The sequence below is a fragment of the Pseudomonas oryzihabitans genome (assembly GCF_024652905.1).
Taxonomy (GTDB): domain Bacteria; phylum Pseudomonadota; class Gammaproteobacteria; order Pseudomonadales; family Pseudomonadaceae; genus Chryseomonas; species Chryseomonas benzopyrenica.
On the sequence record NZ_CP102428.1, the window covers coordinates 3,437,075 to 3,661,905 of the forward strand.

Genomic DNA, 224,831 nt, shown 5'->3' on the forward strand with positions numbered 1-224,831 from the left:
ATCACCAGAGCCAGGTGCGATTTTGCCGCTTGAGGCGCGCAGGCGCCGATCGTAGTCTGGAGCCCCGCACGCGCCTCCTGCCGGAATTCCGCCATGCCCAGCCAGCCGCCCGTCCACCGCGTCGCCCTGCTGTTCAACGGCAGCAAGATCTATGACAGAGGCATCCTGGCCGGCATCGGCAACTACCTGAGCGGCACCCGGGCGCGCTGGGATCTGTTCCTCGAAGAGGATTTCCTTTGTCGGCTCAAGGGTATCGAACGCTGGCAGGGGGACGGCATCATCGCCGACTTCGACGATCCGGCGGTGAGCGCCGCCCTGGCCCACAGCACCCTGCCGGTGGTGGCCGTCGGCGGTTCCTACGCGACCCCTGGGGACTACCCGCCCGGCATTCCCTATGTGGCCACCGACAACGCCGCCCTGGTACGCCTGGCCTATGACCACCTGATCGAATCCGGGCTGACCCGCTTCGCCTGCTTCAGCCTGCCGGCCGCCGAGACCAATCGCTGGGCCGGCGAGCGCGAGGCGGCCTTTGCCGCCCTGCTCCGCCGCGATGGCCTGCCGGTGGAGATCTATCGCGGCCTGGAGACCAGCGCCCCGCTATGGGACACGGCCGTGGAACAGCTGATCGCCTGGCTGGAGGCGCTGCCCAAGCCGGTGGGCATCCTGGCCGTCACCGACGCCCGGGCGCGGCAACTCCTGCAGGCTTGCCTCACCGCCGGCATTCCGGTGCCGGAACAGGTGGCGCTGGTGGGGATCGACAACGATCCCCTGGCCCGGACCCTGACCCGGGTGCCCCTGACCTCGGTGATCCAGGGCACCGAGGCCATCGGCCGCGAGGCGGCGCGACTGCTGCATCAGCGGCTGCACGGCGTCGAACTCGGCGCACCACGGGTGCTGATCCCGCCGGAGGGGATCAATATTCAGGCCTCCAGTCGCCATCAGGCAGTGCGCCATCCCCAGGTGATGCGCGCCCTGCACTTCATTCGCCAATACGCCTGCCAGGGCATCAAGACCGCCCAGGTGGCCAGCTACGTGGGCATCTCCCGGTCAGCGCTGGAAATGTCCTTTCGCCGCGAGCTGGGCCGCAGCGTCCATGACGAAATTCTCGGCTTCAAGCTGGCCGCGGCCGCGGTCGCCCTGCAGGAAGGGGCGCCGAGCCTGGCCGAGGTCGCCCGGCGCTGCGGCTTCACCTCGGCGCAGTACCTGCACTCGGTGTTTCGCCGCGAATTCGGCTGTACGCCGCGGCAGTATCAGCAGCGCCCCGTGGCGCTGAAAGACGCCCATGAAAAAGCCCGTCCGGAGACGGGCTTTCAGGAAGCGACCGTGGCTTATTTGCCGACGGTCTGACCCAGGAACCAGGCACGCTCTTCGGCCTGGTCGATCCACTCTTCCAGCAGGCTAGTGGTGGAGACGTCGTTGGCGTCGTCGGTCAGGGTGTGGGTGGTGCGCATGTAGGCAGCCAGCGACTGGTTGTCATCATGCAGCTCGGTCAGCATCTGATCGGCCGACAGGTCGGTAGCGTCGCTGCTGGCCAGGCGCTTGAGTTGCACCATCTGCTCCAGGGAGCGCACGGTGGGCTGACCGATCTTGCGCGCACGCTCGGCGATCAGGTCGGTGATGCCATACAGCTGGGTAGCCTGCTCTTCCAGCAGCAGATGGTAGTCGCGGAAATGCGAGCCCTTCATGTGCCAGTGGTAGTTCTTGGTCTTGATGTACAGCGCGAAGACATCGGACAGCAGCACGGCCAGGGCTTCGCCTACAGCCTGCTGGTTCTGCAGGGTGGCGTCTTCGCCTTGATGGGCTTTCTGCTTGACGCTGGAAACGGTCTTGAGTTCTTGCTTGGCATTGGCAACGGCCATGAGAGATCTCCTGTCAGGACGTGAAGAGAAAAAGGGGTTCGCTTGGGTTGGCGCGAACATCAACGTCTGCAGAAATCGACCGCACCAGGCGAAAAATCGTTCATCGAATTTGCATATCGCCACCATGGGCATGACGAATGGTTGCCGCTGTTGCGACTGCGTTTCATTGCCCGCCCTAGAGCCCACCCGCCACCGCCGCCGTTGCGCTTGTAGCTAGCTCTGTAGGTAAAACCGTTTGTCAGCTCCACCATCAAACCGGCGCTGTGTGAGAACCGTCACTCCTTCTACCCGGTCACCTAAAGGCAAGGCACACGAACGGTCGCCGAGAGTTCTCTGCCGGCCAAGACAAGGTTCTGCACATAGGTACCAGCGTATGACGACGCCCCTCGATTCCGCTCAGGGACACCCCTCGCAGGCCAAGGACGGCTCTACGGCAGAAGCCCATCTGCACGACCTCAAGGAGGTCGCTCGGGACACGGTGCAAGACGCCAAGCAAGAAGGCGCTGCGCATTACGAACATTATCGCGATAGCGCGGCCGACCAGCTCGGCGCCATCGCCCAGAGCGCCCAGGCGGCCGCCGACGAACTGGAAGACAAGGACACCCTGGGCCTGGCGCACTATGTCAGCGACATGGCGCAAAGCCTGACCGGCCTGGCCGAGGATCTGCGCGGCAAGAGCGCCGAGCAGCTGCTGCACCAGGCCGGCACCCTGGCGCGGGATAATCCGGCCCTGTTCCTCACCAGCAGCATCGCCATCGGCTTCGGGCTGTCGCGTTTTCTCAAGGCTTCCAGCCAGCCGGATACCGGCAGCAGCTCGCGCGTCAGCGGCCCCGGCGAGGTGCCTTCGCTGACCACGCCCTCGGTCGCGGCGGAAAACGAACTGGCGGAGCCGGCGGCGGGTGCCGATGTCATCCACACCAACAACATTCCCAAGGGTCCTGACCTCCATACCCCGACCACGACCCGTGGCGGCGACCCCATCGGCGGCGCGGCGATCAATCCGGCGCGCAGCGACAGCAGCCTGAACACCGGTACCTCGTCCAGCCAGCTGGATCGACCCACCCTGAGCGGAGGCAAGCAGCCATGATCAACGAGAATCCCACTCCGCGCCCCACCGAAGGCGATACCTCGGTCGTCGGCCTGGTCAAGCAGCTGGTCCATGAGGTCCCGGCGCTGTTCACCAAGGAACTGGCGCTGGCCAAGGCCGAACTGGGCGAATCCCTGCGCACCACCAAGGCCGGTGTGGCCGGGGTCGCCGCGGGTGCCATCGTGCTGCTGGCCGGCTTCATCGTGCTGCTGATGGGTGTCGTCTACTTCCTCTCCCAGTACCTCACGCCCTGGGCCGCCGCCCTGCTGGTGGGCGCCGTGGTCATGGTGATCGGCTTCATCATGCTGCAGTCGGGCAAGAAGCAGTTCGAACCGTCCCACTTCACCCCTGATCGCACCGTCAACAGCCTGCAGAAGGACAAGGACGCCGTACGGAGGGCCGCACAATGAGCATCACCGACCAGATCGATCAGGAATCCAGAAAGAATCCCGAGGAGCTCGAACGCGAGATCGACCAGAAGCGCGGACACATCGAAGACCTGGTGGGCGCCCTGGAAAGCCGCCTGTCGCCCGGCCAGCTGTTCGACCAGGCGCTGTCCTACACCAAGGGGCACAGCGGTGAGTTCGCCCATAATCTGGGCAACACCCTCAAGGCCAATCCGGTCCCGGCGGTGCTGACCTCGGTGGGTCTGCTGTGGCTGGCCCTGGGCCAGAACCGCACCCCGGCGCCAGCCACGCCGGGCACCCCGCTCAGGGACAAGCTGACGGGGGCCATGGATTCAGTGGCCAGCAGTGCCGGCCATACCCGCGATTCCCTGAACCGTGGCAGTCACGACGTACGCGACAAGGTGACCGGCCTGGGCGAAAGCGTATCGGCCAAGGCCTCTCAGACGGGTGAGCGCTTGAGCGATACCGCGGCTCAGACCAAGGACGCCCTGGGCGCCCAGGCGCAACAGCTCAAGGGCACCTTCGATACCCTGCTGCGCGAACAACCGCTGGTGGTAGGCGCACTGGGCATCGCCCTCGGTGCGCTGCTGGGAGCCTCGCTGCCGCGCACCGAGACCGAGGATCGCGCCTTAGGCAAGCACAGCGACAAGCTGACCGCCAAGGCCAAGCAGGCGGCGAGCAGCGGCTATGAGCAGGTCAAGGCAGCAGGGCGCGACGTGGCGAGCGATGCGCGCCAGACCCGTCATGACCGGGATCAGCACGCCGGTACAGGGCCGTCGTCCAGCCACCTGGGTAACGATCCCGACGCAGGCGTCGAGTCCATGGCGGGCTCCCCAACCGCTGGCACCGGCAGTACCCTGGGAGCCACTCAGGCGACCGCGGGCATGAACGTCGGTCGTACCGCTGCCCACGGCAATACGCCTGGTGCCGTGGGCGACGAGAGCGGCATGGCCACCCCGCCGCGCAGCGTCTAACCCGGCAAGACTGCCGGGGTCAGCAAAGGACCCCGGCCACAAACAGCAAAGGCGCACAGGTCTGGCCCGTGCGCCTTTGCTCGTTTCAGTACCCGCCTCAGTAACCCGGATCCGGATTTTCCTTGGGCTGCTCGGGCCGCTTGTCGTTCTGCGGGCGCTGTTCTTCACCGCCCTGATTGAGTTCCTTGTGGGTCTCGCCGACCTTGCCGGCGTTTTCCGGCTTATGGTCGAGATCGTCGCGCTTGGCCATGATGCTCACCTCTTGTGGCTGAGTAGGTTAGGCAACGGCGCGAGGCCAGGGTGCCCGCGCCAGCAGATCAACGTAAGGGCGGCGCCATGAATTCCGGGCCCACCGGATCCTTGACGTGTTCGGCGAGGAGGGCGTCGATGGCCGCCAGGTCCTCGGCGGACAGCTGCCAGCCAAAGGCCTCGTCCAACCCCTGCAGCTGCTCGGGCTTGCGCGCACCCCAGAGGGCGATGGTCGGCCCCTGATCGAGGATCCAGCGCACCGCCAGGGCCAGCACCGACTTGCCATGACGCTCGCGGGCGAAGGCGGTCAGGGCCTCCACCGCGGCCAGGTACTGGGCGAAGCGCGGGGCCTGGAACTTGGGATCGCCCTGACGCAGGTCGTCGCCGTCGAAGCGGGTCTCGGCGTTCATGCGTCCGGACAGCAGCCCGCGACACAGGGCGCCATAGGCCAGCACCACCAGACCGTGACGCTGAGCATAGGGCAGCACATCGGTCTCGATGGCGCGCTCGAAGAGATTGTAGGGCGGCTGCACGGTGGACAGATTGGCGAACTGGCGGAAGGCTTCCAGCTGCTCGGGCGAATAGTTGCTCACGCCAATGGCGAGGATCTTGCCCTCCTGGCGCAGGCGCTCAAGTTCACGCGCAGTTTCTTCGTGGGGTACCTGGGGATCGGGCCAGTGCACCTGATAGAGGTCGATACGATCGGTGCGCAGGCGCCGCAGGGAATCCTCCACCTCCTGGCGGATGCGCGCGGCGCTGGCGTTGCGACGCACCTCTTCGTTCGGCCATTCCAAAGCCACCTTGGTGGCGATCACCGCCTGGTCGCGGATACCTTCCAGGGCCTTGCCGACGATCTCCTCGGAACGACCGAAGCCGTACACCGGGGCGGTGTCGATCAGGTTGATGCCGCCTTGGACGGCGCCACGGATGGTCTCGATGGAGCGGGCCTCGTCGGTACCGCCCCACATCCAGCCGCCAATGGCCCAGGTGCCGAGGCCGATACGGGAAACAGGGGTATCGATACCGGGGATGCGCAGGGTTTCAGTCATAGGGAGCTCCAGGCGAAGACGCCAGTCGGAAGGGTTAGCCTTGTGAGGCTAATTCAAAAGGCGTTGAATGGGGCTCAACGAACTCTTGATCCTTATCGCGTGAGGGTTGTGCATGCCAACGCTGAATCGCGGCGAACTGGCCGATCTCAACGTGTTCGTCGCCCTGGTGCGCCGGCGCAGCTTTCGCCAGGCCGCCATCGAACTGGGCGTCACCACTTCGGCGCTGAGCCATGCCCTGCGCCAACTGGAGACCCGCCTGGGGGTCAAGCTGCTCAATCGCACCAGCCGCTCGGTGGTGCCGACCCTGGCCGGCGCGGCCTTGGCGGAAAAGCTCGAACAGGGTTTCACCCTCATCGGCGAGGCCCTGGGCGAGCTGGACCAGCACCGCGACGCCCCGGTCGGTCGCCTGCGCCTGAGCGTGCCGCGGGATGCGGCGCGCCTGCTGGTGACCCCGACCCTGCCCCGGCTACTGGCGGCCTATCCGCAACTGCAGCTGGACATCAGCGTCGAGGATCGTCCGGTGGACATCGTCGCCGACGGCCTCGATGCCGGCATCCGCTATGGCGACACCGTGCCCCAGGACATGGTCGCCCTGCCGCTCACCGACGAGTTGCGCTGGATCGTGGTGGGCGCCCCTGACTACCTGGCCCGCCACGGTCGGCCGCAGCAGCCGGACGATCTCGTCGAGCACCGCTGCGTGCGGCTGCGGCTGGGCAATGGCGCCCTCTATCGCTGGGAACTGGGCAGCGGCGCCACGACCCGTACCCTGGACGTGCCGGGCCCGCTCACGGTCAACGAGACCGAAACCTCGATCCAGGCCGCCCTCGATGGCCTGGCCCTGGCCTACTGTCTGGAATGGCGGGTGGCCACGGAGCTGCGCGACGGCCGCCTGGAGCAGGTGCTACCGGACTGGGCCTCGCCCGGTGCGCCCCTGTGCATCTACTACCCGAGTCGACGCCAGCCCCCGCCAGGCTTGCGCCAGCTGATCGAAGCCCTCCGTCAGACCTGGACCGAGCGGCATCCCTGAACCGGGCGAACCAACCGGCGCGGAGAGAGGTCCCCTGACCACGCCGTGATCGCCTGACCGAGGAGGCCCCCTTGCCCGCTGCCAACGCCGCCGCATCCGACCTGCCGCTGCCCGTGGAACGCGAACTCAGTCCGCGGGCGCTGCTCACCGGCGCGCTGCTGGGCATCCTGCTGACCCCGGCCAACGTCTATGCCGGGCTCAAGATCGGTTGGTCGTTCAACATGTCGATCATCGCCCTGCTGGTGAGCTACGGCCTCTGGCATCGCCTGGGCCGCCGGCTGCAGCAACCGGGCTGGACGCTGCACGAGAGCAACATCAACCAGACCGTGGCCTCGGCGGCCGCCAGCATCGTCTCCGGCGGGCTGGTGGCGCCCATCCCCGCCTATACGCTGCTGACCGGCCAGGAACTGCCGACCCTGCCGCTGATGGGCTGGGTGTTCGCGGTGAGCTTTCTCGGCATCTGGGTGGCCTGGTATCTGCGCCCCCTGCTGCTGGCCGATGCCAGTCTGAGATTTCCCGAGGGCCTGGCCACCCTGGAGGCGCTGCGCCAGGTCTATGCCAGCGGCGCCGAGGCCCTGGCCCGGCTGCGGGTGCTCCTGGGCGCCCTGACGCTGTCGGCGGCGGTCAAACTGGTGGACACCTTCGCCTGGATGCTCCCGCGAGCGGCGCCTTCGCCCGCGCTGGAGCGGCTGACCTTCAGCTTCGATCCCTCGCTGCTGCTGCTCGGCTTTGGCGGCATCATCGGCCTCAGGGTCGGGCTGTCGCTGCTATTCGGCACCTTGCTGGCCTGGGGCGGTGTCGCGCCCTGGCTGCTGGCCAGCGGCGCCGCCGCGCTGCCGGCGGACGCCAGCGGCCCGCAATACGCTTTCCTGGTGCAATGGCTGCTCTGGCCGGGGGTGAGCCTGATGGTCAGCGCCACCCTGGCTTCCCTGGCGGTACGGCTGATCACCCTGCCGCGCGGCGAACGGCAGCGCCAGGGCTGGCAGCGACCCCGTGCCTGGCCATTGGCGCTGTTGCTGGTGGCGGCTCTGCTGGTGGTGATGCTGCAGGTGCGGCTGTTCGGCATCGATCCCTGGCTGGCCCTGCTCGCCCTGCCCCTGGCGCTGTTTCTCGCCGCCATGGCCGCGCGGGTGGTGGGCGCCACCGGCATTCCCCCCATCGGCGCCATCGGCCAGCTGTCGCAGCTGACCTTTGGCCTGGCTGCCCCTGGCCAGGTCAACATCAACCTGATGGGCGCCAACACCGCCGGTGGCGCGGCTGGCCAGAGCACCGACCTGATGAACGATTTCAAGGTCGGCCAGGCCATCGGCGCCACGCCCGCCAAGCAGGTGGTGGCCCAGTGCCTGGGCATCGCCCTGGGCGCGGTGACCGGGGTGCTCACCTATCGGCTGCTGATTCCCGATCCCCAGGCGCTCCTGCTCAGCGCCGCTTGGCCGGCCCCGGCGGTGGCCCAATGGAAGGCGGTGGCGGAAACCCTGACCCAGGGCCTGGGCGCCCTGGATGGCGCCATGCGCCTGGGCATCGTCCTGGGCGCCCTGGCCGGCGTGCTATTGGGTCTGGCCGAAGCCCTGCTGCCTGCAAGACGCGCGCACTGGCTGCCCAGCTCGGCGGCCCTGGGCCTGGCCTTCATCCTGCCGGCCTCGGTGTCGCTGATGATGACCCTCGGCGCCCTGCTCACCGCCCTGGTGCGCTGGCGGGCGCCGCGCCTGGCCGAGCGCTTCGCCCTGGCGGTCGCGGCGGGACTCATCGCCGGGGAAAGCCTGGCCGGTGTCGGGGCGGCCTTCTGGCAGATGCTCTCATCTTGAACTGCGACATCTTGTCAACTGGACAATAATTTCCAGACGTAATGTCGCGAAGCTTTCAATAACCTTTCAAACCCATGAAATTCGGGGGTTGCGGTCCGATTCAGCTTGCCAGCGCGCTTTTGCAACACATAAGGTTACAAATAGTGCGACCCACCCATGAGAGGTCTGGGCGCCTTGCGCGAGCTGTCTCCATAACAAACCCAATCCGAGCTAGCAGTCATGGCCACCACCTCGAAAGCCAAATCCGTGTTCCGCGTCGTCAGCGGAAACTTCCTCGAAATGTACGACTTCATGGTCTATGGCTTCTATGCCACGGCCATCGCCAAGACCTTCTTTCCCGGCGATAACGAACTCGCCTCCCTGATGCTGTCGCTGGCCACCTTTGGCGCCGGCTTCCTGATGCGTCCCCTGGGGGCCATCTTCCTCGGCGCCTACATCGACCGGCACGGTCGGCGTCACGGCCTGATCGTCACCCTGGCGCTGATGGCCCTGGGTACCCTGCTGATCGCCGTGGTGCCGGGCTATGCCACCCTCGGCGTCGCCGCCCCGCTGCTGGTGCTGCTCGGCCGCCTGCTGCAGGGCTTCTCCGCTGGCGTCGAACTGGGCGGCGTGTCCGTCTACCTGTCGGAAATCGCCACTCCGGGCCGCAAGGGCTTCTTCGTTTCCTGGCAATCCGCCAGTCAGCAGGTCGCGGTGGTCTTCGCCGGCGTGCTGGGCGCGCTGCTCAACCACTGGCTGTCGCCCGCCGAGATGGGTGAATGGGGCTGGCGCATTCCCTTCCTGATCGGCTGCCTGATCGTGCCCTTCCTGTTCATGATCCGCCGCTCCCTGGAAGAAAGCCCGGAATTCGAGGCACGCAAGCATCGCCCGACCTTCCGCGAGACCATGACCTCCATCCGCCAGAACTTCGGCGTGGTGCTGGCCGGTGTGGCCATGGTCTCCATGACCACTGCCTCCTTCTACCTGATCACCGCCTACACCCCGACCTTCGGCAAGCACGAGCTGAACCTGACCGCCCTGGACAGCCTCATCGTGACCGCCTGCGTGGGCGTGTCCAACTTCATCTGGCTGCCGGTGATGGGCGCCCTGAGCGATCGCGTCGGCCGACGTCCGCTGCTGATCTTCGCCACTGTGTTGGCCATCCTCACCGCCTACCCGGCGATGATCTGGCTGACCCACGCCCCGGGCTTCTCGCGCCTGCTGATGGTCGAGCTGTGGTTGTCCTTCCTCTATGGCACCTACAACGGTGGCATGGTGGTGGCCCTGACCGAGGTGATGCCGGCCCATGTGCGCACCACCGGCTTCTCTCTGGCCTACAGCCTGGCCACCGCGACCTTCGGCGGCTTCACCCCCATGGTCTGCACCTGGCTGATCCAGGAGACCGGCAACAAGGCCGCCCCCGGCATGTGGCTGACCCTGGCCGCCGTGCTCGGCCTGGTCGCGACCCTGACCCTGTTCAAGGGCAACGCCCAGCCGCGCTTCAAGGCTGCTACCGCCTGAGGAGGTTGTCGCAGAGCGGCACGTTGTGCCGCTCTCGCATCTGGCCAGGTCGTCCCTCACCCTGATCTGTAACAGCTTTTTGCTAGGGTTGCGGCAGGCGACCGCACTGGGCGGTCGCTGTGCCGGAGCCCGCCGATGCCCATCCTTCCCCGCCTTCTCGCCGGTCTGGCCGGTGGTCTGCTGTCGCTGACCGCCGCTGCCACCGAGCTGACCCATTGGCCAGCCGACGCCGCCCGCCAACTCGATGCCCTAATCGCCGCCAATGCCAATAAGGGCAACTACGCGGTGTTCGACATGGACAACACCAGCTATCGCTACGATCTGGAGGAAGCCCTGCTGCCCTTCCTGGAAATGAAGGGCGTGCTGACCCGCGAGACCCTGGATCCCTCGCTCAAGCTGATCCCCTTCAAGGACGTCGGCGGCCACCAGGAAAGCCTCAACAGCTACTACTACCAGCTCTGCGAGATCGACGACCTGGTCTGCTATCCCTGGGTCGCCCAGGTGTTCTCCGGTTTCACCCTGCAGCAGCTCAAGGGCTATGTCGACGAGCTGATGGCCTACGGCAAGCCGATCCCCGCCACCTACTACGGCAAGGACGATAAGGTCGAGACGGTGGAGATCAATCCACCCAAGCCCTTCACCGGCCAGCAGGAGCTCTATCGCAAGCTGATGGAGAACGGTATCGAGGTCTATGTGATCAGCGCCGCCCACGAAGAGCTGGTGCGCATGGTGGCCGCCGATCCGCGCTACGGCTATGGCGTCAAGCCGGAAAATGTCATTGGCGTCACCACCCTGCTCAAGGACCCGGCCACCGGCGCCCTGACCACCGCCCGCAAGCAGATCGCCGAAGGCAAGTACGATCCCCAGGCCAACCTGAGGCTGCAGGTCACCCCCTACCTCTGGACCCCGGCCACCTGGTTCGCCGGCAAGTACGCGGCCATCCTCACCTACATCGATCCCTGGAAGAAGCCCATCCTGGTCGGCGGCGACACCCCGGTCAGCGACGGTCCCATGCTGTTCCAGGGCGTGGACGCCGCCAAGAACGGCATCCACCTGTGGATCGACCGCAAGGCCAAGTATCGCACCCAGATCGAGGCGATGATGAAGAGCAACGCCGAGGGCCAGGCCAAGGCCGGCGTAGCGGTCAACGCCGACCAGCACTGGGTGATCGTCAAACCCGAAGACATCCAGTAGGCCCGCGCTCCAGGGCGGGCTAGACTCGGGGTTCTCTCTGACTGCCCTGGAGCCCGCCATGGAACACCTGGTCCTGACCGTCATCGCCCCCGATCGCCCCGGCCTGGTGGAAGCCCTGGCCAACTGCGTGGCCGCCCAGGGCGGTAACTGGCTGGAAAGCCGCATGGCCCATCTGGCCGGCCAGTTCGCCGGGATCCTTTCGGTGGAAGTGGAGCCGGAATTGCGCAATGGCCTAGTGGAGGCCCTGCAACAGCTGGCCATTCCCGGTCTGCGCATCCTGGTCGGCGAACCCGGCCAGCCGGCTGCGGTGGGTGCGCCGCTGGTGCAGCTCGACCTCCTGGGCAACGACCGCGTCGGCATCGTCCGCGACATCACCCGGGCGCTGCATCAGGTCGGGGTCAACGTCGAACGGCTGTCCACCGAGACGCGCCCGGCCCCCATGAGCAGCGAGGTGCTGTTCCATGCCACCGCCCTGCTGGCACTGCCGGCGGACCTGGCCCTCGAAACCCTGCAGGCCCATCTGGAAACCCTCACCGACGACCTGATGGTGGAGCTCAAGCTCTATCGGCACGGACATGACCAGCACTAAAGTAGGCTTCAGGGCAGCGATCTATAAAGATCTATAAAGATCTATAAAGATCTATAATCGACTTTAATCGCCTTGGATTGGGAGTTGTCGATGCCCGAGCGTTTCTATCACCGACACGCCATGGCTACTACCTATGCCGCCAAGATCATGGCAGACCCGCTGCATCCCGGTCTGTTTTTGGCGGCGCCACGGCGAACCGGCAAGACCACCTTCATGCGGGAAGATCTGGCGCCCGCACTCCAGCTCGCAGGTGCCGAGGTGATCTACGTCGATCTCTGGTCGAATCGACAGACTGATCCGGCTGAGTTGATCAATCAAGCGGTTCAGGTTGCCATCGAGCGCAATCTTGGTCTGATCGCCAAGCTGACCAAGCAAAGCGGCGTGGTGAAACTCAAGGTGGGTGGGGTCGAGATAGATACCGGCAGCATTGGCAAAGCCAAGGGCGTAACCCTGGCCGCTGCGCTGGCCGCGCTGTCCGACAGTCTCGGCAAGCCGATAGCGCTCATTATCGACGAAGCTCAGCATGCCGTGACCACAGCGGCTGGCAGCAACACGCTCTTCGCCCTCAAGGCGGCTCGCGACGAATTGAACGGCTCACACCATCACGGCCTGAGACTTATCTGCACCGGTTCCAGCCGGGACAAGCTGGCAATGCTCAGAAACAGCCGCGACCAAGCCTTCTTCAATGCGCCCCTGGTCAACTTCCCCCATCTCGACAGAGGCTATGTGGACTGGTTCTGCGCGCAGTCCAGGCTCGATTTCACCCTTGATCCAGAAGTAGTCTGGAGTAAATTCGTCGAAGCGGGCTATCGCCCCGAGGCATTGCAAGCGGCCCGTGAGGTACTCGAATACTCAATGATCGATGATGCTGCAGTGGGCAATGTCGCTTTTGCTGAAGCCGTCGACGAGCACGTGCGAGAGATGTCCGAGAGCGCTCTCGCCGTGATTCGCAGCCTCACACCGATTCAAGCGGCCGTATTGAAGGTGATGGCGGTCCAGGGCAAGGACTATGCGCCTTTCGAATTGGCAACTCTTGGCAAGTACGCAGAAATGCTACAGCTCGCCGGTATGAGCGAGGCCCAGGCCCAAGAGGCCGCCTACGCGCAGAACGTACAGCAGGCCCTGGCTGCTTTGCAGGAAAAGGCATTGATCTGGAAAGCTGAGCGCGGCGTTTACGCCATCGAAGAGCAAGGACTGCCTGACCTCATGCGTAGCGCCGGCATGCTGCCGGACGCTTCGTCAAACTAAGGGTGTTCAGCTGACCATCGGGGCGGCAAGCCCTATCGCCCCTGCCCCTTCTCCAACCGCCGCCGGATGCCCTCGGGGACATCGTCCGGCAGCGGCATGCGGCCATCCGCCGGCAGGGCTTCCAGGCCCGCTTCGTCCAGCAGCACCAGCACCTCCTCCTTGAGCCGACTCAGAGCGAAGGCCTGCCAGGCGTCGCGTACCGAGGGGAAGAGCTCCAGCTCGTAGTCGAAGGTGCGGATCGGCCGCCGGCTCTCCAGGGCAGCGCGCAAGAGTGGCTGGGCGTGGGGATGGCGCAATTGGTGCAGAAAGGCTTCGCGCAGCTCCAGGCGGTCGTCCTGGGTCAGCCGCGGCAATGGCAGGTAGCGTTCGGGATCTTCCAGCTCCTCGCGCTCTTCCAGACTGAGGTCGTCCGGGTCGAGCAGGCGCAGGGCGCCGCTTTCAAGATCGAGGAAGTGAGTACCTCGCTCCCGGCTGTCAAGGGCGGCAGCCAGTAGCTCGAGGTCGAGGGTAAGGGGGCGCATGGCAGGACTCCGGCACAGGCGAACAGGAGCGGAGATAGAGCTCCGCTCCTGTTGCGACCCTAGCACCGGAGCTGGCGTTCAGCCCTTCCGCTGATAGGGAAAGAAGCGCCGTTCGCGCAGGTCGTGCTCGATCTGCTCCAGGCTCTTGCCCTTGGTCTCCGGCACCAGGCGCCAGATGAACAGCAGCGCCACCAGGGAAATGCCGGCATAGAGCCAGAAGGTGTGGGCGGCGCCCAGCTGGGTCACCAGGCTCAGGGTGGTGAGGGTCACCAGCAGGTCGAAGCCCCAGTGGCTGAAGGCGCCGACGCTGGCGCCCTTGCCGCGCACGAACAATGGATAGACCTCGGCGTTGATCAGCCAGATGCAGACGCCGAAGCCGCCGCAATTGAGCATCAGGTAGGCGGCCAGGCAGGCCACCACCGTCCAGCGCTCGACCTCGGTCTGGGGACCGGCGCCCTGGAACAGGTAGCCCATGATGGCCAGGGCGATGATGGAGCCGGGGATCAGCGTCAGCAGGTAGCGACGACGACCGATGCGATCCACCAGGAAGCTGCCGACCACGGTCATGATCACCACCAGGATGGTGCTGCAGCCGGTGGCCAGCACCGCGGTCTGGTCGGAGAAACCGGCCTGGGTGAGGATGGTCGGTGCGTAATAGATCAGCGCGTTGTTGCCGGTGATCTGCGAGAACATGGCGATGCCCGCCCCCACCAGCAGCGCCGGTCGCACCCAGGGCGAGAACAGATCGCTCCAGCTGCCCTCCGGCGCGTTGCTCACGGTCTTGATCTCGGCCAGTTCGGCCTCGGCCGCGGCCTTGCCACCGCGCACCCGTTCCAGCACCGCCACGGCATCCTGTTCACGCCCCTTGACCAGCAGCCAGCGCGGACTCTCCGGCAGCACCGCCATGCCCGCCAGCAGGATCAGCGCCGGCACCAGGCCGAGACCGAACATCCAGCGCCAGTGCTCGTCCAGGGCGAAGCCGGTGAAATAGGCCACGGTGATGCCGAACACCACCATGAACTGGAACAGCACCACCAGCTTGCCGCGGTGCTCCGGCGGCGCCACCTCGGCGATGTACACCGGGATGATCTGGGTGGAGCTGCCGGCCGACAGGCCGAGCAGGAAGCGCGACAGGATCAAGAGGGTGACGTTGGGCGACAGTGCCGAGAGCACCGACCCCAGGGCGAATACCAGGGCCACGCCGATGATGGTCTTGCGCCGGCCGAGGCGGTCGGAGATCGGCCCGGTGCCGAGGCAACCGAACAGGGCGCCAAAGATGATGGCGCCGGTCACCAGCTGCTTGACGGTGTCGTCCATGGCGAATTCGCGGCCGAGGCCGAGCAGGGCGACGCCGATGATGCCGGTGTCGTAGCCGAACAGCAGGCCGCCCAGGGCGGCGATCACGGCGATGAGCACGACCAGCCCCTTGCGCGGGGTGGCCGCCACGGGTGCGGCGAGCGTGGGTGATGAAGCGAGCATGGGGAAATCCTTTCTTGTTTTGCCAGGGCAAGGATCGCGGCAGCGGCCAGATCCACCCGCGCAGGCGGGCCGTCGGGAGCATGGCCCAGGGAAAAGCGCGATGTGGCAGGCAGAGAAACGTTAGGTGAATCGTTTCACCTAATGATGCCAGTTGTAACAGGACTTGTGAAAAGCATCACGAAAGGCGGATCGGCAGGGCCCTAGCTGCCGATGGTCAATTCCTGGAAGCGCTGCTCGGGCAGCGCGGCCGCGCCCTGCCCCGGGCGCAGCGCCTGATCGCCCAGGCGCTCGACCAGGAAGTCGATGAACACCTTGAGCTTGGGCGGCAGGTGGCGCGTCGCCGGATAGAGCAGCCAGGCGCCACCCTGGTAGTGCGGTAGAAAGGACCAGTCCGGCAGCACCTGGACGATCTCGCCGCGGGCCAGGGCCGCCTGGGCGGTGAACAGCGGCAGGCTACCGATACCGATGTGGTTGAGCACCGCGTCCAACCGTACCCCGGTGTGGTTGGCGGCGTAGCGCCCGCGCACGTTGACGTGAACCACCTTGGCGCCCTGGCGGAATTTCCAGCGCGAATCGGCCGGCTCTTCCGCCAGGTAGATGCAGCTGTGCCCAGCCAGGTCGCGCGGGTGGGCCGGCTGGCCGTGCTCGGCCAGGTACTGCGGCGTGGCGCAGAGCAGGTGCTCGATGGTGAGCAGCTGGCGACCCACCAGCCCAGGCGGCGGGCGGTCGGTGATGCGGATGGCCAGGTCGACGTTCTCGTCGATCAGGTCGACCTGGCGGTCTTCCAGCAGCAGTTGCACGTCCACCGCCGGGTAGCGGCGCAGGAACTCGGCCATGTGCGGATGGATCACCGTGCTGCCCACCGCCTTGGGCACCGACAGCCGGACGATGCCGGCCGGTGCCTGGTTGAACTGACCGCTGACCTCCAGTACCGCCCGGGCGGCGCCAACCATGTCGCTGCAACGCCGATAGACCTCCTCCCCCGCTTCCGACAGACGCAGCTTGCGGGTGCTGCGATTGAGCAAGCGGGTGCCCAGGGCCTTCTCCAGGCGCGCCACGCTGCGACTGGTGGAAGACGGGGTCAGACCCAGCTGGCGGGCCGCCGCAGAAAAGCTGCCGCTCTCCACCACCCGCACGAAGATGGCCATCTCGCTGAACAGTGGCAGGGGAAGATTTATGCTCACAGCGCAAAATTCCTTTGGAGAGAGGGTGGATTATCACCCTTGCGCGCACTCTTTAGAATGAGGACGTTTCTCGTTCTCCAAGAGTAGTAAGACGAATGACCGAGCGCCTGTATTTCCTGAGCGACAGCCTGATCGCCGAGGTCGAGGTCCATGCCTGTACCGCCGACGGGGACGGTTATGTCGTTGAACTGCAGGCCACGCCCTTCCATCCCCAGGGGGGTGGCCAGCCCAGCGACACCGGCTGGATCGGCACGGCCGAGGTGACCCGGGTGGTCCAGGACGGCGGGCGCATTCTGCACCACACCAACCGTCCCCTGGCGCCGGGCCGCGTGCTGGCGCGGGTCGACGAAGGCCGCCGCCTGCTGCATTCGCGGCTACATTCCGCCGGGCATCTGCTCGGCCACATCGGCGAGACCCATGGCTGGAAGCCGGTCAAGGCCCATCACTGGCCGGGTGAAGGCCGCATCGAATTCGTCCCGGGCGAGGAAACCGTCGCGTTGGACGCAGAATCCCTGCAGGCGCACTTCGACGCCTTGGTGGAAGAAGACCTCCCGCTGCAAATCGAGGTGCAGGCCGACGGCCAGCGCCAGGTGCGCTTTGGCGAGGATGTGGCGCGCTATGCCTGCGGCGGGACCCATGTGCGCTCCCTGCGCAGCGTCGGGGCCTTGAGCGCCCTGGGCGTCAAGGAAAAGAAGGGGCGCCTGCTGGTGAGCTACGACATGGCTGGCGCTTGATCCACCGCCCACCTCACCCGTCGAAAGGAGGCGCCATGCTGCTCGAACTCGACGCTCTCGACACCGAGAGCCTGCTCCGTCTCACCGAAGAACGCCTGCTGGCCGTGCGTGTGCGCCGCTTCGTGCCGCGCCCGCTGGCCGACGACCTCGGCCAGCAGATCCTCGGCAACGGCTTCGCCACCTACACCAATGCCCCTAGCATCGGTCGCATCGGCATGGCGTTCTACGAGGCGGAACACCAGCGCGCGCAGATGGACGACTATTTCGCCAGCGTCGCCAGCAACCTGGAAGAATTGCGCCGGCGCTGCCGCCCCTACCTCAATCCCATCGATCTGGTGCGCTGCACCCTCGACGAGGTCTGGCCCGCCGGCGCCCACCTGCAGACCCTCTGGGGCCGCAAGATGTACGTCGGCCTGTCGCGGGTGGTGAAGCCCGGAGTGCGCTTTCTCGCCCACCACGATATCTTCGCCAAGGATGCGCCGGGCAGCGAGGAAGCCGAAAGCCTGGTCACCCAGCTGGCCTGCAACGTCTACCTGACCATGCCTAGCCTGGGCGGCGAACTGCAACTCTGGTCGCGCGAGCTGTCGCCGGAGGCCTTCGACGCCCTGCGCGGCGACAGCTACGGCATCGAACCCGACCGCCTCGGTCCGCCCTGCCTGACCCTCCGCCCCGAACCGGGCGATCTGATCCTCTTCAATTCCCGCCGCATGCACGCCGTGACCCCCGGCAACGACCATCCGCGCCTGTCGCTGTCGTGCTTCGTCGGCTATCGCGGGGCGGCCGAACCCCTCACGTACTGGAGCTGACATGTCCCCCTACCTGAGCGAATTCCTCGCCCTGGCCACCATCCACTTCCTCGCCGTACTGGCGCCAGGGCCGGACTTCGCCGTGACCGTGCGCCAGAGCGTGAGATTCGGCCGCCTGATCGGTCTCTGCACCGCCCTGGGCATCGGCGCCGGCATCTCCGTGCACGTGCTCTACACCCTGCTCGGCATCGGCGCCCTGATGCACGCCACGCCCTGGCTGCTGGGGGTCGCCAAGGTGGTCGGCGGCGCCTACATCCTCTGGCTGGGCTTCAACCTGATCCGCAGCAAGCCCACCGCCGCGCCGCTGGACGACAGCCAGTGGCAGCAGGCCGACCTACAGCGGCAGTCGCCCGGCAGGGCCTTCCTGACCGGCTTCCTGACCAATGCCACCAATCCCAAGGCCACCCTGTTCTTCCTGGCCATCTTCACCACCGTGGTCAGCGGCAGCACGCCGCTGACCGTCCAGGGCCTCTATGGCCTGTGGATGTGCGCGGTCAACGCCGCTTGGTTCGCCCTGGTCAGCCTGCTGTTTTCCAGTCCACGCGTTCGCCAAACCTTCCTGCGCCTGGGCCACTGGTTCGAGAGGACCATGGGTCTGGTGCTGGTTTTCTTCGCCGGTCGACTGCTGTTGTCGGCGCTTTGACGTCAGCCACCCCGTTTTTTGGAGGTCCGCCATGCCTTACGTCCACCGCGCTCCCGCTGGAATCCCCACGGAAAAATTCGTCGTCCGCCTGCCCGATGGCATGCGTGAACGCATCGCCGCCGTGGCCCGCTCCCATCGCCACAGCATGAACACCGAGATCGTCGCCTGGCTGGAACGCAGCCTGGTGCAGGACGGGGTCCTGGAGCAACAGCAGAGCGAAGCGGACGACGACCTGCTCAATGCCAGCGAGCAACTGCTGCTGCAGCGCTTCCGCCAGCTCAACGAGCGCCAGCAGAAGGCGCTGATCTCGGTGCTGGAACTGGAATTGCCAGTACCCGTGAACAGCCGCGAAACCGCCTGACGGCGTCCGGCGCCACCGCCGGTCGGCAGCAGGCCGCTAGCCTGGCGACCAGCCCTGACGTGCGGCTTTCAAGTATCGATCGGGACGGCCGATGAAGGGGGTCTTCGACCTCTCTTCCGGTACTCCCATGTCTGTTTCCAAAGCCTCCTGGCTGAGCAATCTCGGCATTTCCAAGAAGCTGGCCCTGGGCTTCGGCGCCCTGCTGGTCATGGTGACGGTGGTAGCCCTGTTCGGCTATCTCACCGCCAACACCCTGCTCGATCGCATCACCAAGACGCGCTACAGCGGTGAGCTCAAGGCCCACATTCTCGACGTCAGGATCGACGAGAAGAACTACCTGCTCGATCCCAGTGCCGCCAGCGTCGCCCGGCAGCAAACCGATCTGGCCGTGGTCGCGGAAGATGTCGCCAAGGGCCTGAGCTTGCTGAGCAACCCGGCCAACGTCGCCATCCTGCACAGCATTCAGCAGGAGATGAAGACCTACCAGGAGCGCTTCACCGCCCTGCAGCAGTCCAATCAGACCAGCGCCGAGGCCCAGAAGGAGCTGACCCGGGTCTCCGATAACGTCACCGAGACCTTCGACCAGTTGTTCGACCTGGTCTTCGCGCCGGGTGGCAGCTACAGCACCGCCGACCTCAAGGCCGTGGCCGAGATGAAGGCGCAGATGGTCGGTGTACGCCTGGCCATCCGTCGCTTCCTCGGCACCCCCGACGACAGCAAGTCCCAGGCGACGCTCAAGGTCATCGACGGCTTGCTCCAGACCCTGGCCAGCGCCCAGAAGCAGATCGACGGCGACACCGCCGCCCGCCTCTACAGCGCCACCCAGGACGTGACCCGCTATCGCGCCTTCTTCGAATCCATCGTCGCGCAGAATCGCCAGGCCCAGGCCACGGTCGCCAGCCTGCAGGAGCAGGGCAACAAGCTGGTGCAGTTGCTGGATCAACTGGGCGAGGGCCAGCTCAAGTCCGCCGCCGCCGAACGCCAGGCCGCCCTGTTCAAGCTGTTGCTGACCAGCCTGATCGCCCTGCTCATCGGCATCGCCGCCGCCTGGCTGATCGCCCGCCAGATCACCCAGCCGCTGGCGACCGCCATGGCCATGCTAAAGCGCGTCGCCGCCGGCGACCTGACCCCGAGCGACGCGGTGACCCGCCGTGACGAACTGGGCGAATTGCAACGCACCACCCAGGCCATGGCCGCTGACCTGCGTCAGCTCGTCAGTGGCATCGCCAGCGGCGTGGGGCAACTCAGCAGCGCGGCCGACGAACTCTCGGCCTTTGGCGTCCAGACCAGCCGTGGCGCCACCCAGCAGCGTGACGAGATGCACCAGGTGGCCACCGCCATGAACGAGATGGCGGCCACGGTGCACAACGTGGCGCAAAACACCGCCAACGCCTCCAGCGCCGCGCAGAACGCCGACAACATGGCGCGCGAAGGCAGCCGTACGGTCAAGCGCGCGGCCCAGGAAATCACCCTGGCCGCCGAAGAGGTGCAGGGCCTGGGCGCTGCCATGGAGCGCCTGGACGCCGCCAGCGGTCGCATCGGCAGCGTCATCGACGTGATCAAGGCGATCGCCGAGCAGACCAACCTGCTGGCGCTCAACGCCGCCATCGAAGCCGCCCGCGCCGGCGAACAGGGCCGCGGCTTCGCCGTGGTGGCCGACGAGGTCAGGTCCCTGGCGCAGCGGACCCAGGAATCCACCCAGGAAATCGGCGAACTCATCGCCACCCTGCAACAGGGCACCACCGAGGCCAGTGCGCGCATGCAGGCCAGTCGTGACCGTACCCTGGGCACCGTGACCCTGGCCCAGGACGCCGAGCGCGCCCTGGACGTCATCTACCAGACGGTGGCGGAAATCCAGAGCCTCAACCAGCAGATCGCCACCGCCGTGGAAGAGCAGAGCCTGGTAGCCGAGGAGATCAACGGCAACGTGGTCAAGGTCAGCGGCCTGGCCGAGGAGTCCGCCACTGCCAACGCCCATGCCGCGGCTTCGGTCAACGAACTGGCCCGCCTGGGCGGCGATCTGCAGCAGATGGTCGCGCGCTTCCGCGTCTGACCCGGCCCCGACGACGCCAGCGCTGGCGTCGTCCGACTCAGGCCTTGGGCGTCAGCAGCTGTCCCTGGATACCGTCGCCGATCACCAGGAAGTGACCACCGGCGACGTGATGCAGGGTGCGCAGGCTGTCCTGACCGCGGAAATCCCAGCGCCCCTCGCGAAACACCCGGGCATCGGCCCGGGCGGCGACCACCTCGCCAAGAAACAGGTCGTAGCCCTGCTGGTTGTGCGCCTCGGGCAGCACCCGGCATTCCAGCCAGGCCACGCAACCGGCGATCAAAGGCGCACCGACCCTTTCGCCGGCCAGCGTCTCGATGCCGTAGGCGGCGAACTTGTCCAGCTCCCGGCCGGTGGTGTTGCCCACCGTCTGCACCAGATCCACCTGGGCCGCGCAGGGCACGCTGAGCACGAAGCTGCCCTCGGCTTCCAACAGTTCGCGGGTCCAGGTCTGCTTGTCCAGCACCACCGCCACCTTGCCCGGCTCGAAATCCACCGCCATGGCCCAGGCTGCGGCCATGACGTTGCGCCGGCCGTCGTGGGCGGCGCTGACCAGCACCGTGGGGCCATGGTTGAGCAGCCGATAGGCCTTGGCCAGGGGGACGGCGGCAAGGGTCGAATTCATGGACGGACTCCGGTAGGAAAAGCCCCAGGGTAACGCAGCCCTTGCCGTCCGGCGCCGAGCGGGAAAAAAATTGCCGCTTTGCATCGCGCTCGCCAAACGCTGGGGGACATCAGGGGTCTATCGCCCACTCCCGGTATGGGATCGACAAGAAACCTGCGTTAAGGATGACCGCTATGCCCACCTGCCTGGCTCGCTCCCTTCTGCTGCTCTGCGCCTGCTATCTCGGCCTGCCGCTGGCCCATGCCGAGAACGCCAAACCGCCGCACAGCGCCCCGGCCACCCAGCCGCTGCTCTCCAGCTCCATCAACGACTTCAGCAACGAAGACTGGGATCGCGGTGTGCTGCGCCGCGTGGCCGGTCTGACCATTCCCGCTACGCCAGCCAACGTCGAGGGCTTCATCAGCGGTCGTCAGGCGCAGCTGGGCGACGGCGAGTGGCGTGCCATCACCGATGTCCAACGCGTCGGCGACAATCTGGCAGTGTTCCTTGAGGGCAAGCCGCTGGATGCCGAGGCCGTGGGTTATCCGCGGCGGCTGGCGGTGGATGACGCCCCCGGCACCGGTCGGCACCTGCAGCGCCTGCCAGGGCGCTTCAGCACCCCGATCAACGACTTCACCAACCAGGATTGGCTCAAGGGCGTCTACCGCAAGGCCGCCGGCATTTCCATCCCGGTCACCGAGCGCAATCGCGAAGAATTCAAGACCGGCGCCATCGTCCGCCTGGCCGACGGCCAGGACTATGCCGTCACCTACGTCAACGAATTCGGCCGCAGCATGGCGGTGTTTCTCGACAGCCCGGCGCTGCCCGGGGAGAAGTACGGCTATCCGCGCCAGCTGACCTTCGTCGCGCCACCGCCCAAGCCTTGAGACCGAGGCGGACCAGCGCTGGTAGAATCCCCCGCCCAGCGTCGTCACCCCTCGGTCCGCCATGTCCAAGCTCAACCCCCGCCAGGCCGAAGCCGTGGCCTACATCAGCGGCCCTCTGCTGGTGCTGGCCGGCGCCGGCTCCGGCAAGACCAGCGTCATCACCCGCAAGATCGCCTACCTCGTACAGCAGTGCGGCATCCGCGCCCAGTACATCTGCGCCGTGACCTTCACCAACAAGGCGGCGCGCGAGATGAAGGCGCGGGTGGCCAGCCTGCTCAAGGCCGGCGAAGGCCGCGGCCTGACCGTCTCGACCTTTCACAACCTCGGGCTGAACATCATTCGCCGCGAGTACGTGCATCTGGGCTACAAGCCGGGCTTCTCCATCTTCGACGAGGGCGACATCAAGGCGCTGCTCACCGACATCATGCAGAAGGAGTGCCAGGGCGACGACGGCCTGGACGAGATCAAGAACTACATCGGCAACTGGAAGAACGACCTCATCCTGCCGGAAGAGGCCCTGGAAAAGGCGCGCACGCCCAAGGAGCAGACCGCCGCGGTGGTCTACCTGCACTACCAGCGCACCCTCAAGGCCTATAACGCGGTCGACTTCGACGACCTCATCCTGATGCCGGTGAAGCTGTTCCAGGAGCATCCCGAGGTGCTGGAGCGCTGGCGCAACCGCATCCGCTACATGCTGGTGGACGAATATCAGGACACCAACACCAGCCAGTACCTGCTGGTGAAGATGCTGGTGCAGGAGCGCGCCCAGTTCACCGTGGTGGGCGACGACGACCAGTCGATCTACGCCTGGCGCGGCGCGCGGCCGGAAAACCTGATGCAGCTCAAGGACGACTTCCCTTCGCTCAAGGTGGTGATGCTGGAGCAGAACTACCGCTCCACCAGTCGCATCCTCAAGTGCGCCAACGTGCTCATCGCCAACAATCCCCATGTGTTCGAGAAGCAGCTGTGGAGCGAGATGGGGCACGGGGACCCGATCCGGGTGCTGCGCTGCAAGAACGAGGACGGCGAGGCCGAGCGCATCGCCCTGGAAATCCTCACCCTGCACCTCAAGACCCAGCGGCCCTACGCGGACTTCGCCATCCTCTATCGCGGCAACCACCAGGCCAAGCTGATGGAGCTCAAGCTGCAGCACCACCAGATCCCCTACCGGCTCTCCGGCGGCACCAGCTTCTTCGCCCGCCAGGAGGTCAAGGACGTGATGTCCTACCTGCGCCTGCTGGTGAATCCGGACGACGACAACGCCTTCCTGCGGGTGATCAACGTACCGCGTCGGGAGATCGGCTCCACCACCCTGGAAAAGCTCGGCAACTATGCCGGCAGCCGCGACCTGTCGATGTACGCCGCGGCCGACGAGATCGGCCTGGGCGAGCACCTGGATGCCCGCTTCACCGAGCGCCTGGGGCGTTTCAAGCGCTGGATGGATGGCGTGCGCCAGAACTGCGCCGGCGAAGATCCCATCGGCGCCCTGCGCAGCATGGTGATGGACATCGACTACGAGAACTGGATCCGCCAGAACGCCAGCTCCGACAAGGTCGCCGATTTCCGCATGGGCAACGTCTGGTTCCTCATGGATGCGCTGAAGAACATCCTGGAAAAGGACGAGGACGGCCAGATGACCATCGAGGACGCCATCGCCAAGCTGGTCCTGCGCGACATGCTCGAACGCCAGCAGGAGGAAGAGGAAGGCGCCGACGGGGTGCAGATGATGACCCTGCACGCCTCCAAGGGCCTGGAATTCCCCTATGTGTTCATCATGGGCATGGAGGAAGAGATCCTGCCGCACCGCTCCAGCATCGAGGCCGACACCATCGAGGAGGAGCGCCGCCTGGCCTACGTGGGCATCACCCGCGCGCGCCAGACCCTGGCCTTCACCTACGCCACCCGGCGCAAGCAGTACGGCGAGCTGATCGACTGCACGCCCAGCCGCTTCCTCGACGAGCTGCCGCCCGAGGACCTGCAATGGGAAGGCCTGGACGAGGCCCCCCAGGAGCAGAAGGCCGCCCGCGGCAACGATGCCCTGGCGGCGATGCGGGCGATGCTCAAACGTTGAGGGGAAGGCCTTCACTGGGATCACCCTCACCCCAGCCCTCTCCCGGAGGGAGAGGGGGCGTCCGCAGTCACCACCGGGTTTCGCCATACGCCGATCAGTCCCTTCTCCCCGGGGGGAGAGGGTTAGGGTGAGGGCCCACCCCGCGCCGGGCTGACACCCTCACCCCCAGCCCCTCTCCCCGAGGGAGAGGGGAGCAAACAGCCCCCCTGCACCCACACCGCTCTTCCCCTTCTCACCCGAGATGAGGGCCCGCACCGCACCAGCCTGACACCCTCGCACCTCCCCCACGCCGCTCTTCCCCCTCTCCCCCTGGGAGAGGGCCGGGGTGAGGGCCCACCCAGCCTAGATCCCTACCCCCAAAACGACAACGCCCCCGCTGCCGGTCAGGCAACGGGGGCGGTGCTATGGCCGCGCCGGGCGCTTACTTGGCGAAGTTGGTCACCATGTCGAAGATCGGCTTGGGTCGCTTGAGGTCGTACATCATCCCGAAGTGGCGCTCGTGGATCACCGAGAGACTCGGCTCATCGAGCAATTCGTAGACGTTGATCTCGGCCACCACGTCCTTGTAGCTGGTGTTGAGCACCGTGAGCATCTGCTTGACGCTGTCGTAGCAGGCCCGATCGCCGTCACGGCCGCCATCGGTGTTGCCCTGGTAGACGTTGCCGCAGTTCATCTCGTTGAAGAACACCTTGGTCCTGTACTTGGTGGCCATGGCGCGCATCTGCCCCAGGTACATGTCCATCCAGTAGCCCTTGTCGTCGAAGTACGGGTAGTAGTGGAAGCTGATGTAGTCGAAGTTGAAGCCTGACGCCCGGGCCTGGTCGAGGAACCACATGGCACCGTTGCGATCACCCGGGCAACGGGCGGTGGCGGTGCGGTCGTCCGAGTTGCACGCCATCACGTTGATGGTGGTCTTGAGGTTGGCGCCCAGCTCATCCGAAGCCTGCTTGATCCCGCGGTAGATGCCGACCAGGGTATTGATGCGCTCCTGGGCACCCGCCTTGGAATAGTCCTGCTCGTTGCCGACCTCCCAGATCTTGATGTCGTTGGCGTAGCGCTTGGCCAGGGCATAGGCCTGCGCCTGGGTCAGCTTGTGGGTGATGACCGGCCGCAGGGTGATGTTGTACTTGCGGGCCAGGGCGACCAGACGATCCAGCTCGGGCAGGTTCATCACCAGGTACTCGCCGGAGCGATAGGTACGCAGGTTGCGCGCCGCCAGGACCTGCAACCGGGCCTCCATCTCGGCCGGCGGATAGGCGGCGCTGTTGTCGTGGCCGACCACCCCCAGGGGGATGTTCTTGTAGCCGCTCAGCGGGGCCGAGGCGACCGCCCCGCCAGTGACCGGCTGGACCACGTTCTGCACCGGTTGCACGCTGGCCGCAGGGGTCGGCGTGGTCGTGGTGGTGCCCTGGGCCAGCGCCGCGCTCACCTTCTTGTCGAAGGCGGCCTTGTCGTCGCCGGCAGCGGCGCGCAGGACTTCCAGCGGCAGGTTGGCCCGGGAGGTGACGCCATTGGCCAGCCGGCTGCTCCAATAGGCGCTGCCACTGCTGTCGGCGCTTCGGCCATAGAGGGTCTGATAGACCTTGTTGACCAGGGCGGCGCCGCTCAGGGATCCGTAAAGCGTGGTCGACTCGCCATTGGCGGCAAAGGTGGCCGCCAGTTGCTCGACGCTCAGGTCGCTGGCCAGTCGCGAGGCCCAGTAGTTGAGGCCACCGGCATCGGCCGCCCGGCCATAGTAGGCCAGGTAGAGCTGCTCGACGGTGGTCAGCTTGGTGGCATTGGCGGCATTGCCTGCGGTGCCCGTGGCGGCGCCGGTGGTCGCCCCTGCCGCGGCGGTGCTACCCGTGGCGGTCCCCGTGGTGCCGGTACCCGTGGTCGGCGCGACGCCGGTGGTGGTGCCAGTGGTGGCTCCAGCAGTGCCCGTGGCGCCGGTACCGCCGGTGGTGCCCGCGGTCACACCGCTGGTGGCGGTCCCGGTCTTGGGTGGTGTGGCGGCGGTCGGCGCTACCTGCGGGCCGATGGCGGCGCAGCTGTCCTTGTCCAGGTACTTGGCCAGCACCGCCCACTGCGGACGCTCCTTGCCATTGATCGGTTCGACCGCCTGATTGTAGGTACCCCAGCCCGGCCCGGCGGCCCAGTAGGTGGCCGGAATGCAGTTCTGCTTCAGATAGGCCAGCATGCCGTCGAGAATGGGCAACCAGCGCGCATCCGTGTCAGGTACGCCGAAGCCGCCGATGAAGCCGCGCTTGTTGTTGGCCTTGAGCCAGGCGACGAAGGGCTTGAGCCGCTCGACACCATAGCTGGGCGAGAGGGTCGCCACGTTCAGGCTGCCGTCGAAGAAGGCCTGGGCCATGAAGATCAGGTTGTTGGCCGGATCGTTGAGCTTGAGCAGGGCGTCGTTCCACTGCGGCCAACGGGTGGTGTCGGCCCAGCCGTTGCCCTCGATGAAGATCGGATGGGTCGAATCGACCGCGCGCACGCCATCGATGCCGTACTGGGCGGCGATCGGCCAGTTGCTCACGGCGTCGTGGGGCTCGTTCATGATGTCGTAGCCATAGAGCGCCGCATGGGTGCCCCAACGCTGGGCGATACGGGTCATGAGATTCTGGAAGGCCTCGTAGGGGACTTCGCCCGCGCCGATGACCTTGCCCTGATAACGGGCGTAGTTGTGCAGATCGAGGATGACCTTGACGCCGTACTTCTGGGCGTAGCCCAGGGTGCGATCGACCAGGCCGGCGTAGGTGGGATCGAGATTGACCCCCATGGACGGTTGCAGGCGCTCCCAGAGAATGGGGAAGCGCACCAGCTTCACGCCCTTGGCGCTCCACTGCTGGAAATGGCTCTCGGCCGGAAAGATGAAGTTGCGGTCGTTGACACCGGGCAATACCTGGGCGGCGAAGGTGGCGCCGGAGAAGTTGAGACCGACCAGGTCAACGGCCTGGGCGGAGGTGGCAAGCGAAGCGGTGGCGAACAGGGCAGGCAAGAGCAGCGCCTGACGCGGCAGGCGGCGGGAGATGGAGCTAAGGATTGTCATCAAGAAGGAACCAGATAGGCCGAGGTGCGCGATTCGATCCGTGCATCCCACCTCGGTACAGCAGGAAAACTGCCGGGGAAGATCGTTTCCTCAGCACCTGCGAAGCCTAGTGCAAGCGCTAGACCAAGAAGAACCCGTGCCATCACGAAGCAGGGGTGAACGCGGTGTTTTGCCAGATGTACGGTGCCGATGATGGCACTTTCGCTACCACTCGTCGCTGACTGCCTGGTCACGCAAAGAGCCGATCCCCAGGCAAAAGTCAGACTTGTCTGCTTTCTGGCGGCTCAAGGCGCTCCGGCATAGCGGCGGACCAGTTCCATGACCGGTTTGGGCCGATCCAGGTCGTACATCAGCCCGAAGTGACGCTCATGGGCAACCGGATGGGTCGGCTCGTCGAGCAGTTCATAGACGTTGATCTCGCGGACGATGTCGCGATAGCGCCCATTGAGCTCGGAGAGGATGTACTCGAGGCTGTCATAACAGCTGCGATCGCCCGGCCGACCGCCGTCGGTGGTGCCCTTGTAGATCTCCGCGCAATTGACCTCGTTGTAGAAGATCTGCGTCCGGTACTTGGCCGCCATGGCGCGCATCTGCCCCAGGTAGAGATCCATCCAGTGACCGCGGTCGTGGTAATGCGGGTAGTAGTGGAAGCTGATGTAGTCGAAATCGAAACCGGCGGCCTTGGCCTGATCGAGAAACCACATGGAGCCCAGGCGATCGCCCGGGCAGCGCGCCTTGGGCCCGGTGTCGTAGGAATTGCAGGACATCACGTTGATGGTGGTCTTGAGATCGGCGTTCAGCTCGTCGGAGGCGCGCCGGATGCCCCGATAGATATCCACCAGCCGACTGATGCGGATGCTGGCGCCGATCCGCGAGTGATCCTGCTCATTGCCGATTTCCCAGATCTTGATGTCGTTGGCATAGCGCTTGGCCAGGGCATAGGCCTGGGCCTGGGTCAGTTGCTGGGTGATCACCGGCCTCAGGGTGATGTGGTACTGGCGGGCCAGGGCCACCAGGCGATCCAGGCGCGGCAGATCCAGCAGCAGGAATTCGCCGGAGCGGTAGCTGCGCAGGTTGTAGCGGTCGAGCAGCTGCAGGCGCTTTTCCATCTGTGCATCGGGATAGGCGGCGTTGTTGTCGTGACCGACCACCCCCAGGGGGATGTAGGGCAATTCGGGCAGGGTAACAGGCTCGGCGGCCCGGACCGTGCCACCCAGGCACAGGGCAGCGACCAGGCCGAACCAGGGCGACATTCGAGGCATCAGACGCATCCTTGCAGGTGGGCAGCAGAGCGGCGGAGCATGGCAAAGCGCCGCCAGTGCCTCAATCATGGATGACTCCAGGCTGCGACCCCCCGCACAACCAGGCGCGTTACAGTAGGTGTCCGCGCGCCTTGTCGAGGACCTGCCCATGACCGCCAACCTGCTGCTGGCCCAGGCCTGCAACAATCGCTGGTCGAACCACCGCCTGCTGGTCGCCTGCACCACCTTGCCGGCCGCTGCCCTGCACGCAGCCCAACCCGCCGCCTTCTTTGGTTCGCTCTGGGCACTGCTCGGCCATCTGCTGGACGTGGATCTCTTCTATCTCGATGCGCTACATGACCAGCCCCGGCCTTATCAGGACACGGACTGGCCTGACCTGGCGACACTGTGTGCGGCCCAGATCGCCAGCGACCAGCGCCTGATCGCCCTGTGTCGCGGCCTCGCTCCCCAGCAGCTGACCGGACTCATCACCCTGCCCCGCGCCAGCGGCCCGGTACGGGAACAGCGACTGCGCACCCTGCAGCATCTCTTCGTGCACCAGCTGCACCACCGCGGCCAGGCCCACGCCCTGCTCCTGGCCAGCGGCGTCGCCCCGCCGCAACTGGACGAATTCTTTCTCGCCCAGGACGAACCGCTGCGCCGGACGGAGCTGGCGGCGTTGGGGATCGATGAAGGGGAGTTGTGGGGAATCGCCCCGTAGCTTGGGTTGAGCGCCGCGCAGCCCAACAGGCCTTACCTCAACGTGGCGGCAATGTTGGGCTTCGACGATAGAGCTGTCTCAGCCCAACCTACGGTTTCGAGCGCCCACTCGGACAGCCCCCTCTCCCTCCGGGAGAAGGTTGGGGTGAGGGCCGCCCCAGATACCGGCCTCCAGGTGGAAAAGGCTGCGCCGTTTTCCACCCTACGACCGCCATAACGCAAGTGCTTAGAAACTCGCCGGCGTGGTCGCACTGATCAGCCGGGCGGGGGCTTCGAAGGGATTGCGGAAGCGATGCGGGCGGCTGCTTTCGAAGTAGTAGCTGTCGCCCGGTTCGAGGATGTGCACCTCGCCGCCCACGGTCAGCTCCAGGCGGCCTTCCACCACCAGGCCGGCCTCCTCGCCCTCATGGGCGTACATTTCTTCGCCAGTGTCGGCGCCCGGTGGATAAGTCTCGTCGAGAAAGGCCAGGGCGCGACTGGGATGGGCCCGGCCGACCAGGCGCATGCGCACGGTGTGGGCGCCGCTGGAGATGTCGATGAGCTCATTGGCGCGATAGACCACCTGGGTCGGCGCGTCCTGTTCCAGGTCCAGGGAAAAGAATTCCACCAGAGACATGGGGATGCCGGCCAGCACCTTTTTCAGCGAGCTGATGGAGGGGCTGACGCTGTTCTTCTCGATCATCGAGATGGTGCTGTTGGTCACCCCGGCACGCTTGGCGAGCTCGCGCTGGGACAGGCCCTTGAGGGTACGGATGGTTTGCAGGCGGGCACCGACGTCCAAGGTGGAGAAAACTCCTCGAGCAGGCGGGTGAGACGTGGCCAGGCCACGCGCGATAGGCGTGCCGCGGCACGGTGTTCGGCATCATGGCAACGCTGTTCGAGATTTACAACACCAGGGCGGACGTGCGGCCTTGCCGCCCTCACCTGGCTTGGATAGCGGCCAAAGACCGCCCAGGGGCTAGTCGCGATAGCTGCGCGGCACCCGCTTGAGGTTGCACAGCAACTGGTAGGGGATGGTGTCGCAGCGCTCGGCCAGGTCCGCCACCGACACCTGGCGGCCCCAGAATTCCACCTCGCTGCCCACCCCGGCCTGGGGATGATCGGTGAGGTCGACGGTGAGCATGTCCATGGATACCCGGCCGATCAGCTGGCCGGGGCGCCCTTCGATGGCCACCGGGGTGCCATTGGGCGCATGGCGCGGATAGCCGTCGGCATAGCCCAAGGCAACCACCCCGACCCGGGTCGGCCCGGCGGTGACGAAGCGCGCGCCATAACCCACCGGTTCGCCGGCCGGCAATTCACGCACGGCGATCACCCGGGAGGTCAGGGTCATCACCGGTTGCAGCCGCTCGGCGGCGGCCTGGGGCGTGGCGAAGGGCGTCACGCCATAGAGCATCAGCCCCGGCCGCACCCAGTCGCCAGCCGCCTGGGGCCAGCCCAGGGTCGCGGGGGAATTGCGCAGGCTGGTGGGGCCCGGCAGGCCCTCGGTGGCGGCGCGGAAGGTGGCGATCTGCACGCTGGTGGCGGGGCTGTCCGGTTCGTCGGCGCGGGCGAAGTGGGTGAGCTTGACGATGCCGCTGACCTTGCCGCTAGCCAGCAGCCGGTGATAGGCGGCGGCGTAGTCCTGGGGAAAGAAGCCGACCCGGTGCATGCCCGAATCCAGCTTCAGCCAGACCTGCAGCGGGCGCGCCAGGGCGGTCCGCTCCAGCGCCTCCAGTTGCCAGTCGGCGTGGATCACCGTCCAGAGCTCGTGCTCGGCGATCAGCGGCAATTCGTCGATGCCGAAGAAGCCTTCCAGCAGCAGGATGGGCGCGCGGATCCCCGCGGCGCGCAGCTCCAGCGCCTCCTCGATGCAAGCCACGGCGAAGCCGTCAGCCTCGCTGGCCAGGGCCTTGGCCACTGCCACCGCGCCGTGCCCATAGGCATCGGCCTTGATCACCGCCAGGGCACGGGCATCGGAGAGTTCACGGGCCAGGCGATAGTTCTGGCGCAGGGCGGCAAGGTCGATGACGGCGCGGGCGGGACGCATGGGAGGTCTCGGCAGAGAAAGGGAAAGTTTGGGGGCGTGAAACACCCTCACCCCGGCCCTCTCCCAGAGGGAGAGGGGGAATAGCGGTCTTACGCCTTGACGGCGGCGATGACGTTCATCTCCACCAGGATGTCCGGCTTGGCCAGCTTGGCTTCGACGGTGGTGCGACCCGGGGTGGCGCCCTGGGCGGCCCATTCGTCCCAGGCGCGATTCATGCCCTCGAAATGCAGGGCGATGTCGCGCAGGAAGATGGTCACCACCAGGATGTGTTCCTTGTCGCTGCCGGCCTCGGCGAGGAATTTGTCGACATTGGCCAGGGTCTCGCGGGTCTGCTGGTAGATGTCGCCGGAAAAGTCGTCGGCCAGTTGACCGGCCAGATAGACGGTGCCGTTATGGATATTGATTTCGCTCAGGCGGCGATCAGTGTGCAGACGCTGTACGGGCATTGCGCGGGGACTCCTGGGTGGCGGAATAACGGGAGATGTCGAGACCCTCAGCGCTGATCTGCGGCTGCTTGCGCGCGATCAGGTCGGCCAGCAGACGACCGGAGCCGCAGGCCATGGTCCAGCCCAGCGTCCCGTGCCCGGTGTTGAGGAACAGGTTGCGATAGCGGGTGGCGCCGACGATGGGGGTCCCGTCCGGGGTGGCGGGTCGCAGGCCGGTCCAGAAGCTGGCCCGGGCGAGGTCGCCACCGCGAGGATAGAGATCCCCAGTGATCATTTCCAGGGTCGCGCGGCGCCGCGGATCCAGGTTCAGATCGAAGCCGCAGATCTCGGCCATGCCGCCGACGCGGATGCGATCGTCGAAGCGGGTGATGGCGACCTTGTAGGTCTCGTCGAGGATGGTCGAGGTCGGTGCCATGGCGGCATCGACGATGGGTACCGTCAGCGAATAGCCCTTGAGCGGATAGACCGGCGCGCGGATGCCCAGGGGTGCCAGCAATTGCGGCGAATAGCTGCCCAGAGCCAGCACATAGTGATCGGCGGTGAGCAGTTCGCCATCGACCTTGACGCCATCGATACGGTCGCCACTGGCGCTGAGTTGCTGGATGTCGGCGCCGAAGCGGAATTCCACGCCCAGGCGGCGGGCTTCCTCGGCCAGGCGATTGGTGAACAGGAAGCAGTCACCGGTCTGGTCGTTGGGCAGGCGCAGGCCGCCGGCCAGCTTGTGCTTGACCGCCGCCAACGCCGGTTCGACCCGGGCCACACCGTCGCGGTCGAGCAGTTCGAAGGGCACGCCGGAACGCTCCAGGACGGCGATGTCCTTGGCCGCGGCCTCCACCTGCTGCTGAGTGCGGAAGATCTGGGTGGTACCCAACTGGCGGCCTTCGTAGGCGATGCCGGTGTCCTGGCGCAGCTCGTCGAGGCAGTCGCGGCTATATTCGGACAGCCGCACCATGCGTTCCTTGTTCACCGCATAGCGCGCAGCCGTGCAGTTGCGCAGCATCTGCGCCATCCACAGGTATTGGCTGCTGTCGCCGGTCAGACGGATAGCCAGGGGCGCGTGCTTCTGGAACAGCCACTTCAATGCCTTGAGCGGCACGCCGGGCGCAGCCCAGGGCGAGGCATAGCCAGGGGAGACCTGACCGGCGTTGGCATGGCTGGTCTCCAGGGCAGGACCGGCCTGGCGATCGACCACGACCACCTCGAAACCCTGACGGGCCAGATAGTAGGCGCTGGTCGTGCCGATGACGCCGCTACCCAAAACCAGTACACGCATCGCTAGCTCCTGGCCGGTGAGAGGATTTCGCCGGCTTTCGTCGGAATGAAGGCAGATACGGCAAGTATAGAAAGCCGCACGCAGTGCTAATCACTGAAGAATTGCCTATATTCGGAGTAATTTTCCGGTAAAGACCCCTTTGGCAGAGACCCCCGCGATGCGTACCCATCACCAGGCCAGACGCGAGCTGGACAAGATCGACCGCAACATCCTGCGCATCCTCCAGGACGATGGCCGCATCTCCTTCACCGAACTGGGCGAGCGCGTGGGCCTGTCCACCACGCCCTGCACCGAGCGCGTCCGCCGCCTGGAGCGTGAAGGCATCATCCAGGGCTACAACGCTCGGCTGAATCCACAGCACCTCAAGGCTGGCCTGCTGGTGTTCGTGGAACTGAGCCTGGACTACAAGTCCGGCGACACCTTCGAGGAATTCCGCCGCGCCGTGCTCAAGCTGCCCCAGGTGCTGGAATGCCACCTGGTCTCCGGCGAATTCGACTACCTGGTCAAGGCGCGCATCTCCGAGATGGCCTCCTATCGCAAGCTACTGGGCGACATCCTGCTCAAGCTGCCCCACGTGCGCGAATCCAAGAGCTACATCGTGATGGAAGAGATCAAGGAGACCCTGAGCCTGCCCGTGCCGGACTAACGGCTGGCGATCCCGGCGCTGGGCGTCTAGGCTGCGGTCTTTCGCCTGATGGCCAAGGAGGCCGCCCATGGACCCACGCCAGCGTCAGCTCATCACCGCCGCCAATCGTCAGGCCTGGGAGGTGTCGGCGCCGCTCCATGCCCAGGGTGAGGACTGGCAGCGCTTGCTGGAACAGGCCCGGCAGCCGGGCTTTTCGGTCCTCGACGCCTGCCTGACCGCCACCCTCGGCGACCTGGACATCCGCGGACTGAGCTGCGCCCAGGTCGGCTGCAACAATGCCCGCGAACTGCTCTCCCTGGCTGCCCTCGGCGCCCGGCCCGCACTGGGCATCGACCAGTCGCCCGCCTTCCTCGCTCAGGGCGAGCAACTGGCCGGGGCGGCAGGCCTGACGCCCCGGTTGGTAGCCGCCGACATCTATGCGCTGCCCGAGGATCTCGGCCAGCATGACCTGGTGCTGATCACCATCGGCGTGTTGAACTGGATGCCGGATCTGCCAGCCTTCTTCGCCGCAGTGGCCGGTCTGCTGGCCCCGGGTGGGCGCCTGGTGATCTACGAGACCCATCCATTCCTGGAAATGTTCGAGCCCCACGCGGACCAGCCGCTGCTGCCCCACTACAGCTACTTCCGCCGTGAGCCCCTGGTCAGCGAGGCGCTCATCGCCTATGACGGCGAATCTCATGGGCAGGGCGCAACGAGCTACTGGCATATCCACACCCTGGGCGCCATCGTCACCGCCAGCCTGGACGCCGGCCTGATCCTGCAACGGCTGGAGGAGCATTCGCACTCCAATCGCGAGGTCGACTATGACCGCTACAGCGGCCAGACCGCCCAGTTGCCGATGAGCTTTACCCTGGTGGCACAACGCCCGACGGCTTAGCATGGTCCCCTTGTCCCCAGCAGACCTCCGTCTTCCATGCAGCCCCACGCGCCTTCCTACTACGCCGCCACCGCCAACCAGACGCTGAGCTTTCCGCCCCTGGAGGGCGAGGTCCAGGCCGATGTCTGCGTGGTCGGCGGTGGCTTTTCCGGGCTCAACACCGCCCTGGAGCTGGCCGAGCGCGGCGCCCGGGTGGTGCTGCTGGAGGCCCGGCGGATCGGCTGGGGGGCCAGTGGGCGCAACGGTGGCCAATTGATCCGCGGCGTCGGCCATGACGTCGAGCAGTTCGAATCGGTCATCGGCGCCGAGGGGGTGCGCGAACTCAAGCGGCTGGGCTTCGAGGCGGTGGAGCTGGTCCGCCAGCGTATCGCCCGCCACGGCATCGACTGCGATCTCACCTGGGGCTTCGCCGACCTGGCCAACAAGCCGCGCCACTGGCAGCACCTGCAGGAAGAACAGGCCGCGCTCCAGGCCCTGGGCTATCCCCATCCGCTGCGACTGGTGCCCAAGGCGCAACTGGCCGAGGTGGTCGGCTCCGATCGCTACCAGGGTGCCCTGGTGGACGAGGGCTCCGGTCACCTGCATCCGCTCAACCTGGCCCTGGGCGAAGCCGACGCGGCCCGGGCGCTGGGCGTGCAGTTGCACGAAAACAGCCAGGTCACCCGCCTGGAATACGGCTCCAAGGTGCGGGTGCATACCGCCCGCGGCCGGGTCTCGGCCGACACCCTGGTGCTCTGCTGCAACGCCTACATCGACGACCTGCAACCCGATCTCGCCGCCCAGGTGCTGCCGGCTGGCAGCTATGTGATCGCCACCGAACCGCTGTCCGCCGAGCGTGCCGCGCGGCTGCTGCCGGGCAACCGGGCGGTCTGCGACCAGAACGTGGCGGTGGACTATTTCCGCCTGTCCGCCGACCGCCGCCTGCTGTTCGGCGGCGCTTGCCACTATTCCGGGCGCGACCCCAAGGACATCGCTGGCTACATGAGGCCGAAGATGCTGGAGGTCTTCCCCGAACTCGCGGACGTGCGGGTGGACTACGCCTGGGGCGGCATGATCGGCATCGGCGCCAATCGCCTGCCGCAGATTGGTCGGCTGCGCGAGCAGCCCAACGTCTTCCACGCCCAGGCCTATGCCGGCCATGGGGTCAATGCCACCCACCTGGCCGGCCATCTGCTGGCCGAGGCGATCCTGGCCCAATCGGCCGGTTTCGATCTCTTCGCCCAGGTGCCCCATGCGCGCTTTCCCGGCGGTCGCCACCTGCGTTCGCCACTGCTGGCCCTGGGCATGCTCTGGTACCGCCTCAAGGACCGCCTGTGATCCGCCTGGTCGTCCCCCTGCTGCTGGCGCTGCTGGCCGGCTGCGCCACGCCTATCCCGCGCCAAGCCTCCAAAGTCCTGCCGGTCGCCGGCACTGTCCTGGACAGCCAGGTACGCGCGGCCGGCGCCGCCCACCCGGGCCTCTCGGGCCTGCGCCTGCTGGAAACCAGCACCGATGCCTTCACCGCCCGTGCCGAGCTGATCCGCAAGGCCCAGCGCAGCCTGGACATCCAGTACTACATCGTCCACGACGGCCTGACCACGCGGCTGCTGGTCAACGAACTGCTCAAGGCGGCGGATCGCGGCGTGCGCATCCGCTTTCTCATCGATGACACCAGCAGCGACGGCAACGACTATCAGATCGCCGTGCTGGCCGCCCACCCCAACGTGCAGATCCGTGTCTTCAATCCGCTGCACCTGGGCCGCAGCACCGGTCCGACCCGGGCCCTGGGCCGCCTGGTTGATCTCAACCACCAGCATCGACGCATGCACAACAAGCTGTGGCTGGCCGACGACAGCGTGGCCATCGTCGGCGGCCGCAACCTGGGCGACGAGTACTTCGATGCCCGCCCGGAGATGAACTTCACCGATCTCGACCTGCTCGCCGCTGGCCCGGTGGCCCGGCAACTGGGCACCAGCTTCGACCAGTACTGGAACAGCCCCCTGAGCCAGCCGGCGCGGCGGCTGCGCTGGTTCGCGCCCTCGACCTCTGCCCTGGTGCGGCTGCGCGCACGGCTGCACCACTATCTCGACAGCGAGCGTACCCGCGACCTGGCGCTGTACAACCGCCTGCGCCGCTATGCCACCGCGCCCCAGCTCGACGGCTGGCTGCAGGAGCTGACCTGGGCTCACGCCCAGGCGTTCTGGGATGCACCGCGCAAGGTGCTGGCCGACGACGAGCCGGACTGGCAGCTGCTGCTGACCCGCCAGCTGCAACCGACCCTGGATGGCGCCCAGCATGAGCTGCTGCTGGTCTCCTCCTACTTCGTGCCCATGAATCAGGGGGTCGCCTACCTGGGCGGCCTGGCCGCCCGAGGGGTCGATGTCCGGGTGCTGACCAACGCCCTGGAAGCCACCGACGTGCCCGCCGTGCATGCCGGCTACGCGCCCTATCGCACGGCCCTTCTGGCCCAGGGCGTCAAACTCTTCGAGCTGCGTGCCCGCCCGGACCAGAAACGATCCGCCCTGCCCTACAGCTTCGGCGAATCCGAATCCGAATCCAGCCTGCACAGCAAGGCCATGGCCATCGACGGGCGCTGGTCTTTTATCGGCTCCTTCAACTTCGATCCGCGCTCGGTGCTGTGGAACACCGAGGTTGGGGTACTGGTGGACAGCCCGGCCCTCACCGGTCGTCTGCGGCAGCTGATGCTGCAGGGCATGGACCCCAGCGTGTCCTACGCGGTGCAACGCAGCGAAGATCAGGGACGGGTGCATCTCCAGTGGGTCAGCGAGCGCAATGGCGAGCCCCGGGTGTTGCACCACGAGCCCGGCAGCGCCTGGCGCCGCTTCAACGCCTGGGTGGTCAAGGCAGTGGGGCTGGAGCGGATGCTCTAGGCTTCGCCCTCACCCAGAGCGAGAGGGCGTTGGATCGTAGGTTGGGCTGAGACAGCTCCATCATCGAAGCCCAACAACAGGCACCGCGCCAACCCCGTTGGGCTTCGCTCACGCTCAACCCAACCTACGCGAGCCAGCGGCTGGACGCCCGTAGGTTGGGCTGAGACGGCTCCATCGTCGAAGCCCAACAACAGGCACCGTGCCAACCCCGTTGGGCTTCGCTGCCGCTCAGCCCAACCTACGCGAGCCAACGGCTGGACGCCCGTAGGTTGGGCTGAGACAGCTCCATCGTCGAAGCCCAACAACCAGCACGGTGCCTGTTGTTGGGCTTCGCTGGCGCTCAACCCAACCTACGACTCGGTCAATCCCCCTGCAAAAAATCCGGTAATTGGTCATTTTATGAGCAGTAGTCGACCAACACTTCGGCTAAGGTCGACCGCATTTACCGGCCTCGCTCCAGTACTGGCCGTCCAATGCCTTGAGGATCTCCCATGAGCGCTACCGCCCTGCGTCACGACTGGACTCTTGCCGAAGTCCGCGCCCTGTTCCAGCAGCCTTTCAACGACCTGCTGTTCCAGGCCCAGGGCGTGCACCGCCAGCACTTCGATCCCAATCGCGTGCAGGTCTCCACCCTGCTGTCGATCAAGACCGGCGCCTGTCCGGAAGACTGCAAGTACTGCCCCCAGTCCGGCCACTACAACACCGGCCTGGAAAAGGAAAAGCTGATGGAGGTGCAGAAGGTGCTGGAGGCGGCCGCCGAGGCCAAGGCCATCGGCTCCACCCGTTTCTGCATGGGCGCCGCCTGGAAGCACCCCTCCGCCAAGGACATGCCCTACGTCCTGCAGATGGTGCAGGGCGTGAAGGCCCTGGGCCTGGAAACCTGCATGACCCTCGGCCGCCTGGACCAGGAGCAGACCCGCGCCCTGGCCGACGCCGGCCTGGACTACTACAACCACAACCTGGACACCTCGCCGGAGTTCTACGGCAACATCATCACCACCCGCACCTACGGCGAGCGCCTGCAGACCCTGGCCTACGTCCGCGAAGCCGGGATGAAGATCTGCTCCGGCGGCATCCTCGGCATGGGCGAATCGGTGGATGACCGCGCCGGCCTCTTGATCCAGCTGGCCAACCTGCCCGAGCACCCCGAGTCGGTGCCGATCAACATGTTGGTCAAGGTCCAGGGCACCCCGCTGGCCGAGGAAAAGGACGTCGACCCCTTCGACTTCATCCGCACCCTGGCGGTGGCACGCATCCTCATGCCCAAGTCCCACGTGCGCCTCTCCGCCGGTCGCGAGCAGATGAACGAGCAGATGCAGTCCCTGGCCTTCCTGGCCGGCGCCAATTCCATCTTCTACGGCGAGAAACTGCTGACCACTGGCAACCCCCAGGCCGACAAGGACATGCAGCTGTTCGCCCGCCTCGGCATCCAGCCCGAAGCCCGCGAAGAACACGCCGACGAGGTACACCAGGCCGCCATCGAGCAGGCCCTGGTGGAGCAGCGCAACGGCGAGCTCTTCTACGACGCCGCCACCGCCTGACCCTCACGCCCCTCAACCCAACCCTCTCCCCCTCGGGAGAGGGTTGGGTTGAGGGGCTCTAACGACCACTGAGATACCCATCCCATGGCCTTCGATCTCGCCGCCCGCCTGGCCCAGCGTCACGCCGAGCACCTCTATCGGCGCCGCCCGCTGCTGGAGGCGCCCCAGGGTCCCGAGGTAGTGGTGGATTGCGAACCCCTGCTGGCCTTCTGCAGCAACGATTACCTGGGCCTGGCCAATCATCCCCAGGTGATCGCCGCCCTGCGCAATGGCGCCGAGCGCTGGGGCGTGGGCGGTGGCGCCTCGCATCTGGTGATCGGCCACAGCGGCCCGCACCATCAGGTCGAAGAGGCTCTAGCCGAACTCACCGGTCGGCCGCGCGCCCTGCTGTTCTCCACCGGCTACATGGCCAACCTGGCGGCAGTCACCGCCCTGGTCGGTCGTGGCGACACGGTGCTGGAGGACCGCCTCAACCACGCCTCCCTGCTCGATGCCGGCCTGCTCAGCGGCGCGCGCTTCGGCCGCTATCTGCACAACGATCCGGCCAGCCTGGCCACGCGCCTGGCCAAGGCCGCGGGTGACACCCTGGTGGTCACCGACGGCGTCTTCAGCATGGACGGCGATCTGGCCGCCCTGCCTGAGCTCTGCCAGGTCGCCCAGCGTCACGGCGCCTGGACCCTGGTGGACGACGCCCACGGCATCGGCACCCTGGGCGCCACCGGCGGCGGCATCGTCGAGCACTTCGGCCTGGACCAGAGCCAGGTCCCGGTGCTGGTCGGCACCCTGGGCAAGGCCTGCGGCACCGCCGGGGCCTTCGTCGCCGGCAGCGAGGAGCTGATCGAGACGCTGATCCAGTTCGCCCGCCCCTACATCTACACCACCAGCCAGCCGCCGGCGGTGGCCTGCGCCACCCTGGCCGCCCTGCAGCTCGTCCGCGAAGAGGGCTGGCGCCGTGAGCTTCTGCACACTTTGATCCAGAGATTCCGCAGGGGCGCGACGGCCCTCGGCCTGGACCTTATGCTCAGCGCCACGCCGATCCAGCCGATCCTGGTCGGCGACAGCGCGCGCGCCCTCGCACTCTCCGCCGCCCTGCGCCGACGCGGGATCCTGGTCACCGCCATCCGACCGCCCACCGTACCGGCCGGCAGTGCCCGCCTGCGGGTGACCCTGACGGCGGCCCATCGCGAAGCGCACGTGGACCTCTTGCTCGACGCTCTGGCCCAGGCCATGGCCGAATTACCGCCCGACGCGGATAAGTGACCGACCAATGCGCGATACCCTGATCTTGCTGCCCGGCTGGGGCCTGGGCAACGCTCCGCTGGAGCCCCTGCGTGACGAACTCGTCGAGCAGGAGCCCTTTCTCGACGTTCTGATCGAGCCACTGCCGACCCTGGCCGACACCCAGGACTGGTTCACCGACCTGGAAGCCCGCATCGCCGAGGGCGTCTGGCTGGGTGGCTGGTCGCTGGGCGGCATGCTCGCCAGCGAATTCACCCTGCGCCGCCCCGAGGGCGTGCACGGCCTCATCACCCTGGCCAGCAATCCCTGCTTCGTCGCCCGCGCCGGCTGGCAGACCGCCATGGCGCGCAGCGTCTTCACCGATTTCTTCGAGGCCTGCTCGCTGGACGCCGAGCTGACCCTCAAGCGCTTCACCCTGCTGGTGGCCCAGGGCGCGCGCGACAGCCGCACCCTCGCCCGCCAGTTGCAGGTAACCCTGCCCGAGGTCGATCCCGAGGCGGTCATCGCCGGCCTGGAGCTGCTCGCACGCCTGGACACCCGCGCCGCCCTGCAGGCCTTCAGCGGTCCCCAGCTGCACCTGTTCGGTGCCCATGACGCCCTGGTCCCGGCTACCGCCGCCCAGGCCTTGAGCGACGAGCTGCCCACCGCCCAGGTCGAGGTGCTGGAACATGCCAGCCATGGCCTGCCGCTGGAGCGCCCGGACGAGGTGGCCACCCGTATCCGTGAATTCATCTATGCAGGACGAGATGGCTGACGTATTGCCCGACAAGCGCCAGGTGGCGCTGTCCTTTTCCCGCGCCGCCGCGCAGTACGACGGCGCCGCCCTCCTGCAACGCCGGGTCGCCGATCGCCTACTCAGTCGGCTGCCCCTCCAGGCCCCGCAACGCTGGCTGGACCTGGGCAGCGGCACCGGCTATTGCAGCCGGGCCCTGGCCCGGTGCCATCCGCACGCCGAAGGCCTGGCCCTGGACCTGGCCCTCGGCATGCTCCGCCACGCCCGCGAGCAAGGTGCCGGCGCCCGCCACTACCTGACCGCCGACGCCGAGCGCCTGCCACTGCGCGCGGACTGCTGCGACCTCATCCTGTCCAGCCTGGCCCTGCAGTGGTGCCCGGACCTGCCCGCCGTGCTCGCCGAAGCGCGGCGCATCCTGCGGCCAGGCGGTGTACTGGCCTTCAGCAGCCTGGTCGAGGGCACCCTCGACGAATTGCGCCAGAGCTGGGCCCAGGTGGACGACCAGGTGCACGTCAATCGCTTCCGCCGCCAGGCGGCCTATGCCGACGCCGCCGCGGCCAGTGGCCTGCAGGTGCTGGGGCTGGACGTCGAGCCCGAGCGCCTGCACTTCCCTGACCTGCGCGCCCTGACCCAGCACCTCAAGGCCATCGGTGCCCACAACCTCAACCAGGGTCGCCCCCAGGGCCTCACCGGGCGCCAGCGGCTGGCGGCCTTTACCCGCGCCTATGAAAGCCTGCGCCAGCCCGCCGGCCTGCCGGCCACCTATCAGGTGATCCACGTTCTGCTCCGCAAGGAATGACCGCCATGCCCGCCTATTTCGTCACCGGCACCGATACCGAGATCGGCAAGACCACCATCGCCGCCGGCCTGCTGCATCGGGCCCGCCAGCAGGGCCTCGCCACCGCCGGGGTCAAGCCGGTGGCCTCCGGTTGCGAACGCACCGCCGACGGCCTGCGCAACGGTGATGCCCTGGCGCTGCTGGGCGAGACCTCGCTGCCGCTCGGCTATGCCGACATCAATCCCATCGCCCTGGAGCCGGCCATCGCGCCGCACCTGGCCGCCCGCGAGGCGGGTATCGACCTCAGCGTCGCCGCCCTGGCCGCGCCGGTGCGCCGGATCCTGGCGCTGCAGGCCGACTTCACCCTGGTGGAAGGCGCCGGTGGCTGGCGCGTGCCCCTGGCCGGCCGCGAGTCGCTCTCCGACCTCGCCCGCGAACTGGGCCTGCCGGTGATCCTGGTGGTCGGGGTGCGCCTGGGCTGCATCAACCACGCCCTGCTCAGCGCCGAGGCCATCCTCGCCGACGGCCTGCCGCTGGCCGGCTGGGTAGCCAATCTGGTAGCCCCGGCCACCCTGCGCCTGGACGACAACCTCGCCACCCTGCACGAGCGCCTGCCAGCGCCCTGCCTGGGCACGGTGCCGCACCTGGCTGCGGCCACTCCCGCCGCGGTCGCGGCGCACCTGCGCCTGCCGGGCTGATATCAGTCTTTCGGGCGATGGCCGCAGGGCCAGGCCGGCGGCAGACTGCCCTGTCTGCCGCTACCGGATTCGCCCCGTGCCCACTTCCACGTTCCTGACCTGCCTGGGCCTGCTTGGCCTGACCAGCACCGCCTGGGCGCTGGACAACCAGACCCTCGTGGATCAGCGCGGCGAGCGCCTTGGCGCCTTCCTCACCCAGGAACCCGATACCCGCCAGGGCAGCCTGGAAGTCGTCCAGACCGGTCGCGCCAGCAAGGCCTATCTCACCCAGCGCGACTCCCAGGGCGACCGCACCCGCGTCGAGCAGGGCGGTGTCGGCAACTTCACCAATGTCACCCAGGCCGCCGGCGGCGCGCGCGAGATCGTCATCGACCAGCGCGAGGCCAGCCAGAGCCATGCCTATGTCTACCAGGGCCACGGCCAGCGCGATGGGGTGGACATCCTCCAGAGCGGTCTGCAGAACGAAGCCCTGGTGCGCCAGGGTGGCGACGACCAGCGGATGCTCATCGAGCAGCAGGGCGCACGCAATCAACTGAGCCTGTTCCAGGACGGCCGCGACAGCGGTAGCCGCTCGCGACTCAGGCAGGTGGGCGACGATCATGTGCAGGATGTGCTGAGCCTGGGCGCGCGCAACGAGGTCGACCTGCTGCAGGGCGGCGACGCCAACCGGGCCGTGGTCGAGCAACGCGGTGACGACAACCAGGTCGGGGCCCGCCAGGGCGCGCGGCAGCAAGATGTCCAACTGATCCAGATCGGCAATCGCAACAGCGCGGCGGTGCAGCAGAACGGCCTTGAAAACAGCCCCCAGGTCGTCAACACGCGCCAGCTTGGCGACGACAATGCCGCCCAGGTGATCCTGACGGGCGATGGCAACCACCTCGATCTGCAACAAGTGGGCAATCGCAACAGCGCCGGCGTCCTGATCGGCGGGGACGACTCCCGTCTGACCCTGGTCTCCCAGGGCAACGACAACGAGGTCAGCGCGATCTGGATCGGCGACAACGTCGAGCTCGGCATCGAGCAGCTGGGCGATGGTCATTCCTTCCATGCAGGCCTGGGCAGCGACGCCCAGGTCAGCGCCAGCCAGCAGGGCGCTAGCCAATATGCCTCAGTCAGCCAGGCGAGCGCTGGCAACGCCGTCAACCTGAGCCAGAGCGGTCAGGACAACCGGGCGACGATTCAACAGTAGCAGGACACAAGCGGTGACACGGCATGCTGGTTCTTTGACGTCAAAGCTGCTTCAATAGCCCTTTGACATCACCGTCGAGGACGCTGTCCATGAACGTGACTTCAAGCAATACCCTCTACGCAGGGGTGCAGGCCTACCAGAACGGCAGCCGCACGGTCGAAAAGGCCGGTGTCGCCCTTGCCTCCCAGACCGCGCGCAACGAGCAGCAAGCCCTGGGCGCGACTACCAACAGCCAGGCCGATCTGGCCAGCGAACTGGTCAACCTGGATGTCGGCAAGTACCAGGCGCTGGCCGGTACCAAGGTCATGCAGGCCTCCCAGGAAACCCTGGGCCGGCTGCTCGATACTCGGGCCTGATCAGCAATTATGTGAGTGGAAGGGGCGCCCTGCGAGGCGCCCCTTCTGCGTTCTAGCCCAGGCGGAAACGGGTGGTGTTGGCCGTCAGGGTGCGACTGCCCGCCTCCAGACCCACCGCCGTGCTCTGCACCGTGCGCGCGTTGCCGAGCAGATCGGCCGCGGCCCCATCAACCTGCTGGATGTTGCCGCTGACCTGATCGGCGGTGACCGCCTGCTGTTCGGCGGCGGTGGCAATCTGCGCCAGGGTGTCGGAGACGCCCTGCACCGATTCGGCGATCGCTTCCAGCCGCTGCCCCAGCCCGGTGATGGACTGGGCGTCGCTGGCGGCCTGGCCACAGGCATCCTGCATCAGGGCCACGGCCTGGGCCACGGTGCTGCTCAGGCTGCCGACGGTGCCGGCGATCTGCGCCGTGGAGGCCTGGGTGCGTTGCGACAGCGAGCGCACTTCGTCGGCGACCACCGCGAAGCCCCGTCCCTGGTCACCCGCCCGCGCCGCCTCGATAGCGGCGTTGAGGGCCAGCAGGTTGGTCTGCTCGGCGATGCCGCGGATGACATCCACCACCTGCTGGATCTGTCCGGCCTGGGCGTCGACCTGGGCCATGGCCGCGGCTGTCTCGTCCAGGCGCTGGTTGAGCCGCTGGATGCTGGCCGTAGTCTGGCGACTGTCGCTCTGGCTGACCTCGGCGATGCCGCGCATCTGCTCGGCGCGGCCGGCAGCCTCTTCGCAACTCCGCGCCACGCCCTGGGCGGTGGCGGCCAGTTCGGTGGCCGCGGTGGCGATCTGGGTGATCTGCTGGCGCTGGACTTCCACGGCGCCCAGCGCCGCCTCCGCCTGTTGCCCAAGCTCGCCGGACGCCACGCCCACCTGGCGACTCTCCTGATCGACCGCCTGCAGACTGCTGCGCAATTGCGCCACCGCCAGGTCCAGCGCCCGCCCGATCTCCGCCAGCTCATCCCGGCCGCTCACCTGGGCCGAGCGGGTCAGATCGCCGTCGCGCAGGCCTTCGGCCAGGGCGGTGATACGCCGTGCGCTGCCACGAATGGCGGTCTGCATGCACAGCAACAGGTAGCAGGTCACCACCAGCAGCAGGCCGAAACCGGCAGCGATGGCGACGAAGTTGCGCACCGCATCGGCGCCATAGTATTGCAGTCGTTGGTCCAGGCTCTTCAGCGTCTGCTGGCGAAAGGTCTGCAGCCCCTGCAGGACCCCGTCCAGGGTGGCTTCGAACTGCTCCGGCCTGAGCGTGATCTCGCCGCCGAACACCCCCTGGTCGAGGGTCTTGAGACTGGCCTCCAGCTGGCCACTGACTTTCTGGTAGTCGTCCTTCCAGCCGGCCAGGTCGGCGGGCAGCTTGCTGCCAAGCAGGAGGGCGGCCTTGGCCAGGCTTTCGGTGGAGTCGCCAACGCGGGCACGCAGGTCGCGCAACTGCAGGCGGCTCTGCAGGCTGAACTGGCCGGAGACCACACTGGCCTGACCGACGCTGGCCAAGCGACCGAGGCGTTCGTACAGTTCAACCGACTGGGTGGTGCCGATCTGCATCAGCAGATAGGTTTCCAGCCAGGGATCGAGGATGAGGCCGCTGTCCAGGGCAATTTCCTCACGCAGCGCCTGGACGGCGGCAAGGGCCGCGGTGAATCTGTCATAACCGTCCGGCCACCAGCCCAAGCCGCGCAGATCAGTGACCTCTAGACCGGCGAGCGCCTGCTGCAAGGTCTTGAAGCGAGCCCGCACATCCGCGCTGACCCCTTCGGTCTCCAGTTGCCGTTCAAGTTGGGCGAGCCGCTCGCGACGACTACCGTTGTGACTTTCCAGGGCAGCGATGGCCGTCTGCACGGCCGGCGTCGCCTCCCGACTGGTGTCGATCGCCTTCCAGCGCGCCGTCAGGTTGCGTCGGATCGTCAGTTCTTCTTCCACGGCGTCCAGCCGCTGCAGCAGCCGCACGCCACTGCGCTCGCCGCTGACGGTGGCCAGCTTGGCCTGGAAATCAGCGCCCAGCAGCCAGAGGCTGACCGCCAAGGGCAGGATGAACAGCACCAGCAGCAGGGCGAACTTGCGGGCGAAGCCGAGCTGGCTCAGCACGCGAATTCCCGGTGACAACAAAATCCTCATGTTCGACCACTCCTGTGCCAGCCACCGCCAAGCACCGTCTACCCGTTGCGGATAGCGATAGGTCGATTTGTCGGCAAACTAACGACTTTCTTGAAAGATAGGGCACAATCGCCGCCCTCCCGTATTCCCAGACCCGGTCCTGCACTCAGGCCCGGGCGTTGCCGTTAAAGGACCGTCCGCGTGGAACGCCTCAAAGCCAAGATTCGCAGCGAAGGCCAAGTACTCTCCGAGCAGGTGCTCAAGGTCGATGCCTTCCTCAACCACCAGATCGATCCGGCGCTGATGCGCGACATCGGTCAGGAGTTCGCCCGCCGCTTCGCCGACGCCGGCATCACCAAGATCGTGACCATCGAGGCCTCGGGGATCGCCCCGGCGGTGATGACCGGGCTGGAGTTGGGTGTGCCGGTGATCTTTGCCCGCAAGCATCAGTCGCTGACCCTGACCGACAACCTGCTGGTGGCCAGCGTCTATTCCTTTACCAAGCAGACGGAGAGCACCATAGCCGTCTCGACCATGCATCTGTCGTCCGACGACCGGGTGCTTATCATCGACGACTTCCTCGCCAACGGTAAGGCGGCCAAGGCGCTGATCTCCATCATCGGTCAGGCCGGTGCCCAGGTCGCCGGGCTCGGCATCGTCATCGAGAAGTCCTTCCAGGTCGGTCGTGCCGAACTCGATGCCCAGGGCTATCGCGTCGAATCCCTGGCCCGCGTCGCCTCCCTGGCCGATGGTCAGGTCACCTTCGCCGAGTAAGCCATGGCCCAGATACTGCGCATTCTCGGGGCCGATCTCGATCGCACCGAAACCTGGATCCGTTACGACAAGGCCATGTGCCTGGACTGCGTGTCCAGCTGCTGCACCCTGCCGGTGGAAGCTCGCCTGTCCGATCTGATCCGCATGGGCGTGGTGGACGAGTTCGAGAAGGGCGAGCCGCTCAAGGACATCGCCAAGCGGCTCAAGAAGGACGGCGTGGTGGAGCGCCTCAACGCCAAGACCGGGTTGTTCACCCTGGTGCGACTGTCCAACAACGATTGCGTCTATCTGCATCCCAAGACGCGGCTGTGCACCATCTACGACCAGCGCCCGGAAACCTGCCGCAACCACCCACGGGTCGGCCCACGGCCGAACTACTGCGCCTACAAGCCGCAGAAGCTGCGCTAGACGGTGGTCCGCCGAGGCATGCCCGCCTTGTTGGGCTTCGACGAAACAGCCGTCTCAACCCAACCTACGGTGCCTCAAGGCTAGGCGCGTAGGTTGGGTTGAGCGCAGCGAATCCCAACGGGACGTATCACCGCATGCCTGCATTGTTGGGCTTCGACGAAACAGCCGTCTCAACCCAACCTACGGTGCCTCGAGGCTAGCCGCGTAGGTTGGGCTGAGCGCAGCGAAGCCCAACGGGACGTATCACCGCATGCCTGCATCGTTGGGCTTCGACGAAACAGCCGTCTCAACCCAACCTACGGGTGCCTCAAGGCTGGACGCGGAGGTTGGGCTGAGCGCAGCGAAGCCCAACAGGATTGGCCAGGGCGACGCTAGAACTCGCCACTCTCCATCGCCCTTTTCATGTCCGCCCGCTCTTCCAGGCATTCCGGACCGGCCATGTCGAAGATCCGGCAGACCCAGGGCCGCACCTCGTAGATGCTGCAATTCATCTGCTCGCGATCCAGGGCGGCGCACCAGCCGTCGTCTAGCCGTTTCATGCGGGTGCCGGTCCAGTCTTCCTCGATGTAGCGGGCGGGCACGCCTGCATCGTCGAACAGCAGGACTTCCTGGCGGCAGCACCAGGCCTGACAGCTCTCGCAGGTCACGGCAGGGGTGGAAAGATCGTGCAGGGGGATGTCGCTCATGTGCGCAGTGTACCGCCCTCGACCGCCCAGCGGTTTCCGGCCGATGGCTGGAGCAGTTACCATGCGCGTCCCTGACGGTTGTAACCAGTTGTGACCATGCCCAAGCCTTCTTCTCGCGCAGGAGCCGCCATGACGGCCGCACCCCGCTATCGCTTCTATGTCGTGGTCGTCGTGCTGGTCTTGCTGACCTGCGTGGTCGCTGGCCGCATCACCTACCTCAAGCTGATCGATGCCGCCTTCCTGGGTGACCAGGGCGATCGCCGTTCGGTGCGCCATATTCCCATTCCGGTCACCCGCGGCATGATCACCGACCGCAACGGCGCGCCCCTGGCGGTTTCCACCGAGGTGGTGACCATCTGGTGCAATCCATCGGAGATGCAGGACAGCGCCGACCAGCTGGGGCGCCTGGCCCAGGCCATCCACAAGCCCGAAGCCGAACTCCGCAACCTGATCCTCGGCCATCCGGAAAAGCACTTCCTCTACCTGGCCCGGGCGCTGTCGCCCATCGATGGCGAGAACATCATGGCCCTCGGCGTGCCCGGGGTGCGCCAGATCAAGGAATACAAGCGCTACTATCCCAGTTCCGACCTGGTGGCCCAGGTGATCGGCATGGTCAACATCGACGGCCATGGCCAGGAGGGCCTGGAACTGGGCTTCGAAGACTGGTTGGCCGGCCGCGGCGGGGTGCGCGAGGTGCTGATCAATCCGCGTGGCTCGGTGGTCAAGAACATCCGCGTGGTGCGCCAGCCGCAACCGAGCAAGGACGTGGCGCTGTCCATCGACCTGCGTCTGCAATTCATCGCCTATCGCGCGCTGCAGACCGCGGTGGAGAAGTTCGGCGCCCAGTCCGGGTCCGCCGTGCTGGTCAACCCCAAGACCGGCCAGATCCTGGCGATGACCAATTTCCCCTCCTACAACCCCAACAACCGCGCCACGCTGCAGATCCCCAACATGCGCAACCGCACCCTGACCGACGCCTTCGAGCCCGGCTCGGTGATCAAGCCGTTCAGCATGTCGGTGGCCCTGGCCTCGGGCAAGTTCAACGAGAACAGCACCGTGGACGTAGCGCCGGGCTGGATGACCATCGACGGTCACACCATCCACGACGTGGCCCGGCGCGGTGTCCTGACCATGACCGGGGTGCTGCTCAATTCCTCCAACATCGGCATGAGCAAGGTGGCGCTGCAGATCGGGCCGCTGCCCATCTACGAACAGCTCAGCCGCGTCGGCTTCGGTAATCCGATGGCCCTGGGCTTTCCCGGCGAGAACGCCGGCTACCTGCCCGGCCACACCAAGTGGTCGCAGATCGCCACGGCCAGTATGTCCTTTGGCTACAGCCTGGCGGTCAACGTCGCCGAGTTGGCCCAGGCCTATTCGGTGATTGCCAACGACGGCCTGCTCACCCCCCTGACCCTGCTCAAGGACCAGAAGCAGCAGAGCGTCCAGGCCATGGACCCGGCCATCGCCCGGCGCATCCGCGCCATGCTCAACCACGTGGTGGAAGACGAAGGCGGCGTGATCCGCGCCCGGGTGCCCGGCTATCACGTGGCCGGCAAGTCGGGTACCGCGCGCAAGGCCGGCGCCGGCAGCTACACCGAGCACGCCTATCGCTCGCTGTTCGTCGGCATGGCGCCGGCGGCCGATCCCAAGCTGGTGCTGGCGGTGATGCTGGATACCCCGACCAAGGAAGGCTACTTCGGCGGTCTGGTCTCGGCGCCGACCTTCAGCGAGATCATGTCCGGCGCCCTGCGTGCCCTGGCGGTACCGCCGGACAACCTGCCCGACACCAATACCGCACAGCAGGCGAAAGCCGAGTCTCACTCCCACGGCTGAGCGGATAACGGAAACGAAAAAGGGCGACCCTAGGGTCGCCCTTTGCGTACCGCGCTACCTGGCCAGAGCTTGTTCAAAGGCTCGCGAGCTAGAGCCAAACAAGGCCTGGGCGGCCCTGCGAAAAGACCTGAGGAAGCGGATCGGACTCGAGTGCGAGTTTACGAGTGGTAAATGAGCATTCCGACCGGGCTGGCGGCCCAGGGTCTTTTCAACGCAGTTTGGCCGACGCGCAGCAGACTTTGGACAAGCTCTCAGCGGTGCAGCACGTATTGACCGGTGAAGCGCACCCCATCCTCGCCGCTCTCGGTGACGATGCGCGATTGCAGGGTGATGCGGGCGCGGCCACGGCGGCGGAAGGTGGTCTCGAAGCGCTCCCAGGCCCGTGCCTCGGGCGGCTCGCCATAGGCCAGGGCATCGGCGGTGATGGGCCGCGGATAGCTGATCTGGCCTTCCTGGATGAGGATGTGGCCTTCCTCGATGCCGGCTTCGCGCAGGCGCAGGTACAGCCAGCCCCAACCGGCCAGCACGGCCACGCAGTAGAGGCTGCCGCCGAACATGGTGCTGGCGTGGTTGATGTTGGCATCCAGCGGGGCATGCAGCTGCAGGCGCTGCTCGCTCCAGTCGCGGACTTCCAGGCCCAGGGCCTTGGTGATGGGAATATCGTGGTGCAACAGGGATTCGAGGTGACGGCAGTCGCGGCTCATGCCGGGGTCCTTACAGACAGAATTTCACTATCAGGAGCAGACGCAAGCCATGACCCATGGGTCACGTCTTGGCCCCATTGTGCACCAAGGAAGGCCGCTCCGGGGAAATCGCCGCCGGCAGGCGGAAGCGGATACGGGCGCCGCCCAGACTGGATTCATCGATGGTCAGGCTGCTGCGGTAGCCTTCCAGGATGTCCTGCACCACGGCCAGGCCGATGCCCTGCCCAGGGTGGCGGCTGTCCATGCGCATGCCGCGACGCAGCACGCTTTCGCGGCGCTCGGCGGGAATGCCGGGGCCGTCGTCCTCGATGTCGAGGATCCAGTGCTCGGTATGACGGCGGGCGCTGACCCGCACCTGGGTCAGGCAGAGGCGATAGGCGTTTTCCAGGAGATTGCCGAACACCTCCAGCATGGCGGCTTCTTCGGCCTGCACCCGCAGATTCGGCGGTAAATCCATTTCCGCCTGCACGCGTTTCTCGGCATAGACCTTGTCCAGGGTGCTGAACAGCGACTCCACCAGCGGCGCCAGCTCCAGCGGCCGGCTGAGCACCGCGCCGCCCTGCCGGGTGGCCCGCTGCAGCTGGTACATCACCTGCTGGTTCATGCGCTCGATCTGGGTCTGCAGGGTGCCGACCTCCTGGTCGAGCTGCGGCCGACGGCGCAATTCCTCGGTCACTCCCTGCAAGACCGCCAACGGCGTCTTCAGGCTATGGGCCAGATCGCCCAGGGTGTCGCGGTAGCGCTCGCGCTGCAGGCGTTCGTGATCGAGCAGGCGGTTCAGCGAACGGATCAGGCGACTGATCTCGCTGGGTACGTTGTTTTCGTCGAGCAACTCGCGCTGGTCGGTTTCCACCGCGTCCAGCTGCTGGCTGAGGCGGCGCAGCGGTCGCAGACTCCATTGCATGACCAGAGCGAGCAGGACCAGCAGCGCACCCAGCACCCCGACCAGCCAGAGGATCACCTGGTGGACGAAGGTCGCGCGCAACCGCTCGTACTCCTCGGCCGGCTGCATGGTGACCACGCTGAAGCCGGCGACCGGCGGATTACCCAGCAGCACCTCGCGATCGAAGACGAAGAAACCCTGGCCCTGGTCGTCGGTGGCCTTGACCAGCTTGACCCCGCCGCCGTCGAAGGTCGGCCGGTAGTTGGGCCGCTCCTTGATCGCCGAGCGCGAGCGCCAGAGCAGGCGACCGTTCTGGTCGTAGACGTAGCCGAGGATGGGCGAACCGGGTCGGTCGAAGACCTCTTCGGCGATCATCTCCGGCATCGCCAGGCGCCCGTCGATGGCCCGCGCCGCGCCGATCAGGGTGTTGGCGTTGGCCTCCAGGCGCGCGGCGACGAAGTTTTCCACGGTACGGTCGAAGGCATTGCGGATCGCCGGCACGATCAACGCCAGGCAGACGATGACCAGCAGCGCCGCGCTGAGCAGCAACCGTACCCGGAACGAACGGATCACTGGCAGCGCTCGGTGAACAGGTAGCCGCGGCCCCGGACCGTTTCGATGGGTTGCATCTGGCAGTTGGCTTCCAGCTTGCGCCTCAGGCGCCCCACCAGCACCTCGATGACGTTGCTGTCGTGCTCGCCGTCATCGTCGTAGAGCTGCTCCATGAGCCGCTCCTTGGTGATCACCTGCTGATGGTTGCGCATCAGGTATTCCAGCAGCCGGTACTCGTAGGCGGTCAGCTGCAGCGGCTGGTCTTCGTTGAAGGCCTGTTGGCGCCCCAGGTCCAGCTTGAGCGAGCCGGCGCGGATACTCGGCTGGACGAAGCCCGCCGAGCGACGCAACAGCACATTGAGGCGAGCCTCCAGTTCTTCGAACTGGAAGGGCTTGACCACGTAATCGTCCGCCCCGGCACCCAGGCCCTCGACCTTGTCCTGCCAGCTGCCACGGGCGGTGAGGATGAGGATCGGCAGGGTGGCGCCCTGGTTGCGCAGCTGGCGGATCAGATCGAGACCGCTCATGCCGGGCAGGCCCAGGTCGATGATGGCGAGATCGTGATGGAATTCGCGGGCGCTGTAGAGCGCTTCTTCCGCATCGGCCACGGCATTGACGACATGACCGGCTTCACCCAGACGCACCTTGAGGTGGTGGCGCAGCAGGTTTTCGTCTTCGACGACGAGGATCTTCATGCAGACTCCTGAACAGCTAACGAGACTTTCTGTGGCTGCGACTGCATCTGTCGCGTACGTCGCGCAGCAGCGCCCTGGGTCCGATTATGGCGCCTGGAGCCGGCTGACGGCGAGAGCAGGGAGCGGATGGATGGGGACACTTACTTTATTCCAGGCAAAAAAAACCTCTCCGGTTGGAGAGGTAAGGAGCACTTCATGGGGATCGGAAACTGCCGTTGGGGGACGGCTCCGTCGTGAGACGGCTACAGGGGACCAGAGCTGACTTGGTGACCCTGCAGTGGAGTTACAAGGATGAACATCGCCAGGTCGGGTCGAAGTGTCCGGACGATCTGCCTTAGCGGGAGCTGCGCTAGGGTGAACATATCCGGGCGACCTCGGCGTTGCTGATCTGACAGTTGCAGATTAGGCCAAGGGCCCTGAACGCTGCCTGAACTCGTCCTGAACGCCAGCTGAACGATCACCAGGGCAGGTCAAGGGCGACGAACGGTAGCCCTTGCCGAATCGTTATCCCGGGTGGCTCAGGGGAGCTTGCCGAGGCAGCCGCCGAGGGTGTCGGCCACCTGTTGCAGCAGGGCCGCATAGCCCTGACTATCGACCGGAATGCGGGCCCCCAGGGGATCGAGCTCCACCAGGGTCACCGGCAGGCCGCTGCTCAGGGTGGTGGCGATCTTCGGCTGCAACGGCGGTTCGGTGAAGACACAGGTCGGACCGGCCGCCTTGAGCTCTTCACGCATGGCGGCCACATGGCGCGCGCCGGGCTGGACGTCGGCACCCAGGGCGAAGATGCCACGATGCCCCAGGCCATAGGCTTCCTCGAAATAGTCGAAGGCCTCGTGGAAAACGAAATAGGGCTTGCCGGCCAGCGGCGCCAGCTGGGCGCGCAGGGCCTGGTCCTTGGCGGCCAGTCCACGCTCGAAGGCCTTTAGGTTGGCCGCGTAGCGACTGGCATTGGCCGGATCGGCCTGGCTCAGGTCGGCCGCGAGGCGCGTGGCGATCACCCGGGCATTGGCCGGGGTCAGCCAGAGGTGCGCATCCAGGCTACCAGGGCGGTGGTCATGGTCGTGGGCGTACTCGGGCGCCGCACCGTGCTCGTGCTCGTGCTCGTGCTCGTGCTCGTGCTCGTCATGATCGTCGCCCGACTCATGGGCGTGCTCGGCGCCGAAGCGACGCAGGTGCAGGCCCGGCAAGTCCTGGATGGCCACGCTGGGGCCCTGGCGTTCCTTGAGCACCGTCGGCAGGAAGGTCTCCAGATCCGGGCCGATCCAGTAGACCAGCCCGGCCTCGCGTACCTGGCGCAGGTCCGAGGGCCGCAGGGCGTAATGGTGCGGCGAGGCGCCCGGCGGCAGCAGCACGGCGGGCTGTCCGGCGCCATCCTGGATGGCCGCGGCGATCAGTTGCAGGGGTTTGATGCTGGTCAACACCTTCACCTCGGCCTGGGCGGGCAGCAGGGTGCAGGCGAGCAGCAGGGAAGCGACGAGGGGTAGGAGGCGTGGCACGTGAAAATCCCGATTCTTAGGAGAGGTGCAATATAATAACGTCCTGGCTCTCAAGGTACCGTTTCATGTCCGACGCCCCCCTGGCCTTTCGGCCCCACGATCATTCGCGCTGCGTCGCCCACGCCCTGGCCGAGGCCGACGAACTCTGCAGCCGCGCCGGCGTGCGCCTCACCGAGCTGCGCAAGCGGGTGCTGGAGCTGGTCTGGCAAAGCCACAAGCCGCTCGGCGCCTACGACATCCTGGCCGTGCTCAGCGAGCAGGACGGTCGCCGCGCGGCGCCGCCCACCGTCTACCGGGCACTGGATTTCCTGGTCGAGAACGGCCTGGTGCACCGCATCGCCTCGCTCAACGCCTTCGTCGGCTGCAATCATCCCGGCGAGGCCCACCAAGGGCAGTTCCTGATCTGCCGCAGCTGCCAGGTGAGCATCGAACTGGAACAGCCCGCCGTGCACCAGGCCATCCTCGACGGCGCCAGCGCCGTGGGCTTCCAGGTGGAAGGCCAGACCGTGGAAGTGGTCGGTCAGTGCGCCGCCTGCCGGAAGCAGGCATGAGCGAGGCGCTGATCCGGCTGCAGGATGTCGGTGTGACCTTTGCCGGGCAGCCGGTGCTCGATCAGGTCAGCCTGACCCTGGATCCCGGTCGCATCGTCACCCTCATCGGCCCCAACGGCGCCGGCAAGACCACCCTGGTGCGCAGCGTGCTCGGCCTGCTCACGCCCGATCGCGGCAGCGTCTGGCGCCGCCCGCGGCTGCGCATCGGCTACATGCCGCAGAAACTGCAGGTGGATGCCACCCTGCCGCTGTCGGTGCTGCGCTTCCTGCGCCTGGTGCCGGGGGTGACCCGCGCCAGCGCCCTGGCCGCCCTGGGCGAAGTGGGCGCCGAGGGCGTCATCGACAGCCCCCTGCAGAGCATTTCCGGCGGCGAGTTGCAGCGGGTATTGCTGGCCCGCGCCCTGCTCCGCCAACCCGAGTTGCTGGTGCTCGACGAGCCCGTGCAGGGCGTCGACATCAATGGCCAGAGCGAGCTGTACCGGCTGATCGGCCAGTTGCGCGAGCGTCATGGTTGCGGCGTGCTGATGGTCTCCCATGACCTGCACCTGGTGATGGGCGCCACCGATCAGGTGATCTGCCTGAATCGCCACGTCTGCTGCTCCGGGCACCCCGAGCAGGTCAGTGGCGATCCGGCCTACCAGGCGCTGTTCGGCCAGAGCGCGCGCAACCTCGCCGTCTATCACCACCACCACGATCACGCCCACGACCTGCATGGCAGCGTGGTCAAGACGCCGCACGTCCATGGAGCCCACTGCAAGCATGGCTGATTTTCTGCTGTATGCCCTGCTCGCCGGTCTCGCCCTCGCCCTCGTCGCCGGCCCCCTCGGCTCCTTCGTGGTCTGGCGGCGCATGGCCTACTTCGGCGACACCCTGTCCCATGCCGCCCTGCTCGGGGTCGCCGTGGGCTTCCTGCTGGATGTCAGCCCGACCCTGACCGTTACCGTCGGCTGCCTGGCATTGGCGGTGGTGCTGGTGGTGCTACAGCGCCGTCGCGGCCTGGCCGCCGACACCCTGCTCGGCATCCTCGCCCACAGCACCCTGTCACTGGGCCTGGTGGCGCTGTCGTTCATGCACGAGGTGCGGATCGACCTGATGAGCTATCTGTTCGGCGATCTGCTGGCAGTGGGCCCCAGCGATCTGCGCTGGATCCTCGGCGGCAGCGCCGTGGTGCTGGTGGCTTTGGCCTGTCTGTGGCGCCCGCTGCTGGCCATCACCGTGCACGAGGAACTGGCCCAGGTCGAAGGCCTGCCGGTGACCTGGATCCGCCTGGCGCTGATGCTGCTGGTGGCCATCGTCATCGCCGTGGCCATGAAGATCGTCGGGGTTCTGCTGATCACCTCGCTGCTGATCATCCCCGCCGCCACGGCCCAGCGCCATGCCCGCAGTCCCGAGCAGATGGCCTGTGGCGCCAGCCTGCTGGGCATGGCCGCCGTGTGCCTGGGGTTGACCCTGTCCTGGTACCAGGACACCCCGGCCGGACCCTCGGTGGTGGTGGCCGCCGCCGGGATGTTTCTGCTGGGCTACCTGCTGCCCCGCCGCACCTAGTAGTCCTAGGGCGCCTGCCAGACCGCTTGGCTTACCTCCACCGCCCGGGGAATCAGCCCCTGGGCCTTGAAGATGTCGGCGGTCTGTTGCTGGGTGGCGATGATCTCCGGCGTCAGCGCCGTCAACCCGTAGCGGGTGCGTGCCTGCCAGGTGGCGATCACCGCTTCCGGCAGCCCGATCTGCTCGGCCAGGATGCGCGTCACCTCCGGCTTATGGGCATTGGCCCAGGCACCAGCCTTGGCCAGTTCCGCCAGCAACAAGCGGATCGCCTCGGGATGGGCATCGGCGAAGCGCCGCGAACCCTCATAGAAGCTGTTGGCGTGCAGCAGACCTTTATAGTCGGCCAGCACTCGCACCGGCTGGCCTTGCTGGATGGCCGCCAGATAGGGATCCCAGACCACCCAGGCGTCCACCGAACCGTTGACGAAGGCGGCGCGGGCATCGGCCGGCGGCAGATAGACCGGCTGGATGTCCTTGAAGCTCAGCCCGGCCTTTTCCAGGGCCGCGACCAGCAAAAAGTTGGCGCTCGACCCCTTCTGCACGGCCACCTTCTTGCCCTTGAGTTCGGCGACGTCGCGGATCGGCGAACCGTCCGGCACCAGGATGGCCTCCACCGCCTCGCTGGCCGGTTCGGCGCCCAGGTAGACCAGATCGATCCCCGCCGCCTGGGCGAAGATCGGTGGCGGGGAGCCGGTATAACCGACGTCGATGCTGCCGGCATTGAGGGCTTCCAGCAATTGCGGCCCAGCCTGGAACTCGCGCCAGCTCACCTGATAGCCCTGGGCCCCTAGGGCCTGCTCAAGGGTGCCCTGGGCCTTGAGCACGGCCAGCAGACCGCCGCCCTTCTGATAACCGATGCGCAACGGCTGGTCGGCGGCCTGTACCGGAGCGAGCACACCGAGCGCGGCTAGCAGAACGGCGCCCTGCGCCAGCCATCGTCGGAGAGAGGAACGAACCATGGTGACCTTCCTTATATTCCATTTGGAAAGGTCAGCCTGGCCTATCTAGACCTGAATGTTTAATACATTTCTCTGCTAAGGCTATGCCCAGGCCAGGCATCAATGGCCGGCCAAGGTCCGATTGACGCTGGCCCCAGGATCGCGCCACCCTGCGCCAGCGGCGGCCATCGGGGCCGCCGAGCCTATCGGAGCCCGCCATGCCTTTTCTGATCGAGACCTTCGACAAGCCGGACAGCCTGGCCCTGCGCCAGCAGCATCGCCCGGCTCACCTGGATTTCCTGCGCGAGAACGCCGCCGCCCTGCTGGCCTGCGGTGCCAAGCTCAGCGATGACGGCGAGACCGCCAGCGGCAGCGTCTATATCGTCGATGTGGAAACCCGCGCCGAGGCCGAAGCCTTCATCGCCCACGATCCCTTCACCACTGCCGGGCTGCCTGGCGAAGTGCGTATCACCCGCTGGCGCAAGGCGATTCTGGACGGCAAGGCCTTCGTCTGAGCCAAGCCACGGCGGCCTGCCCTGGCCGCCTCTGGCCTAGCGCAAACTGGCTTAAGAACACCTTAAGCCTGGCACAATGCCATCTGAATCAACGTTGTTCGCCGCCGTTGCAAGTTCACACTTCTAGTAATCGCTTCACAGAAAAGTGATGCAGCGCAAGAAAAGCCGGAGTTTTCCCGCCGCTACAGCAAGGAAGCTAACGAACTAGCCTAAGCTCACCGGGCTCAGATGATCTGATGCGCCGACATCCGTTCCCCACGCCCGTGGAGACGCTGTCTCGCTTAGCTAGTACAGAGGACTCAGCATGACCAAGACCACGCCTGAAAAGGATCTGCGCATCGAGACGATCCGCGGACTGGCGCTGTTTCTGATGGTAGCGGGCCACGTGATCGGCAGTTCGTCCACCCTCGGCATGAAGGTGCCGGACGACTCCGTGCTGCGCTATCTCTACGATTCTCTCGTCTACGTACGGATGCCGCTGTTCACCGCCATCTCCGGTTACGTCTATGCGCTGCGCCCGGTGAATACCGGCAGCGACCTGTCACGCTTTTACCAGGGCAAGTTCAAACGCATCGGCATTCCTCTGCTGGTGGTGTCGACGCTGTTCTTCGCCTTGCAGATGGCGGTGCCCAACACCAATTACAAGCCGCAGCTGACCGACATCTTCAGCATCTACTTCTTCAGCTACGCGCACTTCTGGTTCCTGCAGTCGATCTTCTGCATCTTCGTGGTGATCGCCCTGTTGGAAAAGGCCGGACTGCTGCTGACCCTGCGCAACTTCGGCCTGGTGTTCGCCGTAGCCCTGGCGGCGTCCTTCGCCTGGGAGAGCTTCCCGGACCTGTTCAGCCTCTACAAGGCGGTCCAGCTGTTCCCCTTCTTCCTGCTGGGCCTGGGTCTCTACCGCTTCGGCGCGCAGCTCATCACCCAACGCAATGTCGTGACCATGGCCGTGGCCCTGGTGATCCTGGTGGCCATGGACCAGGCCTATCTGTTCGAACTGGTCGATCTCGACGAGACCGACATGGCCATCATCGGTACCGCCTTGGGTCTTGCCGCCATCAGCCTGCTGATCGCCCGCCGCTTCTACTTCAAGCCGCTGGCTTGGCTAGGGTACTTCTCCTTCGAGATCTACCTGTTCCACGTTTTCGGCACCGCCGGGGCGCGCATCGTGCTGAACAAGCTGCAGGTGCACGACACCTGGGTGGTGTTCACCGTCAGCATGGTCATGGGTCTGTTCCTGCCGGTGGCGCTCAAGTTGGTGCTGGAACGGATCAGTCCGCTGCACTTCCTCAGCGTGGCCTTCTTTGGTGCCAAGACGCGAGTCAATCGCGCCACGCCGCCGCTGCAAAAGAAAGCCACGGCCTAGGCGACCTGCAAGGGCGACCGGTCATGAAAAAACCCACGCCTTGGCGTGGGTTTTTTATTGCCTGGCCCGTCACTCGACGCTGAGGACGACGCGACCGCGGGTAGGGCACTGCTCCATGCAGCGATGGGCTTCGACGAACTGCGCGAAGGGAAAGACCTGCTTGATCTGCGCCTTGAGCAGGCGATCACGGGTCAGTTGGTCGATGTGCTGCAAGGCTTCACGCACCGCGGCACAATCGGCTTCCAGGCCCATCTCCGGCTGGCCGGTGAAGTCCTGCACGCAGTGGATGTAGAGCTTGAATTTCTTCTTGAAGGCCGCGCAGGCCGGCAGCGGGGTCTGGTTGCCGCCGTTGAGGCCGTAGAGCAGCAACCGGCCGCGGGGCGCCATGGCCTCGCCGAGCAGCGCCAGTTGCGGACCGCCCAGGGCATCCAGGGCCACGTGCACGCCAACGCCGTCGGTGATGCTGGCGATGCGGCTGACCAAATCCTCTTCCTCGGCGGCGATGACCCTTTCCGCGCCCAATTCGCGCAGGTAGTCACGGTCGGCGGCGTCGTGGGTGCTGGCGATGACCCGGGCACCCAGGGCCTTGGCCAGCTGGATGGAGGCCGGACCGCAACAGCGACTGGCATCGGTGATCAGTACCCATTCGCCGGGCTGCAGCCGCGCCTGGTGCATCAGCGCGGTATAGACGGTGAGCAGCGGATTGTAGTGCACCGCGGCTTCCACCGGGGTGAGCACGTCCGGGTAGCGCACCAGGGAGGTGGCTGGATAGACCAGGTCGTCGCCATAGGCCGGATAGCGATTGATGTCGTGGCCGAGAAAGCTGGCCACGCGATCGCCCACCGCCAGGTCGGCCACGCCTTCGCCCAGGGCGGTGACCACCCCGGCCAGCTCGCAGCCGAGACCGGCCGGGGGCACGGCCTGCTCAGGAGCCAGATTCTGCCGCCAGAGCACGTCGTACCAGCTCACGCCGATGGCCTCTACCCGCACCAGCACCTCGCCTGGCCCCGCCACGGGCGTGGGCCGGTCGATGCAGGCGAGCACCTCCGGCGGGCCGAATTGGGTGAACTGGATCAGGCGGGACATGGCACTACCTCGCGTTGATGCCGACCCCGGAACCGTTGCCGAGGCGGACTGCTTATGGCTAGGACTCTAACCAGCCTTGCCTTAGGATTCTATGCATCCCCATCGATAATGGACATCGGGGGTATCGATCCACTCCCTATCGGGGCCTGAATGAACCGTACCGATCTGCGCCGCGTCGACCTCAACCTGCTCATCGTGTTCGAGACCCTGATGCTCGAGCGCAGCGTCACCCGTGCCGCGGAAAAGCTGTTTCTCGGCCAGCCGGCGATCAGCGCCGCCCTGGCGCGACTGCGCACCCTGTTCGACGATCCGCTGTTCGTGCGTACCGGGCGCAGCATGGAGCCGACCCCCCGGGCCCAGGAGATCGCCGCCCTGCTGTCGCCGGCCCTGGACCAAATCTCCAGCGCGGTGAGCCGGACCCAGAGTTTCGAGCCGGCCAGCGCCGACCGGGTGTTTCGCGTCGGCCTATCCGACGACGTCGAATTCGCCCTGCTGCCGCCGCTGCTCAGGCGCATCCGCATCGAGGCGCCGGGCACCACCCTGGTGGTGCGGCGAATGAACTACCTGACCGCCGCCGGCATGCTGGCCTCCGGCGAGATCACCGTGGCGGTGGGCTATACCGAGGAATTGCCAGCCAATGCCAAGCGCCGCCCGGTGCGCCGCTTCGGCTTCAAGGTACTGCGCGCCGACAGCAAGCCCGGGCGCCTGACCCTGGACGAATACTGCGCCCGCCCCCATGCCCTGGTGTCCTATGCTGGCGACCTCACCGGCTATATCGACGAATTGCTCGACAAGCTCGGCCGCCAGCGCCGGGTGGTGCTGGCGGTGCCCCAGTTCAACGGCCTGGGCTCGCTGCTGGCGGAAACCGATCTGCTGGTGATGGTGCCGGACTACACCGCACGCCTGCTGGCCAGCACCGGCGGCCTTCGCTACGAAGACCCGCCCGCCGAGCTGAACGACGGCGGCCATGAATTGCCCATGGCCTGGAGCGGTGCCCAGGATCACGACCCCGGCGAGCGCTGGCTGAGGTCGCGCATCCAGATGTTCATTGGCGATCCGGACAGCCTTTGAGAAACGGATTCTGCTCTTGATTCGGCAGAAGGGCTCAACCGCGGCCCTTTCCAGCAAGGGCCATCACCGCCAGCGATACCTACAGCAAAACCATCATCGCCATCGATAAATAAGTTCGAGCCCTTCGATTCGTCGCCGACCTTACCCGGCGGCAGACTCGCCTCCCTGACCTCTTTCCACCTCGGGCGGACTCGAACATGGATCTCTTCGCGAAAACCCTCGGCCCCCTGGCCCTGACTTCAACGCTGTTGCTTGCCGCCTGCGGCGATTCCCATCCCCAGGCCAGTGCCGCACCGCCCGCGCCCAAGGTGAGCGCCGCCGAGGTGCTGCGCCAGCCGGTGGTGGAATGGGACGAGGTGACCGGCCGGCTGGAAGCGCCGGAATCCGTGGTGGTGCGTCCGCGCGTCTCCGGCTACGTCGACCGCGTCCTGTTCCACGAGGGTGCCCGGGTCAAGCGCGGCGACCTCCTCCTGCAGATCGATCCGCGGCCCCTCCAGGCCGAGGTCAAGCGCCTCGAAGCCGAGCTGCAACAGGCCCGCGCCAACGCCAGCCGCACCGCCGACGAAGCTGCCCGGGGCGAACGCCTGCGCAGCAGCAACGCCATCTCCGCGGAAATCGTCGAGGCCCGCCGCAGCGCCGCCCAGGAAGCCAAGGCCAGCGTCGCCGCCGCCCAGGCGCAACTGGACGCCGCGCGCCTGAATTTGGGCTTCACCGAGGTCCGCGCCGCCATCGACGGGCGCGTCGGCCGTGCCGAGGTCACCGCCGGCAACCTGGTCAACGCTGGCGACACCCGCCTCACCACCCTGGTCTCCACCGACAAGGTCTATGCCTATTTCGACGCCGACGAGCGCGTCTTCCTCAAGCAGCAAGCCCTCGCCCGCCAGGGTCAGCGCGGCATGGCCAGCCCGGTCTACATGGCGCTGTCCAACGAGGACGACTTCTCCCACGAAGGCCACATGGACTTCATGGACAACCAGCTCGATCCGCGCACCGGCACCATCCATGGCCGCGCCGTGTTCGACAACGCCGACGGTCGCTTCACCCCGGGGCTCTATGCCCGGCTGCGGCTGGTGGGCAGCGGCACCTACGAAGGCACCCTGATCCAGGACGCCGCCGTAGGCACCGACCTGGGCAAGAAATTCGTGCTGGTGGTGGATGGCCAGAGCAAGACGGCCTATCGCACCGTCGACCTGGGCCCACGCCTGGAAGGCCTGCGTATCGTGCGCAAGGGGCTGGAAGCCGGCGATCGCATCGTGGTCAACGGCCTGCAGCGGGTGCGCCCGGGCATGACCGTCGACGCCCAGTCGGTGCCCATGGCCGATGCCACCACCCTGGCCGCCCTCAAGCGCCAGCGTGACGCGGTCCTGGCCAGCCTGCCGGCGCCCACCCAGCCGCTCAAGGTAGGTAGTCGCTAGACCCCAGGCTCCACCCCGTCCCGTTTCAGACTTTCACCCGTCCAGGCATCGCGGTATCGCGGTCATGGTGGTTCGCCACTGCGACCGCTCCTACAGAGAATGACGCTTTTGTAGGAGCGGTCCATGACCGCGATAGGCGCGACGGCCGCCTGCTGCCCAAGGAAAGCCCGATGAACTTCTCCCAGTTCTTCATCCGCCGGCCGATCTTCGCCGCCGTGCTCTCGCTGATCATCCTGATCGGCGGGGCCATCTCGCTGTTCCAGCTGCCGATCAGCGAATACCCCGAGGTCGTCCCGCCCACCGTGGTGGTGCGCGCCACCTTCCCCGGCGCCAACCCCAAGGTGATCGGCGAGACCGTGGCCGCACCCCTGGAGCAGGCCATGAACGGCGTGGAGCACATGCTCTACCTGTCGTCCCAGTCGACCGCCGACGGCAAGCTGACCCTGACCATCACCTTCGCCCTGGGGACCAACCTGGACACCGCCCAGGTGCAGGTGCAGAACCGCGTCACCCGCACCCTGCCCAAGCTGCCGGAAGAGGTGCAGCGCCTCGGCGTGACCGCCGACAAGGCCTCGCCGGACCTGGCGATGGTGGTGCACCTGACCTCGCCGGATCAGCGCTACGACATGCTCTATCTGTCCAACTACGCCCTGATCAACGTCAAGGACGAACTGGCGCGACTGGACGGCGTGGGCGATGTCCAGCTGTTCGGCATGGGCGACTATTCCCTGCGCGTCTGGCTCGATCCGGACAAGGTCGCCTCGCGCGGCCTGACCGCCAGCGACGTGGTCACCGCCATCCGTGAGCAGAATCGCCAGGTCGCCGCCGGTGCCCTGGGCGCGCCGCCAGCGCCGGGCAGCACCAGCTTCCAGCTGGCCATCAACACCCAGGGCCGCCTGGTGGATGAGGAAGAATTCGCCAACATCATCGTGCGCGCCGGCAGCGACGGCCAGATCACCCGGCTGCGCGACATCGCCCGCATCGAACTGGGCTCCAACCAGTACGCCCTGAGATCGCTGCTGAACAATCAGCCGGCGGTGGCCATCCCGATCTTCCAGCGCCCCGGCAGCAACGCCATCGACCTGTCCAACCAGGTACGCGCCAAGATGGCCGAGCTCAAGCAGGGCTTCCCCCAGGGCATGGACTACGAGATCGTCTACGACCCGACCATCTTCGTGCGCGGCTCCATCGAGGCCGTGGTGCACACCCTGTTCGAGGCCATCATCCTGGTGGTGCTGGTGGTGATCCTGTTCCTGCAGACCTGGCGCGCCTCGATCATTCCGTTGGCGGCAGTGCCGGTGTCGCTGATCGGCACCTTCGCGGTGATGCACGCCTTCGGCTTCTCGCTCAATGCGTTGTCCCTGTTCGGCCTGGTGCTGGCCATCGGCATCGTGGTGGACGACGCCATCGTGGTGGTGGAAAACGTCGAACGGAACATCGGCCTCGGCCTCGATCCGGTGGCCGCCACCCGGCGCGCCATGGGCGAGGTGACCGGGCCCATCATCGCCACCGCCCTGGTGCTCTGCGCGGTGTTCGTGCCGACCGCCTTCATCTCCGGTCTCACCGGGCAGTTCTATCGGCAATTCGCCCTGACCATCGCCATCTCCACGGTGATCTCGGCCTTCAACTCCCTGACCCTGTCGCCGGCCCTGGCCGCGGTACTGCTCAAGGGCCACGACGCGCCCAAGGACCGTTTCTCGCGGCTGCTCGACCGGCTGTTCGGCGGCTGGCTGTTCGCGCCCTTCAACCGCTTCTTCGACAAGGCCAGCCACGGCTATGTCGGCGCCGTGCGCCGGGTATTGCGCGGTGGCTCCATCGTGCTGGTGCTCTATGTGGTGCTACTCGGCCTGACCGGCCTGGGCCTGGTGAAGACGCCGACCGGATTCGTACCGCCCCAGGACAAGCAGTACCTGGTGGCCTTCGCCCAATTGCCCGACGCCGCCACTCTGGATCGCAGCGAGGAGGTCATCCGCCGCATGTCGGCCATCGCCCTCAAGCACCCCGGTGTGGAAAGCACCGTGGCCTTCCCCGGCCTGTCCATCAACGGCTTCACCAACAGCCCCAACAGCGGCATCGTCTTCGTGACCCTCAAGCCCTTCGAGGAGCGCCGTGATCCCCAGTTGTCGGCCGGCGCCATCGCCGCGCAGCTGAACGGTGAATTCGCCGCCATCCAGGAATCCATCATCGCCATCTTCCCGCCGCCACCGGTGCAGGGGCTGGGCAGCATCGGCGGCTTCCGCCTGCAGGTGGAAGACCGTGGCAACCTGGGTTACGAGGAGCTCTACACCCAGACCCAGAGCGTGCTGGCCAAGGCCCGGCAGCTGCCGGAGCTGGCGCCGGAGTCGCTGTTCACCAGCTACCAGGTCAACGTGCCGCAGATCGATGCCCATATCGATCGCGAGAAGGCCAAGACCCACGGGGTGCCCATCGACGCCATCTTCGACACCCTGCAGGCCTACCTGGGCTCGGTCTACGCCAACGACTTCAACCGCTTCGGCCGTACCTTCCAGGTCAACGTCCAGGCCGACCAGCGCTTTCGCCTGGAGCCCGAGCAGATCGGCCAGCTCAAGGTGCGCAACGACCGCGGCGAGATGGTGCCCTTGTCCACCTTCGTCAAGATCAGCGATACCGCGGGGCCTGACCGGGTGATGCACTACAACGGCTTCCTCACCGCCGAGATCAACGGTGCGCCGGCCCCGGGCTACAGTTCCGGCCAGGCCCAGGCGGCCATCGAGGCGCTGCTCAAGCAGGAGTTGCCCAACGGCATGACCTTCGAATGGACCGAGCTGACCTACCAGCAGATCCTCTCCGGCAATACCGCCCTGCTGGTCTTCCCGCTCTGCGTGCTGCTGGCCTTCCTGGTACTGGCCGCCCAGTACGAGAGCTGGAGTCTGCCGCTGGCGGTGATCCTGATCGTGCCCATGACCCTGCTCTCGGCCATCACCGGGGTGATCCTGGCCGGCAGCGACAACAACATCTTCACCCAGATCGGGCTGATCGTGCTGGTGGGCCTGGCGTGCAAGAACGCCATCCTCATCGTCGAGTTCGCCAAGGACCAGCAGGCCACCGGCAAGGACCGCGTCGCCGCGGTGCTGGAGGCCTGCCGCCTGCGCCTGAGACCCATCCTGATGACCAGCTTCGCCTTCATCATGGGTGTGGTGCCCCTGGTGACCTCCACTGGTGCCGGCGCCGAGATGCGTCATGCCATGGGCGTCGCGGTGTTCTCCGGGATGCTCGGGGTGACCTTCTTCGGGCTGCTGCTCACGCCGCTGTTCTATGTGCTGGTGCGCGCCTTCGTCGAGCGTCGCCAGGCCCGTTCCGCCGTTGCTCAGGAGGCCCAGGCATGAAGGCTTTCGCTCCCCTGCTGCTGGCGCTGGCGGTTTCCGCCTGCGCCGTCGGCCCGCACTACCAGGCGCCTACCCCGGCGCCGGCCCAACTCAAGGCCAGTCAGCAATCCGCGGCCTATGACCAGAGTCGCTTCGAGGCACTCTGGTGGCGCCAGTTCGAGGACCCGACCCTCAACGCCCTGGTCGCCAGCAGCCTGGACGGCAACCGTGAATTGCGCGCCGCCTTCGCCCGGCTGCGTGCCGCCCGCGCCCTGCGCGATGACGACGCCAACGATCTCTACCCCACGGTCACCAGCCGCGCCAGCAGCCAGCTAGGCAAGGCCCAGCAGCCCGGCCTGACCGAGGAGCGCGTCAACAGCGAGCGCTATGACCTGGGCCTGGACATGGCCTGGGAGCTGGACCTGTTCGGGCGCGTCCGCCATACCCTGGAAGCCAGCGATGCCCGCGCCGAAGCCGCGGCGTCGGATCTCGCCGCGCTGCAGGTCAGCCTGATCGCCGAACTGGTGGACGCCTATGGCGACCTGCGCGGCGCCCAGCTGCGCGAACGCATCGCCCGCGACAACCTCGGCAACCAGCGCGAGGCGCGCCGCTTGACCGTGACCCTGAGGGACGAAGGCATGGGCAGCGACCTGGACGTGCAGCGCAGCGAAGCGCGGCTGGCGGCCACCGAAGCCAGCCTGCCGGAATTCCAGGCCCAGGCCACCCGTGCGCGCAACCGCATCGCCACCCTGCTCGGCCAGCGCCCGGACGCCTTGAGCGTGGATCTCTCACCCAAGGCCCTGCCGGCCATCGCCAAGCGCCTGCCCATCGGCGATCCTGGCGAATTGCTGCGCCGCCGTCCGGACGTGGCCGCTGCCGAACGCCGGCTGGCCGCCGCCACCGCCGACGTGGGCGTGGCCACCGCCGATCTCTTCCCGCGGGTCAGCCTCTCGGGCTTTCTCGGCTTCACCGCCGGGCGCGGCTCGCAGATCGGCAGCAGTGCCGCCCGGGCCTGGGGACTCGGCCCGAGCATCACCTGGCCGGCCTTCGACCTGGGCAGCGTCCGCGCCCGCTTGCGCGGCGCCCGTGCCGGCTCCGAAGAAGCCCTGGCCAACTACGAGCAGCAGGTGCTGACCGCCCTGGAAGAAAGCGCCAATGCCTTCAGCGACTACGGCCGTCGCCAGGAGCGCCTGCAGGCGCTGATCCGTCAGTCGGTGGCCAGTCGCGCCGCTGCCGACCAGGCCGAGATCCGCTATCGCGAAGGCGGTACCGACTTCCTGGTGCTGCTCGATGCCCAGCGCGAACGCCTGGCCGCCGAGGACCAGCAGGCCCAGGGCGAGATCGAGCTCTATCGCGGCATCGTCGCCCTCTACAAGGCCCTGGGTGGCGGCTGGGACGTGCAGCCCGCCCGTCTCGCCCAGGGTAACGCTTCCCCCGCGCCGGCGCTCTGACGCTGGCGCTTACCCCCGACACGCGTGTTCTCTTGCTCCTTTGGCGTGTCGGGTTTTTTCTTCGCACTACCCGGTGCGGCGTCCAGGGTGCCGCACCGGGTGCCCTCCTCCGCACAGATCTGAGCAAAAGCCCGTATTAGAGGTCTTAGTGATACCCGCACAGCGCCTGCCAGGTGTTTGAGACCCGTGCTGGACACGGCGTGCCTGTTTCCTAATATTTTGTAAGGGAGACAGGGCTAGGATTTTGTGGTCTCTCTTTTATTATCACCTTAGGTTATTAAACCTTCGGTTCTTGTACGAAACTCGAAGATCGATTCCGACACCTCTCGCCGTCTTGGCGATCTCTGCGTGGACGCATCGAATGCCGCTCGAGGTCTCGAGGGAGCACCATCTATCCACCGCCGTGAGGCGCTCAGCTAAAGGATGCAGGCATGGTATTGGCGCTGATCATCGCGTTGCCCTTCCTGGGAACACTGTTGTCGCTGGCGACCGATCGCTTCGGTCGGCGCGCCTGCGCCCTGGGCACCGCCGTGGCGCCCGCCCTGGCCCTGGCCCTGCTGGCCACGCAACTCCCAGCGGTGCTGGACGGCACCGTGCTGCTGCAGCGGGTGGACTGGCTGCCGGCCCTGGGGCTGAATCTCAGCCTGCGCCTGGACGGTCTGGGGCTGATGTTCGCCCTGATGATCCTGGTCATCGGCCTGCTGGTGATCCTCTATGCCACCTATTACCTGAGCAAGGACGAGCCGGTCGGGCGCTTCTTCGCTTACCTGCTCTTGTTCATGGGCGCCATGCTGGGCGTGGTGCTGGCGGAAAACCTGCTGCTGCTGATGGTGTTCTGGGAGTTGACCAGCCTGTCGTCCTTCCTGCTGATCGGCTTCTGGAGCCATAGCAAGGAAGCCCGCCAGGGCGCGCGCATGGCCCTGACCGTCACCGGCGGCGGCGGCCTGGCCCTGCTCGCCGGCATCCTCTTGATCGGCCATATCGTCGGCAGCTTCGAGTTGACCGACGTGCTCGCCGCCGGCCCGCTGATCACCGGCCATGCCCTCTATCCACTGGCGCTGATCCTGGTGTTGCTGGGCGTCTTCACCAAGTCCGCGCAATTTCCCTTCCACTTCTGGCTGCCCCAGGCCATGGCCGCGCCGACGCCCGTATCGGCCTATCTGCACTCGGCGACCATGGTCAAGGCCGGGGTCTTCCTGCTGGCGCGGCTCTATCCGGCGCTGGCCGATTCGGAGTGGTGGTTCTACATCGTCACCCTCACCGGCCTCACCACCCTGGTGGTGGGCGCCATCCTGGCGCTGTTCCAGCACGACCTCAAAGGCCTGCTGGCCTACTCCACCATCAGCCATCTCGGCCTGATCACCCTGCTGTTCGGCCTCGACACCCAGCTGTCCACCGTGGCGGCGGTGTTCCACATCCTCAACCACGCCACCTTCAAGGCCTCGCTGTTCATGGCCGCCGGCATCATCGACCACGAGACCGGCAGCCGCGACATGCGGCGTCTGGCCGGGCTCTGGCGCTACATGCCGCATACCGCGGTGCTGGCCATGGTCGCCGCCGCGGCCATGGGCGGGGTGCCCCTGCTCAACGGCTTCCTGAGCAAGGAGATGTTCTTCAACGAGACCCTCAATCACGGCCTGTTCGGCAGCTTCAGCTGGGTCGTGCCGGCGGTGGCGGTGCTCTACGGGGTCTTCTCGGTGGCCTATTCGCTGCGCTTCATCCACGACGTCTTCTTCAACGGCGAGCCGCGCGACCTGCCCCACTACCCGCCTCATGAACCGCCGCGCTACATGAAGATCCCGGTGGAGATCCTGGTGCTGCTCTGCCTGCTGGTGGGCGTGGTGCCGGGCTACACCGTGGCGCCGCTGCTGGCCGCGGGTGCCAGCGCCGCCCTTGGCGGTAGCCTGCCCGACTACAGCCTGGCCATCTGGCACGGCTTCAACACCGCCCTGGTGATGAGCATCCTGGCCATGGTCGGCGGCGTACTGGTCTATGCCTTCCGCCAGCCCCTGTTCCGCTGGCAGGAGGGACTGCCCGACGTCGACGCCCGCCTGGTCTTCGAGCAGAGCCTGAACCGGCTGATCGGCTTCGCCCAGCGGCTCACCGGGCGCCTGGAGAGCGGCTCGCTGCAGGGCTACATCGCGCTGATGCTGGCGGCCACCCTGGTGCTGCTGGTGGCGGCACTGTCGGGGCTGGACAGCCTTCACGGTCCGGTCGCGCTGTCGCCCTTCGATCCGCTCACCGCCCTGGGCCTGGGCATCCTGATGCTGACCGCGGTACTGACGGTGTTCTTCCACCGCAACCGGCTCAAGGCCTTGATGACCCTGAGCACCGTGGGCCTGATCGTCTCGCTGCTGTTCGCCCGCTACTCGGCGCCGGACCTGGCCCTGACCCAGCTGTCGGTGGAGGTGGTGACGATCATCCTGCTGGTGCTGGCGCTGTTCTTCATGCCGGATCGCACGCCCATCGAATCCAGCAGCCTGCGCGGCCTGCGCGACGTCCTGCTGGCCGGCGGCCTGGGCCTGCTGGTGGCGCTGCTGGCCTATGCCGTGCTGACCCGCCCCTACGAGGGCATCGGCGACTTCTTCCTGGCCAACTCGGTGTCCGGGGGTGGTGGCTACAACGTGGTCAACGTCATCCTGGTGGACTTCCGTGGTTTCGACACCCTTGGCGAGATCACCGTGCTGGCCATCGCCGCCGCCGGCGTCTACGGTCTGCTCAAGCACCTGCATCTGCCGCATCCGCTGGTCGACCCCAAGGGCACGCCCTGGTCCCGCGACAGCCACCCGATGATCCTCAACAACGTGGCGCGGGTGCTGCTGCCGCTGGCGTTGCTGGTATCGGCCTTCATCTTCGTGCGTGGCCACAACCTGCCCGGCGGCGGCTTCATCGCCGGCCTGATCACCGCCATCGCCCTGATCCTGCAGTACGTGGCCCATGGCGTGACCTGGACCCAGCGGCGCCTGCCGATCAGCTACCACGCCATCTGCGGCCTCGGCGTGCTGATCGCTGCCTTGACCGGACTGGGTTCGCTGGCCTTCGGTCACCCCTTCCTCACCACCGCCTTCGACTACTTCGCCATCCCCCTGATCGGCAAGACCGAACTGGCCACCGCCCTGATCTTCGATCTCGGCGTCTACCTCGCCGTCGTCGGCGCCACCCTCCTGATCCTCTCCAACCTCGGCCATGTCAGCCGGGACGAGACGGACAAGGACGGCTCCAGCCAGGAGGTGCTCTAACATGGAAATCCTGTTCTGCACGGCCCTTGGGGTCCTCGTCGCCAGCGGCGTCTACCTGCTGCTCCGGGCGCGCCTCTATCCGGTGGTGCTCGGCCTCACCCTGCTCTCCTACGCGGTCAATCTCTTCCTGTTTGCCATGGGCCGCCTGCGCACCGGCGTGCCGGCGGTGATCGGCAAGGCCGCCGAGCAGGCCGATCCGGTGCCCCAGGCGCTGGTGCTCACCGCCATCGTCATCGGCTTCGCCATGACCGCCTTCGTGGTGGCCCTGTCGCTGCGCGCCCTCGGCGAGTTGCGTACCGACCACGTGGATGGCGAGGAGCCGCGCCGATGAAGCACCTGATCATCCTGCCGATTCTCGTACCGCTGTTCATGGGTGCCTTCCTGCTCATGCGTCCGCGGCTGTCCGCCAGCACCGCGCGCGGGCTGTCGCTGCTGGCCACCTGGACCCTGCTGCCGCTGGCACTGCTGCTCCTGCAGCGAGCCAACAGCGGTCAGCTGGAGGTCTATGCCCTGGGCGACTGGCCGGCGCCCTTCGGTATCGTCCTGCTGCTGGATCGCCTGGCCGCGCTGATGCTGGTCAGCGTGGCGGTGCTGGCCGCCGGGGCGGCGCTCTATGCCTGCCGCGGCGACGACAAGCGTGGCCCGGATTTCCATGCGCTGTTCCAGTTCCAGCTGCTGGGCATCAATGGCGCCTTTCTCACCGGCGACCTGTTCAACCTCTTCGTCTTCTTCGAGATCCTGCTGATCGCCTCCTATGCCCTGCTGGTGCATGGCGCCGGCCCCGCCCGGGTCCGCGCCGGCCTGCACTACGTGGTGCTCAACCTGGTGGGCTCGGCGCTGTTCCTGATCGGCATCGGCCTGCTCTATGGCCTGCTCGGCACCCTGAACATGGCCGACCTCGGCCTCCGGGTCGCCAACGCCGATCCCGAACAGGCACCGCTGCTGGCCGCCGCGGGCTTTCTGCTGCTGGTGGTCTTTGGTCTCAAGGGCGCCATCCTGCCGCTGTACTTCTGGCTGCCCAGTGCTTATTCCGCCGCCAGCGCCCCGGTCGCCGCCCTGTTCGCCATCATGACCAAGGTCGGGCTCTACGCCATCGTCCGCGTCTTCCTGCTGGTATTCGGCACGGCCGCCGGCCCCCTGGCCCACTATGTCCTGCCCTGGCTCTGGCCGCTGGCGGCGGTCACCCTGGCCGCCGGGGTGTTCGGCGCCCTGGCGGCCCATCACCTCAAGGCCCTGCTTGGCTACCTGGTGGTCATCTCGGTAGGGATGCTGCTGACCGGCGTGGCCCTGGGCAGCGTCGCGGGCCTGGCCGCCAGCTTCTTCTACCTGGTGCACAGCACCTGGATCGCCGGTGCCCTGTTCCTGCTGGCGGATCTCATCGCCCAGCAGCGCGGGGCGCAGGGCGATACCCTCAACAGCGGTCCGCAACTGGCTCACCCACGACTGCTCGGTGGCCTGTTCTTTCTCGGTGCGGTATCCGTCGCCGGCCTGCCGCCCTTCCCCGGCTTTCTCGGCAAGGTGATGCTCTTGCAGGCTACCGGCACCACCTGGCCGGCATTGATCATCTGGCCGGTGGTGCTGCTGGGCGGCCTGGGCATGATCATCGCCCTGTCCCGCGCCGGCACCACGCTGTTCTGGCGCGGCAACAGCGCCGCCCTGGACGTCCGCCTCGATCCGGTCCAGCTCGCCGCCACCCTCGGCCTGCTGCTGGGCAGCCCGCTGCTGATGGCGCTGGCCGCGCCGCTGCACGGCTACGCCTTGGAAACCGCCCGGCAATTGCTGGACGTCACACCCTACTTCGACATCGTCCGGGGGGTTGGCCCATGAAACGCTGGCTACCGCACCCACTGCTCACCGGGTTGCTGACCCTGACCTGGCTGCTGCTCAACAACAGCCTGAGTCTGGGCCAGCTGCTGCTGGGTCTGCTGCTTGGCTGGGGCATCCCGCTGCTGTGCCAGGACTTCCTGCTGCACGCGCCCCGGCTGCGCCGCCCGGTCCTCCTGCTGCGCTACATGCTGATGGTGGTATACGACATCATCGTCGCCAACCTGCACGTCGCCCGCCTGGTGCTGGGCCGGACCGAGGCGCTCAAGCCGGCGTTCATCGAGGTGCCCATCGACATCGAGGACGAATTCCTGCTCACCCTGCTGGCCTGCGTGGTATCCCTCACCCCCGGCACCGTTTCCTCCGGCCTCAGCGGCGATCGCAAGACCCTGCTGCTGCACGGTCTCGATGTCGCGGACAAGGACGCGGTGATCCATCAGGTCAAGACGCGCTATGAAGCCCCGCTCAAGGAGATCTTCGAATGCTCACCTACGTGACCCTGCTGTGCATGGGGATGATGGGCGTGGCCGCCGTGCTCAACGTCTATCGCCTGGTGAAGGGACCGGACATTCCGGATCGGGTGCTGGCCCTGGATACCCTCTACATCAACGTCCTGGCGATCATCATCCTGCTCGGTATCTGGCTGGCCACCGACGTCTTCTTCGAAGCCTCGCTGCTCATCGCCGTAACCGGTTTCGTCGGCACCGTGGCGCTGGGCAAGCATATGCTGCATGGCGAAATCATCGATTAACAGGGAGCTACCCCATGCCCTTCTGGCTCGAACTCCTGATCTGCGCCCTGCTGCTCATCGGCAGCAGCTTCGCTCTCATCGGCGCCATCGGCCTGTACCGGCTGCCGGACTTCTTCATGCGCCTGCACGGTCCGACCAAGGCCACCACCCTGGGCGTGGGCAGCACCATCATCGCCTCGATGCTGTTCTTCAGCAGCCAGGGCGAAGGTCTCAGCCTGCACGAGTTGCTGATCGCCCTGTTCATCTTCATCACCGCGCCGGTCAGCGCCCATATGCTGGCGCGCGCCGCCATCCAGCAGAAGGTCAAGCAGGTGGAACGCACCGACGGCCAGCCCTGGCGCTAGGCTGACCGCGCACCGCTCGTCGCAGACGGTCCTAGCGACCGCCGCTGACCTTGCTGAAGTCCTGCCGTCCGAAGGGATTGGGCTGATAGCCCTCGACGCCGCTCTTGGCCAGCACCGTTACCGTCGGATGCGCCAGCGGCAGCCACAGCGCCTGGTCGTGGATGATGCGCTGCGCCTGGTGATACACCGTGGCCCGCGCCATCTGGTCGGACAGGGTCTTGCCCTTGCTGATGGCGCCATCCAGGGTCTTGTCGCAATAACGGGTGAAGTTCAGCCCCGACTGCACCGAGGCGCAGGAGAATTGCGGTGTCAGGTAGTTGTCCGGGTCGCCATTGTCGCCAGCCCAGCCCATGAACAGCAGATCGTGTTCGCCGGTCTTGGCGCGGCGGATCAATTCGCCCCATTCGATCACCTGGATCTGGGCATCGACGCCGATCTTCTTCAGGTCGGCCTGCAGCATCTGGGCGCCCAGTTGCGGATTGGGGTTGAGCAGGCTGCCGCTGGGGCGCGTCCAGATGGTGGTCTTGAAGCCATCCTTCAGCCCCGCCTGGGCCAGCAAGGCCTTGGCCCTGGCCGGGTCATAGGGATAGGCCGGCACGTCCTTGGCGTAGCCCCAGGTGGTGGGTGGATAGACATTGTCCGCCGCCACCGCGGTGTCCTGGAACACCGCCTTCAGATAGCTCTGCTTGTCGAAGGCCAGGTTGATGGCCTGGCGCACCTTGATGTTGTCCAGCGGCGGATGGGTGGTGTTGATACCCACGAAGGCGGTCATGAAGGCCGGCGTCTGCAGCACCTGCAGGCTCTTGTCCTCATGGGCGCTCTGCAGATCCTGGGGCTTGGGTGACAGGGCGATCTGGCATTCGCCGCGCTTGAGTCGCTGCAGGCGCACCGCCGAGTCGGGGGTGATGGCATAGATCAGGCCATCCAGCTTGGGCTTGCCGGCGAAGTAGTCCGGATTAGCGGCGTAACGCACCACGGCATCCTTCTGATAGCGCTTGAAGACGAAGGGACCGGTACCGATGGGCTCGTCGTTGAGCTGGGCGGTCTTGCCGGCCTTGAGCAGCTGAGCGGCGTATTCGGCGGAATAGATGGAGGCGAAGCCCATGCTCAGGGTCGGCAGGAAGGTGGCGTCCGGGCTGTTGAGCACGATGCGCACGCCGAGGTCGCTGGTCTTTTCCACGCGCTTGATCAGCTTGGGCCACTGCATCGACTGGGCATGGGGATAGCCGCTCTTGGCCACCGCGTGCCAGGGATGATCCTTGTCCAGCATGCGCTGGAAGCTGAACACCACGTCGTCGGCCGTCAGGGTACGGCTGGGGGTGAAGTAGTCGGTCTGGTGAAACTTCACGTCCGGGCGCAGGGCGAAGTCGTAGGTCAGGCCGTCCGTGGAGATCGTCCAGCTCTGCGCCAGGCTCGGCACCAGCTTGGCTTCGCTGGCGTCGTATTCCACCAGCCGGTTCATCAGCACATCGGCCGAGGCGTTGGTGGTGGTCAGGGAGTTGTATTGCACCACGTCGAATCCATCCGGACTGGCTTCGGTGCAGACGCTGAGCGTGGCGGCCTGAGCCAGCAGGGGCGCGAAGAGCAGAGGCAAGGCGGCGAAACGCATGAACGATTCCTTGTAGATCCGAGGTGGGCAGACGACACACGCTTAGCGGGCAGCGGCTGACAGGGCGCTGTGGGCGGCCGTCTGGCGGACGTGGATTGAGTGTGGCACGCGCTCTAAACTAGACCACCCGTCCGTCCGTCACAATGCTTCTCACCGACGAACGGTTGACATTCCGGCCAGGCCCACACGGCGGCCGGTCCGTAGGCATTTCATCCGTCGCCCTACCTTGTTATCCCTGGGTGCTTCTGGTATAAAACAGCGCTCTTTTTTCGGGGTATGGCCGCTTCAGGTCCCCGGCGTTTGCCGGCTCTCCCCGTCAAAACAGGAATCAATACAGTTACAAGCGGCCAACCCATGCCGGGTTTGGCATGAGGTTTATGAGGGCTGAGCCATGTCGAGAGTTTGCCAAGTAACCGGTAAGGGTCCGATTACTGGGAACAACGTTTCCCACGCTAACAACAAAACCCGTCGTCGTTTCCTGCCGAATCTGCAGCATCACCGTTTCTGGGTAGAATCCGAGAAGCGCTTCGTGCGTCTGCGCGTTTCTGCCAAGGGCATGCGTATCATCGACAAGCGCGGTATCGAAACCGTACTGTCCGAGCTGCGTAGCCGCGGCGAAAAATTCTAAGGGGATTCGTCATGCGTGAATTGATCCGTTTGATTTCCAGTGCCGGCACCGGTCACTTCTACACCACTGACAAGAACAAGCGCACCAAGCCCGAAAAGATCGAAATCAAGAAATTCGATCCGGTCGTGCGCAAGCATGTCATGTACAAGGAAGGCAAGATCAAGTAATTGATCGCCCCTTGAACAGGAAACCCGCCTCGGCGGGTTTTTTGTTGCCTGCCGTCTGGCCCGGCGGTGGCGCCGCCGGAGCCTGATCAACGGCTTACTTGAACTGGCCGGTCAGCTCGCGCAGGGCGGCTTCGGCGCCGAGAATCTTCTGCATGCATTCCCGTGCCTTGGCCGGATCGATGCTCAGCCGCGCATAGAGATCCTCGGGAATGGCCTGCGCGGGGCCGTTGCCGATGCCTTCGCCGCGCAGCAGCTGCACCGCGAGAAAGATCAGGTTGGGATAGACCGCCTGCTCGCCCTGGTAGGCCGGGTCGCCCTGGAAGCGCAGCGCCGTCACCACCTCTTCGGGCATCTCCCAGCAGCGCATCAGGGCCGCGCCGATCTGCTCGCGGGTGATGCCAAGCAGGTGATGCTCGATGACCTGGTGATCCAGCTGGCGGTTGGCCTCCAGGTGGCGGCAGATCAGCGAGAAGTGCGGCGGAAAGACATGGGCCAGCACTAGGTAGCCGAAGTTGTGCAGCAGGCCGCCCAGGTAGGCCAGGCCCATTTCCGGCCGCTCCGCGCGCGGCATGGCGCGCGCCAGGCCCTCGATCAGGGCAGCAGTGTAGATAGCCTGTTTCCAGTAGGGCGTTTCCTGCTGGGCCTGGTCGCTGGGCAGGCTCAGGGTCTTGCCCAGGGCCAGGCCAAGGGCCAGGTTGATCACCAGGTCGAAACCCAGCACCCGCACGATGGCGTCTTCCACCGAGCGGATCTTGCCGGGTGCGGCATAGTAGGGCGAAGCCGCCCAGCTGATCACCTGGGCCGCCAGGGCCGGATCGGTCTCCACCACATTGGCCAGATCGTCCACCGTGGCCTCGGGATCGACGCGCAGCTTGATGACCTTTTCCGCGGTCTTGGACAGGGGCGGAATCTCCAGGGTCTCTTCCAGACGCTGGCGGATGCGCCGCGCGGTAAAGGCGGTGGCGGCATGGAGGATTTCCGCTTCGTCTCGCTCCGGTTGCCGCAGATTCGGCTGGATACCGGCCGCCGGGATGCCGAAGCTGCCCGCGGTCGCCTGACTCAGCAGACAGCGATAGTCAGATGTTTCCACTTCCAACAGTAGCGAGCGCTCACCGGATTCCAACAGCAGGCGCGGTGCCTCCAGCAGGCGCTCGTCATACAGGCAGGGGGAATTGGTCAGCGACGGCAACCCTGGCAGGACGTCCAATTCGTAGCGCTCCAGGGTCCGCATCAGCCGCTCCGGCGCCACCACCGCCAGTTGCCGCCCGGTGAATTCCACCAGCCGGCGCAGGTCCAGCAGCTGATTCTCGGGCAACAGCACCAGCAGCATGCCGACGCTGTCGCTCAAGAGCACCGTGTGCACCCGGTTCGCCTGCGGCTGACGCGTCGTCGCCGGGACCGGCCGATAGGCCAGGTTCAACTGGGCGAGCAACTGCTGGATCGAAGGAGGGACCTCAGGGAGGGGCGAAGCGAGCGCTACATCGGTCATGGCATTTTCTTCCTCACGTACGCCTTGGAGTATAACCATTCGGCTCCGTAGGTAGCGTCGTCTGTATAAGCTTTGTCAAACCTGGCCGTATTGCTGCCCATGGCGCAACCAGCGCTCCAGCAGCGGAGCGGCATGGCTTGGCCAGCGTGCCAGCAGCTCTTGGGCGGCGTCGCGTACCGCCGGCAGCCAGTGGGCATCGCGCATCAGATCGGCCACCTTGAATTGCAGCAGGCCGGTCTGGCGCGTGCCGAGCATCTCGCCGGGCCCCCGCAACTCCAGGTCCTTCTCGGCGATGATGAAGCCGTCGTTGGTCTCGCGCATGATGGCCAGGCGTTCGCGGCCGATCTGCGACAGCGGCGGATGGAACAGCAGCACGCAATGGCTGACCGCACTGCCCCGCCCGACGCGGCCACGCAGCTGGTGCAACTGGGCCAGGCCCAGGCGTTCGGGATTCTCGATGATCATCAGACTGGCGTTGGGCACGTCCACGCCCACTTCGATCACCGTGGTAGCCACCAGCAGCTGCAGATTGCCGGCCTTGAACTCGGCCATCACCGCGGCCTTTTCCGCCGGCTTCATGCGCCCGTGGATCAACCCCACGTGCAGTTCGGCCAGGGCCAGCTGCAATTCCTCGTAGGTGGTCTCGGCCGCCTGGCAGGTGAGCTCCTCGGATTCCTCGATCAGGGTGCAGACCCAGTAGGCCTGGCGCCCCTCATGGCAGGCGGCGCGGACCCGCTCCACCACTTCCTCGCGGCGACTGTCGGTGACGCTCACGGTATTGACCGGCGTCCGCCCCGGCGGCAGCTCGTCGAGCACCGAGGTGTCCAGGTCGGCATAGGCGCTCATGGCCAGGGTGCGCGGGATGGGGGTGGCGGTCATGATCAGCTGGTGCGGCGCGAGACGGCCGTCGACGCCCTTCTGGCGCAGGGCCAGGCGCTGCTGCACGCCGAAGCGGTGCTGTTCGTCGATCACCACCAGGGCCAGGCGGGCGAAGCGTACCTCGTCCTGGAACAGCGCATGGGTGCCCACCACCATGGGTGCCCCGGCGGCGATGCGCTCCAGGGAGCTGGCGCGGGCCTTGCCCTTGAGCTTGCCGGCCAGCCAGGCCACCTCGATGTCCAGAGCGGCGAACCAGCGCTGGAAGTTGAGGAAGTGCTGCTCGGCGAGGATCTCGGTGGGCGCCATCAGCGCCACCTGGTAGCCGGCCTCGATGGCCTGCAGGGCGGCCAGGGCGGCGACCACCGTCTTGCCCGCGCCCACGTCGCCCTGCACCAGGCGCAGCATGGGCTCGGGCTGGGCCAGGTCATGGGCGATCTCGCGCCCGACGCGCTGCTGGGCACCGGTGGGTTTGAAGCCGAGGTTGTCCAGGTACCGTTGGGGCAGCCGCCGGGCCGCCGGCAGGGGCACCGCGCGCTGGGCGCGCAGGGTCTCGCGCAGGCGCTGCAGGGACAGCTGGTGGGTCAGCAATTCTTCGAAGACCAGCCGTTCCTGGGCCCAGTGGCGGCCCTCGGCCAGCTCTTCCAGGTCCGCATCAGGCGGCGGTCGGTGCAGATAGCGCAAGGCATCGGCCAGTGGCCCCAGGCGATAGTGCTCGGCCATCTCCGGTGGCAGCCAGTCGGGCAGGGATTCGGGCCCGAGCCGTTCCAGCGTCTGGGCGCTGAGCTGGCGCAGGCGCAGCTGGGTGAGGCCTTCGGTGGTCGGGTAGATGGGCGTCAGCGTCTGCTCGACCGGCGCCGGGGCGTTCTCGTCCTGGGCGCGGTATTCGGGGTGATAGATCTCCAGGCCGGAAGCACCGGGACGCACCTCGCCATAGCAGCGCAGCAGGGTGCCGCGAGCCATCCCGTCCTTTTGCGCCTGGCTGAAGTGGAAGAATCTCAGCGACAGGGTGCCGCTGCCGTCCTGCAAGCGCACCAGCAGGCTGCGGCGGCGGCCCATGAGCACCTCGGCGGAGGCGACCATGCCCTCCACCACCGCGTCCTGACCGGGCCGCAGGGCGCCAATGGGCACGATGCGGGTGCGATCCTGGTAGCGCAGCGGCAGGTGGAAGAGCACGTCCTGCAAGGTTTCCAGACCGACCCGCGCGAGCTTTTCCTGCAGGGCAGCGCCGACCCCCTTGAGGGCGGTGACCGGCGTCGCGGCCAGTTCACTCATGCCGGCTGCACGACGCCCTTGGCTTCAGGCCGCGCCACCGAGCACAGGCGGACCGAGTCGGCCAGCACCTCGATGGCCTTGGGCCGCGGAAAGCTGGCGCGCCAGGCGATGGCCACGGTGCGATAGGGCACCGGCCGCTCGAAGGGGCGCACCTCGATGATCCCCGGCGCATAGTGGTGACTCTCCACCGCCGAGAACGGTAGCACCGAGACGCCCAGGCCGGAGGCCACCATGTGGCGGATGGTTTCCAGCGAAGAGGACTCCACCGTGGAATTCTTGTTCTCCTCGTGCTTGCGCACGGTCGGACAGGCTTCCAGGACCTGATCGCGGAAGCAGTGACCCTCGCCCAGCAGCAGCAGACTCTTGTCGCTGAGCTGGTTCTGTGGAATGGCCTTGAGCTTGGTCCAGGGGTGCCGCGCCGGCATCATCACGTAGAAGGGCTCGTCGTACAGCGGCAGGGTCAGGACGTCCGGCTCGTTGAACGGCAGGGCGAGAATGACGGCGTCCAGCTCACCGGTGCGCAGCTTGTCGCGCAGCAGGTGAGTAAAGTTTTCCTCGATGTACAGCGGCATCTCCGGCGCCACCCGGTTGAGCTGCGGGATGAGGTGCGGAAAGAGATAGGGCCCGATGGTATAGATGGCACCGATCTTCAGCGGCGCGGTGAGCTGGTTCTTGCCGGCTTGGGCCAGTTCGCGGATGCCCTGTGCCTGCTCCAGCACCTTCTGCGCCTGGGCGACGATGCCCTCGCCGGTAGGGGTGAGGCGCACGGCACTCTTGCTGCGCTCGAAGATCAGAATGCCCAGCTCGTCCTCGAGCTTCTTGACGCCCACCGACAGTGTCGGCTGGCTGACGTGGCAACGCTCGGCAGCTCGGCCAAAGTGCTGTTCCTGGGCGAGCGTGACGATATAGCGCAGTTCAGTCAGGGTCATAGTCAAATTCCATGGGTGGCCAGGCAATCTTAGCGGCTGTCTCTATCAACGGCCAAGCGCGACGGGCAGCTGCCTGCGCCTTCTGGTTGGACCGCGGGTACGCTCAGGCTACCCTGGCCGTCTGTCCAGGCCTTTGCAGAGGGAAACACCGATGAGCACCATTCTGATCGCCGGTTGCGGCGATGTCGGCAGCCGTCTCGGCCTGCAACTGGTCGCCCAGGGCCACCGGGTCTTCGGCCTCAGGCGCAACGTCGCCGCCCTCCCCGCCGCGTTGCTGCCGGTGGCGGGCGATCTGGCCGACGCCATGCCACCGACGGCCTGGCCGCGAGAGCCCATCGACCAGGTGGTCTATGCCACCGCCGCGACCCACCATGACGAAGCCGGCTATCGCGCCGCCTATGTCGACGGCCTACGCCACCTGCTGGACTGGCTGGCCGCCTGCGACCAGCGTCCGCAGCGATTGCTGTTCGTTTCCAGCAGTGGCGTCTATGCCCAGGTCGACGGCGCCTGGGTCGACGAGACCTCCCCTGCCGAACCCGAGCGCTTTTCCGGACGCCTCCTGCGCGAGGCGGAAGACCTGGCGCTGGGCAGCGGCCTGCCCGCCACCGTGGTCCGCCTGACCGGCATCTACGGCCCGGGCCGCGAGGCGCTGCTGCGCCAGGTGCGCGAAGGCTCCCGGGTGACCCGCGAGCCGCCGCTGTATGGCAATCGCATCCATGTCGAGGACGCCGCCGGCCTGCTGGCACTGCTGCTGCAGCGGGATCGCGAAGGGGTCGCCCTGGAAGCGCTCTATCTGGGCGTGGACGACGATCCGGCGCCGCTGGACGAGGTAGTGGACTGGCTGCGGGCGCGCCTGGGCATCACCTTCTGGTCCGCCGAAGCCCAGCTGCGCCGCGCCGGCAGCAAGAGGTGCAGCAATGCCCGTGCCCGGGCGCTGGGCTGGACGCCCCGCTACCCCAGCTATCGCGAGGGCTACGCGGCCATTCTCGCCGGCTGAAACGACGGAGCCCGACACAAGGCCGGGCTCCGTTCTCAACTAGCTAGCCACTCAGTCACGCAGGGCTTCGCCGCGGGTGGCCTGAGGACGCTCCTCGACCTTGGCGGTGCTCTTCAGGTGCGGCAGGGCGGCCCAGTAGGCGGCGCCCTTCTCGGCGTCGTAGAGGCCTTCCCACTTGGCGATGACCAAGGCGGCCAGGGCGTTGCCGATCACGTTCAGAGCGGTGCGCGCCATGTCCATAATGCGGTCCACGCCGGCGATGAAGGCCAGGCCTTCCAGCGGAATGCCGACGCTGCCCAGGGTGGCCAGCAGTACCACGAAGGAGACACCCGGCACGCCGGCGATGCCCTTGGAGGTGACCATCAGGGTCAGCACCAGCAGCAGCTGCTGGCTCAGCGACAGGTCGATGCCATAGAGCTGGGCGATGAACAGCGCCGCGATGCTCTGGTAGAGGGTGGAACCGTCGAGGTTGAAGGAGTAGCCGGTGGGCACCACGAAGCTGGTGATGGCCTTGGGTGCGCCATAGGCCTCCATCTTCTCGATGATGCGCGGCAGCACGGTTTCCGAGCTGGCAGTGGAATAGGCCAGGATCAGCTCGTCCTTGAGGATGCGGATGATGCGGAAGATCGAGAAGCCGAACAGCTTGGCCACCAGGCCCAGCACGCCGAGGGCGAAGAAGCCGATGGCCACGTAGACCAGCACCACCAGCTTGGCCAGCGGCAGCAGGGAGGCGAAGCCGAAGTTGGCCACGGTCACCGCGATCAGGGCGAAGACGCCGATGGGGGCGTAGTTCATGATCATGTGGGTGACCTTGAACATGGCCTCGGAAATGCCCTGGAACACGCGCACTACCGGCTCGCGGGTGGCTTCCGGCAGGGCGCCCAGGCCCAGGCCGAACATCACCGCGAAGAAGATGATCGGCAGCATCTCGCCGCGGGCGATGGCGGCGAAGACGTTGGACGGGATCAGGTTGAGGATGGTCGCGATGAAGGCGTGGTCATGCTGCACTTCCGCGGTGGTCTTCTGGTACTGAGAGATATCGGTGGTGCCCAGGGTGCTCATGTCGATACCGGCACCGGGCTGCACGCTGTCGGCGAAGAACAGGCCGACGACGATGGCCAGGGTGGTGACGATCTCGAAGTAGAGGATGGTCTTGAGGCCGATGCGACCGAGCTTCTTGGAGTCGCCGACGCCGGCGATGCCGACCACCAGGGTGGCGATGACGATGGGCACCACGATCATCTTGATCAACCGGATGAAGATGTCGCCGGCCGGCTTGAGAACGTTCGCGATCCACCAGGCCTTCTCGGCGCTGAAGTGGTTGAGCAGTGCGCCGACGGCGATCCCCAGCACGAGGCCGATGAGAATCTGCCACGCGAGGCTGAGCTTGGGCTTGGTCATGTACCGACACCTTTGTTCTATTTGGATGGAGTTCGGGACGAACGTCACCGTGCCGGGTCGTGATGCGCAAAGCGCATGCAACGCCCAACCGAAGGGTGCGTTCAGGCTGCGGAAACGGTGCTCGAAAAGGACGAGGAGCACCAAGGCGTCACACTTTTGCCAGAGGGTAACGGGGTATGTCTAATGCCGCTGTAGCCTGCCCTATGCCGATCCGGCATGAGAGGTCCCAAAAGGGCCGCGCAGCATACAGGCACTGGCGCCTTGCACGCCAGGCATACGGAGACGCCGCTCATCGCGGCGCCCCGTGCACGTCAGCCGTTGAAGGTGGAAGGGTCCGGGCCCAGACGCCGGTCCTGATTCAGCCCGGCGATCTGCCGCAGGTCATCGTCGTCCAGGGTGAAGTCGAAGATCTGCATGTTCTCTTCGATGCGCTTGGGCGTCTTGGATTTGGGGAAGATGATGTTGCCCAGCTGGATGTGCCAGCGCAGCACCACCTGGGCCGGCGTCTTGCCGTGCTTGGCCGCCAGCTGTTGCAGGATTGGGCTGCCCAGCAACTCGCCGCCCTGAGCCAGCGGACTCCAGGCCTCGGTAGCGATGCCCTTGTAGGTGTTGAAGTCACGCAGCTCCTGTTGCTGCAGCAGCGGATGGCACTCGATCTGGTTGACCACCGGCACCACGCCGGTCTCGGTCAGCAGGGTCTCGATGTCGGCCTGACGGAAGTTGGAGACACCGATGGACTTCACCCGACCCTGGTTGCGCAATTCGATCAGCGCCTTCCAACTGTCGAGGAACAGGCCCTTTTCCGGCAGCGGCCAGTGGATCAGATAGAGGTCGACATGCTCCAGGCCCAGCTTGGCCAGACTGGTGTCGAAGGCGCGCAGGGCGCTGTCGTAGCCCTGGTCGGCATTCCACAGCTTGGTGGTGATGAACAGCTCGTCACGCGGCAAACCGGCCTGGGCGATGGCTTGGCCGACGCCCTCTTCGTTGCCATAGATGGCGGCGGTATCGATGTGTCGATAACCCAGGTCGAGGGCGGTCTTGACCACCTGGGCGGTCTCTTCGGCCGGAGTCTGCCAGACCCCCAGACCGAATTGCGGAATGTGGTGACCGTCGTTGAGCTGAAGACGGGTGATCGCGGACATGCGTCGCTCCTCTGGAATGGATGGGGTACCAGAGGTGTGACTGGCGGCGGTGGCCTTTTGCTCCCGATCAGTCGAGGCGCATGGCCTCAGGCACGCTGTAGCTTTCCACCCAGCCCAGTACGGTACGGCCATCCCGCTGCAGCTCGATGCGCTTCCAACGCTGGAAGGAACGGGTCTCGATCACCCGCACCTGGGTATCGCCGTCCAGCCGTATCAGGGTGTTGCGGGCGCGCTCGCGACTACGGTCGTAGACGAAGGGCCACTTGAGGACATCGACCGGACCGCGCAGCATCCAGCCCTGCCCTTCTTCGGCGAAGCGAAAGGACACCCCACCCTCGGCGCGCGCCAGGTTGCTGCCCAGCAGCAGCACGGACGCCACGAGCAGTGAGGGGAGGATACGGCGAAGGGTCGAAAGGACATTCGGGGTCATGCAGGCCTCGTCTGTGGCACCAAAAAAACAGCGCCCGAATCGGACGCTGCGAGGGTAGACCCCTTGGTGTGGCAAACGACTGCAGGCTTTGCCCGAGAAATGCCAAATGGCCAGCATTCCCGGACAAAACCCTTAGCGCAATGATCAGGCCGCGCTGAACAGCTTGTGCGGATCGATGACGAATTTCTTCGGTACGCCCGAATCGAATTCGCTGTAGCCGCGGGGTGCCTCGTCCAGGGTGATCACCTGCACGCCGACGATGTCGGCGATCTTGATGCGATCCCACATGATGGCCTGCATCAGCTGACGGTTGTACTTCATCACCGGGGTCTGGCCGGTGTGGAAGCTGTGGGACTTGGCCCAGCCCAGACCGAAGCGGATGCTCAGGGCACCCTGCTTGGCCGCGGCGTCGACGGCGCCCGGATCGTCGGTGACGTACAGACCGGGGATACCGATCTTGCCGGCCACTCGCACGATGCCCATCAGCGAGTTCAGCACGGTGGCCGGGGCCTCGCTCTTGGCGCCTTCGTGACCATGGCCACGGGCCTCGAAGCCAACGGCATCGACGGCGCAATCCACTTCCGGGGTGCCCAGCAGCGCGGCGATCTGCTCGTGCAGCGGGGTGTCCAGGGACAGGTCGGCGATCTCGAAGCCCTGGGCCTTGGCGTGGGCCAGGCGCACCGGGTTGACGTCGCCGACGATGACCACGGCGGCGCCCAGCAGACGGGCCGAGGCGGCAGCGGCCAGGCCGACCGGACCGGCACCCGCTACATAGACGCTGGTGCCCGGACCGACGCCGGCGGTGACGGCGCCGTGGTAGCCGGTGGGCAGGATGTCGGACAGGCAGGTCAGGTCACGGATCTTTTCCATGGCCGCGTCGCGATTCGGCAGCTTGAGCAGGTTGAAGTCGGCATAGGGGACCAGCACGTATTCGGCCTGGCCACCGACCCAGCCGCCCATGTCGACGTAGCCGTAGGCACCGCCGGCACGCGAGGGGTTGACGGTCAGGCAGACCCCGGTGTCCTGCTCCTTGCAGGTGCGGCAGCGACCGCAGGCGACGTTGAAGGGCACCGAGACCAGGTCGCCGACCTTGAGGGTCTCGACGTCGCGGCCCGCTTCGATGACCTCACCGGTGATCTCGTGGCCGAGCACCAGGCCTTCGGGGGCAGTGGTCCGGCCACGCACCATGTGCTGGTCGGAACCACAGATGTTGGTGGACACCACGCGCAGGATGACGCCGTGGTCGATACGCTTGCCCTGCGGGGTTTCCATCTTCGGGTAGGGGATGGTCTGCACCTCGACCTTGCCCGCGCCCAGATAGACGACGCCACGATTACCGGACATGTTGCACCTCGCTGTTGTTGTTGGACTGGCTCTAGGGATCCGAGCCTAGTCCTCGCGAAGCGTGGCGTCTGTGGGGATGGCGTTTTTGGCCATGCCGAGGTCGCCCTGGCGGGTCGTCCTGGCGAACCCGTTCACGCCGCCGGTGCAGGCGGCGTGAACGGCCGGGGTCAGGCGGGCGCCAGGGCGGCGGCGCGGCGCTCGCGACTGAGCAGGTAGCAGCCGATACCCACGCCCAGCAGGGCCAGCCCCATGACGTACCAGGCAGGGCCCAGCGGATGCTGCTTGAGCATCAGGGTGACGACCATGGGGGTCAGGCCGCCAAAGATGGCGTAGGCCACGTTGTAGGAAAAGGACAGGCCCGAGAAGCGCACCTTGGGCGGGAAGGCCAGCACCATCACCCGTGGCACGCCGCCGATGACGCCGACCGCGGCGCCAGCCAGGGCATAGAGCGGGAACAGCCACTCCGGGTGGATCTTCAGACCGGCATAGAGCGCCCAGCTGGCCACCGCCAGGATCAGACCGCCGACGATGAACACCGGGCCGCTGCCGAAGCGATCGGACAGGGCACCGGAGACGATGCAGCCCAGGGTCAGGAAGACGATGGCCAGGCTGTTGGCCTTGAGCGCCAGGGCGGCGGAGAAGCCGTACTGGGTCTGCAGCAGGGTCGGGGTCATGAGGATGACCACCACGATGCCGGCGGTGAGCATCCAGGTCAGCAGCATGGACAGCACCACGCTGCTGCGGTGGTCACGCAGCACCGCCTTGAGCGGCACTTCCTCGGCCAGCGACTTGTGGATCGCCAGCTCGGCGAACACCGGCGTCTCGTGCAGCCAGCGGCGCAGATAGACCGAGAACAGGCCGAAGACCCCGCCGATCAGGAAAGGGAAGCGCCAGGCGTAGTCGGCCACCTCCACGGGGGTGAAGACGGTGTTGATCAGGGTCGCCATCAGCGAGCCAAGCAGGATGCCGAAGGTGAGACCGGCGGTCAGGGTGCCGCAGGCATAGCCGACGTGCTTGCCGGGCACGTGTTCGGAGACGAACACCCAGGCACCGGGCACCTCGCCGCCGATGGCCGCGCCCTGGATGATGCGCAGCACCAGCAGCAGGATGGGAGCGGCCACGCCGATCTGGGCGTAGGTGGGCATCAGGCCCATGCCCAGGGTCGGCAGCGCCATCATGAAGATGCTCAGGGTGAACATCTTCTTGCGCCCGAGCAGGTCGCCGAAGTGGGCCATGATGATGCCGCCCAGCGGGCGGGCCAGGTAACCGGCGGCGAAGATGCCGAAGGTCTGCATCTGCCGCAGCCAGTCGGGCATGTCGGCGGGAAAGAACAGCTTCCCCACCACTGCGGCGAAGAAGACGAAGATGACGAAGTCGTAGAACTCCAGCGCGCCGCCCAGGGCGGACAGCGAGAGGGTCTTGTAGTCGTTGCGGCCCAGAGGGCGCGACGTGAGCGGCGCGGAGGCGGATTGCAGTTTCATCGAGGATCCCGGACAAGAGAGGAGCGCAAAGGAAATTCGGCCTCTGGCATCCCTCCGGGTGTAGCGGACAAGACGCGGCCCCGAGTGACCGTCCGCCTGGGGCGGCTGGCAGGGATCGGGCGGGTCGCCGGATGGGCGCCGGACCTGCACCGCGCCGCCTGCGCTCTTGTGGAGCACGGCAGCAGCAGGTCTACCGATCATTACCTGATCATCGGACGTGCACGACCCTCTGGATTGCCTGGCCGTGCACGGTCTCCACGATAGCAAATCCGCAAGGAATTTCCGCTATTCATTCAGTGCCCATTCAGGGCTCATCTGCCGAGCTATGCCTGTTCCATCCTGGTGCAAAAGCGGTCGAGCCGCCCTGCCCCAGGCGTTATACTGTAGCCCCCTAACGATCTCCCCAGAGAGATTGGCAGCATTCTTGCGTGCAGATGCTGAACGTTACCTACCTATCCGGGCTCCCGAGGGCCCTGTCATGATCGAAGAGCTCGAACAAGAAGATCCCATCCCCCAGGGCGACCTGGCCATGCAGATCACCGCTCTGCCCCGCGAGACCAACGGCTTCGGCGACATCTACGGCGGCTGGCTGGTGGCCCAGATGGACCTGGCCGGCAGTGCCATGGCCAGTCGTCTGGCCGCTGGTCGGGTGGCCACGGTGGCCATCGACCGCATGGCCTTCATGACGCCGGTGCCCGTGGGCGCACAGCTCTCCTTCTATACCAACACGCTGGAAGTGGGCCGTAGCTCCATCCAGATCCTCATCGAGGTCTGGAGCGACGATCCGCTGTCCAGCGAGTGGAGCAAGGTCACCGAGGCGGTGTTCGTCTTCGTCGCCATCGACGGTAGCGGTCGCACCCGTCCCCTGCCCGCGCGGCGCTAGCACCCGCCGGCCTTGCCGCTAGGGCTTCCGGGCCAGCGGCGCCTCGCGCACCTGGGTCGGTCGGCCGTGGCGGATGCCTTCGACCTGCTCCAGCGCCTGCCGGACCTCGGCGGCGGTGGCCAGCAGCCGATAGTCGAGGGTGAAGTCGCGCGTGCCGCTGGCTTCGATGCGCGGCACCAGTCCCAGGGCCCGTTGCTGGCTGCGGTTGTAGGAAAAGCTGGTGCCCGGCTCCAGACCGGTGACGTAGCCCTGGGCCTTGGCATCGGTGTGCTTCCATAGGGTGAAGACCGGCAATTCCCGCACATTGAAGGCCAGCGCCACCCCTTGGTGGGCACTGTGATCGTGCAGTACCGCCAGGCTATGCCCCTGATCGTCGCCCCAGGGGTAGAGGTTGTAGACCGTCTCGCCATAGCCCGGCGTGGGTGCGCGATAGGCCTGCCATTCGCCCAGTTCCTGACGCGCCCGCGCATCGAAGGGTGACACCTCCCGCACCGGCGCGGCGAACCGTGAGCCCTCGCCGAGCAGCGGCGGACCGAAGTTGCTGTGATAGAGCACCTGGTACTCGGCGGTATGCGTCCCCTGGTTGGTCAGGCGGTCGTGCAGCGTGAAGCCGGTGGCCCCGGCGTGGGTGACCAGTTCGGTGTCGATGCGAAAGTTGGCCTGCTTGAAGGCCTCTTCGTGCAGCACGCCCTTGAGGCTGATGCGGTGCGGCGGCTGTTCGTCGATGGTCAGCACCACCTGACTGGCCGGCAGATAACTGGCCCGTCCGTGCAGGGTCAGGAGTTGCCCCCGGTCCATTCCCGGGTGGCCGACCCACTCGAAGCCGGCGCGGGCCACCAGCTCGTTGAAGCCTTCCAGCCAGCCCAGCCCGTTACGGCTTTCCAGATTGACGAAGGCCGGATTGACCACCTCGCGTACCGGAGAATCCCAGCCCAGTCGCAGAGTGCCGGCCTGGGCGCGCAGGACATTCATGCCACGGGTCGCCACCACGGTGAGCTGCATAGCGCCGGTATCGATCTCGATCAGCACCGAACCCTCCTGGCGCCCGCTACTCAGGCGATGCACACCGACGGCGAAGGCCAGGCCATCGCGCAGACCCAGGCGGTCACTGCTGATGCTCCAGTTCTGCACCGGCTTGTCGGGCGCGATGAGGGTGTATTCCCAGGCCGAGGCGCTGGCACTGGCAAGGAGCAGGAGACAGCCAGACAACAGACGAGCGTGGATCATGAAGTCCCCTTGGCAGCGGTCGACTTGAGTCTAGACCAGCCCGCGCCGGCCTGCAGACCCCCGCTCCAGACGCGACAAGAGGGACAAGACCCCTTATTCCCGTATAGGTTTGTTCAAGGAAATCAAAGGAATGGGTAAAGACAACCTTTACCATTCAAACGACCGTTCGGTACTTGCCAGGGCAGCGATTTTTGCCGAGGATCGGCTCGTCTCTACCACGGAGTGGACTCCATGAAACCTTCAGCCCTGTTCTTGTTGCTTGCCCTGGCGGGCGTTGCCCCGGCCTATGCGGGCAATACCGAAGCCGGACTCGGCGGCGCCGTGGGTGGCGTACTCGGTACCCTGGTCGGCCAGCAGGTCGGCGGCAGTACCGGTGCGGCCATCGGTGCCGGCGTGGGCGGTGCAGCAGGTGGTGTACTGGGCGCTGACCGGCGCAATCGGACCGAGGCCGCCATCGGCGGCGGTCTGGGCGCGGCGGGCGGCAACGTGATCGGCAATAGAGTCGGTGGCAGCACCGGTGGCCTGGTCGGCGCGGCCCTGGGTGGCGGTGCCGGCAGTGCCCTGGGCAACAATCTGGGCGACAGCGGCCGCGACGATCGCCGCTATCGCGACCATCCCGGCAAGGGCTGGAAGCACGCCAAGCACAGACACAAGCACTGGGATCGCTAATAAAAACGCCCGGCATTGCCGGGCGTTTTTTTGTTGCGCGCGAAGCTACTGACCGAGATCGCGCAGGCGCTTGCCCTGCATCAGATTGCGTTCGATGCGTTCCAGGGTGACACCCTTGGTCTCCGGCACCAGCAGGAACACCAGGAAGATGAACACCACGTTCAGACCGGCATAGATCCAGAAGGTGGTGCCCTGACCCAGGGTGCCCAGCATGGTCAGGAAGGTGGCGCCGACGATCATGTTGGCGATCCAGTTGGTGAAGGTGGAGCAGCCGATGCCGAAGTCGCGGCCCTTGAGCGGCTGCACTTCCGAGCAGAGGGTCCAGATCAGCGGACCGGCCGACATGGCGAAGCCGACGATGAAGATCAGCAGCATGACCACGGTAAAGGTCTGCTGGCCGTGGCTCAGGTTGCCCGCGCCCAGCATGCTGCCGACCACGCCCAGGCCCACGGCCATGACCACGAAGCCGGTATAGAGGATGGGTTTGCGGCCCCACTTGTCGACCAGGAAGATGGCGATGAAGGTGGCCAGCACGTTGGTCAGACCCACCGCGGCGGTAAACCACATCTGGGCGGCGGTGTCGTAGCCCATACCTTCGAAGATGCGCGGCGCGTAGTACATGACCACGTTCATGCCGGTGAACTGCTGCACCACCTGCAGGAGCACGCCCAGGCCCACCGAGCGGCGGAAGTTGGCGTTTTCCTTGAACAGCGACCAGCCCTTCTGCGGCACCTTGAGCTGCTCTTCGATCTCGGCGACTTCCTGCTGGATGACCTTTTCGTCACCGCGCAGCCGGTGCAGGACCTTGATGGCCTCCTCGCGGCGACCTGCCATGATCAGCCAGCGCGGGCTGTCGGGCAGGGCGAAGACGCCGATCAGGAACAGCACCCCGGGGATGGCGATGATGCCGAGCATCCAGCGCCAGGCCTCGTAGTAGCTGAAGGCGGTGTTGGAGAGGAAGGCGAGCAGGATGCCGGCAGTGATCATCAGCTGGTACAGCGAGATCATCGAGCCACGGATGTTTTCCGGAGCGACCTCGGCCAGGTACAGCGGCGCGGTGAAGGACGCGATGCCGATGGCCAGGCCGAGCAGGAAGCGGGCGAAGATCAGCATGGTCGGCGAAGTGGCCAGGCCACAGAGGATCGAGCCGATCACGAACAGGACGGCGCCCAGCATCAGCGATTTCTTGCGACCCAGCTTGGCCGACAGCGAACCCGCGCCCAGAGCGCCCAGGGCAGCACCGGCCATCATGCTGGAGACGATCCACTCGATCACCTGATCGGAGATCTGGAATTCCTGCTGGATGAATTTGGTGGCGCCGGAAATGACGCCGATGTCGAGGCCGAACATCAGACCGGCCAGGGCGGCCATCAAACAGGCGAAGATCGCCTTGGGCTGGGCCTTTTCGGTGACGTGACCGTCGGCGTTGGTAGTGGTGTTGCTCATGACTGAGGCTCCTCGCTCGCCTTGTGGGCGATCTTGTTGGCGCGGGTCGTTCCGTATCCGCTTGTTACAGACCTGTCTAACGACCCTTGGTTCGGCCGGTGAGAGGCCCTTACCAGAGCCGCGCGGGCTGGGCGTTCACATAGGTGGCATAGAGCGAACCGCCGCCGGTGATGAACAGGCGATTGCCCTTGAGGCCGCCGAACTCGACGTTGGACACGGTCTCCGGCAGGTGCAGGGTGGCCAGCGGCTGGCCGCTCGGATTGAAGACCCGCACGCTGTTCTGCTCGGCCGAGCCGGCCCAGCTGCACCAGAGGTTGCCGTCGCTGTCGACGCGGAAGCCGTCGATCACGCCCTGGTCCTTGGCATCGATCAGCACCTCGCCGCCGCCCAGGGTGCCGTCGTCCTTCAGCGTGAAGGCACGCAGATGGTTGGGCTTGCCGGGATTGCCGCCGCCAGCGGTGTCGCTGATGTAGAGGCGCTTGCCATCGGGGGCGAAGGCCAGGCCGTTGGGCCGGCCGAAGTCGCCCGCCGCCACCGTGGCCTTGCCCTGGGGATCGATGCGATAGACGTTGGTAGGCAGCTCGAATTCGGCCTTGTGGCCCTCGTAGGCGCCGAGGATGCCGTAGCCCGGATCGGTGAACCAGATGGCGCCATCGGCGCCGACCACTACGTCGTTGGGGGCGTTCAGTGGCTTGCCGTCGAAGCGGTCGAGCAGCACCGTGACGCTGCCGTTCAACTCGCGGCGGGTGACGCGGCGGCTGTCGTGCTCGCAGCTGATCAACCGGCCCTCGCGGTCACGGGTGTGGCCATTGGCGTTGTGGGACTGGTCATCGTAGACGCTGACGTGGCCGTCGTCGGCGCTCCAGCGCATCACCCGGGCATTGGGGATGTCGCTGAACAGCAGGCAGCGCCAGTCGGCCATCCACACCGGGCCCTCGGTCCAGAGACCACCGGACCAGAGGCGCTCGACGAAGGCATTGCCCAGGCGGCCTTTGAAGGCCTGGTCGTGGATCTCCCAGGCGGGATCGGGCATGACGATGGGCGGCTTGCCCTCCCAGTTACGGGTGAGACCGAACTTGTCGTCGGCGAGGGCGCGACTGGCGACCAGACCGGCCGAAGCGGCCAGGGACACGCCGAGAAAGGTGCGACGGGCGAGCGGCATGGGGAGACTCCTTTGTTGTCGTTATGGGTCCGGCAAGGCCGGTGGCAGAGCACCGCGTACCGGGACAGGCACGCGGTGCTTCCTTAGTCGCCCTTATTCGGGCAGACGTTCCACCTTGCCCACCACCAGGCCATAGCAGAGGGCACCGATCAGTGCGGTCACGCCGATGAAGGCGATGGCCGGGGCGAAGCTGCCGTCCTTGACCAGGAAGCCGATAACGATGGGCACGCAGATGGCCGAGAGGTTGCCGATGAAATTGAACATCCCGCCGGTGAGACCGATCAGTCGCTCCGGCGCCATGGCCGAGACCATCGACCAGGTGATGGAGGCCAGGCCGTTGCCGAAGAAGGCCAGCGCCAGGCAGGCGATGATCAGGGCAGGCGAGTCGACGAAGTTGGCGCCGACGATGCTGGTGGAGATCAAGAGGCCACCAATGATCGGCAGCTTGCGCGCCAGGCCCACGGAGGCGCCGCGACGGACCAGCCAGTCCGACAGCAGGCCCGAGCAGATCACGCCGAGGAAGGCGGCCAGGAACGGCAGCGAGGCGAGAAAGCCGGCCTTGATGAAGTCCATGCCGCGGTATTTCACCAGGTAGGTGGGGAACCAGGTGAGGAAGAACCAGAGGGTGGAATTGAGGCAGAACTGGCCGATGTAGATGCCCCAGAGCTTGCGCTTGTTGAGCACGCTCCTGAGGTCACGCCACTGGAAGGCGGCGCGACTGCGGTTCTTCTGCTCCAGATCGACCAGACCGCCACCCTCCTGGATCAGCGCGACCTCGGCAGCATTGGCGCCGCGGAAATCCTTGGGTTCGCGATAGACCAGATACCAGATGGCGGCCCAGAGGATGCCGACACCGCCGGTGACGACAAAGACCATGTGCCAGCCAAAGGTCTGCTGCAGGTAGATCAGCACCGGGGTGAGAAAGGCCAGGCCGACGAACTGGCCGGAGGTGTAGAAGCCGATGGCGGTGGCCCGCTCGCGCTCGGGAAACCAGGTGGTGACCACCCGGTTGTTGATCGGATAGGCCGGTGCCTCCAGGGCGCCCACGGCGAGACGCAGGATGATCAGGCCGATGAAGCTGCCGACGAAACCCAGGCCGATGGTGGCTAGCGACCAGAGCGCGATGGCCACGGGATAGAGGATGCGCGGGGCGACCTTGTCCACCAGCCAGCCGCCGGGGATCTGCATGGCGGCGTAGGTCCAGCCGAAGGCCGAGAGGATCAAGCCCATGTGCACCGGCTCGATGCCCAGGTCCTGGGCCAGGTGCGGGGCGGCGATGGAAAGGTTGCTGCGGTCGAGGTAGTTGATCACCACGGTGACGAACAGCAGCATCATGATGAAGAAGCGCGCCCGGCTGGGCTTGGCCAGGGTTGGGGCGGCCGTGGCCGCCGCCGGGGAGGCCTGGGTAGGGGATGGCATGGCTCGGGTCCTGTAATTGACGTTGTGGCGAGCGTTGTTGCGGTCTGGGGTTCAGGGCGCCGCGGCGGCCCTCACCCTGGCCCTCTCCCAAGAGGAGAGGGAATGGTCGGTGCGGAGGTCGAGTCCCGCGCTCCTGCTCTTGCCCCTCTCCCTTGGGGAGAGGGTTGGGGTGAGGGGCCAGCGGTGTGTCTGGCCATTAACAGTGGCGTTGCTTTTCCCTCACCCTGGCCCTCTCCCAGAGGGAAAGGGGACGGTCAGTGCGAGCATCGGGGCCGGAGCTCCTGCTCTTACCCCCTCGGGAGAGGGTTGGGGTGAGGGCGTCTCTCACCATTCCGCGAAACTGCCGTCCTTGTGCCGCCAGATCGGGTTGCGCCAGCGATGGCCGATGGCGGCCTGTTCCTTGACGAATTCCTCGTTGACCTCGACGCCCAGCCCCGGTCCCTGGGGGATCTTCACGTGGCCATCGGCGTAGTCGAAGACCTCGGGATTCTTGATGTAGTCCAGCAGGTCGTTGCCCTGGTTGTAGTGGATGCCCAGGCTCTGCTCCTGGATGAAGGCGTTGTAGCAGTTGGCATCCAGCTGCAGATTGACCGCCAGGGCAATGGGGCCGAGCGGGCAATGCAGGGCGATGGCCACGTCATAGGCCTCGGCCATGTTGGCGATCTTACGCGTCTCGGTGATGCCTCCGGCGTGGGACGGATCGGGCTGCAGGATGTCGACGTAGCCTTCCTGGAGGATGCGCTTGAAGTCCCAGCGCGAGTACAGCCGCTCGCCCAGGGCGATGGGCGTGTTGCTCATCAGGGCGATTTCCTTGAGCGCCTCGTGGTGCTCGCTGAGCACCGGCTCCTCGATGAACATCAGGCGGAACTGCTCCAGCTCCTTGACCAGCACCTTGGCCATGGGCTTGTGCACCCGGCCATGGAAATCCACGCCGATGCCGAAGTGCGGACCACAGGCGTCGCGAATGGCGGCGACATTGGCGATCACCTGGTCGACCTTGTCGTAGGTGTCGACGAACTGCATCTCTTCGCTGGCGTTCATCTTGATCGCGGTGAAGCCCTTGGCCTGGCGCTCCAGGGCCTGGGCCGCGGTCTCCGCCGGGCGGTCGCCGCCGATCCAGGAATAGACGCGGATGCTATCGCGCACCTGGCCGCCCAGCAGCTCGTGCACCGGTACGCCCAGGGCCTTGCCCTTGATGTCCCACAGGGCCTGGTCGATGCCGGCCAGGGCGCTCATGTGGATGCCGCCGCCGCGATAGAAGCCGCCCCGGTAGAGCACCGTCCAGTGGTCCTCGATGTTGCGCGGGTCCTTGCCGATCAGGTAGTCGGCCAGTTCCTCGACCGCCGCCGCCACGCTGTGGGCGCGCCCTTCCAGCACGGGTTCGCCCCAGCCGTGGATGCCCTCGTCGGTCTCGATCTTGAGAAAGCACCAGCGCGGCGGGACGACATAGGTGGTGAGTTTGGTGATCTTCATGGTGTGGAAATCTCGACAGTAATTATTGGAATCGAGGGGAATTGGGCAAATCGCGGTCATGGACCGCTCCTACGGAGGCACCGGGTATCTGTAGGAGCGGTCCATGACCGCGATTGAATTAGGAAACGGACCGCCACCCCGCCGCGAAGGCCTGGGCGTTGGCGCTCACCTGGGCCGCCGTGAGGCCCGGCTTATACAGCGCCGAGCCGAGTCCGAAGCCGTTGGCGCCGGCCGCCACGTAGGGGCCCATGTTGTCCGGGGTGATGCCACCCACCGGCAGGAGCGCCAGCTCCTTGGGGAAGACCGCGCGCCAGGCCTTGACCACCGCCGGGCCGAGTTGCTCGGCGGGAAACAGCTTGAGGCTGTCGGCCCCGGCGTCGAGGGCGGCGAAGCCTTCCGACGGAGTGGCCACGCCCGGGGCGCTGACCAGGCCAGCGGCCTTGCTGGCGCGGATCACCGCCAGGTTGGCGTTGGGCGAGACGATCAGCCGGCCGCCCGCGGCGTCCACCTCGGCCACCTGGGCCTCGGTGAGCACGGTGCCGGCGCCGATCAGGCAGCTTTCATCCAGCTCCGCGGTCAGTCGGCGGATACTTTCGAAGGGCTGCGGCGAGTTGAGCGGGATCTCGATGACGCGAAAGCCGGCGTCGTACAGGGCACGACCGACCGGGACGATCTCGTCCGGGGTGACGCCGCGCAGGATGGCGATCAGCGGCAGGTCCTTGAGGTAGGTATCAAGCATGGGAGCCTCCAGAGGTGGGGAGCAGGCCGGCGGCCTGGGCCAGGCGCCAGAGCCCGGCCCGGGTGGCCTGCTCCAGCAGGCGGACCTGGTGGATGTCGAACAGCGCCAGGGCGTCGCGATAGCGCTGGCAGAGCGCCGCGTCGCCGATCAGCACCAGGGGTGGGCAGGTGGCGCCCTTGAGCGCGGCGACCTGGCTGCGCAATTCTTCGCCGATCAGCAGACCGGACAGGTAGTCGAGGCTGTGCGCCGCGCCCAGCTCGCCGGCCAGCACCCGGCTGCGGGCGGTGAAGAGCCGGCCGAACAGGCCCTCGGCCCCGGCGTCGCGGGCGGTGACCAGGCCCAGGCGGAAGGCCTCGGCACTGGCCTCGGGACCGGCCTCGGTGGCCGGACGCCCCAGGATGGAATGTTCGCGCAGGACGGCGAACAGCTCGCCAGTCATGTAGGTGGCGAAATCGGTGAGGCGACCGTCACGCACCCGCACCCACTTGCTGTGGGTGCCGGGCAGCACCAGCAGGGCCTCGGCGGCCAGGTCCGGCTCCAGTTCGAGGGCGCCGAACACCTGGGTTTCCTCGCCACGCAGCACGTTGGGCAAGGCGCCGCGCTGCATCACGCCGGGGACCAGATGGAGCTCGCCGCAGCCGCTGTCCAGGCGCAGCAGACCGGCAGCCAGGCTGTGGACGTCGGCGGGGCAATCGGCATAGGGCACCTCGCGCCAGCCACCGCGACTGCCGACCATGCCGCAGGCGATGGCGGGCAGGTCCGGCTGGGCCTCGCGCCAGTCGCCCACCAGGGTGCGATAGGCCGCGGCGAAGTCGCCATCGGGCACGTGCATGATGCCCCAGGGGCGGCTACGGGTTTCCAGCACGGCGCCCTGGGCGTCGAACAGCTGGGCGCGCAGGGACGAGGTGCCCCAGTCGAGGCCGATGAGGTGCGGGGTGGCGGTCATGCAGGACTCCAGCCGAGTTCGCGGGAAATGGCCCGGGCGCAGGCACTGACCTCGGGCTGCAACTCGTGCAGCCGCGCCTCGGGCATATAGGGGATGGCACTGGCCACGCTCAGGGCCGCGACGATGGCGCCGTCGGCACCACGGATGGGCGCGGCCACGCAGCGGATGCCCAGTTCGTTCTCTTCCAGATCCAGGGCATAGCCTTCGGCGGCATGGCGGCGCAGGCGCGCGCAATAGTCGGCCCAGGGCAGGAAGTCCTCGCGCAGGCCGGGCTGGCCGCTACGCCGCGCCACGCCTTCGCCATAGAGGGCTTCCCACTCGACTTCGGCGAGATCCAGCATCAGCGCCTTGCCGACCCCGGTCAGCGCCAGCGGCATGCGCAGGCCGACCCGGGATCTCATCTCTAGGCCCCGGCTGCCCGGCAGCTTGTCCAGATAGAGCACATCACCGCCTTCGCGCACCCCGAGGTGCACGGTGTCGCCGCAGTGCTGGGCCAGGCGTTGCAGATGGGGCCGGGCCACGCCGGTCAGCGGCAGCTGTTCGCGGGCCTGGTAGCCGAGGGCGATGAGGTGGCTGCCGAGGATCAACCGCCCGCTATCGCTGCGCAGATAGCCGGCCTGGGTCAGGGCGGCCACCAGGCGATGGGTGGTGCTGCGGGTGCAGCCAATGGCGGCGCCGACCTGGGCCAGGTTGTCGGCCCCGGTGGCAACGGCTTCGAGCACCGCCAGGCCGCGAAACAGCGCCTGGGCCCCGCTGGGCGCTTCGCCCTTGTTGGAATTGTTGTCATTCATGGCCTTCACTCTAGAAGCCTCGCTGGCAAATCTCAATATGTGATACATCATCCCACATTGTGGGATACAAGTTAGATATGACAGCCTTGTCACATAGCTGCAATATTGGCGCTATCTAATGCACGGCACATTGCAAGGACTCGAGAGGCAGAGCGCTCCATGACGGGTAAATCCATCCTGATCGTCGACGATGAGGCCCCCATTCGCGAAATGATCGCCGTGGCCCTGGAAATGGCGGGCTATGAATGCCTGGAGGCGGACAACAGCAAGGACGCCCACGCCCTGATCGTCGATCGCAAGCCCGATCTCATCCTGCTCGACTGGATGCTGCCCGGCACCTCCGGCCTGGAGCTGGCTCGGCGCCTCAAGCGCGACGAGCTGACCGACGCCATTCCCATCATCATGCTCACCGCCAAGGGTGACGAGGACAACAAGGTCCAGGGCCTGGAAACCGGCGCCGACGACTACATCACCAAGCCCTTCTCGCCCCGCGAGCTGGTGGCTCGGTTGAAAGCCGTGCTGCGCCGTACCGGCCACCTGGAGAACGACGGTCCGCTGGAGGTCAACGGCCTGATCCTGGATCCGATCAGCCACCGGGTGACCATCGATGGCGCGCCCGCCGAGATGGGGCCCACCGAGTACCGCCTGCTGCAGTTCTTCATGACCCATCAGGAGCGCGCCTACACCCGCGGCCAGTTGCTCGACCAGGTCTGGGGCGGCAACGTCTATGTCGAGGAGCGCACCGTGGACGTGCACATCCGTCGCCTGCGCAAGGCCCTGGGCGAGACCTACGAGAACTTGGTACAGACGGTGCGCGGCACCGGGTATCGCTTTTCCACCAAACTCTGACGCGGGATCACCGCCGCCGTGAACATCAACTGGCGCTCCCGTCTGGCCACCCAGCTGTCGATCGTGGTCGGCGGCTGCGCCCTGGCCGGCTGGCCCTTCGGCCATGTCGGCCTGGCGGTGGCCCTGGGACTGGCGGTCTATCTGGCGGTCACCCTGAAACACCTGCTGCGCCTGCATGCCTGGCTGCTGAGCGAGGCGCCAGGCGCGCCACCCGAAGCCGAAGGCCTGTGGGGCGATGTCCTGGATCGGCTCTATCGCCGGCAACGCCACGAGCAGCGCCAGCGTGAAGAACTGCTCGCCGTCATCGGCCGCGCCCAGGCCTCCACCGAGGCCCTGCGCGATGCCATCATCCTGGTGGACCGCCATGGCAACCTGGAATGGTGGAACCGCGCCGCGGAAACCCTGCTGGGTCTGCGCCAGCCCCAGGATCTCGGCCAGCCCATCACCAACCTGGTGCGCCATCCGCGCTTTTCCGATTACTTTATCGGCGGCGACTATGGCGAGCCGCTGGAACTGGCCTCGCCGCTCAACGACGACCAGTACCTGCACATCCTGATCACCCGCTTCGGCGAGGGCGATCGCCTGCTGCTGGTGCGTGACGTGACTCGCATCCACCAGCTGGAACAGATGCGCAAGGATTTCGTCGCCAACGTCTCCCATGAGCTGCGCACCCCGCTGACGGTGATCACCGGCTACCTGGAAACCCTGCTGGACAACGCCGAGCATGCCACCCCACGCTGGCGCCGGGCGTTGGGACAGATGCAGCAGCAGGCCGGCCGGATGCAGCACACCATCGACGACCTCCTGCTGCTGGCCCGCCTGGAAGCCACCGACTACCCTGCCGACAATCGCCCCGTGGCCCTGGAACCCCTGCTCGCCTCCATCCTGCAGGACGGCCGCGCCCTGTCCGGTGCGATAGGCCACCGCCTGAGCCTGGACTGCGCCCCGGACCTGGCGCTGCTGGGTAGCGAGACGGAACTGCGCAGCTGCTTTTCCAACCTGGTGTTCAACGCGGTCAAGTACAGCCCCGAGGGCGGCGAGGTGCGGGTACGCGCCTGGCAGGACGCCGAAGGCGCCCACGTCGCGGTGCAGGACACCGGCCCTGGCATCGACGCTCGCCACCTGCCGCGTCTGACCGAGCGCTTCTATCGCATCGACGCCAGCCGCGCCTCCAGCACCGGTGGCACCGGCCTGGGCCTAGCCATCGTCAAGCACGTGCTGATCCGTCATCGCGGCGGCCTGGACATCCACAGCGTGCCCGGCGAGGGCAGCTGCTTCACCTGCCATTTCCAGCCCGAGCAGATCGCCCAGCGCACCGCCGCCTCGGCCTGAGCCGCCGTTTCCCCGGCGTGCTATCGTCCGGCCACTCCTGCCACGGTCTCCTGCCATGCCCCCTGCCCTGCGCCTGCTGCCGGTCCTGTTGCTCGCCCTGCTCGGCGGTCTGCTGGTCAGCAGTCTGGCCTGGCAGCGCGCCGAACGGGCGAGCCTGGCCGAGGCCAGCCTGCTCGGCCAGGAACAGTTGCGCCTGCATGCCAGCAGCCTGCAGACCCTGATCGATCGCTTTCGCGCCCTGCCCGCGGTGCTGGCCCAGGATCCCGAGCTGATCGCCGCCCTCACCACGCCACCCGATGCCGCTGCCACCGAGCGCCTCAATCTCAAGCTGGAACGACTCAATGCCGCTGCCCAGTCCTCGACCCTGGAGGTGCTGGATCGCAGCGGCCTGGCCATCGGCGCCAGCAACTGGCGGCTGCCCACCAGCTACGTCGGCCATAACTACGGCTTCCGGCCCTATTTCCGCGAGACCCTCGCCGGCGGCAGCGGCCGCTTCTATGCCGTGGGGGTCACCACCGGCATTCCCGGCTATTTCCTCTCCCACGCGGTGCTGGACGCCGAGGGTCGCTTTCTCGGCGCCGTGGTGGTCAAGCTGGAATTTCCCGCCATCGAGGCGCGCTGGGGCGAGCATCCCGAGGTGCTGCTGGTCAGCGATGCCCGCGGCGTGGTCTTTGCCGCCAACCGCCCGGCCTGGCGCTATCGCCTGCTGCGCGAGCTGACGCCCGCCGAACGCGCCGAACTGGCCACCACCCGGCAGTACGACAGACGCACCCTGCAACCGCTGCTGCATAGCCAACAGGTGGTCTTGGACGACCAGCGCCAGGTGGCCCGTATCGAGGCGCCCGGAGGCAGCGCCGACTACCTCTGGGACAGCCTGCCGCTGCCCAGCGAAGGCTGGACCCTGCACCTGATCAGACCGACCCGGGAGCTGCAGGGCAGCGGCCTGGGCGCGGCCCTGGCCGCCGGTTGCGCCTGGCTGCTGCTGGTCTGCGCCGGCTTGCTGCTGGTGCAGCGGCGGCGGCTGCAGCGCCTGCGCCTGCGCAGCCGACTGGAGCTGGAGCAGCTGGTGGAAGCACGCACCGCCGAGTTGCGCACCGCCCAGGATGGCCTGGTGCAGGCCGCCAAGCTGGCCGCTCTGGGGCAGATGTCGGCGGCCCTGGTGCATGAACTCAACCAGCCGCTCACCGCCCAGCGCATGCACCTGGCCAGTCTGCGGCTGCTGCTGGACCACGGCCGGCTGGACGAGGCCCGCGCCGCCCTGGAACGCCTCGACGGCCTGCTCACCCGCATGAGCGGCCTGACCGCCCATCTCAAGACCTATGCCCGCAAGACCCCCGCCGGTCTGCGCGAGCGGGTCGATCTGGCTCAGGTGGTGGACCAGGCGCTGGAGTTGCTGGAGGCGCGGCGCGCCGAGCTGGCTGTCGAATTGAACCTGGAACTGCCGCGCCCGGCCTGGCTGCTGGGCGATCCGATTCGCCTGGAGCAGGTGCTGGTCAATCTGCTGCGCAATGCCCTGGATGCGGTGGCCGAACGACCGCGGCCGCAGGTCAGGGTCAGCCTGCAGCGGGAAGACGAGACCTGGCAGTTGGAGGTGGCGGACAACGGTGGCGGTATCGCCGCTGAACACCTGGGCCAGGTATTCGATCCCTTTTTCACCACCAAGCCGGTCGGCGAAGGCCTGGGGCTGGGGCTGGCGGTGTCCTCGGCCATCGTCCAGGCCCAGGGCGGCAGCCTGACGGCCACGAACGACACCGAAGGCGCGGTCTTCAGGCTTCGGCTGCCGGTAGCCTCCTGCGGCCAAGAAGCGTCTCCCTCCCCCTAGTCGCCTGCGGCTTGCCGCACTGGCCCAAGCTGAAATCACTGAGCGGCCCCCCGGGTCTGTTCCGCTGCCCACTACGTTCATTCCTTCGGATGACTCGACCGCCCCGTGCCGTTCGGGCAAGGTAACCGCGCACCGGCCGCGAGAGGACGCCCCCATGCAAGCCCAGGTCTATCTGGTCGACGACGAAGCCAGCATCCGCGAAGCGGTGCGCCAGTGGCTGGAGCTGTCGGGGCATCAGGTGCGGCTGTTCGCCCGCGCCGAAGACTGCCTGGCGGCGGTGACCCCGGATTTCGCCGGCGTGGTGGTCAGCGACGTGCGCATGCCCGGCATGGACGGCCTGGCCCTGTTGGGCCGGCTGCAGGCCCTGGATCCCGACCTGCCGGTGATCCTGCTCACCGCCCATGGCGACGTGGCCCTTGCAGTGACCGCCATGCGCCAGGGTGCCTACGACTTCCTGGAAAAGCCCTTCAGCCCCGAAGCGTTGCTGGGCGATCTCGGCCGCGCCCTGGAAAAGCGCCGGCTGGTGCTGGAGAACCGCCAGCTGCACCGCCGGGTCGACGACCAGAGCGCCCTCGCCCGTCGGCTGCTCGGCGTCTCGCCCGGCATCGTCCGCCTGCGCCAGCAGATCCTCGATCTGGCGCCGACCCCGGTCAACGTGCTCTTGCGCGGCGAGACCGGCAGCGGCAAGGAATTGGTCGCCCGTTGCCTGCACGATTTCGGGCCCCGGGCCGGCAAGGCCTTCGTCGCCCTCAACTGCGCGGCCATCCCCGAGCAGCTGTTCGAGAGCGAATTGTTCGGCCACGAGAGCGGCGCCTTCACCGGTGCCCAGGGCCGGCGCATCGGCAAGCTGGAATACGCCAACGGCGGCACCCTGTTTCTCGACGAGATCGAAAGCATGCCCCTGGCGCAGCAGGTCAAGCTCTTGCGGGTGCTGCAGGAGCAACGCCTGGAGCGCCTCGGCTCCAACCAGAGCATAGCCCTGGACCTGCGCATCGTCGCCGCCACCAAGCCGGATCTGCTGGAAGAGGCGCGCGCCGGGCGCTTTCGCGAAGATCTGGCCTATCGCCTCAATGTCGCCGAGCTGCACCTGCCGCCGCTGCGGGCGCGACGCGAGGACATACCGCTGCTGTTCGATCACTTTCTCGCCGAGGCCGGCGCCCGCCTGGGGCGCCCGGTCACCCCGCCCGGCGCGGCGCGACTGGCCCAGCTGCTGGGTCACGGCTGGCCGGGCAATGTCCGCGAACTGGCCAACGCCGCCGAACGCGAGGTCCTCGGCCTAGGCGCGCCGCCGACCGCCCAAGGCAATTCCCTGGCCGATCAGCTGGAAGCCTTCGAAGCCCAGTGCCTGCGCGCCGCCCTGGCCCGTCATGGTGGCGAGATCAAGGCGGTGATGGACGAGTTGCAATTGCCGCGGCGTACCCTCAACGAGAAGATGCAGCGTCACGGCCTGGTGCGTGCCGACTTCCGCGACAGTCTCGAGGATGACTGACCGGCCATAGGCGGAAATCCGCTCATTGCCCAGGCCGTCCAGGCAGACTTCCGCCTATTCACCGAGCAGAAAGCCAGCAGTGGCGCGGCTTCACGATCTGGCACGCCGTCTGCAACCTCTCTCGTCGACGCCCCGAGCGCCCTAATAACAACGACAAGAGAGGAACACCCTGTGGATAGCACCGCTACCCTCGCGGCCGGCCAGACCGCGCCCAAGACCACCTCGCAGCGCATCAAGTCCATCTTCAGCGGCTCCGTCGGCAACCTGGTTGAATGGTACGACTGGTACGTCTACGCCGCCTTCTCGCTGTATTTCGCCAAGGCCTTCTTTCCCAAGGGCGACCAGACCGCCCAGTTGCTCAACGTCGCCGCCATCTTTGCCGTGGGCTTCCTGATGCGTCCCATCGGCGGTTGGCTGATGGGACTCTACGCCGACAAGGCCGGCCGCAAATCCGCGCTGATGGTCTCGGTGATCATGATGTGCGCAGGCTCGCTGATCATCGCCCTCACCCCCAGCTACACCACCATCGGTGTCGCCGCCCCCATCATGCTGGTGCTGGCGCGGCTGCTACAGGGCCTCTCGGTGGGCGGTGAATACGGCACCTCCGCCACCTACCTGAGCGAGATGGCGACCAAGGAAAGCCGCGGCTTCTACTCCAGCTTCCAGTACGTCACCTTGATCTCCGGCCAGCTGCTGGCCCTGGCCACCCTGATCGTGCTGCAGCAGACCCTCACCGTCGAACAGCTGGAAAGCTGGGGCTGGCGCATTCCCTTCCTGATCGGCGCCGCCTGCGCCGTGACCGCGCTCTACCTGCGACGCGGCATGGAAGAGACCAGCTCCTTCAAGAAGGCCGAAAAGCCCAAGGAATCCCTGATGCGCACCCTGGCGCGCCATCCCAAGGAATTCCTCACCGTGGTCGGCCTGACCATGGGTGGCACCCTAGCCTTCTACACCTACACCACCTACATGCAGAAGTATCTGGTCAACTCGGTGGGCATGAGCAAGACCGACGCCACCTCCATCTCGGCGGCGACGCTGTTCCTGTTCATGCTGTTGCAGCCCATCGTTGGCGCCCTCTCCGACCGCGTCGGCCGGCGCCCGGTACTGATCGCCTTCGGCGTGCTCGGCACCCTGTTCACCTATCCGATCCTGACCGCCCTGGGCAGCGTCACCTCCTGGTGGGGCGCCTTCGGCCTGATCATGGTGGCGCTGGTGATCGTCAGCTTCTACACCTCGATCAACGCCGTGGTGAAGGCCGAGCTGTTCCCCACCGAGATCCGCGCCCTGGGCGTCGGCCTGCCCTATGCCCTGACCGTGTCCATCTTCGGCGGCACCGCCGAATACCTGGCGCTGTGGTTCAAGAGCATCGGCATGGAGAGCGGCTACTACTGGTACGTGACCGGCTGCATCGCCTGCTCGCTGCTGGTCTACGTCTTCATGAAGGACACCCGCGACCACTCGCGCATCGTCCACGAATAACCGCTCGTCCCTGGGTGCGGGCCTCTCGGTCATTAGATTTGGCCGTCCGGCCCGCCCCCCTTTGCCTGGGCTTTGGGGCACGCCATCGTAGTGCCACCGGCAGCGCTCACAACGGTCATTTCGCTGGCCGCTGTGGCGAGTTCGTCCCCTCCTCCCAAGCCCCGGTTACACACTCATGGAAATCGACTACGGTCCCAGCTACGCCAAACTGGGTATCCAGTTTCAATACCAGTGGAGCACCCTGCTGCGCGATGCCCTGAAGAAGCACGGCATCACCGACGCCCAGGCCAAGGCCATCTGCGGTGACTTCGCCTTCGATCTCTCCAAGCTCATCGACGAAGCCGAAATCAAGGCCGACGGCCTCTCCTATCGCCCGGTGATCGCCTTCACCGAGGACGAGGAAACCCTGCTGGTGCAGTCCGCCGAATTCGACTATCACGAAGCGGCCTACGCCACCGCCGCGGCGGCGTTCGAGAAGAAGTAAGCCTTGCCGGGGGCCCTGCGCCCTCACCCCAACCCTCTCCCCCAGGGAGAGGGGGCGGTTTGGAGCGGTGGCGGGCTCTTCCTCCAGACATCGGCCTCGATATTGTTTCAGTGTTACTGCAATAGCGGTTTTGACTGTCTTTCAGCGAAAGCTGCTTCATGGCCCGCTTCGCTCCGTATGGCCCCCTCTCCCTCCGGGAGAGGGCTGGGGTGAGGGCAAACCCGACATCAGAACACCCAGGGAAAGGATTCCCATGCCCCTCATCAGCCATGCCCGCGCCCTGCGCCGGGGTCAGACCGACGCCGAGCGCGCACTCTGGTATCACCTGCGCGGCAATCGTCTACAGGGTCATAAATTCCGCCGTCAGCATCCCTATGGCCGCTACATCCTGGACTTCGTCTGCCTGGAAGCGCGGCTGGTGATTGAACTGGATGGTGGCCAGCATCAGGGCAGCGCCAACGACCGCGAGCGCGACGCCTGGCTGCAGGCCCAGGGCTTCCAGATCCTGCGCTTCTGGAACCACGACGTCCTGGCCCGGCCCGACGCCGTGCTCGAGTGCCTCTTCACCGCCCTTAGCCTGGCTTGACCCTCGGCTTGCGCGCGCGCGGCGGTGCGCCGCCCGTCTTCGCCGTCGCCTTGGCCTTGCTCCCGCCCGTACGCCGCTTCTTCTTCCAGGGCGCGCCCTTGCCCGCCGGCGGGGGTCCGCTGATGGTCAGGGTCAGGCCGAGACAGCGCTCCACCTGCTTGCCCATCCAGGCCGACTGCTTGGTGACGAATTCGGCCAGGCTCAGCTCGCCCTCCTGCACCCGATCCAGCGCCTGCTCCCAGAGCGCCGTGGTACCCGGATCGGCGATGGCCCGAGGCACGGCGTCGATCAGGCCGAAGGCCGCCGGCGTCGCCGCCAGGGCCTTGCCCTGCTTGACCATATAGCCGCGGTCCAGCAAGCCCTGGATGATGCTGGCGCGGGTCGCCTCGGTGCCGATGCCGGTGGTGTCCTTGAGCTTCTGCTTGAGGGCCAAATCCTCCACCAGCTTGGCGACATTTTTCATCGCCTTGATCAAATCGCCCTCGGTGAAGGGCTTGGGCGGCTGGGTCAGTTGATCCCGGCAGCGCACCTCCACCACCGGATAGGACTCCCCCTCGCGCAACTCGGGCAGCGCCTGGGGCGGCGGGGCCTCACGGCCCTTGGGCGGCGTGAGCGACTCGGGCAAGGCGCGCCGCCAGCCCGGTTCCACCAGCCGCTTGCCGGTGGCGCGCAGGCGTTCGCCGCCCGCCTCGAAGTCGGCCTGGGTGCGATCGAATTCGTGCTGCGGCAGGAACTGCGCCAGGTAACGGGCACGGATCAGGCCATAGACGTTGCGCTCCTGCGGACTCAAACGCCCCAGGTCGCGGGTCACCAGGGTCGGGATGATGCCGTGGTGAGCGCTGACCTTGGCGTCGTTCCAGGCCCGCGAGCGGCGACTGGCGTCCAGGTGATCGCGCAGGGGGGCGAGACTGTTGTCGGCGCCCAGCAAGGCGGCCAGCAGCGCCGGCGCCTCGGCGTGCTGGGACAGCGGCAGGTAGCCGCAGTCGCTGCGTGGATAGGTGATCAGCTTGTACTTCTCATAGAGCGCCTGGGCCACGTCCAGGGTCTGCTGGGCGCCCAGGTTGAGGCGCTTGGAGCAGACCTCCTGCAGGGTGCCCAGGTCGAAGGGCAAGGGCGCCGCCTCGCGGATGCGTTCGGTCTTGAGCTTGACCAGCCGTGCCTGCCCGGCCGCCTCGATGGCCCGCGCCGCGGCCTGGGCCACCTCGGGCTTGAGGCAGCGCCCCTGGTCGTCACAGACGTCCTCTGGCGGCTGCCATTGGGCCTGAAAGCGACTGCCCGAGGCCTCCAGGGTCGCCTCCACGGTCCAGAAAGGCATTGGCACGAAGGCGGCGATGGCGCGGTCGCGGTCCACCACCAAGCGCAGGGTCGGGGTCTGCACCCGCCCGACCGAGAGTACGCCCTGGTAGCCGGAGCGCCGCCCCAGCAGGGTGAACAGCCGGCTCATGTTCATGCCGATCAGCCAGTCGGCGCGCGAACGCCCCAGGGCGGACTGATAGAGCCCATAGGTCTCGGCACCGGGCTTGAGCGCGGCCAGGGCGCGGCGGATGGAGACGTCATCCAGCGCCGACAGCCACAGCCGGCGAATCGGCCCGCGATAGCGGCAATGTTCCACCAGCTCGCGGGCGATCATCTCGCCCTCGCGGTCGGCATCGGTGGCGATCACCAATTCGCTGGCCTCGCCGAGCAGGCGCTTGACCGCCTTGAACTGGCTGCCGGTGGTCTTCTTGACCTGCAGCTTCCACTGCTCAGGGACGATGGGCAGGTCGTCCAGCGACCAGCGCTTGTAGCGCGCGTCATAAGCATCCGGTGGCGCCGTTTCCAGCAGATGACCGATGCACCAGGTGACGGTCATACCCTGCCCCTGCAGGCAGCCCTCGCCACGGCGCGTGGCGCCGAGGACACGGGCGATGTCCTTGGCCTGGGAGGGTTTTTCGCAGAGATACAGCTGCATGGCGGGCGTCGCGCGAGGGGAATCGCCACAGGATGCAAAGCCTGCGCGACCTGCGCAAGAACTAATCTGTATATCCGTACAGAAAACGGTCTTGGCGCAAATTCGCCCAACAGGCCACAGCGCGCTTAGGACGTGGATCACAGCTTGAACGGCTGCTACCAGGGGAGCGGAATCTTGCCCGTGACGGCCGGTCCTTGGGCTACGGCACTTTCGCCGTCTTTAGCCGAGCTCTGGGAGGCGTCAATGAACACTGTAGCTATGGATCGCGCCACGGCCGAGAGCACCGGCGCCGGAAATTTCGTCGACACCGCCAGTGGCCAGGCCCTGCGCGCCAGCATTTCGGCCATGCGCCGGACCACTAGCCAGGTGCAGCGCATCAACGATCAACTCTGGGAAGTCTGGCCGGACGGCCGTCGCAAGCTGCTGCTGCGCTAAGACGCTCCGCCCGACGCCCTAAGCGGGCGTCGGCGCCTCCAGCGCGGCCAGATAGGTCGCGACCTCGGCCTGGATCCAGGCGCTGAAGCGCTCCTGCTTGTCCGCCGATTCGGCACGTTCCGGCCAGACCAGCCAGTAGGCATAGGGATAGGGCGCCGTCACCGGACTGAGCTGGACCAGACGCCCCTCGTTCAGCGCGGCCTGCACCAGGCTGCGCCGCTCCAGCGCCAGCGCCTGACCAAGGCGTAGCGCCTCCAGTACCACGTTGGAATCGTTCACGCTGATGCCGCGATTGGGTGCCGCTTCGCCTAGACCGGCCGTTTCGCCCCAGTGCAGCCAGGTTTCCTCCGTATGCAACAGCGGCTGCGCGAGGGCCTCGTCTAGACTGCGCGGCAGTTGCCCACCGTTGTAACCAGGCGCCGCCACCAGCAGCACATCGTCCTGAAACAACCGTAGCGCCGTCAGGCCATCCCACTGCCCCTCGCCCATGCGCACTCCAATATCCACCATGCCCTGGCGCAGATCCTGGAAATCCAGGCTGGTCTGGATACGGATGCGGTACTCCGGGTGCAGGGCGCGAAAACGCGGCAGCCGGGGCAACAGCCAGTGGGTGGCGAAGGAGGGAAAGGTGGCGAATACCAGCTCGTTGCGCCGCGGGCGGGCCTGCAGGCGCCGAGTCGCCTCGCCCAGATCGTCGAGCAACTGGCGGACCTGCTCGGCATAGACGCGACCGTCGCCGGTGACCTCGATCCCGCGCCCCTGGCGCTCGAACAGCACCATGCCCAGTTGATGCTCCAGCCCCTTTACCTGCTGACTGACCGCGGCATGGGTGAGGTGCAATTCATTGGCGGCGCGGGTCACGCTGCCCAGGCGGGCAACCGCTTCGAAGCAGCGCAGGGCATTCAAGGGCGGCACGCGGGACATGTAAGTTTTCCTTAACGATCCGGTCAGAATTTCTCGCTGGTGGCAGCTTCGCTGAATGCTTAATGTCCTGTCCAGAGCGGCACCCAGTGTGAAACACACGACAAGGGTGACGTTCCACGTGAAACAGGATTCACTCTTTCTGACAGGATGCCCCCATGCAACTCATCGGCATGCTCGACTCCCCCTATGTGCGGCGAGTCGCGATCTCCCTACGCCTGCTGGTACTGCCTTTCGAACTGCGCCAAGTGTCGCTGTTTCGCGAAGTCGAGCGCTTTCGCAGCTTCAACCCGGTGCTCAAGGCGCCCACGCTGATCTGCCTGGACGGCCAGCGGCTGATGGATTCGTCGCTGATCCTGGACTACGCCCAGCATCTCGCCTGCGGCAGTCGCCAACTGCGACCCGCTGGCCATGCCGCGCGGGCGACCGCCCTCAGTCGCAGCGGCCTGGCGCTGGCCCTGTCCGAGAAGGCGGTGCAGCTGGTGTACGAGCGCGACCTGCGGCCGGAAGACAAGCGCCATGCGCCCTGGCAGCAACGGGTGGAGGGGCAGTTGCGCGCGGCCTGTGGCGCCCTGGACAAGGCCTGGCTGGGCCCGCGTCCGCCGCTGGGCGAGGACAGCATCGGCCAGGACGCCATCGACACCGCCGTGGCCTGGACCTTCCTGCACTTCGCCCTGCCGGGACTGATCGAGCGGCGTAACTACCCGACGCTGGAGGCCCTGACTGCCGAAGCGGAGGCCTTGTCGGTGTTTCGGGATTATCCGGTGGCCTAAAGAGCATCGCGGCCATGGCGGTACGCCGAGGCGACTGCTCCTACGTCTTACCGGTTTATCGCGGCCATGGGCCGCTCCTACAGAGGGTGATGCTTTTGTAGGAGCGGCCCATGGCCGCGATGCTCTTGGCAACTACTTACCCGCGGTAATACCGCTGCGGCACGAAGGGCGTCTTGGCGACCTTGACCGGCACCTGCTTGCCGCGCACCACGGCGAACAGCTGGGTATCCAGGGCGGCGAAGTCGCTGTCGACATACCCCATGGCCACCGGCGCCCCCAGGGTCGGGCCGAAGCCGCCACTGGTCACGCGACCGATGCTGGCGCCATTGGCATCCACCAGCTCCGCGCCCTCGCGCACCGGCACCCGCTCCTGCACCAGCAGGCCGACACGCTTGCGCGTCACGCCGTCGCGCTGTTCGGCGAAGATACGCTCGGCGCCCGGGAAACCGCCAGCGCGGCCGTTGCCTTCGCGGCGCACCTTGGACAGCGCCCACCCCAGGTTGGCCATCACCGGCGTGGTGCCGGCATCCATGTCGTGGCCATAGAGGCAGAGGCCCGCTTCCAGGCGCAGGGAATCCCGGGCACCCAGGCCGATGGCTTCGACTTCCGGCTCGGCCAGCAGGCGGCGGGCCAGGGCTTCGGCGGCAGCACTCGGCACCGAGATCTCGTAGCCGTCTTCGCCGGTGTAGCCGCTGCGACTGACGATGCAGGGCTGGTCCAGCAGCTTGACGCGGCGGACCTGCATGAAGGTCATCTCGGCCACTTCCGGCGCCAGGCGCGCCAGCACCGCGGCAGCGGCGGGGCCCTGCAGGGCCAGCAGGGCGCGGTCGAATTGCGGCAGCACCTGGCAGCGGTCGCCCAGGTGCTTTTCCAGGTGGGCGAGATCGGCTTCCTTGCAGGCGGCGTTGACCACCAGGTAGAGGCAGTCACCCAGGTTGGCGACCATGAGGTCGTCGAGGATGCCGCCGTTGTCGTCGGTCAGCAGGGCATAGCGCTGCATGCCGCTGGGCAGGTCGATGATGTCGACCGGTACCAGGGTCTCCAGCGCCTCAGCGGCTTCCTCGCCTTCGAGCAGGACCTGGCCCATGTGCGACACATCGAACAACCCGGCCTGGGCACGGGTGTGCTGGTGCTCCTTGAGCACGCCGAGCGGGTACTGCACCGGCATCTCGTAGCCGGCGAAGGGCACCATGCGGGCGCCGAGTTCCAGGTGCAGGGCGTGCAGCGAAGTCTTGAGCAGGGACATGGTGGGGCTCCGTGTCGGCTTTCTCGCTCTGGTCCTCTGTTCAGCGAGGACGAACGAGGAAGCGGTGATCTGGTTGATCGCGCCCTGCTGTTGGAAGCGGGCGCGACTTGGGTGATTCGGGTTTGCCCTCACCCCAGCCCTCTCCCTGGGGGAGAGGGGGAAGAGCGGCTCTGCTCCCCTTCTCCCGGAAGAGGGGCCGGGGGTAAGGGCTCAGGCCTCGCCGTAGGCTTCGATCGGCGGGCAGGAGCAGACCAGGTTGCGATCGCCGTAAACGTTGTCGATGCGCGCCACCGGCGGCCAGTACTTGCCGTCCACCAGGCTCGCCAGCGGGAAGACCGCCTGCTCGCGGCTGTAGGGGTGGGTCCACTCCCCGGCCAGTTCGCGCGCGGTGTGCGGCGCATTCTTCAGCGGGTTGTCCTGGGGATCCAGGGTGCCGGCTTCGAGGGCGCGGATCTCTTCGCGGATGGCGATCATGGCGTCGCAGAAGCGATCCAGTTCCTGCTTGGACTCGCTCTCGGTGGGCTCGATCATCAGGGTGCCGGCCACCGGGAAGGACATGGTCGGGGCATGGAAGCCGAAGTCGATCAGGCGCTTGGCCACGTCGTCCACGGTCACGCCGCTGCTGTCCTTGAGCGGACGCAGGTCGAGGATGCACTCGTGGGCGACCAGGCCACCGGTGCCGCTATAGAGCACCGGATAGTGCTCTTCCAGCCGGCGGGCAATGTAGTTGGCGCTGAGGATGGCGATCTGCGAGGCGCGGGTCAGACCGGCGCTGCCCATCATCTTCAGGTACATCCAGGAGATCGGCAGGATGCTGGCGCTGCCATAGGGCGCCGCGCAGACCGCGCCTTCCTTGCGTTCCAGCCGGGCATGGCCGGGCAGGAAGGGTGCCAGATGCGCCTTGACGCCAATGGGACCGACACCCGGACCGCCGCCGCCATGGGGGATGCAGAAGGTCTTGTGCAGGTTGAGGTGGGAGACGTCGCCGCCGAACTGACCCGGGGCGCAGAGACCGACCATGGCATTCATGTTGGCGCCGTCGATATAGACCTGGCCACCATGGTCATGGACCACCTGGCAGATCTCACGGATGGCTTCCTCGAACACCCCGTGAGTGGAGGGATAGGTGATCATCAGCGCGGCCAGGCGCTCGCTGTGCTGCTCGGCCTTGGCGCGCAGGTCGTCGAGATCGACGTTGCCACGCTTGTCACAGGCCACCACCACCACGCGCATGTCGACCATGCTGGCGGTAGCGGGGTTGGTGCCGTGGGCCGACGCCGGGATCAGGCAGACGTCGCGCTCACCCTGGCCGCGGCTCGCATGATAGGCACGGATGGCCAGGAGACCCGCGTACTCACCCTGGGAACCGGCGTTGGGCTGCAGGGACACGGCGTCATAGCCGGTCGCGGCGCAGAGCATGGCCTCCAGCTCGGTGGTGAGCTGGGCATAGCCCTCGGCCTGGTCGGCCGGGGCGAAGGGGTGGATACCGCCGAATTCGGCCCAGGTAACCGGGATCATCTCGCTGGCGGCGTTGAGCTTCATGGTGCAGGAGCCCAGCGGGATCATGGTGCGATCCAGGGCCAGGTCCTTGTCCGCCAGCTTGCGCAGGTAGCGCATCAGCTCGGTTTCGGATCTGTGGCTGGCGAACACCGGATGGGTCAAGAAGGCCGACTGGCGCTGCAGCGCCGCGGGCACTTCCACGCCCTGGGCATCGCCCAGCTCGGCGACCTGGGGCGCGGCCTTGCCGTCGGCCAGGATCTCCATCAGCGCCTGGACGTCGGCCAGGGTGCTGGTCTCGTCGAGGGACACGCCCAAGGCCTCGGCGCTGACGTCGCGCAGGTTGTAGCCACGGGCACGGGCGGCCTCGTGCAGGGCGGCGGTGCGCGCACCGAACACCAGGGTCAGGGTGTCGAAAGCGGTGTGCTGGGTCTCGTGGCCCAGACGCTGCAGGCCGGCGGCCAGCAGGCTGGTCAGCCGCTGCACCCGGGTGGCGATGCGGATCAGGCCTTCGGGACCGTGGTAGACCGCATACATGCTGGCGATGTTGGCCAGCAGGACCTGGGCGGTGCAGATGTTGCTGGTGGCCTTCTCGCGGCGGATGTGCTGCTCGCGGGTCTGCAGGGCCAGGCGATAGGCCGGGTTGCCGTGGCGGTCGATGGAGACGCCGACGACGCGACCGGGCATGTCGCGCTTGTACTTGTCCTGGGTGGCGAAGTAGGCCGCGTGGGGACCGCCGAAACCGAGCGGTACGCCGAAACGCTGGGCGGTGCCGATGGCCACGTCCGCACCCAGTTCGCCAGGCGGGGTGAGCAGGGTCAGGGCCAGCAGGTCGGCGGCCATGGCCACCAGGGCACCGACGGCCTGGAAGGCCTGGATGCTCTCCCGGTAGTCACGGATCTCGCCGGTGGTCATCGGATACTGGAACAGCGCGCCGAAGAAGCGGCCGTGGTCCTCGATCTCGGTTTCCACGCCCACCACCACCTCGATGCCCAGGGGCTCGGCACGGGTGCGCAGCACATCGAGGGTCTGCGGATGGCAGTGCACGGAGGCGAAGAAGGCGCTGGCCTTGTTTTTCGCCAGGCGCTTGCAGAAGGTCATGGCCTCGGCGGCGGCGGTGCCCTCGTCCAGCAGCGAGGCGTTGGCCACCGGCATGCCGGTGAGGTCGCCGATCAGCGTCTGGAAGTTGAGCAACGCCTCTAGGCGACCCTGGGAGATCTCCGGCTGGTAGGGAGTGTAGGCGGTGTACCAGGCCGGATTTTCCAGCAGGTTGCGCAGGATCGGCGCCGGGGTGTGGGTGTTGTAGTAGCCCTGGCCGATCAGGCTCTTGAGCAGGCGATTCTTGCCGGCGATGGCGCGCAGCTCGGCCAGGGCGTCGGCTTCGGACAGCCCGGCGGGCAGGTCCAGCACGCTGGTGCCCTTGATGCTCTCGGGGATCACCTGGGCGGTCATGGCCTCCAGGGATTCGTAGCCGAGCAGGTTCAGCATGGCGATCTCGTCCAGCTCGCGCGGACCGATATGACGCGGGACGAATTCGTCGGCGGTGCTGAGGGTGTCGTGCAGCGACATGGCGGTCTTACCCCTTGATCAGTTGCTGATAGGCGGCTTCGTCGAGCAGCGCGGCGAAGGCTTCGGCATTGGCGGGCTGGAAGCGAAAGAACCAGCCGGCGTTCAGCGGATCGCTGTTGATGGTCTCGGGCGCATCGTCGAGCGCCTCGTTGACGGCCAGGACCTCGCCGTCCAGCGGCATGGTGATGTTGCTGGCGGCCTTGACCGACTCCAGCACCGCGACCTCATCGCCCTGGGCGTAGCTGCGCAGCTCCGGCAGTTGCACGAAGACCAGGTCGCCCAGCGAGTCCTGAGCATAGTCGGTGATGCCGACGGTGATGCTGCCATCGGCTTCCTGACGCAGCCATTCGTGTTCTTCGGTATAGCGCAGACCCATTGCCAGACTCCTGCGGACCTTTGTCCTGATGGATAGATGGGTCTAGCAGTGCAAGGGCGATGCCAGGAACAAAATTCAGTATTTTCAAGGGCTTATCGGGTCAGAGGATGGTGTTCTGTAACGAAATCGTTACGATTAATAGATTAGCCGCCTATAGCCGTATCGATTTTCGAACATCGTATCTAAATCATTACAGTGTTAGCTGGGCTCTTGGATCTGACAGCTAGGCTGAACGGGTTGCAGGCTGCTGTCCCTTATCCATACAGGATAGACAAGGCCTGCGTGAACGCCCTCGCCGACCCATTCCCTTCGGCAGTAGCCAGTCTTCAAAGCATGCCGTTGCCTGGTGTGCGCCGCGGCTTCCTGACCGTACTTCAACACGTCCAGACGTGCGGCGAAGCCCTAGATCAGCTCCATCAGGGTGATCGTACTGATGCCCAACTGCCCCTGGTGTCGAGTGAAGGCTCACGCTCCTGCTCGGTGGGCTGGCCACGTTCCGCCATGAAATCCGCCGTGACACCCTCCCCTCGAACCAGAAATCCCAGGATTCCCCGACCGGAGCAATGATCCTCGCGCGGCCAACGGCGACCACATCGACACGCTTTACGTCTTCGGGCAGGGAAACCGCGTTGGGCAGTCTCACCGCCTGACTGCGATTGCTCTGAAACACGGCACCTTGATCCATGCTCGGCCTCCCGGAACGTATCGGCTGTATATCCCATATTGAGAGCAAGACCAGATCTGTCAATCGGCATGCTCTCGGCAGCGGACGACGCAGCTGGCAGAGCGCTCTGCTCGCGGATGCCACCTGGCGAAGCCTGGGCAAGAACGCCGGAAGCGGGACGTCAGCGGAGCCGGAGGCCAGATTCAGACAGGAGCACCCAAGGCGAACTTCCACCCCGCTCTGTCGGACCAAGAAAGCACAACAAGACCTCTGCCAAGCGGCTTTGCCCTCCCCCACCCTTGCCTGGAGTCTTTGTCATGGCTGTGAAAACCGTTGCCGATCTGCTCGTCGCCACCCTCGAAGCGGCTGGCGTCGACACCATCTGGGGCCTGCCGGGCGATTCGCTCAACGGCCTCACCGAAAGCCTGCGCAAGCGTGAGCGCATCCGCTGGCGCGGGGTGCGGCACGAAGAAGCCGCGGCCTTCGCCGCCAGTGCCGCGGCCGACACCAGCGGGCGTCTGGCGGTGTGCGCCGGCTCCTGCGGTCCGGGCAACCTGCACCTGATCAATGGCCTGTTCGACGCCCAGCGCAGCGGTGCGCCGGTGCTGGCCATCGCCGCTCAGATTCCCTCCAGCGAGATCGGCCTGGGCTATTTCCAGGAGACCCATCCGGAGCGGCTGTTCCGTGACTGCAGCGACTTCTGCGAGGTGGTCTCCCATCCCGAGCAACTGCCGCGCATCCTCGAGACCGCCATGCGTTCGGCCATCCTCAATCGCTCGGTGTCGGTGGTGGTGATTCCCGGCGACGTGGCCCTGGCCGAGGCGCCAGTCAAGGAAGCCCAGTGGAGCGAGCCGGTGCGTCCGGTAGTGGTGCCGCCGGACGCCGAACTGGACGCCCTGGCCGAATTGCTGGCCGGGGAAAAGCGCATCACCCTGCTCTGCGGCGCCGGTTGTGCCGGTGCCCATGCCCAGGTGGTGGCCCTGGCCGAGCGCCTGCAGGCGCCGGTGGTCCATGCGCTGCGCGGCAAGGCCCATATCGAATATTCCAATCCCTATGGCGTGGGCATGACCGGCCTGATCGGCTTTTCGTCCGGCTATCATGCGCTCAAGGAGTGCGACCTGCTGCTGATGCTGGGCAGCAACTTCCCCTATCGCAACTTCTTCCCGGATCACGGCCGCGTGGTGCAGATCGACGTGCGCGGCGCCCACCTGGGCGTGCGCACCCCGCTGCTCAAGGGGCTGGTGGGCGATGTCCGCGCCACCCTCGACGCCCTGCTGCCGCGACTCCAGCCCAACAGCCACAGCCGCTTCCTGGAAAAGGCCCAGCAGCACTACCGCAAGACCCGCGCCGAGCTGGACGAACTGGCCACCGCCACCGCCGATGGCGAGCCGTTGCATCCGCAGTACCTCACCACCCGGGTCAGTGAACTGGCCGCGGCGGACGCCCTCTTCACCTGCGACGTCGGCACCCCCACGGTGTGGGCGGCGCGCTACCTGGCGATGAATTTCGAACGCAAGCTGGCCGGCTCCTTCAGCCACGGCTCCATGGCCAACGCCCTGCCCCAGGCCATGGGCCTGCAGGCGGCCTATCCCGATCGCCAGGTGGTGGCGCTGGCCGGCGATGGCGGGCTGTCCATGCTGCTCGGCGAACTGGCGACCCTCGCCAGCGAACAGCTGCCGGTCAAGGTCATCGTCTACGACAACGCCACCCTGGGCTTCGTCGCCATGGAGATGAAGGCCGCCGGCATGATCGACGAGACCACCGATCTGGGTGAGGTCGATTTCGCCCGGGTCGCCGAGGCCTGCGGCGTGCGCGGCTGGAAGGTGGAATCGGCCAGTCTGCTCGACGCCACCCTGGAGGAGGCCTTCGCCCACCCCGGTCCGGCGCTGGTGGACGTGCGCATCGCCAAGCAGGAACTGTCGCTGCCACCGAAGATCGAGGCCGCCCAGGCCAAGGGCTTCAGCCTCTACATGCTGCGCGCGGTAATGAGTGGTCGCGGTAGCGAGGTGGTGGATCTGGCCAAGACCAACGTGCTGCGCTGATCCGGACGCCCGCGGCGTTCAACGCCGCGGGATGCCGTAGCGCCGCAGGCGCATGGCGATGGCCGAGTGGGAGGTCTGCAGGCGTGCGGCCAGCTGGCGGCTGGACGGATACTGTGGATAGAGCCGTTCCAGCAGCGCCGCCTCGTAGCCCTGGATGGCGGCTTCCAGGGTGCTGACCTCGGTCTCGACCTGACCGGCCACTGCGGTACCGGCCAGGTCCAGGTCGTCGACGTCGATCTGGCCGCTCTCGCTGATGGCAGCCGCCCGAAAGAGGATGTTCTGCAATTGCCGGACGTTGCCCGGCCAGGCATTGCCCAGCAGCACGCCGTAGGTGGCCGGCGCCAGGCGGCACGGCGGTCGACCGATCTGGGCGCAGGCCTGCTGCAGGAAGTGCCGCGCCAGCAGCAGGATGTCCTGGCCGCGCTCGCGCAAGGCCGGCACCTGCAGGCTGAGCACATTGAGGCGGTAGAAGAGGTCTTCGCGAAAGGTGCCGGTCGCGACCATGGCCTGCAGGTCGCGATGGGTGGCGGCGAGAATGCGCACATTGACCTTGGTTTCCTGGGCCCCGCCAACGCGGCGAAAGCTGCCGTCCGAGAGAAATCTCAGCAACTTGGCCTGCAGATAGGGCGACATCTCGCCGACCTCGTCGAGAAACACCGTGCCCTGGTCGGCCAGCTCCAGCAGGCCCGGCTTGCCGCCGCGCTGGGCGCCGGTGAAGGCCCCTGGGGCATAGCCGAACAGTTCGCTCTCGGCCAGGCTCTCCGGCAGAGCAGCGCAATTCAGCGCCAGAAAGGGCGCCTCGCGCCGCGCACTGGCCGCATGGCAGGCGCGCGCCACCAGTTCCTTGCCGGTGCCGGTCTCGCCCAGGATCAGCAGTGGCGCCTCCAGGGCGGCCAGGCGCTGGGCCCGGGCCTTGAGGGTACGGATGGCGGCGCAATCGCCAAGCAGCGAATCGAAGCCCTCGGGGGTGTCGTGGCGCAGCGCCGAGAGGCGGCCACCGATGCGACTGGGGGCATAGAGGGTCAGCAGCCCACCGGCCAGTCCGCCCACGGGTTCGCCAATGGGGGTGGCGTCCAGCAACAGCGCTTGGCCGCGCAGCACCACCTCGCGCAGGGGCAGGCGAAAGCCCTGATCCAGCAATTCGGCGGGCAATTCGCTGTCGTTGAAGAGTTCGGCCAGGGTATTGCCGGCGCCCTGACCGGCCAAGGCGGCAAAGGCCGGATTGGCCAGCAGGATGCGCCCTTCGCCGTCCACCGCCAGCACCGGATCGGCCATGGCGGCGAGCAGGGCGTCGAGCTGGAGTGAGCGCCGCTGGCCCGGCAGGATGTCCACCACCCGCACCGCCTCGACCCCCACCACAGTGAGCAGGGCGGCGCGCAATTCCTCCAGCACCGCCGCGCTCAGGGTCGGCGCATCGATGTAGACGTTGGGCGGCACCATCTCCACAGCGTCCAGGTTGAGATTGCGCGCCCCGAGCAACGCCAGGACTTCCTGGGTGATGCCGACACGATCGATGAACGACACATGGATACGCATGGAAACCCTGGGGTCTGAAAGCGAAAGGGCTAATGCTACCCAAATGCTCGGGGTAGAATCACTTCTCATTTACCCAGGCGGGACCGCCATGACCAACAAAGACCCTCTTCTGCTCGATCAGCAGCTGTGCTTCGCGCTGTACTCCACCTCGCTGGCCATGACCAAGGTGTACAAGCCGCTGCTCGAGGAGGTGGGCCTGACCTACCCGCAGTACCTGATGATGCTGGTGCTCTGGGAAAACGACCGCCTGCCGCTCAAGGAGCTGGCACGGCGGCTGCACCAGGATTCCGGCGCCCTGACCCCGGTGCTCAAGCGCCTGGAAGCCGAGGGCTACGTGACCCGACAGCGCAATGCCGAGGACGAGCGCAACCTGTCCATCGAGCTCACCGAGGCTGGCCGGGCCCTGCGCGAGCGGGCCCAGGAGATCAACGGCACCATCAGCGGCTATTGCGCACTGGGCGATGCGCAGATGAATGCCTTGCGGGAAAACCTGATGACCCTGCGTGCCAAGCTGGAGCGTTGATCCCGTCCCACCACCGCTGGTCGCCTGCTCCCAAAAATATATTTGCGCGATAACAAGTATCGCGATAACTTAAATCCGTACCTGGGCAATCCTTGCGATCCAAGCCCGATCAAACAGTTATCGCGATACCCAAAAAGGAGCACGCCATGAACATCCTCTACACCGCTTCCGCAACCAGCACTGGTGGCCGCGACGGCCGTTCCATCAGCAGCGACAAGGCCCTGGACGTGCAGCTGTCCACGCCCAAGGAGCTGGGCGGTGCCGGCGGTGCCGGGACCAACCCCGAGCAACTCTTCGCCGCCGGTTACTCGGCTTGCTTCATCGGCGCGCTCAAGTTCGTCGGTGCCAAGGAAAAGATCGCCGTGCCGGCGGACGTCAGCGTGACCGCCCAGGTCGGCATCGGCCCCATCCCCACCGGCTTCGCCCTGGACGTCGAGCTCGTCATCAGCCTGCCGGGCCTGGAGCGCGCCGTGGCCGAAGACCTGGTCGAGAAGGCCCACCAGGTCTGCCCCTACTCCAACGCCACCCGCGGCAACGTCGACGTGCGCCTGACCCTGGCCTAAGGGTCGCGGCACCCCCCAGGCGCCTCCGCCGAGGCGCCCGGTCCTTTCCGTTCGAGGAGTCTTCTGTCATGCGTACCCTGTCTCGCCTGCTTGGTCTTTCCGCGCTCAGCCTGGCCCTGGGCAGCGCCTTCGCCGCGCCCCAGCCCGATCCGCATCTGGAGCGCACCACCCAGGGCTTCGTCGACGCCCTGAACGGGAGCGGTGGCAAACCCCTGGAAACCCTGAGCCCCAAGGACGCCCGCGCGGTGCTGGCCGGCGCCCAGTCCGGCGTCAAGGTCGATCTCTCGGGCGTCAAGACCAGCGAAAAGACCATCCAGGTCGACGGCAAGCCGCTGCAGCTGACCATTGTCCGCCCGGCCAATGCCAAGGGGCAGACGCCGGCCTTCATGTTCTTCCACGGCGGCGGCTGGGTGCTGGGCGACTTCCCCACCCACCAGCGCCTGGTGCGTGACCTGGTGGTGGCGTCCGGCGCCACGGCGGTATTCGTCAACTACACCCCGAGTCCGGAAGCCCACTTCCCGGTGGCCATCAACCAGGCCTATGCCGCGACCCAGTGGGTGGCCGAGCACGGCAAGGACATCGATGTCGACGGCAGTCGCCTGGCGGTGGCCGGCAACAGCGTCGGCGGCAACATGGCCGCGGTGGTCAGCCTGATGGCCAAGGACAAGGGCACGCCCAAGCTGCGCTACCAGGTGCTGTTCTGGCCGGTGACCGATGCCAGCTTCGACAACGGCTCCTACCAGGCCTATGCCGAGGGCCGCTTCCTGACCCGCAACATGATGAAGTGGTTCTGGGACAATTACACCACCAGCGAGACCGAGCGCGCCAACGTCTACGCCTCGCCGTTGCGGGCCAGCGAGGCCCAGCTCAAGGGTCTGCCGCCGGCGCTGGTGCAGACCGCCGAGAACGACGTGCTGCGAGACGAGGGCGAGGCCTATGCCCGCAAGCTCAACGCCGCCGGCGTCGATGTCGTCCAGGTGCGCTACAACGGCATGATTCACGACTATGGCCTGCTCAACGCCCTGGCCAAGGTACCCGAGGTCCAGGCTGCGCTGACCCAGGCCGGCCAGTTGCTCAAGCAGCACCTGCAGTAAGGCGGGCCGCGGTACCCGAGGGGGTGGTTCCGTTCGCGGCGCCACCCCCTTTGCGTTTCAGGGTTGCTCGCCCAGGGCCGCGAAGCGTTCCGCCAGCCAGCCATGCAGCTGCCGCACCGCCGGCGAGAATTGCCGCCGGTGCGGGCAGAACAACTGCAGCGGCAACGGCTCGCCGGGCTGCTCGGGCAACAGCCGCACCAGCCGACCGCTGTGCAGGTCGTCGCGCATGTCCAGCCAGGACTTGTAGACGATGCCCTCCCCGGCCACCGCCCAGCGCCGCACCACCTCGGCATCGTCGCTTTGCAGGGGTCCGCTGACGGCCACCTGGCGCAGGCTGCCGTCGGCCTGTGGAAAGCTCCACTTGTCATAGGTGCGCCCATGTAGCTGGTAGAGCAGGCAGGCGTGCCCGGACAGGTCGTCCAGGTTGCGCGGCGCGCCCTGGCGGGCCAGGTAGGTCGGCGCCGCCGCCAGCAGCCGGCGGTTGTCCGGGGCCAGCGGCAGGGCTACCAGGCTGTCGTCCTGGCTGCGGCCGTAGCGGATGGCGATGTCCACCGGATCGCGATAGACGTCGGCCTGCTGGTCCGAGACGTAGAGCCTGAGGGTCAGGCCGGGATGGCGCTGACGAAACTCGGCCAGCCAGGGCAGCAGGAGGTTGCGCCCCAGGTCCGAAGGCGCCGCCACCTGCAGCACCCCGCGCAATTCCGGACTCTCCCCCTGCAGCCGCTCGCGCCCCTCGCGCAAGGTCTCCAGCACCTCGCGGGCATAGGGCAGATAGGCCTCGCCCTCGGCGGTCAGGCGCAGGCTGCGGGTCGAGCGGGCGAACAGGCGGATGCCCAGTTCGCGCTCCAGCCGGCCGATGGCGGCGCTCACCTGCCCCGGCAGGAGGTCTGCCTCGCGGGCGGCGCGGGAAAAGCTGCCGAGGGCGGCGGAGCGGACAAAGAGGCCGAGGTCGTCGAAGCGGATCATTTTCACTCCTGCAGTGAAGGTGCTATCCGATTCTGCCGCTTTTTCCGGTCGAGCATGAAGACGACCATGGGCCCACGTCTTCTTATCGTACAAAGGAACCCGCCCATGAAAGCCATCGTCCACGGTGACACCACCCTGCCCGCCAGCGATCCCCGTGCCCTGCAGGACGCAGTGCTGCCCGACCCCACGCCCGAGGCCCATGACCTCCTGGTGGAAGTCCGCGCCGTGTCGGTCAATCCGGTCGACACCAAGGTGCGCCAGGGCCTGGTGCAGCGCGAGTCCAAGGTACTGGGCTGGGACGTCTCCGGCGTGGTGCGGCAGGTGGGCAGCGCCGTCAGCCGCTTCGCCGTAGGTGACGAGGTCTATTACGCCGGCGAGCTGTTCCGCCCCGGCTGCAACAGCGAACTGCACCTGGTCGACGAACACCTGGCCGGGCACAAGCCCAAGCGCCTGGATCACGCCCAGGCCGCGGCCCTGCCGCTGACCGCCATCACCGCCTGGGAATTGCTGTTCGACCGTCTCGGCGCGACCGAAGGCGGCGGCGCCGGCCAGCAGTTGCTGGTGATGGGCGCGGCAGGTGGCGTCGGCTCCGTGCTGGTGCAGCTGGCCCGCCAGCTCACCGAGCTGACGGTGATCGGTACCGCTTCGCGCCAGGAAACCCAGGACTGGGTGCGCCAGCTGGGTGCCCACCACGTCATCGACCACCACCAGCCGCTGCGTCCCCAGCTCGAAGCCCTGGGTCTGGATGGCGTGACCCTGGTGGCCAGCCTCACCCATACCGATGAGCACTTCACCCAGCTGGTGGATGTCCTGCGGCCCCAGGGTCGCCTGGGCGTGATCGACGATCCGGCGCAACTCGACGTGGTGCCGATGAAGGCCAAGTCACTGTCGCTGCACTGGGAACTGATGTTCACCCGCTCGCTGTTCCAGACCCCGGACAAGGTGCGCCAGCACGAGATCCTCGAGCGCGTCGCCGGCCTGATCGACCAGGGCACCCTCAAGACCACCCTGGGCGAACACCTGGGCCGGATCGATGCCGCCAACCTGCGCCGCGCCCATGCCCAGCTGGAAAGCCACCAGGCCCGCGGCAAGCTCGTGCTGGAGGGCTTCTGATGCCCCGCCTCAATGCCCTGACCCTCGCCGTCGCCCTGGCCGTGGGTAGCCTGACCGCCCAGGCCGCGCCGCTGCCCCAGGAGCGCACCCTCGGTCAGCTGGAGCCAGTATTCGCCTTCCAGGACGCCATGCCCACCGGGGTCACCGTCAGCGAGACCGGGCGGATCTTCGTCAACTATCCCCGCTGGGGCGACGTGGTGCCCTTCACCGTCGCCGAACTCAAGGACGGCAAGGCGGTGCCCTATCCGGACGCCGCGTTGAACGTGGAAACGCCCGGCCAGTCGGGCAAGGGTTTCATCAGCGTGCAGAGCGTGGTGGCCGATGGGCGCGGGCACCTCTGGGTGCTGGATACCGCCGCTCCTGGCTTCGCTGCGCCCAAGCCCGGCGGCGTCAAGCTGGTGGCCATCGACCTCAAGACCAACAAGGTCGCCAGGACGCTGGTCTTCCCCGCAGCGGTGCTCGAACCCAACAGCTACGTCAACGACGTGCGCTTCGACTTTCGCGTCGGTCGCGCCGGGGTGGCCTATGTCACCGACTCGGCGCCTCCCGGTGGCCTGATCATCCTCGACCTCGCCACCGGCCAGGCCCAGCGCCGCCTGAACGGCGCGCCCCAGGCCAACGTCGACCCCAGCTTCGTCCCGGTGGTGGAAGGCGAGCCCTTGCTTATGCAGCGTCCCGACGGCAGCAAGGTCCGCCCGGCCATCGCCAGCGACGGCATCGCCCTGTCGCCGGACGGCGGCACCCTCTACTTCAGCCCGCTGTCCAGCCGCCACCTCTATGCCGTGCCCACCGCGCTGCTACGTGATCCCAGCGCGAGCGAGGCCCAGGTGCGCGCTGGGGTGCAGGATCTCGGCGAGAAAGGCGCTTCCGACGGCCTCGAAGCGGATGCCGAGGGCCGCGTCTATGCCGGCGACTACGAGCACAACGCCGTGCGCCAGCGCCAGGCCGATGGCAGCTGGAAGACCCTGGTCCACGATCCGCGCGTGCTCTGGCCCGACACCTTCAGCATCGGTCCGGACGGCTATCTCTATTTCACCGCCAATCAGCTCCATCGCCAGGCCCAGTTCCACGGTGGCCAGGACCTGCGCCAGAAGCCCTACAGCCTGTTCCGCGTCAAGATCGACGCCCAGCCGGCCCCTACCCACTGATCCGATCAGGAGTTATCCATGCAGCTGTCCCAGATCGCCCGCACCCGCTACACCACCAAGGCCTTCGACGGCTCCCGCAGCATCCCGGCCGAACAGGTCGAGGAATTGCTGGAGCTGCTGCGCCAGGCGCCCTCCTCGGTCAACTCCCAGCCGTGGCACTTCGTGGTCGCCGCCAGCGCCGAGGCCAAGGCGCGCATCGCCCGGGGCATGCAGAGCCCCTACAACGAACCCAAGGTGCTGCCGGCCTCCCACGTCATCGTGCTCTGCACCCGCCTGGAAATGACCGAGGGCCATCTGGCCCAGGTGCTGGAGCAGGAAGCCCAGGACGGCCGCTTCGCCAAGCCCGAGGCGCGCGCCACCCAGGACGGTACCCGCCGTCACTTCGTCGACCTGCATCGGTATGAGCGCAAGGACGTGCAGCACTGGATGGAGAAGCAGACCTACCTGGCGCTGGGCACCCTGCTGCTGGGCGCCGCCGCCCTGGGCATCGATGCCACGCCCATGGAAGGCTTCGACGCCAACAGCCTGGACCAGGAACTGGGCCTGCGCGAACAGGGCTACACCGCCCTGGTGGTGGTCGGCCTGGGCTATCGCGGCGAAAGCGACTTCAACGCCGCCCTGCCCAAGTCCCGCCTGACTCGCGAACGGGTCTTCACCTTCCTGTAGAACGCCCACGTGGATAACGCTACGCACGCGTAGGTTGGGCTGAGCGCAGCGAAGCCCAACAAAGGCAGCAGCGTTGCCCTTCCTCGACAGGAAAAAGCCGACCGCTAGCAAGGGTCGGCTTTTTCGTTTGGGCCTGTTGGGCTTCGACGGTGAAGCCGTCTCAACCCAACCTACGGCTCATCGACGTGGATAACGCTGCGCACACGTAGGTTGGGCTGAGCGCAGCGAAGCCCAACAAAGGCGGCAGCGTTGCCCTTCCTTGGACAAGAAAAAGCCGACCGCTAGTATGGGTCGGCTTTTTCGTTTGGGCCTGTTGGGCTTCAACGATGAAGCCGTCTCAACCCAACCTACGGCTCATCGACGTGGATAACGCTGCGCACACGTAGGTTGGGCTGAGCGCAGCGAAGCCCAACAGACCCAATCCCCGATCAACCGCCCTTCAGATCCGCCAGGATCGAGAAGGCGCGCAACCGGTCCGCCTGCTCGTAGACGTCGCAGGTAAAGATCAGCTCGTCGGCGTCGGTCTTTTCCAGCAACAGCTCCAGACGCTCCCGGACCTTGTCCGGTCCACCGATCACCGCCATGCCGAGAAAGCTCGACACCGATTCCTTCTCATGGGGCAACCACACCCCTTCCATGCTGCGCACCGGCGGCTGCAGGCGCAGGCTGTCGCCGCGGAACAGCGCCAGGATGCGCTGGTAGACGGTAGTGGCCAGGTAATTGGCCTCGTCGTCGCTGTCGGCCGCCACCAGGGGTACCCCGAGCATCACATAGGGACGATCGAGCACCGCGGACGGCTTGAAGTTCTCGCGATAGAGCCGGATCGCCTCGTGCACATAACGCGGCGCGAAGTGCGAGGCGAAGGCATAGGGCAGCCCCTTGGCCGCCGCCAGCTGGGCACTGAACAAGCTCGAACCCAGCAGCCAGATCGGCACCTCGGTGCCCACGCCCGGCATGGCGATCACGCCCTGCCCCGGCTGCTGCGGTCCGAAATAGTGCTGCAGCTCTTCCACATCCCGCGGGAAGTCGTCGGAACTGCCCAGGCGGTCGCGCCGCAGGGCATAGGCGGTGCGCTGATCCGAGCCCGGCGCGCGGCCCAGGCCGAGTTCAATGCGGCCCGGATACAGCGAGGCCAGGGTGCCGAACTGCTCGGCCACCACCAGAGGCGCGTGGTTGGGCAGCATGATGCCGCCCGAGCCCAGCCGCAGGGTGCTGGTGCCGGCGGCCAGATAGCCCAGCAACACGCTGGTCGCGGAACTGGCGATACCGTCCATGTTGTGGTGCTCCGCTACCCAGTAGCGGGAAAAGTCGAGCTGCTCGACATGGCGCGCCAGGGTCAGGGCATTGTGCAGCGCCTGGGTCGCATCGCCGTCGTCACGGATGGGGACCAGGTCGAGGACCGACAGGGCGGTCTTAGAGAGACGGGTCATCAGGATTCTCCTCGGCGGCCTGATCGTAGGCCGCCCTGTGGCGCTGAATTAAAGGCTGCTTCGCGGAGGCCCAGGCGGCCAGGGCACCCACCGGTACCATCAGGCTCTGGCCCAATTCGGTGAGGGCGTATTCCACCTGGGGCGGCTTGGTCGGGGTCACCGTGCGGGACACCAGGCCATCGCGCTCCAGTTGACGCAGGGTCACGCTGAGCATGCGCTGGGAAATGCCGTCGACCCGCCGGCGCAATTCGTTGAAGCGCAGCGGACCGGGTTCCAGGGTGAAGAGCGTGAGCAAGGACCAGGCATCGCCGATGCGGTCCAGCACATCCCGAATGGGACAGGCATGGGCATGCAGGCGGCGACGGCTGGAGATACGACTGACCACGGCGTCCATGGCGATCCTCGAAGCAGAACTGGTTCCCAGCCTACGCCTTTCGGGCAGTTATTAAAAGTAACCACCTGTCAGGACTGGTATTGCCGCCTTGGCCAGGGCACAATCCAAAAGGTGGTGACATCTTTTATTGATTGAACGTTCAATAAAAAATAGTTACCCTCCGAGGCTCCTTCCGCTCTGTTCAGGAGATGCCTCGTGCCCAAGGTCGGGATGCAGCCCATCCGTCGTTCGCAGCTCATTGCCGCGACCCTCGAAGCCGTCGACGAAGTCGGCATGGGCGACGCCAGTATCGCCTTCATCGCCCGCAAGGCCGGCGTCTCCAACGGCATCATCAGCCACTACTTCCAGGACAAGAACGGCCTGCTCGAAGCCACCATGCGGCATCTGATGAATGCCCTGCGCCAGGCCGTGCGCGAACGCCGCGCCGCCCTGCCCGGTGACGACCCGGCCGCCAACCTGCGCGCCATCATCCAGGGCAACTTCGACGATACCCAGGTCAGTGGCCCGGCCATGAAGACCTGGCTGGCCTTCTGGGCCACCAGCATGCACCAGCCCAATCTGCGCCGCCTGCAACGCATCAACGACCTGCGCCTCTATTCCAACCTCTGCTGGCAATTCCGGCGCCTCCTGCCCCATGAGCAGGCCCGCGCCTCGGCGCGCGGCCTGGCTGCCATCATCGATGGCCTCTGGCTGCGCGGCGCCCTCTCCGGCGATACCTTCAACACCCAGCAGGCCCTGCAGATCGCCTACGACTACCTGGACCTGCAACTGGCCAAGGCCTCAGATTAGTATTTCTACCAGCAATAAATTCCAAGTAGATAACCAGCGAATATCATCATGCACTTTTATTGCCGCCGAAAATGAATTTCACTCAGCCAGCCTCTGCCAAAAACCTGCCACAAAAATCCGAAACCCCTAGTTTAGAGTGGCTGAACGGACTACGAGGCATAGCAGCATTCCAAGTAATCCTACTGCATTTTTTCGCTTATTTTTATCCTGCTTTCGCGGGGACTGGCACAAACGGCAGATATGCAGAAGCGGGCATTTCCTTCTACCAATCTCCTTTCTTTTTTTTGTTGGACGGCTATACGGCCGTGCATCTATTTTTCATTATGAGCGGTTTCGTTCTAGCAATGGCGTTTGAAAATGACCGGAGAAGTTTTTCAGGAAAAATTGTAAAACGTAGCATTAGACTTGCCCTGCCAGCTGCCATGGCAACCCTTCTTTCTTATGGTCTTTTTGCCATGGCACCCACCCTTTCCCAACTAACCTATCAAATTACCCAGTCCGACTGGCAGAACAGCATATTCCACCTACAACTTAATTCTATAAGGATTACTAAAGAGATATTAGTCAGCAACATCTTTCTTGGCTATCAGGGCACATCCATACTAAAAACGACGCCAATCGCAGGTCTCCTTCAACCCTTAGCTACCTCAGGCAATGCTCCAACCTGGACATTGCATATCGAATTCTGGGGATCCATGCTGCTTCTGGCACTCTCAGCCGCAAAAAATTCGCTCCCCAAAAAATATTATATTTTTATTATACTCATATTCGTCCTGACTATCGGGACGAGTTTCTACATTCTATTTATGGCTGGCTTTTTGTCCTCTCGATTTCGCAATCAGCTTAGCGAGAAAAAGTATTTCGGCACCACCCTCATAGCTATCGGCATACTTTTTCCTTACTTTATACCGAAAGAATTTCTGGAATTTCTCTTTGAAATTTCTAGTAAAACGCCATTTTTGCATAGCGAAAATCCGACCGAGCTAGTTAGGACACTATCAGCATCTATTATTTTTTGGGGCATCCTGCAATCAGGCCAAGCAAAAAGAGCCTTGGAATTTAAGAGCTTTCGATGGCTTGGAAAAATCTCATTCAGCCTCTATCTCGTACACTTCCCGCTCTTGTTCACACTGGGCGCGTTTGTGATGCTCTCAAGCATCCCATTTATGGGATATGTTCCAAGTAGTATCGTCACATTTTTTACATTCGTCATTGTTAGTCTTCTCGTCGCGAGCGCGTTTGAACGCTGGATAGACCGACCAGCCATCTTGCTGTCCCGACGGGCCAAGAGGAATACGCTTTAACAGATGATCAATAGCTTCCTTGGCATCTTCTTTTAATAGATGAGACGCTTCCGCATCGCCCCAGCTCCTGCTGATTCATGGCCTGGGTCAGCAGGAGCTAGGGGCGGCATACCTTAGCGATATCCAGCCTTACCTCTAACGCCTTCATCCTCCCTCAACCCCTCTACGCCGCCTATCGGCCCGTCTCGGCACGCCTATGAATTTTTCATTGATTGAACGTTCAATAAAAATTAAGTAGACTGGATTCATCGCTGGAGCAAAGAGCCCTTCTTTCGCTCCCCCTGTGTTCCTTGCGGGTGCCACGGCGCCCGCCCAGCCTGGGAGAACGTCCATGGCCCGTTTCGCCGAACAGCAGCTCTACATTGGTGGCCGTTATGTTGCCGCCACCGGTGGCGCCACCTTCGAAACCCTGAATCCCGCCACCGGCGAGGTGCTTGCCGTGGTGCAGAGCGCCAGCCGCGCCGACGTGGACAAGGCGGTGGCCGCTGCCGCCGCCGGCCAGAAGGTCTGGGCCGCGATGACCGCCATGCAGCGCTCGCGCATCCTGCGCAAGGCCGTGGACATCCTCCGCGAGCGCAACGATGAGCTGGCGCTGCTGGAAACCCTCGACACCGGCAAGGCCCTGTCCGAGACCCAGGCCGTGGACATCGTCACCGGCGCCGACGTGCTCGAGTACTACGCCGGCCTTGTTCCGGCCCTGGAAGGCGAGCAGATCCCGCTGCGCGAGACTTCCTTCGTCTATACCCGCCGCGAGCCACTGGGCGTGGTCGCCGGCATCGGCGCCTGGAACTACCCGATCCAGATCGCCCTGTGGAAATCCGCCCCGGCCCTGGCCGCCGGCAATGCCATGATCTTCAAGCCCAGCGAAGTCACCCCGCTGACCGCGCTGAAGCTGGCCGAGATCTACACCGAGGCCGGCCTGCCCGATGGCGTGTTCAACGTGGTCAATGGCGTCGGCCCGGAAGTCGGCGTGGCCCTGACCGAGCATCCCGGCATCGAGAAGATCTCCTTTACCGGCGGCGTCGCCACCGGCAAGAAGGTCATGGCCAGCGCCGCCGGCTCGACCCTCAAGGAAGTCACCATGGAGCTGGGCGGCAAGTCGCCGCTGATTATCTGTGACGACGCCGATCTGGAGCGCGCCGCCGACATCGCCGTGATGGCCAACTTCTTCAGCTCCGGCCAGGTCTGCACCAACGGCACCCGTGTCTTCGTGCCCCAGGCGCTCAAGGCCGACTTCGAAGCCAAGGTGGTGGAGCGGGTCAAGCGCATCAAGCTGGGCGATCCCCTGGCCGCCGAGACCAACTTCGGGCCGCTGGTCAGCACCCCGCACATGGAAAAGGTGCTGGGCTACATCGCCCAGGGCCAGGCCGAAGGCGCCCGCCTGCTCACCGGTGGCGAACGCGTCACCCAGGGCGAACTGGCCAAGGGCAACTTCGTCGCCCCCACCGTCTTCACCGATTGCCGTGACGACATGGCCATCGCCCGCGAAGAGATCTTCGGCCCGGTCATGAGCATCCTGGCCTATGCCGACGAGGACGAGGTGGTGCGCCGCGCCAACGACACCGAGTACGGCCTGGCGGCCGGCGTGGTCACCCGTGACCTGGCCCGTGCCCACCGCATGATCCATCGCCTGGAAGCCGGCATCTGCTGGATCAACACCTGGGGCGAATCCCCCGCCGAGATGCCGGTGGGTGGCTACAAGCACTCCGGCGTCGGTCGCGAAAACGGCCTCACCACCCTCGGCCACTACACCCGCATCAAGTCGGTGCAGGTCGAGCTGGGCGACTACGCCTCGATCTTCTAAGCCGCTCAGGCAGCGCTTTTCTCCCCTCTCCGCTGGAGAGGGTCCGGGGCTGGGGCCAGACCCCACCCGCCGTCAGGAGGAGACTTTTTCATGGCACACGAATTCGATTACATCGTCATCGGCGCCGGCTCGGCCGGCAACGTCCTGGCCACCCGGCTGACCGAGGACAAGGACGTCAGCGTCTTGCTGCTGGAAGCCGGCGGCCCCGACTACCGCCTGGACTTCCGTACCCAGATGCCGGCCGCCCTCGCCTATCCGCTGCAGGGCAAGCAGTACAACTGGGCCTACCAGACCGAGCCCGAGCCGCACATGGACAACCGCCGTATGGAATGCGGTCGGGGCAAGGGCCTGGGCGGCTCCTCGCTGATCAACGGCATGTGCTACATCCGCGGCAACGCCCTGGACTATGACAACTGGGCGCAACTCGATGGCCTGGACGACTGGACCTACCTCGATTGCCTGCCCTACTTCCGCAAGGCCGAGAAGCGCGACGCCGGGGCCAACGACTGGCACGGCGGCGACGGCCCGGTCTCGGTGACCACCGCCAAGCCGAATACCAATTCCTTGTTCGAAGCCATGGTCGAAGCCGGTGTCCAGGCGGGCTATCCGCGCACCGAAGACCTCAACGGCTATCAGCAGGAAGGCTTCGGCCCGATGGACCGCTTCGTCACCCCGAACGGCCGTCGCTCCAGCACCGCGCGCGGCTATCTGGACCAAGCCAAGGGTCGCCCGAACCTGACCATCGTCACCCACGCCACCACCGATCGCATCCTCTTCGAAGGCAAGCGCGCCAATGGCGTGGCCTACATGAAGGGCGATTCGCTGGAAGCCATCACCGTGCGCGCCCGTCGTGAAGTCCTGCTCTGCGCCGGCGCCATCGCCTCGCCGCAGATCCTGCAACGCTCCGGCGTCGGCCCTGCGCCGCTGCTGCGTCGCTTCGACATCCCGGTCGTCCATGACCTGCCCGGCGTCGGCCAGAATCTGCAGGACCACCTGGAGATGTACCTGCAGTACGAGTGCAAGCAGCCGGTCTCGCTGTACCCGGCGCTGAAGTGGTACAACCAGCCGCAGATCGGCCTGGAATGGATGCTCAAGGGCACCGGCCTCGGCGCCAGCAACCACTTCGAGGCGGGCGGTTTCATCCGCTCCAGCGAGGAATTCGACTGGCCCAACATCCAGTACCACTTCCTGCCGATCGCCATCAATTACAACGGCACCAACGCCATCGAAGCCCATGGCTTCCAGGCCCACGTCGGCTCCATGCGCTCGCCCAGCCGCGGCCGCATCGAGCTGACCTCGCGCGATCCGCGCCAGCACCCCAGCATCCTGTTCAACTACATGAGCACCGAACAGGACTGGCGTGAATTCCGCGACGGCATCCGCCTGACCCGCGAGATCATGCAGCAGCCGGCGCTTGATCCCTATCGTGGCGAAGAGATCAACCCGGGCCGCGATTGCGTGACCGATGCCCAGCTGGACGCCTTCGTGCGCTCCCACGCCGAGACCGCCTATCACCCGTCCTGCTCCAACAAGATGGGTACCGACGACATGGCGGTGGTCGACGGCACCGGTCGCGTGCACGGCCTGGAAGGCCTGCGCGTGGTGGACGCCTCCATCATGCCGATCATCGCGACGGGCAACCTCAACGCCCCGACCATCATGATCGCCGAGAAGATCGCCGACAAAATCCGTGGTCGCGCCCCGCTGCCGCGCAGCAATGCCGCCTACTACGTCGCCAACGGCGCCCCGGTACGGGGTACTCCCATGCGTGACGTCAACGGCCAGCGCGCCGCCGAGCCCGTCCCGCAGCGTCGTGACCAACCGGCCGCCTGATCCCAGGCAGCGGAACGCAAGAAGGGCGCCCTCGGGCGCCCTTCTTGTATATGCCTTTCCAGGTGACGACGGGCAGTCCGCTCTTCCCCCTCTCCCTCGGGGAGAGGGCCAGGGTGAGGGCAGCCTGCCTAGCCGCTCATTTCACAGACAATCCTTCACCGCCGTCAGAATGGTCCGCGGCCGCAGCGGATTGTTGGCCATCTGCTCACGCAGCTGGATGCGCGTGCCTCGCGACGCCGAACCGATGTCGATGATCGCCGCGGTCGCCCCAGGCACCTTGCTGTCCACCAGCAGGCGCTGCCCACTGCTGCCCTGCGGCTGGACCAGCACGTGCCGACCATCCTTCTCCAGGCCGGCCACCAGACAGGTGCGATAGTCCTCAGCACTCTTGCCCGTGCGCAGCTCCATGGGCGGATTGCGTTCAAGATTCGCCTGGCTGGTGCAACCGGCCAGGGCAGCGGCCAGGACGGCCAGGGTTTTGGTTCTCATCAGCGGCTCCTCGCAAGCTCTTTGCGCCATTTTAGCCGCAGCTGGCTTACGCCAGCCTTAACCGTCGCACATCCTTGGTTTACAAGGGCTTTTCCATGGCTATAATGGCCTCCCCCTTGCCGGTATAGCTCAGCTGGTAGAGCAACTGACTTGTAATCAGTAGGTCCCGGGTTCGACTCCTGGTGCCGGCACCATCTCTTTTGTAATCCTGTCTGCCGGACGGTTTTGTCTAGCGGATGGAACGCACGCCTGCGACATGCAGCGGCAAGACTCGGGTCTGTATGATGACCTACAAGTCACCTACTGCCGCGGCCCGCCATGTTCCTCGTCAATGATCGCTCCACGTCTCCCCACCGTGAAATCGCGTTCATCCAGAGTATTTTTCCTGATGGTACTGTAGCCCGGGGCTCAGGAACGGTCGTTGGCAACAACGACGTGCTGACAGCGCTCCATGTGATCTACGACGATCGATATGGCGGAAAAGCAGTCAGTGTCACGGTTACACCGGGCGCATACATCAATTCCACCTCTTTTTCCGCGCCTCTAGGTACCTACGCGGCCCATAGCTGGTCCGGCTATTCCAGTAATTGGGACAAGAATGGCGATCATGTCCCGAGTTATGAAGAGGTTGGGCATGATCTGGCGCTGATCAGTCTCGACACGAATATCGGGGCGACTACCGGCATCCTGGGCATTTCCACTACCGGCTCGGATCTGACTGGCACCGTACTAGGGTATCCCGTGCGCGGTACCGGACTGATGCAAGACACCGCTACGGCATCCTATGTAGCTGACTATCCGCTTTACTTCGTAGGTACTGGCCTGGGCTCAGGCGCTTCAGGCGGACCGCTGCTGGATGGCTCTGGTGCGACTGCAAGCATCCGTGGCGTCCTGTCCGCCGGGGACAACGCCAATACCTTCTCTCTCTATGCTGCCCTGACCGGCGCTAACGCAGCCTGGGTAGCCAAAGCGAGCAGTGCCAACGATGGCCTGCTGGATGCCAGCAGCGCCTATCGACCAAGCGGTCTTGGCGTCGCCAGTGGCAGTGATGCCAACGATATTCTTGTCCAGGCTCGACTGTCGTACGACACAACAGGTGCAGCCCAGGTCTACGGCTATCGAGGAACGGACGCGCTCATTATGCGCGGCTCTTCCTGGTCTTATCAGCTGACGACGGCTACCGATGATCCGAGCCTATTGCAGGTAAAGGACAACGTTAATGGGCAGACGCTGAACCTGCACGACGTCAACGCGCTCGACTTTTCTGACAAGACTGTTTTTGTCATGACGGAAAACCAAGCTCAGCTGGCAAGGCTTTATACGGTATTTGATCGTGTGCCTGATCTTGCCGGGCTAGCCTATTGGACCGACCTGCAGGCCCATGGCATGAGCTTTACCGATATCAGTCGGAGCTTTGCCAACTCTGCTGAATTCATCGCTCACTATGGCACCAGTACCAATAGCCAGTTTGCCTCCTTGCTATACGAGCGTGTGCTTGATCGTGCAGGTGATGGCGATGGACTGAATTACTGGACTACCTTGATGGATCAAGGCATGAATCGCCTGGACGTCATGACTCATTTCACCAACTCACCTGAAAGTCAGCAGCTCACAGAAGGCTCGGCGGGCCACATCAAGATCGTTGATCACGTTGCCTGGACGAACGCGGATGTGGTCATCCAAAAAGGTGTCGCTTTCGGCAGCAGCTACGGAGACAGCCTCCTACAGAGCGAGATGGTTGCCGACTCTGGTCATATAATGCGGGTGTTTGGTGGCCAAGGAAACGATGTCCTTTCTCTGCAGGGAACCGTAGCGGATTTTGGACGTACCGCCACAGCACCTAGTACGTTGGTACTGACGGCCAACAACGGCAGTGTTGCGCTGGAAGTTCACGATGTGAACGTGCTGCGCTTTCAGGACCGAGATATCTTCGTCCTGGATCAGCAAGAGGCGCAGATCGCGCGCCTCTATACTGCCTTCGATCGGGTGCCGGAGTATCAGGGCATCGAGTATTGGATGCACCAGCACGCCCTTGGTCGCAGCTTTGACGACATCGCCAGCAATTTCACTGCTTCGCCCGAGTTTGCCACCTGGTATGGCAGCCAAGATAATGTTGGCTTCACCAACACCCTCTATCGCACCGTTCTAGGCCGCGAAGGCGAAGCCAGCGGCTTGAGCTACTGGGCTACGCAACTCGAGCACGGCATGAGCCGCGCCAACGTGATGCTGCATTTCACCGAGTCACCGGAAAACCAGCAACTCACCGAAGGCGCTACCGGTTTCATACAGCTGGTGGGACAAACAGATTGGGCCTAGGGTCTCGAAAAGTTAAGGCCACAAAACCACAGAACTATTAAGTTCCTCATTCTAGCCAGCCGTCAAACGCGGCTCGCAGAGCCGCGTTTGAGAATATTAATACAAAGCAATAGTTTTTAGGCCTATTGCCAGCATTCGATCATCGCTACCAAGCCCTAAGTCACGCGGTATGATCGCACTCTTCAGATCAAAGCGGACAGTAAGTGTCCCCTTTTCAGCGATGCTATCTCTAACCGCAGCAGGTAGCTCGATCTCCAAGAGATTGTCAGAGGCCTTACTCAGCTGAAAGACTCCCACCGGGATACCATTGAAAGAAACACCAATGCGTTGCACGGGCGTTGCCGAGGTCAGGAACGCATTCATCATGAAAGCGACACCTCGCAGCTCGTTGGTGGCCGGAAAGGTCAGAGCCGATGCATGATCATTGGACCAAACGCCCCAGTCCTCCAACGTAGACCAGCCACGCTCAAGGTAAGAGGCGCTAGCCTGCCCCTTAGCGAAGCTCAAGGTAGTGCCAGCCTCTTCCTTAAATCGGCGAGCGTCAGTCACTGGGATCTCGAAGCCTTGAACGGCGAGACACTCCTGACAAGCATTCCATCCCGGCGCCACCACATTAAAGCCATCCACAGCCGTGAGCAGATCCTCTGGTTTGAGGTTTTGCTTGACCATTTCGAGTTGGGAACTGTCGACGATGTAAAGGGTATCGCCGTCGTAAGCTCCCCTCGCAATACGTTCGTTAGCTTGCTGAACAGCCTGGGCCAGAGCTTTCTGGTCCATGCGAGCCAGATAAACCATATCGGTTGCCTGTCCATGGGACGCCGCGTATTTAGAGAACGTCGACCAGTCCCGCCCTTGATTAGTAGGAAGGGTGGATCGAACCTTCTTATAGCGGTGCGCTGCCATTTCCCAGAAGGGTGCTCTTAGCGGCGTCGTTACGGTCAGCGCAGCATCCGAGCGTACCCGGGCCTGGAAACCCTCGCGGAAATTACCGGTATCAACGATTTGAACCAAGGCAGCCAACGCCAGGAAACCCAAGGCGATACGAATTCTGGTCGTTTTTAGGAATACGTAGAGGATGGCCAATACCACTACGTAGTAAACCGGCCAGAACAGCCGGCCCGATGCACGAAAAACGTTCGCAAGACGCTCGAGCTTTCCGTTCAGGGGCAGCGTCCATTCGAAGGCACCGAATCCTATACGATGGGTAATAGCGAACAATGTCAGCGCCAAGAGCATCACGAAGAGGCAAGGATAGCGCTTGATCAGGGAAGTTAGTTTGACGTGGGAACTGCAGTAGCCGGGAAGAGCAAAGAGCAAGATCAACAGAGTGCCGAGGCCAAGATAATTGAAGCCCTCGTAATCGCCGCTACCCTCCGGGATATCTCGCAATACATAGGACCAGCGAGCCATGGGTCCTGGATCCCAAGAGTTCACCGGATCAAAGAGACTAAGCAGGTTGAAACGGTACACGCCGTAGCCCGAGGCGGAGGCGCCGCCATTGCTCACGGCAAAGTAACCCGCCTGCCAGGCGCAAAAGATAACGACCGCTGCCACAGCGCCCAGCTCGACGGCTGCACCAAGGGCCTGGCGCTCTTTCTTGTAAAACTTCCACGCCAGATCGCCCAGCCACAGTGCAGCGAGCATTGGAAGGAAGTACGCATGCGTCAGGGTGGCGATGGCGAATAGGGCAACCCAGGCAATAGATTGCCGGCGCGGCATAGGTCGTAACGCCAGATATAATCCCGCCAGAACGATGAAGTGCCCGACCAGATTGAAATGAGCCTGCGCACGCCACATAAAGGGCGGAGCAAACAAAAAGAATAGACTACCTAAAACCAATACGCGTCGATCGTTTGAAATAAGGCCCAATAGCTTTAGTGAAAAAAAAGCTTGAAGAATGAAACAACAGAGCAGCCATATCCCTACGTACTGGAAGGTACCTGGCAAGATAGGTGACAGTACCTTGAACACCATGGCGAACAGCGGATTGGAATCGGTATAGACGATGGAGTTACTAAGTTCGAGGCCATAGTTTGGGTTGAGTCCCAACGGCATTGTCCAGGCAGAATTCCTGTAAAACGCCCAACCTAGGTAATTCTGTAACGGATCACCGCCGTTTAACCAGCTGGCATTTAGGGGATTGAGCACGCTAGGCCCCAGTATCCAGAAGAAAGCCAAGTTTCCTAGGATCAAGGCCCAGAGCAGATCACTACGCAACATCGGGTGCGATTTGTGAGTGAGAATGTTCAAATCTAAATCCCTACAATGACGGGTTATGCGGCGAAGCCCCAGAACTTGCTGGCCAGAAACGACAACACGGGTACAACTAGGACGGCGATAAGCGCGCAAGTTGTGCTACCCAGAGAGGTCCAGTGCAGCAGGAGTGCCAGAAGCACGCTATTAATCAGAAAGCCACCCACGGCTATTAGGAAGAAACGAAGGACAGCACTAGCGATGCCGGCTGAACTGCGGAAAGTCCAAAAGTAATGTCCGCAGAAGGACACGCCGAAGGCACACAGGAAGGCCAGCAGATTGGCTAGCAACGGTGCCAAGCCAGCTCGAATCAGCAGGGTGACAATGGCAAGGTGCACAGCTGTGGCGGCGAGTCCTACCAAACCAAAGCGACTGGCTACCAATAGCTCGCCAAAGGCGCGGCCTTCGCGCAGTGCCTTGAGCCTGGTGATCATGACTCGACCCGATCGGTCACTGTGTAATTCTTGCGCACCACATAGACCGGACGGCGCTTGGCTTCGATATAGGTTCGCCCCAGATACTCGCCAAGAATGCCTATTCCCATGAGCTGCAGACCGCCCAAGAACGTGACCGAGACGATGATGGAGGCATAACCGGGCACATCCACACCCTTGATCAACACTTTCAGGGCGATAGATATGGCGAAGAGGAAGGACACCAGGGAGACTGCTGATCCCAGATAGGTCCAGACCCTCAGGGGATCAGTACTAAAGCTGGTGACGCCTTCCAAGGCGAAGTTCCACAGCCGCCAGCCGTTGAATTTGGTCGAACCGGCGATCCGCTCAGGGCGCGCATAGTCCACGTAGGCGGTGCGAAAGCCCACCCAGGCGAACAACCCCTTCATGAATCGGCGCGACTCCGGGAGTTCCTTGAGCGCCTCCACCACGCAACGATCCATTAGGCGGAAATCGCCAACATTCTCCGGCAATTGGGGATCGGCAATCTTGTTGTGCAGACGATAGAACCAGTTGGCCGAGGCACGCTTGGCCCAGGAATCCGAGTCGCGATTTAGGCGTCGTCCGAGAACGACCTCATAGCCCTCGCGCCATTTGGCAATCATCTCCAGAATCACCTCGGGTGGATCCTGGAGATCGACGTCAATCGGCACGATCAGCTGACCGCGGGCTTCTTCGAGACCGGCGGTCATGGCCGCTTCCTTGCCGAAGTTGCGGCTCAGATCCAGCACTCGGATTCGTGGCTCACGCCGCTGGCATTCCAATAGCGTCTGCAAGGTCGCATCGGTACTGCCATCGTTGATGAACAGAAACTCCAGGTCGATTCCATTCTGTGTCGCAAAGACGGCCCCTACTCGCTCCAGGAAGAAAGGAATGGCTTCCGTCTCGTTGAATACCGGTATTACCAGGGTTAATAGCACCGGCGTGTCCGTGGCGCGTGGCCCGAGGTCGTAGCTGTTCAACCTGTCTCCTTTGGACTAGACCTGGCTTCGCCTGATAACACCGCGAACCTGTCTACCTCGTAGTGAATACTGCAATCAGGGCAATTCTTTCAGATAGAAAAGTGTCTGCCCCCAATAGGGGGCAGACGATAGGGGGTGGGCGGCGCGGATGCAAACCCTATTGCCTTCCGCTCATCCTTTGGCGACCTCTCCTTCCTTGACGCCCGTCTTGCGCTCTTCACCGGGCGTAGGTACCGCCAGCCAACCGTTGATCTTCTGGATATCGGTATCACGGAAACCGCCACTCCAACGCAGCAGCACCAGCTGGTTGGTGACGAAGTCGTATTGCGCCTGCAGATAATCCCGTCGTGCGCTGTATTCCTGCTGCACCGCGTTGAGCACATCCACGGCGGTTGCCACGCCCAGGCTGAGCGATCGCTCACTGGCGGCGCGGGACTTGATCGCCGAATCCAGGGCATTACGCGACGAACCGATCTTGGCCAGGTCTGCAGCGCTCTTCATGTAGGCCGTGCGGGTTTCCTTCACCACCTGACGGCGGATCGATTCGTACTCCTGCTCCGCGGCATCGCGCGAGCCATAGGAGCTGGCGACACGGGCGCTGGTCGAACCGCCGCTATAGAGCGGGATCTGCACGCTGATGGTGGCTGAGTAGGTGTTGATCGCGGAAGAGGCGATGACGTTGTCATAGGCGAAGTCGCTGCGCTGCGCGCCCAGGTTGAAGCTCAAGGTCGGCAGATGACCGGCCTTGGCCTCGGAGATACCGTAGTTGGCGGCATCCACGGCGCGCTGCTTGGCCTCCAGTGCGGGGTTGTTCGCCACTGCAGAATTCACCCACAGTTCTTCGTCACCTTGCGGCATGGCCAATTGAGCTTTTTCGTTAAGGCGTTTGAGCGGCTGATAGACCGGACGGCCAATCAGCTCGCCCAAGGCTTCGCGGGTCACCTGGATCTGGTTGCGTGCTTCGATCTCCTGGGTTTTCAGGCTGTCCACCTTGGCGGAGATCTGCAGGACGTCGGTGACGGTGCTCATCTGCTTGTCGAACAGCGCCTGGGCACGATCCAGATTGCGCTGCGTCGCCTTGCGCTCGGCGGTGACCAGCTCGAGCGTATCTTCAGCCGCCAAGGCGGCGAAATAGCGCTGGACGAGGTCCGCGGCCGACTGGGTCTTGGCATCCTCGTATTGGGCACGGTACTGCTCGGTCAGTTGCTCGTAGCGCTTGAAGCCGCGCCAGGCGGCAGCGTTGTAGAGCGCCTGGCTCAGGGTCAGGTTGTAGCTCTCGCCATTGTAGTTGAGAGTCTGCATGCCCTCCTCGCGCCGAACCCGACTGGTCGAAGCCCCACCGCTCAACTGCGGCAGCACCTGGCCGAAGGCGGCGCGCTCCTGGCCCTCCAGATTCTTCACCTGGGCCTCTGCACCCCGAATACGGGGGTCCGACACCGCGCTGTCCTGATAGAGCTTCCAGAGGTCTACGTAATCCTGTGACCTAGGCGCGACGGGCGTCTGTGCCTGTACCCAGCCAGAGCAGCCCAACACGGCCACCAATGCAAGAAACTTGGCGTTCATGTCTGCTCTACTCCTCGATCATCGAGCGAGCCATGGCATTGCGCGCTGGCTTGAGCAGGTATTGCAGCATGGTGCGCGAACCGGTGTTGATCAGCACGTCAGCAGGCATACCTGCGACCAGCTCCCGATGCCCGAGATCCTTCTTACCCTGTTCGGTCAGCTTTACCCGGCCCAGATAGTAAGGCGTACCGTCGCGCTCATTGGTGATGCGGTCGGCCGACACATAGACCAATTCGCCCTCGATGATGGGCGTGGTGGCATTGCTGAAGGCACTGAAACGAACCTCGGCCTTGGTCCCCAGTTCTACCCGATCGATGTCCTTGGGTTCGATATGCACCTCGACGATGAGCTTGGCCGCATCCGGCACGATATCGAGCAGATTGGTACCGGATTGCACGACGCCCCCGATGGTATGTACCGCCAGGTTCATCACCATGCCGCTGACCGGTGCCTTGACCTCGGTGCGGTTGTACTTGTCCTGCAAGGCGCCCAGCCGCTCCCGTGACTCGTAGATTCGCGACTGGGTATCAGCCAGACGACTCGCCACGTCAGATTTAAATTTCTGGGTAGTCTGCAGGATCTGCAGCCGCGTCTCACCGATCTGGACCTTGGCCCTGGCGATAGCCGAACGCTGATCGGCGATCTCTGCCTGCAGACGAGAGAGATTGCGCTCCTGGTCACGAAGACGCTCGTTGCTGACGAAGCCCTCTTTCAACAGACCGGTAAGATCCTTGATCTCGCTGGCATAGGATTTGGCCAGACTCTCCTTGCTGGCGATGACCTCGTTGTAGCCCCGAATCTGCTGTTCGAGCTCTGCGGCGCGATTCTTCAGAACGTCTATTTCACCACGGCGCGCATCGCGGCCTGCTATGAAGATTTGCCGTTCACTGGCGCGCGCCTCTTGGACGCGCTTATCCGCGGTGGGAAAGTCACTCGCGCCAAAGGTAATGTTATTGGCGTCGTCACGCTCGGCGATGAGCCGGGCCTCCTGCGCCTGGGCGGCAATCAGCTGACCACGGGTCGCCTCCAGTTCCGAACCCGCCTGGGTGCTGTCCAGAACGATCAGCACGTCCCCGGCCTTAACGTCGTCGCCGTCGTGTACCCGCACCTCGCGGACAATACCGCCTTCCAGGTGTTGGACCGACTTGCGGTAGCTGTCTACCGCCACCAAACCTGTGGCGAAGGCCGCACTATTGAGCGGTGCCAGGGCTGCCCAGCCACCGCCGATACCGAACACAGCAAAGAGAATGATCAAGCCTAACCGGCGCACAGGAACGTCGTTGACTTTGAGACCTGCGGCCTCAGCTTCCAAATAAACGTCTTTCATACGGGTGCGCCCCCTGCACTACCAGGCTTGGGAGGTAAGGGAGTAACCGAGCCCGGATTGGGCACCGGCTGAGGACCACCTGATTGCTGAGCCTTTAGCTGCGCTAGTACCTGATCCCGGGCTCCAGACATTACGATCTGGCCTTCACTCAGTACCAGGAGGTTGTCCACATAGGCCAGAGCGCTGACCCTGTGGGTAATGATGAAGAGCGTAGTGCCCTTCTGCTTGAGCTTGATAAGAGCCTCGCCCAGCGCGCGCTCACCGACGTCGTCCAGATTGGAGTTCGGCTCATCGAGGATGACCAGTTTCGGATCGCCGTATATGGCGCGCGCTAGTCCGATACGCTGACGCTGCCCGCCCGATAAAACACCACCATGGGCACCGATGACGGTGTCATAGCCTTGGGGCAAGCGGAGGATCATTTCGTGGACACCCGCGATCTGGGCAGCCTCAACCACCTTTGCCGCATCAACCTCGCCGAAGCGCGCGATATTGTCACCTAAAGAACCTTCAAAAAGCTCGATGTCCTGAGGCAGGTAACCGAGGTATGGACCTACCGCCGCTCGATCAAGATGGAACATGTCTGCCCCATCCAAGCGCACCTTTCCACTCTGAGCAGGCCAGATTCCGAGGAGCGCGCGTGCCAAGGTAGATTTTCCGGCGGCGCTTGCGCCTAGGACACCAACGGATGCACCGGGAGGGGCACGAAAACTAATCCCTTTGAGAACGGGGAGATGACCACCAGGTGGAGTAACCACCAACTGCTCCACAGAAAGATCTCCCATTGGAGCAGGTAGAGACATCCGCTCAGGCTCTGCCGGGATTTGCTTCAATACCTCGTTCAATCGAGCATATTGGCCGCGGGCATTAACGAAACCTTTCCAGTTTGCGATCATTTGATCAATAGGCGCGAGTGCCCGACCAATTAGCAGCGAGGCCGCGGTCATGAGCCCTGGAGTAATTTCGTTATTAATAACAAGATAGGCGCCCAACCCAAGCACAAAAGACTGCAACAGTATTCGCCAAGTGCGCGAGATATTAGAAATTGCCCCGCCCATCTCGCTTGCCCTGCCTTGCAAAGCAAGCGTCTTATAACTTCTCACTTTCCATTTCTTGGTTAGATTAGGAAGCATCCCCATCGCCGACAAAACTTCAGAATTACGTAGCGCCATTCCTACCAGACTCAAAGCAGCACTATTTTCCTTGTTCGCCTCCGACAACCTCTTTGCTGTAGCTCGTTCATTTGCAAACGCGAGAGCAGTCGCTACTAATGCGCCAACGACTGTTAATACGCCAAACCAGGGATGGAAAAAAAACATGATGCCGATATATATAGGCATCCAGGGAGCATCAAAAAAGGCAAAAACGCCGCTACCGGTTAGAAATTGCCGCAGCCCTGTCAGATCACCCATAGGTTGGGCGGAGACGCCTGTACTACCTGCATATAGCGACTGCTTAAAACTAGCTCCCAGTACGCGCTCGCCTAAAAGTAGATCCAACTTGGTTGATATTCTCACCATTATGCGAGAACGAATCCATTCTAATGCCCCATAAGTGGCCATTAGCACGGTCACTAATATTGTCAGCATAATAAGCGTAGTAACACTTCTACTGCTGACAACTCGGTCATACACCTCCAACATGTAAAAGGATGGAGCCAGAAGTAAAAGGTTTATGAACAGACTAAAAAATCCTGCATAAAGGAAACTTGACTTGCAAGCTTCCAGCGCCATTTGCAGGTCGGTTTTCGTTATGACCCTCATTAAGTCGACAACCCTCTTAGACCATTCATTTTTTGTAGATTAAGATTTGAACAACCCTCAAACTGGCATTATTGTTAAGCGTAATCAATCTAGGCTCTACGAATGTGTTGTTTGAGCCAACGTGAAATGTAGCGCGAAATTTCGAAGTTCCAGAAAGATCTGAATGAAATAGCTTGTGAAATCCAAAATCTGAAACAACATCAACAGCGTACGTGGACCAGTCTGCTGCTTCTATATGCAAGTCCAGAACGTAAGCGCCAGGTGCCAAATCTAGCTTCATGCCATAGAGCAAGAAACCTGGGTCACTCCGCATAATCGACGTATTCTCGTCGCTATACATACCTTCGATAACTACACCTTCCCCTAGAAAATACTCGTCACCCTTAGACAAATAGGCAACAACGTACTGCTTTTCATTGGACGACTTCATATAAGAAACTCTATTAACATTCAAAGAATCGTTCTCAATTGCGCGCTCATTATAATATGAGGCAAAAGGAAGCTCTTTCGGATCATCGTATCCTATCGCAATACCAGTTGAAACTCTGTCATCGATATTGACATATTGATCTCTGTCTAACAAAAAGAATTCGTCACTATTAGTCAGACTTTCCCAAACCTCGTCTAAAGGCAGACCATCTTCAATAGCTGTAGAGTAATCCTTCAAACCTTTTTCATCCGGCATGCGGCCCAGAGCCATCATGTACAGCTCCGATATGATGGATGCGGAATCAATAGAATTCAGATTAGTAGCTATTGGTATACTGCTTTTTGAAAAATATTTCACTTCTCCGCGGGACATCCAAGAATTTATTTGATCACTGGCTGTCAAAAATTTTCCCTTATATAATCCATTATTACTTGCCAGACTTACAAAAAGCTTCCTGCGTTGATCTTCAGAGGCAACTATTAAATTTTGACGAAAAGACTTCCAAAAGCGGCTTGAACCTCCCTTAGGCAGAATCTCCTTCATCAACTCACGGCATCCTTCGAAGTTTCCGAGATCACTTTTTATTATTTTGGACCACAGACTCTCCGTATTATCTAAACTTGACGACTGCTCACTAAAATCACCTGCCGGAATTTCAAAAACCGAAATACCTGGGAATGGTAGTATCTTGCCCTCATCATAGAAATATAGGCTTATCGGAGCCTTAAGATCTAATAGACTAGCTGTCAGCTCTATGCGGAAGCCATACTTTCCATCAGCTATACCTAGTTTTAATAGATCAGGACGAAACTCAGTGCAAGTCGCCTTGCCTAGAACTTTTTCGCCTTGGATAACGACCACATCGATTCGCTTTTTCGGGAGTTCCGCATCATAAAGCCAACCTGCCACAAGATTTGAATTTACTGTATCAACAAAACCCGAATACTTAGCCATGATCTAATCCACTAGCAGTATGCGTCAACGACATCAGAGTAAAATCTTCCGATTCGCTCAAATGAATTTGCAGCCGCGAAGGAGCGAATAGCATCCCTTAATCGAAGCGAAGATTTCCCTATCGGAGATGCATCGATGACTTTACTAGCCAAAGTGTAAATAGATCGAGAATCTATCCGAGGAACAACGCCTTCAAATTCTTCAAACATAGTGGCTGTTGAACAGATTATAGGAATACCAGCTCGAACCGCCACTCTAATAGCGGCACTCGCTGATTCCGGAACTTCAGCATAGGGGAACACTGCTACATCAGAACAGGCTAACTCATCTATGACCATAGACAAAGAGTTGTATCTAGTGTCGAGCAGAACTTTATCTTCTAGTGAGAGCGCTTTTATGATTGCCTTTAAATGGAGTAAATAATCATAACTAGAACGCTCTTTCTTTACACTGATCAGCATTTTTGCTCGGCATGAAATTCCTATTGAATTTATTAGCGAAACCAGATAAAGAATAGCCTCAAAGTTTTTATGCGGCAAACAAAATCCAAATGTTGCAATCACCAACTCAGTGTCGTTCTTGTCTTTTACGGCGTCAAGCTTTTGAGAGCTTGCGGCTATCCCAAGTGGTAACCTTATGACATTTTTTATACCAACAGCCTTTACACGACCAAAATCTAATTTGCTATGGGCAACCACTAGCGATATACACGAGCTTTCTAACAGTGAAAGATCTACCTCAGACGGAATGCCATGAAACTCTAAGATTAGCTTCTTGTTTGCGTAATGAAGCGCCGCGGCAATATCATTTACAGCTGCTATGGAAAAAAACCCAAAGTGATGCTGGAGAATGACGATGTCAGCAGCGTCTTCCAAAAGCGAAGCAATGAGCGCTTTGACACCGTCGCCATGGCGGTACCACACCGGTATAATTTCAGCTCCGGCGACAACTTTTCTATTGTCAGCTAGAGGAGATACATCTTCTTCGGAAGCAATAATCCTCTCACAGAAAATATTTTTTATACGCCCCGACATAGAGGATGCGGCTAAAAGTTCCTGACTGTAGGTGGCTATTCCGCACTCGACATCCCAAGTTGAGATAACAGAAATATCGCGCTCTGCCTTAGCCGTTTTATTTTTTGTTAAACATTGCTCTAATCCAGCTTTAAATCTGACTATTGTTCCATGCCATGTGAGAGCTCTGGAAGTTTCGCTACCAGCTGATGTCAATCTTTGCAAAGCAATTTTCGACGACTTCTGTACGCGTCGCATTCCCTTTCGTAAACTCATAACGTCTGGCTCGGCGACCATCGAACCAGTGAACGATAGATGTGAGGCCGATTGGATAAGGTCGTAATCAATAACTATTGAGTTATCAGTGTTACAATAATCCATATGCCCCGAGAAGCCCGTGACTATCACCGGCACTCCAAAATACATAGACTCTGCTGCAGGTAGCAAGAATCCTTCTCCGCGGGTGGGGAATACTGTGCAATCTGCTGCCAAGTAAAGCTTCGCCAAACTTTCGCTATCTAAAGAATCGTAGATGAGTGTTACCCTGGACTTGACCGAAGGTTTCAATTTTTCTACGAACTCATCAAGCCACCCGTTGTGCGGGTTCCTAAATGTTTTAATAACAAGTTCGACATCGTTGTCATTAGCAAACTCTTCATTAAACGCAGCGAGGAGCACATCAACTCCTTTACGCCAGAAGCAAGACGATATATGAAGAAACTGAAAGCCGTCTTTATTTTTTATTTTACGCTGACTTAATTTGCTATAGCGATCTAAATGATCTACCCCTTCACCAACAACAAAGACTGGAACGGTCAACCCTCCAACCAGCAAAGCATCTTCAGTGAATTTGCTAGCAACGGCAACGAAATCGAAATCCCTATTAAACTTATCGACTATTTCAAAAGGAACTACAGTCTCTTCCCATGCCCAACATATTGCTCCTACCAGAGGCGCCTTGCGATCGACTTGTACTGGCCAGTCATTAAAAAGGTGCAGATCGAAATTAGCGTCGAATGACCGGTTAAAAACCTTTTCATTCAAACCAGCTTTCATAACCTCACTGTCAGCAGTAATCTTTTCAAAACTTTCGTTTGAGGAAGTTATGTATACGTCATACCCTTCCTGCACTAGGGCTACAGCGATACTTCTATTAACGATTGCGAGACTATAGTCACCACAAAAAGACCCTTCCAGGAGGACTCTCTCAACTTTATTCATGTCTATTCCAATTAGAAAATTGGCCTGAGGAAAATTTCTTCAATGCCCACCGAAAGACTTCTATCATCACCAGCGATGTCGCATTCTGCAGGAGATATGTGATTTTTGGTGATGATAACAATATTATTATCCTTTGCCGCCGCAGGAAAGGTCAGCAGGCATCTTTCACTACTCAGGTAGCCATCAAAAACGGCTTCGCCGTTTAGTAAGACTTTAATGTGCTGCTCATACTCAGGAGCTGGTTTGAAGACCGTAAGCATGATATTGACATGAATATCAAAATCACGTTCGTGATCAAGGAGCTGGAAACCAAGCGTATGGACGGGACCTATGCCCCAAACGCCCCACTCTTCTAAATAGGACCATCCATAGAATAGATATCTCTCCAGTTCCACCCCCGCTACTCTGCTGAGATAATGCATGGGAAAGAAAAGATGACCTTTGCCTTGACTAGCCGAATAAGCTACTAGCTTTTTTTGATACCACGAGTCGAATACATACTCAGGAATTATGCTTTCATCACATGCCGCCAATTCAAAATTGACATTACTTCTTTGCAACGCACAGTCGAATGTCGAAAGATTCGAATTATCGAACCCTAGATCCGCTATTGAAAGCACTGGAGCACACAGCGCCTCGAAAAGCACATCTAGTAAATCTAGCTTCTTAAAGGTATAGGCCACATTGTGCCCGCCCCTTACCCAATAAGAAGTGAATGGAAGCTGCGCAACATGCAGTGTATCTTCGTAATCATCGATCGAGAATAGAACGATATATTCGACACCTGACGCCGCTGGAAAATAGTCCAACAACTCCGGATTTTCTACCGCATTTACGATTTCGATATTACGAATGTCGAAATCGGTCGAGAGAGTTGATCTGGGCGAGATTGCGACAACCCTATTCGCTTTGACATACTTCGCCAACCTTAAAACCCCAGCTCCTCCCATGCTGGAGCCTAAAAGGGTAATTCGTAACTCCGTACTGTCTGGAAGAAGGTTCTGTATAAAATCCACCAAGTCCATCCAGCCATGGGGATTTGTATACCACGACCGACTATTGTCCTTCACATAGACAAATGAATAATTAAAAGAAGACTTACCTACACCTTGAAAGTCAAACTCAGGGTCTTTGGAAAAATCGCTACCAATTCCTGCAAGAATTATTACTACGGAGCTTACATTTTCATTCAATCTGAGCTTAACTTGATAGGCGCCTAACATTAGCTCTGCGTCATTATCAAGTGCCATATCAAACGTATCCTAATTCAGCCAACCTATCATAATACTTTTGCCCGATTTCTTTTAGGCCGAACAACTCGTCATACTTCGAAATGTCGTGCTTTTCGAAATATCTACCTTCATTTTTTAGGTAAACCTGCCGCATTGCCTGAGCCGCGACCTCAACCTCAGGATCTGCCCATCGTTGGCCAACAGCTTCGACGTATTCGTCGAGACCCACTGAAATCATTTGGTACGGGATCAGGTAGGCACCTTCACCAATACAAAAATCCTTGTTCCCTCCATAATTGGTAGCTATAACGTCCATTCCTAGCAAAAGCGCCTCAGCGATTCCTCGACCAAAACCCTCTGCTCTATGAAGGGAAACAAAGCAATTGCACGCGTTATATAGTGAAACCACCTCTTCCTTAGCAAGAACAGCGTCTATTATCTTAATCCGCTTATCTTCTTTAGCTGCAGCGTTTATCTGATCCCAGACAGGACCTTGTGAAGCTCTCATCGCTTTTATTACGAGAAAAACTCGCTCGTGCTTCTCCTTAAAGGCGGATATAAAAGCATTCAACACAGCGACTGGGTTCTTCCTATATACCGAAGAGTTACCATCGAACGAAAAAATAAATATAAAACTATCAAGAGGCAGCTTGAATTTTTCTCTAGAATCTATCACGGATGGGAGATTTGCATTAATCCATACCGCCATAGGCATGTGCTCTACCGGCACCGCGGAAACCGGATCAACAGCCCAAAAAGTATGCTGACTCGAACACCAAATTTCATCAACTAGGCAAAAGGTATGCGTCCAGTTTTCAGGCCATGAACTCAGCTCCCAAGGCCAATAACCTATATTATATCGACCTGAGAAGAGTTGTCTCCCCTGCTCTAAGTAAACCCGAAGCATCTCAAGCGCCGTTAGGCAGATGATGTTTACCGCATACTTTGGCTCGTCGCTAACCCATGCCTCCAGGCTTCGGTCGTCCTGACTTATCTCCTGTCCTGGCTTCACATTCACGATTACGAAAGGAATATTTCGCTCGACGAGACAACGGGCCGCCATTCTCACATCTTCGCCGATGCCCAACTCACCATAGGCGTAACCTATGAGATTTACGCCACCAACCATACTTCTGCTTTCTTCCGCCTTTTCTTCATCGTCCGGCCATGCAGTAGGTCTTGCCTTCAGGATATTAGATAGGCCTGCTTCCACTATTCCGCAGTTGTAGATCCAAGAGCGGTAGGCTAATAAACCTTCTTTATCGCCTAGATCAAAAGCAGTACGTATGTCTTGCCTGACTGAATATATGAGCTGAGAGAAAAGTGTCTTCTCTATCTGATCAGTATGGAAAAGAACTCTCTTTTGCCAAGCCGGTACATCCTTCGCCGTCATGCCGATATCTGCCAACCCACCGCCGACAAAAAACCATGCCAGCGCCTTTAGCTGATCGTCTTCAGTCTCTAGTCTCTTATCTATATTTAAGTCTGGCCTCCCCGCTATTACGAGTTGCAGCATCCGGGAAATCCCGGCTGACCACCTAGTTCTAGGGAGGCTTGCTGGTACAGATAGGTCTCGCCAGTACTGGGAAAACTCACGTAGCGCTTGATATTCTCTGCGGCCGTGCACTACACACCAACCCAAAAAACCTAGACGCGAATCAGTACTTTCCAATGAAATTCCTGGGAAACTCTTTTCGCGCAACTGCAATATCGCAAGGTGTATATGGTAAAACTTGGAAATCCCAGCCACCCCTAGCTCAGGAATCTCTTCGTAATAATAATGGGTAGCTGATACGAAACTATTTGGCTCCTCGAAGTATTGGGAGAAATTCATCTACCCTCCCCCAAAGCACCACCGTTCATCGATGAGAAACTCATGCCGGCGTAAGTACCCAATGCCCAGTCCGCGTTTAAAGAGGGATGATAGGCAGGGTCATACCTGTATGACCTCCCCCAGCGCGACAGCAGGAGATTTTGTTCTCTCCTGGATCGCGCAGCCTTGTCCGCAGTGGAGTCCTTGCCCCGACTCGCCGATTCCGCATGGATCAACTCGGCGAACGGCGTCCAGAGGATCTTCAGGCCGAGCTCATTGATGCGCAGGCACATGTCCACATCGTTGAAGGCCACGGGGTGGCGTACCCCGTCCATGCCCTCGATCTGCAGATAAAGGTCGCGGCGCAGGATCAAGCAGGCAGTGGTGCAGGCGCTCTGACGACGAGCAAGATGGTTGAAGCCCAGATAGCCGGGATCGTCGCGCAGCCAGTTGTTGCCCGTATGGGCGGCCAGGCCGTTGATGCCGATGACGACACCGGCGTGCTGGACCATGTCGTTCTTCCACAGCAGCTTGGCGCCTACCGCTCCAACATCAGGTCGTACGGCCAGACTCATCATTTCCTTGAGCCAGTCGGGATGCAGGATCTCGATGTCGTTGTTGACCAGCCCTATGTATTCCCCTGTGGCGAACTCGACACCGACATTGTTCAGGGTGGCGTAGTTGAAGGGATAGGGGTGCGGCAGGATGCGCACACCACGGGTCTTGAGTTCGTCGAAGTACTCCAGGGTCTGGGGATCGCTGGTCTGGTTGTCAACGATGATGATTTCCAGATCCGGGTAATCGGTCTGGGTCAGCAGACCCTCCATGCAGGCATGCAGCAGCTTGTAGGCATCCCGGGTAGGAATGATCAGGCTGACCTTGGGCAGTCGCTCGGGCAATGGCCAGTGGGTGCGTAGCGCACCGGGTAATTTGGACTGGCGGCTCAGACGGGTACCCGGACGCAGCTTGTTCACCAGCCAGGTCAGGCGCTCAAGACGCTGCGGCTTGCCGGCATCGCAGGCGGCCGGCGTCGCGGGACTGCTGGCACTGCGATGGCTGAGCACCTGGGTCACGCGGGCGACACCCAGTTTGTCTTGCTCGGTGGCCAGGATAAGGGCGGCAAGTACACCTTCGTGATCGCGTGGCAGCTCGGGCGCTGCGTTCAGCAACCGGACGGCGCGCTGGATGACGTCGCGGCCAAACAGGGCGCCGGCGGTAAAGAGATCGGCACCCAGGTAGAGGTCCAGATCCCAGCTCGGTTTGAACCAGGGGTTGCTACGCTGGCCATCCGCTCCGTCCTGATCGCTATCAGCGAAAGCCCAGGCCGCTTGCTTGCCTGCCTCTTTCGGTTGCAGAGCCAGCGCCAGTTGATCGAGGGCATGGGGCAGCAGGCGGCTGGCCAGTGGCTGGAGCAGCACGGCTTCGGCCCCCTCCTCCAGCAGCAGCTGCAAGGAGGTAGAGACATCAGCGGGATCGGCGACGGCCTGGGTGAAGGGTCGCAGGCGTTGTTGGCTCAGGCTGTCCAGGCAAGCCTGCCGCTTGGTTTCATCGGCGTCCCCATGGAGCAGCACGGCGATCCGGCTACCGATCACGGCTTCTGGATACTGAGGTGCGCGCTGGTAATGAGCGAACCATTGAGGATAGTGGCCGAAGCCGGCACTACGCGGGCAGCGCTGATCGTAATCGCGCGCCAGGCGAATGAGCAGGTCGCGGGGTGCCGGATCGGCCTGCTCCGGCCAGTGAGCGGCTACCAGTGCGCCGAGCCCATCGGCGTGGCAACAGACGATGATGGGGCTACCCTGCAAGGGGCGGCCCTGGTCGTCTTCGATATGCACTTCGCGACGCTCGCCGTCCCCGAATTGCCAGGGCAGCTCCAGGCTGTAGCCATGATCGGCATCGGCACGATAGATGAGGGCGGGATGGTGCAGATCGGCCAGGCAACGGGCGACGATCTGATCGCCCAGGCGCGCCCTCACCTCGATGTGACGCCCCGGGGTAGCGTCATCCCAGACCCAGCCGCCCACGGCCAGACCACCGCCATACCAGACTTGACTACCCGGTACCTGAGCCTCGGCCTTGTGCGGCTTCTCGTTGGGCAGCTCCAGGGGTTCACCGATCCACGGGCCTTCGTTGGCCAAGCGCACGGCGATACGCCGAGCTCCACTGAGCCAGGCCGGCTGCAGCTGAAGAGCGAAGCCATGAAAGCCGTCACCGGCCAGCGGATCGTGCTGATAGGTGTCCGCCCGTACCAAGGCTACGGAAGCCCCATCGATGACGACCTCCAGGGCCAGACGCAGATCGGGCTGCGCAGGATCGAAGGCCCAGCCCTCCAGTACATTACCGTGAAGGCCTTGGATCTGACCTTGCACGGTGACCAGGGCGGGAGCTTGAGAGAGTTCAGTCATGGAGAAACCTGTCGGGAAGGGCGTCGCCTAGCAGGGCATTCAGGGGCGCGGGCAGCAGACTGAGGGGATGGGCACCCGCTTCGGTCGCGACCGCACCCGCGGGTGCATAGAGGGGCAAAGCGGTATGCCGGGCAATCTGAGGGGCAAACCAGGCACTTGCCGGTGCGGCCTCGAGACTCAAGGCCAGGGTACAGCCAGCCAGGGCAGGTATCCGGGACCGGGAGACACCGGGTAGCTCGATCAAGGGGCTGACATTACCGCTGGCGAGCAGGCTCTTTTCCCAGTGCGTGCGCTCGATGAGCAGGAACCGGCAGGCCAGGCCCTGCCGCCGACTCAGGCGAACCAGCTGCAACCAGGCCTGGGCCAGGCGTGGATCAGCCAGGGAGTCAGCGATCAGGATATTGTCCAGGCGTTGAGCCGGTAGCTGGTCAAGCGACGCAAAAGGTGCGCCCGCCGCCACAGGGACCTGGGGATTGCTCATCAGCGACGCGGTGGCGAGCGCGGCGAAGGTCACACGCTGCTCGCCAGCTGCCTCGTGGAAGCCAGCAGCTTGGGAGGAATCACCAGCGACCGGATCGATCAGGCGATAGGGTACGCCGATCCGTGCGGCCAGGGTCTGTAGCAAGGTGGGACAGCGCTCCGGCTGAATGTAGTCCAGAGCGCTCGGCCGCAACCGCTCCAGGTCTGTGATCAGCTGCTCCCCGTCTGCGGGCAGACGATAGTCCAAGAGCACCGGTAACCCCTGGCCGTGAATCTGAAGGCTGACCTCCAGCTCGGCATCCACCTGCCGAAAGGCCAGTACAAAGGCAGGCCCGTCGCCGCCCAGCGCCGTAAGAAGATCCAGTCGATCAGCCGCGATGATGGCTGCGCCAATGTTGGCTGTCGCCAGCTGTGCGCCGAGCTCAGCCAGTCGCTCGCGCTGCAGGCGCTGGCGGTAGGGCTTGAGCGGATCGTGACGATAGAAGCGCTCGAAGGCGCGCTCTGCACCGGGATAACGCTGGCGAAGAATGGCGTTGTTAAAGGCCACCCGCTCGAGCTTTTCCGCACCAAAGGAAACACCGCCCCGATGCGCAACGAAGGCCCGCTGTGCTGCCACGTGCCGCCAACCCTGGGCCTTGGCCCTCAGACACCAATCGGTTTCTTCGCCATAACCTCGCTTGAGCTGGATCTCGTCAAGCAGGCCGACCTGCTCCAATGCGCGACGCTTGATGTAGAAGCAAAAGCCACAACCCACCTCAATCTCGGGCGGCGCCGACAGGTCGCTGGCTGCCTGGCGATGCAGGGCACGCTGTTCGTCCAGCGTGGGCATGACGTGGCTCTTGCGGCTTTCCGGGAAGCTGAGCAGCTCGCCGTTGTTGCTGAAAGGGGTGGCAGTGGCTACATCGGCTGCGGAGTAGGCTGCCTCGCGCAGCCTGTCCAGCCAGTCATCGCAGACGCGCGCATCAGCGTTCAACCACACCACATCGCGCCCGGGATGCAGCGCCATACCCCGATTCATGTTGCGGATGAAGCCCAGGTTGGCCGGGCTGCGATGGAGCTCGATCCGACCCGCCTCGGCCAGTTCGCGCAGCGCCTGACTCAACTCAGGCTCGGGACTTTCGTCGTCCAGCACCACCACGTTCATCGGGGTCCGGTTGGCTTCCAGGCTATCGAGCACGCCGTAAATACAGGCGAGCGATGCCTCACGTCCGCGGTAAATGGGAATGAGCACATCCACGAGCGGTTCGATGGACGCTACCGGGGTTTCAACCGGTATGGGCTGCAAGGGCTCGACTGCCGCCAGGGGACTGCCAGGAACCTCGCTGCCATCCGCCCAGCACAGGCGCACGCGCCCCAGGGGAGCAGGCAGAAGGATGCGAATGCCACCATGACGCCCGCCATTGACCGCCTTGGCCAGCAGGGGACTGGGCAGGTTAGCAACGATGGTCTGTTGGCGATCACCCAGTTTCAAGGTGAGCTTGACCGGGGTCTGCGGATGACGGGTATCCAGCGCCCAACCCCGAATTTCCTGGCTGGCCGGATCGAATTCGACGTGTCCCCAGCGCCGTGGCGACAGCTGCTGCAACAGCACGGCCAGTTCGTCGGCACTATTGACGTAGGGCAACTGCTCGACCAGTTGCGCGGGTTTGACGCCCGGTAGCGCGATGAGCGCACGCAAACGCAATAGCCGAACCGCGGGAGTATTACGGGCAGGATTGGCCGGGTCGGCGAGAAAATCGTAGGCGGCTTGGGACTTACCCTTTTGCAGAAGCACATGAGCGAGCAACGCAGCCGTTTCGCCCTGCCGGGCCAGACTGGTATTGGCTTCGGCCAAGGCCAGGAAAGCCTGATCCAGCGCGCCTCTATTGAGCGCCGCAAGACCAGCGGAGACCAGCGCTACTGGGCGCTGGTCGGGAATCTGAAGTGCCAGTTCGAGACTACGTTGAGCCTCTTCTGGCTGTCCGGCCTGGAGCAGAGCCTGATAGTGCTCCATGAGTGTCGATTGGCTCATGGGCATCGGTCTCCGCGAAAAGCCAGGTGGATCAGAGTACTACCGTTTTAAAAAAGACTTCCGGCCCTAAGGCCGGAAGTCTTGTCTCAGGTCAGCGAAGCGCTGTTAGACCTGACCGGTGACCACGATGACGCCGGTGTCGTGAGCTTGAGATTCGGTAGAACCGACGATTCCCACAACTACATCGGCACGGGTGTGACCGGTTACCAGCTGCTGTGCCCAGTACACCAGACCTTCCGCATCGGCGGTACGGCCCAGGGCACCTTGGTAGATGTCCTGAATGAACTTGGCATCAGACACATTGCTACCATGGGCTGCAGTGTATTCAGCGGAGTTGATGAAGTTGTTAGCGATGGTGGACAGGCTGGTACCACCGTTGACTTGTTGCGTGTAGAACTGCGCACCACCGGCATCAGCGTCACGGCCGAGCAATGCATCAAACATACGCAGGGCAGCACCCTCGGTCTGAGAGTTCACGATAGCAAGGCTTTCGGTACCGTTGACGCTGGCCACGAACTCAACATTGGTCAGAGTTGCTTGACCGCTGGTAGTGCTGTTCAGCACAACGCTGCCGTTAGATACAGACACGGTGTAGTTGGCCACGTTGCTGACGTTGACGATGTCATAGCCAGCGCCACCGTCGATCTTGTCGACGCCGTTACCTGCGTAGATCACGTCATTGCCAGCACCAGTGCTGACCGTGTTGGTACCGCCGTTCAGGACAACGGTGTCATTGCCACCGGCGGTGGTGATCTTGTCATTGCCGGCGCCAGCGTCGACGAAGGTATTGACGTTGTCGGTGATGGTGATGGTGTCGTTGCCCGAACCGCTCACGACAACGCGAGCTGCGTCAGAACCTTCGACGGCAGCAGTGGTGGTGACGGCAGCGGAGTTGCCGATAACGGCAGTCACGTTGGCGCTGGTGTTGAACAGGATAGCCGAGCTGTTGGCGACAACCGAGGGGATGCTCACGGTGACGTCAGTACCAGCTGCGCCCAGGTCGCTGAAGAAGGTCACTTTCGGAGCGACGATCTGACCACTGGCATCGAAGTTGACCGACAGGTTGCTACCGGTAGAGGTTGCAACCGGCAGAGTGGCGGTCGTGTTGCTCAGGTTCAGGATGGTCGAAATGGCATCGACGGTGCTGCTGCTCAGAGCGGCGTTGGAGGTCAGGGTGGTGTTCAGAGCAGAAGCGGTAATGGCGGCATCGTATTGCATGAAAAGAATCTCCTGGGTCGCGCGTCAGTTCGTGACTTGCGCGGAATGAAGCGGGGTTTGGGTGAGATCTTCCCTGGGAGACTGGTAGCGGGCAGCGTTCATCTCGATGCGGGGGGTGATCGATACATGTAAAGCAACTAGCTTGGCCTGCCCTTGTTGGGCAGTAACTTCCTGGCCGTCCACGAGGTCCTGCGGAGGGCATCCGGCAAAGACCGCCTGGGCGTCCAGAACGTATTCGGCGCGGCGCGGCCCGACCAGAGCCATGGCCACCGCGGTGATGGGTGCGCGTTTGCCGCGCGAACCCGAAAAATTGCCGCTGAGGACAGCGGGTTGCAGGACATCGGCGACCTTGCAGCTATAGGCGACGTCAACGCCCTGAGGCTTGTTGGGCCAGACGATGGCGAACCCCTCAAGACGGGCTTCTTGATCGAGGTTACCCACCCATTCGTCGGCCGTCACATCACCTTGAGCCTGAACATGCCCAATCAGCTTGAGTACCACTGGGCTGCCATGGCGCTCAGCACGAGCAGCAGCTTCAAGAGCCTTGTTGGCCACGACCGGAGCCTTGCGCTGCTGTTCGGAGCGAATGATGTCAGCAGAGGTATCGATGCGATCGACACGCAGATCGACCTGGCGCACCGGCAGATCGGCACGCTGGTATTCGGTGATAAGCAGGGTTCCAGCGCCGTTCTTGACCCGCACGATCAGCGTGTCGCCAAGACGGGAAAGGGTATTGCGGACGACCGTTTCGCCAGGAAAGAAGTCGACCGAGCTCTTGCCGATGGGGGCAGGCTGGAGACTGATAAGGCAAGGCTCCTCGGCGATCTCCTGGGATGCGTATCGAACGATATACATACCGGGCTCGAGGGTGAGCAGCCGAGTCTTGAAGGTGAAGGGTGAATCGTCCATTTGATCCATAATGCCCGTGACCGATTTCCTTAACAGCCCCGGATAGGTGCATCCGAGCCCTGGTCAAGTGCCAACCATATCACACCTTTTATGTGACGGTGCCAGCTTCTTGACGAGCTCAGAATAGGCGAATTCCGTTAAATCTCAATGTCAATTCGTATGCCGGCCACTACCGTTCGGTAGAAAAGTTCAATGGCTTTGATAGCAAAAAGCCATAAAAAAGGGTGTGTCGGCCCACAAGTTTGAAATCCCTATCACCGAAACCGGAAACTGCATACTAGACACCTGTGCTAGGGTGCGTTCCTTTTGAGCCCAGATCGATCGTGCGCATTCTGCATGTCTTCAAGACCTATCTACCCGACACCCATGGCGGAATCGAACACGTCATTCGCCAGATGTGTCTGGCTACGAGGGGCTTTGGAATCAATCACCGAATCCTGACGCTCAGCAAGCATCCTGTCCCGGAGTGCCTGGAGGTGGATGGCATTCCTGTCCGTCGCGTCAAACAGGATGTCGACTTGGCTTCGACGGGGCTCTCCTTGACCGCTTTTCGGGCCTTCTCCGAGGAGGCCCGCGCTGCCGACCTGGTGCATTTCCATTTTCCCTGGCCGTTCATGGATGTCTTGCAGCTGCTGACGCGACCCGGCAAACCCTATGTGGTGAGCTATCACTCGGACATCGTCAAGCAACGCCATCTGCTCAAGCTGTATACGCCCCTGATGCAACGCTTCCTGGGCAACTCAACCTGCGTCATCGCGGCCACCGAACCCTATCGCCAATCCAGTCCTACCTTGCAGCGTCTGGGTACGAAGGTCCGAGTGATTCCCTATGGCCTCGACCCTGCCAGCTATCCAGAGGTAGATCCGCAGCGGCTCGCGAGCTGGCGCCAGCGCCTCGGACCGCGCTATCTCCTGTTCGTAGGGGTGTTGCGCTATTACAAAGGTCTGCATCTGCTGCTCGAAGCGCTTCAGGGGCTGGATTACCCCCTGGCAATCGTAGGCGCCGGGCCGGAAGGTGAAGCGCTGCGAGCGCAATGCGAGCAGCTGGGCCTTAGAAATTGCCATTTCCTGGGACGCCAGAGCGAAGAAGATCTGGCAGCGCTCTACGCAGGTTGCGAGAGCTTCGTGTTTCCTTCGCACCTGCGTTCCGAGGCCTTTGGCATGGCGCTGCTGGAAGCAGCCATGTACGGCAAACCCATGCTCAGCTGCGAGATCGGCTCGGGCATGAGCGAGATCAACCTCAATGGGCAGACAGGGATCGGCGTGCCACCGGAGCCTGCGGCTTTGCGCGAGGGGCTGATGACACTGTGGGAGGATGCCGAGCTACGCACCCGCTACGGGCAAGCCGCACGGGCACGCTTCGAGACGCATTTTCGCAGCGAGATCATGGCCAGCAAGCTCATCAAGGTCTATCGCGAAGCCCTGGCCTGAGTGACAGCCTAGCGACCTTGCAGGGCGAGGCGATACACCTCTAGCGTCCGAGCAGCGCAGGCGCCCCAGGTGTAGTCGCGAGCGCGGCGCTCGCCCTCTTCCACTCGCTGGCTAACAGCCAAAGGATCGTCGAGGACTTCCAGCATGGCCTGGGTTATGGCCTTGGAGTCGCGTGGATCGGCCTGCAAGGCCGCATCGCCCACCACTTCCGGCAGCGACGTCGTGTTGGAGCAGATCACGGGACACCGCGCGGCGAAGGCTTCGATGGCCGGCAGTCCGAAGCCTTCGAACAACGACATGAACACCAGAGCTGCTGCGCTCTGCAGCAGGGCGATGACTTCATCCTGGAGCAGATATTCCAGCCATTTGCCTTCGCCCCTGGCCTCCAGAGCACGCAGTTCCTCGACCAGAGTCTCGGCGCGCCAGCCGTTACGACCGACCACGACCAGGGGATGCCGCTTGCGCAGCGCCTCGGGTAGCTGGGCATGAGCTGCAAGAACAGCCGCAAGATTCTTGCGCGGTTGCAGGGTGCCGACGAAGAGGAAAAAGCCAGGCTCTAGGCCATGCTTGCGCAGTACCTCATGGCGCGCGACGTCGGATTGCCGGCTGAAGTAGTGCCCGTCCACGCCGAGTGGCGTGACATGGACCCGCTCTTCCGCAATGCCCAGCAATCTGACGATGTCTCTCTTGCTGTACTCCGAGATGGTGATGACCTGATCGGCCCAGCCCACGCTCTGGTTGAACAGCCAATTCTTCAATCTGCGCAGCTTGAGCGTGACCCACTCGGGATGAATCTGCGGAATCAGGTCCATCACGCTGGCCACCATCGCCACATTCTTGAGCCGAGGAATGTGATGATCAGGCGCGTGGAAGATATCGACTTCGTTCGCCAGGCGCTGGTCGACCTGGCGATCAGCACCCAGCAGCGCGTTCTTCAGAACGAACTTGGGGAAGTGCGGTGCCAGGCTGACAGGTACGCCGCAATCAAGAGGCGGGGTATCTACGCCAAAGGTATAGGGGCGAATCCGGACATCTGAGCGGCCTGTGAACGCTTGGGACAGGGACTGGGTATAGATGCCGATCCCATCAAGATGCCCCTTGGCTACCCCAGAAGACCAGACCGTGCTGCCCAGTCCGACTTTCAATACCGTCAATGGACGCTCCTCAAAGACCTGTACAGATCTTCGAGCGTCCGCTCCAGCGAGATTAGCTCCCTAGTCCCCACGATCTTGCGCAGACGTGCGTCACTGCCACGGAGCGTCGGAATCTCGTTAGCCCGAACGAAGGCCGGGTTGACGCGCACCTCTATCGAGTAACCGGCAATACGCTCCATCATCTCGATAATGGCACGTAGCGCCGTTGCCTTGCCCGAGCAGACGTTGACGGGACTGGAGCGATGGTCGCTGTCGAGCAGCCCCAGGTAAGCCTGCGCAAGGTCGCGAACATCGGAGAAGTCCCGACTCACGTCCAAGTTGCCCAGCTCGATCACGCGTTCGCCGCGGGCAAAATGGCCAACGATCTTTGGGATGAGAAAGCGCTCGTCCTGGCCTGGCCCGGTGTAGTTGAATGGCCGAGTTACGACGATGGGCAGACGGTCGTACCAGGTAGCGACCATATGCTCCATGGCCAGTTTGCTGCAGGCGTAGTGATTGACCGGTGCCGGACAAACCGATTCATCGATCACTTCGATGCCCGGAGTTCCATAGATGTTGGCGCTGCTGGCGATCAGCACCCGCTGAGGTTGACGCGCGAGAGCGCCCAGCGCCTCGAGCAAATTCAGGGTGCCGAACAGGTTCACCCGGTAAAAGGCTTCCTGGTCGGCATGCCCGACAAAGGCCAACGCCGCCAGATGAATAACCCAGTCTGGTTGCACCTGAGCTACGGCAGCGACGACCGCTGCCTTGTCGGTGAGATCGCATGCCAGGGTGACATCCGCATCGGTAGTACTACTACCGAATCCGACTACCTTGAATCCCCGTGCCTTGAGCGCCTGGATAAGATAGCGTCCCGTAAAGCCCGATGCGCCTGTGACCAGAGCGGTTGGCATGCCTATCCCCTTAGTTAGAACGAGAAGCCTTGTTCGTTACGACGCAGGTCAGCCTCGACCATCATCTGGCAGAGCTGCTCAAGAGTGGTCTTGGGCTCCCAACCCAGCTCGCGCTTGGCCTTCTCGGGATCGCCGATCAGCAGATCCACTTCAGCGGGACGGTGGAATTTCGGATTCACGGCGACAACCTTCTTGCCGCTGCGGGTGCAGTAGCCTTCTTCCTTGTCCGCTTCGCCCTTCCACTCAAGCTGGATATCCACGGCCTTGGCCGCCAGGCTGACGAAGTCACGCACGGTCTCGGTGCGGTTGGTAGCCAGTACATAGGTGTCCGGCTTGTCGGCCTGCAGCATCCGCCACATGCCCTCGACGTATTCCTTGGCGAAGCCCCAGTCGCGCTTGGCGTCGAGGTTGCCCAACTCCAGCACGTCCAGCTTGCCCAGCTTGATCTTGGCAATGCTGTCGGTGATCTTGCGGGTCACGAATTCGCGGCCGCGCAGCGGGGATTCGTGGTTGAAGAGAATGCCGCTAGTGCCGAAGATGCCGTAGGACTCGCGGTAGTTGATGGTCATCCAGTGGGCATAGAGCTTGGCCACGCCGTAGGGGCTGCGCGGATAGAAAGGCGTGCTCTCGATCTGCGGAATCGCCTGGACCTTACCGAACATCTCCGAAGTGGATGCCTGGTAGAAGCGGATCTTCGGATTGACGATGCGGATGGCTTCGAGCAGGTTCACCGGACCGACACCGGTGATTTCAGCAGTGGTTACCGGTTGGTCGAAGGAAACGCCCACGAAGCTCTGGGCAGCGAGGTTGTACACCTCGGTCGCCTCGGTGGTCTGCAACAGGCGAATGCTGGCGGACAGATCGGTCAGGTCGTACTCGACCAAGTGCAGATTGGGATGGCCGGCGACACCCACTTCTTCGATGCGCCAGAAGTTGACCGAGCTGGTACGGCGATAGGTACCGTAGACGGTATAGCCTTTCTCCAGCAGCAGTTGGGCCAGGTAGGCACCGTCTTGGCCCGTGATGCCGGTAATGATTGCTTTCATCGTTGATATCTCACGCTTCAAATTAGGGTTTTCAGTAGATTTTCGGCACTTGTCTTCCATGACAGCCAAGGCATATCGCGGGACATCGGCTGACTATTGTCCTTGCTCAGCCTGCTCCATTCCACAAGCGCACTGGCGAGTTCCGATGAATTAGAAGCCTTGAAATAGAAGGCATGGTCACCGGCAACTTCCCGAAATACAGGAATGTCCCGCGCAATTATAGGCAGCTCGTGCTGTGCCGCTTCAATCAACGGCAAACCGAAGCCTTCGTCCAGCGACGCGGCTATCAAGGCATCACAGCTCGAATAGAGCTGCTCCAGATACTCGTCACTGATGGAGTCGAACCAAAACAATCTCCGATTCAGTTCAGGGTGGGCGATCAGGCGGCTAACCAAACCCTCGACCATCCAGCCTGACTTACCGACGATGACCAAGATACAGTCATGCCCATCGCGCCACAGTTGCTCCATCGCCTCAAGGACCTGCGTGTGAGCCTTGCGCGGCTCCAGCGTTCCCACCATCAGGAAACTCGTCGTGCCCCGTATGGCAGCCAGGCGCTGGGGCGCATCGGGTGGCAGGCCCGTGGTGGGCGTGGAGTTGCCTATGTCGCCGCCATTGTGAGAAACGGCCAGCTTCGGAAGGTTTTCGACGGCGAAGCCAAGGGAAGGCATCATTTCACGAACCGCTGCCGCAGTGGCCGCAGAGACGCAGACCAGACCATCGAACTGACCGATGATCTTCAGCCATTGCTCGAAGATATCCGGGGCGCCTGGCAAGAAGCACTCGGGCATCGTGATAGGAAGAAGATCGTGAACCAGGAACGAAAGCTTAACGCCCGCGCGATGCAGGGCCTGGTAATAACTCTCCTGCTCTCGCACCACGGTAGGCTGTAAATCCAGACCGAAGAAGACATCGCCGGCCTTGGCCGATACTGGGTCGTCCTGCAGATTCGCATCTGGGCAGCCCAGGAACCTCAACGAGAAGCGCCGTGCATAGCGGTAACCCGGCTTGCCGATGGTGGCGTAGACCGGCTCGATGCGTATTCCCGCGGGCTGATTGCGCATCCATTCTCCCAGGATACCGCGGACGACTCGCTGAATTCCGCTCCCCACGTCGCGCTGGACGAGCTCGGAGATATCAACCAGTAGCTGCCGCTGGTGATAAGGGGAGCGATACGAATAGTCGAAGGAGCGAGCGACATCAATGTGCAGATTCGTAGAGGTGATGTCCGACTGCGCAAGGCGCGCCACCAGTTTGCCGACTGCATTGCCGCGCTCGTAAAAGCGCTCGATACTCTGCCAGTAGCGATCGGCACACGCCCGCGGAGCGTGATCCTGATGCACGGTCTGCTGACCACGGGTTGCTAACGATTGTCGCAGCCCGGCGTCCCGCCACAGGCGTTCCAGCGCGTTGATCAAGGCGTCGTCGGTAAAATCGTCCGCGAGCTTGATCGTAGAGTCGTCCGGCAGATCCGCCATGCTGCCATTGGCATTCACGACCAGAGGGATGCCGTAATTAAGGCAATCCAATGCAGACGCTGACGTCTCCCCACGCGAGAGCGTTCTGAGCTGTACGCCTACATCTGCAATGCTCAGGTAACTCTTAAATACTGTCGCATCGGTCCAACCGGCGATCTTAATGTTGGCCGGCTGACTGCTGTTCGCAATCTTTCGCTCGATGCTCTTTCCATAGTCATTTGCAGCATTTTCGCCCACGAAGACCAGGTAGCAAGAGCGCTCCTTCGACAGTGACGATCGATTCCAAGCATCCAGCAAGCGGTCATTGAGCTTGGTCGGTCCCAGCAAGCCAAAGCTTGCGACGATGAAATCGTCCGGGGCGAACCCCAAGGAGTGACGAATCTCGCCCAGATCTTTCCCGCCCTGCCGCGACGGCTCGCGTAGCAGAGGAACAATCGACCAGTCGGCTCCAGCTGACGCGCCGTACCAGTCCTTTGCCATACGTCGCGAACTATCGGAGTGCACAATCACGCCCAGAGCGTTTTCCAGCACGGGCAGGTTGCAGGGATAACGCCAGACCACGTCTGCGGTGTCTTGCGCGGTAAAGCGGTTCTGGACCGCCGCATAGCCGTGAGAGCGATACAGCGACTGCACCCATAGTCCGGGTACCAGCCCGTGAGCTTCGAGATGGGCCACGACTCCCGACAGAAAAAAATCGTGGAGGACGACCACGCCAGGAAAGCGTTGCAACAGCGGGAACATCTGCTCGTGCAGCAGCGAATTACCGAAGTGATAGAGGATACGGTCATAGCGGCCAGCGTGCCGGACGAACCACTCCACCGACCGGATCGAACAGATAGACGTGATACCGACCCCATCTATAGCGGGCTGATCGGTAATGAGATCGATCTCGTAATGTCGACTCAGGTCCGGGATTAACTCGGCGCTGTAGTCGCTGATGCCGCTTCGCGCAGGCGGTAGAGGCGAAAAATAAGCTAACCGAGGGCGTGCGGCACCGCCCCTGGGCAAGGTCTCGATCTGCGCCTGGATCAGAGGATTGATAGCTTGCCAGGTACGCGTCGCCGTGGCCGCCCAGGAGAAGGCTTGGCTCTGCTTGGTCGCATGGCGCTCGAGGTCACGGCGAAAGTCTCCATCGAGCAATAACTGTTCGATCTTCCCCGCCATCGCGTCGGTGTCATAAGGATCGAATAGTGCATCCGCGCGACCTATCACTTCAGGCAAGCTGGAGGTATTGGCCGCGATCACAGCCTTGCCGCAACTCATGGCTTCGAGTGCAGGCAAGCCGAAGCCTTCGTGCCAGGAAGGAAAGACAAAGGCCTTGCAGGCGCTGTAGAGCGCGACAAGGTCTGCCTCGGGGACATAACCGGTGAAAACCAGCTCGTCATCGGCTAGGCCCACCCGCTTGGCCAACCCCGTCAGGCGCTGCCGATCCTGTTCATGGATAGAGCAGACAATGGCCAGCTGATGGTCGTTTCTTACCACCTGGGACAGTTTGGCGTAGCTCTCAATCAGCCTCTCGATATTCTTACGGTGATCGATACCACCGGTGTAAAGCAAGAACTCGCGCTTTAGCGCATAACGTTCCAGCAACGACGCCCGCGCCTCATCGGCCAGTTGTTGCGGCACGAAGCCTGCGTCCGCAGCCGTAGAGATATTAACGACACTTTCTGGTGGCAGCCCGAGAAAATCCAGCGCCTCGCGCCGGGAGGAATCCGAAATGGACAACACCCGAGCGGCTCTGCGCAGGTGATTCAGCTTGCTTTCATACCAGCGCTCGACCTTGGGGTTTTCCAGGTAGACGGATCTGTTGATCAACGGAATGAGATCGTACAGCACAACCACAGTAGGCACAGTGCTATCCAGCATGCCTATGCTGGTCACGGCATCGTCCACCAGTCCTTCGAACAGGCTGAGCACCAGTACCAAGCTGGGATTGAGGCTGATGATGAATGCCTCTCTGACCCACTCCGCCGCCTGGCGCTGCTGCTCGGTACTTTCGTGTAGAAAGGCCGTATGTCTCGGCGCCGTCCATACACGCAGGTTTTCGGCCGGCAGCAGCTCGACAAAATGCTTCCTGAGGGGCGCGATGGTCTCGGGAAAGGCATCCGACAGCAGCAGGATAATCTCGTATCCGCCGCCAGCCTTGATGAGGCCTTCGACCAGGGACAGCGCATAGCGCCCGATCCCGCGCTTGCGGTTCTCCGCTTGCGCCGCTTGCAAATCAATAACTACCCGCATCAGCCGATATCCTTCGTGTTCGAGCCTTGCCTTGCATCCAGTAACGCGAGAATGTGCCGCGCTCCAGAGGTGAGTTCGTCACGGTCCAGTGGCGGGGTCTCATTATCGTAAAGGTGCTGGGACTGCGCAGGCGATGTCGGACTGGCAACGAAGCGACGATGCAGCTTGCGCATGACGCCGTGTAGAAAGGGAGTCTTGCGCAGGGTCGCCGAAAGCGTCTTCAGCAGGCGCGGATGGCGATACAGCCAAGACAAAGCATAGGCCAGACTCTTGCGAATGGCCGCCTTCGCCGCGGAGCCGTCGGCGGGGCTCCCCCTCAAGAGCCTACGAGAAAGGCGGTGTCCCAGTCTCCCGGCGAAACGCCAAGGCCGGGTAAGCTGCCACGAGCTGCTTGCATGAATCGCTGTTACTCGAGCTTCAGCATCGACCGCGCGACGCCACCAATGATGCGCGTTGCCCAACGATTCATTGAGCCGCTCATTCAACAGCGCCGTCTCGTCCTTGCTCTGCGCCAGTTCAGATGTCATCTGAGCAATGACGTATTCAAGATCGACCTTTGCAGCCTCGACCGCGGCGGCGCGTGCATCCAGCACCGGAACCTCGGTTGCGAGGGTCTCGATACGAGTTCGCGCCGCCAGCAGTTCGGCTTCTTGCTGCTCGGACAGTTGCTGCAGCCGCTCTTTCTCATGAGCGACTTCCTGCAGTTGCCCTTTGAGCAGGCCATAGTAGGGCTGCGAAGCTGTTCCACTGAGAAAGAACTCATCAAAGATACTGACCGGCACCTGAAAGTGATCGAGAAGGCCTGAGCGGCTCTCGTGCACGTAGTAGCGATTCAATCCGTCGAAATAGGCGTAGTGATAACCCTTTTCCAAGACCATCGCTTCCCAGGCGGCATGGGTCTGCGTTTGGGTTCCAGGCGCAGTGCTTTCGATCAGTAATATCCACGGTCTGACTGGCGAAGACTTCCAACTCTCGAGTACCTGCTTCTCGAAGCCTTCAACATCGACCTTCAGCCAATGCACGACCTTGTAGTCATAGCGGTCAAGCAGCGTGTCCAGGCCTAGCACCTCAACCTGGGTTTCGACGACGGCGCAACCTGCCTGCCGATGACGATCGGCGATTGCAACGTCCGCGGTGGAGAGCCCGGTATCTGGAATCTGGAAAAAGGTCATGCTCCCTTCGGGAGTGCCTATAGCCAACCGCTCCACGGTCTCGTCAGGGCGTTCCTTTTCCAGCAGCGCCGCGTACTGCGGCGTAGGCTCGACGTGAACGCCGCGCCAGCCATTGCGGTAAAAGGCGAAGCTGACCGAATCGACAATCGGATCTTGGGCGCCGATGTCGATGTAGAAACCATGCTTGATGCCCTTCAGCGCCCGCCACAATAAGACGTCTTCGAAGTTTTGCGCATAAGAGACGAATGTCATGCCACGGTCACCTCGATCACTGGGTCCATCCAGGCACAACCCGCAAAGTGATGCTTGTCGACATTCATGACATTGAACACAAGCGCCATGTCGCGCCACTCATAATTGTTGACCAGATGAGTATCCGTACTGCACAGCGCAGTTTGAACGGAGTAACTTCCTGGACCGAGATTCATGTCGAAGGCGACCTTGAATTCGACGCACTCACCCGCTTTGACGTTGTCGAGCGCCTGATCCTTGAGATGGGTATTAGTGCCGTACATGACTTGACCAAGCCGGTCCTTGATGCCGTAACCTAGCACCAAGCGTTCGACGTCCTGATGGGCGCGAGCCACGATTCTCAAGGTAACCGGCTGACCTACATCCACGTATTCGATGGGGGCTCCAGCGGCGTTCAGAATGGCTATTTCTTCGACCGTAATTTCGCCAGTTCCCGAAACAGTCTGCGTTCTACCATCGGCCATCTGCTTGATCTGTACTGTGCTATTTTCCTTTTCAGCGATCAGAGCATTGTAGAAGTCCATGACTTCCTCCGGCGCACCATCTTTGATGACAGTACCTTTTTCCAGCAGAATGGCGCGATCGCATAGAACCTGAATTGAAGCCCGATCATGCGATACGATGAGCAGCGTCGTCCCCTGCTCCTGAAATTCCTTAATTCGATTGAAACTCTTGTGCTGGAAATAGGCATCGCCTACTGACAGCGCTTCGTCCACGATGAGAATTTCCGGGCGGAATGCGGTTGCGACCGCAAATGCCACACGCATTTGCATGCCGCTCGAATAGGTTCTTACCGCTTCATCGAAGTAATGACCAATTTCGGCGAATTCATAGATATTGGGCATCACCTTACGGATCTGTTCCGCCGAATAGCCCATGAGCCCTGCCGCGTGATAAGCATTTTGCCGGCCCGTCAGCTCGGGATTGAAGCCCATCCCAAGTTCGAGAATGGCCGCAATTCGGCCATTCACCTTAATGCTGCCTTCGGTAGGCTGGAGGGTACCGGTGATCATTTTAAGCAGCGTCGACTTGCCGGCTCCGTTCTGGCCAACGATACCGATCGCCTGTCCGGCCTCGATCGTAAAGTTGACATTCTTCAATACCCACACCTCTTCAGCAGGTACTGTCTTCATGCCAAACCAGCGGGCAAACCTCTGCCACTCCGAGCGATAGTTGCGGTAGGCCTTACCTATCCCGGAAACCTGCATGAGACTCATAGCGCATCCACCATCTCGGGCGCGGCCCGGCGAAACACGAAGAGGCCGAGCGCCATCAGCGCCAGGGAAATCAGAAAGGCCGACAACATGCCTTCAATACCTGGAACCTTTCCATAGACCAGAATATCGTGGTAACCCCCGACGATCTTGTACATCGGATTGTAGGCGACCAGATTCTTAACGCTTTCCGGTATCACGTTCAACGGATAAACAATCGGAGTAAACCAAAAAAGCACCTGCAAGAAGATAGGAACTACCTGACCAATGTCTCTGATAAAGACATTGAGCACGCCAAGCAGCAAGCCGATGCCCACCGCCAGAGCAACGACGAACACCGTCATCGGAAAGATCCAGAGGATTTCCAATCCCGGTCGATTTCCCATCAATACGAAAACCACCAGGATGCACACAAGAAGGATGGCGTAGTTTATCAGGCATGACCCCACCACGATTACCGGCAGGGTAATTCGGGGAAAACGCATCTTCTTGATGAGGCCACCGTTGTCGATGAATACGGTAAGACAACGACCGACAATCTCAGAAAACAGCGTCCAAGCTAGGATGCCAGCCATTAGATACATGGCATAAGCATATTTATTATCGATGCCCGGCAACTTTGCGGCGAGCAGATTCGATAGAATCAGCGCATAGATTGCCACCTGCACCAAGGGATGAATAACCATCCACACACCGCCTAAACGGCTCCTGGAAAACCGGCTGACAAACTCATTGCGTATAGAGGACATGATGAAGCCTCTATACATATAAATACTTTTCAGTAAGCCACCCATTTTTGCTCCTTCATTTGCAGCGAATACGACTCTCTAGAGCGTCATGCGTCTTCGCGAAAAACTGATTGGCCGCTGATACCTGCCTCACCGAGCAGGCCAGGAAAAGGTTGACTCACTCGCTCGGCGCTTAAACGAGCAGGTCCGGGCGACCACTGGATTGACTGCCTTGGCGAGCCAGGGAGGCATCGACGGGACCGGGACCGCGGTCGGCTTGGTATCTGGGCAGACGGACAGATGCCCGGAGAGGCTTTCCTCATTAGGACTCGAGCGAGTAGCCGACATCGCGATCAGTAGGGTGAACAACAAGGCTAGGTCGCACATGAGTCTAAAGGCTATCTATTGCCGGCGGTGATGTGGAACGGTGTGAGCCCTGAGCACCGGGCAAGCCCTGTGTCCCTGACGCACTGCCCTGCACGAAAACAGGACGGGATTCTACAGGTTTGCGCGCCACAGGTCTGATGAACCGCGCTTTTTGAGATATCCATCGATCTCGCGATGCAGCTTCAGCGGTCGCTCAGACCTGGTAGCCGACAATAAGTTTGCCGGACTACCTGGAGTGCCCAGCGCGACTCTCGCCGTCGTAAGGCCTGCGAAAAATTCTTCATCCGAAGAAACGACGTCTGGCGAATGGGGCCCAGGTAGCGCCGGTCGGTGGGACAACGCTCGTAAAGACTACACAGCGTTTGTGCTGGATTCGCCCCGCTGACAACATGGCGCCTGAGATCCCACTCATCGCCTTCGTCTAAAGAATTCGTCAAGACGTCAGATATCAGGGCCACGGCTCGGAGAAAAGATCGCGCTGCCTGAGACCAGGCCGCCCGTCGACGCTCGCTCCGCTTCCGCGTCCTCTACTGACTATGGCGATTGGCACCGATGAAAGCCCTCACCCCCCGCTTTTTCTCCCTTGCACTATCGATCTTGGTAGCCAGTTGCGCACTCTTTGGCAAGGTCGAGCAGGCTCGCGCTCAGGGGATACCGCTGGTGGGTCTGAACCTGTCGGGTGCTGGCTTTGCAGCCCGAGTCCTACCCGGAGTCAACGGAACCCATTACATCTTTCCAGTGGAAGCTTACTTCAGCCAATGGAGTGCGCGCGGAGTAAAGCTGATTCGCTTCCCGATCATTTGGGAGCGCTTGCAACCCACCCTTGGCGGCGCGCTGGATCCCACCTATGCAGCCCTTATCGACCGCACCTTCGGCTATGCCAACAAATACGGCATGAAAATCATCTTAGATTTGCATAACTACATGCGCTATCGAGGCGTAGTCATAGGCACAGGCAATGTTTCCTATGCACATTACCAAGATGTCATGACACGGATTGCACAACGCTGGAGTCCTCAACCCTCCCTTTTTGCATACGACGTCATGAACGAACCTCATGACGCACTAGCCCAGTGGGTGGTAGCTGCTCAAACCGCCATCAATGCCGTAAGGTCAATCGACTCCAAGCGCCCCGTCGTGATCGAAGGCAATGGCTGGGCGGAAGCGACTCGCTGGCCTCAATGGAACGATAACCTCCTCGCCCTCAAGGATCCTGCCGATAACCTGATATTCCAAGCGCATACCTATTTCGACGGGGAAGGCGGAGGTGGCAACTACGCCAACCCTAGCGCCAGCGCGTATCCGGACAATTATGGCGTTGAGCGAGTAAGGCCCTTCGTGGAGTGGCTTAAGAAAAACGGCAAACGCGGCATGATTGGGGAATTTGGCGTACCGGACAGTGATCCACGCTGGAATGTCATCATGGGTCGGATGCTGGCCTACCTGAAACAAAATTGTATTCCGGCAACCTATTGGGCGGCCGGCCCAGGCTGGGCAAATTATAATCTCGCTGTGGAGCCTATCAATGGCGTGGATCGACCGCAGTGGACGGTCCTAAAACAATATCTCGATGATTCCAGCTGTTCCAGGATAGGCCCTATAGCAGTCACCAGCCAAATCCCGAATGTAACGGAGGGTTCGAGCCATACCCAGGAGATTGCCGGAGTCTATCGCGATTATCTAGGTCGAGAAGCCGACCCAGCGGGATTGATGTATTGGTCTAGTCAGATAGCAAATGGAAATCTAACACTGGCTGGTGTTATCAACAGCATCATGCTCAGTACGGAATATCAAAACCGTATTACGGTCGAGAGACTTTACCAGAGCTATTTGGGACGCAGCGCGGATAGCGCAGGCCTTAGTTATTGGGCTGGCCTGCTAAATAGTGGAGCCATGACCACCAACTCAGTCGCCGCAGCACTTATTGGTAGCGTGGAATATCAAGGAAATCTCCAGGTAACGCTCAACCAGCTTTACATTTCCTTTCTTGGTCGACCTGCTGATAAGGAAGGCTTGAGCTACTGGGCGCAACGAATATCCGACGGCAGCATGAACTTAGCGACGGTCAAAGCAGCCATTGCTGGCAGCGCCGAGAGTGTAGCTCACACTCAGGACTCTATACGTCAGCTCTATCAAAGCCTCTTGGGACGAGACGCCGACAACAGTGGATTGAAGACTTGGACATCACAGGTGACCAGCGGCTCCATGACGTTGGATGATGTTGTGACTGCGATCAAGGGCAGTGCCGAATACCGCAGCCGGCAATCCTGACAAGGCGCATCTAGGCTGCCCCCGCCCCACCGCGCCGATCGATCTTCCGATTCAGGATGATCGAGGTCTGGGTCTGCTTGACCCCGTCGAGGTTGCCGATGCGGTCGAGCAGTTCGTCGAGCTTTTCGTGGGTGGTGCAGCGCAGGAAGGCCAGGTAGTCGAACTGGCCGCTGACCGAGGAGACCTCCTCGACCTCGACCATCTTTTCCAGGGCGCGGATGACGCCGGCGGTGCTGCGCGGCAGGACGCTGATGGCGCAGTAGGCGCGTACGGCGGCCTGTTCCAGTTCCGAGCCCAGGCGCAGGCCGTAGCCCTGGATGATGCCGTCGCGCTCCAGGCGCGCCAAGCGGGTGACTACGGTGGTGCGTGCCAGGCCCAGCTGGCGGGCCAGGGTGGCGTTGGAGGCGCGGGCGTTCTGTTGCAGCAGGTGGATGAGCTGCCAGTCGGTCGGATCGAGTTTGGTGAACATCGTGGCTGCCTGCCGGGGGCGGGCGTCGGGGCCGGGGGGCACCGACGCGGGAGCCGACATTCTAGGCGGGGCGGCCGAGGGCAGCCAGGGCGGTGTCCAGGGATTCCTGCTGCTGGCGTTCGTACAGCGCCATCTCGTCGAGCACTGGCGCGCCCAGGGCGGCTTCGAAGGCGGCGCGATTGCCGCCGCTCTGGTATTCCTGCTGGCTGCCGGCACCCAGGTTGGACTGGAAGATGCCCGCGGCGCTGACCGGCAGGAAGTCTTCGTAGGTGATGGGATCGGCGAGGAGATGGCCGGCGGCGATCAGGGCGTCGGGATCGCGGCTATCGCTAGCCGCTTGGCTACCGGCCACAGCGCGATAGCGGAACCAGGCCAGGCCCTGACGGCGCAGCTCGTCCCAGTTGTCGGGCAGCGCCTGGAACACCTCGGCCAATACCGTTGCGTAGTCACTGCCGGCCGCCTTGCTGCGCTGGCGGACCTCCTGCAGGAGTTCGTCGTAACGCTGGCGACCGGCCGGCGTGAGGGCGATGCCGCGCTGCTCGATCTCGCCGAAGCGCGCCGTGTGCGACCCCTGGACCTCGCCCTGGAAGAGGATGGGTTCTTCCAGCGCCTTGAAGCTGGTCTGGCGCAGCAGGATAGGGCACTGGCGGCGGGGCGGGCCTTCGATAGTTTCCTTGGGCGCGATGCCCCGGGCGGGCATGCGGGCCTGGACGGCGTCGATGTCGAGGGTGCGCGGGGTCAGGTGGTTGATGTGCGGACCCTTGAAGCAGACCACGTCGGCGATCAGCCGATGGGCATCGTGCAGGCGCTGATAGAGGTTGGCGTCGACATTGGCCTCGCGGTGCCAGCGAAAGGTCTCCAGGGCTTCCTGGACGAAGGCAGCGGCTTCCGCGTCGGTGAGACCACCCTGCGCCTCGGCGCGCTCGATCAGCTCCAGCGCGCCCGGGGTGAAGATGCGGCGCTCGTGCAGGACCTTTTCGGCCAACTGGCGCAGCTCGGCGTCCTCGATCAGCTCCAGGCGCAGCAGCGAGGTGAAGACGCGAAACGGATTGATCTGCAGGGCGGCCGGCGCTACCGGACGGAAGGCGGTGGAATGCACCGGCACCCCGGCCACGCTGAGGTCGTAGTAGCCGACCGGCTGCATGCCCATCACGGCGAACAGACGGCGCAGGGTGGCCAGTTCGGCCGCGGTGCCGACGCGGATGGCACCGTGGCGCTCCAGGTCCAGGCGCTCCGCGGAATCCCGGGAGAAACCCGGTTGTCCGGCGTTCACCTCGGCGACCAATTCCAGCAGGGTGCCGTACTGGGGCACCTCCTGGCGGTACATCGCCGACATGGCCTGGGAAAAGCGGGTGCGGATCAGATCCGGGGAAAGCAGCGACGCGGCGGTCATGGGAGCGGCTCCTGGCTCAGGCTAGAAGCCGATTTCGACATGCCCGCACGGGCTGCTCAAGCGATCTTTGCTCATTGGATCATTCCCCGGGGGAATGGGCGGGATGTCTTAATGATCCTTGTGCTGGGTCTTCGGCTTCTTCACGTGGTCAGTGCCGGTATCACTGCCCGAACCGCTGCTGGAGCCATTATCGGCCGCACCGACACCGGTGCTGGGCGCCTTTTCCATGCCATGGCTGCTGGTGGGATCGGGCCGCGCGGGAGTGGCCGGGGGATTGGTCGGACTGGTCTGGGCCAGGACGGCACCGGACAGGCCAAGACCCAGGATCAAAGTGGGAAGCAACAGGGACTTGCGCATGGGGAGGACTCCTCTGGACGGATTCACTCCTCTTTAGGCACCTCCCCCGCGGGGAGGTGCCGCACCGCGGATCAGCTGCCGCTGGTACTGGCTTTGTGGACCTTCTTGTGGGCCACCTTCTTGTGGTGGGTAGTGGCCTGCTTGCCGGTCTTGGCCGGGCTGTTGCTCGTCGCGGCAGGCGGTGCTGCCGGATCGGCCGGCGCCGTCTGGGCGAAGGCGGCGGAGGTGACCAGCAGGCCGGCGAGGGTCAGGCAGAGGGTGGTGCTTTTCATGGAAGTCACTCCTTCGGTGGCTGATTGCAGCCTCAGTTAGCCGCCTTTCGCCCGGCAAAACCGTGTCCCTTTCCACAGCCAGGGCCATCGGTAACAAGATATTTCAATCGACTGCCAAGGCGTTAACAGTCTGGCGAGCTCTTCGCCGGGGTCCCGGCTTGGGCATAATGCCGGGACGCCCCTCTACCGTAGCCGCGCATGCCCAAGAGTCCCCACCTTCCCAAGCGCCCCCGCTGGAGCAGTCTGCTGCTCTTGGCCCTGGGTCTGACGCTGCTGCTGATTCCGCTGCGCTATGCAGCCCAGCACTATTACGAGGCGCAACTGGCCGAGCAGAACGGCCAGACGCTGGACCTCTATGTCGCCAACCTGCTGGGCACCCTGCGGCGCTACGAGGTGCTGCCGGACCTGTTGGGCGATCTGCCGGTGCTGCGCCATGCCCTGGAAGGACAAAGCGACGGCAGCGCCCAGGACGCCGCCAGCCAGATGCTGGAAGACATTCGCCAGCGGACCGGGGCCGATGTCATCTACCTGATGCAGGATGACGGCACCTGCCTGTCCAGTTCCAACTATCGCCAGCCAGACAGCTTCGTCGGCCGCGACTTTTCCTTCCGGCCCTATTACAAGGCGGCCATGCAAGGCCAGCCGGGGCGCTTCTTCGGCCTCGGCACCACCTCCAGCAAGCGCGGCTACTACTTTGCCGCCGCCGTGCGCGACGGCGCGCGGGCCATTGGCGTGGTGGTGGTCAAGGTCGATCTGGACAGCGCGGAACGGCTTTGGGGCAACGCCCCCGAACAACTGCTGGTGACCGATGACCTGGGCGTGGTCATCCTTACCTCACACGATGCCTGGCGCTTTCGCGCCACCCATCCGCTGGACGAGCGCCAGCGCGAGCAGGTCAATGCCAACCGGCCCTACCCCACCACCAATCCCGCCCCCCTGACCCTGGTGCCTGGCGACTGGCTGACCCAGACCCGCAACCTCGACGAGGTGGGCTGGACCGCCCGGATCCTGGCACCACGGGAGATGGTCGAGCGCCAGGTGCGCAGTGCCCTCTATGTCGGCGCGGCGACCCTGCTGGCGCTGCTGCTGTTGCTGGTGGTCATGACCCTGCGGCGGCGCCACTTCATCGAGCGCCTGGCCCTGGATGCCCGCGCCAAGCGTGACCTGGAGCTGAGCGTGGAGGAGCGCACCCGCGACCTGCAGACGCTCAACGCCCGGCTGCAACAGGAGGTCCATGACCGCGAACAGGCCCAGCGCGAACTCATGCGCGCCCAGGACGAAGCCGTGCAGGCGGGCAAGCTGTCGGCGTTGGGGACCATGTCGGCCAGCATCAGCCACGAACTCAACCAGCCACTGGCGGCCATTCGCAGCTACACGGAAAACGCCGTCGTGCTGCTCGACCACGATCGCCTGGACGACGCCCGCGGCAATCTCAAGCTGATCGGCGAGCTGACCACGCGGATGGCCAACATCATCGCCCACCTCAAGGCCTATGCCCGCGGCGCCCGCCGCGCGCCGGAGAGCGTGGTCCTGCAGGGCGCCCTGGAAGACGCCCTGGCGCTGGTCGCCGCGCGGCGCCGGGCCATGCAGGTGGAGCTGATCCGCGACCTGCCCGATGCGCCGCTATGGGTGCAGGCCGGCGAAACCCGCTTGCGGCAGATCATCAGCAATCTGCTGAGCAATGCCCTCGACGCCCTGGCGGAAAAGACCAGCACCCGCCGACTGTGGCTGACCACCAGCATCGACGAGCGCGGCGTGACGCTGATCCTGAGAGACAACGGTCCGGGCTTTTCCAGCGAGGCCCTGGCCCGCGCCCACGAACCCTTCTTCACCACCAAGGCCACCGCCCAGGGCCTCGGCCTGGGCCTGGCGATCTGCGATAACCTGTTGCGTACCCTGGGTGGCCATCTGCACCTGTCCAACCATGGCGATGGCGGTGCCGAGGTGCGCCTTTACCTGTTGCATGGCAAGCCGGGGGTCGCCTCGGTGCCCCAGGAAGAAGTCCGCGGTTGAACACCTTAGCCCCTCTACCTTAGGTCCTAGTCATGAACGCCCTGCCCCCCTTCGATCCCGCCAGCCAGATCCTGCTGATCGACGACGACGCCCACCTGCGCCTGGCACTGAGCCAGACCCTGGACCTGGCCGGCTTCAAGGTGACGACCCTGGCCGATGCCCGGGACCTGGAGCTGGCGGCCGTGCGCGATTGGCCCGGGGTGGTGGTCAGCGATATCCGCATGCCTGGCATCGATGGCCTGGAGTTGCTGGCCCAGTTGCACCAGCGCGACGCCGAATTGCCGGTGGTGCTGATCACCGGCCATGGCGACGTGCCCCTGGCGGTGCAGGCCATGCGCGCCGGCGCCTATGACTTCCTGGAAAAGCCCTTCGCCAACGATGCGCTGATCGACAGCGTGCGCCGCGCCCTAAGCGCCCGCCACCTGGTACTGGAAAACCGCAGCCTGCGCCTGGCCCTGGCCGAGCGCCATGAACTGCAGACCCGGCTGATCGGCCAGACCCCAGGCATGGCCCGGCTGCGCGATCAGATCGGCGCCCTCGCCGCGACCCAGGCCGATGTGCTGATCCACGGCGAGACCGGTGCCGGCAAGGAGGTGGTGGCCCGTGCCCTGCACGACCTGTCGAATCGCCGTGATGGCCCCTTCGTCGCCATCAACGCCGGTGCCCTCGCCGAATCCGTGGTGGAAAGCGAACTCTTCGGCCATGAACAGGGCGCCTTCACCGGCGCCCAGAAGAGACGCATCGGCAAGTTCGAATACGCCAGCGGTGGCACCCTCTTTCTCGACGAGATCGAGAGCATGAGCCTGGATGTCCAGGTCAAGCTGCTGCGCCTGCTGCAGGAGCGCAAGGTCGAGCGCCTCGGCTCCAACCAGCAGATCCCGCTGGATATCCGGGTGGTCGCCGCGACCAAGGAAGACCTGCGCCAGGCCGCCGACCAGGGCCGCTTCCGTGCCGACCTCTATTACCGGCTTAATGTCGCCACCCTGCGCATCCCCGCCCTGCGCGAGCGCAGCGAGGACATCTTGCCGCTGTTCCGCCACTTCGCCCTGGCCGCCGCCGAGCGCCATGGCACGCCGGTGCGCGAGGCCGATGCCGAGCAGCGCGCGGCGCTGATCGCCCACAGCTGGCCGGGCAACGTACGCGAACTGCAGAACGCCGCCGAGCGCTTCGCCCTGGGCCTGGAGCTGGCCCTGGACAACAGCGCCTATGCGCCCCTGGCGCCCATGGCGGCGCCGCCCGTGGCCGCTGCCACCGTTGCGGCAGCGCCCGCCACGGCCGCCCTGGCCGCCGGGCTGGGCGAGCAGGTCGAGGCCTTCGAGCGTGAACTCATTCAGCGCGAACTGGCCCGGCCTCACGCCTCCCTGCGCAGCCTGGCCGAAGCCCTGGGCCTGCCGCGCAAGACGCTGTCCGACAAGCTGCGCAAGCATGACCTGCAATTCACCGGCGGTGCGGCGGACGAAGGCGACTAGGCCAAGGTCGGCTGGTCGCGCCTGACCGGGAGTGGCAGAGTAAGGGACTCAGGCGTCGTGCAACAGACGTCGTGTAACAGGCGTCATGCAACAGGCGTTCGCGCAAGGAGACCCTCTTGACCTCGCTCATGCTCGCAGAAGCCGCCGCCAGCGGTGCGGCGGTCGCTCGCCAACTGGCGACCATCGACCAGGCCCTGGCGGCCCTGGCCGACGACCTCAGAGCCCAGCCGCCGCAGCTGGCGCTGACCGTGGCGCGTGGCAGTTCGGACCATGCGGCCAGCTATTTCGCCTACCTGGCCATGGCCCACCTGGGGCTGCCGGTGCTGTCCCTGCCGCCTTCGCTGGTGACCCTGCGCCAGGCGCCGCTGCGTGTCGAAGGGCAGCTCGCCCTGGGCTTTTCCCAATCCGGACGCAGTCCCGATCTGATCGAGACCCTTTCGGCGCTGGATCGCTACGGCGCCCGCACCGCGGCCCTGGTCAACGAGATCGACTCGCCCCTGGCCCTGGCCTGTCGCCACGCCATCGGCGTGCAGGCCGGTCCCGAACACAGCGTCGCCGCCACCAAGAGTTTCATCGCCACCCTGGCCGCCGCGGCCCGGCTGATCGCCCACTGGCAGCAGGACGAAACCCTGCTCGCCGCCGGCGCCGCCTTGCCCGCGGCGCTGGATCGCGCGGCCGAGCTGAGTTGGGCGCCGGCGCTGCCGGTACTGCGCGACGCCGAACGCTGCATGGTGGTCGGTCGCGGACCCGGTTTCGCCATCGCCCAGGAAGCCGCGCTCAAGCTCAAGGAAACCTCGGCGCTGCAGGGCGAGGCCTTCAGCGGCGCCGAATTGCAGCACGGTCCCCTGGCGCTGGTGGAGCGCGGCTATCCGCTGCTGATCTTTGCCCTGCGCGGCCCCGAGCAGGCCGGCCTGCTGCAACTGGCGCGGGACTTGCGCGGCCGCGGCGCCCGGGTGCTGCTGGCCGCCCCGGACGAGGTCGCCGAGCGCGATCTGCCCCTCGCCGTCGCCGGCCATCCGGACCTGGACGGCCTGCTGGCGATCCAGAGTTTCTATCGCATGGCTGCGCTGCTGGCCGAAGCCCGCGGGCAGGATCCGGACCAGCCGCGCCATCTGCGCAAGGTCACCCTCACCCGCTAAGGCCGCGCTCGAGCGTCCAGGCGCTGCCGCCTTCGGAGCGCCTGGATTTCCCGCTCCATCCAGAGAGCTAAGTCTTTGGAGCTAGCTGCCGTCGGCTGATCGACGGGCAATCTGCCAAGCGGTCCACAGAGCCGGTAAGTCGCTGGAAATCGGTCAATTTTTTCTTGTCGCTCCCGGCGATTTGTCTCAGCGTGCGCGCAACGGATGATGAGACAGCCCATATGGACATGCGCGCGATACCTGCGAGCAAGGTCTGCCTGACGACGAGAAACGTCCTCCTGGCGGAATTGCTCAAACCCTTTCTGGAAGAACGCCACGGCATCGAGCTGAGCTGCGCTCGCGAGCTGGAAGCGGCCGGCGAGACCAGCCTGGTGCTGGTCGATCTCGGCAGCGTGCCCGAGGCGCCACTGGAACGCTGGCTGGAAGGCCTGGCGCCGGCGGTCACCGTGGCCTTTCTCAATGCCAGCGTCGAACAGGCCCTGCCCTGGGTCGAGCGCTTTCCCGCCATCCAGGGCGTGTTCGCCCCCCAGGCCAGCCGCGACCAGTTGCTGCAAGGGCTCGGCGCGCTGTTGGCCGGCGAGGACTGGCTGCCCCGCGCCATCCTGGCCCACCTGCTGCGCCGCTCCCGTGAGCGCCCCAGCATCGCCGCCGACGGCCTGACCCGCCGCGAGCGGGAGATCCTCCGGCTGGTCGGCCGCGGGTTGTCCAACGCCGCCATCGGCGAGGCGCTGTGCCTGAGCACCCACACGGTCAAGAGCCACATGCACAACCTCTTGCGCAAGACCGGCGCCGCCAACCGCGCCGAGGCGGCGTTGCGCTTCCATGCCGGGCAGGATCTACCGGGATGAAAGCCGCCTGGCTGCTGCTCGGGCTGTTGCTGGCCGGCCCGCTGCGGGCCGAGGGCGACATCATTCAGGGACTGCTGGTGGACAACACCATCTCCCGCTTCGGCCACGACTTCTATCGCCACTTCGCCGACCGCCTCACCGACACCACCGACCTGGACTTCAACCTGGTGGTGCGCGAACGGCCCTCGGCGCGCTGGGGCAGCCTGGTCTGGGTGGAGTACGAACAGCGGCTGCTCTATCGGCAGTTCATTCCGCCCAACAACAGCGAACTCAAGGATGCCGCCTACGCCGCCGCGGACCAGGTCCACGAGGGCATCACCCGCCGGCGCCTGGAAAACCTGCTGCAGGACACTTTCGACATGGAAAAGGACGAGTTATGAATGCGCACGCCTGGAAGGCCCTGCCCCTGCTCTGCACCCTGGGCGTCGCCCCGGCCCTGGCGACCGAGCTGGTCTACTCGCCGGTGAATCCGTCCTTTGGCGGCAATCCGCTCAATGGCACCTACCTGCTGAACAACGCCACCGCCCAGGATCGTCACAAGGATCCCGACCTGCGCAGCAGCGCCAGCAGCCAGTCGCCCCTGGAGCGCTTCACCAGCCAGCTGGAATCGCGGCTGCTGTCCCAGGTGCTGACCGACATCAAGGACGGCAACTCGGGCACCCTGTCCACCGACCAGTTCATCGTCAACATCGTCGACGACTCCGGCAACCTGACCGTGCAGATTACCGACCGCGGGACCGGGGAGATTTCGGAAATCTCCGTCAACGGCTTCAACCAACCCTGAGCACGGATGCCTGCCATGAACGCCTTTTCCCTGGCGGCGGCCCTGACCGCCGCCCTCGTCCTGACCGGCTGCGTACGCGACCCCATGCCTGCCGAACAGAACGCCGCTCCGACCCTGACGCCGCGCGCCTCCACCTACTACGACCTGCTGGCGCTGCCGCCACCCAAGGGACCGCTGGTGGCCGCCGTCTACGGCTTCCGCGACCAGACCGGGCAGTACAAGCCCAATCCGGCCAGTTCCTTTTCCACCGCCGTGACCCAGGGCGCCGGCAGCATGCTGGTGGACGCCCTGCAGGCCAGTGGCTGGTTCGTAGTGCTCGAACGCGAGGGTCTGCAGAACCTGCTGACCGAACGCAAGATCATCCGCGCCACCCAGAACAAGCCGGACCTGCCGGAGAATCTGCAGCAGGCGCTGCCGTCGCTGCAGGCGGCCAACCTGCTGCTGGAAGGCGGCGTGGTGGCCTATGACACCAACGTCCGCAGCGGCGGCGAAGGGGCGCGCTACCTGGGCATCGGCCTGTCCGAGGAGTACCGGGTGGATCAGGTCACGGTCAATCTGCGCGCCATCGACACCCGCAGCGGCCGGGTGCTGGCCAATGTCATGACTTCCAAGACCATCTATTCCATCGGGCGCCAGGCCGGCGTCTTCAAGTTCATCGAATTCAAGAAGCTGCTCGAAGCCGAATCCGGCTACACCACCAACGAGCCGGCGCAGCTGTGCGTGCTCTCCGCCATCGAGGCGGCGGTCGCCCATCTGGTCGCCCAGGGGGTGGAGCGCCGGCTGTGGCTGGTGGCCGACGGTCGTGATCCACGGGATCCGGCGCTGACCAAGTACCTGGAGCCGACCCGGCGCTAGGGATTAAGCCGCAAGGCCCGCGGGATTCGCTCCCTGGAGCGATAGCGATGGGCCAGGCGGCTCCGGACAATGCCGGACGGAGAACTCAGGCAATGACGGTGATAGAGATGCGCAGCCTACCCCGCGGCCTGGCCGTGATCCTCACCCTGGCACTCGGCCTGACGGCTACGGCCTCGGCCGCCGATCTCATGGAAACCGGCGATCTGGGTCAGGCACCGGCGGCCCAGCGGGATGCCGCCATCCGCCAGCTCGGCATAGACAACCAGGCGCTCATCGACCAGCGCGGCACCGCACTGCGCGCTCAAATCGCCCAGAGTGGCGCCACCCAGGAAGCCAGCATCCTCCAGGATGGCACGGAGCTGAGCGCAGTCATCCTCCAAGGTGGCTACGGCAACGTCGCGCGCATCGAGCAGGTCGGCAGCGGCAACCAGGCCGACATCCTGCAACTCGGCGTCCAGGGCAACGCCCGCATCGAACAGCACGGCTCGGGCCTGTCCAGCCGCATCGTCCAGTACGGAAGCAACCAGAACACGGTGGTACGTCAGTACCGCTGATGGCACTCATGGAGATCAGACAGATGTTTCTACTCAGGCCCCTGGCCGCCCTGACGCTGGCCCTCGTGGCCGCCAACGCCCTTGCCCAGAACAGCATCGCCACCGTCCAGCAGAATGGCAACAGCGGTACCATCACCCTGGACCAGAGCGGCGCCGGCAACAGCGCGGCGCTCTATCAGCTGCAGGGCGAAGGCAACGCGATCAGCGTGGTCCAGACCGGCGCCAGCAGCGCCACCATCACCCAGGGCGGCGACATCTACGGCTACGCCCAGGGCAACGTGGCGAGCCTGCGCCAGGAAGGCGGCAGCAGCGTCCATAGCCTGGCCCAGGACGGCTTCGGCAACCAGGCCACCCTCACCTCCGTGGGCAGCAACAGCGGCACCCTGGTCCAGTCGGCCTCCAGCGCCCAACTGACCCTGGAGCAGAACGGTGACAACAACCAGGTGCGGGTCGACCAGAGCGGCGATGCCGTTACCGCTACCCTCAATCAGTCCGGCACCGATAACCGCATCGAGCTGACCCAGCAGGGCTACTCGGTCGACACCGTGGAGCTGACCCAGCGTGGCCAAGCCAATGTCGCCACGGTGCTCTCCTCCGGCAAGTTCAACGAATTGAGCTTCACCCAGGACGGCAATCGCAACACCCTGAACGTCGACCAGGCCGGTCGCGGCAATCGCTTCAGCGGTAGCTCCACCGGCGACGACAACCTGGCCAGCGTCACCGTCCAGGGTGACAGCAACCAGACCAGCATCGTCCAGAGCGGCAATGGCAACGAGGCGCGGCTCGACGTCACCAGCGCCATCAGCACAGCCAGCGTCAGCCAGGTCGGCGACAGCAACCGCGCGAGCATCCTGCAGACCTCGGCCAACTTCAACGGCTTCAACGACAGCGCGCAGATCTCGCAGAGCGGCTTCGGCAACAGCGCCACCATCAACCAGCGGTGATGCGTGCCGCCTGGCTGCTCGCGGCCCTCCTGCCCCTGGCGGGCGGCGCCGCGGCCAGCGCCCGCCTGGAGGTGCAGCCGCAACCGGCGGGCGCTCAGGTACAGCTGTGCTTTACCAGCGAAGACACGTCTCTGAGCTACGAACTCATCATCGAATTGCATGGGCCGGGTGGTGTCGCCCGCACCCGTCAGGCCGGCGAGGCCAGGGGTGACGGCTGCCCGGTCACCACGCGCCTGGGCGCCGCGCCCGGCAGTCTGATCGAAGCAAGGCTGAGCTGGCAGCGGCAGGGACAGCCGCAGCCCGCCATCGAGCGGCGGTTGCAGCTGTAGCTCAGCGCAGAGGTTCCACGTGGAACCGTGGCTACAGGGTCAGCGGCAATTCCAGCGGGGTCTGCTGGCGCGCCGCCAGGCGCTGCTGGAATTCGGCCGGGTCATGAATCAGCACGTCCTGACCGGCAAAGGCCTGGGCGGCGATCAACCGGGACAGCCAGAAACGCACGCAGGCGACGCGCAGGAGCACCGGCCACAATTCGGCTTCGCGCGGCGTGAAGTGGCGATCGGCGGCATAGGCCGCCAGCAGCGCCCGAGCGCGCGGCAGGTCCAGCGCGCCGCTCTCGGTGGAGCACCAGTCGTTCACCGTGATGGCGAGGTCATAGAGCATCCAGCCGGAACTGGCGTTGTAGAAGTCGATGACGCCGGACAGCCGGGGGCCGTCGAACATCACGTTGTCGCGGAACAGATCGCCGTGCAGATTGGCCTCGGGCAGCGGCGGCTGTTCGGTCAGCAGCTCGCGGATCTCTCCCAGGGTGCGCTCCAGCAGCGGCCGGGCGGTCGCATCCAGGCTCGGCGCCAGGCGCTCGCCTTCGGCCAGCATCCAGGCCAGGCCGCGATCACTGGCGCGCTCGATGCGTTTTTCACCGGCAGTGGCGCGGTGCAGATGGCCCAGCAGGTGACCGACTTCGCTGCAGTGATGGGGATTGGGCGCGCGCTCGTGGCGACCGGCCAGGCGCGGCTGCAGCAGCGCCGGCTTGCCGGCCAGCTCGCGCAAGGCCTGGCCATCCTGGGTGCGCACCGCATAGGGCACCGGCAGGTCGGCGTCGTGGAGGACGTCGAGCAGCTCGATGAAGAACGGCATCTCCGCCACTGGGCCGCGCTCCACCAGGGTCAGGACGAATTCGCCGCCTTCCAGGCTGATGAAGTAGTTGGTGTTTTCCGAACCCTCGGCGATGCCCCGGAAATCCCGCAACCGGCCCAGGCCATAGGGCGCGAGAAAGGCTTCGAGGGTAGGACGATCGAGGGGCGTGAAGACGGACATGACGGGGCCTGGCGGGAGAATGTGCGAGCGGCGCGCAGTTTACCGGTCCAGGCGCCCTGCGCCTACCAGGTGAACAGTCGCCAGCTGGGGACGTGCAGGGTCGGCTTGTCGTTGGCGGCGGTGCTGCTGCCATCGGCGGGTACCAGTTCGTAGGGTGCGCCGTGTTTGGGGATGACCCGGGTGGACTGCAGTACGCCGCGGATGCTCGTCTCCTCGATGGTCTGGTCGCCGGCCTGGTAGCGGATCACCTTGATCTCGTCAGGCAGGGGCTTTTCCCCCGGTGGCAGCGGTTCCGCAGCCTGCACCAGCGGCGCCAGCAGCAACGCGGCGAAGAGGAAGCGACGAGCACCCATGGTAACCTTTGACCTTTTGAACGGAGCGAGTGGTCGATTCTAGAACCCGGCCCAGTTGTCGTCGAGACTGGCCGGACAGACGCCGCACACGCCACGACAAAGGTTTAGACCATGAGCCACGCCCCTCTCGTCCTGGTGGACGGTTCCTCCTATCTCTATCGCGCCTTCCATGCCCTGCCGCCGCTGATGACCTCCACCGGCAAGCCGACCGGCGCGGTGAAGGGCGTGCTCAACATGCTGCTCTCGCTGCGCCGCCAGTATCCGGACAGCCTCTTCGCGGTGGTCTTCGACGCCAAGGGCCCGACCTTTCGCGACGAACTTTTCGCCGACTACAAGGCCCAGCGCCCGGCCATGCCCGACGACCTGCGCGGCCAGGTCGAGCCGCTGCACGCCTGCATCCGCGCCCTGGGCCTGCCGCTGCTGGCCGTCGAAGGGGTGGAAGCCGACGACGTCATCGGTACCCTCGCCCGCCACTGCGCCAGTGCCGAGCGCCCGGTGGTGATCTCCACCGGCGACAAGGACATGGCCCAGCTGGTCTGCCCCTATGTCACCCTGGTCAACACCATGAGCGGCAGCGTGCTGGACGTGGAAGGGGTCAAGACCAAGTTCGGCGTGGGCCCCGAGCTGATCATCGACTACCTGGCGCTGATGGGCGACAAGATCGACAACATCCCCGGGGTGCCGGGGGTGGGTGAGAAGACCGCCGCCGGGCTGCTCAATGGCATTGGTGGTGGCCTGGATACCCTCTACGCCAACCTCGACGCCGTGGCCGCCCTGCCCCTGCGCGGCGCCAAGTCGCTGGCCGCCAAGCTGGACCAGCATCGCGAGCAGGCCTACCTGTCCTACCAGCTGGCCACCATCAAGCTGGACGTGCCGCTGGAGCTGACCTTCGACGAGCTCAAAGTGGGCGAGCCCCATGTGGAAGCCTTGATGGCGCTCTACCAGGAGTTGGAGTTCAAGTCCTGGCTGGATGAGCTGATCCGCGACACCAAGCGCCAGGGCGCGCCCCTGCCGCTGGCCGAGGATGCCGCCACCACCCAGGTGGAAACCCAGTACGACACCGTGCTGGAGCAGGCCGACTTCGACGCCTGGCTGGCGCGGCTGCAGGCCGCCGCCTGCTTCGCCTTCGATACCGAGACCACCAGCATCGATGCCCAGCGCGCCGAGCTGGTAGGGCTGTCCTTCGCCGTGGCGCCGGGCCAGGCCGCCTATGTGCCCCTGGCCCACAGCTACATGGGCGCGCCGACCCAGCTCGCACTGGAGCCGGTGCTGGCGGCGCTCAAGCCGCTGCTGGAGGACCCCAAGAAGCTCAAGGTCATGCAGCACGGCAAGTACGACCTCAATGTGCTGACCCGCTACGGCATCACGATCCAGGGCATCGCCTTCGACACCATGCTCGAATCCTATGTGCTGGATGCCACCGCCACTCGCCACGACATGGACAGCCTGGCGCTCAAGTACCTGGGCCACAGCACCATCCGCTTCGAGGACATCGCCGGCAAGGGCGCCAAGCAGCTGACCTTCGACCAGATCGCCATCGAGCAGGCCGGGCCCTATGCCGCCGAGGATGCCGACGTCACCCTGCGCCTGCACGAGACCCTCTGGCCCAAGCTGGAAGCCGTATCGGGCCTGGCCGGGGTGCTGCGCGACATCGAGATGCCGCTGGTGCCGGCGCTGGCGCGCATCGAGCGCAACGGCGCCCTGGTGGATTCGGCGCTGCTCGGGGTGCAGAGCCGCGAGCTGGGCGAAAAGATGATCGCCCTGGAAAAGGAAGCCTATGAGCTGGCCGGCCAGGAATTCAACCTGGGTTCGCCCAAGCAGCTGGGCGAGATCCTCTTCGTCAAGCTGGGCCTGCCGGTGGTCAGCAAGACCGCCTCCGGCCAACCTTCTACCGCCGAGGCGGTCCTGCAGGAACTGGCCGACCAGGACTTCCCGCTGCCCAAGGTGCTGATGCAGTACCGGCAGATGAGCAAGCTCAAGAGCACCTACACCGACAAGCTGCCGCAGCAGATCAATCCGCGCACCGGGCGCATCCACACCAGCTACCACCAGGCGGTTACGGCGACCGGGCGGCTGTCTTCCAGCGATCCGAATCTGCAGAACATCCCGATCCGCACCGCCGAGGGCCGGCGCATCCGCCAGGCCTTCGTCGCGCCCCAGGGCTATCGCCTGCTGGCGGCGGACTATTCGCAGATCGAGCTGCGCATCATGGCCCACCTGGCTCAGGACGAAGGGCTGCTGCACGCCTTCCAGAACGACCTGGACGTGCACCGCGCCACCGCCGCCGAGGTGATGGGTGTGCCGCTGGAAGAGGTCAGCAACGAGGATCGCCGCCGCGCCAAGGCCATCAACTTCGGCTTGATCTACGGCATGAGCGCCTTTGGCCTGGCCAAGCAGATCGGCGTCGGCCGGGCCGAGGCCCAGGCCTATATCGATCGTTATTTCCAGCGCTATCCCGGCGTGCTGGCCTACATGGAGCGCACCCGCGCCCAGGTGGTGGACCAGGGCTATGTGGAGACCCTCTATGGCCGCCGGCTGTACCTGCCGGACATCCACTCCAAGAACCAGGGCCTGCGTCGCGCCGCCGAGCGGGCGGCGATCAACGCGCCCATGCAGGGCACCGCGGCGGATATCATCAAGCGCGCCATGATCACCGTGGATGGCTGGCTGCAGTCGACCCCGGAGCTGGACGCCCGGGTGATCCTGCAGGTACACGACGAACTGGTGCTGGAGGTCCGCGAAGACCAAGTGGAGCGTCTGCGCGAGGGCCTGCTACCGCTGATGAGCGGCGCCGGCGAGCTGGACGTGCCGCTGCTGGTGGAGTCGGGGGTGGGTGGTAACTGGGACGAGGCACACTGACGGGCCCTGGAGGTTGGGATCGTTGGGCTTCGCAGGCTCAGCCCAACCTACGGGTTCTGCAGCACCGTGGCGTGGCAGACGGCACGGCCTTTTCCACCTGAGGATTGGGTGCCAAGGGTACCCTCACCCCGGCCCTCTCCCTGAGGGAGAGGGGACGGTTTGGAGCGTGGTTTTGGCACGGCGACCTCGTAGCGTAGAAAACGGCGCCGCCTTTTCCACCTGAGGATGGGGCGCCGAAGGTGCCCTCACCCTAGCCCTCTCCCAGAGGGAGAGGGCTAGGGCTTCAGCGCACCACGCCTTCCTCGCGCAATACCTTGAAGATGGCGGCGGCTGCCGCTTCCGGGGTCAGATCCTTGAGGACCTGGCCGCCATCGCCGGAGGCCTTGGCCGTGGCGGCCTTGAAGCGGTCGGCGGCGGTCTTGGCCTTGATCACCTTGAGGCGCTTGGGGCGCGCCTTGGCCGGTTGCAATTCGCCGTTTTCGAACAGACTGTCCTGCACCACCTCGGTGGTTTCCACCTGCAGCTCGCCACGTCGAGCCGGGCCGAAGGCGCTTTGCCGCGGCGCCGGGGCGGCGCTGTCGACGCTGGCGACAAAGGGCAGCCGTACCCGCAGCCGCCGGCGCTGACCCCGTGGCAGGGCCTGGAGCACCGTGGCCTGGCCGCCTTCCACGGCTTCCACCGCGGCGAGGCCGACCACCAGCGGCCAGCCGAGGGTCTCGGCCAGCAGATAGGGCAGCAAACCCGAGCCCTCGCCCGTCTCCGCCTGGCTGCCGGTCAGTACCAGACCGGCGCCGACCTCGCGCAGGGTGTCGCCCAGGGCTGGCAGGGCATCGGCGCCCGCCGGTTGTTCCAGTACGTGCAGGGCCGGCACGCCCATGCCCAGATAGCCGCGCAAGGCCTCTTCGGCGGGATCACCGGCGTGCAGCACGCGCAGCTTGTCGCCGACCAGGCGCAGGCCCAGTTCGACCGCGCGGGCATCCTGTTCCGCCCGCCGGGCCCGCCCGGAGGTGGGATGGGCGCCAACGGACACCAGGGCCACGACCTTGACGCCGTCCAGCGACGGCAGCTTCTGCTCAAGCGACATCCTGCAACTCCCCTGCCCGCTGTTGTTCGACCAGCCGCGCCAGGGCGGCCAGGATGGCGTCACCGTTGCCGATCACCGAGAGATCGGCACGCTTGACCATGTCGCAGCCCGGATTGGTATTGATAGCGATGACCTTGTCGCAACTGGCGATGCCCTGCAGGTGTTGCACGGCGCCGGAGATGCCCACGGCCAGATAGACCCGCGCAGTGACCCAGGTGCCGGTGGCACCCACCTGGCGGTTGCGCGGCATGTGGCCGTCGTCCACCGCCACCCGCGACGCGCCCTCGGTGGCACCCAGCAGCGCGGCGGTGCTATGGAACAGCTCCCAGTCGCGGATACCGTTACCACCGGAAAGAATGAATTCGGCTTCGCCCAGGGGAATCTGCATGGGATCCACGGCGACCGGGCCGAGATCCTCGATGCGTGGCAGGTGGCGGGCGATATTGCCTTCCAGCTGCACGGGCAGGACTTCGTGGCGAGTCTCGCCGACCGGCTCCGCACACTCCGGCAGGGCCAGGACCAGACGCGGCAGCGGCTGCTGCAGATCCTGGCGACCGGCTCCGGCACGGCCGATGACCAGGCCGTCCTTGACCTGCCAGACACGGGTGGCGGGGCGCTCGTGCAGGGCAGCGCCCAGGCGCCGGCCCAGCTCACCGCCACCGCTGCGGCTGTCGGGCAGCAGCCAGTGGCGCGGCTGCAGTTCGTTGTTCACCGCACGCAGCGCCAGCACCCGTTGTTCGGGGGCATAGCCCTGGAATTGCTCGCCTTCCAGATGCAGCAGGCGATCCACCCCGGCGGTATCGAAGGCGGTTTCCTTGACCTCGCCAAAGACCACCGCCAGCACGGCGCCCTCGGCGCCGGCCAGTTGCCGGGCAAGGCCCAGCAGGTCACGGTCATGGGCGGTCAGGCGACCACTGACCAGATCCGGAACCACGGCGATGTAGAAGGCCGGTTCGGCGATCCGGTGCAGCGGCAGCTGTTCTTCCACCGCCTGGGCGGCGCCACGACGACCGCCGCCCTGCTGGGCGCCGCTGCGGTCGATACGCTTGACGCCCTGGGGGCCGACGAAACCGACGGCCGCGGCGTGGGGATTCTTGCGGACCAGGCCGTTGGGGCCCATCCAGCGGGCTTCAGCATCGGCGCTGCTGGCGATGCTCGCGTGCAGGGGATGCAGACGGTTGCGCGCGATCCACTCGCGGCGCGGATCGCGACGGATGATGCTCATGCTGGGCGCTCCGTTTGAAAATGGCAGGTTAGGTGCGCGGTGGGCCTCTCACCCCAGCCCTCTCCCCTGAGGGGAGAGGGGGTAAAAGCGGTGAACACCGGGACTTGTCTGGCACACCTGATCATCCCCTCTCCCCACGGGGAGAGGGCTAGGGTGAGGGGGCCACACACCGCACTCACGACAAGGCCTCCGCCACCGGCCGCCGCGCGGCGGCCGGCTTGCTGTCCACCGGTGCCTCGACGATGGCTTCGGCCACCAGCTCGGCGATGTCCTTGATCTCCGGACGCGGGGCGACCACGCCTTCCAGCATCAGGGTGCACTGAGGGCAGCCCACGGCCACCAGCTCGGCGCCGGTTTCCTGGATGTCGGCCATGCGCATGTCGGGAATCCGCTGCTTGCCAGGGATATCGGTGATGGGCGCGCCGCCGCCACCGCCGCAGCAGCGCGAACGGAAGCCGGAACGCTCCATCTCCTTGACCGCGATGCCCAGCGCTTTGAGCACCGCGCGCGGCGCCTCGTACTCGCCGTTGTAGCGGCCCAGGTAGCAGGGATCGTGATAGGTGATGGTGGCGCCCTGCTCGGCCAGGGCGTGCTGCCCGAGATGCAGGGAACCACGGCTGAGTAGGGTCTCGATGAAGGTGCTGTGGTGCTGCGCCTGGTAGTGGCCGCCCAGGTCGCCGTACTCGTTCTTGAGCATGTGGAAGCTGTGGGGATCGCAGGAGACGATGGTCTGGAAGCGATACCGGCTCAGGGTCTCGATGTTGCGCTTGGCCAGTTGCTGGAAGGTGGCCTCGTCACCCAGACGGCGGGCCACGTCGCCGCTGTCGCGCTCTTCCAGGCCGAGCACGGCGAAGTCCACCTTGGCCGCCTTGAGCACCTTGACGAAGGCGCGCAGGGTGCGCTGGTTGCGCATGTCGAAGGCACCGTCGCCGACCCAGAACAGCACCTCGGCCTGGCCCTTGTCCTTCATCAGCGGCAGGTCCAAGTCGGCGGCCCAGTTCAGGCGGCCACCGGGGGCGAAGCCGCCGGGGTTGTCGGTGGCGATGAGATTTTCCAGCACCTCGGCGCCCTTGTTCGGCGTCTCGCCGCGTTCCAGGGTCAGGTGGCGGCGCATGTCGACGATGGCATCGACGTGCTCGATCATCATTGGGCATTCCTCGACGCAGGCACGGCAGGTGGTGCAGGACCAGAGGGTCTCGGCATCCACCAGGGCCTTGCCCTGGCGCGCCACGATCGGCAGGTGCGGACCGCCGGCGTGCTCGCCGACCGGCTTGCCCGGATAGGGCGAGCCGAAGTAGCGGGCATCGCTGCCGCCCTTGAGGCCGACCACCATGTCCTGGATCAGCTTCTTGGGATTGAGCGGCTGGCCGGCGGCGAAGGCCGGGCACATGGCTTCGCAGCGACCGCACTGGACGCAGGCGTCGAAGCCGAGCAGCTGGTTCCAGGTGAAGTCGGCGGGTTTTTCCACGCCCAGCGGCGCTTTGGGATCGTGCAGGTCCAGCGCCTTGAGACCGCTGGAGCGGGCGGCGCTGGCGTTGTGCGGGGTGCTGAAGCGCTCGGCGCGACGGTGCCAGGCCAGGTGCAGGGCACCGGCGAAGGCGTGCTTGATGGGGCCGCCCCAGGTCATGCCGAGGAACAGCTCGGACACGCCCCAGGCCACGCCCACCGCCAGCACCGCGGCCAGCAGCCAGCCGCCGAAGTCCGGCGGCAGGATGCCGGCGACCGGCAGGGTGGCGATGAAGAAGCTCGCGGCAAAGGCCAGCAGGCTCTTGGGCAGGCGCATCCAGGGGCCCTTGGACAGCCGCGCCGGCGGGTTGCGGCGGCGCTTGGCGACGAACAGGGCGCCGGTGAACATGCAGGCGGTGGCCGCCAGCAGCGCCCAGCCGAGGATGCGGCTGTGCAGGCCGAAGCCGTGCACCAGGATGGCCAGGAGCGCCGCCAGGACGAAACCGCCGGCGGTGGCCACGTGGGTCTTGGAGATGTACTTGTCGCGGTCGACCACGTGGTGCAGATCCACCAGGTAGCGCCGCGGCATCTTCAGCAGCCCGCCCAGCCAGTCGACCTCGGCCGGACGCCCCTGTCGCCAGAGGCTGAAGCGGCGCACGGCACCGATCACGGTGAGGGCCAGGGCGGCGAAGAGCAGGATGGGGAGGATGGTGTTCAACATCGATCTATCCTCACAGGGCGGGCCCCGCAGGCGCGGCCGGGGTAGCGAAGCGCCGGGGGCCGCAGAAGGTGAGCTATCGCGGCCATGGGCCGCTCCTACGAGGGACGTTCGGAGCCTGTAGGAGCGGCCCATGGCCGCGAATTTTCGAGCAGCGATTAGGCCGTCTTAGAAGTCCTTGCACAGGCGCAGGGCGTCGTAGATGGCGGCGTGGGTGTTGCGCTGGGCCACGCAGTCGCCGATCCGGTAGAGCAGGTAGCCGTTGCCGGTCTCGCCGAGCGCCGGCTGCGGCTCGATGGCGAACAGCGCCTCGATGTCCATCTGGCCCTTGTTGCGCGAGTCTTCCTTGAGGGCGTAGTAGAGCCCCTCGTCCGGGCGCACGCCGTTCTCGATGACGATCTGGTCGACCACGCGCTCTTCGCGGGCGCCGGTGTATTCGTTCTCCAGCACCGCGACCTTCTTGTCGCCCTCGGCATAGACCTTTTCCAGCATCAGGTCGCCGGTCATGATCACTTCCTTGGGGTAGAGGCTGCGGTAGTAGGTCGGGAAGGTGGTCCCGCCGATGGCCACACCCGGCTTGATGTCGTCGGTGACGATCTCGACCTGGGCGCCCTTGTCGGCCAGGTAGTCGGCCACCGACATGCCGGTAAATTCGCAGATGGTGTCGTACACCAGCACGTTCTTGCCCGGCTCGACCTTGCCCGAGAGGATGTCCCAGCTGCTGACCACCAGGCCGTCGGCGGCGTGCCAGTGGTCGACCTGTTCCAGGAAGGGATGGCCGCCGTTGGCCAGGATGACGATGTCCGGGCGCAGGTCGAGGATGGTCGCCGGATCGGCGGCGGTGCCCAGGCGCAGGTCTATGCCCAGGCGCGCCAGCTCCAGCTGGTACCAGCGGGTGATGCCGGCGATCTGGTCGCGCTGCGGGGCGCGGGAGGCCAGGGTGATCTGGCCGCCGAGCTGCTCCTGCTTCTCGAACAGGGTGACGTCATGGCCGCGCTCGGCCGAGACGCGCGCGGCCTCCATGCCGGCCGGGCCGCCGCCGACGATGACCACCTTGCGCTTGGGCCCGGTGGACTTCTCGATGATGTGCGGCAGGCCCATGTATTCGCGGCTGGTGGCGGCGTTCTGGATACACAGCACGTCCAGGCCGTTGTACTGGCGGTCGATGCAGTAGTTGGCGCCGACGCACTGACGGATCTGGTCGATCTGCCCCATCTTGATCTTGGTGATCAGGTGCGGATCGGCGATGTGGGCGCGGGTCATGCCGACCATGTCGACGTAACCGCCCTCCAGGATGCGGGTGGCCTGGTTCGGATCCTTGATGTTCTGGGCGTGCAGCACCGGCACGTTGACCACTTCCTTGATGCCCGCCGCCAGGTGCAGGAAGGGCTCCGGCGGATAGGTCATGTTGGGAATGACGTTGGCCAGGGTGTTGTGGGTGTCGCAACCCGAGCCGACCACGCCGATGAAGTCGAGCATGCCGGTGTCGCTGTAGTACTTGGCGATCTGCTTCATGTCGTCGTGGGACAGGCCGTCCGGGTGGAATTCATCCCCGGTGATGCGCATGCCGACGCAGAAGTCGTCACCGACCTCGGCGCGCACGGCCTTGAGCACCTCCAGGCCGAATCTCATGCGGTTCTCGAAGCTGCCGCCCCATTCGTCGGTGCGCTTGTTGACGCGCGGCGACCAGAACTGGTCGATCATGTGCTGGTGCACGGCGGACAGCTCGACGCCGTCCAGGCCACCGGCCTTGGCCCGGCGTGCGGCCTGGGCGAAGTTGCCGATCACCCGCCAGATCTCTTCCGGCTCGATGGTCTTGCAGGTGGCCCGGTGCACGGGCTCGCGGATGCCCGACGGCGACATCAGGGTCGGCCAGTGGCCGCCGTCCCAGCGCGAGCGCCGGCCCATGTGGGTAATCTGGATCATGATCTTGGCGCCATGCTTGTGCATGGCGTCGGCCAGATTCTGGAAGTGCGGAATGATGCGGTCGGTGGAGAGGTTGACCGAACTCCACCAGTGCTGCGGGCTGTCGATGGCGACCACCGAGGAACCCCCGCAGATGGCCAGGCCGATGCCGCCCTTGGCCTTCTCTTCGTAATACTTGACGTATCTGTCGGTGGTCATGCCGCCGTCGGTGGCGTAGACCTCGGCGTGAGCCGTGGACAGCACGCGGTTGCGGATGGTGAGCTTGCCGATCTGGATCGGCTGGAACATTGCTTCGAAGGCCATGACCTTCTCCTCGATCGGCTGGTGCGCGGTCTTGAGCCGCGCTCTTGCTCTGGGGGGTGTCGCTGGGGTGGCGGCGAGCGGGTCGCTGGCCACCCGGGGGCAGGGCGTTATTTCGGCCGGGTGACGAACAGGCCGTCGTCGTGGCCTTCTTCGGACCCGCTGTATTCCTGGACGGTGACGGTGCGGATGGCACTGCCCTTGGCGGCCAGGATCTGGTCGATGGCGCCGGAGAACCAGCCGGTGAACATGTAGTCCACCTTGCGATTGACCTTGCCGTAGACGTAGACGAAGGCCGAATGCTTGAGCTTGACCTCGGCGTAGCCGGTGTCCAGGTCGAGCTTCTGGGTCTCGAACAGGCCCCAGCCGCGCTGCGACAGGCGCTTCATGTAATGCTCGAACACCGCGGCGCCGTGGATGCCATGGCACTCGGCTTCCTTTTCGCACCAGTGCCAGGCCGACTTGTAGCCGGCCTTGTAGAGGATCTCGGCGTACTTGTCGGCGCCCAGGACTTCTTCGATGCCCATGTGGTTGTTGACGAAGAAGTGCCGGGGTACGTACAGCATCGGCAGGGCGTCGGTGGTCCAGACGCCGGTTTCGTCGTCGACCTGGATGGGCATTTCGGGGGCGTGGCTGGCCATGTGTGGAGCTCCGATTCGCTAATACGTATCTAAAAAAAGGTGTGGGTGAATGCCTGTGGAGCCGTAGCGAGCGCGCCGCTGACAAGGAGCCCCGCAGTGCCAAGTGAGAGCAGTACCGAGGTACGGCGAACCTGGCGCGAGGACGCGACGCCGCTAGCGGTGTGCGCAGTAGGCTCCAGAGGTATTCACTACTCGCCCCAGACTTCGCCGAGGATGCGCATCCAGTTCTCGCCCATGACCTTGCGCACGGTGCGCTCGGGCATGCCGCGCTTGAGCAGGGTCTCGGTCAGGTTGGGGAATTCGCCCACGGTGCGGATGCCCAGCGGGTTGACGATCTTGCCGAAATTGGTCAGGCGACGGGCGTAGCCCTTGTCGTGGGTCAGCCACTCGAAGAAGTCGTGGCCGTGGCCCTGGGTGAAGTCGGTGCCGATGCCGATGGCGTCTTCGCCCACCAGGTTCATCACGTACTCGATGGCCTCGGCGTAGTCGTCGATGGTCGAGTCGATGCCCTTGGCCAGGAAGGGGGCGAACATGGTCACGCCGACGAAGCCACCGTGGTCGGCGATGAACTTGAGTTCCGCATCCGACTTGTTGCGCGGATGCTCCTTGAGGCCGGACGGCAGGCAGTGGGAGTAGCAGACCGGCTTCTTGGATTCGAGGATGACTTCCTCGCTGGTCTTGGAGCCGACGTGGGAGAGGTCGCACATGATGCCGACGCGGTTCATCTCGGCGACGATCTCGCGACCGAAGCCGGACAGGCCGCCGTCACGCTCGTAGCAACCGGTGCCCACCAGGTTCTGGGTGTTGTAGCACATCTGCACGATGCCCACGCCGAGCTGCTTGAAGATCTCGACGTAGCCGAGCTGGTCTTCGAAGGCATGGGCGTTCTGGAAGCCGAACAGGATGCCGGTCTTGCCTTGGGCCTTGGCCTGGCGGATCTCGGCGGTGGTGCGCACCTGGACCACCAGGTCGCTGCACTCGCGGATCAGCTTCTGGCTCGCCGCGATGTTGTTGACCGTCGCCTGGAAGCCCTCCCATACCGAGACGGTGCAGTTGGCGGCGGTCAGGCCACCCTTGCGCATGTCTTCGAAGAGTTCGCGGTTCCACTTGGCGATGATCAGCCCGTCGATGACGATGCTGTCGGCGTGGAGTTCGGTGGCATTCATGACAGGCTCCGGCGTTGGTCTCGCGCCGGAACGGGTGCCGGCGATTCGAGGCCAGCATAGCCCCGGGGTCCTGGCCGACCGGATGCAAAAACGACAGGGGTATCACCAGAAGCGTCAGGCCAGGGTCGCGCTACCGGTCAGCGACCGCGGCGAGCTCGCCCGCCGACAGCCGGCCCTCGCGGCGAGGCCGATCCTCCCGCGGACTCAGGCCGAAGCGCTGGCGGTAGCAGCGGGAGAAATAGGAGGCGGACTCGAAGCCGCAGGCCAGGGCCACGTCCAGCACGCTGGCCTCGCCCTGCTGCAGCAGCTGGCGCGCCTGGTCCAGGCGCAGTTGCAGATAGAAGGTGGAGGGGGTCGTCTGCAGATGGAGGCGGAACAGCCGCTCCAGCTGACGACGGGTCACCTGGATGCCGGCGGCCAGCTCCAGGGTGCCCAGGGGCGTCTCGGTGTGGCGCTCCATCCGCTCCACCACCCGGATCAGCTTGCGATTGGCGATGCCGTAGCGCTGCGCCACCTGCAGCCGCTGGTGCTCGCGCGGCGGGCGGATGCGCCCGAGCACGAATTGCTCGGAGACCTGCACCGCCAGCTCGCTGCCGTGGCTGCGGCCGATCAGCTCCAGCAGCAGATCGAGACTGGCCGTGCCGCCGGCGCAGGTGATGCGGCCGCGGTCGATCTCGAACAGCTCGCCGGTCACCACCAGCTGCGGCCAGGCTTCGCGGAAGGCCGCCACCGCCTCCCAGTGCAGGGTGACCCTATGGCCATCGAGCAGGCCGGCGCGGGCCAGCACCAGGGCGCCGGTGTCGATGCCGCCCAGGGGATGGCCGTGGCGGGCGACCTGGCGTAGCCAGCCGGCGAGGCCATCGTCGTAATGGGCCAGGGGCTCGAAACCGGCCACCACGAACAGGGTGGTGCCCGGCGCCAGCGCGTCCAGGCCGCCGTCGACATTGACCGACATGCCGTTGCTGGCAGTCACCGCTGCCCCGTCACGTCCGAGGATGCGCCAGTCATAGCTGCCCGGACGGAAGCGATTGGCCACCCGCAGGGGTTCCAGGGTGGCGATGAAGCCCAGGGCGGAAAAGCCGGGCAGCAGGAGAAAGGCAAAGGACTGCGGCATGGGTGGGGCGTCCTCGGTAACGATTGACTTGTGCAAGCAAGAAGGTCGCCAGGGTGCAAATTCAGGTCGTCGGGCTACGCATGCCTGGCAGGCGAGGCGCCTAGGGTAGAAGGCAACCGGCAGTCATCCCCGCCCGCCGCTCCAGGGAGTTCGCCATGCCCAACAAGACCCTCAGCACCACCCTCCTCGCCTGCGGCCTGCTGGCCGCCACCCTCGGCAGCGCCCGCGCCGCCGATCCCGACAGCTGCCAGACCGTACGGATGGGCATCGTCGGCTGGACCGACGTGGTCGCCACCAGTGCCCTGGCCGAGGTCATGCTCGAAGGCCTCGGCTACGGCGTGAAGCCGACCACCGCCTCCCAGCAGATCATCATGGCGGCCATGGGCGACAAGAATCTGGACGTGTTCCTCGGCTACTGGCAGCCGACCATGCAGCCGGTGGTGCAGCCCTTCGTCGACAAGGGCCAGGTCAAGGTGCTGACCCCGCCGCTGCTGGCCGATGCCCAGTCCACCTTCGCGGTACCTGAATACGTCTACGAGGGGGGCCTGAAGACCTTTGCCGACATCGCCCGTTTCAAGGACAGGCTCGGCGGCAAGATCTACGGCATCGAGCCGGGCAGCGGCGCCAACCGTGGCACCGCCGAGATGATCAAGACCGACCGCTTCGGCCTCAAGGACTTCCAGCTGGTGGAGTCCAGTGAGGCGGGCATGCTCACCGCCGTGCGCCGGGCCGAGAAGCGCAAGGAGTGGATCGTGTTCTTCGGCTGGAAGCCGCACCCCATGAATCTGCAGATCAAGATGCGCTACCTGACCGGCAGCGAAGACGTCTTCGGCCCCAACGAAGGCCAGGCCACGGTCTCGGTGGTGACCACCGCCGACTATCCGCAGCGCTGCCCCAATGTCCAGCGCCTGCTCGCCAACCTGCACATGGACAGCGCCGAGGTCAGCGCCGTGATGGCCCCCATCCTGGAGCGCACCGCACCCAAGGACGCTGCGCGTGCCTGGCTCAAGAACAACCCGCAACGCCTCGACGCCTTCCTCCAGGGCGTGACCACCCGCGCTGGCCAGCCCGCCGCCATCAAGCTCTGATCGCCCAAGGACAGACCCCATGAACACCGATGTCATCGTCACCTGCGCCCTGACCGGGGCCGGTGATACCGTAGGCCGCAATCCCCATGTTCCCGTCACCCCGGCAGAGATCGCCGCAGCCGCCCTGGAGGCCGCCCGCGCCGGCGCCACCGTGGTGCACGCCCATGTGCGCGACCCCGCCACCGGCAAGCCCAGCCGCGACGTGGCCCTCTATCGCGAGGTGGTCGAGCGTATCCGCGAGGCGGACGTCGAGATCGTCATCAACCTCACCGCCGGCATGGGCGGCGACCTGGAGATCGGGCCGGGCGAGACGCCCACCGACTTCGGCCCCGGCTCGGACCTGGTCGGCCCCCTCACCCGCCTGCTGCACATCGAGGAATTGCGTCCGGACATCTGCACCCTGGATTGCGGCACCCTCAACTTCGGCGATGGCGACTTCATTTATGTCTCCACCCCCGCGCAACTGCGCGCCGGGGCCAGGCGCATCACCGAACTGGGGGTGAAGGCTGAGCTGGAGATCTTCGACACCGGCCACCTCTGGTTCGCCAAGCAGCTGCTCAAGGAAGGTCTGCTGAAGGATCCGCTGTTCCAGCTGTGCCTGGGCATTCCCTGGGGCGCCCCGGCCGACACCACCACCATGAAGGCCATGGTCGACAACCTGCCGCCGGGCGCCTGCTGGGCCGGCTTCGGCATCGGCCGCATGCAGATGCCCATGGCCGCCCAGGCCATGCTGCTGGGCGGCAACGTCCGCGTCGGCCTGGAAGACAATCTCTGGCTGGACCGGGGCGTCCACGCTACCAACGGCAGCCTGGTGGAGCGGGTCATCCAGATCATCGAACGGCTGGGCGGCCGTGCCCTGAGCCCCGCCGAAGGGCGGGACCGGATGCAGCTGGGAGGTGCCCGATGAGCGCCGTCTTCGCCGCCCTCGGCACCGGCGTGATCGGCGCCGGCTGGATCGCCCGCGCCCTGGCCCGGGGCCTGGACGTCCGTGCCTGGGACCCGGCGCCCGGCGCCGAGGCCGCCCTGCGCACCCGCCTGGCCAATGCCTGGCCGGCGCTGGAGGCCCAGGGCCTGGCAGCCGGCGCCAGCCTGGAGCGCCTGAGTTTCCATACCGATCTGGACGCCGCGGTCGCCAGCGCCGACGTCATCCAGGAAAGCGCCCCCGAACGCCTAGAGCTCAAGCGCGAACTGCATGCCCAGGTCAGTCGCGCGGCACGGCCCGACGCCCTGATCTGCTCCAGCACCTCGGGCCTGCTGCCCAGCGACTTCTATGCCGAGGCGCTGCACCCCGAGCGCTGCCTGGTAGGCCATCCGTTCAATCCGGTCTATCTCCTGCCACTGGTGGAGGTGGTGGGTGGCAGCCATACCTCGGCGGCCAACCTGGCGCGCGCCGAGGCCTTCTATCGCGAGTTGGGCATGCGACCGTTGCGGGTGCGCAAGGAGGTGCCCGGTTTCATCGCCGATCGCCTGCTCGAAGCCCTCTGGCGCGAGGCCCTGCACCTGGTCAACGACGGGGTCGCCACCACCGGCGAGATCGACGACGCCATCCGCTACGGCGCCGGCCTGCGCTGGTCGTTCATGGGTACCTTCCTCACCTACACCCTGGCCGGCGGCCCAGCGGGCATGCGCCACTTCATGCAGCAATTCGGCCCGGCGCTGAAGCTGCCCTGGACCTATCTGGAAGCCCCTGAGCTGACCGACGGCCTGATCGACGCCGTGGTCGAGGGTACCCAGGCCCAGCAGGGCGACCTGGAACTGGCGGCGCTGGAGCGCTATCGCGACGACTGCCTGCTGGCGGTGCAGGCGGCCATCGCCGACTGCAAGGCGCGCCACGGCATCTTGGATTAGGAGCGGCCATGATCATCCACCGTACTACGGTCGCCCGCGAGTGGGTCGACTATAACGGCCATCTGCGCGACGCCTACTATCTGCTGATCTTCAGCCACGCCACTGACGCCCTGATGGACGCCATGGGCTTGGACGCCGCCGGCCGCGCGGCCAGCGGGCACTCGCTATTCACCCTGGAGTGCCACCTCAACTTCCTCCATGAGGTGAAGGCGGACGCCCAGCTGGAGGTGCGGGTGAGATTCCTGGCCCTGGACGCCAAGCGCCTGCACCTGCACTTCGGCTTCCATCACCAGGGCCAGGCCGACCTGTTGGCCGCCTCCGAGCAGCTGCTGCTGCACGTCCACCTGGACGGTCCCCGCTCGGCACCCTTCGCGCCGCGGGTGCACGACTGGCTGGCGACCCGGCTGGCGGCGCAGCGGGACGAGCCCTGGCCGGAGCATGTCGGGCGGGTCATTGGCCTGCCCCCGCCCCGCCCATGAAGGCGCCGCCGCTGTCGACGGACATGGCCGCCTTCGTCGCAGCCAGCCAGGCCTTCGCCACTACCGATCCAGACTTCCAGGCACAGCGCCAGGCCTATGCGCGGCTCTGCGCCGCCCTGGCGCCGGCTGACTACAGGGGCCTGGCGGTCAGCGATCACCGCGCCGGCGCCGTACCGTTGCGGCTGGTGGCGCCGCGAGAGTCCGCCGCTGACCGCCCCGCCCTGCTCTATCTGCACGGCGGCGGCTGGATGCTCGGCGACCTGAACTCCCACGGCTTTCTCGCGGCACGGCTGGCGCGGCGACTGGGGCTGGCGGTGCTGCTGGTGGACTATCGCCTGGCGCCGGAGCATCCCTATCCTGCGGCCCTGGACGATGCCCGGCGGGCCTGGGACTGGCTGCAACGTGAGGCTCAGGCACTGGGGTTGGACGAGCGCCGGCTGGCGGTGGCCGGTGACAGTGCCGGCGGCACTCTCGCCGCGGCCCTGTGCCTGGCGCTGCGCCAACAGGGTCGCGCCCAGCCGCGGGCTCAGGTACTGATCTATCCCGCGCTGACGGATCGGGGGCTGCCCAGCGAGCGCCATCAGGCCCAGGCACCGCTGCTGAGCGCGACCGACTGGCGGGCTTGTCTGGATGCCTATCTGCCCCGCCCGGAAGATCGCCGGGATCCCCTCGCCTTGCCGCTGCAGGCTGGCGATTTCAGCTGGCTGGCGCCCGCCCTGGTCGCCGTGGCGCGGCGCGATCCCCTGGCTGACCACGGCCGCGCCTATGCTGCCGCCCTGCGCGCGGCGGGTAACTCCTGTCGGCTATGGGAGGGCGCCGGCCTGCTGCATGGCGCCCTGCGCGCCCCGGGTCGGCGCGCCGAAGCCCTGCGCTGTGCCCTGGAGCGCTTTCTCGGCGGCGAACTGGGCTTGGCACCCGCGGCCAACCTGTCAAAAGACAAAAAAAAACCTCAACCGCTGGAGACGGAAGAGGTTCAAACGCCCTGATGGGCCTCAGTGTGTAACCGTGGATTGCTCGGCTCTGGAGGCGAACAACCGCAAAATATCGTGGATAGGGCGCATTCTAACGGCGAACGTCGGTTTTGACCCTGCGGCAGATTGTCCAGGCAGGGCGTCGTAATAAACCTACATTGCCTGGCTGGCCGGCGAGGCGCTTTCCAAAAACGACATCGGGCTATGCGGCGACGCCAGCCTGGCTTGCCGTCTGCGACGCCAATGGGAGAATCCAGGCATTCCACCTGAGAGGGCAGTGCCATGATGATCGCCGACTTGATCGACCAGGACGACTTCCGCGACCGCCTGCGTGCGCTGGGTTTCAACGTGACGCCCGCGGCAACCGCGGACGAAGCCTGTCGCCAGGCCGTGACCGGGCTCAACCAAGAGCGTGCCCAGGCCCTGCGCCAACTGATCCAGGAGTTGCTGTCCGGCAGCGCGGCGCTGCTGCCGGCGGTACGCCAGGCCATCGACCAGCAATTGCTGCCGGCCCTGGCTCAGGCGCGCGCCTAACGCACCCTAGGGTCGCAGCAGACTCAGGCGGCCCAGCACCGGTAGCCGTCCCAGGCCACGCAGGGGTGGCGTCAACAGACGTTCACCCCTGTGGGCGAGCCCCGCTGCAAGCGGGGTATGCAGGCCCAGGCTGATGACGCCCAGGGCCAGCGCCAGGCCGCCGATGTAGTCATCCGAACCCCAGTGGGCGCCAGCCACCAAGCGCGGCAGCATGAACAGCACCGCCAGCGCGGCCACCACCAGGCGGCGTCCGCCGCGGGTGAAGTGCGCCATGAACAGCGCCCAGAGCAGCAGCACCGAGGCGTGGTCGCCGGGAAAGCTGGCGCCGGACCTGTCCTTCAATTCCCAACCATGCTCCAGCCCGGGAAAGCGATCGCTGAGCAGATAGGCGCCCGGGAGCACGTCGGACGGGCTGGAATGCTGCAGGCCCCAGGCTTCGATGCCCTTGGTCAGCAGGGTTCGCACGATCAGCAGGATCACCAGCAGGCCGATGAAGGTCGCCAGCGCCGGCCGTACCTGATGGGTCGGATAGGCCCAGCCGCCGCGAACTAGCAAGGCCAGCAGCACCAGGCCAACCAGGGCATCCACCGGTCGCAGGCTGAAGAAGGTCCAGAGATAGAGCCAGGCGGTGGAATGCGCCAGAGGGGCATTGAGGGAGTGGAATAGCCCGGCATCGAAGGCCAGCAACTGGGTACGAACGGTGGGAATGAGCCAGAGCAGCAGCAGGCCCAGAGCCAGAGCCTGGCACAGCGCCAGGCGACGCCACTGCCAGGTGGCGGTGAAGAGGGGAGCGTTCATCGAGGTCTCTTTTCACGAAAATTTCACGAATAGACCGACTCGACCTCGATGACGTCACACTTTGTTACAGCCAGATGACGCAACACTCCTTTGCGATCATCGACTCAACCAAAGAAGGCCAGCGCTTCTGCCACGACCAGATCCGGTAATTCCTCCGCCAGGTAATGGCCACCCGGCAAGGCGCAACCACTGACCTGGGTGGCCACCTGACGCCATTCGGCCAGCGGATCGAAGCAGCGCCCGACAGTGCCTTCGGCGCCCCAGAGCACGCGGAGTGACAGCTCCAGCCGGCGCCCGGCATCCAGGTCGGCCTGGTCGTGCTCCAGGTCGATCCCGGCACTGGCGCGGTAGTCCTCGCAGATGCCCCGGGCGGTGCCAGGCAGGCTCAGGCAGCGCAGGTATTCGGCTAGCACTTCCGGTGGAAAGGGGGCCAGGCCGGCACTGCGCGTACCCATCACGCCCTTGAGATAGCCTTCCGGATCGGCTTCGATCAGCCGCTCCGGCAACGGCGCCGGGCGAATCAGGAAGAACCAGTGCCAATAGGCGCGGGCGAAGGCCTCGTCGGTCTGCCGATACATGGCCAGGGTCGGGGCGATGTCCAGCAGCATCAGCCGCTCCACCGCCGCGGGATGATCCAGCGCCAGGCGATGGGCGACCCGGGCGCCGCGGTCGTGGGCCAGCACGGCGAAGCGCTGGTGGCCCAGCAGGCGCATCAGCGCGACGTTGTCCCCCGCCAGGGTGCGCTTGCTGTAGGCCTCCGTGCCCGCGTCGGGCTTGGCGCTGTCGCCATAGCCGCGCAGATCGGCGGCCACCAGGGTGAAGCGCTCGGCCAGCCGCGGCGCCACCTTATGCCACATCATATGGGTCTGGGGATGGCCGTGGAGCAGCAGCAGCGCCGGGCCCTGACCGCCGACGCGGCAATTGATCTCGACGCCGCCGACGTTCAGCCGCCGCTGTTCGAGGCCCGCAAAGAGGCTGTCCATCTCAGGCCAGGGCCGCGGCGATGGCCTGTCCCAGGCTTTCGGTGGTGCCCTGGCCGCCGAGGTCGCGGGTCAGGGGCGCCTGTTCGGGACCCTGGCGCAGCACGGCCTCGATGGCCGCCACCACGGCAGCGCCGGCGTCGGCATGGCCGAGATGCTCCAGCATCATGGCGCCACACCAGATCTGGCCGATGGGATTGGCGATGCCGCGGCCGGCGATGTCCGGCGCCGAGCCGTGCACCGGCTCGAACAGACTGGGGAAATTGCGTTCCGGGTTGATGTTGGCCGAAGGCGCGATACCGATGGTGCCGGTGCAGGCCGGGCCCAGGTCGGAGAGGATGTCGCCGAACAGGTTGCTGGCCACCACCACGTCGAACCAGTCCGGGTGCAGGACGAAGTTGGCGGTGAGGATGTCGATGTGGAACTTGTCCACTGCCACGTCTGGATAGGCCTTGCCCATCTCCTCCACGCGCTTGTCCCACCAGGGCATGGTGATGGCGATGCCATTGGACTTGGTGGCCGAGGTCAGTTTCTTGCGTGGCCGCTGCTGGGCCAGGTCGAAGGCGAACTTGAGGATGCGGTCGGTGCCGTGACGGGTCATGACCGTTTCCTGGATCACCACCTCGCGTTCGGTACCCTCGAACATGATGCCGCCGACACTGGAGTACTCGCCCTCGGTGTTCTCGCGCACCACATAGAAGTCGATGTCGCCCGGCTGGCGATTGGCCAGGGGCGCCTTGACCCCGGGCATCAGCCGGCAGGGCCGCAGATTGACGTACTGGTCGAAGCGACGGCGGAATTGCAGCAGCGAGCCCCAGAGGGAGATGTGGTCGGGCACCACGTCCGGCCAGCCGACGGCGCCGAAGTAGAGGGCGTCGTAGTCCTTGAGCGTCTCGAACCAGTCGTCCGGCAGCATCTTGCCGTGGGCCTGGTAGTACTCGGCGCTGGCGAAGTCGAAATGGTCCCACTGCAGGTCGATACCGAAGCGCTGGGCAGCGGCGTCCAGCACGCGGATACCTTCGGGCATGACTTCCTTGCCGATGCCGTCACCGGCGATGACCGCGATCTTGTAGGGCTTGGACGCTTGCATGGGCTTTCTCCGGCAGTCTGGGTGGGATGGACCCAGTGTAGTCCTGCGGCACAGGCGTACAATCCCGCCAAAGGGAAAGCCATTCTCAACCTGGGATCAAGAATCTTGTCCGCCGACGACCTCGCCTTCTTCGTCCGCCTGGCTGGCCATCCCAGCCTGACCGCCGCTGCCCGGGAGCTGGGGCTGTCGCTGGCAGCCGTCAGCAAGCGACTCACTGCCCTGGAGCGCCGCCTGGGCGTGCAATTGATCCGCCGGACCACCCGGCGGCTGGACCTGACGCCGGAAGGCCTGCGCTATCTGGAAGGCGCCCGACCGCTGCTGACCCAGCTGGAAGACCTGGAGGCTGCCGTCGGAAGGCCCGATGCGCCGCTCGCCGGGGTGCTCAATCTCAACGCCACCTTCGGCTTCGGCCGCCGGCACCTGGCGCCGCTGCTGTCGGACTTCGCCCACTGCCATCCCGGGCTGGAAGTCAATCTGCACCTCTCCAGCCATCCGGTGAACCTACTGGAAGGGCCCTTCGACCTGGATATCCGTGTCGGCGAGCCACCGGATGCCCGGGTCATCGCCCACCGCCTGCTAGATAACCGTCGCCTGCTCTGCGCTGCCCCCGCCTACCTGGCCCGGGCCGGCGTGCCGGAAAGCGTGGCGGACCTGGCGCGGCACAATTGCCTGGTGCTGCGCCAGGATGCGGGCGACTACGCCGTCTGGCGCTTCACCAAGGCCGGCCAGCACTTCGCCCAGAAGGTGCGCGGCAGTCTCAGCAGCAACGATGGCGAGGTAGTGGTGCGCCTGGCGCTGGAGGGCCATGGGCTGATCCTGAGATCGGAATGGGACGTGGCCGAGCTGATCGCCAGTGGCGCCCTGGTGCCAGTGCTGACCGATCATGAGGCGCCGGCTGCAGCCATCTATGCGGTACACCGCCAGCAGCGCCATGTGCCGCGTCGGCTTTCCGAACTGATCCGCCATCTGGCGCAGGAGCTGCCCGCGCGGCTGGGGCGCTAAGGCTGCACGAATCTTCCAGACCGACATCAGGTCAGTAATTAGACTGGAAAGCCCGCAGATCCCCTTCTCTCGCCATGGCCGACGATCACTGGATCCAGCTGCAGCAGGACGCCGAGACCGGCATCGAGACCCTGCGCGCCCATTTCGAGGGCCATGCCTATGATCCGCACTGGCACGACGCCTATCTGGTGGGCTACACCGAGCAGGGCCTGCAGCAATTCCACTGTCGGGGCCAGCGCCACCTGAGCACCCCGGGGCAGGTCTTTCTGCTGGAGCCCGGCGAGTTGCACGACGGCCAGGCGCCGGAAGCCGAGGGCTTCACCTATTCCATGCTCTACCTCGATCCCCAGTGGCTGGCGCGCGAGCTGCAGGGCCTGCACGGTGAGGCCCGGCCGCTGGGCGAACCGGGCTTCGCCCGTACCCTAGTGGACCAGGCCGAGCTGCACCGCGCGGTAGCCTGGGCCCATGACGTCTTGAGTCGGCCAGAGCTGCGCATCGTCCGCCAGAGCGCCCTGGACGCCCTGCTGCTGCGCCTCTTGCCGCAACTGCAATGGCGAGCGCCCCAGGCGGGCGATCCGCGCCTGCCCCAGGTTGCTCTGCGCGCCCGGGACTTCCTGCATACCCATCATCAGGAAGACCTCGGCCTGGAAGAACTGGCCCAGGCCTGTGGCGTGGACAGATTCCGCCTGACCCGTGCCTTCAAGGCGGCCTTTGGTCTGGCACCCCACGCCTATCTGGTGCAGCTGCGATTGTCGCGGGCACGCCGCCTGCTGGCCGACGGCCTGTCGCCGGCAGAGACCGCCGCCGCCCTGGGCTTCGCCGACCAGAGTCACCTGGGCCGCTGGTTCCGCCGCGCCTATGGCCTGACCCCGGCGGCCTATCGCGCGCGCTGCTCGAATCTTCCAGACCGCTAGCGGCAGGCTTGCGACCCTGGGGCTCCCTCCAAACCGGGAGTCTCCCATGTCCCTGCTGCCCTTCCTGCTGTTCGCCCTGGTCGCCTCCATCACCCCCGGGCCGACCAATGTGCTCATCCTCGGCCACAGCGCTCGCCACGGTACCCGGGCCAGTCTGCCGCTGGTACTGGGCGGTAGCCTGGGCGCGGTGGCCCTGGTCCTGGTGGTGGGTTTCGGTCTCGGCCAGACCCTGGCCCGACATCCCGACTGGCAGCGCGGCCTGGCCTGGGCCGGCGTGCTCTGGCTGAGCTGGCTGGCCTGGCAACTGGCCCGTGCCGGCGCGCCCGCGGTCACAGATGACAGCGCCCGCCTGGGATTCGGCGGCACCGCCGGCCTGCAGGTGCTCAACCCCAAGAGCTGGAGCATGGCGCTGGCGGTGGTCACGGTCTATGCCGAGCCCGGCGCCGACCTCTGGCGGCAGGTGCTGGTCCTGGCCTTGGTGTTCCTGCTGGTGTCTGTGCCCTGCCTGGGCCTCTGGGCGCTGCTCGGCCGGGTCGCGGCGCGCAGCCTGAGATCGCAGCGCGCCTGGCGTGGTTTCAACCTGGGGATGGCGGCGCTGTTGCTCGTCTCGGCCTGGGCGACGGTGGTCTAGACCGGCGCACTGCCCTGATCGCGGAAGTTCTCTTCCAGGTGCTCCAGCCAGGCGCGCACCGCCGGCAGTTGGCCACGGCGGTGCGCATAGGCCGCCTGGAGATGGCCACCGGGGATCGACCAGTCCGGCAGCAGGCGTTGCAGGCGGCCCTCGGCCAGCTCGGCCTGACAATAGACCAGCGGCAGGAGGGTATAGCCGAGACCCGCCAGGGCGGCGGCCTTGCGCACGCCGAAGTCATCGATGCCCAGGCGTGCTTCCAAAATCAGTTCGCGACGTTCGCCCTGAGGTCCTGCGAGACGCAGGTGTACCTTGCGATCCACCTCCAGGGCGCCCAGCAGTGGCAGGCCCAGCAAGGCTTCCGGGGTATCCAGCCGGCGCCCGGCGAGCAACTCGGGGGTCGCCACCAGCACCACGGACGCCTGGCGCAGCCGCCGCACGACCAGGCCTGGTTCTTCGTCGTCCACGTCCCGCACGCGCATGGCGACGTCCACCCCTTCGTTGATGATGTCCACCCGCCGGTTGACCAGCAGCATGTCCAGCTGCACCTGGGGATAGCGGGTAAGAAAACGCGTCACCACCTCGGGAAGATACTGCTGCGCCAGGGCCACCGGGCAGGACACCCGCAGCGGCCCACGCGGTTCGCTGGACAGGCTGGCGGCGGTTTCGGCGGCGCTTTCCGCCTCGCGCAGCAGCGCCTGGCAGTGCACCAGATAGCGCTCGCCCAGGGTGGTGAGGGTCAGGGTGCGGGTGGTGCGCTGCAACAGGCGCGCGCCCAGCCGAGTCTCCAGCTCGGCGATGCGGCGGGACAGCCGCGACTTGGGAATGCCCAGCAGCCGCCCGGCGGCGGCGAAGCCACCGGCCTCCACCACCTTGGCGAAGTAGGCGAGGTCATTGAGATCTTGCATAGGCGATTGTCCTATCCATGGGACGAAGCATCGCATTTTAGCTGGCTAATCAGCTGATCGTCTTATCGGTAGTCTGGGCTCATCGCATCGAAACCTACAGGACTACCGTCATGAAACTCTTGCACATCGATTCCAGCATCCTCGGCGATCATTCCGCCTCCCGTGCCTTGACCGCCAAGGTCGTTGAAGCGCTCAAGGCCGCCACGCCGGGTCTGGAGGTGATCTACCATGACCTCGCCCACGACGCCCTCGGGCACTTCTCCAGCGCCAGCCTGGCCGCTGGGGCCACCCCGGCCGAGCAGCGCAGCGCCGAACAGCGCGACGAAGCGGAGCGCAATGCTCGCGCCCTGCAGGAATTCCTCGCCGCCGACGTGCTGGTGCTGGGTGCGCCCATGTACAACTTCACCATTCCGACCCAGCTTAAGGCCTGGATCGACCGCATCACCGTGGCCGGTACCACCTTCCGCTACAGCGAAGCCGGTCCGGAAGGCCTGTGTGGCGACAAGAAGGCGATCATCGTCGCCACTGCGGGCGGCATCCATGCCGGCAAGCCTACCGGCATAGCCCACGAGGACTATCTGCAGCTGCTGCTGGGCTTTCTCGGCATCACCGACATCCAGATCGTTCGCGCCGAAGGCCTGGCCTATGGCGACGAAGCCAAGAACGCGGCCCTGGCCAGCGCCGAGCGGCAGATCGCCGACCAATTCGCCTAGGGTCAGGCACCCTCACCCCCGGCCCCTCTCCCTGAGGGAGAGGGGAGCAGAGCGGTCCTCGGCTTTGCAGGGTGAGTTTGAATAAGCCTGAAGCGTCTTTTATTGCTAGCGCTAGCCCGGCCTCAGCCTTGGGGCGCCAAGGGGAAGGATCCTTGGGGCCCCGGGCATGGAACCTCAGCCGGCACTCCATCCCGCTCTTCCCCCTCTCCCTCCGGGACAGGGCTGGGGTGAGGGCAAGGCCCCGTCTCAGCTGAACCCCACCACCGGATGCGGGACGTAGGGCGCTTCCAGGGCGGCGATCTCTTCGTCGCTCAGGTGCAGCTCCAGCGCCGCCACCGCGTCTTCCAGATGTTGCGGCTTGGACGCGCCGACGATGGGCGCATCGACGCCCGGCTTCTGCAGCAGCCAGGCCAGCGCCACCTGAGCGCGCGGTACGCCGCGGGCCTCGGCGATGCGGGCCACGGCGGCGACGATCTGCCGATCGGATTCCTCGCTGGCGGTATAGAGGGTCTTGCCGAAGGCGTCGCTTTCGGTACGCGCCGTGCTGGCGTCCCAGTCGCGGGTCAGGCGACCACGGGCCAGCGGGCTCCAGGGGATCACGCCAATACCGGCATCGCGGCACAGCGGCAGCATCTCCCGCTCCTCTTCGCGGTTGAGCAGGTTGAGGTGGTTCTGCATGGTGGCGAATCTGGTCCAGCCATGGCGCTCGGCGGTGTGCAGCGCCTTGGCGAATTGCCAGGCGTACATGCTGCTGGCGCCGATGTGCAGCGCCTTGCCGGCCTTGACCACGTCGTGCAGGGCCTCCAGGGTCTCCTCGATGGGCGTGTGATAGTCCCAGCGATGGATCTGGTAGAGATCGACATAGTCGGTGCCCAGGCGCTGCAGACTGGCGTCGATGGCGGCAAAGATGGCCTTGCGCGACAGGCCGCCGACATTGGGTCTATCGCGCAACGGGAAGTACACCTTGGTCGCCAGCACGATCTCCTCGCGCACGGCGTGGGCCTTGAGGAAGCGACCGACGATTTCTTCGCTGGTGCCATCGGAGTAGCTGTTGGCGGTGTCGAAGAAGTTGATGCCCAGATCCAGGGCCATCTTCAACAGCGGCTGGCTCTGATCTTCCGGCAGGGTCCAGGGATGATTGCCGCGCTCGGGCACGCCATAGGTCATGCAGCCGAGGCAAAGGGGCGAAATCTTCAGACCGGTGCGGCCGAGAGTGCGATAGTTCATGGGGGCCTCCAGGGATGGTCGAAAGAGGTTGACCACGCAGTTCCCGGATCGACTGCAACGAACTTACCGGCTGCCGCCTGGTTCTAGATGGATTCCTAACCTACAACCGGAGACGCTCCATGAAGAAATATGCTTCCGCGGTCTGGCAAGGCGGTCTGAAAGATGGCAAGGGCCATATCTCCACCGAGAGCGGCGCGCTCAAGGACAATGCCTACGGCTTCAACACCCGTTTCGAAGGCACGCCGGGCACCAATCCCGAAGAACTGATCGGCGCGGCCCATGCCGGCTGCTTCTCCATGGCCTTCTCCATGCTGCTGGGCCAGAACGGCCTGACTCCCGAGCGGATCGAGACCAAGGCCGACGTGACCCTGGACAAGGTCGGCGACGGCTTCGAGATCACCACCATCGATCTGACCATGAAGGCCAAGATCCCCGGCGCCACCCAGGAGCAGTTCACCACCATCGCCAACCAGGCGAAGGAAGGTTGCCCGGTGTCCAAGGTGCTCAAGGGCGCCAAGATCAACCTGAACGCCACGCTCGAAGGCTAAGGGTCTGAGGCGTCTGCCGATGCCGCTCCGGCATCGGCAACACCCTGTTCCAGAGCCTGTTCGCCGAGCTGTCCGCAAGTCGCTAGACTGCTCCGACCCCGCTTTCGGAGAGTACGATGAACGACTCCATCTTCATGACCCTCTTTTCCATCCTCGCCGTGTTGCTGTTGGGCGGCGGCATCTACGGTTGCGTGATCCTCAACCGCCAACGCAAGGACATCGAGAAGAACGACAGCGAAGGCTAGGCCGGTCGCCGACCTGCCAGGTAACGCACGCCCGTGGGGCCGAAGACCTCGGAATGCGGCTTCTGGGCGGCGAGCTGAAAGATGTCACCGACGCCGTAGTGGCGTTTGCCAGCGGCGCTACGGATACGCAGCTCACCTTGGATTACCAACGCCCTGGCTTCGAAGGGGTGGGCATGGGGTTCCAGCCTGCCCAGGGCATCGCGCTCGACCAGTACCGGTGGCTGGAAACCCTCGCGGGCAAGTTGCTCGATGAAGGTGGCCTGGTCCATGGGTGCTCCTGACGCCAAGAAGGGATGATCAGCGCCCAGGCTAGGCGCCTCACCTCTTCGCAGCCAGTGCAAAGGCACTATGAGGAGCCCTGGCTTTGGCTATGGCCAGCTTCGAAGCAAGGACGCCATGGATACCTCGGCCAGCCGAGGTTCCACGTGGAGCATCAGCGCTCCAGCTTGCGCTCGACCTCAGCGTTCTTGCGCTTGAGCGCTTCTGTTTCCTGTTCCTTGGTCTTGATATCGGTGGGCGTGAGGACCTTGTCGATGCCATCGGTCGGCGTCGACTCCGGCTGCTCCATGTCTTTCTTCACCACATCCACGGGGCGTCCCGCTTCGTCGAGCGCGGGTTCGTTGGGTGGGGTCTTGCCCAGGTGGGCATCGGAACGCTGGTCACTCATGGCAGGCTATCCTCGATAGGGTCCTTCTTTCGAGCGCAACGACCGCCACGGAGTTCGCCCGCCGCTCAACTCCGGATACGGACGCGCTCCAGATAGGCCAGCAGTTGCGCCTGCTCGGCCGCATCCAGGGGCGCGAAGACCGCTTCCAGCGCCTGGGTCCGGGGCGCCTGGGCCTGATCCAGGGCCTGGCGCCCCTGCTCGGTCAGGTGCACCAGCAGAGCGCGGCGATCCTGGGGATGGGGCTCGCGGCGGACCAGGCCGTCACGCTCCAGGGCGTCGAAGGCATCGGTCAGGGTGCGTGGCGCATGGCGCAGTTGTTCGGCGACCTCGCCCGGGCGGCAGGGCCCCAGGCGTTCCAGCACCTTGAGCACCTTGTAGCGGGCAAAGGAAAGTCCAGAGGCCTTGAGGGTCTCATCCAGTTGTTGGCGCATCTGCCGTTTCAAATCCATCAGGGCTTCGGCAATGGCGGCGGCGGTTGACATGACAACTACTTACCTCGAATATAGTGAGGAACCTCAATGAATGGTACCTCCGCAATGGCGACATCTTTTCACAGCCGCGAGGGCGATGCCAGTGCCCCTCACCTTTTCCAGCGTGTGCGCTTCGACCTCAAGCGACGTTGGGCGACCGTCGTCCGCCGCGAAGACCTGGGTGGCGACCTGCTGCGCCTGACCTTTGGTGGCAGCGACCTGGCCGATTTCCAGAGTGCGGCCTTCGACGAGCACGTGAAGCTGTTCGTCCCCGCCGACACCACCCCGATCCGCGCCGCCAATCCCGAGCAGCTGGTCGGTCGGCACTACACCCCGCGCCACTACGATGCCGCCCGTGGCGAACTGGCCATCGACTTCTATCTGCATGAAGCCGGGGTGCTGACCACCTGGGCACGCCAGGCGCAGCCCGGTGCCGAGCTGATCATCGGTGGCCCCAAGGGCGCCCTGGTGCCACCCGAGGACTTCGACTGGTACCTGCTGGCCGGTGACGAGACCGCCCTGCCCGCCATCGCCCGCCGCCTGGAGCAGCTGGCCGCCGGCGTCCGGGTCCAGGTCGTCGCCGAAGTGGCTCGTCCTGGCCTGGAGATCGCGCTGTCGACGGCCGCCGCCGCCGAGATCCGCTGGGTCTATCGCGAAACCGAGGCCAATGCCTTGGTGCAGGCCCTGGAGCAGCTGGAGTTGCCCGCGGGCGAAGGCTATGCCTGGATCGCCGGTGAGGCGACCCAGGCCCGCGCCGCGCGTCAGGTGCTGCTGGCCAAGGGTCTGCCGCGGGACTGGGTCAAGGCCGCCGGCTACTGGAAGCTCGGCGAGAGCGACCAGCATGTGAAGGTCGAGGATTGACTACCAGCGCCCCCCTCGCCGATGGCCTGCCGCGACCCCGACGCTACCGGGCGGTCGCCGCCCTGCTGCTGGCCATCAGCATGACGGTACTGGACAGCGGCATCGCCAACCTGGCGTTGCCCACCATCGCCGAGGCCCTGGAGGTCTCGGCCGCCGCGGCGGTGTGGATCGTCAGCGCCTATCAGCTGAGTCTGGTCGCCCTGCTGTTTCCGCTGGCCGCGGTGGCCGAGCGCCACGGCCTGCGTCCGGTATTCGCCGTCGGGGTCGGCATCTTCGGCCTGGCTTCCCTGGGCTGTGCCCTGGCGCCGGATCTGGCCAGCCTGGTGGCTGCCCGAGCGCTGCAGGGGGTAGGCGCCGCCGCCATCATGTGCGTCAGCGCCGGCATCGTGCGGCTGTCCTATCCACGCGCCCGCCTCGGGCGGGGCATCGCCATCAACGCCCTGTGCGTAGCCCTGGGTTCGGCGGCCGCACCCAGCCTGGGCGCGACCATCCTGGCGCTGGGCGGCTGGCCCTGGCTGTTCGCGATCAACGTACCCCTGGCCATCCTGGTCGGCCTACTAGTGCACAACCTGCCCGACAGCCCCCGCGCGCAACGCCGTCTCGATCCGGTCAGCGTGCTGCTCAACGCCCTGCTGTTCTGCGCCGGCATCGGCGGCCTGGAGCGTCTTGGCGGCGCGCCACTGCAGGGAGTGGTCCTGCTGCTGCTGGCCGCGGCCAGCCTGGTGCTGCTGGTGCGTCGCGAACGCGGGCTGGCGGCGCCGTTGCTGCCCGTCGATCTGCTGGGGCTGCCCGCCATGCGCCATTCGGTGCTGGCCTCGGTCTGCTCCTTTGCCGCGCAGATGCTCTGCTTTCTCGCCCTGCCCTTCTATCTGCAGCACCAGCTCGGGCTGGTGCCCTTGCAGGTGGCCCTGCTGATGCTCGCTTGGCCGCTCACCGTGGCCGTCTCGGCGCAGGTGGCCGGGCGGCTGGCCGACCGCCATCCGCCGCAGCGGCTGTGCATGCTCGGGGGGCTGGGAATCGCCCTGGGGCTGGCGGCGGCGGCGATGATGCCGCTGGAGCGCTCGACCGCCCTGCTGATCCCCTGCCTGATCCTAGGCGGCATCGGCTTCGGCTTCTTCCAGGTGCCCAACAACAGGATCATGCTGACCGCTGCCCCGCTCGGTCGCAACGGTGCCACCGGCGGCGTCCAGGCTACCGCCCGGCAGACTGGCATGGCCCTGGGCGCCGCGGCCCTGGCGCTGCTGCTGCATCTGGATGGCGGCCTGGCCCCGCGCCTGGGACTGGCCCTGGCGGCAGCGCTGGGTCTGGTCGCCGCCTGGTCCAACTGGCGGGCACCGCGCTAGGGCTGCGGTGTTGTCTGGTCGAGCAGCGCCTTGAGCGCCTGCTCACGTTCGACCGCCGGGCGTTCGCCCAGCAGCCGGACCCGGTGGAAGAACGCCGGCCAGTTGCCCGGGTGCTGCCGATAGAGGGCGGCAAAGGCCGGCACCCACTGTTCGTACAGGCCATAGGGCACCAGCCGCGCGTTGTTGAGTGGCTGGCTCATCCAGCCATCGAAGCGACGCTCGTCACGCCAGGCCGGGGTGGCGCGCAGGCGCTGATAGTCAGCACGCAATCGAGCGAAACGCCGGGCCTTGGCCGCACGCATGGCCACCAGCGCCAACGGCTGGGCATAGAGCCTGGCCAAGTCGTCGCGGGTAGTCAGCAGCAGGGCGCGAAATTGCTGATAGCGGGCCTCGCGCCCCGCCTCCGGCGGCGGCAGGCCACGACTGGCGCGCCATTGTCGCAGACCTTCGCCCTCGACGAAGGTGGCGTAGGATTCGTTGAAGGCGGTATCGCCCGGCAGGTAAAAGCGCTGGTGGGCCAGCTCGTGGAAGATCGTGGCCGCCACCTGGTCGTCGTCCCAGCGCAGCATGCTGCTGAGCAGCGGATCGCTGAACCAGCCCAGGGTCGAATAGGCCGGCACGCCGCCGACGTAGGTGTCCTGACCCTGCGCCTGCAGCCGCTGCGCCTCAGCTCGGGCCTTGGCTTCCCGGTAGTAGCCGCGATAGGCCACGCAACCAGCGATGGGAAAGCAGTGGGTGGTGGGGCGGGTGGAGAATTCGGCGGTGGCGAAGACATTCCACAGCACGAAGGGTCGCTTGAGTTCGACGAAACTGCGATAGCTGGCGTTGTCCGGCAGGGCCAGTTCGGCACTGGCGAAGCGGCGAGCCGCCGCCGCGGCGGCGAGGCGTTCGCGCAGGACCGGGGGGCGCGCCGGATCTGCGACGACCGTCGCAATGGGCTCGCGATCACGGATCAGCGCCCACTGGCCCTGTACCATCTGAGCGTAGTACCCGACCGAGGTACAACCGCTCAGTCCGATCAAGAGGGACAGCAGCGCCAGCCAACGGCTCGCGCGTTGCGCAGGCAGGGTGCCTGACTGGGTGGCGCACCCTTCCCTGCCCGGAGTTGTAGCCGTCATGCGTAGACTGTGCCTGCTGTTGCCTGTGCTGTTCCTGGGGGGCTGTTCCCTGTGGCCGTTGCCCAAGCCCGATCCGGCGCAGGCCTGGATCGATCTGGACAGCGACGGCAAGGCCAAGCTGGAAGCCCTGCGCGCCGATCGCAAGGATCTCGAAGACAAACGCTACTTCCAGGTCTGGCCAGGAAACCACGATCTGCAGGTACGCTACCAGTTCGAGGTGCAGCCCACCAACATCGGCGCCCAGGTGGCCGATCCGCTGGCGCGCACCTGCCTGGTGACCCTCAACTACAAGGCCTTCGCCGCGGGCGAGCGCTATCGCCTGGAAGCCGGCCAGACCGGTTGGCGACCCTGGGCGCGCCTCTATGACGAGCGCAACCAGGAAGTGGCGCGCAGCACTGCCAGTCGTTGCGGCGACGTGTAGACTCGGCTGATCTCCCTGTCGCGAGTCGCCATCCATGCGTCTGCGCCTGCTGCTTCCTCTGCTGCTGCTCGGCGGCTGCACCACGCCGCTGCCCCCGGTCGATCCCCAGCAGGCGTGGGTCGATCTGGAGCTGCGCGAACCCGCGGTAGGCGCCTCGCTGCTGGCCGAGTCCCAGGATGGCAGACGTCTCGACGACGGCCGCTATTTCCAGCTCGCCCCCGGCAGCCACAGCCTCAAGGTGAGCTATCGCTACGAACTCTATGGCGGCGGTGGCTTCGGACCACGTTTCGGCTGGAACGAACCTCTGCAGATCCAATGCTATCTGGAACTGGACTACGGGGATTTCCAGGCCGGCCGGCGCTATCGACTGGCAGCCGAACACACCTTCGGCCAGGGCGAGATCTCCCTCTACGACGGCCAGCGCGAACTGGTGAGCTCCCAGCGGGGCATCTGCTCGCCCTTCTGACTCCCGTCGCCAGGGAGGGCGAGCGGGTCAGCCCAGGACCCGCTAGGCGGGTACGCTGACCCAGTCATCCTGATCGCGATCCTGGCTGCGACGCGCGACCGGGCGACCCTTCTGCTCGCGCAGCTGGCGACTCAGGCGCAGAAAATCCTCGCGTTCCATCCAGCGCGGTGCAGGCTGGACAAGGGATAGAGCTTGGCGAATCCGAGCGAACGGCGACATGGCATTACCCTCTTGGCTAAATACTGTATGCGCAAACAGTACTAAGCCAAGCGTAACTGTACAAGCATCCAGCGGATGAACGGTCCGTCCTCCGGGCCGAGGATCAGTCGTTGCGCTGATAGAGGATCTTGTGGGTACCGTTGGCGCAGCTGCCCACCACCATGTTGGGATCGCGTACCTCGGCGTTGGGAACCGCTTCGAGGGTATAGGCGGTCACCCCGGCCGACTGGATCTTGACCTCGATCTCGGCCTTGAGCTGGTCGCAGGACAGGGGTTCGGCCAGCGCAGCCGTGCTCAACAGGGCGGTACAGCAGAGTAGCGATAGACGCAGCATGGCGATTTTCCTTGGCGTGATGACCTCTCAGGCTTGGACGCCCGAGCTGTGGCGATGTTCTCAGCGCGATCCTTTGGCCAGCGAAGCGGTGGAACCTGGAACCCGAACGGTCTTTCCGATGGTCATTCCTTGCCGTGAAGTGCCCCCATGTTCCAGTGGTTGAAAGACAACTCTCAAGTCCTCACGCTCTTCGCCCAGTGCTGCACCCTGGGCGTCTGGGTACTCTATGCCCAGCTCTTGCTCAACAACTACAAGCGCCAGCGCCAGCCGCGCCTGATCATCAACCGCGGCGCTGGAAAGGGCGTGGGCGCCCTTTGCCTGCTGTCGAACATGAGCGCCGAGCCGGTGTTCATCAACCAGCTCACGGTGATCCTCAAGACCAACCGCGAGACGCTCTACACCGATGTCACCGATATCCGCGAGAGCGGCCAGGATGACTTCGATCCCGATCTGGTGCTGGGCGAGGCGACCCACCAGGGACCGCTCAACACCGGCGACTTCACCCACATCGGCACCTTCCAGGGCCTGATCCGCCGCGCCGCCGAGCACAACGGCCTGACCCTGGACAACCACCGGCCGCCCGAGGGCTGGGTGTTCGAGGGCCTGGAGATCCGTGCGGTGGCCTTCTATGGCTCGGATCACGATCCCATCGGGGTGCGCCGGCGCTTTCGCCTGGGCCAGCACGACGGCAACTATTGTGCGCTGATCGCCGAGGACTGGCAGACCCAGCAGCTGACCTCGCGCCGTCAGCGGCGCATGGTGCAAAACGACTGGATGGTCGACATGGAGCCCAAGGCTCAGCCAAAGAACCAGTAGCAGATCAGGATCGATGCCGTGACCCCGGTGAATTCCGCCAGCAGGGCGCAGCCCACCGCATGGCGGGCGCGCTGGATGCCCACCGCACCGAAGTACACCGCCAGCACATAGAAGGTGGTCTCGGTACTGCCCTGGATGGTGGCCGCCACCAGCGCCGGAAAGCTGTCCACGCCATGGGTCTGCATGGTCTCGATCAGCAGGGCGCGGGCGGCGCTGCCGGAGAAGGGCTTGACCAGCGCGGTGGGCAGGGCCTCGACGAAGCGGGTGTCCCAGCCGAGAAAGGTCACCGCATGGCGGATGCCTTCGAGGAGGGCCTCCAGGGCGCCGGAGGCGCGCAGTACCCCCACCGCGCAGAGCATGGCCACCAGGTAGGGCAAGAGCGACTTGGCGACGTCGAAACCCTCCTTGGCGCCTTCGACGAAGGCTTCGTAGACCGGCACCTTGCGCAGGGCGCCCAGAATCATGAACGCCAGGATGATGCCGAACAGGGTCAGGTTGCCGAGCAGCGATGACAGTCCGGCCAGCGCCGTGGCGGTCAGGGTGAAGAGAAAGGCGACGAAGACGCCAAAGGCCAGGGCGCCCCCGCCGATCCAGGCCAGCACCACCGGATCCCAGAGTTTCAGCCGCTGCATGAAGGCTACCGAAAACAGCCCCACCAGGTTGGCGCAGGTGTGGGCCAGCAGGATCGGCAAGAACACCAGGGTCGGGTCCGGCGCGCCCTGCTGGGCGCGGTACATGAACACCGTCACCGGCAGCAGCGTCAGCGAGGAGGCGTTGAGCACCAGGAAGAGGATCTGCGCATTGCTCGCGGTGGTGCTGCTGGGGTTGAGCTCCTGCAGCGCGCGCATGGCCTTGAGGCCGATGGGGGTGGCGGCGTTGTCCAGGCCCAGGCCGTTGGCGGCGAAGTTGAGGGTGATCAGCCCCAGTGCCGGATGACCGCGCGGCACCTCTGGCATCAGCCGGGCGAACAGCGGGCCGAGCAACCGCGCCAGGGCGTCCACCAGTCCGGCCTTCTCGGCGATGCGCAGGATGCCGAGCCAGAGGGTCAGGGTGCCGAACAGCAGCACCATGACCTCCACCGACAGCTTGGCCATGGCGAACAGGCTCTCCACCATGGCGGCGAAGACCCCGGCGTTGCCAGCCACCAGCCACTGGCCGAAGGCGCTGATCCCGGCGACGATGAAGAAGCTCAGCCACAACCCGTTGAGCATCGGTGTTCTCCCGGCAAAACGGCGATGATAACCGTAGCGTCGGGTCCGCGCAGGGACGCCGTTCAGTCTGTGGTCATCGCCAGCGGGTTATCCTCTGACCTTTCACGCAAATCGCTGGAGTCTGCCCATGCGTCTGTCCGTTCTCGCCCTGCCGCTGGTGCTCGCCGCCAGCCCGGTGTTCGCCTTCAACCTCAACGACGCCGTCAACGCCTACAACGGCGCCAACGGCAACAGCAACGCCAAGGCCACCGCCGCGGCGGCCGCCACGCCCCAGGCGCAGGGCCTGCTGCAGGCGCTGACCAGCCAGCTCAACGTCACCCCGCAACAGGCGGTGGGCGGCACCGGTGCCCTGCTGGGCCTGGCCAAGAACCAGCTGGTCGGCACCGACTACCGCCAGCTGGCCAAGGCCGTGCCAGGGCTGGACCAGCTGGCCGGCGCCAATGCCACCGGTGGCCTGGCGCAACTCGGTGGCCTGGGCAGTCTGCTCGGCGGTGGTGGCAAGGACGCCAAGCAGAGTCCGCTGGGCAGCCTGCTGGGCAATGTCGACAGTCGCCAGGACGTCGACAAGACCTTCAATGCCCTGGGCATGAACAGCGGCATGACCAGCCAGTTCGCCCAGGTGATCCTGGGTTATCTCGGCAAGCAAGGCACCCAGCCCTCCCTGCTGAGCACCCTGGGCAATGTCTGGGGGCTGTGACGGCTCACCGCGCTGGCTGACCCAGGCGGCGGCCAGCCAGGCGCCGGATTACCGGGAGGCGCCTCTCGGCTGGCTCTACGTCGACCGCGGCTCCCTCACCGAGCGACTCACCGCCCTCGCGGGCGGACGCTTCGCCGTCGAGGTGATCACCCAGGGCTGGCAACCATTGCGCCCGGACGAGTGCCAGGCGCTGGACGTCCCGCCCAGCAGCCCTGGCTGGGTGCGTGAGGTCTGGCTGCGCGGCGATGGCGAAGCCTGGGTCTTTGCCCGTAGCGTGGCAGCGCGCAAGGCCCTGGAAGCCGCCGATTTCGACCTGGCGGCGCTCGGTGATCGACCGCTCGGCCACTGGCTGTTCCAGGCACCGGCCTTTGTCCGCGGTCCCCTGGAAGCCTGCCGTTATCCGCTGGCCTGGCTGCCCGACGGCGCGGCGTCCACGGCCTGCTGGGCGCGTCGTTCGGTGTTCAGCCGCGGGCCGCTGGCCATCCTGGTGAGCGAAGTCTTCCTGCCGGCCTTCTGGCCCCATGCCGAACACGAACAGGCGCTGATCCGTCAGGACGGCAGCGGCGACACGACAGGGCCCTTATAATCGCCGGGCCCTTTGCCAAGCAGCCGCCCGATGAAAAAGAACGCTTCCCGCCCCCTTGATCGCCGTCCTGCCGCGCCCCGCGGCCCCGAGCCCAGTGCCCGGGTCATCGCCACGCGCCCTCGTAGCGAGCGCATCCGCGACTTCGTCCAGCTGACCCGACTGGACCGACCCATCGGCATCTATCTGCTGCTCTGGCCCACCCTCTGGGCGCTGTGGATCGCCGCCGAGGGCGTGCCGAGCCTGAAGAACCTGGTGATCTTCGTGCTCGGCGTGGTGCTGATGAGATCGGCCGGCTGCGTGATCAACGACTTCGCCGACCGCAACTTCGACGGCCACGTCGCCCGCACCAAGAATCGCCCCCTGGCCACCGGACGCATCTCGCCCAAGGAGGCCCTGCTGTTCTTTGCCGTGCTGGTGCTGATCAGCTTCGGCCTGGTGCTCTGCACCAACGCCACCACCGTCTGGCTATCTTTCGGCGCCCTCGGCGTGGCCGCGCTCTATCCCTTCATGAAGAGATACACCTACTACCCGCAGGCGGTGCTGGGTGCGGCCTTTTCCTGGGGCATGCTCATGGCCTTCACCGCCGAGACCGGCGAGCTGCCGGCCGCGGCCTGGCTGCTGTTCGTCGCCAACGTGATCTGGACGGTGGGCTACGACACCTACTACGCCATGGCCGACCGCGAGGACGATCTCAAGATCGGGGTGAAGTCCACCGCCATCCTGTTCGGCGACGCCGACCGGGTGATCATCGCCACCCTGCAGGGCCTGACCCTGCTCTGCCTGGCGTTGGCCGGTGGCCGCTTCGGCCTGGGCCTGCCCTTCTACCTGGGCCTGGTGGTGGCGGCCGGCTGCTTCGCCTGGGAATTCCACGTCACCCGCGACCGCGACCCCCTGGTGTGCTTCAAGGCCTTCCTGCACAACCACTGGGCCGGGCTGGCGATCCTCGTCGGGATCATCGCCGACTACGGGCTGCGCTGAGCCGGGGTGCCCGCGGCGGCATCGGCCACCACCTCTGGCAGCGCCTCGGGTTGCGCTGCCGGCACCGCCCGGGCCTTCTTGGCTTTGGACGCCTTGCGGCTCTGCTGCCAGGCCACCGCCAGGCCGCTGGCGCAGATGATCAGGATGCCGATCAGCGCGCCGCTGTCCGGCACATGGCCGAAGACGAGGTAGCCGATGATGCCGGCGGTGACGATCTGGCCATAGCTGAAGGGCGCCAGCAGCGCTGGCGGCGCATAGCGGAAGGCCTGGGTCAGCAGCAGATGGCCCGACATGCCGAAGAGGCCGAGCAAGGCCAGCATGAAGCCGTGGGTCAGGGTGGGGATCTCCCAGAAGAAGGGCACCACGCTGCTCAGCACCAGGGTGTTGATGATGCCGGTGAGGAAGTTGCTGGTGGTGGGGCTGTCGATGCCGCTGAGCAGCCGCGTCAGCAGCTGGTAGAGGCCGAAGCACACCGCCGAGCAGACCGGCAGCAGCACCGCCGGGGTGAACAGCTGGCCGCCCGGCCGCACGATGATCAGCACCCCGACGAAGCCCGCCAGCACCGCCGCCCACTGGCTGCGGGTGACGCTCTCCTTGAGCAGCGGCACCGACAGCGCCGTCACCATCAGCGGGGCGAGAAAGTTGACCGCCGTGGCCTCGGCCATCGGCAGGTAGCGTAGCCCGGTGGTGAAGAACAGGCTGCAACCGATCAGGCACAAGGCTCTGAGCACCTGCAATCCCGGGCGTTTGGTGCGAATCACCGCCAGGCCCGAGCGTGGGATGAAGATCCCCATCATCAGCAGGGTGTGGGACAGATAGCGGGCCCAGACCACCATGACCACCGGATAGAAGCCGGAGAGGTATTTGGAGAGGGCGTCGTGGGAGGCGAACAGCCAGACGGCGAGGCAGATCAGGGCGATGCCCTTGAGCGGCTGGTCGGCGAATCTCAAAGTGGGTCCTGCTGTGGCGCTCATTGGACTCCCGTGGCGCTGACGGCGGTCCCTGACCGCCTGCATGATCCGGCCGTCCTGCACGGCGGTCCGTCGGCATGGCCACCGACTCGGGACATGGACCTCGGCGACACGCAAGCGTGCCGGGAGGAAGCCGTCCTGTCGCCCTCAGGACCGCGATACCGGGCGATATTTCAATAGCTTACTAACTATGATCCGGCACGCAGCCGGGTCTCTCCCGAGCTTAGTCCAAGCGCCCCGTCGAGCTCAATGCGATTGTCCGACGACTTCGCTGACAGCGCGCACGAAGGCCTCGTCCGCCTCCAGCGCACCGGGGATCTGTTCGCGCAGATAGGCCACCCAGGTACGGATCTTGGCATCCAGGTACTGCCGCGAGGCATAGAGGGCATAGGCGTTGAGCCGCTGCAGGCGATAGGCCGGCAGCACCCGCACCAGGCTGCCGTCGCGCAGGCCGTCCACTGCCGAATAGAGCGGCAGCACACCAATGCCCAGGCCCTGGCGCAGGGCCTCGGTCATGGCGTCGCCGACATTGACCTGGAAGGGAGTCTCGCCGATGCGATAGGTTTCCGGGCCGTTGGGACCCTCGAAGTGCCAGCGGTCGAAGGACACCACCGGGCTGATGAATCTCAGGCAGGCGTGGTTGGCCAGCTCCGCCGGCGTCTGCGGCTGGCCGTGTTCCTGCAGATAGGCGGGCGAGGCGCAGAGGATGCTGTAGGTGTGGCCGATCTGCTGGGAGACGAAGCCGGAATCGGGCAACTCGGCCGCCACCACGATGGCCAGGTCGAAGCCCTCTTCGAGCAGATCGGGGATACGGTTGGCCATGGTCAGGTCGAAGCGCACCTCGGGGTGCAGAGCACGATAGCCGGCGATGGCGCGGATCACATAGTGCTGGCCGATGCCGGTCATGCTGTGCACCCGCAGCCGTCCCTCGGGCCGGGCCTGGGCATGCCCGGCCTCGGCTTCGGCTTCCTCGACATAGGCGAGGATCTGCTCGCAACGCGCCAGGTAGCGCTGGCCGGCCTCGGTCAGGGCGATGCGTCTCGTGGTGCGGTGCAACAGGCGGGTACGCAGATGGGTTTCCAGATGGGCCACCGCCCGGGAGACATGGGCGGTGGTGGTCTGCAACGTCTGGGCCGCGCCGGTAAAGCTGCCGCTTTCCACCACGGCGACGAAAACGCGCATGTTGTGCAGGGTGTCCATGCCGCCTCGACAGTCTGACGAAAGCGCCATTTTCCACATTATTTCAGTATGTGAAACAAAGATTCGCCGGTTGGCGCGCTAATCGACCCTCCTGGAATTTTATAGAATCGTTAGCAGCCTAATGGTAACCCCAGCGGCCTCCTCGTCCGCTGGCGTCCTCTTCAGTTCCAGCTCATCCCGCCGACCCGCCGCGCTTCTCTGACGCGAATCCGGAGTATGGCCCTGTTGCAAACGGACCCCCAAGTGTCGCCTTTCTCTAGCAGAGCCTGGCCTGCGCTCACGGTGGTCGCCCTGGCGACCCTGCTGGCCGGCTGTATCGGTACCGGTCACAACGCGCCCCAGGCGCAGCGTCTCGACGACCAGGCACTGGCCACAGACGCCGCCATCCGCGCCGCCGCCGGGCAGGCCGCCTGGCCCGAGCGCCAGTGGTGGCGCGCCTATGGCGATCCCCAGCTGGACGCCTGGATCAGCGGCGCCCTGGCCGACAGCCCACGCCTGGCCACGGCCGCCGCCCGGGTGCGCCGCGCCGAATCCCTGGCCGGCCTGACCGAATCCCGCGAGGCTCTGCAGGTGGAGGCCAAGGGCGCCTTCAAGCGCTACAGCTGGCCCACCGACGGCTTCTATGGCCCGGGCGAGCTGTCCGACCGCACCACCTGGAACAACAATGCCGAGCTGGGCCTGAGCTACGCCCTGGACTTCTGGGGTCGCGAACGCGACGCCAGCGCCCAGGCCCTGGACCAGGCCCACCAGGCCGCCGCCGAGGTACGCGCCGCCGAGCTGGAGCTGACCGGCAACATCGTCCGCAGCTATATCGGCTTCGCCCTGCACCATGACCAGCGCGACATCCTCGCCGCCACCCTGGAACAGCAGCGGCAACTGGCCGACCTGGCCCAGCGCCAGCTGGACGGTGGCCTCGGCACCCAGTTCGAGGTCAGCCAGGCGCGTGCCCTGCTGCCCGAGACCGAGCGTCAGCTGGAAGCCCTGGACGAGACCCTGGCGCTGGATCGCAACCAGCTCGCCGCCCTGGCGGGCAAGGGCCCGGGTGCCGGCGCCCGCCTGCAGCGACCGCGACTGACCCTGGGCGCCGCACCGCGCCTGCCCAGTGCCCTGCCACTGGAACTGGTCGGCAAGCGTCCCGACGTGGTGGCGCGCCGCTGGCAGATCGCCGCGGCGGCCAAGGGCGTGGACGTGGCCCGCGCCAGCTTCTATCCCAATATCGATTTGGTGGCCAACGTCGGCCAGTTCCTCACCCTGGGCCGTCTCAGCGAGATGCTGACCCACGCCAAGACCGGCTCCTTCATCGGCCCCGCCTTTTCGTTGCCGATCTATGACGGTGGCGCCCTGCGCGGACGCCTCGGCGCGGAATCGGCAGCCTACGACCTGGCCGTCAGCGCCTACAACCAGACCCTGGTGGACGCCCTCAAGGACATCTCCGACGC

General features: G+C 64.8%; 203 protein-coding genes, 1 tRNA gene and 3 pseudogenes (1 of these 207 cut by a window edge). 109 read left to right on the forward strand and 98 right to left on the reverse strand.

From position 1 onward, the window contains the following. The first annotated feature begins 93 nt into the window (after nt 1-93). The gene (locus NRG74_RS15960; protein WP_257704765.1) at nt 94-1,347 is read left to right on the forward strand and encodes a XylR family transcriptional regulator; all 1,254 of its coding nucleotides are present in this window, start codon (nt 94-96) and stop codon (nt 1,345-1,347) included. On the opposite strand, the gene NRG74_RS15965 is transcribed toward NRG74_RS15960, so the two are convergent. Then, the gene (locus NRG74_RS15965) at nt 1,329-1,859 is read right to left on the reverse strand and encodes a Dps family protein (protein WP_017639603.1); all 531 of its coding nucleotides are present in this window, start codon (nt 1,857-1,859) and stop codon (nt 1,329-1,331) included. The genes NRG74_RS15960 and NRG74_RS15965 overlap by 19 nt on opposite strands. A 373-nt stretch (nt 1,860-2,232) precedes the next feature. Here NRG74_RS15965 and NRG74_RS15970 point away from each other — a divergent pair, with 373 nt between their 5' ends. From NRG74_RS15970 to NRG74_RS15980, 3 genes are read left to right on the forward strand one after another with little or no spacing between them, the layout of a single operon-like run. Further along, nucleotides 2,233-2,946, forward strand: a complete 714-nt coding sequence (locus NRG74_RS15970) for a hypothetical protein (protein WP_257704766.1) — start codon at nt 2,233-2,235, stop codon at nt 2,944-2,946. Continuing rightward, complete coding sequence (locus NRG74_RS15975; protein WP_093255052.1) at nt 2,943-3,356, forward strand: phage holin family protein; 414 nt, start codon at nt 2,943-2,945, stop codon at nt 3,354-3,356. The genes NRG74_RS15970 and NRG74_RS15975 overlap by 4 nt, the downstream gene beginning before the upstream one ends. After that, complete coding sequence (locus NRG74_RS15980; RefSeq protein WP_184288926.1) at nt 3,353-4,327, forward strand: DUF3618 domain-containing protein; 975 nt, start codon at nt 3,353-3,355, stop codon at nt 4,325-4,327. Before NRG74_RS15975 ends, NRG74_RS15980 begins: the two co-directional genes overlap by 4 nt. Nucleotides 4,328-4,424: 97 nt before the next feature. Here the strand turns inward: NRG74_RS15980 and NRG74_RS15985 are convergent, their stop codons facing one another. Both NRG74_RS15985 and NRG74_RS15990 read right to left on the reverse strand, forming a co-directional pair. Then, a complete protein-coding gene (locus NRG74_RS15985) occupies nt 4,425-4,577 on the reverse strand; it encodes a hypothetical protein (protein ID WP_017639863.1) in 153 nt (50 codons plus the stop codon). Between the two features lie 67 nt (nt 4,578-4,644). Beyond that, complete coding sequence (locus NRG74_RS15990; protein WP_257704767.1) at nt 4,645-5,625, reverse strand: aldo/keto reductase; 981 nt, start codon at nt 5,623-5,625, stop codon at nt 4,645-4,647. Between the two features lie 112 nt (nt 5,626-5,737). Here NRG74_RS15990 and NRG74_RS15995 point away from each other — a divergent pair, with 112 nt between their 5' ends. From NRG74_RS15995 to NRG74_RS16020, 6 genes are all read left to right on the forward strand, one after another. Next, the gene (locus tag NRG74_RS15995; RefSeq protein WP_257704768.1) at nt 5,738-6,652 is read left to right on the forward strand and encodes a LysR family transcriptional regulator; all 915 of its coding nucleotides are present in this window, start codon (nt 5,738-5,740) and stop codon (nt 6,650-6,652) included. A gap of 71 nt (nt 6,653-6,723) precedes the next feature. Further along, on the forward strand, nt 6,724-8,457 hold the full coding sequence (locus tag NRG74_RS16000) for an OPT family oligopeptide transporter (protein ID WP_257704769.1): 1,734 nt from the start codon (nt 6,724-6,726) through the stop codon (nt 8,455-8,457). A gap of 219 nt (nt 8,458-8,676) precedes the next feature. Then, nucleotides 8,677-9,957, forward strand: a complete 1,281-nt coding sequence (locus tag NRG74_RS16005) for an MFS transporter (RefSeq protein WP_017639867.1) — start codon at nt 8,677-8,679, stop codon at nt 9,955-9,957. A gap of 135 nt (nt 9,958-10,092) precedes the next feature. Beyond that, a complete protein-coding gene (locus NRG74_RS16010; protein ID WP_257704770.1) occupies nt 10,093-11,151 on the forward strand; it encodes a haloacid dehalogenase-like hydrolase in 1,059 nt (352 codons plus the stop codon). A gap of 58 nt (nt 11,152-11,209) precedes the next feature. Next, nucleotides 11,210-11,740 carry a glycine cleavage system protein R gene (locus tag NRG74_RS16015; protein WP_257704771.1) on the forward strand — a complete coding sequence of 177 codons (531 nt, stop codon included), beginning with the start codon at nt 11,210-11,212 and terminating at the stop codon, nt 11,738-11,740. A gap of 90 nt (nt 11,741-11,830) precedes the next feature. Continuing rightward, nucleotides 11,831-12,988: a hypothetical protein gene (locus tag NRG74_RS16020; RefSeq protein WP_064306866.1), complete on the forward strand. Its 1,158-nt coding sequence runs from the start codon at nt 11,831-11,833 to the stop codon at nt 12,986-12,988. A gap of 32 nt (nt 12,989-13,020) precedes the next feature. On the opposite strand, the gene NRG74_RS16025 is transcribed toward NRG74_RS16020, so the two are convergent. From NRG74_RS16025 to NRG74_RS16035, 3 genes are all read right to left on the reverse strand, one after another. Then, nucleotides 13,021-13,509: a UPF0158 family protein gene (locus NRG74_RS16025; RefSeq protein WP_257704772.1), complete on the reverse strand. Its 489-nt coding sequence runs from the start codon at nt 13,507-13,509 to the stop codon at nt 13,021-13,023. Between the two features lie 78 nt (nt 13,510-13,587). Then, complete coding sequence (locus tag NRG74_RS16030; RefSeq protein WP_257704773.1) at nt 13,588-14,988, reverse strand: sugar porter family MFS transporter; 1,401 nt, start codon at nt 14,986-14,988, stop codon at nt 13,588-13,590. 200 nt (nt 14,989-15,188) lie between these two features. Continuing rightward, complete coding sequence (locus NRG74_RS16035; RefSeq protein ID WP_064306869.1) at nt 15,189-16,172, reverse strand: LysR family transcriptional regulator; 984 nt, start codon at nt 16,170-16,172, stop codon at nt 15,189-15,191. Between the two features lie 95 nt (nt 16,173-16,267). Between NRG74_RS16035 and NRG74_RS16040 the strand changes: the two genes are divergently transcribed. From NRG74_RS16040 to NRG74_RS24675, 6 genes and pseudogenes are all read left to right on the forward strand, one after another. After that, the gene (locus NRG74_RS16040) at nt 16,268-16,906 is read left to right on the forward strand and encodes an alanyl-tRNA editing protein (RefSeq protein ID WP_257704774.1); all 639 of its coding nucleotides are present in this window, start codon (nt 16,268-16,270) and stop codon (nt 16,904-16,906) included. A gap of 35 nt (nt 16,907-16,941) precedes the next feature. Further along, the gene (locus NRG74_RS16045; RefSeq protein WP_257704775.1) at nt 16,942-17,712 is read left to right on the forward strand and encodes a 2OG-Fe(II) oxygenase; all 771 of its coding nucleotides are present in this window, start codon (nt 16,942-16,944) and stop codon (nt 17,710-17,712) included. Nucleotide 17,713: 1 nt separating this feature from the next. Then, nucleotides 17,714-18,355 carry a LysE family translocator gene (locus tag NRG74_RS16050; protein WP_017639876.1) on the forward strand — a complete coding sequence of 214 codons (642 nt, stop codon included), beginning with the start codon at nt 17,714-17,716 and terminating at the stop codon, nt 18,353-18,355. Nucleotides 18,356-18,386: 31 nt separating this feature from the next. After that, nucleotides 18,387-18,716, forward strand: coding sequence for an Arc family DNA-binding protein (locus tag NRG74_RS16055; protein WP_257704776.1), 330 nt, complete (start codon nt 18,387-18,389; stop codon nt 18,714-18,716). A gap of 208 nt (nt 18,717-18,924) precedes the next feature. After that, nucleotides 18,925-20,022 (forward strand): annotated as a pseudogene (locus NRG74_RS24670) (methyl-accepting chemotaxis protein); the annotation flags it as partial. A gap of 42 nt (nt 20,023-20,064) precedes the next feature. Next, nucleotides 20,065-20,769: a methyl-accepting chemotaxis protein gene (locus NRG74_RS24675; RefSeq protein ID WP_437181196.1), complete on the forward strand. Its 705-nt coding sequence runs from the start codon at nt 20,065-20,067 to the stop codon at nt 20,767-20,769. 37 nt (nt 20,770-20,806) lie between these two features. On the opposite strand, the gene NRG74_RS16065 is transcribed toward NRG74_RS24675, so the two are convergent. After that, entirely contained in the window at nt 20,807-21,391 is a 585-nt protein-coding gene (locus NRG74_RS16065; RefSeq protein WP_257704778.1) for a flavin reductase family protein, read from the reverse strand. A 173-nt stretch (nt 21,392-21,564) separates the two neighbouring features. On the opposite strand from NRG74_RS16065, the gene NRG74_RS16070 reads away from it, so the two are divergent. Together NRG74_RS16070 and rep are read left to right on the forward strand one after the other, a co-directional pair. Then, nucleotides 21,565-22,257 (forward strand): hypothetical protein, encoded by a 693-nt coding sequence (locus tag NRG74_RS16070; RefSeq protein ID WP_064306873.1) that lies wholly within the window; start codon nt 21,565-21,567, stop codon nt 22,255-22,257. 61 nt (nt 22,258-22,318) lie between these two features. After that, nucleotides 22,319-24,328: a DNA helicase Rep gene (gene rep, locus NRG74_RS16075; protein WP_257704779.1), complete on the forward strand. Its 2,010-nt coding sequence runs from the start codon at nt 22,319-22,321 to the stop codon at nt 24,326-24,328. A 421-nt stretch (nt 24,329-24,749) separates the two neighbouring features. Here rep and NRG74_RS16080 read toward each other — a convergent pair whose 3' ends face one another. Together NRG74_RS16080 and NRG74_RS16085 are read right to left on the reverse strand one after the other, a co-directional pair. Beyond that, complete coding sequence (locus NRG74_RS16080; protein WP_257704780.1) at nt 24,750-27,362, reverse strand: cellulase family glycosylhydrolase; 2,613 nt, start codon at nt 27,360-27,362, stop codon at nt 24,750-24,752. 284 nt (nt 27,363-27,646) lie between these two features. Next, entirely contained in the window at nt 27,647-28,624 is a 978-nt protein-coding gene (locus NRG74_RS16085) for a glycosyl hydrolase 53 family protein (protein ID WP_231357184.1), read from the reverse strand. Between the two features lie 148 nt (nt 28,625-28,772). Between NRG74_RS16085 and NRG74_RS16090 the strand changes: the two genes are divergently transcribed. Beyond that, complete coding sequence (locus NRG74_RS16090; protein WP_257704781.1) at nt 28,773-29,324, forward strand: DinB family protein; 552 nt, start codon at nt 28,773-28,775, stop codon at nt 29,322-29,324. A gap of 225 nt (nt 29,325-29,549) precedes the next feature. On the opposite strand, the gene NRG74_RS16095 is transcribed toward NRG74_RS16090, so the two are convergent. The 4 genes from NRG74_RS16095 to dadA all read right to left on the reverse strand — a co-directional run bounded on the left by NRG74_RS16095 (nt 29,550) and on the right by dadA (nt 33,071). Next, nucleotides 29,550-30,104, reverse strand: a complete 555-nt coding sequence (locus tag NRG74_RS16095; protein WP_257704782.1) for a cupin domain-containing protein — start codon at nt 30,102-30,104, stop codon at nt 29,550-29,552. Between the two features lie 177 nt (nt 30,105-30,281). Continuing rightward, on the reverse strand, nt 30,282-31,352 hold the full coding sequence (gene alr / locus NRG74_RS16100) for an alanine racemase (RefSeq protein ID WP_257704783.1): 1,071 nt from the start codon (nt 31,350-31,352) through the stop codon (nt 30,282-30,284). An 89-nt stretch (nt 31,353-31,441) separates the two neighbouring features. Next, on the reverse strand, nt 31,442-31,798 hold the full coding sequence (locus tag NRG74_RS16105) for a RidA family protein (protein ID WP_059313211.1): 357 nt from the start codon (nt 31,796-31,798) through the stop codon (nt 31,442-31,444). Beyond that, the gene (dadA, locus tag NRG74_RS16110) at nt 31,773-33,071 is read right to left on the reverse strand and encodes a D-amino acid dehydrogenase (RefSeq protein ID WP_160924236.1); all 1,299 of its coding nucleotides are present in this window, start codon (nt 33,069-33,071) and stop codon (nt 31,773-31,775) included. Before dadA ends, NRG74_RS16105 begins: the two co-directional genes overlap by 26 nt. Nucleotides 33,072-33,228: 157 nt before the next feature. On the opposite strand from dadA, the gene NRG74_RS16115 reads away from it, so the two are divergent. From NRG74_RS16115 to NRG74_RS16165, 11 genes are all read left to right on the forward strand, one after another. Next, nucleotides 33,229-33,717: an Lrp/AsnC ligand binding domain-containing protein gene (locus NRG74_RS16115; RefSeq protein ID WP_007159864.1), complete on the forward strand. Its 489-nt coding sequence runs from the start codon at nt 33,229-33,231 to the stop codon at nt 33,715-33,717. A 67-nt stretch (nt 33,718-33,784) separates the two neighbouring features. After that, the gene (locus NRG74_RS16120; protein WP_257704784.1) at nt 33,785-34,594 is read left to right on the forward strand and encodes a class I SAM-dependent methyltransferase; all 810 of its coding nucleotides are present in this window, start codon (nt 33,785-33,787) and stop codon (nt 34,592-34,594) included. A 36-nt stretch (nt 34,595-34,630) separates the two neighbouring features. Beyond that, nucleotides 34,631-35,911, forward strand: a complete 1,281-nt coding sequence (locus tag NRG74_RS16125; RefSeq protein ID WP_257704785.1) for an NAD(P)/FAD-dependent oxidoreductase — start codon at nt 34,631-34,633, stop codon at nt 35,909-35,911. Beyond that, a complete protein-coding gene (locus tag NRG74_RS16130) occupies nt 35,908-37,464 on the forward strand; it encodes a phospholipase D family protein (protein ID WP_257704786.1) in 1,557 nt (518 codons plus the stop codon). Before NRG74_RS16125 ends, NRG74_RS16130 begins: the two co-directional genes overlap by 4 nt. 491 nt (nt 37,465-37,955) lie before the next feature. Continuing rightward, a complete protein-coding gene (gene bioB / locus NRG74_RS16135; protein WP_027600655.1) occupies nt 37,956-39,005 on the forward strand; it encodes a biotin synthase BioB in 1,050 nt (349 codons plus the stop codon). A gap of 84 nt (nt 39,006-39,089) precedes the next feature. Further along, nucleotides 39,090-40,265, forward strand: a complete 1,176-nt coding sequence (gene bioF, locus NRG74_RS16140) for an 8-amino-7-oxononanoate synthase (protein ID WP_257704787.1) — start codon at nt 39,090-39,092, stop codon at nt 40,263-40,265. Between the two features lie 7 nt (nt 40,266-40,272). Next, on the forward strand, nt 40,273-40,998 hold the full coding sequence (locus tag NRG74_RS16145) for an alpha/beta fold hydrolase (protein WP_257704788.1): 726 nt from the start codon (nt 40,273-40,275) through the stop codon (nt 40,996-40,998). Continuing rightward, a complete protein-coding gene (gene bioC, locus NRG74_RS16150) occupies nt 40,979-41,776 on the forward strand; it encodes a malonyl-ACP O-methyltransferase BioC (RefSeq protein ID WP_257706604.1) in 798 nt (265 codons plus the stop codon). Before NRG74_RS16145 ends, bioC begins: the two co-directional genes overlap by 20 nt. 5 nt (nt 41,777-41,781) lie before the next feature. Continuing rightward, a complete protein-coding gene (gene bioD, locus NRG74_RS16155; protein WP_257704789.1) occupies nt 41,782-42,453 on the forward strand; it encodes a dethiobiotin synthase in 672 nt (223 codons plus the stop codon). Nucleotides 42,454-42,529: 76 nt separating this feature from the next. Further along, nucleotides 42,530-43,642, forward strand: a complete 1,113-nt coding sequence (locus tag NRG74_RS16160; protein WP_257704790.1) for a hypothetical protein — start codon at nt 42,530-42,532, stop codon at nt 43,640-43,642. 89 nt (nt 43,643-43,731) lie between these two features. Continuing rightward, the gene (locus NRG74_RS16165; protein WP_257704791.1) at nt 43,732-43,998 is read left to right on the forward strand and encodes a hypothetical protein; all 267 of its coding nucleotides are present in this window, start codon (nt 43,732-43,734) and stop codon (nt 43,996-43,998) included. Between the two features lie 52 nt (nt 43,999-44,050). Here NRG74_RS16165 and NRG74_RS16170 read toward each other — a convergent pair whose 3' ends face one another. Continuing rightward, nucleotides 44,051-46,108: a methyl-accepting chemotaxis protein gene (locus NRG74_RS16170; protein ID WP_257704792.1), complete on the reverse strand. Its 2,058-nt coding sequence runs from the start codon at nt 46,106-46,108 to the stop codon at nt 44,051-44,053. 180 nt (nt 46,109-46,288) lie between these two features. On the opposite strand from NRG74_RS16170, the gene NRG74_RS16175 reads away from it, so the two are divergent. Further along, nucleotides 46,289-46,861 (forward strand): xanthine phosphoribosyltransferase, encoded by a 573-nt coding sequence (locus tag NRG74_RS16175; protein ID WP_160924245.1) that lies wholly within the window; start codon nt 46,289-46,291, stop codon nt 46,859-46,861. 3 nt (nt 46,862-46,864) lie between these two features. Then, on the forward strand, nt 46,865-47,269 hold the full coding sequence (locus tag NRG74_RS16180) for a YkgJ family cysteine cluster protein (RefSeq protein WP_160924246.1): 405 nt from the start codon (nt 46,865-46,867) through the stop codon (nt 47,267-47,269). 371 nt (nt 47,270-47,640) lie between these two features. On the opposite strand, the gene NRG74_RS16185 is transcribed toward NRG74_RS16180, so the two are convergent. After that, complete coding sequence (locus tag NRG74_RS16185) at nt 47,641-47,955, reverse strand: YkgJ family cysteine cluster protein (protein ID WP_017642319.1); 315 nt, start codon at nt 47,953-47,955, stop codon at nt 47,641-47,643. 129 nt (nt 47,956-48,084) lie between these two features. Between NRG74_RS16185 and NRG74_RS16190 the strand changes: the two genes are divergently transcribed. Further along, on the forward strand, nt 48,085-49,788 hold the full coding sequence (locus NRG74_RS16190; RefSeq protein ID WP_257704793.1) for a peptidoglycan D,D-transpeptidase FtsI family protein: 1,704 nt from the start codon (nt 48,085-48,087) through the stop codon (nt 49,786-49,788). 251 nt (nt 49,789-50,039) lie between these two features. Here NRG74_RS16190 and NRG74_RS16195 read toward each other — a convergent pair whose 3' ends face one another. From NRG74_RS16195 to znuA, 4 genes are all read right to left on the reverse strand, one after another. Then, on the reverse strand, nt 50,040-50,492 hold the full coding sequence (locus NRG74_RS16195; RefSeq protein WP_017642321.1) for a thioesterase domain-containing protein: 453 nt from the start codon (nt 50,490-50,492) through the stop codon (nt 50,040-50,042). 61 nt (nt 50,493-50,553) lie between these two features. Then, nucleotides 50,554-51,948 (reverse strand): ATP-binding protein, encoded by a 1,395-nt coding sequence (locus tag NRG74_RS16200; RefSeq protein ID WP_026083992.1) that lies wholly within the window; start codon nt 51,946-51,948, stop codon nt 50,554-50,556. Beyond that, nucleotides 51,945-52,622, reverse strand: coding sequence for a response regulator transcription factor (locus NRG74_RS16205; RefSeq protein ID WP_017642323.1), 678 nt, complete (start codon nt 52,620-52,622; stop codon nt 51,945-51,947). Before NRG74_RS16205 ends, NRG74_RS16200 begins: the two co-directional genes overlap by 4 nt. Nucleotides 52,623-53,140: 518 nt before the next feature. After that, nucleotides 53,141-54,118 (reverse strand): zinc ABC transporter substrate-binding protein ZnuA, encoded by a 978-nt coding sequence (gene znuA, locus NRG74_RS16210; protein ID WP_257704794.1) that lies wholly within the window; start codon nt 54,116-54,118, stop codon nt 53,141-53,143. A 65-nt stretch (nt 54,119-54,183) separates the two neighbouring features. Here znuA and NRG74_RS16215 point away from each other — a divergent pair, with 65 nt between their 5' ends. From NRG74_RS16215 to znuB, 3 genes are read left to right on the forward strand one after another with little or no spacing between them, the layout of a single operon-like run. Beyond that, nucleotides 54,184-54,669 carry a Fur family transcriptional regulator gene (locus NRG74_RS16215; protein WP_017642325.1) on the forward strand — a complete coding sequence of 162 codons (486 nt, stop codon included), beginning with the start codon at nt 54,184-54,186 and terminating at the stop codon, nt 54,667-54,669. Continuing rightward, nucleotides 54,666-55,436, forward strand: a complete 771-nt coding sequence (znuC, locus tag NRG74_RS16220; protein WP_064309197.1) for a zinc ABC transporter ATP-binding protein ZnuC — start codon at nt 54,666-54,668, stop codon at nt 55,434-55,436. The genes NRG74_RS16215 and znuC overlap by 4 nt, the downstream gene beginning before the upstream one ends. Continuing rightward, a complete protein-coding gene (gene znuB, locus NRG74_RS16225) occupies nt 55,429-56,214 on the forward strand; it encodes a zinc ABC transporter permease subunit ZnuB (protein ID WP_093255103.1) in 786 nt (261 codons plus the stop codon). The genes znuC and znuB overlap by 8 nt, the downstream gene beginning before the upstream one ends. Nucleotides 56,215-56,219: 5 nt before the next feature. Here znuB and NRG74_RS16230 read toward each other — a convergent pair whose 3' ends face one another. After that, complete coding sequence (locus tag NRG74_RS16230; protein WP_257704795.1) at nt 56,220-57,173, reverse strand: sulfonate ABC transporter substrate-binding protein; 954 nt, start codon at nt 57,171-57,173, stop codon at nt 56,220-56,222. Between the two features lie 197 nt (nt 57,174-57,370). Between NRG74_RS16230 and NRG74_RS16235 the strand changes: the two genes are divergently transcribed. Together NRG74_RS16235 and NRG74_RS16240 are read left to right on the forward strand one after the other, a co-directional pair. After that, nucleotides 57,371-57,667 (forward strand): YciI family protein, encoded by a 297-nt coding sequence (locus NRG74_RS16235; RefSeq protein ID WP_257704796.1) that lies wholly within the window; start codon nt 57,371-57,373, stop codon nt 57,665-57,667. A gap of 304 nt (nt 57,668-57,971) precedes the next feature. Beyond that, nucleotides 57,972-59,033 carry an acyltransferase family protein gene (locus NRG74_RS16240; RefSeq protein WP_017642330.1) on the forward strand — a complete coding sequence of 354 codons (1,062 nt, stop codon included), beginning with the start codon at nt 57,972-57,974 and terminating at the stop codon, nt 59,031-59,033. Between the two features lie 69 nt (nt 59,034-59,102). On the opposite strand, the gene NRG74_RS16245 is transcribed toward NRG74_RS16240, so the two are convergent. Continuing rightward, a complete protein-coding gene (locus NRG74_RS16245) occupies nt 59,103-60,119 on the reverse strand; it encodes a zinc-dependent alcohol dehydrogenase family protein (protein ID WP_017642331.1) in 1,017 nt (338 codons plus the stop codon). 150 nt (nt 60,120-60,269) lie between these two features. On the opposite strand from NRG74_RS16245, the gene NRG74_RS16250 reads away from it, so the two are divergent. The 10 genes from NRG74_RS16250 (at nt 60,270) to NRG74_RS16295 (ending at nt 73,540) form a co-directional block, all read left to right on the forward strand. Then, entirely contained in the window at nt 60,270-61,190 is a 921-nt protein-coding gene (locus NRG74_RS16250; RefSeq protein WP_017642332.1) for a LysR family transcriptional regulator, read from the forward strand. Between the two features lie 197 nt (nt 61,191-61,387). Then, nucleotides 61,388-62,605, forward strand: coding sequence for an efflux RND transporter periplasmic adaptor subunit (locus tag NRG74_RS16255; protein WP_257704797.1), 1,218 nt, complete (start codon nt 61,388-61,390; stop codon nt 62,603-62,605). A gap of 170 nt (nt 62,606-62,775) precedes the next feature. Continuing rightward, entirely contained in the window at nt 62,776-65,952 is a 3,177-nt protein-coding gene (locus tag NRG74_RS16260; protein ID WP_257704798.1) for an efflux RND transporter permease subunit, read from the forward strand. Beyond that, nucleotides 65,949-67,382: an efflux transporter outer membrane subunit gene (locus tag NRG74_RS16265; protein WP_257704799.1), complete on the forward strand. Its 1,434-nt coding sequence runs from the start codon at nt 65,949-65,951 to the stop codon at nt 67,380-67,382. The genes NRG74_RS16260 and NRG74_RS16265 overlap by 4 nt, the downstream gene beginning before the upstream one ends. Nucleotides 67,383-67,813: 431 nt before the next feature. Next, nucleotides 67,814-70,621: a monovalent cation/H+ antiporter subunit A gene (locus NRG74_RS16270; protein ID WP_257704800.1), complete on the forward strand. Its 2,808-nt coding sequence runs from the start codon at nt 67,814-67,816 to the stop codon at nt 70,619-70,621. Between the two features lies 1 nt (nt 70,622). Continuing rightward, complete coding sequence (locus NRG74_RS16275; RefSeq protein WP_257704801.1) at nt 70,623-70,952, forward strand: Na+/H+ antiporter subunit C; 330 nt, start codon at nt 70,623-70,625, stop codon at nt 70,950-70,952. Then, nucleotides 70,949-72,448 carry a monovalent cation/H+ antiporter subunit D gene (locus NRG74_RS16280; protein WP_160924256.1) on the forward strand — a complete coding sequence of 500 codons (1,500 nt, stop codon included), beginning with the start codon at nt 70,949-70,951 and terminating at the stop codon, nt 72,446-72,448. Before NRG74_RS16275 ends, NRG74_RS16280 begins: the two co-directional genes overlap by 4 nt. Further along, the gene (locus NRG74_RS16285) at nt 72,445-72,942 is read left to right on the forward strand and encodes a Na+/H+ antiporter subunit E (protein WP_026083993.1); all 498 of its coding nucleotides are present in this window, start codon (nt 72,445-72,447) and stop codon (nt 72,940-72,942) included. Before NRG74_RS16280 ends, NRG74_RS16285 begins: the two co-directional genes overlap by 4 nt. After that, complete coding sequence (locus NRG74_RS16290) at nt 72,927-73,196, forward strand: K+/H+ antiporter subunit F (RefSeq protein WP_257704802.1); 270 nt, start codon at nt 72,927-72,929, stop codon at nt 73,194-73,196. Before NRG74_RS16285 ends, NRG74_RS16290 begins: the two co-directional genes overlap by 16 nt. Nucleotides 73,197-73,210: 14 nt before the next feature. Next, nucleotides 73,211-73,540, forward strand: a complete 330-nt coding sequence (locus NRG74_RS16295; RefSeq protein WP_093255117.1) for a Na+/H+ antiporter subunit G — start codon at nt 73,211-73,213, stop codon at nt 73,538-73,540. A gap of 31 nt (nt 73,541-73,571) precedes the next feature. Here the strand turns inward: NRG74_RS16295 and NRG74_RS16300 are convergent, their stop codons facing one another. Beyond that, nucleotides 73,572-75,149, reverse strand: a complete 1,578-nt coding sequence (locus NRG74_RS16300) for an ABC transporter substrate-binding protein (protein ID WP_257704803.1) — start codon at nt 75,147-75,149, stop codon at nt 73,572-73,574. A gap of 391 nt (nt 75,150-75,540) precedes the next feature. On the opposite strand from NRG74_RS16300, the gene rpmB reads away from it, so the two are divergent. Both rpmB and rpmG read left to right on the forward strand, forming a co-directional pair. Continuing rightward, nucleotides 75,541-75,777, forward strand: coding sequence for a 50S ribosomal protein L28 (gene rpmB / locus NRG74_RS16305; RefSeq protein ID WP_007159903.1), 237 nt, complete (start codon nt 75,541-75,543; stop codon nt 75,775-75,777). Nucleotides 75,778-75,788: 11 nt separating this feature from the next. After that, nucleotides 75,789-75,944 carry a 50S ribosomal protein L33 gene (gene rpmG / locus NRG74_RS16310; protein ID WP_007159904.1) on the forward strand — a complete coding sequence of 52 codons (156 nt, stop codon included), beginning with the start codon at nt 75,789-75,791 and terminating at the stop codon, nt 75,942-75,944. A gap of 94 nt (nt 75,945-76,038) precedes the next feature. On the opposite strand, the gene NRG74_RS16315 is transcribed toward rpmG, so the two are convergent. The 3 genes from NRG74_RS16315 to NRG74_RS16325 all read right to left on the reverse strand — a co-directional run bounded on the left by NRG74_RS16315 (nt 76,039) and on the right by NRG74_RS16325 (nt 80,513). After that, nucleotides 76,039-77,433, reverse strand: coding sequence for an aminoacyl-tRNA deacylase and HDOD domain-containing protein (locus tag NRG74_RS16315; protein WP_257704804.1), 1,395 nt, complete (start codon nt 77,431-77,433; stop codon nt 76,039-76,041). A 75-nt stretch (nt 77,434-77,508) separates the two neighbouring features. Then, entirely contained in the window at nt 77,509-79,584 is a 2,076-nt protein-coding gene (gene recG, locus NRG74_RS16320) for an ATP-dependent DNA helicase RecG (protein ID WP_257704805.1), read from the reverse strand. Next, the gene (locus NRG74_RS16325; RefSeq protein WP_007159908.1) at nt 79,581-80,513 is read right to left on the reverse strand and encodes a hydrogen peroxide-inducible genes activator; all 933 of its coding nucleotides are present in this window, start codon (nt 80,511-80,513) and stop codon (nt 79,581-79,583) included. Before NRG74_RS16325 ends, recG begins: the two co-directional genes overlap by 4 nt. Before the next feature lie 151 nt (nt 80,514-80,664). Between NRG74_RS16325 and NRG74_RS16330 the strand changes: the two genes are divergently transcribed. After that, on the forward strand, nt 80,665-81,510 hold the full coding sequence (locus tag NRG74_RS16330) for an NAD-dependent epimerase/dehydratase family protein (protein WP_257704806.1): 846 nt from the start codon (nt 80,665-80,667) through the stop codon (nt 81,508-81,510). Nucleotides 81,511-81,561: 51 nt separating this feature from the next. Here the strand turns inward: NRG74_RS16330 and gltP are convergent, their stop codons facing one another. The 5 genes from gltP to NRG74_RS16355 all read right to left on the reverse strand — a co-directional run bounded on the left by gltP (nt 81,562) and on the right by NRG74_RS16355 (nt 87,302). Beyond that, nucleotides 81,562-82,911, reverse strand: a complete 1,350-nt coding sequence (gene gltP / locus NRG74_RS16335) for a glutamate/aspartate:proton symporter GltP (RefSeq protein ID WP_184289011.1) — start codon at nt 82,909-82,911, stop codon at nt 81,562-81,564. A 311-nt stretch (nt 82,912-83,222) separates the two neighbouring features. Then, a complete protein-coding gene (locus tag NRG74_RS16340; RefSeq protein WP_184289014.1) occupies nt 83,223-84,053 on the reverse strand; it encodes an aldo/keto reductase in 831 nt (276 codons plus the stop codon). 67 nt (nt 84,054-84,120) lie between these two features. Then, nucleotides 84,121-84,483, reverse strand: a complete 363-nt coding sequence (locus NRG74_RS16345; protein ID WP_184289017.1) for a hypothetical protein — start codon at nt 84,481-84,483, stop codon at nt 84,121-84,123. A 144-nt stretch (nt 84,484-84,627) separates the two neighbouring features. After that, complete coding sequence (gene fdhA / locus NRG74_RS16350) at nt 84,628-85,827, reverse strand: formaldehyde dehydrogenase, glutathione-independent (RefSeq protein WP_007159913.1); 1,200 nt, start codon at nt 85,825-85,827, stop codon at nt 84,628-84,630. A gap of 167 nt (nt 85,828-85,994) precedes the next feature. After that, on the reverse strand, nt 85,995-87,302 hold the full coding sequence (locus tag NRG74_RS16355; RefSeq protein ID WP_338547509.1) for an MFS transporter: 1,308 nt from the start codon (nt 87,300-87,302) through the stop codon (nt 85,995-85,997). 487 nt (nt 87,303-87,789) lie between these two features. Between NRG74_RS16355 and NRG74_RS16360 the strand changes: the two genes are divergently transcribed. Further along, complete coding sequence (locus NRG74_RS16360) at nt 87,790-88,191, forward strand: acyl-CoA thioesterase (RefSeq protein WP_026083995.1); 402 nt, start codon at nt 87,790-87,792, stop codon at nt 88,189-88,191. An 18-nt stretch (nt 88,192-88,209) separates the two neighbouring features. Here the strand turns inward: NRG74_RS16360 and NRG74_RS16365 are convergent, their stop codons facing one another. After that, a complete protein-coding gene (locus NRG74_RS16365) occupies nt 88,210-89,418 on the reverse strand; it encodes an aldose 1-epimerase family protein (protein WP_257704807.1) in 1,209 nt (402 codons plus the stop codon). Between the two features lie 231 nt (nt 89,419-89,649). On the opposite strand from NRG74_RS16365, the gene NRG74_RS16370 reads away from it, so the two are divergent. Next, nucleotides 89,650-90,087 (forward strand): hypothetical protein, encoded by a 438-nt coding sequence (locus NRG74_RS16370; protein ID WP_017642352.1) that lies wholly within the window; start codon nt 89,650-89,652, stop codon nt 90,085-90,087. Nucleotides 90,088-90,132: 45 nt separating this feature from the next. On the opposite strand, the gene NRG74_RS16375 is transcribed toward NRG74_RS16370, so the two are convergent. The 7 genes from NRG74_RS16375 to NRG74_RS16405 all read right to left on the reverse strand — a co-directional run bounded on the left by NRG74_RS16375 (nt 90,133) and on the right by NRG74_RS16405 (nt 98,063). Continuing rightward, nucleotides 90,133-91,533 carry a sugar porter family MFS transporter gene (locus tag NRG74_RS16375; protein WP_307773956.1) on the reverse strand — a complete coding sequence of 467 codons (1,401 nt, stop codon included), beginning with the start codon at nt 91,531-91,533 and terminating at the stop codon, nt 90,133-90,135. 109 nt (nt 91,534-91,642) lie between these two features. Continuing rightward, the gene (locus NRG74_RS16380; protein ID WP_017642354.1) at nt 91,643-92,695 is read right to left on the reverse strand and encodes an SMP-30/gluconolactonase/LRE family protein; all 1,053 of its coding nucleotides are present in this window, start codon (nt 92,693-92,695) and stop codon (nt 91,643-91,645) included. Nucleotides 92,696-92,788: 93 nt separating this feature from the next. Next, on the reverse strand, nt 92,789-94,114 hold the full coding sequence (locus tag NRG74_RS16385) for an MFS transporter (RefSeq protein ID WP_257704808.1): 1,326 nt from the start codon (nt 94,112-94,114) through the stop codon (nt 92,789-92,791). A gap of 324 nt (nt 94,115-94,438) precedes the next feature. Continuing rightward, entirely contained in the window at nt 94,439-95,587 is a 1,149-nt protein-coding gene (gene dgoD, locus NRG74_RS16390; RefSeq protein WP_017642356.1) for a galactonate dehydratase, read from the reverse strand. A gap of 118 nt (nt 95,588-95,705) precedes the next feature. Next, nucleotides 95,706-96,326 (reverse strand): 2-dehydro-3-deoxy-6-phosphogalactonate aldolase, encoded by a 621-nt coding sequence (locus tag NRG74_RS16395; protein ID WP_257704809.1) that lies wholly within the window; start codon nt 96,324-96,326, stop codon nt 95,706-95,708. After that, nucleotides 96,319-97,272 carry a 2-dehydro-3-deoxygalactonokinase gene (locus NRG74_RS16400; RefSeq protein WP_064309176.1) on the reverse strand — a complete coding sequence of 318 codons (954 nt, stop codon included), beginning with the start codon at nt 97,270-97,272 and terminating at the stop codon, nt 96,319-96,321. The genes NRG74_RS16395 and NRG74_RS16400 overlap by 8 nt, the downstream gene beginning before the upstream one ends. Next, a complete protein-coding gene (locus NRG74_RS16405) occupies nt 97,269-98,063 on the reverse strand; it encodes an IclR family transcriptional regulator (RefSeq protein WP_257704810.1) in 795 nt (264 codons plus the stop codon). Before NRG74_RS16405 ends, NRG74_RS16400 begins: the two co-directional genes overlap by 4 nt. A 159-nt stretch (nt 98,064-98,222) precedes the next feature. Between NRG74_RS16405 and phoB the strand changes: the two genes are divergently transcribed. The 7 genes from phoB (at nt 98,223) to NRG74_RS16440 (ending at nt 106,104) form a co-directional block, all read left to right on the forward strand. Beyond that, nucleotides 98,223-98,912, forward strand: coding sequence for a phosphate regulon transcriptional regulator PhoB (phoB, locus tag NRG74_RS16410; protein ID WP_007159925.1), 690 nt, complete (start codon nt 98,223-98,225; stop codon nt 98,910-98,912). A gap of 18 nt (nt 98,913-98,930) precedes the next feature. Continuing rightward, nucleotides 98,931-100,244: a phosphate regulon sensor histidine kinase PhoR gene (gene phoR, locus NRG74_RS16415; protein ID WP_437181154.1), complete on the forward strand. Its 1,314-nt coding sequence runs from the start codon at nt 98,931-98,933 to the stop codon at nt 100,242-100,244. 55 nt (nt 100,245-100,299) lie between these two features. Next, entirely contained in the window at nt 100,300-102,066 is a 1,767-nt protein-coding gene (locus NRG74_RS16420) for a sensor histidine kinase (protein ID WP_257704811.1), read from the forward strand. Between the two features lie 154 nt (nt 102,067-102,220). Continuing rightward, entirely contained in the window at nt 102,221-103,555 is a 1,335-nt protein-coding gene (locus tag NRG74_RS16425; RefSeq protein WP_257704812.1) for a sigma-54-dependent transcriptional regulator, read from the forward strand. A 171-nt stretch (nt 103,556-103,726) separates the two neighbouring features. Continuing rightward, nucleotides 103,727-105,034 (forward strand): MFS transporter, encoded by a 1,308-nt coding sequence (locus NRG74_RS16430; RefSeq protein WP_017642363.1) that lies wholly within the window; start codon nt 103,727-103,729, stop codon nt 105,032-105,034. A gap of 175 nt (nt 105,035-105,209) precedes the next feature. After that, nucleotides 105,210-105,518, forward strand: a complete 309-nt coding sequence (locus NRG74_RS16435; RefSeq protein WP_017642364.1) for a hypothetical protein — start codon at nt 105,210-105,212, stop codon at nt 105,516-105,518. Nucleotides 105,519-105,771: 253 nt separating this feature from the next. Then, a complete protein-coding gene (locus NRG74_RS16440; RefSeq protein ID WP_257704813.1) occupies nt 105,772-106,104 on the forward strand; it encodes an endonuclease domain-containing protein in 333 nt (110 codons plus the stop codon). Here NRG74_RS16440 and NRG74_RS16445 read toward each other — a convergent pair. Then, nucleotides 106,091-108,055 (reverse strand): DNA topoisomerase III, encoded by a 1,965-nt coding sequence (locus NRG74_RS16445; RefSeq protein ID WP_257704814.1) that lies wholly within the window; start codon nt 108,053-108,055, stop codon nt 106,091-106,093. The two genes, NRG74_RS16440 and NRG74_RS16445, sit on opposite strands and share 14 nt — an antisense overlap. A gap of 243 nt (nt 108,056-108,298) precedes the next feature. Between NRG74_RS16445 and NRG74_RS16450 the strand changes: the two genes are divergently transcribed. Beyond that, on the forward strand, nt 108,299-108,490 hold the full coding sequence (locus NRG74_RS16450) for a hypothetical protein (protein ID WP_133860042.1): 192 nt from the start codon (nt 108,299-108,301) through the stop codon (nt 108,488-108,490). Nucleotides 108,491-108,508: 18 nt separating this feature from the next. On the opposite strand, the gene NRG74_RS16455 is transcribed toward NRG74_RS16450, so the two are convergent. After that, nucleotides 108,509-109,414 carry a LysR substrate-binding domain-containing protein gene (locus NRG74_RS16455; RefSeq protein WP_017642368.1) on the reverse strand — a complete coding sequence of 302 codons (906 nt, stop codon included), beginning with the start codon at nt 109,412-109,414 and terminating at the stop codon, nt 108,509-108,511. Nucleotides 109,415-109,569: 155 nt separating this feature from the next. Here NRG74_RS16455 and NRG74_RS16460 point away from each other — a divergent pair, with 155 nt between their 5' ends. Then, on the forward strand, nt 109,570-110,184 hold the full coding sequence (locus NRG74_RS16460; RefSeq protein ID WP_173149863.1) for a glutathione S-transferase: 615 nt from the start codon (nt 109,570-109,572) through the stop codon (nt 110,182-110,184). A gap of 136 nt (nt 110,185-110,320) precedes the next feature. On the opposite strand, the gene gcvT is transcribed toward NRG74_RS16460, so the two are convergent. The 5 genes and pseudogenes from gcvT to vapB all read right to left on the reverse strand — a co-directional run bounded on the left by gcvT (nt 110,321) and on the right by vapB (nt 115,557). After that, nucleotides 110,321-111,430 (reverse strand): glycine cleavage system aminomethyltransferase GcvT, encoded by a 1,110-nt coding sequence (gene gcvT / locus NRG74_RS16465; protein WP_017642370.1) that lies wholly within the window; start codon nt 111,428-111,430, stop codon nt 110,321-110,323. A 210-nt stretch (nt 111,431-111,640) separates the two neighbouring features. Then, the gene (gene gcvP, locus NRG74_RS16470) at nt 111,641-114,496 is read right to left on the reverse strand and encodes an aminomethyl-transferring glycine dehydrogenase (protein WP_257704815.1); all 2,856 of its coding nucleotides are present in this window, start codon (nt 114,494-114,496) and stop codon (nt 111,641-111,643) included. 7 nt (nt 114,497-114,503) lie between these two features. Further along, nucleotides 114,504-114,872 (reverse strand): glycine cleavage system protein GcvH, encoded by a 369-nt coding sequence (gcvH, locus tag NRG74_RS16475; protein WP_173149869.1) that lies wholly within the window; start codon nt 114,870-114,872, stop codon nt 114,504-114,506. A 330-nt stretch (nt 114,873-115,202) separates the two neighbouring features. After that, a pseudogene (locus NRG74_RS24680) lies at nt 115,203-115,337 on the reverse strand (VapC toxin family PIN domain ribonuclease); the annotation flags it as partial. Next, nucleotides 115,289-115,557: pseudogene (vapB, locus tag NRG74_RS16480) on the reverse strand (type II toxin-antitoxin system VapB family antitoxin). The pseudogenes vapB and NRG74_RS24680, both read right to left, overlap by 49 nt. A 296-nt stretch (nt 115,558-115,853) precedes the next feature. Between vapB and poxB the strand changes: the two are divergent. Next, nucleotides 115,854-117,578: a ubiquinone-dependent pyruvate dehydrogenase gene (poxB, locus tag NRG74_RS16485; protein ID WP_257704816.1), complete on the forward strand. Its 1,725-nt coding sequence runs from the start codon at nt 115,854-115,856 to the stop codon at nt 117,576-117,578. Nucleotides 117,579-117,596: 18 nt separating this feature from the next. Here the strand turns inward: poxB and NRG74_RS16490 are convergent, their stop codons facing one another. Then, nucleotides 117,597-119,114: a sigma-54-dependent transcriptional regulator gene (locus NRG74_RS16490; protein WP_257704817.1), complete on the reverse strand. Its 1,518-nt coding sequence runs from the start codon at nt 119,112-119,114 to the stop codon at nt 117,597-117,599. An 88-nt stretch (nt 119,115-119,202) separates the two neighbouring features. Here NRG74_RS16490 and NRG74_RS16495 point away from each other — a divergent pair, with 88 nt between their 5' ends. From NRG74_RS16495 to NRG74_RS16505, 3 genes are all read left to right on the forward strand, one after another. Continuing rightward, nucleotides 119,203-119,637 (forward strand): MarR family winged helix-turn-helix transcriptional regulator, encoded by a 435-nt coding sequence (locus tag NRG74_RS16495; protein WP_257704818.1) that lies wholly within the window; start codon nt 119,203-119,205, stop codon nt 119,635-119,637. A 146-nt stretch (nt 119,638-119,783) separates the two neighbouring features. Continuing rightward, nucleotides 119,784-120,200: an organic hydroperoxide resistance protein gene (locus NRG74_RS16500; protein ID WP_064309165.1), complete on the forward strand. Its 417-nt coding sequence runs from the start codon at nt 119,784-119,786 to the stop codon at nt 120,198-120,200. Between the two features lie 68 nt (nt 120,201-120,268). Then, nucleotides 120,269-121,294, forward strand: a complete 1,026-nt coding sequence (locus NRG74_RS16505) for an alpha/beta hydrolase (protein ID WP_257704819.1) — start codon at nt 120,269-120,271, stop codon at nt 121,292-121,294. A gap of 57 nt (nt 121,295-121,351) precedes the next feature. On the opposite strand, the gene NRG74_RS16510 is transcribed toward NRG74_RS16505, so the two are convergent. After that, nucleotides 121,352-122,260: a LysR family transcriptional regulator gene (locus NRG74_RS16510; RefSeq protein ID WP_257704820.1), complete on the reverse strand. Its 909-nt coding sequence runs from the start codon at nt 122,258-122,260 to the stop codon at nt 121,352-121,354. Between the two features lie 105 nt (nt 122,261-122,365). On the opposite strand from NRG74_RS16510, the gene NRG74_RS16515 reads away from it, so the two are divergent. The 3 genes from NRG74_RS16515 to nfsB are packed head-to-tail and all read left to right on the forward strand — an operon-like array spanning nt 122,366 to nt 125,187. Continuing rightward, nucleotides 122,366-123,373, forward strand: a complete 1,008-nt coding sequence (locus NRG74_RS16515) for a zinc-binding alcohol dehydrogenase family protein (RefSeq protein WP_257704821.1) — start codon at nt 122,366-122,368, stop codon at nt 123,371-123,373. Continuing rightward, nucleotides 123,373-124,521: a major royal jelly family protein gene (locus NRG74_RS16520; protein WP_257704822.1), complete on the forward strand. Its 1,149-nt coding sequence runs from the start codon at nt 123,373-123,375 to the stop codon at nt 124,519-124,521. The genes NRG74_RS16515 and NRG74_RS16520 overlap by 1 nt, the downstream gene beginning before the upstream one ends. 18 nt (nt 124,522-124,539) lie before the next feature. After that, nucleotides 124,540-125,187, forward strand: coding sequence for an oxygen-insensitive NAD(P)H nitroreductase (gene nfsB, locus NRG74_RS16525; protein ID WP_257704823.1), 648 nt, complete (start codon nt 124,540-124,542; stop codon nt 125,185-125,187). Nucleotides 125,188-125,615: 428 nt separating this feature from the next. On the opposite strand, the gene NRG74_RS16530 is transcribed toward nfsB, so the two are convergent. Next, a complete protein-coding gene (locus NRG74_RS16530) occupies nt 125,616-126,617 on the reverse strand; it encodes an LLM class flavin-dependent oxidoreductase (protein ID WP_017641696.1) in 1,002 nt (333 codons plus the stop codon). Beyond that, on the reverse strand, nt 126,601-127,011 hold the full coding sequence (locus tag NRG74_RS16535) for a winged helix-turn-helix transcriptional regulator (protein ID WP_017641695.1): 411 nt from the start codon (nt 127,009-127,011) through the stop codon (nt 126,601-126,603). Before NRG74_RS16535 ends, NRG74_RS16530 begins: the two co-directional genes overlap by 17 nt. A gap of 195 nt (nt 127,012-127,206) precedes the next feature. Between NRG74_RS16535 and betI the strand changes: the two genes are divergently transcribed. The 4 genes from betI to betA all read left to right on the forward strand — a co-directional run bounded on the left by betI (nt 127,207) and on the right by betA (nt 132,741). Beyond that, nucleotides 127,207-127,800 (forward strand): transcriptional regulator BetI, encoded by a 594-nt coding sequence (betI, locus tag NRG74_RS16540; RefSeq protein ID WP_257704824.1) that lies wholly within the window; start codon nt 127,207-127,209, stop codon nt 127,798-127,800. 71 nt (nt 127,801-127,871) lie between these two features. Then, nucleotides 127,872-129,104: an acyltransferase family protein gene (locus NRG74_RS16545; protein WP_257704825.1), complete on the forward strand. Its 1,233-nt coding sequence runs from the start codon at nt 127,872-127,874 to the stop codon at nt 129,102-129,104. A 331-nt stretch (nt 129,105-129,435) separates the two neighbouring features. Continuing rightward, entirely contained in the window at nt 129,436-130,908 is a 1,473-nt protein-coding gene (gene betB / locus NRG74_RS16550) for a betaine-aldehyde dehydrogenase (protein WP_257704826.1), read from the forward strand. 90 nt (nt 130,909-130,998) lie between these two features. Beyond that, nucleotides 130,999-132,741: a choline dehydrogenase gene (gene betA, locus NRG74_RS16555; RefSeq protein WP_257704827.1), complete on the forward strand. Its 1,743-nt coding sequence runs from the start codon at nt 130,999-131,001 to the stop codon at nt 132,739-132,741. A 141-nt stretch (nt 132,742-132,882) separates the two neighbouring features. On the opposite strand, the gene NRG74_RS16560 is transcribed toward betA, so the two are convergent. Further along, the gene (locus NRG74_RS16560; RefSeq protein ID WP_257704828.1) at nt 132,883-133,230 is read right to left on the reverse strand and encodes a hypothetical protein; all 348 of its coding nucleotides are present in this window, start codon (nt 133,228-133,230) and stop codon (nt 132,883-132,885) included. A 118-nt stretch (nt 133,231-133,348) separates the two neighbouring features. Between NRG74_RS16560 and NRG74_RS16565 the strand changes: the two genes are divergently transcribed. After that, nucleotides 133,349-133,424, forward strand: a tRNA-Thr gene (locus NRG74_RS16565). 124 nt (nt 133,425-133,548) lie between these two features. Beyond that, nucleotides 133,549-135,546: a DUF4214 domain-containing protein gene (locus NRG74_RS16570; RefSeq protein ID WP_257704829.1), complete on the forward strand. Its 1,998-nt coding sequence runs from the start codon at nt 133,549-133,551 to the stop codon at nt 135,544-135,546. 96 nt (nt 135,547-135,642) lie between these two features. On the opposite strand, the gene NRG74_RS16575 is transcribed toward NRG74_RS16570, so the two are convergent. The 14 genes from NRG74_RS16575 to NRG74_RS16640 all read right to left on the reverse strand — a co-directional run bounded on the left by NRG74_RS16575 (nt 135,643) and on the right by NRG74_RS16640 (nt 157,555). Then, complete coding sequence (locus NRG74_RS16575) at nt 135,643-137,796, reverse strand: DUF6311 domain-containing protein (protein ID WP_257704830.1); 2,154 nt, start codon at nt 137,794-137,796, stop codon at nt 135,643-135,645. Nucleotides 137,797-137,819: 23 nt separating this feature from the next. Further along, nucleotides 137,820-138,233: a GtrA family protein gene (locus NRG74_RS16580; protein ID WP_231357239.1), complete on the reverse strand. Its 414-nt coding sequence runs from the start codon at nt 138,231-138,233 to the stop codon at nt 137,820-137,822. Next, entirely contained in the window at nt 138,230-139,216 is a 987-nt protein-coding gene (locus tag NRG74_RS16585; protein ID WP_231357240.1) for a glycosyltransferase family 2 protein, read from the reverse strand. Before NRG74_RS16585 ends, NRG74_RS16580 begins: the two co-directional genes overlap by 4 nt. A gap of 171 nt (nt 139,217-139,387) precedes the next feature. Next, on the reverse strand, nt 139,388-140,779 hold the full coding sequence (locus NRG74_RS16590) for a TolC family outer membrane protein (RefSeq protein ID WP_257704831.1): 1,392 nt from the start codon (nt 140,777-140,779) through the stop codon (nt 139,388-139,390). Between the two features lie 7 nt (nt 140,780-140,786). After that, the gene (locus tag NRG74_RS16595) at nt 140,787-142,106 is read right to left on the reverse strand and encodes an HlyD family type I secretion periplasmic adaptor subunit (RefSeq protein ID WP_257704832.1); all 1,320 of its coding nucleotides are present in this window, start codon (nt 142,104-142,106) and stop codon (nt 140,787-140,789) included. Beyond that, the gene (locus NRG74_RS16600) at nt 142,103-143,869 is read right to left on the reverse strand and encodes a type I secretion system permease/ATPase (RefSeq protein ID WP_257704833.1); all 1,767 of its coding nucleotides are present in this window, start codon (nt 143,867-143,869) and stop codon (nt 142,103-142,105) included. The genes NRG74_RS16595 and NRG74_RS16600 overlap by 4 nt, the downstream gene beginning before the upstream one ends. A 25-nt stretch (nt 143,870-143,894) precedes the next feature. Next, nucleotides 143,895-145,253: a DUF4214 domain-containing protein gene (locus NRG74_RS16605; protein WP_257704834.1), complete on the reverse strand. Its 1,359-nt coding sequence runs from the start codon at nt 145,251-145,253 to the stop codon at nt 143,895-143,897. Nucleotides 145,254-145,264: 11 nt separating this feature from the next. Beyond that, nucleotides 145,265-147,487, reverse strand: coding sequence for a glycosyltransferase family 4 protein (locus NRG74_RS16610; protein ID WP_257704835.1), 2,223 nt, complete (start codon nt 147,485-147,487; stop codon nt 145,265-145,267). An 11-nt stretch (nt 147,488-147,498) separates the two neighbouring features. After that, on the reverse strand, nt 147,499-148,737 hold the full coding sequence (locus NRG74_RS16615; protein WP_257704836.1) for a hypothetical protein: 1,239 nt from the start codon (nt 148,735-148,737) through the stop codon (nt 147,499-147,501). A gap of 1 nt (nt 148,738) precedes the next feature. Continuing rightward, nucleotides 148,739-150,235: a glycosyltransferase gene (locus NRG74_RS16620; RefSeq protein WP_257704837.1), complete on the reverse strand. Its 1,497-nt coding sequence runs from the start codon at nt 150,233-150,235 to the stop codon at nt 148,739-148,741. A 314-nt stretch (nt 150,236-150,549) separates the two neighbouring features. After that, complete coding sequence (locus NRG74_RS16625; RefSeq protein ID WP_257704838.1) at nt 150,550-152,937, reverse strand: glycosyltransferase family 2 protein; 2,388 nt, start codon at nt 152,935-152,937, stop codon at nt 150,550-150,552. Next, the gene (locus tag NRG74_RS16630; RefSeq protein ID WP_257704839.1) at nt 152,930-155,428 is read right to left on the reverse strand and encodes a glycosyltransferase; all 2,499 of its coding nucleotides are present in this window, start codon (nt 155,426-155,428) and stop codon (nt 152,930-152,932) included. Before NRG74_RS16630 ends, NRG74_RS16625 begins: the two co-directional genes overlap by 8 nt. Before the next feature lie 105 nt (nt 155,429-155,533). Beyond that, entirely contained in the window at nt 155,534-156,646 is a 1,113-nt protein-coding gene (locus NRG74_RS16635; protein WP_257704840.1) for a DUF4214 domain-containing protein, read from the reverse strand. 24 nt (nt 156,647-156,670) lie between these two features. Next, the gene (locus NRG74_RS16640) at nt 156,671-157,555 is read right to left on the reverse strand and encodes a cell wall-binding repeat 2 family protein (RefSeq protein ID WP_257704841.1); all 885 of its coding nucleotides are present in this window, start codon (nt 157,553-157,555) and stop codon (nt 156,671-156,673) included. 323 nt (nt 157,556-157,878) lie between these two features. On the opposite strand from NRG74_RS16640, the gene NRG74_RS16645 reads away from it, so the two are divergent. After that, nucleotides 157,879-158,985, forward strand: a complete 1,107-nt coding sequence (locus tag NRG74_RS16645; RefSeq protein WP_257704842.1) for a glycosyltransferase — start codon at nt 157,879-157,881, stop codon at nt 158,983-158,985. Nucleotides 158,986-158,993: 8 nt separating this feature from the next. Here NRG74_RS16645 and NRG74_RS16650 read toward each other — a convergent pair whose 3' ends face one another. From NRG74_RS16650 to NRG74_RS16680, 7 genes are read right to left on the reverse strand one after another with little or no spacing between them, the layout of a single operon-like run. Continuing rightward, entirely contained in the window at nt 158,994-160,130 is a 1,137-nt protein-coding gene (locus NRG74_RS16650) for a glycosyltransferase family 4 protein (RefSeq protein ID WP_257706607.1), read from the reverse strand. 5 nt (nt 160,131-160,135) lie between these two features. Beyond that, nucleotides 160,136-161,032 (reverse strand): NAD-dependent epimerase/dehydratase family protein, encoded by an 897-nt coding sequence (locus tag NRG74_RS16655; protein WP_257704843.1) that lies wholly within the window; start codon nt 161,030-161,032, stop codon nt 160,136-160,138. A gap of 14 nt (nt 161,033-161,046) precedes the next feature. Continuing rightward, complete coding sequence (gene gmd, locus NRG74_RS16660) at nt 161,047-162,078, reverse strand: GDP-mannose 4,6-dehydratase (protein WP_132832635.1); 1,032 nt, start codon at nt 162,076-162,078, stop codon at nt 161,047-161,049. A 17-nt stretch (nt 162,079-162,095) separates the two neighbouring features. Further along, nucleotides 162,096-165,794 carry a glycosyltransferase gene (locus NRG74_RS16665; protein ID WP_257704844.1) on the reverse strand — a complete coding sequence of 1,233 codons (3,699 nt, stop codon included), beginning with the start codon at nt 165,792-165,794 and terminating at the stop codon, nt 162,096-162,098. Further along, nucleotides 165,794-167,218 carry an FkbM family methyltransferase gene (locus tag NRG74_RS16670; protein ID WP_231355420.1) on the reverse strand — a complete coding sequence of 475 codons (1,425 nt, stop codon included), beginning with the start codon at nt 167,216-167,218 and terminating at the stop codon, nt 165,794-165,796. Before NRG74_RS16670 ends, NRG74_RS16665 begins: the two co-directional genes overlap by 1 nt. Next, nucleotides 167,215-168,435: an ABC transporter ATP-binding protein gene (locus NRG74_RS16675; RefSeq protein WP_231355421.1), complete on the reverse strand. Its 1,221-nt coding sequence runs from the start codon at nt 168,433-168,435 to the stop codon at nt 167,215-167,217. Before NRG74_RS16675 ends, NRG74_RS16670 begins: the two co-directional genes overlap by 4 nt. Next, on the reverse strand, nt 168,432-169,226 hold the full coding sequence (locus NRG74_RS16680) for an ABC transporter permease (protein ID WP_257704845.1): 795 nt from the start codon (nt 169,224-169,226) through the stop codon (nt 168,432-168,434). Before NRG74_RS16680 ends, NRG74_RS16675 begins: the two co-directional genes overlap by 4 nt. 873 nt (nt 169,227-170,099) lie before the next feature. Here NRG74_RS16680 and NRG74_RS16685 point away from each other — a divergent pair. Beyond that, nucleotides 170,100-171,818 carry a cellulase family glycosylhydrolase gene (locus tag NRG74_RS16685; RefSeq protein ID WP_257704846.1) on the forward strand — a complete coding sequence of 573 codons (1,719 nt, stop codon included), beginning with the start codon at nt 170,100-170,102 and terminating at the stop codon, nt 171,816-171,818. Between the two features lie 10 nt (nt 171,819-171,828). On the opposite strand, the gene NRG74_RS16690 is transcribed toward NRG74_RS16685, so the two are convergent. The 4 genes from NRG74_RS16690 to NRG74_RS16705 form a co-directional block, all read right to left on the reverse strand. Continuing rightward, nucleotides 171,829-172,287: an Lrp/AsnC family transcriptional regulator gene (locus tag NRG74_RS16690; protein ID WP_144954581.1), complete on the reverse strand. Its 459-nt coding sequence runs from the start codon at nt 172,285-172,287 to the stop codon at nt 171,829-171,831. Between the two features lie 61 nt (nt 172,288-172,348). Then, nucleotides 172,349-173,680 (reverse strand): 2-oxoadipate dioxygenase/decarboxylase HglS, encoded by a 1,332-nt coding sequence (gene hglS, locus NRG74_RS16695; RefSeq protein WP_257704847.1) that lies wholly within the window; start codon nt 173,678-173,680, stop codon nt 172,349-172,351. A gap of 108 nt (nt 173,681-173,788) precedes the next feature. Further along, nucleotides 173,789-174,037, reverse strand: a complete 249-nt coding sequence (locus NRG74_RS16700) for a hypothetical protein (RefSeq protein WP_017641606.1) — start codon at nt 174,035-174,037, stop codon at nt 173,789-173,791. Nucleotides 174,038-174,108: 71 nt separating this feature from the next. Next, nucleotides 174,109-174,309: a hypothetical protein gene (locus tag NRG74_RS16705; protein WP_257704848.1), complete on the reverse strand. Its 201-nt coding sequence runs from the start codon at nt 174,307-174,309 to the stop codon at nt 174,109-174,111. Nucleotides 174,310-174,507: 198 nt separating this feature from the next. Here NRG74_RS16705 and NRG74_RS16710 point away from each other — a divergent pair, with 198 nt between their 5' ends. The 10 genes from NRG74_RS16710 (at nt 174,508) to NRG74_RS16755 (ending at nt 183,244) form a co-directional block, all read left to right on the forward strand. Then, nucleotides 174,508-176,322 carry a sensor histidine kinase gene (locus NRG74_RS16710; protein WP_257704849.1) on the forward strand — a complete coding sequence of 605 codons (1,815 nt, stop codon included), beginning with the start codon at nt 174,508-174,510 and terminating at the stop codon, nt 176,320-176,322. Nucleotides 176,323-176,354: 32 nt separating this feature from the next. Next, nucleotides 176,355-177,791 carry a sigma-54-dependent transcriptional regulator gene (locus tag NRG74_RS16715; RefSeq protein WP_257704850.1) on the forward strand — a complete coding sequence of 479 codons (1,437 nt, stop codon included), beginning with the start codon at nt 176,355-176,357 and terminating at the stop codon, nt 177,789-177,791. A gap of 128 nt (nt 177,792-177,919) precedes the next feature. Then, complete coding sequence (locus tag NRG74_RS16720; protein ID WP_257706608.1) at nt 177,920-178,930, forward strand: SIS domain-containing protein; 1,011 nt, start codon at nt 177,920-177,922, stop codon at nt 178,928-178,930. Between the two features lie 227 nt (nt 178,931-179,157). After that, nucleotides 179,158-179,778 (forward strand): helix-turn-helix transcriptional regulator, encoded by a 621-nt coding sequence (locus NRG74_RS16725; protein WP_256204541.1) that lies wholly within the window; start codon nt 179,158-179,160, stop codon nt 179,776-179,778. After that, the gene (gene csgE, locus NRG74_RS16730) at nt 179,775-180,158 is read left to right on the forward strand and encodes a curli production assembly/transport protein CsgE (RefSeq protein WP_017641600.1); all 384 of its coding nucleotides are present in this window, start codon (nt 179,775-179,777) and stop codon (nt 180,156-180,158) included. Before NRG74_RS16725 ends, csgE begins: the two co-directional genes overlap by 4 nt. Beyond that, a complete protein-coding gene (locus tag NRG74_RS16735) occupies nt 180,155-180,562 on the forward strand; it encodes a curli assembly protein CsgF (RefSeq protein WP_017641599.1) in 408 nt (135 codons plus the stop codon). The genes csgE and NRG74_RS16735 overlap by 4 nt, the downstream gene beginning before the upstream one ends. Before the next feature lie 15 nt (nt 180,563-180,577). Then, complete coding sequence (locus tag NRG74_RS16740; protein WP_017641598.1) at nt 180,578-181,417, forward strand: CsgG/HfaB family protein; 840 nt, start codon at nt 180,578-180,580, stop codon at nt 181,415-181,417. 107 nt (nt 181,418-181,524) lie between these two features. Further along, on the forward strand, nt 181,525-181,971 hold the full coding sequence (locus NRG74_RS16745; RefSeq protein ID WP_257704851.1) for a curli fiber surface-exposed nucleator CsgB: 447 nt from the start codon (nt 181,525-181,527) through the stop codon (nt 181,969-181,971). A gap of 23 nt (nt 181,972-181,994) precedes the next feature. After that, entirely contained in the window at nt 181,995-182,915 is a 921-nt protein-coding gene (locus NRG74_RS16750; RefSeq protein WP_257704852.1) for a hypothetical protein, read from the forward strand. Next, nucleotides 182,915-183,244: a hypothetical protein gene (locus tag NRG74_RS16755; protein WP_257704853.1), complete on the forward strand. Its 330-nt coding sequence runs from the start codon at nt 182,915-182,917 to the stop codon at nt 183,242-183,244. The genes NRG74_RS16750 and NRG74_RS16755 overlap by 1 nt, the downstream gene beginning before the upstream one ends. A 31-nt stretch (nt 183,245-183,275) precedes the next feature. On the opposite strand, the gene NRG74_RS16760 is transcribed toward NRG74_RS16755, so the two are convergent. Together NRG74_RS16760 and NRG74_RS16765 are read right to left on the reverse strand one after the other, a co-directional pair. Then, nucleotides 183,276-184,229, reverse strand: coding sequence for a homoserine kinase (locus NRG74_RS16760; protein WP_257704854.1), 954 nt, complete (start codon nt 184,227-184,229; stop codon nt 183,276-183,278). A 62-nt stretch (nt 184,230-184,291) separates the two neighbouring features. Beyond that, a complete protein-coding gene (locus tag NRG74_RS16765; protein WP_257704855.1) occupies nt 184,292-184,582 on the reverse strand; it encodes a DUF2782 domain-containing protein in 291 nt (96 codons plus the stop codon). Between the two features lie 111 nt (nt 184,583-184,693). On the opposite strand from NRG74_RS16765, the gene polA reads away from it, so the two are divergent. After that, on the forward strand, nt 184,694-187,441 hold the full coding sequence (polA, locus tag NRG74_RS16770; protein ID WP_257704856.1) for a DNA polymerase I: 2,748 nt from the start codon (nt 184,694-184,696) through the stop codon (nt 187,439-187,441). 283 nt (nt 187,442-187,724) lie between these two features. Here polA and etfB read toward each other — a convergent pair whose 3' ends face one another. The 7 genes from etfB to NRG74_RS16805 all read right to left on the reverse strand — a co-directional run bounded on the left by etfB (nt 187,725) and on the right by NRG74_RS16805 (nt 197,061). Next, nucleotides 187,725-188,525 carry an electron transfer flavoprotein subunit beta gene (gene etfB / locus NRG74_RS16775; RefSeq protein ID WP_437181155.1) on the reverse strand — a complete coding sequence of 267 codons (801 nt, stop codon included), beginning with the start codon at nt 188,523-188,525 and terminating at the stop codon, nt 187,725-187,727. Further along, nucleotides 188,515-189,750, reverse strand: a complete 1,236-nt coding sequence (gene etfA / locus NRG74_RS16780; protein WP_257704857.1) for an electron transfer flavoprotein subunit alpha — start codon at nt 189,748-189,750, stop codon at nt 188,515-188,517. Before etfA ends, etfB begins: the two co-directional genes overlap by 11 nt. A 175-nt stretch (nt 189,751-189,925) precedes the next feature. After that, complete coding sequence (gene dgcB, locus NRG74_RS16785) at nt 189,926-191,917, reverse strand: dimethylglycine demethylation protein DgcB (protein WP_257704858.1); 1,992 nt, start codon at nt 191,915-191,917, stop codon at nt 189,926-189,928. 165 nt (nt 191,918-192,082) lie between these two features. After that, nucleotides 192,083-194,143, reverse strand: coding sequence for a dimethylglycine demethylation protein DgcA (gene dgcA / locus NRG74_RS16790; protein ID WP_257704859.1), 2,061 nt, complete (start codon nt 194,141-194,143; stop codon nt 192,083-192,085). A gap of 107 nt (nt 194,144-194,250) precedes the next feature. Continuing rightward, the gene (locus NRG74_RS16795; RefSeq protein ID WP_007160248.1) at nt 194,251-194,781 is read right to left on the reverse strand and encodes a DUF5943 domain-containing protein; all 531 of its coding nucleotides are present in this window, start codon (nt 194,779-194,781) and stop codon (nt 194,251-194,253) included. Between the two features lie 188 nt (nt 194,782-194,969). Next, nucleotides 194,970-195,947 carry a dipeptidase gene (locus NRG74_RS16800; protein WP_257704860.1) on the reverse strand — a complete coding sequence of 326 codons (978 nt, stop codon included), beginning with the start codon at nt 195,945-195,947 and terminating at the stop codon, nt 194,970-194,972. A gap of 130 nt (nt 195,948-196,077) precedes the next feature. Further along, nucleotides 196,078-197,061, reverse strand: a complete 984-nt coding sequence (locus NRG74_RS16805) for a GlxA family transcriptional regulator (protein WP_257704861.1) — start codon at nt 197,059-197,061, stop codon at nt 196,078-196,080. A gap of 155 nt (nt 197,062-197,216) precedes the next feature. On the opposite strand from NRG74_RS16805, the gene choX reads away from it, so the two are divergent. The 6 genes from choX to NRG74_RS16835 all read left to right on the forward strand — a co-directional run bounded on the left by choX (nt 197,217) and on the right by NRG74_RS16835 (nt 201,981). Continuing rightward, nucleotides 197,217-198,149 carry a choline ABC transporter substrate-binding protein gene (gene choX, locus NRG74_RS16810; RefSeq protein WP_257704862.1) on the forward strand — a complete coding sequence of 311 codons (933 nt, stop codon included), beginning with the start codon at nt 197,217-197,219 and terminating at the stop codon, nt 198,147-198,149. Between the two features lie 19 nt (nt 198,150-198,168). Beyond that, a complete protein-coding gene (locus NRG74_RS16815; protein WP_257704863.1) occupies nt 198,169-199,056 on the forward strand; it encodes a 3-keto-5-aminohexanoate cleavage protein in 888 nt (295 codons plus the stop codon). Beyond that, complete coding sequence (locus NRG74_RS16820) at nt 199,053-199,997, forward strand: L-carnitine dehydrogenase (protein WP_064309110.1); 945 nt, start codon at nt 199,053-199,055, stop codon at nt 199,995-199,997. The genes NRG74_RS16815 and NRG74_RS16820 overlap by 4 nt, the downstream gene beginning before the upstream one ends. 8 nt (nt 199,998-200,005) lie before the next feature. Further along, nucleotides 200,006-200,476 carry a thioesterase family protein gene (locus NRG74_RS16825; RefSeq protein WP_257704864.1) on the forward strand — a complete coding sequence of 157 codons (471 nt, stop codon included), beginning with the start codon at nt 200,006-200,008 and terminating at the stop codon, nt 200,474-200,476. Next, nucleotides 200,473-201,462, forward strand: a complete 990-nt coding sequence (locus NRG74_RS16830) for an alpha/beta hydrolase (RefSeq protein WP_257704865.1) — start codon at nt 200,473-200,475, stop codon at nt 201,460-201,462. The genes NRG74_RS16825 and NRG74_RS16830 overlap by 4 nt, the downstream gene beginning before the upstream one ends. 267 nt (nt 201,463-201,729) lie before the next feature. Next, nucleotides 201,730-201,981 (forward strand): hypothetical protein, encoded by a 252-nt coding sequence (locus tag NRG74_RS16835; protein WP_017641580.1) that lies wholly within the window; start codon nt 201,730-201,732, stop codon nt 201,979-201,981. A 6-nt stretch (nt 201,982-201,987) separates the two neighbouring features. On the opposite strand, the gene NRG74_RS16840 is transcribed toward NRG74_RS16835, so the two are convergent. The 3 genes from NRG74_RS16840 to NRG74_RS16850 all read right to left on the reverse strand — a co-directional run bounded on the left by NRG74_RS16840 (nt 201,988) and on the right by NRG74_RS16850 (nt 204,849). Further along, on the reverse strand, nt 201,988-202,779 hold the full coding sequence (locus tag NRG74_RS16840) for a phosphatase PAP2 family protein (RefSeq protein ID WP_257704866.1): 792 nt from the start codon (nt 202,777-202,779) through the stop codon (nt 201,988-201,990). A 104-nt stretch (nt 202,780-202,883) separates the two neighbouring features. Further along, entirely contained in the window at nt 202,884-203,762 is an 879-nt protein-coding gene (locus tag NRG74_RS16845) for an alpha/beta fold hydrolase (protein WP_257704867.1), read from the reverse strand. A 1-nt stretch (nt 203,763) separates the two neighbouring features. Then, the gene (locus tag NRG74_RS16850) at nt 203,764-204,849 is read right to left on the reverse strand and encodes a tartrate dehydrogenase (RefSeq protein WP_257704868.1); all 1,086 of its coding nucleotides are present in this window, start codon (nt 204,847-204,849) and stop codon (nt 203,764-203,766) included. A gap of 105 nt (nt 204,850-204,954) precedes the next feature. Here NRG74_RS16850 and NRG74_RS16855 point away from each other — a divergent pair, with 105 nt between their 5' ends. The 3 genes from NRG74_RS16855 to NRG74_RS16865 all read left to right on the forward strand — a co-directional run bounded on the left by NRG74_RS16855 (nt 204,955) and on the right by NRG74_RS16865 (nt 207,396). Beyond that, nucleotides 204,955-205,851, forward strand: a complete 897-nt coding sequence (locus NRG74_RS16855; RefSeq protein WP_257704869.1) for a LysR family transcriptional regulator — start codon at nt 204,955-204,957, stop codon at nt 205,849-205,851. A 74-nt stretch (nt 205,852-205,925) separates the two neighbouring features. Continuing rightward, nucleotides 205,926-206,765 carry an AraC family transcriptional regulator gene (locus tag NRG74_RS16860; protein WP_257704870.1) on the forward strand — a complete coding sequence of 280 codons (840 nt, stop codon included), beginning with the start codon at nt 205,926-205,928 and terminating at the stop codon, nt 206,763-206,765. Nucleotides 206,766-206,811: 46 nt separating this feature from the next. Then, nucleotides 206,812-207,396 (forward strand): LysE family translocator, encoded by a 585-nt coding sequence (locus NRG74_RS16865; RefSeq protein ID WP_160922184.1) that lies wholly within the window; start codon nt 206,812-206,814, stop codon nt 207,394-207,396. On the opposite strand, the gene NRG74_RS16870 is transcribed toward NRG74_RS16865, so the two are convergent. After that, complete coding sequence (locus tag NRG74_RS16870; RefSeq protein WP_257704871.1) at nt 207,393-208,301, reverse strand: LysR substrate-binding domain-containing protein; 909 nt, start codon at nt 208,299-208,301, stop codon at nt 207,393-207,395. The genes NRG74_RS16865 and NRG74_RS16870 overlap by 4 nt on opposite strands. Before the next feature lie 110 nt (nt 208,302-208,411). Between NRG74_RS16870 and NRG74_RS16875 the strand changes: the two genes are divergently transcribed. Further along, nucleotides 208,412-209,014: an FMN-dependent NADH-azoreductase gene (locus tag NRG74_RS16875; RefSeq protein ID WP_257704872.1), complete on the forward strand. Its 603-nt coding sequence runs from the start codon at nt 208,412-208,414 to the stop codon at nt 209,012-209,014. Nucleotides 209,015-209,260: 246 nt separating this feature from the next. Here the strand turns inward: NRG74_RS16875 and NRG74_RS16880 are convergent, their stop codons facing one another. Further along, nucleotides 209,261-210,241 (reverse strand): aldo/keto reductase, encoded by a 981-nt coding sequence (locus NRG74_RS16880; protein WP_257704873.1) that lies wholly within the window; start codon nt 210,239-210,241, stop codon nt 209,261-209,263. 119 nt (nt 210,242-210,360) lie between these two features. Between NRG74_RS16880 and NRG74_RS16885 the strand changes: the two genes are divergently transcribed. Both NRG74_RS16885 and NRG74_RS16890 read left to right on the forward strand, forming a co-directional pair. Next, nucleotides 210,361-210,789 (forward strand): OsmC family protein, encoded by a 429-nt coding sequence (locus NRG74_RS16885; protein ID WP_017641568.1) that lies wholly within the window; start codon nt 210,361-210,363, stop codon nt 210,787-210,789. A 116-nt stretch (nt 210,790-210,905) separates the two neighbouring features. Next, entirely contained in the window at nt 210,906-211,034 is a 129-nt protein-coding gene (locus NRG74_RS16890; protein ID WP_017641567.1) for a hypothetical protein, read from the forward strand. On the opposite strand, the gene NRG74_RS16895 is transcribed toward NRG74_RS16890, so the two are convergent. The 3 genes from NRG74_RS16895 to NRG74_RS16905 all read right to left on the reverse strand — a co-directional run bounded on the left by NRG74_RS16895 (nt 211,031) and on the right by NRG74_RS16905 (nt 212,183). Beyond that, on the reverse strand, nt 211,031-211,303 hold the full coding sequence (locus NRG74_RS16895) for a cupin domain-containing protein (RefSeq protein ID WP_257704874.1): 273 nt from the start codon (nt 211,301-211,303) through the stop codon (nt 211,031-211,033). The genes NRG74_RS16890 and NRG74_RS16895 overlap by 4 nt on opposite strands. A gap of 164 nt (nt 211,304-211,467) precedes the next feature. Further along, complete coding sequence (locus tag NRG74_RS16900) at nt 211,468-211,701, reverse strand: hypothetical protein (protein ID WP_257704875.1); 234 nt, start codon at nt 211,699-211,701, stop codon at nt 211,468-211,470. 65 nt (nt 211,702-211,766) lie between these two features. Beyond that, complete coding sequence (locus NRG74_RS16905) at nt 211,767-212,183, reverse strand: MarR family winged helix-turn-helix transcriptional regulator (RefSeq protein ID WP_064309093.1); 417 nt, start codon at nt 212,181-212,183, stop codon at nt 211,767-211,769. Nucleotides 212,184-212,237: 54 nt separating this feature from the next. Here NRG74_RS16905 and NRG74_RS16910 point away from each other — a divergent pair, with 54 nt between their 5' ends. Then, the gene (locus tag NRG74_RS16910; RefSeq protein ID WP_160922178.1) at nt 212,238-213,032 is read left to right on the forward strand and encodes a siderophore-interacting protein; all 795 of its coding nucleotides are present in this window, start codon (nt 212,238-212,240) and stop codon (nt 213,030-213,032) included. Next, complete coding sequence (locus NRG74_RS16915) at nt 213,029-214,375, forward strand: MFS transporter (protein WP_257704876.1); 1,347 nt, start codon at nt 213,029-213,031, stop codon at nt 214,373-214,375. Before NRG74_RS16910 ends, NRG74_RS16915 begins: the two co-directional genes overlap by 4 nt. Here the strand turns inward: NRG74_RS16915 and NRG74_RS16920 are convergent. Next, a complete protein-coding gene (locus tag NRG74_RS16920; protein WP_307773957.1) occupies nt 214,372-215,493 on the reverse strand; it encodes an aminopeptidase in 1,122 nt (373 codons plus the stop codon). The two genes, NRG74_RS16915 and NRG74_RS16920, sit on opposite strands and share 4 nt — an antisense overlap. On the opposite strand from NRG74_RS16920, the gene NRG74_RS16925 reads away from it, so the two are divergent. Both NRG74_RS16925 and NRG74_RS16930 read left to right on the forward strand, forming a co-directional pair. Next, nucleotides 215,492-215,914, forward strand: a complete 423-nt coding sequence (locus NRG74_RS16925) for a hypothetical protein (RefSeq protein ID WP_064309091.1) — start codon at nt 215,492-215,494, stop codon at nt 215,912-215,914. The two genes, NRG74_RS16920 and NRG74_RS16925, sit on opposite strands and share 2 nt — an antisense overlap. 34 nt (nt 215,915-215,948) lie before the next feature. Next, nucleotides 215,949-216,380, forward strand: a complete 432-nt coding sequence (locus tag NRG74_RS16930) for a hypothetical protein (RefSeq protein ID WP_257704878.1) — start codon at nt 215,949-215,951, stop codon at nt 216,378-216,380. Between the two features lie 42 nt (nt 216,381-216,422). On the opposite strand, the gene NRG74_RS16935 is transcribed toward NRG74_RS16930, so the two are convergent. Both NRG74_RS16935 and NRG74_RS16940 read right to left on the reverse strand, forming a co-directional pair. Beyond that, nucleotides 216,423-216,599, reverse strand: coding sequence for a hypothetical protein (locus NRG74_RS16935; RefSeq protein WP_257704879.1), 177 nt, complete (start codon nt 216,597-216,599; stop codon nt 216,423-216,425). A gap of 103 nt (nt 216,600-216,702) precedes the next feature. Continuing rightward, nucleotides 216,703-216,933, reverse strand: a complete 231-nt coding sequence (locus NRG74_RS16940; protein WP_017641557.1) for a DUF1161 domain-containing protein — start codon at nt 216,931-216,933, stop codon at nt 216,703-216,705. 147 nt (nt 216,934-217,080) lie between these two features. Here NRG74_RS16940 and NRG74_RS16945 point away from each other — a divergent pair, with 147 nt between their 5' ends. Continuing rightward, the gene (locus NRG74_RS16945; RefSeq protein WP_017641556.1) at nt 217,081-217,749 is read left to right on the forward strand and encodes a hypothetical protein; all 669 of its coding nucleotides are present in this window, start codon (nt 217,081-217,083) and stop codon (nt 217,747-217,749) included. On the opposite strand, the gene NRG74_RS16950 is transcribed toward NRG74_RS16945, so the two are convergent. Continuing rightward, nucleotides 217,731-218,960: a nucleoside recognition domain-containing protein gene (locus NRG74_RS16950; RefSeq protein ID WP_257704880.1), complete on the reverse strand. Its 1,230-nt coding sequence runs from the start codon at nt 218,958-218,960 to the stop codon at nt 217,731-217,733. The two genes, NRG74_RS16945 and NRG74_RS16950, sit on opposite strands and share 19 nt — an antisense overlap. A gap of 127 nt (nt 218,961-219,087) precedes the next feature. Between NRG74_RS16950 and NRG74_RS16955 the strand changes: the two genes are divergently transcribed. The 3 genes from NRG74_RS16955 to ubiA are packed head-to-tail and all read left to right on the forward strand — an operon-like array spanning nt 219,088 to nt 221,221. Then, nucleotides 219,088-219,657: a DUF2780 domain-containing protein gene (locus NRG74_RS16955; protein WP_257704881.1), complete on the forward strand. Its 570-nt coding sequence runs from the start codon at nt 219,088-219,090 to the stop codon at nt 219,655-219,657. Beyond that, entirely contained in the window at nt 219,641-220,243 is a 603-nt protein-coding gene (locus NRG74_RS16960) for a chorismate--pyruvate lyase family protein (RefSeq protein WP_257704882.1), read from the forward strand. Before NRG74_RS16955 ends, NRG74_RS16960 begins: the two co-directional genes overlap by 17 nt. 30 nt (nt 220,244-220,273) lie before the next feature. Continuing rightward, nucleotides 220,274-221,221, forward strand: coding sequence for a 4-hydroxybenzoate octaprenyltransferase (gene ubiA / locus NRG74_RS16965; protein WP_059313072.1), 948 nt, complete (start codon nt 220,274-220,276; stop codon nt 221,219-221,221). Here the strand turns inward: ubiA and NRG74_RS16970 are convergent. Together NRG74_RS16970 and NRG74_RS16975 are read right to left on the reverse strand one after the other, a co-directional pair. After that, nucleotides 221,206-222,195 carry a DMT family transporter gene (locus NRG74_RS16970; RefSeq protein WP_059313071.1) on the reverse strand — a complete coding sequence of 330 codons (990 nt, stop codon included), beginning with the start codon at nt 222,193-222,195 and terminating at the stop codon, nt 221,206-221,208. The two genes, ubiA and NRG74_RS16970, sit on opposite strands and share 16 nt — an antisense overlap. A gap of 243 nt (nt 222,196-222,438) precedes the next feature. Beyond that, nucleotides 222,439-223,392, reverse strand: coding sequence for a LysR family transcriptional regulator (locus NRG74_RS16975; protein WP_017641550.1), 954 nt, complete (start codon nt 223,390-223,392; stop codon nt 222,439-222,441). A 243-nt stretch (nt 223,393-223,635) separates the two neighbouring features. Here NRG74_RS16975 and NRG74_RS16980 point away from each other — a divergent pair, with 243 nt between their 5' ends. Continuing rightward, on the forward strand, nt 223,636-224,831 hold the 5' portion of the coding sequence (locus NRG74_RS16980) for an efflux transporter outer membrane subunit (RefSeq protein WP_257704883.1). 307 nt of this gene lie beyond the right edge of the window; only the first 1,196 of its 1,503 coding nucleotides appear in the window; the start codon lies at nt 223,636-223,638; its stop codon lies off the right edge, out of view.

What these genes read in the sequence shown, in the direction of transcription:
- polA (WP_257704856.1), top strand. Translation starts at nt 184,694, where the DNA reads ATGAGCCACGCCCCTCTCGTCCTGGTGGACGGTTCCTCCTATCTCTAT.
- NRG74_RS16920 (WP_307773957.1), bottom strand. Translation starts at nt 215,493, where the DNA reads ATGACGGCTACAACTCCGGGCAGGGAAGGGTGCGCCACCCAGTCAGGC.
- NRG74_RS16115 (WP_007159864.1), top strand. Translation starts at nt 33,229, where the DNA reads ATGCGTACCCATCACCAGGCCAGACGCGAGCTGGACAAGATCGACCGC.
- bioF (WP_257704787.1), top strand. Translation starts at nt 39,090, where the DNA reads ATGGCCTTCGATCTCGCCGCCCGCCTGGCCCAGCGTCACGCCGAGCAC.
- bioB (WP_027600655.1), top strand. Translation starts at nt 37,956, where the DNA reads ATGAGCGCTACCGCCCTGCGTCACGACTGGACTCTTGCCGAAGTCCGC.
- NRG74_RS16975 (WP_017641550.1), bottom strand. Translation starts at nt 223,392, where the DNA reads ATGGACACCCTGCACAACATGCGCGTTTTCGTCGCCGTGGTGGAAAGC.
- NRG74_RS16380 (WP_017642354.1), bottom strand. Translation starts at nt 92,695, where the DNA reads ATGCCGCTCGCCCGTCGCACCTTTCTCGGCGTGTCCCTGGCCGCTTCG.
- NRG74_RS16890 (WP_017641567.1), top strand. Translation starts at nt 210,906, where the DNA reads ATGAACGACTCCATCTTCATGACCCTCTTTTCCATCCTCGCCGTGTTG.
- NRG74_RS16440 (WP_257704813.1), top strand. Translation starts at nt 105,772, where the DNA reads ATGCCCCTCATCAGCCATGCCCGCGCCCTGCGCCGGGGTCAGACCGAC.
- NRG74_RS16185 (WP_017642319.1), bottom strand. Translation starts at nt 47,955, where the DNA reads ATGAGCGACATCCCCCTGCACGATCTTTCCACCCCTGCCGTGACCTGC.
- dgcB (WP_257704858.1), bottom strand. Translation starts at nt 191,917, where the DNA reads ATGTTGAACACCATCCTCCCCATCCTGCTCTTCGCCGCCCTGGCCCTC.
- NRG74_RS16040 (WP_257704774.1), top strand. Translation starts at nt 16,268, where the DNA reads ATGACCGAGCGCCTGTATTTCCTGAGCGACAGCCTGATCGCCGAGGTC.
- NRG74_RS16045 (WP_257704775.1), top strand. Translation starts at nt 16,942, where the DNA reads ATGCTGCTCGAACTCGACGCTCTCGACACCGAGAGCCTGCTCCGTCTC.
- NRG74_RS16885 (WP_017641568.1), top strand. Translation starts at nt 210,361, where the DNA reads ATGAAGAAATATGCTTCCGCGGTCTGGCAAGGCGGTCTGAAAGATGGC.
- NRG74_RS16495 (WP_257704818.1), top strand. Translation starts at nt 119,203, where the DNA reads ATGACCAACAAAGACCCTCTTCTGCTCGATCAGCAGCTGTGCTTCGCG.
- NRG74_RS16505 (WP_257704819.1), top strand. Translation starts at nt 120,269, where the DNA reads ATGCGTACCCTGTCTCGCCTGCTTGGTCTTTCCGCGCTCAGCCTGGCC.
- hglS (WP_257704847.1), bottom strand. Translation starts at nt 173,680, where the DNA reads ATGACCGCCGCGTCGCTGCTTTCCCCGGATCTGATCCGCACCCGCTTT.
- NRG74_RS16235 (WP_257704796.1), top strand. Translation starts at nt 57,371, where the DNA reads ATGCCTTTTCTGATCGAGACCTTCGACAAGCCGGACAGCCTGGCCCTG.
- NRG74_RS16705 (WP_257704848.1), bottom strand. Translation starts at nt 174,309, where the DNA reads ATGAAAAGCACCACCCTCTGCCTGACCCTCGCCGGCCTGCTGGTCACC.
- NRG74_RS16420 (WP_257704811.1), top strand. Translation starts at nt 100,300, where the DNA reads ATGCCCCCTGCCCTGCGCCTGCTGCCGGTCCTGTTGCTCGCCCTGCTC.
- NRG74_RS16280 (WP_160924256.1), top strand. Translation starts at nt 70,949, where the DNA reads ATGAAGCACCTGATCATCCTGCCGATTCTCGTACCGCTGTTCATGGGT.
- NRG74_RS16815 (WP_257704863.1), top strand. Translation starts at nt 198,169, where the DNA reads ATGAACACCGATGTCATCGTCACCTGCGCCCTGACCGGGGCCGGTGAT.
- NRG74_RS16205 (WP_017642323.1), bottom strand. Translation starts at nt 52,622, where the DNA reads ATGAAGATCCTCGTCGTCGAAGACGAAAACCTGCTGCGCCACCACCTC.
- NRG74_RS16635 (WP_257704840.1), bottom strand. Translation starts at nt 156,646, where the DNA reads ATGCAATACGATGCCGCCATTACCGCTTCTGCTCTGAACACCACCCTG.
- NRG74_RS16940 (WP_017641557.1), bottom strand. Translation starts at nt 216,933, where the DNA reads ATGCTGCGTCTATCGCTACTCTGCTGTACCGCCCTGTTGAGCACGGCT.
- NRG74_RS16625 (WP_257704838.1), bottom strand. Translation starts at nt 152,937, where the DNA reads ATGACTGAACTCTCTCAAGCTCCCGCCCTGGTCACCGTGCAAGGTCAG.
- bioC (WP_257706604.1), top strand. Translation starts at nt 40,979, where the DNA reads ATGCAGGACGAGATGGCTGACGTATTGCCCGACAAGCGCCAGGTGGCG.
- NRG74_RS16460 (WP_173149863.1), top strand. Translation starts at nt 109,570, where the DNA reads ATGCAACTCATCGGCATGCTCGACTCCCCCTATGTGCGGCGAGTCGCG.
- NRG74_RS16445 (WP_257704814.1), bottom strand. Translation starts at nt 108,055, where the DNA reads ATGCAGCTGTATCTCTGCGAAAAACCCTCCCAGGCCAAGGACATCGCC.
- NRG74_RS16370 (WP_017642352.1), top strand. Translation starts at nt 89,650, where the DNA reads ATGAAACCTTCAGCCCTGTTCTTGTTGCTTGCCCTGGCGGGCGTTGCC.
- NRG74_RS16750 (WP_257704852.1), top strand. Translation starts at nt 181,995, where the DNA reads ATGTTTCTACTCAGGCCCCTGGCCGCCCTGACGCTGGCCCTCGTGGCC.
- NRG74_RS16065 (WP_257704778.1), bottom strand. Translation starts at nt 21,391, where the DNA reads ATGAATTCGACCCTTGCCGCCGTCCCCCTGGCCAAGGCCTATCGGCTG.
- NRG74_RS16925 (WP_064309091.1), top strand. Translation starts at nt 215,492, where the DNA reads ATGCGTAGACTGTGCCTGCTGTTGCCTGTGCTGTTCCTGGGGGGCTGT.
- NRG74_RS16455 (WP_017642368.1), bottom strand. Translation starts at nt 109,414, where the DNA reads ATGTCCCGCGTGCCGCCCTTGAATGCCCTGCGCTGCTTCGAAGCGGTT.
- NRG74_RS16325 (WP_007159908.1), bottom strand. Translation starts at nt 80,513, where the DNA reads ATGACCCTGACTGAACTGCGCTATATCGTCACGCTCGCCCAGGAACAG.
- NRG74_RS16860 (WP_257704870.1), top strand. Translation starts at nt 205,926, where the DNA reads ATGGCCGACGATCACTGGATCCAGCTGCAGCAGGACGCCGAGACCGGC.
- NRG74_RS16715 (WP_257704850.1), top strand. Translation starts at nt 176,355, where the DNA reads ATGAACGCCCTGCCCCCCTTCGATCCCGCCAGCCAGATCCTGCTGATC.
- NRG74_RS16530 (WP_017641696.1), bottom strand. Translation starts at nt 126,617, where the DNA reads ATGACCCGTCTCTCTAAGACCGCCCTGTCGGTCCTCGACCTGGTCCCC.
- NRG74_RS16120 (WP_257704784.1), top strand. Translation starts at nt 33,785, where the DNA reads ATGGACCCACGCCAGCGTCAGCTCATCACCGCCGCCAATCGTCAGGCC.
- NRG74_RS16345 (WP_184289017.1), bottom strand. Translation starts at nt 84,483, where the DNA reads ATGACCCCGAATGTCCTTTCGACCCTTCGCCGTATCCTCCCCTCACTG.
- etfB (WP_437181155.1), bottom strand. Translation starts at nt 188,525, where the DNA reads ATGTCGCTTGAGCAGAAGCTGCCGTCGCTGGACGGCGTCAAGGTCGTG.
- phoB (WP_007159925.1), top strand. Translation starts at nt 98,223, where the DNA reads ATGACGGGTAAATCCATCCTGATCGTCGACGATGAGGCCCCCATTCGC.
- NRG74_RS16435 (WP_017642364.1), top strand. Translation starts at nt 105,210, where the DNA reads ATGGAAATCGACTACGGTCCCAGCTACGCCAAACTGGGTATCCAGTTT.
- NRG74_RS16510 (WP_257704820.1), bottom strand. Translation starts at nt 122,260, where the DNA reads ATGATCCGCTTCGACGACCTCGGCCTCTTTGTCCGCTCCGCCGCCCTC.
- NRG74_RS16405 (WP_257704810.1), bottom strand. Translation starts at nt 98,063, where the DNA reads ATGAATGACAACAATTCCAACAAGGGCGAAGCGCCCAGCGGGGCCCAG.
- NRG74_RS16030 (WP_257704773.1), bottom strand. Translation starts at nt 14,988, where the DNA reads ATGCTCGCTTCATCACCCACGCTCGCCGCACCCGTGGCGGCCACCCCG.
- NRG74_RS16425 (WP_257704812.1), top strand. Translation starts at nt 102,221, where the DNA reads ATGCAAGCCCAGGTCTATCTGGTCGACGACGAAGCCAGCATCCGCGAA.
- NRG74_RS16630 (WP_257704839.1), bottom strand. Translation starts at nt 155,428, where the DNA reads ATGAGCCAATCGACACTCATGGAGCACTATCAGGCTCTGCTCCAGGCC.
- NRG74_RS16165 (WP_257704791.1), top strand. Translation starts at nt 43,732, where the DNA reads ATGAACGTGACTTCAAGCAATACCCTCTACGCAGGGGTGCAGGCCTAC.
- NRG74_RS16560 (WP_257704828.1), bottom strand. Translation starts at nt 133,230, where the DNA reads ATGAGAACCAAAACCCTGGCCGTCCTGGCCGCTGCCCTGGCCGGTTGC.
- NRG74_RS16740 (WP_017641598.1), top strand. Translation starts at nt 180,578, where the DNA reads ATGAACGCCTTTTCCCTGGCGGCGGCCCTGACCGCCGCCCTCGTCCTG.
- NRG74_RS15990 (WP_257704767.1), bottom strand. Translation starts at nt 5,625, where the DNA reads ATGACTGAAACCCTGCGCATCCCCGGTATCGATACCCCTGTTTCCCGT.
- gltP (WP_184289011.1), bottom strand. Translation starts at nt 82,911, where the DNA reads ATGACCAAGCCCAAGCTCAGCCTCGCGTGGCAGATTCTCATCGGCCTC.
- NRG74_RS16765 (WP_257704855.1), bottom strand. Translation starts at nt 184,582, where the DNA reads ATGGGTGCTCGTCGCTTCCTCTTCGCCGCGTTGCTGCTGGCGCCGCTG.
- bioD (WP_257704789.1), top strand. Translation starts at nt 41,782, where the DNA reads ATGCCCGCCTATTTCGTCACCGGCACCGATACCGAGATCGGCAAGACC.
- NRG74_RS16820 (WP_064309110.1), top strand. Translation starts at nt 199,053, where the DNA reads ATGAGCGCCGTCTTCGCCGCCCTCGGCACCGGCGTGATCGGCGCCGGC.
- NRG74_RS16895 (WP_257704874.1), bottom strand. Translation starts at nt 211,303, where the DNA reads ATGGACCAGGCCACCTTCATCGAGCAACTTGCCCGCGAGGGTTTCCAG.
- NRG74_RS16865 (WP_160922184.1), top strand. Translation starts at nt 206,812, where the DNA reads ATGTCCCTGCTGCCCTTCCTGCTGTTCGCCCTGGTCGCCTCCATCACC.
- NRG74_RS16025 (WP_257704772.1), bottom strand. Translation starts at nt 13,509, where the DNA reads ATGCGCCCCCTTACCCTCGACCTCGAGCTACTGGCTGCCGCCCTTGAC.
- NRG74_RS16520 (WP_257704822.1), top strand. Translation starts at nt 123,373, where the DNA reads ATGCCCCGCCTCAATGCCCTGACCCTCGCCGTCGCCCTGGCCGTGGGT.
- NRG74_RS16825 (WP_257704864.1), top strand. Translation starts at nt 200,006, where the DNA reads ATGATCATCCACCGTACTACGGTCGCCCGCGAGTGGGTCGACTATAAC.
- rpmB (WP_007159903.1), top strand. Translation starts at nt 75,541, where the DNA reads ATGTCGAGAGTTTGCCAAGTAACCGGTAAGGGTCCGATTACTGGGAAC.
- NRG74_RS16085 (WP_231357184.1), bottom strand. Translation starts at nt 28,624, where the DNA reads ATGCCTCGAATGTCGCCCTGGTTCGGCCTGGTCGCTGCCCTGTGCCTG.
- NRG74_RS16010 (WP_257704770.1), top strand. Translation starts at nt 10,093, where the DNA reads ATGCCCATCCTTCCCCGCCTTCTCGCCGGTCTGGCCGGTGGTCTGCTG.
- NRG74_RS16735 (WP_017641599.1), top strand. Translation starts at nt 180,155, where the DNA reads ATGAATGCGCACGCCTGGAAGGCCCTGCCCCTGCTCTGCACCCTGGGC.
- rep (WP_257704779.1), top strand. Translation starts at nt 22,319, where the DNA reads ATGTCCAAGCTCAACCCCCGCCAGGCCGAAGCCGTGGCCTACATCAGC.
- NRG74_RS16615 (WP_257704836.1), bottom strand. Translation starts at nt 148,737, where the DNA reads ATGGCACTTGATAATGACGCAGAGCTAATGTTAGGCGCCTATCAAGTT.
- NRG74_RS16600 (WP_257704833.1), bottom strand. Translation starts at nt 143,869, where the DNA reads ATGAGGGTCATAACGAAAACCGACCTGCAAATGGCGCTGGAAGCTTGC.
- gcvP (WP_257704815.1), bottom strand. Translation starts at nt 114,496, where the DNA reads ATGTCGCTGCACGACACCCTCAGCACCGCCGACGAATTCGTCCCGCGT.
- NRG74_RS16450 (WP_133860042.1), top strand. Translation starts at nt 108,299, where the DNA reads ATGAACACTGTAGCTATGGATCGCGCCACGGCCGAGAGCACCGGCGCC.
- NRG74_RS16400 (WP_064309176.1), bottom strand. Translation starts at nt 97,272, where the DNA reads ATGACCGCCACCCCGCACCTCATCGGCCTCGACTGGGGCACCTCGTCC.
- NRG74_RS16670 (WP_231355420.1), bottom strand. Translation starts at nt 167,218, where the DNA reads ATGACATTCGTCTCTTATGCGCAAAACTTCGAAGACGTCTTATTGTGG.
- NRG74_RS15980 (WP_184288926.1), top strand. Translation starts at nt 3,353, where the DNA reads ATGAGCATCACCGACCAGATCGATCAGGAATCCAGAAAGAATCCCGAG.
- NRG74_RS16365 (WP_257704807.1), bottom strand. Translation starts at nt 89,418, where the DNA reads ATGATCCACGCTCGTCTGTTGTCTGGCTGTCTCCTGCTCCTTGCCAGT.
- NRG74_RS16835 (WP_017641580.1), top strand. Translation starts at nt 201,730, where the DNA reads ATGATGATCGCCGACTTGATCGACCAGGACGACTTCCGCGACCGCCTG.
- NRG74_RS16005 (WP_017639867.1), top strand. Translation starts at nt 8,677, where the DNA reads ATGGCCACCACCTCGAAAGCCAAATCCGTGTTCCGCGTCGTCAGCGGA.
- NRG74_RS16395 (WP_257704809.1), bottom strand. Translation starts at nt 96,326, where the DNA reads ATGCTTGATACCTACCTCAAGGACCTGCCGCTGATCGCCATCCTGCGC.
- NRG74_RS16300 (WP_257704803.1), bottom strand. Translation starts at nt 75,149, where the DNA reads ATGCGTTTCGCCGCCTTGCCTCTGCTCTTCGCGCCCCTGCTGGCTCAG.
- NRG74_RS16725 (WP_256204541.1), top strand. Translation starts at nt 179,158, where the DNA reads ATGCGCGCGATACCTGCGAGCAAGGTCTGCCTGACGACGAGAAACGTC.
- znuB (WP_093255103.1), top strand. Translation starts at nt 55,429, where the DNA reads ATGGCTGATTTTCTGCTGTATGCCCTGCTCGCCGGTCTCGCCCTCGCC.
- recG (WP_257704805.1), bottom strand. Translation starts at nt 79,584, where the DNA reads ATGAGTGAACTGGCCGCGACGCCGGTCACCGCCCTCAAGGGGGTCGGC.
- NRG74_RS16330 (WP_257704806.1), top strand. Translation starts at nt 80,665, where the DNA reads ATGAGCACCATTCTGATCGCCGGTTGCGGCGATGTCGGCAGCCGTCTC.
- NRG74_RS16145 (WP_257704788.1), top strand. Translation starts at nt 40,273, where the DNA reads ATGCGCGATACCCTGATCTTGCTGCCCGGCTGGGGCCTGGGCAACGCT.
- etfA (WP_257704857.1), bottom strand. Translation starts at nt 189,750, where the DNA reads ATGAGCATCATCCGTCGCGATCCGCGCCGCGAGTGGATCGCGCGCAAC.
- NRG74_RS16900 (WP_257704875.1), bottom strand. Translation starts at nt 211,701, where the DNA reads ATGAGTGACCAGCGTTCCGATGCCCACCTGGGCAAGACCCCACCCAAC.
- NRG74_RS16050 (WP_017639876.1), top strand. Translation starts at nt 17,714, where the DNA reads ATGTCCCCCTACCTGAGCGAATTCCTCGCCCTGGCCACCATCCACTTC.
- NRG74_RS16340 (WP_184289014.1), bottom strand. Translation starts at nt 84,053, where the DNA reads ATGTCCGCGATCACCCGTCTTCAGCTCAACGACGGTCACCACATTCCG.
- dgcA (WP_257704859.1), bottom strand. Translation starts at nt 194,143, where the DNA reads ATGGCCTTCGAAGCAATGTTCCAGCCGATCCAGATCGGCAAGCTCACC.
- NRG74_RS16250 (WP_017642332.1), top strand. Translation starts at nt 60,270, where the DNA reads ATGAACCGTACCGATCTGCGCCGCGTCGACCTCAACCTGCTCATCGTG.
- NRG74_RS16295 (WP_093255117.1), top strand. Translation starts at nt 73,211, where the DNA reads ATGCCCTTCTGGCTCGAACTCCTGATCTGCGCCCTGCTGCTCATCGGC.
- NRG74_RS16180 (WP_160924246.1), top strand. Translation starts at nt 46,865, where the DNA reads ATGGCCCAGATACTGCGCATTCTCGGGGCCGATCTCGATCGCACCGAA.
- NRG74_RS16230 (WP_257704795.1), bottom strand. Translation starts at nt 57,173, where the DNA reads ATGGTTCGTTCCTCTCTCCGACGATGGCTGGCGCAGGGCGCCGTTCTG.
- NRG74_RS16590 (WP_257704831.1), bottom strand. Translation starts at nt 140,779, where the DNA reads ATGAACGCCAAGTTTCTTGCATTGGTGGCCGTGTTGGGCTGCTCTGGC.
- NRG74_RS15975 (WP_093255052.1), top strand. Translation starts at nt 2,943, where the DNA reads ATGATCAACGAGAATCCCACTCCGCGCCCCACCGAAGGCGATACCTCG.
- NRG74_RS16755 (WP_257704853.1), top strand. Translation starts at nt 182,915, where the DNA reads ATGCGTGCCGCCTGGCTGCTCGCGGCCCTCCTGCCCCTGGCGGGCGGC.
- NRG74_RS16690 (WP_144954581.1), bottom strand. Translation starts at nt 172,287, where the DNA reads ATGTTCACCAAACTCGATCCGACCGACTGGCAGCTCATCCACCTGCTG.
- NRG74_RS16255 (WP_257704797.1), top strand. Translation starts at nt 61,388, where the DNA reads ATGGATCTCTTCGCGAAAACCCTCGGCCCCCTGGCCCTGACTTCAACG.
- ubiA (WP_059313072.1), top strand. Translation starts at nt 220,274, where the DNA reads ATGAAAAAGAACGCTTCCCGCCCCCTTGATCGCCGTCCTGCCGCGCCC.
- NRG74_RS16385 (WP_257704808.1), bottom strand. Translation starts at nt 94,114, where the DNA reads ATGCCATCCCCTACCCAGGCCTCCCCGGCGGCGGCCACGGCCGCCCCA.
- NRG74_RS16830 (WP_257704865.1), top strand. Translation starts at nt 200,473, where the DNA reads ATGAAGGCGCCGCCGCTGTCGACGGACATGGCCGCCTTCGTCGCAGCC.
- NRG74_RS16800 (WP_257704860.1), bottom strand. Translation starts at nt 195,947, where the DNA reads ATGAATGCCACCGAACTCCACGCCGACAGCATCGTCATCGACGGGCTG.
- NRG74_RS16595 (WP_257704832.1), bottom strand. Translation starts at nt 142,106, where the DNA reads ATGAAAGACGTTTATTTGGAAGCTGAGGCCGCAGGTCTCAAAGTCAAC.
- NRG74_RS16845 (WP_257704867.1), bottom strand. Translation starts at nt 203,762, where the DNA reads ATGGACAGCCTCTTTGCGGGCCTCGAACAGCGGCGGCTGAACGTCGGC.
- dadA (WP_160924236.1), bottom strand. Translation starts at nt 33,071, where the DNA reads ATGCGTGTACTGGTTTTGGGTAGCGGCGTCATCGGCACGACCAGCGCC.
- znuC (WP_064309197.1), top strand. Translation starts at nt 54,666, where the DNA reads ATGAGCGAGGCGCTGATCCGGCTGCAGGATGTCGGTGTGACCTTTGCC.
- NRG74_RS16930 (WP_257704878.1), top strand. Translation starts at nt 215,949, where the DNA reads ATGCGTCTGCGCCTGCTGCTTCCTCTGCTGCTGCTCGGCGGCTGCACC.
- NRG74_RS16875 (WP_257704872.1), top strand. Translation starts at nt 208,412, where the DNA reads ATGAAACTCTTGCACATCGATTCCAGCATCCTCGGCGATCATTCCGCC.
- NRG74_RS16760 (WP_257704854.1), bottom strand. Translation starts at nt 184,229, where the DNA reads ATGTCCGTCTTCACGCCCCTCGATCGTCCTACCCTCGAAGCCTTTCTC.
- NRG74_RS16070 (WP_064306873.1), top strand. Translation starts at nt 21,565, where the DNA reads ATGCCCACCTGCCTGGCTCGCTCCCTTCTGCTGCTCTGCGCCTGCTAT.
- NRG74_RS16015 (WP_257704771.1), top strand. Translation starts at nt 11,210, where the DNA reads ATGGAACACCTGGTCCTGACCGTCATCGCCCCCGATCGCCCCGGCCTG.
- gcvH (WP_173149869.1), bottom strand. Translation starts at nt 114,872, where the DNA reads ATGGGTCTGCGCTATACCGAAGAACACGAATGGCTGCGTCAGGAAGCC.
- NRG74_RS16190 (WP_257704793.1), top strand. Translation starts at nt 48,085, where the DNA reads ATGACGGCCGCACCCCGCTATCGCTTCTATGTCGTGGTCGTCGTGCTG.
- NRG74_RS16515 (WP_257704821.1), top strand. Translation starts at nt 122,366, where the DNA reads ATGAAAGCCATCGTCCACGGTGACACCACCCTGCCCGCCAGCGATCCC.
- NRG74_RS16080 (WP_257704780.1), bottom strand. Translation starts at nt 27,362, where the DNA reads ATGACAATCCTTAGCTCCATCTCCCGCCGCCTGCCGCGTCAGGCGCTG.
- choX (WP_257704862.1), top strand. Translation starts at nt 197,217, where the DNA reads ATGCCCAACAAGACCCTCAGCACCACCCTCCTCGCCTGCGGCCTGCTG.
- rpmG (WP_007159904.1), top strand. Translation starts at nt 75,789, where the DNA reads ATGCGTGAATTGATCCGTTTGATTTCCAGTGCCGGCACCGGTCACTTC.
- NRG74_RS16265 (WP_257704799.1), top strand. Translation starts at nt 65,949, where the DNA reads ATGAAGGCTTTCGCTCCCCTGCTGCTGGCGCTGGCGGTTTCCGCCTGC.
- NRG74_RS16955 (WP_257704881.1), top strand. Translation starts at nt 219,088, where the DNA reads ATGCGTCTGTCCGTTCTCGCCCTGCCGCTGGTGCTCGCCGCCAGCCCG.
- NRG74_RS16905 (WP_064309093.1), bottom strand. Translation starts at nt 212,183, where the DNA reads ATGTCAACCGCCGCCGCCATTGCCGAAGCCCTGATGGATTTGAAACGG.
- NRG74_RS16945 (WP_017641556.1), top strand. Translation starts at nt 217,081, where the DNA reads ATGTTCCAGTGGTTGAAAGACAACTCTCAAGTCCTCACGCTCTTCGCC.
- NRG74_RS16640 (WP_257704841.1), bottom strand. Translation starts at nt 157,555, where the DNA reads ATGGACGATTCACCCTTCACCTTCAAGACTCGGCTGCTCACCCTCGAG.
- NRG74_RS16090 (WP_257704781.1), top strand. Translation starts at nt 28,773, where the DNA reads ATGACCGCCAACCTGCTGCTGGCCCAGGCCTGCAACAATCGCTGGTCG.
- betA (WP_257704827.1), top strand. Translation starts at nt 130,999, where the DNA reads ATGGCACACGAATTCGATTACATCGTCATCGGCGCCGGCTCGGCCGGC.
- NRG74_RS16680 (WP_257704845.1), bottom strand. Translation starts at nt 169,226, where the DNA reads ATGGGTGGCTTACTGAAAAGTATTTATATGTATAGAGGCTTCATCATG.
- nfsB (WP_257704823.1), top strand. Translation starts at nt 124,540, where the DNA reads ATGCAGCTGTCCCAGATCGCCCGCACCCGCTACACCACCAAGGCCTTC.
- NRG74_RS16970 (WP_059313071.1), bottom strand. Translation starts at nt 222,195, where the DNA reads ATGAGCGCCACAGCAGGACCCACTTTGAGATTCGCCGACCAGCCGCTC.
- NRG74_RS16290 (WP_257704802.1), top strand. Translation starts at nt 72,927, where the DNA reads ATGCTCACCTACGTGACCCTGCTGTGCATGGGGATGATGGGCGTGGCC.
- NRG74_RS16720 (WP_257706608.1), top strand. Translation starts at nt 177,920, where the DNA reads ATGCTCGCAGAAGCCGCCGCCAGCGGTGCGGCGGTCGCTCGCCAACTG.
- NRG74_RS16745 (WP_257704851.1), top strand. Translation starts at nt 181,525, where the DNA reads ATGCGCAGCCTACCCCGCGGCCTGGCCGTGATCCTCACCCTGGCACTC.
- dgoD (WP_017642356.1), bottom strand. Translation starts at nt 95,587, where the DNA reads ATGAAGATCACCAAACTCACCACCTATGTCGTCCCGCCGCGCTGGTGC.
- NRG74_RS15985 (WP_017639863.1), bottom strand. Translation starts at nt 4,577, where the DNA reads ATGGCCAAGCGCGACGATCTCGACCATAAGCCGGAAAACGCCGGCAAG.
- NRG74_RS16490 (WP_257704817.1), bottom strand. Translation starts at nt 119,114, where the DNA reads ATGCGTATCCATGTGTCGTTCATCGATCGTGTCGGCATCACCCAGGAA.
- NRG74_RS16870 (WP_257704871.1), bottom strand. Translation starts at nt 208,301, where the DNA reads ATGCAAGATCTCAATGACCTCGCCTACTTCGCCAAGGTGGTGGAGGCC.
- NRG74_RS16685 (WP_257704846.1), top strand. Translation starts at nt 170,100, where the DNA reads ATGAAAGCCCTCACCCCCCGCTTTTTCTCCCTTGCACTATCGATCTTG.
- NRG74_RS15970 (WP_257704766.1), top strand. Translation starts at nt 2,233, where the DNA reads ATGACGACGCCCCTCGATTCCGCTCAGGGACACCCCTCGCAGGCCAAG.
- NRG74_RS16245 (WP_017642331.1), bottom strand. Translation starts at nt 60,119, where the DNA reads ATGTCCCGCCTGATCCAGTTCACCCAATTCGGCCCGCCGGAGGTGCTC.
- csgE (WP_017641600.1), top strand. Translation starts at nt 179,775, where the DNA reads ATGAAAGCCGCCTGGCTGCTGCTCGGGCTGTTGCTGGCCGGCCCGCTG.
- NRG74_RS16020 (WP_064306866.1), top strand. Translation starts at nt 11,831, where the DNA reads ATGCCCGAGCGTTTCTATCACCGACACGCCATGGCTACTACCTATGCC.
- NRG74_RS16375 (WP_307773956.1), bottom strand. Translation starts at nt 91,533, where the DNA reads ATGAGCAACACCACTACCAACGCCGACGGTCACGTCACCGAAAAGGCC.
- alr (WP_257704783.1), bottom strand. Translation starts at nt 31,352, where the DNA reads ATGCGTCCCGCCCGCGCCGTCATCGACCTTGCCGCCCTGCGCCAGAAC.
- NRG74_RS16850 (WP_257704868.1), bottom strand. Translation starts at nt 204,849, where the DNA reads ATGCAAGCGTCCAAGCCCTACAAGATCGCGGTCATCGCCGGTGACGGC.
- NRG74_RS16270 (WP_257704800.1), top strand. Translation starts at nt 67,814, where the DNA reads ATGGTATTGGCGCTGATCATCGCGTTGCCCTTCCTGGGAACACTGTTG.
- NRG74_RS16315 (WP_257704804.1), bottom strand. Translation starts at nt 77,433, where the DNA reads ATGACCGATGTAGCGCTCGCTTCGCCCCTCCCTGAGGTCCCTCCTTCG.
- NRG74_RS16700 (WP_017641606.1), bottom strand. Translation starts at nt 174,037, where the DNA reads ATGCGCAAGTCCCTGTTGCTTCCCACTTTGATCCTGGGTCTTGGCCTG.
- NRG74_RS15960 (WP_257704765.1), top strand. Translation starts at nt 94, where the DNA reads ATGCCCAGCCAGCCGCCCGTCCACCGCGTCGCCCTGCTGTTCAACGGC.
- NRG74_RS16795 (WP_007160248.1), bottom strand. Translation starts at nt 194,781, where the DNA reads ATGGCCAGCCACGCCCCCGAAATGCCCATCCAGGTCGACGACGAAACC.
- NRG74_RS16805 (WP_257704861.1), bottom strand. Translation starts at nt 197,061, where the DNA reads ATGCCGCAGTCCTTTGCCTTTCTCCTGCTGCCCGGCTTTTCCGCCCTG.
- NRG74_RS16910 (WP_160922178.1), top strand. Translation starts at nt 212,238, where the DNA reads ATGGCGACATCTTTTCACAGCCGCGAGGGCGATGCCAGTGCCCCTCAC.
- NRG74_RS16935 (WP_257704879.1), bottom strand. Translation starts at nt 216,599, where the DNA reads ATGTCGCCGTTCGCTCGGATTCGCCAAGCTCTATCCCTTGTCCAGCCT.
- NRG74_RS16125 (WP_257704785.1), top strand. Translation starts at nt 34,631, where the DNA reads ATGCAGCCCCACGCGCCTTCCTACTACGCCGCCACCGCCAACCAGACG.
- NRG74_RS16960 (WP_257704882.1), top strand. Translation starts at nt 219,641, where the DNA reads ATGTCTGGGGGCTGTGACGGCTCACCGCGCTGGCTGACCCAGGCGGCG.
- NRG74_RS16545 (WP_257704825.1), top strand. Translation starts at nt 127,872, where the DNA reads ATGAATTTCACTCAGCCAGCCTCTGCCAAAAACCTGCCACAAAAATCC.
- NRG74_RS16620 (WP_257704837.1), bottom strand. Translation starts at nt 150,235, where the DNA reads ATGCTGCAACTCGTAATAGCGGGGAGGCCAGACTTAAATATAGATAAG.
- NRG74_RS15995 (WP_257704768.1), top strand. Translation starts at nt 5,738, where the DNA reads ATGCCAACGCTGAATCGCGGCGAACTGGCCGATCTCAACGTGTTCGTC.
- NRG74_RS16880 (WP_257704873.1), bottom strand. Translation starts at nt 210,241, where the DNA reads ATGAACTATCGCACTCTCGGCCGCACCGGTCTGAAGATTTCGCCCCTT.
- NRG74_RS16710 (WP_257704849.1), top strand. Translation starts at nt 174,508, where the DNA reads ATGCCCAAGAGTCCCCACCTTCCCAAGCGCCCCCGCTGGAGCAGTCTG.
- gmd (WP_132832635.1), bottom strand. Translation starts at nt 162,078, where the DNA reads ATGAAAGCAATCATTACCGGCATCACGGGCCAAGACGGTGCCTACCTG.
- fdhA (WP_007159913.1), bottom strand. Translation starts at nt 85,827, where the DNA reads ATGTCCGGTAATCGTGGCGTCGTCTATCTGGGCGCGGGCAAGGTCGAG.
- NRG74_RS16675 (WP_231355421.1), bottom strand. Translation starts at nt 168,435, where the DNA reads ATGAGTCTCATGCAGGTTTCCGGGATAGGTAAGGCCTACCGCAACTAT.
- NRG74_RS16285 (WP_026083993.1), top strand. Translation starts at nt 72,445, where the DNA reads ATGAAACGCTGGCTACCGCACCCACTGCTCACCGGGTTGCTGACCCTG.
- NRG74_RS16950 (WP_257704880.1), bottom strand. Translation starts at nt 218,960, where the DNA reads ATGCTCAACGGGTTGTGGCTGAGCTTCTTCATCGTCGCCGGGATCAGC.
- NRG74_RS16580 (WP_231357239.1), bottom strand. Translation starts at nt 138,233, where the DNA reads ATGATCACCAGGCTCAAGGCACTGCGCGAAGGCCGCGCCTTTGGCGAG.
- NRG74_RS16105 (WP_059313211.1), bottom strand. Translation starts at nt 31,798, where the DNA reads ATGCCCGTACAGCGTCTGCACACTGATCGCCGCCTGAGCGAAATCAAT.
- gcvT (WP_017642370.1), bottom strand. Translation starts at nt 111,430, where the DNA reads ATGTCCCTGCTCAAGACTTCGCTGCACGCCCTGCACCTGGAACTCGGC.
- NRG74_RS16500 (WP_064309165.1), top strand. Translation starts at nt 119,784, where the DNA reads ATGAACATCCTCTACACCGCTTCCGCAACCAGCACTGGTGGCCGCGAC.
- NRG74_RS16605 (WP_257704834.1), bottom strand. Translation starts at nt 145,253, where the DNA reads ATGGCTAAGTATTCGGGTTTTGTTGATACAGTAAATTCAAATCTTGTG.
- NRG74_RS16570 (WP_257704829.1), top strand. Translation starts at nt 133,549, where the DNA reads ATGTTCCTCGTCAATGATCGCTCCACGTCTCCCCACCGTGAAATCGCG.
- NRG74_RS16610 (WP_257704835.1), bottom strand. Translation starts at nt 147,487, where the DNA reads ATGAATAAAGTTGAGAGAGTCCTCCTGGAAGGGTCTTTTTGTGGTGAC.
- NRG74_RS16535 (WP_017641695.1), bottom strand. Translation starts at nt 127,011, where the DNA reads ATGGACGCCGTGGTCAGTCGTATCTCCAGCCGTCGCCGCCTGCATGCC.
- NRG74_RS16840 (WP_257704866.1), bottom strand. Translation starts at nt 202,779, where the DNA reads ATGAACGCTCCCCTCTTCACCGCCACCTGGCAGTGGCGTCGCCTGGCG.
- NRG74_RS24675 (WP_437181196.1), top strand. Translation starts at nt 20,065, where the DNA reads ATGGCGGCCACGGTGCACAACGTGGCGCAAAACACCGCCAACGCCTCC.
- betB (WP_257704826.1), top strand. Translation starts at nt 129,436, where the DNA reads ATGGCCCGTTTCGCCGAACAGCAGCTCTACATTGGTGGCCGTTATGTT.
- NRG74_RS16260 (WP_257704798.1), top strand. Translation starts at nt 62,776, where the DNA reads ATGAACTTCTCCCAGTTCTTCATCCGCCGGCCGATCTTCGCCGCCGTG.
- NRG74_RS16170 (WP_257704792.1), bottom strand. Translation starts at nt 46,108, where the DNA reads ATGAGGATTTTGTTGTCACCGGGAATTCGCGTGCTGAGCCAGCTCGGC.
- poxB (WP_257704816.1), top strand. Translation starts at nt 115,854, where the DNA reads ATGGCTGTGAAAACCGTTGCCGATCTGCTCGTCGCCACCCTCGAAGCG.
- NRG74_RS16655 (WP_257704843.1), bottom strand. Translation starts at nt 161,032, where the DNA reads ATGCCAACCGCTCTGGTCACAGGCGCATCGGGCTTTACGGGACGCTAT.
- NRG74_RS16665 (WP_257704844.1), bottom strand. Translation starts at nt 165,794, where the DNA reads ATGCGGGTAGTTATTGATTTGCAAGCGGCGCAAGCGGAGAACCGCAAG.
- NRG74_RS16275 (WP_257704801.1), top strand. Translation starts at nt 70,623, where the DNA reads ATGGAAATCCTGTTCTGCACGGCCCTTGGGGTCCTCGTCGCCAGCGGC.
- NRG74_RS16215 (WP_017642325.1), top strand. Translation starts at nt 54,184, where the DNA reads ATGTCCGACGCCCCCCTGGCCTTTCGGCCCCACGATCATTCGCGCTGC.
- NRG74_RS16055 (WP_257704776.1), top strand. Translation starts at nt 18,387, where the DNA reads ATGCCTTACGTCCACCGCGCTCCCGCTGGAATCCCCACGGAAAAATTC.
- NRG74_RS16240 (WP_017642330.1), top strand. Translation starts at nt 57,972, where the DNA reads ATGACCAAGACCACGCCTGAAAAGGATCTGCGCATCGAGACGATCCGC.
- NRG74_RS15965 (WP_017639603.1), bottom strand. Translation starts at nt 1,859, where the DNA reads ATGGCCGTTGCCAATGCCAAGCAAGAACTCAAGACCGTTTCCAGCGTC.
- NRG74_RS16195 (WP_017642321.1), bottom strand. Translation starts at nt 50,492, where the DNA reads ATGAGCCGCGACTGCCGTCACCTCGAATCCCTGTTGCACCACGATATT.